A 228,857-nucleotide genomic window follows, 5' to 3' on the forward strand; every position below is an offset into this window, starting at 1 on the left:
GTCCTTCTCTCCTCCAGCTCCGTCCTCGCGCCGGACGCCGCCGAGAACCCGATCGCCGCCTCCCACCTCGCCGCCGAGCGCGCCCTCTCCGCCGCCGCGGACGCCGGAGCCTTCGAGGCCACCCACCTCCAGCCGGGCGCCTTCGCCACCAACACCCTGCAGTGGGCCTGGGCGCTCCGGGACGGACGTGGCCCCGCCCTGCCCCATCCGCACTCGTACGGCGATCCGATCCATGAGCGCGATGTCGCCGAGGCGGCCTTCGCGGTGCTCACCGAGCCCCGACTGCGCGGTTCCTCGTATCTGCTGACGGGCCCCGAGTCGCTGACCTTCGTCGAGCAGCTGGCGATACTCGCCGAGGTGACGGGACGACCCGCGCCCCACACCGTCGTGACCCCCGAGGAGTGGAAGCGGTCGGTCGCCGGCTTCATGCCGGAGGCGTTCGCCGAAGCCCTCCTCTCCTACTGGGCCACGAACGACGGCCGACCGACACCACTGACCCGCACGGTCGAGGAACTGACCGGCCACCCAGCCCGCGCCTTCGCCACCTGGATCGCCGACCACGAGGAGGCCTTCCGCCCCTGAGGGGCCCGACACCCCGGACCGACGGGCGACAGGCGACCCGACTCGCCACCGGGCTCCCGAGCTCCCCGGACTCCACCGGGTCCACCGAGTCCGGGTCCACCGACGGCGAATTCCCTGGCCGCCCCTCCCACCCCGATGCGATCCTGTCCCCGTGAACGGACCGGAGATCCACATCAGCTTCGCCCCCGGCCTGGGGCTCTTCGTCTCGGCGGACCGCCGCTCGGGCCCGACACCCGTGACCACCGACGGGGCCTCCTCGCTAGGCCACGTCGTGGAGTCGCTCGGCGTGCCCCTCACCGAGGCCGGCCGGCTTCTGGTCGACGGGCGGCCCGTCGACACCTCGCACGTCCCCGCGGCTGGAGAGACCGTCGAGGTGGAGGGCGTCGCCCGCCCGCAGTCGGTACCGCCGGGCGCGCCCCTCCGGTTCCTGCTCGACGTGCACCTCGGCACGCTGGCCCGGCGACTTCGGCTGCTCGGGGTGGACGCGGCCTACGAGAGCGAGGACATCGGCGACCCCGCCCTGGCCACCCTCTCCGCGCGCGAACGGCGCGTCATGCTCTCGCGGGACCGCGGACTGCTGCGCCGTCGTGAACTGTGGGCGGGGGCCTACATCTACAGCGACCGCCCGGACGACCAGCTCCGGGACGTCCTTGAGCGCTTCGCGCCGCCACTCGCGCCCTGGACGCGGTGCACGGCGTGCAACGGGGAACTGAGCGACGCCGACAAGGACGCGGTGCGCGAGCGCCTGGAGCAGGGCACGGAGAAGTCGTACGACGTGTTCGCCGAGTGTGTGGAGTGCGGCCGGGTCTACTGGCGCGGCGCCCACCACGCCCGTCTTGAGGCGATCGTCTCCGACGCGGTACGGGAGTTCGGCGGCGCGACGGCCGGCTGACGGTCAGTCCAGGTCGCCGCCACGCAGCCGTTCGATCTGCGCGGCGCTGACCTCGACGGTACGCCGCATATGGGCGATGAGCAGGGCGACCTCGGCGTCGCTGTAGACGTCGAACATCGTGCCCCAGGTGCTGTTGAGCTTGCGCCACAAGGCGCCGAGTTCCGCGATCCGCTCGGGCACTAGGGCCACGAGAACCCGACGCCGGTCCTCGGTGTCCCGTTCGCGCGTCACGTACCCGGACCGCTCAAGACGGTCGACGAGGCGGGTCGCGGAGCCGGTGGTGAGCCCGGTCAGCTCGGCGACCCGTCCGGTGGTCACCGGCGCCTCCTCCAGGCTGAGCAGGTTCAGACACTGCACATCGGTCGGGTGGAGCCCCAGGTGATCGGCGACGGCCTGGTTGAACAGGGCGTACGCCGCCATGTAGCGGCGGGCCTCTCCCTGCAGCTCGGTCATCAGGGCCTCACGCCGGGCGGAACTCTTCTGCGTCATGCAGAGATTGTACGAAGCAGGCACCGCCCCGTCCCGGTCCGCACCCACGGGTGTCCTCAGGGCGCCTCGGCGGTCAGATAGCGCTGCACGGTCGGGCCGAGCCAGGCCACGATCTCCCCGGGGGACATCTCGACGACCGGCGGCAGCCTCAGCACATAGCGGGTGAGCGCCATGCCGAGGATCTGGGACGCGACGAGCCCCGCCCGCCGCGGGGCCTCGGCGGGGTCGGGGCAGACGCCCCGGGTCACGGGCCCGAGCTGCTCGGCGAAGATCGCCTGCATCCGTTCGGCCCCGGCCGCGTTGGTGACCCCCACCCGCAGGAGCCCGGTGAGGACGTCGTCCCGCTCCCAGCGCTCCAGGAAGTGGGTGACCAGGACCGCCCCGATGTGCCGCGCGGGCAGGCCGCCCAGCTCGGGCAGGTCCAGCTCGATCGCCGAGGCGGCGGCGAACAGGCCCTCCTTGTTGCCGTAGTAGCGCATGACCATCGACGGGTCGATCCCGGCGTCCCGGGCGATGGCCCGGATGGTGGCGCGGTCGTATCCGTCGGAGGCGAAGCGCTCGCGGGCGGCCTCCAGGATGGCGGCTCTGGTGGCGTCGGAACGGCGGGCGGTCGTCATACCAACGACTGTAGGCCAACAAGCGTTGACATTCCATCCGAGCCGCCCCTACAGTCGCCAACAAGCGTTGACCAACAGATGTTGGCCAACGGTCGTGGGCACCCTGGAGGCAGCCATGAGCACCACGAAGACCACGGAAACGACAGGGACGACAGGGATGACAGGGACGACGGACACCCAGGTCCTCGTCATCGGCGCGGGCCCCACCGGCCTGCTCCTCGCCGGCGACCTCGCCGCCGCCGGCATCGCCGTCACCCTCGTCGAGCGCCGCCCGCCCGGCCTCGCCAACATGACCCGCGCCTTCGGCGTCCACGCCCGCACCCTGGAGCAGCTCGACGCCCGCGACCTCGCGGACGAGCTCCTCACCACGGGCACGACCCTCGACAGCGCCAAGCTCTTCGGCCGGCTCGACCTCGACCTCACCCGGCTGCCCAGCCGCTTCAACCACCTGCTCGTCACCCCGCAGTACGAAGTGGAGCGCCTCCTGGAGCGCCGGGCGGTCACCGCGGGGGTCACCTTCCGGTACGGGACGGAGCTGCGCGGACTGCGCCAGGACGCCGACACGGTCACGGCGGAGTTCACCGACGCCGACGGAGCACCGCTCACCCTCACCGCCCGCCACCTCGTCGGCGCGGACGGCGTCCGCAGCACGGTCCGCACCACCCTGGGCCTGCCCTTCCCCGGCGGCTCCGTGATCCGCTCCCTCGTCCTCGCTGACGTCCGCCTCACGGAGGAGCCCGCCGACTCGTTCAGCGTCAGCGGCTCCGGCGACACCTTCGCCTTCCTCGCCCCCTTCGGCGACGGCTGGTACCGGGTGATGGGCTGGAGCCGCACCCGCCAGGTCGCCGACACCGAGCCCGTCGACCTCGACGAGGTCCGCGAGATCACCCGCCGCGCCCTCGGCACCGACCTCGGCATGCACGACGCCCGCTGGATCTCCCGCTTCCACAGCGACGAGCGCCAGACACCGGCCTACCGGGTGGGCCGGGTCTTCCTCGCCGGTGACGCCGCCCACGTCCACTCCCCCGCCGGCGGCCAGGGCATGAACACCGGCCTCCAGGACGCCGCCAACCTCTCCTGGAAGCTCACCGCCGTCCTGCGCGGCGACACACCCACCCCCGAAGCCCTCCTCGACAGCTACCAGTCCGAGCGGCACCCCGTCGGCGCCACCGTGCTGCGCACCAGCGGCGCGCTCGTACGCCTCGCGATGGCCCACACCCCGCTCACCCGCACCGCCCGCTCCCTCGCCGCCCGTTTCCTGGGCGCGGTTCGACCCGCCTCCGCCCGCGCGATGAGCATGATCAGCGGAATCGGCATCGCGTACGCGCCCCCGACGGGCTCCAGGCGCCCCGCGGGCCGCCGCGCACCGGACCTGAGACTGCGCGAAGGCCGTCTCTACGAGCTGCTGCGCGCGGGCGAGTTCGTGCTGATCGCCCCGGAGGGCAAGCCCCCGGCCCTCCCCGAGACCGCCCCGGTCTCACCCGAGCGCCTCGTACGAGCCACCTGGACGGACCCGACGCGAAGGACCGCGGTACTGGTCCGCCCCGACGGCTACGTCCACTGGACGAGCCGCTGAGACGCACTCGGAGGACTCAGAAGACGTACGGATCGCCGGTGGCGAGCACGAGCACGCGATGCCGGTCGTTCCGCGGATTCCGGTCGGCCACCCCGTCCCGCCAGGCCGTGGTGATGTCCACGGTCAGCTCGTCCGGAAGGCCCGCGGTCCGCAGATCGAGCGCCAGCTCACCGACGCCCCCCGCGGCCCGCAGCTCGCCCGTGCGGCAGGAGACCACCCGGTCACTGCTCCACAGACAGGCCGGCGGCAGCTCCTGGCCCCCCGACATCGGCACGGAGAAGGCGAGCCGGACCGTCGCCTGGGAGAGATCGGTGGGCCCGAGGTTCTCACTGACCAGCCAGACGCCGACCCGCCCGTCCCAGAGGGAGACATGACCGTGATGGGCCAGATCAGCCTCCGACCTCGCCACCGGCCCCACGGCACCGGCTGCCGCGCCCGCGCCCATCACCGCCGTGGCCGCGAGAGCGACCCCGAGCACAGCCTTTCGCAATCCACACATAGGCCCAAAATAGCCACAGATCATCCGATCTTCTGACAACTCATCAGTCAGCGTGTCCCATGGCAGGCTTCCCCCATGCTCACCGCCCGCTCCATCGCCCTCTTCGTCCTCGCGGCGCTCTTCGAGATCGGCGGCGCCTGGCTCGTCTGGCAAGGCGTCCGGGAGCACCGCGGCTGGATCTGGATCGGCGGCGGCGTCCTGGCCCTCGGCATCTACGGCTTCGTCGCCACCCTCCAGCCCGACGCCGAGTTCGGCCGCGTCCTCGCCGCCTACGGCGGAGTGTTCGTCGCCGGATCCATCGCCTGGGGAATGGCGGCCGACGGCTACCGGCCCGACCGCTGGGACGTCATCGGCGCCCTCGTCTGCCTCGCGGGCATGGCCGTGATCATGTACGCCCCGCGAGGCCGCTGACCGGTGCCGCCTATCCTGGCCGGGCGATCGACGTAATCGACCATCTGCGCGAGGAGCACCACGTCATGACTGCCCCCGGTACCCCCATCGCCGTCATCACCGGAGCGAGCAGCGGAATCGGCGCCGCCACGGCCAGGCAGCTGGCCGCCGCCGGCTACCGCGTGGTCCTCACCGCCCGGCGCAAGGACCGCATCGAGGAACTGGCCGCCGAGATCAACGAGGCCGGCCACCAGGCCACGGCCTACGCCCTCGACGTCACCGACCGCACCGCCGTCGACGAGTTCGCCACCGCCTTCGGCACCCTCGCCGTCCTGGTCAACAACGCGGGCGGCGCCCTCGGCGCCGACCCCGTCGCCACCGGAGACCCCGCCGACTGGCGCCAGATGTACGAGGTCAACGTCATCGGCACGCTGAACATGACCCAGGCCCTGCTCCCGGCCCTCACCGCGAGCGGCGACGGCACGGTCGTCGTCCTCTCCTCGACCGCCGGCCACTCCACCTACGAGGGCGGCGCCGGCTACGTGGCCGCCAAGAACGGCGCCCGCGTCATCGCCGAGACCCTCCGCCTGGAGATCGTCGGCACCCCGGTCCGCGTCATCGAGATCGCCCCCGGCATGGTCAAGACCGACGAGTTCGCCACCACCCGCTTCCGCGGCGACACCGACAAGGCCGCCAAGGTCTACGCCGGCGTGGCCGAACCCCTGACGGCGGACGACGTCGCCGACACCATCACCTGGGCCTGCACCCGCCCCCCGCACGTCAACATCGACCTCCTGGTCGTCCGCCCCCGAGCCCAGGCCTCCAACACCAAGGTCCACCGCGAGCTCTGACAACACGGCGACACGTTCGGGTGAACCACCTCGATCACCCACACGGCGCCCGCACCCCCGACCTGACGTCGAAGACAACTCCATACAGAACGGCCCTCGGCAGGGACTGCAATCCCAGCCGAGGGCCTCACCACTTCCAGCACAGCTGTCGGCGCGTACCTCTGCCACTACGCAAAGAAGGTCACTGGCGCAGAACGCCAGATCGCACGAAACGCGCGTGACGGGATCTACAACGTCCTGTACATCCGGCCTCAGCCCTTGATGCAGATGAACTGCTTCAGCTTGGCGACGACCTCGACCAGGTCCCGCTGCTGGGCCATGACCTGCTCGATCGGCTTGTACGCGCCGGGGATCTCGTCCACGACGCCGGAGTCCTTACGGCACTCCACACCCCGCGTCTGCTCCTCCAGGTCCCGCACCGTGAAGCGACGCTTCGCCTCGCTCCGGCTCATCCGCCGTCCCGCACCGTGCGACGCGGAGTTGAAGGCCTTCTCGTTGCCGAGACCCTTCACGATGTACGAGCTGGTCCCCATCGATCCGGGGATGATCCCGAAGTCTCCCGAGCCGGCTCGGATCGCGCCCTTCCGCGTGACCAGCAGATCCATCCCCTCGTACCGCTCCTCCGCCACATAGTTGTGGTGACAGGAGATCTCGGTCTCGAAGGACACCTTCGCCTTCCGGAACTCCTTGCGGATCACTTCCTTCAGGAGCGCCATCATGATCGCGCGGTTGTACTTCGCGTACTCCTGCGCCCAGTACAGATCGTTGCGGTAGTCCGCCATCTGCGGTGTGTCGGAGACGAACACCGCCAGGTCGCGGTCGACCAGGCCCTGGTTGTGCGGCAGCTTCTGGGCAATGCCGATGTGGTGCTCGGCCAGCTCCTTGCCGATGTTGCGGGAGCCGGAGTGCAGCATCAGCCAGACCGCACCTGACTCATCGAGACAGATCTCGATCATGTGATTTCCTGATCCGAGCGTTCCCATCTGCTGTCGCGCCCGTTCCTGACGGAACTTGACCGCATCGGCCACCCCGTCGAACCGCGACCAGAAGTCGTCCCAGCCCGACGTCGGGAACTGGTAGAGCCGCCCCGGCTCCACCTCCGACCGGTGCAGACCCCGGCCCACCGGGATCGCCTGCTCGATCTTCGACCGGAGCCTCGACAGATCGCCCGGCAGGTCGTTCGCCGTCAGCGAGGACTTGACCGCCGACATGCCGCAGCCGATGTCCACCCCGACCGCCGCCGGACAGACCGCGCCCTGCATCGCGATCACCGAGCCGACCGTCGCGCCCTTGCCGTAGTGCACGTCCGGCATCACGGCGAGGCCCTTGATCCACGGCAGCGTCGCCACGTTCTGCAGCTGCTGCATGGCACCGCCCTCCACCGTGGCGGGGTCGGCCCACATCCGAATGGATACTTTCGCCCCAGGTACCTCTACGTACGACATACTTCCTCGATTCCCCCGAAAAGTCTGATAACGCAAAAACCGGCGCCAAAGCCCGTACAGGTGACAGCGGACCGGCATCAACAGCTGCGTGTGCGATAGACATTGTGTCCATCGGCCGGGTTCGCGCGGCAAACAGTTTTCGGAAAAGACCTCGGGAGAAGGGAGCCTGGGAGCGTGCAGCGAAAGAGGTACACCCCCGGCCGCACCGGGTCCACGGCTCGTACCGCCGTCGTCCTCACACTCGGCCTCGGCCTCGGAATCGGCCTCACCGGCTGCTCGGCAGGCACCCCGGCCGACGACATCACCGTCGACGCCAAGGCCGGCCCCGCCGCGCCCGTCGCGCCCCCGGGGCGCTACCGCACGCTCTTCGAGCCCTGCGGCGCCGTGCCCCAGGCCACGCTCAAGGACCTGCTCCCGGGCGCCGCCGCCCTGGCCGACCCCGAGCGCGACAAGGCGTACCGCGGCGTCGCCGCCGTGACGTACGACACCGACCGGCGCGTCGGCTGCACGTGGAAGGCCGACACCCCGGACCTCTCGCACCGGCTCGTGCTCGACATCGAGCGGGTGGTCTCGTACGACACCGCCGTCAGCGACGACGACCGGGCGCAGGAGGTCTACGTCCGCAAGCAGCTCGCGGCGGGCATCCCGCTGCCCCCGACCGCCCCGCCGACGACCGCCCCGCCCACGGCGACGCCGACCTCCCCGGGCACCGCCCCGGCGACCGGGCAGACCCCGGGCAAGACCCCGGGCACCACCCCGACCGGCAGCGCACCGACGGGCAAGCCCCCGGCGGACGCCACCACCGGCACCACTCCCCCGGCCGGCACCGGGAGCGCCACCGCGCCCGCCACCGGAGCCACCCCCGCCGGCCCCACCTCGACCGGCCTCGAACCCCGCGTCCTCGACAGCCTCGGGGACATCGCGTACGTCGACGACGCCCTGAGCACGGTCGGCGCGAACGGTCACCAGCGCGCCATCAGCGTGGTGTTCCGCACATCCAACGTCATCGTGACCGTCTCCTACCAGGAGCAGACCACCGGTTCCGCCGAGGCCCCCGACAGCGGGGAACTGCAGGAAAAGGCCCGGAACCTGGCCCGGTTGCTCGCCGAGCGCCTGGAGGAGTAGCCGCCCGCATCCGCTCCGTGAGCGGACGGACACCACGTAACGTGTCGGCGTACCCGTGGCCCCACGCCGTGGCCGTACCCGTGGCCGCCGGACCCACCGGCCGGACCGTACGACAAGCGACTGAAGGAACCATGCAGCGAACAGCTCCGCGACTCACCCGCATACTCGCCTGCGCCGCCGTCCCGGTGATGCTCGTCGTCGCCGGCTGCTCCTCGGACTCCGGCGACGGCGGCTCCGGCGCGACGGGATCGAAGGACAAGGCCGGCGCGTCGTCGTCCGCCACACCTTCGCCCTCGCAGACGACGAAGACGGTCGAGCCGGCGAAGTTCGCGAAGCTGCCCGAGGCCTGCAAGGCGATCGTCGCGAAGACGACGTCCTCGCTCGTGCCCAAGGCGAAGACCAAGAAGGGCACGCCGGCCGCCTCCAGCGACCTCACCAGCCGTAGCGGCTGCTCGTGGAACGGTCTCGACGACAAGGGCGTGAAGGGCTCGCAGTACCGCTGGCTCGACGTGTCCTTCTACCGGTACGAGTCGGACGCCTCCCTCGGCAGCGGCCAGGAGCGCGCGCAGGAGAACTTCGCGAAGGAGCTCGCCAAGATCGAGGAGACTCCGGGCGCGAAGAAGCTCCGCACGACGACGGCCGCGGGCGTCGGCGAGGAGGCGAAGTCGGTCGCGTACCAGCTGCGGAAGACGAACGAGGACTTCGTCTACAACTCCGTCGTCGCGCGGACGGGCAATGTGCTGGTGCTGCTCTCGTACAACGGCGCCGGGTACGCGGGCGCGTCCGCCCCGTCGGAGAAGACGGTCATGAGCGGCGCGCTGAAGGCGGCCAAGGAAGCGGTGGCCGCGGTCGCCGCCGCCAACAAGTAGTCCGACCAGCGGTCCCGGCAATCGACCGGGACAATTGACCGGGGCAATTTAGTCCCAACAACTAGTCACAAACCAGCGCATAGTGGCACGTCCGCGCGGAGCCCGTCCCTCCCCCGAGGGCCGGGCTCCGTATGCATGTGCCAGTCTGTGCGCGCGAGATGTCGAATGACGGGGAGGGGATCGCGGGTGGCCGCGATGCAGCTGACACGCACACACCGGATACTCATCGGCCTCGTCATCGCCGGTGCGTTGATCATCGCGGGGATCGGTTTCGCGGGTTCGTACGCCGCCGTGCGCGAGCTCGCGATGAACAAGGGCTTCGGCACCTTCTCCTACTTCTTCCCGATCGGCATCGACGCGGGCATCTGTGTGCTGCTCGCCCTCGACCTGCTGCTGACGTGGCTGCGGATCCCGTTCCCGCTGTTGCGGCAGACCGCCTGGGTGCTGACCGCGGCGACGATCGCGTTCAACGGCGCGGCCGCCTGGCCCGACCCGCTGGGCGTCGGGATGCACGCGGTGATCCCGGTGCTGTTCGTCGTGGCCGTCGAGGCCGCGCGGCACGCCGTGGGCAGGATCGCGGACATCACGGCGGACAAGCACATGGAGGGCGTGCGGCTGACCCGCTGGCTGCTCTCCCCCGTGCCGACGTTCCGGCTGTGGCGCCGCATGAAGCTGTGGGAGCTCCGCTCGTACGAGCAGGTCATCAAGCTGGAGCAGGAGCGGCTGATCTACCAGGCGCGTCTCCAGGCCCGTTACGGCCGGAGCTGGCGCCGCAAGGCGCCCGTGGAGGCGCTGATGCCGCTGCGGCTCGCGCGGTACGGGGTGCCGCTGGCGGAGACGGCGGCGGCGGGCCTCGCGGCGGCCGGCATCGAACCGGCCGTCCTGCCCCCGCAGCCCCAGGGCGCCGCGCAGCAGCTGCCGCAGATGTCGCAGCAGCCCCAGCTGCAGCCGGCAGCGCAGGCACCCCTGCCGCAGCAGCTGCCGCAACCGGGACAGCCGCAGCCCCAGCAGCAGCTGCCCCAGGGCCAGGGCCCGATGCAGAACCAGCAGGTGCAGGGTCAAGGCCAGCTGCAGGCCCCCGGCGAGCCCCCGAACCACGACAGCCCGTGGTTCCAGTCGCCGCAGCTTCCGTCGGAGGCGCACGAGACGGCCTTCGCCCCCCAGTACGTCGAGGGTCTGGAGCCGACCGCGGTCGCCGTCCCGCTCGGCCCGGAGGACCTCCCGCTCCCCGGCCTCGGGCAGGAGCAGGGTGCCGAGAGCTTCGAGGAGTACCCGGAGTACGTCGACCCCGAGCCGGTCGACGACTTCGAGGAGACGGTCTACAAGCTCGCGTGGGGCTACTCCCACGAGAACAAGGCGTTCCCCGCCGAGGGCGAGCTCCAGCGGCTGGTGGCGGACCACTACGGCCTCCAGGAGTTCCCGGACACCGATCTGCTGCGTCGGCTGGCCCCCAGGATCGAGCAGCGCATCCAGCAGGAGATGGCCGACTTCGACACCCCCTGACACACCCGAAGCCATGGGAAAGGGCCGCCACCCGGATGCCGGGTGGCGGCCCTTTCACACACTCGGCTCACCGAGCCATGCTCACGCGCCGAGCAGCTTCCTCACCCGGTCCGCGCCCACGGCGAGCAGCAGCGTGGGCAGTCGCGGCCCGGTCTCCCGGCTGACGAGGAGCTTGTACAGCAGGGCGAAGAACGCGCGCTGCGCGAGCTTCAGCTCGGGCGTCGGCTTGGCCTCGGGGTCGAGACCGGCCATGACCTTCGGGACGCCGTAGACGAGCGTGGTGAGCCCGTCGAGCGACCAGTGGCTGTCGAGGCCCTCCAGGAGCAGGCGGAGCGACTCGCGGCCCTCGTCGTCCAGGGAACCGAGGAGCTCGGCGTCGGGCGCCTCGCGGACGATGGTGCGCTGGTCGGCCGGGACCTGGCTGGTGATCCAGTTCTCGGCGCGGTCGAGTCGCGGCCGGACCTCGTCGAGGGAGGTGACCGGGTTCTCGGGGTCGAGTTCGGTCAGGATCCGCAGGGTCTGCTCGTCGTGGCCGGCGGTGATGTCCATGACCGAGGCGAGCGTGCGGTACGGGAGCGGGCGCGGGGTCCGCGGCAGCTCACCGGCGGCCGTGCGGGCGGCGCGGGTGTGGGCGGCGGCGTCGGCGGGCAGCACGGAGCCGTCGGCGACCTTGGCCTCCAGCTTGTCCCACTCGTCGTAGAGCCGCTGGATCTCCTGGTCGAAGGCGATCTTGAAGGACTGGTTGGGCTTGCGGCGCGCGTACAGCCAGCGCAGCAGCGGTGCTTCCATGATCTTCAGGGCGTCGGCGGCGGTTGGGACGCCACCGCGCGACGAGGACATCTTGGCCATGCCGCTGATGCCGACGAAGGCGTACATCGGGCCGATCGGCTGGACGCCGTCGAAGATCTCGCGGACGATCTGGCCGCCGACGACGAACGACGAGCCGGGCGAGGAGTGGTCGACGCCCGAGGGCTCGAAGATGACGCCCTCGAAGGCCCAGCGCATCGGCCAGTCGACCTTCCAGACCAGCTTGCCGCGGTTGAACTCGCTCAGCTTCACGGTCTCGGCGAAGCCGCAGTTGGTGCAGGTGTAGGCCAGCTCGGTGGTGTCGTCGTCGTACGAGGTGACCGTGGTCAGGTCCTTCTCGCACTGCCCGCAGTACGGCTTGTACGGGAAGTAGCCCGAGGAGCCGCCGGAGCCGTCATCCTCGCTCGCCGCGCCGGAGCCCTCCTCGGCCTCCAGCTCGGCCTCGTCGACCGGCTTCTGCGACTGCTTCTTCGGCGCCTTCTTCGTCCGGTACTGGTCGAGGATGGCGTCGATGTCGCCGCGGTGCTTCATGGCGTGCAGGACCTGCTCGCGGTAGGTGCCCGCGGTGTACTGCTCGGTCTGGCTGATCGGGTCGTACTCGACGCCCAGCTCGGCCAGCGCCTCGACCATGGCGGCCTTGAAGTGCTCGGCCCAGTTCGGGTGGGGCGAGCCGGCGGGGGCCGGAACCGAGGTCAGGGGCTTGCCGATGTGCTCGGCCCAGGACGCGTCGATGCCCTCGATGCCGTTGGGCACCTTGCGGTAGCGGTCGTAGTCGTCCCAGGAGATCAGGTGCCTGACCTCGTGCCCGCGGCGGCGGATCTCGTCGGCGACCAGGTGCGGGGTCATGACCTCGCGGAGGTTACCGAGGTGGATCGGGCCGGACGGGGAGAGGCCGGAGGCGACGACGACCGGTTTGCCAGGCGCACGTCGCTCCGACTCGGCGATGACCTCGTCCGCGAAACGGGAGACCCAGTCGGTCTCTGTGCTGCTCTGAGCCACGGTCGGTACGTCCTTCTTCCTGGTGGGGTTCTGCCTGAGGGCCCTACGTGAGCCATTCTCCCAGACGGAAGAGCACTCTCCGAGGTTGTCCACAGGCGGGGAAATCACGTTGCGCGCCCATGGGACACTTGACAAGCGATTTAGACGCGCAGAACTCCCCGAACTCAACAGGAACGGAAGCTCATGGCCTCGGTCCCTTCCCTCGCTTCGACCGTGCAGCAGCGCCTCGCGGACGGCCTCTCGGCAGCTCTGCCGGACGCCGCGTCCGCCGACCCGCTGCTGCGACGAAGCGACCGGGCCGACTTCCAGGCCAACGGCATCCTGGCGCTGGCCAAGCAGCTCAAGGGCAACCCGCGTGAGCTGGCGACCCAGGTCGTCGCCGCGATCCCGGAGAACGACGTCCTGGCGGAGATCGAGGTGTCGGGCCCCGGCTTCCTGAACATCACGGTCACGGACGCGGCGATCGTGCGGACCCTCGCGGCCCGCGCGGCCGACGCCCGGCTCGGCGTGCCGTTCAACGAGTCGGCGGGCACGACGGTCATCGACTACGCCCAGCCGAACGTGGCCAAGGAGATGCACGTCGGCCACCTGCGCTCCGCCGTGATCGGCGCCGCGATGGTCGAGATCCTGGAGTTCACCGGCGAGAGCGTCGTCCGTCGCCACCACATCGGCGACTGGGGCACCCAGTTCGGCATGCTCATCCAGTACCTGATCGAGCACCCGCACGAGCTGGACCACAAGGCCGAGGACGGCGCCGAGGTCTCCGGTGAGGAGGCCATGTCGAACCTGAACCGGCTCTACAAGGCCTCGCGCGCCCTCTTCGACTCCGACGAGGAGTTCAAGACCCGGGCCCGCGCCCGCGTGGTGGACCTGCAGGCCGGCGACGAGGAGACGCTCGCGCTCTGGCAGCGGTTCGTCGACGAGTCGAAGATCTACTTCTACTCGGTCTTCGACAAGCTCGACATGGACATCCGGGACGGCGACGTCGTCGGCGAGTCCGGCTACAACGACATGCTGGTGGAGACCTGCCGCATCCTTGAGGAGTCGGGCGTCGCCGTCCGCTCCGAGGGCGCGCTGTGCGTGTTCTTCGACGACGTGAAGGGCCCGGACGGCAACCCGACCCCGCTGATCGTCCAGAAGTCCGACGGCGGCTTCGGCTACGCGGCGACGGACCTGTCCGCGATCCGCGACCGGGTGCAGAACCTGAAGGCGACGACCCTGCTGTACGTGGTCGACGCCCGCCAGTCGCTGCACTTCAAGATGGTCTTCGAGACGGCCCGCCGGGCCGGCTGGCTGAACGAGGACGTGAAGGCCGTCCAGCTGGCCTTCGGCACGGTCCTCGGCAAGGACGGCAAGCCGTTCAAGACCCGTGAGGGCGAGACGGTCCGGCTGGTGGACCTGCTGGACGAGGCCGTGGACCGGGCGACGACGGTCGTGCGCGAGAAGGCCGAGAAGGTGGGCCTGGCCGAGTCGGAGATCGTCGAGAACGGACGGTACGTGGGCATCGGCGCGGTCAAGTACGCCGACCTGTCGACGTCCGCCGCACGCGACTACAAGTTCGACCTGGACCAGATGGTCTCGCTGAACGGCGACACCTCGGTGTACCTGCAGTACGCGTACGCGCGTATCAAGTCGATCTTCGGAAAGGCCGGCGACCGCACGCCGCTCGCCCACCCGGAGCTGGAGCTGGCCCCGGCCGAGCGCGCGCTCGGCCTGCACCTGGACCAGTTCGGCGAGGTCATCGCCGAGACGGCCGCGGAGTACGCCCCGCACAAGCTGGCCGCGTACCTCTACCAGCTGGCTTCGCTGTACACGACGTTCTACGACCAGTGCCCCGTCATCAAGCCCGCGCCGGCGCAAGAGGTGGCGGAGAACCGCCTCTTCCTGTGCGAGCTGACCGCCCGCACCCTGCACCAGGGCATGGCGCTCCTGGGCATCAGGACGCCCGAGCGCCTCTGACGCTCCGAGGCGAAGCCCCTGGTACGGATCACCGTGCCGGGGGCTTCGTCGTCAGCGGATGGTGTGCGAGGTCCGGCCCGACACCTCGTCGATCTCCGTGTGGGCCTTCTGGAGCAGCTGGGAGGCGAGGTCCATCAGCGCGCGTGCGCCGGCGATCTCCTCGCCCACCCTCAGCTGGTCCGGGTCGGAAGGGTGACGGTTGGCGGTGCCGTGGGCCCGGAACTCGGTCCCGTCGGTGAGCCGGACCATGGCCGCGGCCCGCGTCCGGTCGCCTTCTTCCTTGAACTCCATCTCCACATGCCATCCGACAAGCGTGTGCATCATGAGGACCACCTCCAGCGAGGTACCTGTCGGCTACCTCTCCAGGGTGCGCCGCCCCGTGCCGCAACACCACTCGCTCCGGTTGTCAGTGGTGCCCCGTACGTTCTCCGCATGGCGATGATCCCGAACCAGCTGCCCAAGCTCGTCTCCGATCCGACCGGCCGTTCCCTCGGCCTCGACCTGCCGCCCGGCGCCCTCACCGGCCCGGCGGACGCCCCGTACCTCTGGTCGGGACGCGGTGCGGCGGGGCCCGCGGCCTGGAGCGCGCTGCGGCCCGCGGCCCGCACGGCGGGGCTGCTGCCGGTGCTGCTCGGCGGGAAGTGGGACCTGGACCGGTGGGAGCTGATGCCGGAGCGGATGAGCGACCCGGCCGACCACGACGCCGCCGAGGTCCTCGCCGAGTTCTGGGAGGCGAACGCGTCCGACGAGATACCCGGGAACTCCGGCTGGCCGGGCCTGGCCCCGGAGCTGCCGTACGACTCGGACCCCGACAGGACGGCGGCCGCCGTCGCCGAGATGCTGACGGAGCCGGGCTTCTGGCTGGAGGACGCCCGCCCGGCCTTGGTCCCGGCGCGGCGCAGCGCGGACATACCGGCGGTGATCGGCTGGACGGGGCCGCTGAACCACGAGAACGACGTGGCGCGGCTGTGTGCGGTGCTGCGGTCCTGGGAGGACCGTTTCGGGGCCCGTGTCGTCGCGCTGACCTTCGACCAGCTGGTGGTCTCGGTGGCGGCCCCGCCCGGGACGGTGGAGGAGGCCGAGGCGGTGGCGGCGGAGCACTTCGCGTTCTGCCCGGACAGCATCACCCAGGGCGACCACGACGGCCTGCGCGGCTACGCCCGGACGGGGCTGCTGGACAGCCCCGTCTGGACCTTCTGGTGGGACTAGCCCGGCCGAGCCCCGGCTAGCCGCGCGCGGCGGACAGCTTCTGGGCGACCTCGGTGGCCCAGTAGGTGAGGATCATCTGCGCGCCGGCCCGCCGGATGCCGGTCAGGGTCTCGAAGATCGCCCTGTCGCGGTCGATCCAGCCCTTCTCGGCGGCGGCCTCGACCATCGAGTACTCACCACTGATCTGGTACGCGGCGACGGGCACGTCCACGGACTCGGCGACCTTGGCGATCACGTCGAGGTACGGCCCCGCAGGCTTGACCATCACCATGTCGGCACCCTCCTCCAGGTCGAGGGCGAGCTCGCGCAGGGACTCCCGCAGGTTGGCGGGGTCCTGCTGGTAGGTCTTGCGGTCGCCCCGGAGGGAGGAGCCGACTGCCTCGCGGAAGGGGCCGTAGAAGGCGGAGGAGTACTTCGCGGTGTACGCGAGGATCGACACGTCCTCCTTGCCGATGGTGTCCAGGGCGTCGCGGACGACGCCGACCTGGCCGTCCATCATTCCGGAGGGGCCGACGACGTGGACGCCGGCGTCGGCCTGGACCTGGGCCATCTCGGCGTAGCGTTCCAGCGTGGCGTCGTTGTCGACGCGGCCGTCGGCGTCGAGGACGCCGCAGTGGCCGTGGTCGGTGTACTCGTCGAGACAGAGATCGGACATGATCACGAGCTCGTCGCCGACCTCGGCGCGGACGTCCCGGATGGCGACCTGAAGGATCCCGTCGGGGTCGGTCCCGGCCGTCCCCGCCGCGTCCTTCTTCTCGTCCTCGGGCACCCCGAAGAGCATGATCCCGGAGACCCCGGCCTCCACCGCCTCGGCCGCGGCCTTCCGCAGGGTGTCGCGGGTGTGCTGGACGACCCCGGGCATGGCCTGGATCGGCACGGGCTCGGTGATCCCCTCGCGCACGAACGCGGGGAGGATCAGGTCGGCGGGATGCAGCCGCGTCTCGGCCACCATCCGCCGCATGGCAGGCGTCGTCCGCAGCCGCCGCGGCCGCGCCCCGGGAAAGGATCCGTACGAGTTCATGACCCCGAGGCTACGCCCGCCCGAAGAGTGCTTTTACCGACCACTTGTGGGCATGCGCTCCCGCCCCCCGCTGCGGGGCATGCACTCCCGCCCCACCCCTCGCGGTGGGTACAACGCCCCCAGTGCCGGCGCCCCACCCGTACCCGCACCACCAGGCCCTGCAAAGCCAAAGGGGCGGGGCCCAAGAAAGGCCCCGCCCCCAGGAAACACCCGACTACGTCGTCCGCCGTCGCCTGGCGCCAGGCCGCCGCTCACTGGGCCGGGTCACAGGATCCCCCGCCTCAAGCGCGGCCTCCCGCCGCCGCAGACCGAAGTCCGCCAGCGCCTCCGCCAGCTTGTGCACGGACGGCTCGGGCGACAGCACGTCCACCCGCAGCCCGTGCTCCTCGGCGGTCTTGGCCGTGGCGGGACCGATGCACGCGATCACGGTCACGTTGTGCGGCTTCCCGGCGATACCGACCAGGTTCCGCACGGTCGAGGACGACGTGAAGAGCACGGCGTCGAACCCGCCCCCCTTGATCGCCTCCCGCGTGTCCGCCGGCGGCGGCGAAGCCCGTACGGTCCGGTAGGCGGTGACGTCGTCGACCTCCCACCCGAGCTCGATGAGCCCCGCGACCAGCGTCTCGGTCGCGATGTCGGCCCGCGGCAGGAAGACGCGGTCGATCGGGTCGAAGACCGGGTCGTACGGGGGCCAGTCCTCAAGCAGACCGGCCGCGGACTGCTCCCCGCTCGGCACCAGGTCCGGCTTCACACCGAAGTCGACGAGCGCGGCGGCCGTCTGCTCGCCCACCGCCGCGACCTTGATGCCGGCGAAGGCACGCGCGTCGAGCCCGTACTCCTCGAACTTCTCCCGCACCGCCTTGACCGCGTTGACCGAGGTGAAGGCGATCCACTCGTAGCGTCCGGTGACCAGGCCCTTGACGGCCCGCTCCATCTGCTGCGGCGTGCGCGGCGGCTCGACGGCGATGGTCGGCACCTCGTGCGGCACGGCGCCGTACGAACGCAGCTGGTCGGAGAGCGACGCGGCCTGCTCCTTGGTGCGCGGCACGAGCACCCGCCACCCGAAGAGCGGCTTCGACTCGAACCACGACAGCTGGTCCCGCTGCGCCGCGGCGCTGCGCTCGCCGACCACGGCTATGACCGGCCGGTGGCCCTCGGGCGAGGGGAGGACCTTGCCCTGCTTGAAGACCTGGGCGATGGTGCCGAGCGTGGCGTTCCAGGTCCGCTGCCGGGTGGTGGTGCCGCCGATGGTGACGGTGAGCGGGGTGTCCGGCTTACGGCCGGCCGCCACCAGTTCACCGGCGGCGGCGGCCACCGAGTCGAGCGAGGTGGACACGACGACGGTGCCGTCGGAGGCACCGACCTCGGTCCAGCACCGCTCGTCGGCGGTGCGGGCGTCGACGAAGCGCACGTCGGTGCCCTGCGCGTCACGCAGCGGCACACCGGCGTACGCGGGTACGCCGACGGCCGTGGCCACGCCGGGCACGACCTCGAAGGGGATGCCCTCGGCGGCGCAGGCGAGCATCTCGGCTCCCGCGTTGCCGTCGAGGCCGGGGTCGCCGGTCACCGCACGGACGACCCGCCTGCCGCCCCTCGCGGCCTCCATGACAAGATTGGCCGCATCCCTCAACACGGGGACACCGGCGGTTGTTGACGCCTCGTCAACAACCGTCAGCTCCGGCGTGCTCACCCCCGCGCGCGCGTGGCACCGAACGACCTCGAGCACCTCCGGCTCGGCGATCAGGACATCCGCTCCGGCGAGGGCCTCGACGGCCCTCAGGGTCAGGAGTCCGGGGTCACCGGGTCCTGCGCCGAGGAATGTGACGTGCCCATGGCCTGCAAAAGCCGGGGACAGCGGGCTGGTGGTCGGGCTGGTGGGGTTCAAAGTGCTCGCTCCCCCATAAGACCGGCCGCACCCTTGGCGAGCATCTCGTCCGCGAGTTCGCGTCCGAGCGCCATGGCCTCGTCGTGCGAGGTGGGTACGGGTCCGGTGGTGGACAGCTGCACCAGCGTCGAGCCGTCGGTGGTGCCGACGACGCCGCGCAGGCGCATTTCGGTGGCAACCTGCCCGTGACCGGGGTCGTCGGCCAGCAGGTCGGCCAGCGCACCCACAGGTGCGGAGCAGCCGGCCTCCAGGGCGGCGAGCAGGGATCGCTCGGCGGTCACGGCGGCCCGGGTGAGCGGGTCGTCGAGCTCGGCGAGCGTGGCGACGAGTTCGGCGTTGGACGCCAGGCACTCGATCGCCAGGGCCCCCTGGCCGGGGGCGGGCAGGACGGAGTCGACCGACAGGTGGTCGAGCGACAGGGAGCCGGTGAGCTCCGCCGTCCCGCCGATGCGGTTGAGGCCTGCCGCGGCGAGAACCACCGCGTCCAGTTCTCCGCTGCGTACGTAGCCGACCCGGGTGTCGATGTTGCCCCGGATCGGGACGCAGGTGATCTCCAGGCCGTGATTGCGCGCGTACGCGTGGAGCTGGGCCATGCGTCGCGGCGAACCGGTACCGATCCGGGCGCCCTTGGGCAGCCGGTTCAGCGTCAGGCCGTCGCGGGCGATCAGCACGTCGCGCGGGTCCTCGCGCTCCGGGATCGCGGCCAGCACCAGGTCGGGGTGCTGCGCGGTCGGCAGGTCCTTCAGGGAATGGACGGCGAAGTCCACCTCGTCGGCGAGCAGCGCGTCGCGCAGCGCGGCGACGAAGACGCCGGTGCCGCCGATCTGCGCGAGGTGCTCCCGGGAGGTGTCCCCGTACGTCGTGATCTCCACGAGCTCGACGGGCCGGCCGGTCAGCTGCCGGACGGCGTCGGCCACGTGCCCGGACTGGGCCATGGCGAGCTTGCTGCGCCTGGTCCCGAGCCTCAGTGCCCTGTCGGTCATACTCGCCCTCGGTTCTTGACGTCGGCGTCATTCAGGTCGGCCCGGCTGACAGAAGCCACCGTCTCCGGGTCGAGGTCGAAGAGTGTCCGCAGCGCGTCCGCGTACCCGGCGCCGCCGGGCTCGCTCGCCAGCTGCTTGACCCGCACGGTCGGCGCGTGCAGGAGCTTGTCGACCACGCGGCGCACGGTCTGGGTGATCTCGGCGCGCTGCTTGTCGTCGAGGCCGGGCAGCCGGCCCTCGAGCCGGGCGACCTCGCCGGCCACCACGTCGGCGGCCATGGTGCGCAGGGCGACGACGGTGGGGGTGATGTGGGCGGCGCGCTGGGCGGCGCCGAAGGCGGCGACCTCGTCGGAGACGATGCCGCGCACCTGGTCGACGTCGACGGCCATGGGCGCGTCGGCGGAGGCCTCGGCGAGCGACTCGATGTCGACGAGCCGGGCACCGGGGATGCGGTGGGCGGCGGCGTCGATGTCGCGGGGCATGGCGAGGTCGAGCAGGGCGAGCGGGGTGCGGCGGCCCTGTACGGCGGTCTCGATGTCGGCCCCGGTGAGGACGAGGCCGGTGGCGCCGGTGCAGGAGACGACGACGTCGGCACGTGTCAGTTCGTCGCCGACGGCAACCATATCGACCGCGTGGGCGGTCACCCCCGTGCCACCGGGCTCGCTCAGGATCTGGGCGAGCCGCTCGGCGCGGGCGAGGGTGCGGTTGGCGATGACGATCTCGGAGACGCCGGAACGCGCGAGCGTGGCGGCGGCGAGCGAGGACATCGAGCCGGCCCCGATGACGAGTGCCTTCTTGCCCTTGGCCCAGGTGTCGACGTCGGTGCCGTCGGCCAGCTGCTCAAGACCGAAGGTGACGAGCGACTGTCCGGCCCGGTCGATCCCGGTCTCGCTGTGGGCGCGCTTGCCGACCCTCAGGGCCTGCTGGAACAGGTCGTTGAGGAGGCGGCCGGCGGTGTGCAGCTCCTGGCCGAGGGCGAGGGCGTCCTTGATCTGGCCGAGGATCTGGCCCTCGCCGACGACCATGGAGTCGAGCCCGCAGGCCACCGAGAAGAGGTGGTGGACGGCCCGGTCCTCGTAGTGCACGTAGAGATAAGGGGTGAGCTCGTCCAGGCCGACGCCGCTGTGCTGCGCGAGCAGCGTGGACAGCTCGGCGACACCGGCGTGGAACTTGTCCACGTCGGCGTAGAGCTCGATGCGGTTGCAGGTGGCCAGGACGGTGCCCTCGGCGGCCGGTTCGGCGGCGAGGGTGTCCTGGAGGAGCTTGGCCTGGGTGTCCGCCGCGAGGGCTGCCCGCTCCAGGATGGAGACGGGGGCGCTGCGGTGGCTGAGGCCGACGACGAGGAGGCTCATGCCGGCATCACGGCGGGGACGTCCCCGTCGGGTCCCTTGCGGTTGCCGCCCGTGGCACCACGGGGGGCCGGCGGCGCGGCGGCCGTGGCGGTCTCCGCCTCGGCGCCCGCGTCGGCCTCGGCGTTCGACTCCTCGCCGGCCTTGCGCTGCTCGTGGAAGGCGAGGATCTGCAGCTCGATGGAGAGGTCGACCTTGCGTACGTCCACGCCGTCGGGCACGGAGAGCACGGTCGGGGCGAAGTTCAGGATGGAGGTGACTCCGGCGGCCACGAGCCGGTCGCAGACCTGCTGGGCGACACCGGCCGGGGTCGCGATGACGCCGATGGAGACGCCGTCCTCCTCGATGATCTTCTCGAGGTCGTCGCTGTGCTGGACGGGGATCCCGGCGACCGGCTTGCCGGTCATCGCGGGGTCGGCGTCGATCAGCGCGGCGACACGGAAGCCGCGGGAGGCGAAGCCGCCGTAGCCGGCGAGCGCGGCACCGAGGTTACCGATACCGACGATGACGACCGGCCAGTCCTGGGTGAGCCCCAGCTCGCGGGAGATCTGGTAGACGAGGTACTCGACGTCGTAGCCGACACCGCGGGTGCCGTAGGAGCCGAGATAGCTGAAGTCCTTGCGCAGCTTCGCGGAGTTGACCCCCGCCGCGGCCGCGAGCTCCTCGGAGGAGACCGTGGGTACGGAGCGCTCCGAGAGCGCGGTGAGTGCGCGGAGATACAGCGGAAGCCGGGCGACGGTGGCCTCGGGAATTCCTCGGCTACGGGTCGCCGGTCGGTGAGTTCGGCCAGTTGCCACGGTGCTCCTGCGGGATGAGCGGGGCTGCAGGCGGCCATATGTCCCAAGACCGCCCCGTCGAATGCAGGCTATGTCTTTGTGAACGCGTGCACAAAGATGGTGTCCGTTTTGTCCGGCCAAAGTGACCGGGGTCACGCGGCTGGTTCGCATCGTCACGGAACCGCGCGGCGTGTCAGCGCGTTGAGAACCCGAAGGGGGCAAAACCGCACACTCTCCTCACGATGCCGCCCCCGAAGCCCAACAAAACGTCCACGATGGTAGCCGTCTTTCGGTCACGCACCCAGTTCGCGCCGGAGCCGCCCGGCATCGACACGCCAGAAGGTGTGCTGCTCTCCATCGACCAGGACGACGGGAATCTGCTCCCAGTACGCCCGGTGGAGCTCCTCGTCCTGGGTGATGTCCTTCTCCTCCCAGCGCGCCCCCGTCTCCGCGCACACGGCCTCGATCACCGCGCGGGCGTCGTCACAGAGGTGACACCCCGGCTTGCCGATCAGCGTCACCGTGCGCGACCCGGCGTCCGTCTTCTTCTTCGTCCGTCCGAACATGACGTCCATTCTGTCCCGCCGGCCGCACTGACCCCCACCACGACCGGGCGCACGGGACACCGCCCGATTAACAGGGGAGCCCCACAGTGTTCACGCCCCGGCATCATCACAAGTCGGGAAGTACCGAACAGACTGGCTATGCTCACGGCATGGCCGCTCTGGGATGGCTCACCCCCCGTAGGCGCTCCGCCACCGCGCGCAGCGTCCTCGCAGGCGAGGCCGCTGCCGAGGCAGCGCGCAAGTCCTCGCTCCAGCTGGAACGGGAGCGGGAGGAGGCGGCGGCCACCGGGACCACGGAGGTCGAGGCGCCGCCCGAGCCCGAGTTCCCGGTCGTCGGCGACGTACGGGCGGCCGCGTTCTTCGATCTCGACAACACCGTGATGCAGGGCGCCGCGATCTTCCACTTCGGCCGTGGCCTGTACAAGCGGAAGTTCTTCCAGCGCCGCGAACTCGCCCGCTTCGCATGGGCGCAGGCCTGGTTCCGGATCGCCGGCGTCGAGGACCCCGAGCACATGCAGGACGCCCGCGACAGCGCCCTGTCCATCGTCAAGGGCCACCGGGTCTCCGAGCTGATGTCGATCGGCGAGGAGATCTACGACGAGTACATGGCCGACCGCATCTGGCCCGGCACCCGCGACCTCGCCCAGGCCCACCTGGACGCGGGCCAGAAGGTCTGGCTGGTCACGGCCGCCCCGGTCGAGACGGCCACGATCATCGCCCGCAGGCTCGGCCTGACCGGCGCCCTCGGCACGGTCGCCGAGTCCGTCGACGGCGTCTACACGGGCAAGCTGGTCGGCGAGCCCCTGCACGGACCCGCGAAGGCGGAGGCCGTACGGGCTCTCGCCGCCGCGGAGGGCCTCGACCTGAGCCGCTGCGCGGCCTACAGCGACTCGCACAACGACATCCCGATGCTCTCGCTGGTCGGGCACCCGTACGCGATCAACCCGGACACCAAGCTCCGTAAGTACGCGAAGGCCCGGGACTGGCGGCTGCGCGACTACCGGACCGGCCGCAAGGCCGCGAAGGTCGGCATCCCCGCCGCCGCGGGCCTGGGCGCCCTGGCCGGCGGTACGGCGGCCGCGGTCGCCCTGCACCGCCGCCGCCACTGAGGCCCGGCGCCACCACCGAAGCCTGCCGCCGCCACTGAGCCCCGGCGTCACCACCGAGGCCCGCCGCCGCCCATGCGACCCGGCACCGCTCCCCTTCCTCCCCGGCGCGCCGCGGACCTGCCGATACGTTTCGGCTGCGATCATCTGCGACAACCCCGGACCAGGCGCCCTCACCCGTCCGTGGTCGAACACCACCGCACAGGTCGACTCCCAGGCATTCGGGGCTCCTTACCCCGCAGCGGCCCCGATCACTCACCGGTCCCGCACTTGAGCACAACGCATCGCCCGCGCGATCACACTCGGAAGCAATCCGATCAACAATCGGTCACTAACCGCACCTTGATCCGACTGCAAGCAGTAACAGAACCGACGGAACCGGTGATTTGAGCAACTGGGTGTAGCGCTGCCTGTACGAAGCGTTATTCTCCTCAGACGCACAAAGGACCCCTCACGTCGCTACGACGGGTGAACGGTCCCGCACTGCACGTGATGGAAGCTCTGCCTCTGGGAGTCCCGTGTACCCACACGTCGGGGTTGACACCTCGGGCCTGGCTACGCTGCGCGCAACGGTCCTCGACCACTTGCGCGGCTTCGTCCCCACCGCGTACGCCGGCCCTGTCCCCGCCTTCGCCTTCGCCGCACCGGCACCCGCCGGCCCTTGCTATGCCCTGGCCGACGGCGGCGCCGCCGTGGGCAGACGCGGTGCCCGCTCCGCGACCTCGACCACCCCGCGCCGCCCCACCGCCGACAGCGACAGCGCCCGCATGATGGACCTGGTCGAGCGCGCCCAGGCGGGCGAGGCCGAAGCCTTCGGCCGCCTGTACGACCAGTACAGCGACACCGTCTACCGCTACATCTACTACCGCGTCGGCGGGAAGGCGACGGCGGAAGACCTCACGAGCGAGACGTTCCTGCGCGCCCTGCGCCGGATCTCCACCTTCACCTGGCAGGGCCGCGACTTCGGTGCCTGGCTCGTCACCATCGCCAGGAACCTGGTCGCCGACCACTTCAAGTCCAGCCGCTTCCGCCTGGAAGTGACCACCGGCGAGATGCTCGACGCCAACGAGGTCGAGCGCAGCCCCGAGGACTCCGTCCTGGAGTCCCTCTCCAACGCCGCCCTCCTCGACGCGGTCCGCCGCCTCAATCCCCAGCAACAGGAGTGCGTGACCCTGCGCTTCCTCCAGGGCCTCTCGGTCGCCGAGACCGCCCGCGTCATGGGGAAGAACGAGGGGGCGATCAAGACCCTCCAGTACCGGGCCGTCCGCACCCTGGCCCGCCTCCTCCCGGACGACGCCCGCTGACCGGTCCGCGCCCCCCACACACGCCCCCGCGGAGCGGCCCGCGCCCCCACCCGCGCCGCTCCCCCCACATCCCCACGACCCCCGCCCAACTCACAGTCGGTGACGCCTCGATGACGCACTGGTCCGATCATCTTTCGCGCGTAACCCAAGTGCCGCGCCGCTCGTTGTGCGGGATGCAGGCTCCCTGTGGACACGCCATGTCCGCAGCCACTCACTCTTTCGTGTGGATGCGCTCAAGGTGTGCAACCTTCCGGACACCCCGGGGAGTCGACCGTCATGACGAGAGGAGGTGCCGCCAGTGATCGCGAACGTATCGGCGCACCGGCGGGCGAACGCCTTCGCCCAGGCCCTGGAGGACCGGGAGTCCGAGGGCGCGGCGGCCGAGCAGCCGGAGACTCCGGCAGAACCGGCCGAGCGGGGGCGGCTGTTGGCCTTGGCGAACGGCCTCGGCGAACTGCCGAAGCCACAGCTGGACCCCGAGGTCAAGGTGGTGCAGCGAGCCCAGCTCGTCGCCGCCATGGAAGCGATGCTCATGGAGGGGAGCGCGGCCGGGAGCCCCACGGTGCCCGAGCAGCGCACCGCCGGCGGCAAGGGAGCCCACCGGGCATCCCCACTTCGGAAACTGCGACCCCGCTCCCGCTGGACGAAGGGCCTCGCCGCAGGCGGCCTCACGGTCGGTGTGGCGGCGGGTGCCTTCGGCGGAGTGGCGGCTGCCAGCTCCGACGCGCTTCCCGGTGACTCGCTCTACGGGCTCAAGCGAGGCATGGAAGACATCAAGCTGGGAATGGCGGACGACGACGCGGACCGCGGCGGCATCTACCTCGACCAGGCATCCACCCGCCTCAGCGAGGCCCGCAGACTCATGGAACGCGGCCGCTCAGGCGACCTCGACCACGAGTCCCTCACCGAGATCCGCCGGGTCCTGGGCGGGATGAAGCACGACGCCACCGAAGGCCACCGCCTGCTCCGCCAGGCGTACGAGCGGGACGGCGGGATCGCCCCGATGGCCCGGCTCAACTCCTTCGCCCAGGCCCACCGGGACACCTGGAACGGCCTCCGCGACCGACTCCCCGTCCAACTGGCGGACGTCGGCAGCGAGGTCACCCACGTGTTCGACGCCATGGACGAAGAGGTCGAGCCACTCCAGTCCGTGCTCCCCCGCACCCCCGAGAAGGGCGCGATCGGCACGGAGAGCCCCAGCGGCAGCCCCAGCGCTCCGCGCGACCCCCAGGGCACGGACACCCAGCGTCCGCCGTCCACCCACGAGGCCCCGCCCTCGGGCAGCCACTCCGCACCGCCCCGCCCGTCCGGCCCGAGCACGGACACCAGCCCGAGCGCGGACGGCGGCACCGACTCGCCGGAGGACGACGGTCTCCTCGGCGGCAGCGCCGGCGGCCTGCTCAAGCCCCCCACCCCGACCGGCACACCGACCGACCCCACGGACGGCCAGACGACACCCGAAATGCCGGACGTGACCATTCCGCCCATCCTGCCGGGCCTGCTTCCAGGCCTCGGCATCGACAGCGAGGACGCTCGCTAACAAGAAGAAGGGGCGCCCCCACGGACGGGGGGCGCCCCTTCTTCCTTGCCTCGAAGCCTCACGGAACCCGGATCAGAAGAAGACCGACCGCCTCTGCACGAGCAGCTTGTAGAGCGTGTGCTGAATCTGCTCCCGCACCTGATCCGTCAGGTTGAACATCAGCATCGGATCCTCCGCCGCCTCCGGCGCGTACGAGTCCGTCGGGATCGGCTCGCCGAACTGGATCGTCCACTTCGTCGGCAGCGGCAGCGCCCCGAGCGGCCCCAGCCAGGGGAAGGTCGGGGTGAGCGGGAAGTACGGGAAGCCGAGCACCCGCGCCAGCGTCTTGGCGTTCCCGATCATCGGGTATATCTCCTCGGCCCCGACGATCGAGCAGGGCACGATCGGCACCCCGGCCCGCAGCGCCGTCGACACGAAGCCGCCCCGCCCGAACCGCTGGAGCTTGTACCGCTCCCCGAACGGCTTCCCGATCCCCTTGAAGCCCTCCGGCATCACACCGACGATCTCACCGGCGCGCAGCAGCCGCTCCGCGTCCTCCGCGCAGGCCAGGGTGTGCCCCGCCTTGCGGGCCAGCTCGTTGACGATCGGCAGCACGAAGACCAGGTCGGCGGCGAGCAGCCGCAGGTGCCGCCCGGCCGGATGGTGGTCGTGGACGGCGACCTGCATCATCAGCCCGTCCAGCGGCACGGTCCCCGAGTGGTTGGCGACGATGAGCGCCCCGCCCTCGGCCGGGATGTTCTCGACGCCCTTCACCTCGACCCGGAAGTACTTCTCGTACAGAGGGCGGATCAGCGACATCAGGACCTGGTCGGTGAGCTCCTCGTCGTAGCCGAACTCGTCGACCTCGTAGTCACCGGTGATCCGACGCCGCAGGAACGCGAGCCCGCCCGCGAGCCGCCGCTCCCAGCCACCGCCCCCGACACCCGCACCGGAAGCGGCGCCGCCCTCGGCCCCCGCGTCCGCACCAGGGGCCTCCCCGGCCTCACCGAGGGACGGACCCTCCTGGTCCCCCTCCGGCCCCTGGGGGCCCTGCTGCGGCCCGGGCAGGGCCCGTACGGCCGCTGCCTCGCCGTCGGCACGCGCGGGCCGACGCCGGGACCGGGACCGGTCGTCGTCGAACGGAATGACCTTGGCGTCCGCCATCGCTGTCCGGTCTCCTCAGGCGCCGTCGTGAACAGGGTGAACAGGGGGTACGGAGGGTACGGGGACGGCCCGCGCCGCAGTCGACGCCCCGAGCCGCCCCGCGATCCGGTCCACCGCCCCCGCGAGCATCTCAGGCGGCAGCAGCCCGGGCCCCCGGCCACGCGCGAAGTCCGCGAAGGCCTCCGCCGTGGTGTGGCGCGGCGAGAACCCCAGGACCTCGCGCGTCTGCACCGTCGACACGACCCGGCCGTGGGTGAGCAGCCGGATCTGCTCGGGCGCGAAGTCGGTGATCCCGATCGTGCGCAGTGCCGTCCCCACCCAGGTGACGGCCGGCAGCAGCACCGGCACGGTCGGCCGCCCGAGGCGCCGCGCGCACTGGGACAGCAGCAGCACCCCGTCGCCGGCCACATTGAAGGTGCCGCTGTTCAGGGTCGCCCTGCGGGGCTCGTGCGCCGCGAGGCGCAGCACGTCGATGACGTCGTCCTCATGGACGAACTGCAGACGCGGGTCGTAGCCGAGAACGGTCGGCAGCACCGGCAGCGCCAGGTACTCGGCGAGCGGGGAGTCGATCCGGGGCCCGAGGATGTTCGCGAACCGCAGCACGCACACGGCCACGTCCGGGCGGCGCCGGGCGAAGCCCCGTACGTACCCCTCGACCTCGACGGCGTCCTTGGCGAAGCCCCCGCTGGGCAGCGACTTCGCGGGCGTCGTCTCGGTGAAGACCGCCGGGTCGCGGGGTGCGGAGCCGTAGACGCTGGTACTGGACTTGATCACCAGCCGGCCGATCCGCGGCGACTTCTGGCAGGCGCCCAGCAGCTGCATGGTGCCGATGACGTTGGTCTCCTTGACCGACGTACGGCCGCCGCCGCCGATCGCGGTACCGGTGACGTCCAGATGGACCACCGTGTCGACGTCGTGCTCGGCGAGGACCTTGGCGATCTCCGGCCGACGGATGTCGGCCCGTACGAACTCGGCGGCGCCGAGCTGGTGCGCCGGGTCGACCGCGTCCACCGCGATCACCCGCTCCACCTCCGGATCCCGCTGGATCCGCCGCACGAAGCGACCCCCGAGATGCCGGGCGGCACCGGTGACGAGCACGACCTTGCCCAAGATCAGCGCCTTCCGTCCGTCTTCCGTTGGTCGACACCGTAGCGCCTCAAGATTTCCGCGCAAATAAAACGTGGCCCTCCACCGCGAACGGTGAAGGGCCACGTCTGGCGCGAAATGCTGCGGTGCAGCGGTCGCCTTACTTCTTGTTGCGACGCTGAACGCGCGTGCGCTTCAGCAGCTTGCGGTGCTTCTTCTTGGCCATCCGCTTACGCCGCTTCTTGATAACAGAGCCCACGACTACCCTCGCTCACTTCTCGGAACATCCCCGCCTCCCGGCGGGGATCGGTGCGGGGCGTCTGGGCCCACACGACCTACGTCGGCCTAGCCTACCGTCCCGAGCACCCCGCTTGTAATCCGAGGGACATACGGAGCTTTACCGGCGTTGTCGCCACGCTTGCGCTACGCGGTCCCCACCCCCACGAAGGACTCCCGCAGGTACTCGTGAACCGCCTGTTCCGGCACCCGGAAGGACCTGCCCACCCGAATCGCCGGCAGATGACCGCTGTGCACCAAGCGGTACACGGTCATCTTGGACACGCGCATCACCGAGGCGACTTCCGCCACGGTCAGAAACTTGACCTCGTTGAGAGGTCGTTCGCCAGCAGCCATGACCCACCTGTACCTTCCGCCGCGACGCCCACCGGCTTCCCCTCCGGTGACTCTTCGTCGCCGAGCGCTCACTCTCCAGACTAGGGGCGGGTGGTACGAGTGGGGAAGAGGAGCTACCACCTGCCGTTTACCGTGACAGACACGCTCGATTGAGTACATAGCGCGTCAGCGGACGGTAGTAGTCGGAGCGCACGCCGTCATCAAGCGGAACGGCCACCGACACCTGCCCCTCCGCCTCACCGACGAACAGCGCCGGATCATCCGTATCGGCGAGACCGATGGCCTCGATACCCAGCTGACCTGCCCCGCAGACCCATCCGTGATCCCCGACCACCAGCTCCGGCAGCGGCCCGCCCCCCTCCGCCGCACTCTCCAGAACCGCCCTAACCGGCAGCGGCGAGTGGGAGTGCGCCCCCGGCTCGCGCCCACCCCCCGACGGCCCCGGCTCTCGCACCAGTGCGACCCCCCGTACGTAGTCGATGAGGTACGTGCGTACGCCGAACCGGGTCGTTATGTCGACACATCGCCCCTGCGCCGGTGTGAGAACAAGACATCCCGCCGCCGACAAGGCGTCTGCGAGAGCGACGTAGAAACCGAGCAGACGGTGCGGATGACCCGTCCCCAGGAGCACCGGAACCCGCCTGGCGGCCGCCGCCCCCAACCGCGCCGCGAACGCGTCGAGCCCCCTCAACGTACGCTCGGGATCGATGACATCGGGCCCCGACCGGTGCGCCGGATCCCCCGACACCCCGCACTTGTCGGCCATCAGCCGCAACAGATCGGCCTCACCCCACCCCCATGTGGGATCCAGCCCCAGTAACACCCGCGGATCGCGCGCGGCGAAGAGCCGATAGCTCCGCAGGCTCTCCTCCCGCGACGTCGCCACCGTTCCCGCCAACCCCGCCGCCAACAGATGCGCCCGCAGCGCCCCGGTACTCAACACCCTCCCGATGCTGCCGGAACACCCCCTCCGCGAAGCCCAAACCCCCCGGACACCCCACAGTCGGCGTAACGCCCACCCGAACGGTCCAGAGGTACGCCCCGGAGTCAGGCGAGCAGCCCCCGCAACGGGAAAGCCGCCTTGCGGGTCGCCAGCACCGCCTGGTCCAGCCGGTCTGCCGGGTCGTACCCCTCCGACCAGTCCCGGAAGCCCACCGGCCACCGCCCGTCCGTCATCCGCCCCGGCCCCAGCTGCCGGGTCCGCGCGTACACCTCGTCCCGCCAGGACGAAGGGATCACCGACTCCGGGTCCACCGGAGCATGCGCCGCGATCCCCACCAGATGCGTCCACGACCGCGGTACGACATCGACCACCGCGTACCCACCGCCGCCCAGGGCCAGCCAGCGCCCCTCCGCGTACTCGTGCGCCAGCTCGTGACAGGCCTCCTGCACCGCCCGCTGAGCGTCGAGCGACACCGCCAGATGGGCCAGCGGATCCTCGAAGTGCGTGTCAGCCCCGTGCTGGGTGACCAGCACCTGCGGCCGGAAGTCCGCGATCAGCTCCGGTACGACCGCGTGGAAGGCCCGCAGCCACCCCGCGTCCCCCGTCCCCGCCGGCAGCGCCACGTTCACGGCCCCGCCCTCACCGGGCCCGGCCGCACCGGTCTCCTCCGGCCACCCCGTCTGCGGGAAAAGCGTCCGCGGATGCTCGTGCAGCGAGACGGTCAGCACTCTGGGGTCCTCCCAGAACGCCGCCTGCACCCCATCCCCGTGATGCACGTCCACATCCACATAGGCGACCCGCTCGGCCCCCAGCTCAAGCAGCCGGGCGATCGCCAAGGACGCGTCGTTGTAGATACAGAACCCCGAGGCGGCCCCCGGCATCGCGTGATGCAACCCGCCCGCGAAGTTCACCGCGTGCGCGGCCTCCCCGCGCCACACCGCCTCCGCCGCGCCCACGGACTGCCCGGCGATCAGCGCCGACACCTCGTGCATCCCCGTGAACGCCGGATCGTCGACCGTGCCGAGCCCGTACGCCTGGTCGGCATGCCGCGGATCGACCGACGCGGCCCGCACCGCCGCCACATAGTCCTCGCGGTGGACGAGCCGCAGCGTCGAATCCCCCGCCGGCTTCGCCGCCACCACGTCCACGGCCCGGTCGAGCCCATACGCCCGCACCAGCGACATGGTCAGCGCGAGCCGTACCGGATCCATCGGATGCTCGGACCCGAAGTCGTACTGCGTGACAGCTTCATCCCACATCAACAGTGCGCGGCCGCTCATGCCCGCCACCGTATCGGGCCGCGCGCGAACCGAACGACGTGGCGTACACCACCGTCACCAGGACAAGCACCATCGGCACCACCATCGCCCCCCGATAGCTCCACGCGTCCCCGAGCGCCCCCACCAACGGGGACCCGATCAGGAATCCGACGTAGTTGAAGACATTGAGCCGCGCCACCGCCGCGTCGCTCGCCCCGGGGAACAACCGCCCGGCCGCGGCAAAGGTCTGCGGCACGATCACGCTCAGCCCGAACCCGAGCACCGTGAACCCGGCGATCCCCACCCAGGCTCCCGGCGACACCGCCACCACCGCGAACCCCAGCGCCGCCAGCACGGCCCCGGCCCGCACGACCGCCACGGCCCCGAGACGCCGCACCCCGAAGTCCCCCACGGCCCGCCCGAGCAACGTCGTCACCATGTACGCGTTGTACGGCACGGTCGCCAGCTCCTCCGAGCCGCCCAGCACGTCCTGGAGGTACTTGGCACTCCAGTTGGAGACGGTGGAGTCCCCGATGTACGCGAAGGTCATCACCAGACAGAGCGGCAGCAGCAGCTTGAAGGCGACACCGCTCCCCTTGCTCTCCCCCGCCTCCTCGACGGGCCCGTCGTCACCGGCCACGTACCACCGGCTGCCCACGAACGTGAGCGGCAGCAGCACCGCCACCACCGGCAGGTAGGACACGAAGAGCGACAGGTGCCAGTGCGCCCCCACCCAGGCCAGCGAGGCCCCCGCGATCCCGCCGAGGCTGTACGAGGCATGGAAGCCGAGCATGATGCTCCGCCCGTACGCCCGCTGGAGGCTGACCCCCAGCATGTTCATGGAGGCGTCCAGCGCACCCACCGCGAGCCCGAAGAGCCCCAGGGCGAGGGCCGCGTGCCACAGCTGGTCCCCCACCCCCACGGCAAGCAGCGCCAGGAGCACGAACGGCTGGGCCCACCGCAGCACCACCGCGGGCCCCACCCGCGCGACGACCTTCTCGGTCACCACACTCGCCACACCGGCCAGGATCGGCACGGCGGCCAGGAAGGCCGGCAACAGCCCGTCCGAGATCCCGTACTGGTCCTGGATCGCCGGTATTCGGGTCACGAGCAGGGCGAAGGTGACCCCCTGCACAAAGAAACTGACCGCCAGGGATCCCCGCCCACGCCGCAACCGCGCATCCGTCATGGCGGCACAGCGTACGGCCGGAACCTACCCGGGGGTAGATGGATCACAGTCCCAATATCGTCGGCAGCTCGTCCATGGTCCGGAAGAACCCGTTGGCCCCGGCGAGCTTCTCCTCGGGCGTCATCGCGGTGAACCCGTACACGTCCATCCCGGCCGCCACCGCCGCCTGGACCCCGAGCCGGCTGTCCTCGACCACCACACACCCCTCGGGCGCCACTCCCATCCGCGAGGCGGCGTGGAGAAACAGATCGGGCGACGGCTTCCCCCGACCGACGTCCTCGGCACTGAAGACGATCTCGTCCCGGAACCAGGCGTCGAGCCCGGTCTTCCGGTGCCCCACCCGGATCCGCTCGTGACTCCCCGAGGAGGCCACGCAATATGGAACCCCTGCATCGGCAAGCCGCTTGAGCACGGCCCCGGCCCCGGGCACGGCCTCCAACTCGGCCTGGAAGGCAGCAAAGACCCGACCGTGAAACGTCTCGTCGAACTCCGCCGGCAACCGCTCGCCGCTCCGCTCCTCGACGAGCTCGTGAATGCGGTGCATGGCGGACCCCATGTAGTCACGCACCGATTCCTCGTACGTGGTGGGATGCCCGAGCTCCGTCAGATAGCCGGCCAGCAGGGTGTTGGAAATCGGCTCGCTGTCCACGAGCACACCGTCGTTGTCGAAGATCACCAGGTCGTAGCGCATGCGCCCAGCCTAGAACGCAAAAATGCCTCAACCCCCGGACAAGGTCCGGGGGTTGAGGCTAAAAATTGTTCGGCGGCGTCCTACTCTCCCACAGGGTCCCCCCTGCAGTACCATCGGCGCTGAAAGGCTTAGCTTCCGGGTTCGGAATGTAACCGGGCGTTTCCCTAACGCTATGACCACCGAAACTCTATGAAGTTAACCAACCGGATATCGGCACGGTTCGTTACTTCAGAACTAACACAGTGGACGCGAGCAACTGAGGACAAGCCCTCGGCCTATTAGTACCGGTCAGCTCCACCCATTACTGGGCTTCCACATCCGGCCTATCAACCCAGTCGTCTACTGGGAGCCTTACCCTCTCAAGGAGGTGGGAATACTCATCTCGAAGCAGGCTTCCCGCTTAGATGCTTTCAGCGGTTATCCCTCCCGAACGTAGCCAACCAGCCATGCCCTTGGCAGGACAACTGGCACACCAGAGGTTCGTCCGTCCCGGTCCTCTCGTACTAGGGACAGCCCTTCTCAATATTCCTACGCGCGCAGCGGATAGGGACCGAACTGTCTCACGACGTTCTAAACCCAGCTCGCGTACCGCTTTAATGGGCGAACAGCCCAACCCTTGGGACCGACTCCAGCCCCAGGATGCGACGAGCCGACATCGAGGTGCCAAACCATCCCGTCGATATGGACTCTTGGGGAAGATCAGCCTGTTATCCCCGGGGTACCTTTTATCCGTTGAGCGACGGCGCTTCCACAAGCCACCGCCGGATCACTAGTCCCGACTTTCGTCCCTGCTCGACCCGTCGGTCTCACAGTCAAGCTCCCTTGTGCACTTACACTCAACACCTGATTGCCAACCAGGCTGAGGGAACCTTTGGGCGCCTCCGTTACCCTTTGGGAGGCAACCGCCCCAGTTAAACTACCCATCAGACACTGTCCCTGATCCGGATCACGGACCGAGGTTAGACATCCAGCACGACCAGAGTGGTATTTCAACGGCGACTCCACCATGACTGGCGTCACGGCTTCAAAGTCTCCCACCTATCCTACACAAGCCGAACCGAACACCAATATCAAACTGTAGTAAAGGTCCCGGGGTCTTTCCGTCCTGCTGCGCGAAACGAGCATCTTTACTCGTAGTGCAATTTCACCGGGCCTATGGTTGAGACAGTCGAGAAGTCGTTACGCCATTCGTGCAGGTCGGAACTTACCCGACAAGGAATTTCGCTACCTTAGGATGGTTATAGTTACCACCGCCGTTTACTGGCGCTTAAGTTCTCAGCTTCGCCCTGTCGAAACAGAGCTAACCGGTCCCCTTAACGTTCCAGCACCGGGCAGGCGTCAGTCCGTATACATCGCCTTACGGCTTCGCACGGACCTGTGTTTTTAGTAAACAGTCGCTTCTCGCTGGTCTCTGCGGCCACCCCCAGCTCACGGAGTAAATCCGATCACCAGACGTGGCCCCCCTTCTCCCGAAGTTACGGGGGCATTTTGCCGAGTTCCTTAACCATAGTTCACCCGAACGCCTCGGTATTCTCTACCTGACCACCTGAGTCGGTTTAGGGTACGGGCCGCCATGAAACTCGCTAGAGGCTTTTCTCGACAGCATAGGATCATCCACTTCACCACAATCGGCTCGGCATCAGGTCTCAGGCTATGTGCTGTCCGGATTTACCTGGACAACGCCCTACACCCTTACCCCGGGACTACCACCGCCCGGGTTGGACTACCTTCCTGCGTCACCCCATCGCTTACCTACTACCACCTTGGGTCAGCGGCTCCACCACTTTCCTTTCCCCGAAGGGTCCGGAACGGCTTCACGGCCTTAGCATTAATGGGCTCGATATTGGGCGTTTCAAAGCGGGTACCGGAATATCAACCGGTTGTCCATCGACTACGCCTGTCGGCCTCGCCTTAGGTCCCGACTTACCCTGGGCAGATCAGCTTGACCCAGGAACCCTTAGTCAATCGGCGCACACGTTTCTCACGTGTGTATCGCTACTCATGCCTGCATTCTCACTCGTGAACCGTCCACAACTCGCTTCCGCGGCTGCTTCACCCGGCACACGACGCTCCCCTACCCATCACAGCGGGCGTTGGCCCTCATGCTGCAATGACACGACTTCGGCGGTACGCTTGAGCCCCGCTACATTGTCGGCGCGGAATCACTTGACCAGTGAGCTATTACGCACTCTTTCAAGGGTGGCTGCTTCTAAGCCAACCTCCTGGTTGTCTCTGCGACTCCACATCCTTTCCCACTTAGCGTACGCTTAGGGGCCTTAGTCGATGCTCTGGGCTGTTTCCCTCTCGACCATGGAGCTTATCCCCCACAGTCTCACTGCCGTGCTCTCACTTACCGGCATTCGGAGTTTGGCTAAGGTCAGTAACCCGGTAGGGCCCATCGCCTATCCAGTGCTCTACCTCCGGCAAGAAACACACGACGCTGCACCTAAATGCATTTCGGGGAGAACCAGCTATCACGGAGTTTGATTGGCCTTTCACCCCTAACCACAGGTCATCCCCCAGGTTTTCAACCCTGGTGGGTTCGGTCCTCCACGAAGTCTTACCTCCGCTTCAACCTGCCCATGGCTAGATCACTCCGCTTCGGGTCTTGAGCGCGCTACTGAATCGCCCTATTCGGACTCGCTTTCGCTACGGCTTCCCCACACGGGTTAACCTCGCAACGCACCGCAAACTCGCAGGCTCATTCTTCAAAAGGCACGCAGTCACGACCCATTGAGTAAACTCAATGAGCGACGCTCCCACGGCTTGTAGGCACACGGTTTCAGGTACTATTTCACTCCGCTCCCGCGGTACTTTTCACCATTCCCTCACGGTACTATCCGCTATCGGTCACCAGGGAATATTTAGGCTTAGCGGGTGGTCCCGCCAGATTCACACGGGATTTCTCGGGCCCCGTGCTACTTGGGTGTCTCTCAAACGAGCCGTTAATGTTTCAGCTACGGGGGTCTTACCCTCTACGCCGGACCTTTCGCATGTCCTTCGCCTACATCAACGGTTTCTGACTCGTCTCACAGCCGGCAGACTGTGAAAGAGAGATCCCACAACCCCGCATGCGCAACCCCTGCCGGGTATCACACGCATACGGTTCGGCCTCATCCGGTTTCGCTCGCCACTACTCCCGGAATCACGGTTGTTTTCTCTTCCTGAGGGTACTGAGATGTTTCACTTCCCCTCGTTCCCTCCACATGCCCTATGTGTTCAGGCATGGGTGACAGCCCATGACGACTGCCGGGTTTCCCCATTCGGAAACCCCCGGATCAAAGCCTGGTTGACGGCTCCCCGGGGACTATCGTGGCCTCCCACGTCCTTCATCGGTTCCTGGTGCCAAGGCATCCACCGTGCGCCCTTAAAAACTTGGCCACAGATGCTCGCGTCCACTGTGTAGTTCTCAAGCAACGACCAGCCACCCATCACCCCGCCACATAAGCAGCGAGTTCACTGGGGCCGGCATCGCGAAGATACAAACCTTACGGCCGTACCCTCAGATACCCAACAACGTGCCAAGCACGACCCGTCGCATCATCATCACGTTCCACGCCGAAGCAGTACTTGTGAAGTGATCCTCAAGATCGTGCCAACTAATCAACGTTCCACCCATGAGCTGACCGTGCAGAACATTTGCCTGCAATCGGTACTGTGCTCCTTAGAAAGGAGGTGATCCAGCCGCACCTTCCGGTACGGCTACCTTGTTACGACTTCGTCCCAATCGCCAGTCCCACCTTCGACAGCTCCCTCCCACAAGGGGTTGGGCCACCGGCTTCGGGTGTTACCGACTTTCGTGACGTGACGGGCGGTGTGTACAAGGCCCGGGAACGTATTCACCGCAGCAATGCTGATCTGCGATTACTAGCAACTCCGACTTCATGGGGTCGAGTTGCAGACCCCAATCCGAACTGAGACCGGCTTTTTGAGATTCGCTCCGCCTCGCGGCATCGCAGCTCTTTGTACCGGCCATTGTAGCACGTGTGCAGCCCAAGACATAAGGGGCATGATGACTTGACGTCGTCCCCACCTTCCTCCGAGTTGACCCCGGCGGTCTCCTGTGAGTCCCCATCACCCCGAAGGGCATGCTGGCAACACAGGACAAGGGTTGCGCTCGTTGCGGGACTTAACCCAACATCTCACGACACGAGCTGACGACAGCCATGCACCACCTGTATACCGACCACAAGGGGGGCACTATCTCTAATGCTTTCCGGTATATGTCAAGCCTTGGTAAGGTTCTTCGCGTTGCGTCGAATTAAGCCACATGCTCCGCTGCTTGTGCGGGCCCCCGTCAATTCCTTTGAGTTTTAGCCTTGCGGCCGTACTCCCCAGGCGGGGAACTTAATGCGTTAGCTGCGGCACCGACGACGTGGAATGTCGCCAACACCTAGTTCCCAACGTTTACGGCGTGGACTACCAGGGTATCTAATCCTGTTCGCTCCCCACGCTTTCGCTCCTCAGCGTCAGTAATGGCCCAGAGATCCGCCTTCGCCACCGGTGTTCCTCCTGATATCTGCGCATTTCACCGCTACACCAGGAATTCCGATCTCCCCTACCACACTCTAGCCTGCCCGTATCGGATGCAGACCCGGGGTTAAGCCCCGGGCTTTCACACCCGACGTGACAAGCCGCCTACGAGCTCTTTACGCCCAATAATTCCGGACAACGCTTGCGCCCTACGTATTACCGCGGCTGCTGGCACGTAGTTAGCCGGCGCTTCTTCTGCAGGTACCGTCACTTTCGCTTCTTCCCTGCTGAAAGAGGTTTACAACCCGAAGGCCGTCATCCCTCACGCGGCGTCGCTGCATCAGGCTTTCGCCCATTGTGCAATATTCCCCACTGCTGCCTCCCGTAGGAGTCTGGGCCGTGTCTCAGTCCCAGTGTGGCCGGTCGCCCTCTCAGGCCGGCTACCCGTCGTCGCCTTGGTAGGCCATTACCCCACCAACAAGCTGATAGGCCGCGGGCTCATCCTTCACCGCCGGAGCTTTCAACCAGCTCCCATGCGGAAGCCGGTGTTATCCGGTATTAGACCCCGTTTCCAGGGCTTGTCCCAGAGTGAAGGGCAGATTGCCCACGTGTTACTCACCCGTTCGCCACTAATCCACCCCGAAGGGCTTCATCGTTCGACTTGCATGTGTTAAGCACGCCGCCAGCGTTCGTCCTGAGCCAGGATCAAACTCTCCGTGAATGTTTACCCGTAATCGGGTGACACTCGCGTTGAGCGGGACAGTCAGGCCGGAATAAGGCCGACTGTCCACAGCGTCCTCGCTGTGTATGTTGCCTACCCGCCACAAGGGCCGGCAGGACTTTCAAAGGAACCTCGCCATCCGAAGATGGACGGGGTATCAACTAATCTGGCGTTGATTTTTGGCACGCTGTTGAGTTCTCAAGGAACGGACGCTTCCTTTGTACTCACCCTCTCGGGCTTTCCTCCGGGCTTCCCTTCGTTCTTGCGTTTCCGACTCTATCAGATCTTTCCGATCCGATTTCCTCGGTGCTTTCCGGTCCCATTCGCTTTCGCTCCGGGCCCTTCCGGCGGTTCCGACTCTATCAGATGTTTTCGTTCTGATTTCCTCGGTGCTTTCGAGTCCCATCGCTTTCGCGCTGGTCCCTTCCTGCGTCTCCGACTCTATCAGATGTCTGAGGGTCGGATTGCCACTTCGGCCGGCGCCCAACGGGGGCTGCCGGCCACGGCCGTCGAGGAGCCGCTCCGCCGGCCAGACAGTGGTCCTGAACGCAGGAAAGCCCCGCACCATAAGGTGCGGGGCTTTCCCACAATGATTGTTCGGCGGCGTCCTACTCTCCCACAGGGTCCCCCCTGCAGTACCATCGGCGCTGAAAGGCTTAGCTTCCGGGTTCGGAATGTAACCGGGCGTTTCCCTAACGCTATGACCACCGAAACTCTATGAAGTTAACCAACCGGATATCGGCACGGTTCGTTACTTCAGAACTAACACAGTGGACGCGAGCAACTGAGGACAAGCCCTCGGCCTATTAGTACCGGTCAGCTCCACCCATTACTGGGCTTCCACATCCGGCCTATCAACCCAGTCGTCTACTGGGAGCCTTACCCTCTCAAGGAGGTGGGAATACTCATCTCGAAGCAGGCTTCCCGCTTAGATGCTTTCAGCGGTTATCCCTCCCGAACGTAGCCAACCAGCCATGCCCTTGGCAGGACAACTGGCACACCAGAGGTTCGTCCGTCCCGGTCCTCTCGTACTAGGGACAGCCCTTCTCAATATTCCTACGCGCGCAGCGGATAGGGACCGAACTGTCTCACGACGTTCTAAACCCAGCTCGCGTACCGCTTTAATGGGCGAACAGCCCAACCCTTGGGACCGACTCCAGCCCCAGGATGCGACGAGCCGACATCGAGGTGCCAAACCATCCCGTCGATATGGACTCTTGGGGAAGATCAGCCTGTTATCCCCGGGGTACCTTTTATCCGTTGAGCGACGGCGCTTCCACAAGCCACCGCCGGATCACTAGTCCCGACTTTCGTCCCTGCTCGACCCGTCGGTCTCACAGTCAAGCTCCCTTGTGCACTTACACTCAACACCTGATTGCCAACCAGGCTGAGGGAACCTTTGGGCGCCTCCGTTACCCTTTGGGAGGCAACCGCCCCAGTTAAACTACCCATCAGACACTGTCCCTGATCCGGATCACGGACCGAGGTTAGACATCCAGCACGACCAGAGTGGTATTTCAACGGCGACTCCACCATGACTGGCGTCACGGCTTCAAAGTCTCCCACCTATCCTACACAAGCCGAACCGAACACCAATATCAAACTGTAGTAAAGGTCCCGGGGTCTTTCCGTCCTGCTGCGCGAAACGAGCATCTTTACTCGTAGTGCAATTTCACCGGGCCTATGGTTGAGACAGTCGAGAAGTCGTTACGCCATTCGTGCAGGTCGGAACTTACCCGACAAGGAATTTCGCTACCTTAGGATGGTTATAGTTACCACCGCCGTTTACTGGCGCTTAAGTTCTCAGCTTCGCCCTGTCGAAACAGAGCTAACCGGTCCCCTTAACGTTCCAGCACCGGGCAGGCGTCAGTCCGTATACATCGCCTTACGGCTTCGCACGGACCTGTGTTTTTAGTAAACAGTCGCTTCTCGCTGGTCTCTGCGGCCACCCCCAGCTCACGGAGTAAATCCGATCACCAGACGTGGCCCCCCTTCTCCCGAAGTTACGGGGGCATTTTGCCGAGTTCCTTAACCATAGTTCACCCGAACGCCTCGGTATTCTCTACCTGACCACCTGAGTCGGTTTAGGGTACGGGCCGCCATGAAACTCGCTAGAGGCTTTTCTCGACAGCATAGGATCATCCACTTCACCACAATCGGCTCGGCATCAGGTCTCAGGCTATGTGCTGTCCGGATTTACCTGGACAACGCCCTACACCCTTACCCCGGGACTACCACCGCCCGGGTTGGACTACCTTCCTGCGTCACCCCATCGCTTACCTACTACCACCTTGGGTCAGCGGCTCCACCACTTTCCTTTCCCCGAAGGGTCCGGAACGGCTTCACGGCCTTAGCATTAATGGGCTCGATATTGGGCGTTTCAAAGCGGGTACCGGAATATCAACCGGTTGTCCATCGACTACGCCTGTCGGCCTCGCCTTAGGTCCCGACTTACCCTGGGCAGATCAGCTTGACCCAGGAACCCTTAGTCAATCGGCGCACACGTTTCTCACGTGTGTATCGCTACTCATGCCTGCATTCTCACTCGTGAACCGTCCACAACTCGCTTCCGCGGCTGCTTCACCCGGCACACGACGCTCCCCTACCCATCACAGCGGGCGTTGGCCCTCATGCTGCAATGACACGACTTCGGCGGTACGCTTGAGCCCCGCTACATTGTCGGCGCGGAATCACTTGACCAGTGAGCTATTACGCACTCTTTCAAGGGTGGCTGCTTCTAAGCCAACCTCCTGGTTGTCTCTGCGACTCCACATCCTTTCCCACTTAGCGTACGCTTAGGGGCCTTAGTCGATGCTCTGGGCTGTTTCCCTCTCGACCATGGAGCTTATCCCCCACAGTCTCACTGCCGTGCTCTCACTTACCGGCATTCGGAGTTTGGCTAAGGTCAGTAACCCGGTAGGGCCCATCGCCTATCCAGTGCTCTACCTCCGGCAAGAAACACACGACGCTGCACCTAAATGCATTTCGGGGAGAACCAGCTATCACGGAGTTTGATTGGCCTTTCACCCCTAACCACAGGTCATCCCCCAGGTTTTCAACCCTGGTGGGTTCGGTCCTCCACGAAGTCTTACCTCCGCTTCAACCTGCCCATGGCTAGATCACTCCGCTTCGGGTCTTGAGCGCGCTACTGAATCGCCCTATTCGGACTCGCTTTCGCTACGGCTTCCCCACACGGGTTAACCTCGCAACGCACCGCAAACTCGCAGGCTCATTCTTCAAAAGGCACGCAGTCACGACCCATTGAGTAAACTCAATGAGCGACGCTCCCACGGCTTGTAGGCACACGGTTTCAGGTACTATTTCACTCCGCTCCCGCGGTACTTTTCACCATTCCCTCACGGTACTATCCGCTATCGGTCACCAGGGAATATTTAGGCTTAGCGGGTGGTCCCGCCAGATTCACACGGGATTTCTCGGGCCCCGTGCTACTTGGGTGTCTCTCAAACGAGCCGTTAATGTTTCAGCTACGGGGGTCTTACCCTCTACGCCGGACCTTTCGCATGTCCTTCGCCTACATCAACGGTTTCTGACTCGTCTCACAGCCGGCAGACTGTGAAAGAGAGATCCCACAACCCCGCATGCGCAACCCCTGCCGGGTATCACACGCATACGGTTTGGCCTCATCCGGTTTCGCTCGCCACTACTCCCGGAATCACGGTTGTTTTCTCTTCCTGAGGGTACTGAGATGTTTCACTTCCCCTCGTTCCCTCCACATGCCCTATGTGTTCAGGCATGGGTGACAGCCCATGACGACTGCCGGGTTTCCCCATTCGGAAACCCCCGGATCAAAGCCTGGTTGACGGCTCCCCGGGGACTATCGTGGCCTCCCACGTCCTTCATCGGTTCCTGGTGCCAAGGCATCCACCGTGCGCCCTTAAAAACTTGGCCACAGATGCTCGCGTCCACTGTGTAGTTCTCAAGCAACGACCAGCCACCCATCACCCCGCCACATAAGCAGCGAGTTCACTGGGGCCGGCATCGCGAAGATACAAACCTTACGGCCGTACCCTCAGATACCCAACAACGTGCCAAGCACAGTCCGTTCCTCGAAGCCCGTTTTCCACGCCGAAGCAGTACTAACGATTTCTCGGAGAGAGACTGTGCCAACTAATCAACGTTCCACCCATGAGCTGACCGTGCAGAACATTTGCCTGCAATCGGTACTGTGCTCCTTAGAAAGGAGGTGATCCAGCCGCACCTTCCGGTACGGCTACCTTGTTACGACTTCGTCCCAATCGCCAGTCCCACCTTCGACAGCTCCCTCCCACAAGGGGTTGGGCCACCGGCTTCGGGTGTTACCGACTTTCGTGACGTGACGGGCGGTGTGTACAAGGCCCGGGAACGTATTCACCGCAGCAATGCTGATCTGCGATTACTAGCAACTCCGACTTCATGGGGTCGAGTTGCAGACCCCAATCCGAACTGAGACCGGCTTTTTGAGATTCGCTCCGCCTCGCGGCATCGCAGCTCTTTGTACCGGCCATTGTAGCACGTGTGCAGCCCAAGACATAAGGGGCATGATGACTTGACGTCGTCCCCACCTTCCTCCGAGTTGACCCCGGCGGTCTCCTGTGAGTCCCCATCGCCCCGAAGGGCATGCTGGCAACACAGGACAAGGGTTGCGCTCGTTGCGGGACTTAACCCAACATCTCACGACACGAGCTGACGACAGCCATGCACCACCTGTATACCGACCACAAGGGGGGCACTATCTCTAATGCTTTCCGGTATATGTCAAGCCTTGGTAAGGTTCTTCGCGTTGCGTCGAATTAAGCCACATGCTCCGCTGCTTGTGCGGGCCCCCGTCAATTCCTTTGAGTTTTAGCCTTGCGGCCGTACTCCCCAGGCGGGGAACTTAATGCGTTAGCTGCGGCACCGACGACGTGGAATGTCGCCAACACCTAGTTCCCAACGTTTACGGCGTGGACTACCAGGGTATCTAATCCTGTTCGCTCCCCACGCTTTCGCTCCTCAGCGTCAGTAATGGCCCAGAGATCCGCCTTCGCCACCGGTGTTCCTCCTGATATCTGCGCATTTCACCGCTACACCAGGAATTCCGATCTCCCCTACCACACTCTAGCCTGCCCGTATCGGATGCAGACCCGGGGTTAAGCCCCGGGCTTTCACACCCGACGTGACAAGCCGCCTACGAGCTCTTTACGCCCAATAATTCCGGACAACGCTTGCGCCCTACGTATTACCGCGGCTGCTGGCACGTAGTTAGCCGGCGCTTCTTCTGCAGGTACCGTCACTTTCGCTTCTTCCCTGCTGAAAGAGGTTTACAACCCGAAGGCCGTCATCCCTCACGCGGCGTCGCTGCATCAGGCTTTCGCCCATTGTGCAATATTCCCCACTGCTGCCTCCCGTAGGAGTCTGGGCCGTGTCTCAGTCCCAGTGTGGCCGGTCGCCCTCTCAGGCCGGCTACCCGTCGTCGCCTTGGTAGGCCATTACCCCACCAACAAGCTGATAGGCCGCGGGCTCATCCTTCACCGCCGGAGCTTTCAACCAGCTCCCATGCGGAAGCCGGTGTTATCCGGTATTAGACCCCGTTTCCAGGGCTTGTCCCAGAGTGAAGGGCAGATTGCCCACGTGTTACTCACCCGTTCGCCACTAATCCACCCCGAAGGGCTTCATCGTTCGACTTGCATGTGTTAAGCACGCCGCCAGCGTTCGTCCTGAGCCAGGATCAAACTCTCCGTGAATGTTTACCCGTAATCGGGTGACACTCGCGTTGAGCGGGACAGTCAGGCCGGAATAAGGCCGACTGTCCACAGCGTCCTCGCTGTGTATGTTGCCTACCCGCCACAAGGGCCGGCAGGACTTTCAAAGGAACCTCGCCATCCGAAGATGGACGGGGTATCAACTAATCTGGCGTTGATTTTTGGCACGCTGTTGAGTTCTCAAGGAACGGACGCTTCCTTTGTACTCACCCTCTCGGGCTTTCCTCCGGGCTTCCCTTCTGTTCTTGCGTTTCCGACTCTATCAGATCTTTCCGATCCGATTTCCTCGGTGCTTTCCGGTCCCATTCGCTTTCGCTCCGGGCCCTTCCGGCGGTTCCGACTCTATCAGATCCTTTCGGCGCCTGATTCCCAGTCAGCGGGGTTTGTCTTTGCGGCTGTTGGGCCGTTCCGACGAGTGAGACTTTAGCGGAATCCCTGCCTCCGACGCTAATCGGGTGGCTGCGTCCAGACTTCGAACGCGGATTCCTCATTTCGCAAAAACACACGGAAAGCAGAATGGCACGGCAAAGCGCCATCAGGTCTGTGGATCTTGCGGGATGGCTGTCCGGGGCCGACCGGGGTCGGTGCTCACGTCGGACAACTCGGAGAACCTTACGGATCCGTCAATCCCGTGTCAACCCGGGTCCTGGGGCGTACTCTCCGCGTATGACTACGCGTGCGCACACCACCCAGTGGTGGGCCGCCTGACGGCGGCCCACCACTCGCGCATGCAGCAAGCGGCCGCCGCCTCGGCGGCCGTTCGCGTATCCCCCTCCGGGAGCCGGCCGTCGGGTCGGCGCCCAGGAGACAAGGGAGAGCGAACGCGATGACGAGGATCTTCAGCGGCGTCAAGCCGACCGGGCACCTGACGCTGGGCAACTACCTCGGGGCCGTACGACGGTGGGTCGAGGTCGATCAGCATCAGGCGGAGGCGCTGTTCAGCGTCGTGGACCTGCATGCGCTGACCGTGGAGCACGATCCGGCGCGGGTACGGCGGCTCAGCCGGCAGGCGGCCACGCTACTGCTGGCCGCGGGGCTGGATCCGAAGCTGTGCACCTTGTTCGTGCAGAGCCATGTCGACGAGCACGCTCGGCTGTCGTACCTGCTGGAGTGCACGGCCACCGACGGCGAGCTGCGGCGGATGATCCAGTACAAGGAGAAGAGCGCCCTGGCGCGGGCGTCGGGGCAGGGCGTGCGGCTGTCGCTGCTGACGTATCCGGTGCTGATGGCGGCGGACATCCTGGCGTACGGGGCCGACGAGGTGCCGGTGGGTGAGGACCAGACCCAGCACGTGGAGCTCACCCGAGATCTGGCGGTTCGGTTCAACCAGCGGTACGGGCACACGTTCACGGTGCCGCGGGCGACGCGGCCAGAGGTGGCGGCTCGGGTAATGGACCTTCAGGACCCCACGTCGAAGATGGGGAAGTCGCACGCGAACGGGGCCGGGATCGTCTATCTGCTCGACGACGCGGAGACCGTGCGGCGGAAGGTCATGCGGGCCGTGACCGACAGCGGGCGGGACGTGGAGTACGACCGGGACGCCAGGCCGGGGGTCGCCAACCTGCTCGATCTGCTGGCGGCCTCGACGGGTGGGAACCCCGAGGCGCTGGCCGGTGTATATGAAACGTACGGATCTTTGAAGAAGGACACGGCGGACGCGGTCGTCGAGCTGCTGAGGCCCCTGCGGGAGCGGCATGCCGAGCTCGCGGCGGATCCCGGCTATGTGGATCAGGTGCTACGGGACGGGGCCCAGCGGGCCCGGGAGACGGCGCGGCCCATGGTGGACCGGGCCTATCGGGCGATCGGGCTGTTGCCCGCCGGGTGACGGAACGCGTTGCGGTAGTCGCGTGGGCTGGTGGCGAGGTGCGAGGCGAAGTGCTGACGCATCGTGACCTCGCTGCCGAAGCCCGCGCGGCGGGCCACCTCGGGGAGGGGGTGGTCGGTGAGTTCGAGGAGTTTCTGGGCGGCGGCGACGCGCTGGGCGATGAGCCAGTGCAGGGGGGTGGTTCCGGTGGTGGCCTGGAAGTGGCGGGCGAAGGAGCGGGGAGACATGCCGGCGCGGGCGGCCAGGGTCGCGACGGTGTGGGGCTCGTCCAGGTGGGCGAGGGCATGGGCACGGACCTCGGCCAGGGCGTCGGCGTCGCGGTCGGCGCGGGGGGTGGGGTGCTCGATGAACTGGGCCTGGGTGCCGGTGCGGAAGGGGGCGGTGACCATCGCTCGGGCGATGGCGGCGGCTGCCTCGGCTCCGTGGGCGGTGCGGACGAGGTGGAGGCAGAGGTCGATACCGGCGGCGGTGCCGGCGGAGGTCCAGACTCCGGTGTCCTCGACGAAGAGGGCGTCGGGTTCGACCTGGATCGCGGGGTGGCGGGCGGCCAGGGTCCGGGCCAGGTGCCAGTGGGTGACGGCGCGGCGGCCGTCGAGGAGGCCTGCGCGGGCGAGCACGAAGGCGCCGGCGCAGAGGGAGGCGACCGGGGTGCCCGCGGTGTGGGCGCGGCGGAGCGCGTCGAGGACGGGGGCCGGGAGGTCGGCGTCGGGGTCTTCGATGCCGGGGACGAGGACCAGGTCGGTGGGGGTGAGGTCGTCGAGCCAGGTGAGTGGGCGGTCGGGGGTGAGGGTGAGACCGCCGCGCACGGGGATGGGGGTGTGCGGGTCGGCGGCTGCCCTGCGGAGTTCGAAGGGTGGGACGCCACGGAGGGTGCGGTCGCTGCCCCAGACCTCGGTGATGACGGAGATGTCGAAGGCGCGGATGCCGGGGAAGGAGAGGAGTGCGATGCGCTGGGGGCGGTGCGCGGGGGGCGTCGGCACGGGTGACATGAGTGGCAGTAAATCATCGATCGCTGTCATTCAACCCTCTGGGAGAGGGTCGTGGCCGGCGGCAGGATCGTGGGCATGGAGATCGCAGAGAACGCAGCGCTGGTTGTCATCGACGTACAGAAGGGCTTCGAGGAGGAGTTCTGGGGGAAGCGGAACAACCCGGCCGCCGAGGAGAACATCGCGGCTCTGATCGACCTGTGGCAGGAGACGGGGCGGCCGGTCGTCTTCGTGCGGCACGACTCGGTGGAGGGCTCGCGGTCGCCGCTGCGGACGGGGTACGAGGGGAACGACTTCAAGGACTTCGTCGAGGAGCGGCGCGGGAAGGGCAGCGGTCCGGAGCTGCTGGTGACGAAGAGCGTGAACTCGGCCTTCTACGGGGAGCCGTCGCTGGACGCGTGGCTGGCCGGGCAGGAGATCGCTCAGTTCGTGATCGTCGGGATCCAGACGAACATGTGCAACGAGACGACGGCCCGGATGGGCGGGAACCTCGGGTACGAGGTGGTGTTCCCGCTGGACGCGATGCACACCTTCGACCTGGAGGGGCCGTTCGGTTGGTCGCGGACCGCGGATGAGCTGGCGGAGGCGACGGCCGTGTCCCTGCACGGGGGACGCTTCGCGAAGGTCGTGACGACGGAGGAGGTCGTGAGGGGGGCGTCCGTCGGGGTCCGGTGACCCCGGTGGGAGGCGGAACGCGGGAGGCGGGCCCTGGGGGGCGCGGGGGCGCCAGGGGTTCCTGGCGCCGGGCGTCCGGGGGTCAGCTGTTGCCGGAGGCGAGCTCGCGGCTGCGGTCGCGGGCGGCTTCGAGGGCGGCGATGAGGGCGGCGCGGACGCCGTGGTTCTCCAGCTCGCGGATGGCGCTGATGGTGGTGCCGGCCGGGGAGGTGACGGCCTCGCGGAGCTTGACCGGGTGTTCGCCGCTGTCGCGGAGCATCACGGCGGCGCCGATGGCGGCCTGGACGATCAGGTCGTGGGCCTGGGCGCGGGGCAGGCCGAGGAGGATGCCTGCGTCCGTCATGGCCTCGACGAGGAAGTAGAAGTACGCCGGGCCGGAGCCGGAGAGGGCGGTGGCGGCGTCCTGCTGGGACTCGGGGACGCGGAGCGTCTTGCCGACGCCGCCGAAGATCTCTTCGGTGTGGGCGAGGTGCGCGGGGGTGGCGTGGCTGCCGGCCGAGATGACGGACATGCCTTCGTCGACCAGGACGGGGGTGTTGGGCATGACGCGGACGACGGGGGTGCCGGTGGTGAGGCGTTCCTCGATGAAGGAGGTGGGGATGCCGGCGGCGGCGCTGATGACCAGGCGGTCGGCGGCGACGTGCGGGGCGAGTTCGTCGAGGAGGCGGCCCATGTCCTGGGGCTTGACGGCCAGGATGAGGGTGTCGGCGCGCTTGGCGGCCTCGGCGTTGGTGACGGTCTCGACGCCGTAGCGGGTGCGGAGCTCCTCGGCGCGTTCGGCGCGGCGGGCGGTGACCAGGAGGTTCGCGGGGCGCCAGCCTGCGCGGATCATGCCGCTGAGGAGCGCTTCACCGATCTTGCCGGTGCCGAGGACTGCGACGGTCTGGGTCATGGCTCTGTTCACCTCGCCGGAGGGGGGTACGTGTCGTCATCCTCGCACCGGCGGGGCGGGTGGTGTGCGGGTGTCCGAGGGGCGGTCACGCGGTGCGGCGGCGGAGGGTGGCCGCGCCGAGGCCGAGGACGAGGAGTGCGCAGCCCGCGACGACGAGGGCGTCGCGGACGAAGTCGCCGGTGACCTCGGGGTGTCGGAGGACCTGGTTCATGCCGTCGACGGCGTACGACATGGGCAGGACGTCGGAGATCGCTTCGAGGGCGGGGGCCATCCGGTCGCGCGGGGTGAAGAGTCCGCAGAGCAGCAGCTGGGGGAAGATCACGGCCGGCATGAACTGGACGGCCTGGAACTCGGAGGCGGCGAAGGCGGAGACGAAGAGGCCGAGGGCGGTGCCGAGGAGGGCGTCGAGGAGGGCGACCAGGAGGAGGAGCCAGGGGGAGCCGATGACGTCGAGGCCGAGGAACCAGACGGCGAGGCCGGTGGCGAGGACGGACTGGACGACGGCCAGGAGTCCGAAGGCGAGGGCGTAGCCGGCGATGAGGTCGGCCTTGCCGAGGGGCATGGCGAGGAGGCGTTCGAGGGTGCCGGAGGTGCGTTCGCGGAGGGTCGCGATGGAGGTCACCAGGAACATCGTGATGAGCGGGAAGATGCCGAGCAGCGAGGCGCCGATGTTGTCGAAGGTGCCCGGGCTTCCGTCGAAGACGTACCGCAGCAGGAAGAGCATCACGCAGGGCACGAGGAGCATCAGGGCGATCGAGCGCGGGTCGTGGCGCAGCTGACGCAGGACGCGGGCGGCGGTGGCGAGGGTGCGGGCGGGGCTCATGACCGGGGCTCCTCGTGGGCGGCTCGGGCGGCGGCAGCGTCGACGAGACGGAGGAAGGCCTCTTCGACGGTGGCGGTGTCGTTGCGGCGGCGGAGGGCCTCGGGGGTGTCGTCGGCGAGGATCTCGCCCTCGCGCATGAGGAGGAGGCGGTGGCAGCGTTCGGCCTCGTCCATCACGTGGGAGGAGACGAGGAGTGCCGTGCCCCGGTCGGCGGCGATCTGGTGGAAGAGGTTCCACAGGTCGCGGCGGAGGACCGGGTCGAGGCCGACGGTGGGTTCGTCGAGGACGAGGAGTTCCGGGGTGCCGAGGAGGGCGACGGCGAGTGAGACCCGGCTGCGCTGGCCGCCGGAGAGCCGGCCTGCGAGGGAGTCGGCGTGCGAGGCGAGGTCGACGTCGTCGATGGCCCGGTCGACGGTGGCGCGGCGTTCCTGGCGGTGGGTGCGGCCGGGGAGCAGGACGGCGGCGAAGTAGTCGAGGTTCTGGCGGACGGTGAGGTCGTCGTAGACCGAGGGGGCCTGGGTGACGTAGCCGATGCGGGAACGGAGGGTGGGGTCGCCGGCGGGGCGGCCGAGGACTTGGAGGGTGCCGTCGACCTTGGCCTGGGTGCCGACGATCGCGCGCATCAGGGTGGTCTTGCCGCAGCCGGAGGGGCCGAGGAGGCCGGTGATGCGGCCGGCCTGGACCGTGAAGTCGAGGTCGCGCAGGACGGTGCGGTCGCCGCGGACGGTCGTGAGGCCGTGCGCGGCGATCGCTGTGTCGGATGCGTTGGCTGTGTCTGATCGGCCGGGTGCGTCGGCCGTGGCCGTCTTGTCGGTGGCGGCCCTGGCCGTGGGCTTGGGCGTGGCCTGGTCGGCGGCCTCACCCGCCGGGTAATTCATCATGCGATGAATAGTCCTCCCGGCAGTATCGGCCGTCAAGCACCCGGCGGCCCCGGGCGTTCAGTGGCGGTGGGCCGATCGGCGGATGAACCAGGTCGCTCCGCGTACGACCAGTTCCTTGAACGCGGCCGCCGGGCGGCCCGTGAGGAGGCGGTCGCGGGGTGAGTCGTCCGGGCGGACGAACTGGATGAGCCCGTCGCGGCGGCCGAGGCTGACGCACTGGAAGTGGTAGCCGAACCCGAGGGGCTCGGGTTCCTCGCCGCGCAGCTCGCGGGCGATCGACCGGGCCGTGTGGATGCCCGTGGGCAGCGCGGTGGCGCAGGCCATCCGCAGCTCGCCGCCCGCCTCCGCGGTGCTGGCGGCGCCCGCGTCGCCGGGGACGTAGATCTCCGGGTGGGAGAGCGAGCGCAGTGAGGAGTCGACGGCGACCCGGCCCGAGGGGGCGAGGGTGAGGCCGGCGGAGGCGGCGAGCTCGGCGTTCGGGAGGAGGGAGGCGGCCCAGACGACCACGTCCGCGTCGACCTCGTCCGGGGTCGCGACCCTGCGGCCCTCCTCGACGCGGACACCCCTGGCCTGGAGGACCCGGTGGACGTGGGCCGCGCCGCGCGGGGAGAGACCGGCGCCCACCGGGCCGCCGGAGAGGAGGCGTACCGAGGTGCCGAGCGGGCGGTAGGTCTCGGCGAGTTCGGTGGCCATCTCGATGCCGGTGAGACCGCCGCCGACGACGGTGACCGTGCCGGGGCGGTCCCTCAGGTGCTTGTGCAGCGCGTCGGCGGACTCCGCCGTGTAGGCGCGGGGGTCGCCCGTCGTGGCGGGCAGGGCGGTGCGGCTGCCGAGGGCGTAGACCAGCCGGTCGTACGGAAGACGGCGCCCGTCGTCCGTGGTGACGAAGCGGGCCTCCGGGTCGAGGGCGGTGGCGCGGGCCGGGACGTGTGCGATGCCGGTGCGGTGGAGGAAGTGGGCGAGGGGGTGGGTCACGTCGGGGCGGCCGGCCGCGCGCTCGTGGAGCCGTACGCGCTCGGTGAAGTGGTCGGCCGGGTCGATCAGGGTGACCTGGGCGTGCGGGCCGAGGCGGAGGGCGGTCATGAGCCCCGCGTATCCCGCGCCGAGGACGAGGACGCGGTTGGTGGGGTGGCCGGGGCGCTGCTGCGGTGTCGTCGTCATGCAAGGGGGACGAGACAGCCCCCGCGAGATGTGACATCGCGGGGGCTTTTCCGCTGCGGGCCGGCTGCGTGCCCTGGCCCGTTGCTCTCTCGGGCCCGTTGCGTTCTCGGGCCGTTGCCCTCTCGGGCCCGTAGCTCGCTGAGGCCCGTTGCTCGCTCGGGTCGGCCGGTTACTTGCGCTTGGGCTTCTTGCGGGCGGCCGGGTTGCCGGTACGGGTTCCGCGTCGCTTCTCGTACTGGGCGAGGGCCGTGTCGTGCTCGGCGCGGCGGAGGTTCTCGCCGGGCGCCTCGACGAAGCAGCGGGCGCAGTAGGCGAGGAGCGAGCCGATGAAGCCGATCGCCTTGAGGCTCCGCAGGGACTCCTCGCGGGCCGGGTCGGCCGGCCTGCGGACGAAGCCCTCCCAGGTCTTGCGGAAGGCGATGGCGCTGCAGACGGCGAACATGAGGACGACCAGCATGTTGACGATGCCGCCGACGTCCGCGATCTCCAGGCCCTCGTACGCGAAGCGCAGCACGAAGCAGGCCGCGACGGCGGCGGCGAGCGAGCCGGCGGCGAGGCCGACGCGGCGCAGCGTGTAGTTGCCGCTGTGGTCGACCCAGGTCGTGCCGAAGAAACGGATCTCCTCGGGCTGCGGCCCGGCAGGAGTGCCGCCGGTCGGGCCGCCGGTGGTACTGGGGGTCTGCTCGTCGTCGCTCACGATGTCGATTATCCCCGGGGCGGCGGAGGAGGTCCTCAGGCGCAGCGCGGTGCGACGAAGCCGTCGCTGCCCGTGCGGACGTACGCGTCGGAGATGTACTCGCCCGGCGCTATGTTGTCCCAGATCCTCGTGGTGCCGTACGGGCCGCTGATCCACTCGCCGTTCTTCTGGCAGGAGATCGCGACGGTGGCGCCGAGCGGCAGTGCCCGGACGATCGGGTACTGGGTGCTCGGGCCCGAGCGCACGTTGACCCGGTAGCCGGGCGCGACCGTGTAGTGCGTGGCAGCGCTCGCCGCCGTCGTCGTCGTCGTCTTGTTCTCGTCCGTACCCATGGTGTTCTCCCCCTTGGCGCAAAAGCGCTCCGCCGAGTTTCACTCTCCGCGACGCGCAGGCTAGCAAGCCCCACCGACATCGTGGGGGCCATGGACTAGGCTCCGTCGGGTCGCGCAGGTGCGCGCGAGGTCGACGGGCAACCACACGGGGGTGGGCGATGCCACCGTTGCGAGGTACCGGTGCCGACCGGGAAGCAGAGGGACCCGAGTACGCGGGCGACTACCGTCTCCAGGCATGCCTGGGCGCCGGCGGCATGGGCGTCGTGCACCTCGCCGCCTCCGCCTCCGGGCTGCGGCTCGCGGTCAAGGTCGTGCACGCACGGTACGCGGAAGACCCCGAGTTCAGGGCACGTTTCCGCCAGGAGGTCGCGGCCGCCCGCCGGGTCAGCGGGGCCTTCACCGCGCCGGTCGTCGACGCCGACCCCGATGCCGTACGCCCCTGGATGGCCACCCTCTACGTCCCCGGCCCCACGCTCGCCGACCAGGTGAGGCGGAACGGCCCGCTGGCCCCGGCCGAGCTGCGCCGGCTCACCGCCGGACTCGCCGAGGCGCTGCGCGACATCCACCGCGCCGGGGTCGTCCACCGCGACCTGAAGCCCAGCAACGTCCTGCTGACGGACACCGGCCCCAAGGTCATCGACTTCGGCATCTCCCGGCCCGTCGACAGCGATCTGCACACCGAGACCGGCAAGCTCATCGGCTCGCCGCCGTTCATGGCACCCGAGCAGTTCCAGCGGCCGCGCGAGGTGGGGCCCGCAGCGGACGTCTTCGCGCTCGGCTCGGTGCTGGTGCACGCGGCGACCGGGCACGGCCCGTTCGACTCCGACAGCCCGTACATCGTGGCGTACCAGGTCGTCCACGACGAGCCCGATCTGACGGGTGTGCCGGCGGAGCTGGCGCCGCTCGTCGCGCGCTGCCTCGCCAAGGAACCCACCGAGCGGCCGACCCCGGCCCAGATCATGTCGGCGCTGCTGCCGCCCTCGTACGCGGCGGAGGCGTTCATACCGGCGCAGCGGCGACGGCCCGCCCTGCCCCACGGCGAGGAACGCGCGTACGGCGTGCCCGGCCCCGCGCCCGCGTGGGACGCCGACACGCCGGTACGGGCCACCCCGCCGGCCCCGCCCCGCCCGGCTCCGCGCCTCGGCCGGCTGCGTCTCAGGCCGCGTCCGACGCTCGCCGTCGCCGCCGCGCTCGCCCTCGCGGGGGCCGGTCTGTACGCGGCCATGAGCCCCCCGGCGCGCGGTGGGGTCGACACCCCGACCCGCCCGGACGAGGTGGCCACCGCCTTCGCCGGCTGGCACACCACACTCCAGAAGCACGGCCCCACCGCGGCGCCCGCGTGCACGCACGGCGCGGGCGCGCTGTACTGCGCGGCCCGGGGCGTCGGGCTCGCCAGGCTCGACCCCGTCACGGGGGCGGTCATCTGGTCGCGTACCGCGCCCGTCAAGGCCGAGTCCCCCGTGACGCCCTTCCTCCTCGCCGACGGCCTGGTCGGGGCCGCCGCTCCGGCGGACCCGGTCCGGTCGTACGCGGCCGGCGACGGCGCTCCCGGCTGGACCGCCGGGGCGAAGCTCCCCGAGCTGTACGTGCCGGCCGGATCCGTCGTCGTCCTGTCCGACGGGCAGGGCGGGCTCCGCGCGGTCGACAGCCGCAGTGGGAAGGAACTCTGGCGGCACGGCCTGCCCGGTTTCGGGGTGCCGCGCCCGGGGCCGTACGGCGCCCCGTCCGGTCTCGTCGCCGTGTCCGAGACCTCGGCCGACGGGACGCACACGCGCGTGGGCGAAATCCGTCCCCGGACCGGCGAGGAGGTCTGGCAGCGGAACCTGAAGGGCGACCTCGACCCGCTGGGCCGCACCGGCGGCGGCGCACTGCTGCTCGCCTCCCGCTACCAGGCCTCGCTGATCGACTCGCTGGTGCTGCTGGACCCCGACGGCGGCTCCGAGCGCCGGCTGTCCCTGCCCCACCGGATCGAGATCCGGGGCGTCGCCGTGCGCGGCGAGGTCGTCCACATCCTCGACGCGAACGGGCACCTCACCGCCTTCGACACCGCGGCGCCCAAGGGGCGGGTGCTGTGGGAGCTGGAGACGGGCGCGGGGAACGTGTCCACGCCGGTCGTCGGCCCCGGCGACCGGCTCTACTTCTCCGTCCAGGACGGACGGCTGCTCGCCGTGGACACCGTCCGCGGGGCCCTGATCGGCCAGACCCGGCCACGGCTGCTCAACGGCCGGCTGGAGTACGCGCCCCTGGTGCCCGCGCCGCTGGTCGCCGGGGACCGGGTCTTCGGGACGGCCCCCGACGGATCGGTCTTCGCGGTGGACGCGCGCGACCCCGCGTCCTGGTGAACCACATCTGACGAGAACGGCTGGGAGCGGGCGTCTCCGCCCGCTCCCAGCCGTCTCAGGTCGTACCGCGCGGGGCTCAGCCCAGCTTCGACACGTCGCGGACCGCGCCCTTGTCCGCGCTCGTCGCCATCGCCGCGTACGCGCGCAGGGCCGCCGACACCTTGCGCTGCCGGTTCTTCGGCTCGTACACGCCGTTCAGCGCCTCGCGGCGGGCGGCGAGGGTCTCCTCGTCGACGAGGAGCTCGATCGAGCGGTTCGGGATGTCGATACGGATCCGGTCGCCGTCCTCGACGAGGGCGATCGTGCCGCCCGAGGCCGCCTCCGGCGACGCGTGGCCGATGGACAGGCCCGACGTGCCGCCGGAGAAGCGTCCGTCCGTGACCAGCGCGCAGGTCTTGCCCAGGCCCCGGCCCTTGAGGAAGGAGGTCGGGTAGAGCATCTCCTGCATGCCGGGGCCGCCGCGCGGGCCCTCGTAGCGGATGACGACCACGTCGCCGTGCGTGACCTGCTTGTTCAGGATCTTCTCGACGGCCTCGTCCTGCGACTCGCAGACCACGGCCGGGCCCTCGAAGGTCCAGATCGACTCGTCGACGCCGGCCGTCTTCACGACGCAGCCGTCGGCGGCGAGGTTGCCGTGCAGCACGGCGAGGCCGCCGTCCTTCGAGTACGCGTGGGCCGCGTCGCGGATGCAGCCGCCGGCCGCGTCCACGTCGAGCGCCTCCCAGCGCTCGGACTGCGAGAAGGCGGTCGCCGAGCGGACGCAGCCGGGGGCTGCGTGCCACATCTCGACGGACTCGTCGGTCGGGGAGCCACCGCGCACGTCCCAGGCGTCCAGCCACTCCTTGATGGAGCGGGAGTGGACGGAGTGGACGTCCTCGTTGAGGAGGCCGGCGCGGTAGAGCTCGCCGAGGATGGCCGGGATGCCGCCCGCCCGGTGCACGTCCTCCATGTAGTACGTACGGTCCTTGGCGACGTTCGGGGCGACCTTGGCCAGGCAGGGCACACGGCGCGAGACCTCGTCCATGTCCGGCAGGCCGTAGTCGAGCTCGGCCTCCTGGGCGGCGGCGAGCAGGTGCAGGATCGTGTTGGTCGAGCCGCCCATGGCGATGTCGAGGGCCATGGCGTTCTCGAAGGCGGCGCGGGTCGCGATGGAGCGCGGCAGGACGGAGGCGTCGTCCTCGTCGTAGTAGCGCCGGGTGATGTCGACGACCGTGCGGGCGGCGTTCTCGTACAGCGCCTTGCGGGCGGTGTGGGTGGCGAGGACCGAGCCGTTGCCGGGGAGGGAGAGGCCGATGGCCTCGGTCAGGCAGTTCATCGAGTTGGCGGTGAACATGCCGGAACAGGACCCGCAGGTCGGACAGGCGTTCTCCTCGATCCGGAGCATGTCCTCGTCGGAGATATTCGGGTTCACCGCGTCGGACATCGCGTCGACCAGGTCGAGCGTGCGGACCGTGCCGTCGACCAGGGTCGCGCGGCCGGACTCCATCGGGCCGCCGGAGACGAAGACCGTCGGGATGTTGAGGCGCAGGGCCGCCATCAGCATGCCGGGGGTGATCTTGTCGCAGTTGGAGATGCAGATCAGGGCGTCGGCGCAGTGCGCCTCGACCATGTACTCCACGCTGTCCGCGATCAGGTCGCGGGAGGGCAGCGAGTACAGCATGCCGCCGTGGCCCATGGCGATGCCGTCGTCGACGGCGATCGTGTTGAACTCGCGCGGGATGGCCCCGGCGGCCGTGATGGCCTCGGAGACGATCCGGCCGACGGGCTGCAGGTGGGTGTGGCCCGGGACGAACTCCGTGAAGGAGTTGGCGACCGCGATGATCGGCTTCCGGCCGATGTCCGCGCCGGGTACACCGGAGGCGCGCATAAGGGCGCGTGCGCCCGCCATGTTGCGGCCGTGGGTGACTGTGCGGGACCTCAGCTCGGGCATCGTCGCTCGCTCCTCGTGATGGGTGTGCTCGCACCCGAGCGTACGCCGGTGCTCCAAGATCTGGACATGGTGTCCGCATGGCGGACCGGCTGTTCAGCTTTCGGGCAGCCCCGCCCGGCGTTCCTCAGGCCTCGGTCAGATAGCGCTGGAGGGTCGGGGCGACCATCTCCACGATCTTCTCCGGGTCCGCGGAGGCCATCGGCTCGACCTGGATCACGTACCGCAGGATCGCGATCCCGATCATGTGGGAGGCCGCCAGCTCCGCCCGGAACCTCGGGTCCGGTACGTCGAGTTCGTCCGCGATCCGCTCCAGGAGCCGCCGCAGCACGAAGGTCCTGAGCACCTTGGCAGCCGCCTCGTGGGTCAGCGCGGAACGGACGATGGCGAGGAGAGGGGCGCGGCTGACCGGGTTCTCCCAGACGCCGATGAAGAAGCGGGCGAGCCGTTCCCCGATGGTCTCGCGCGGGCCGCCGACGATCGCCGGGACGACCGCCGCGGGCTCGAAGGAGACCTCGATCGCCGCCGCGAAGACCTCGTCCTTCGTACCGAAGTAGTGGTGGACCAGGGCCGCGTCGACGCCGGCCGCCTTGGCGATGCCGCGTACCGAGGTCTTGTCGTAGCCCCGCTCCGCGAACTGGGCGCGGGCCGCCTCCAGGATGCGTTCGCGCGCGCCCGGTCCGCTCTCCTCCTCGGTACGGGACGGGCGGCCGCGCCTGCGGGGGGCCGGTTCGGTCACGGTCGCGGCACCCGGGACGGACGGGCGGCCGAGGAGGCGAGGTGGAGCCGGGTGAACGCCAGGGCCTCCGCGAGATCGGCCTCGCGTTCGGCGGCTGACATCGCGCGGCGCGTGTTGACCTCGATGACGACATGGCCGTCGAAGCCGGTGAGCGCGAGGCGCTCCAGGAGCTCGGCGCAGGGCTGCGTGCCGCGCCCCGGGACCAGGTGCTCGTCCTTGGCGGACCCCTTGCCGTCGGCGAGGTGGACATGGCCGAGCCGGTCGCCCATGCGGTCGATCATCGCGAGGGCGTCGGTGCGGGCCGTCGCCGTGTGCGAGAGGTCGACGGTGAAGTGCCGGTAGTCGTCCTTGGTGACGTCCCACTCCGGGGCGTACGCGAGCATCTCGCGGTCCTTGTACCGCCACGGGTACATGTTCTCGACGGCGAACCGCACGTCGGTCTCGTCCGCCATCCGCCAGATGCCGGTGACGAAGTCCTTGGCGTACTGGCGCTGCCAGCGGAACGGCGGGTGTACGACGACCGTCGACGCGCCGAGGCGCTCGGCCGCGGCCCGGGCGCGCTGGAGCTTGACCCACGGGTCGGTGGACCAGACGCGCTGGGTGATGAGGAGGCAGGGGGCGTGCACGGCCAGGATCGGGACCTGGTGGTAGTCGGAGAGCCGGCGCAGTGCCTCGACGTCCTGGCTGACCGGATCGGTCCACACCATGACCTCGACACCGTCGTAGCCGAGGCGCGCGGCGATCTCGAAGGCCGTCGCCGTCGACTCCGGATAGACCGAGGCCGTCGACAGGGCGACCTTCGCATCCGGGATGCGCACCACTGGTTCTGCCACGGGGACAGGGTACGGGGCTGGCCGGGGGGTCGTGGCGTGGTTCCGGTCACGGGTGGTTCGGGTCACGCGGGGGCGGGTACGCGCGCGTGCCGCCCTGCCCGGCACGGTCCGCTTCCCGTGGAACGGGGGCGGGGCGCCCGCGTGCCGCCCCCGCCCGGCATGGTGCGCTCTGCGTGAAGCGGGGACGCGTTCCACGGAGGGCGGGGCGCGGTTCACGGGAGGCGCGTCCTCCGTGGGACGGGGACGCCGTTTACGGGAGGCGGGCGTGGCGGCCCCCTGGGCGGACGGCTCCTATGCCTCCGGCAGGTGGTCCAGGCGCCGCAGGATGACGCCCTCGCGCAGGGCCCAGGGGCAGATCTCCAGCTCCTCCACCCCGAGGAGGTCCATCGCGCCCTCCGCGACCAGCGCGCCCGCGAGGAGCTGTCCGGCGCGGCCCTCCGACACGCCCGGCAGGGCGGCCCGCTCGGACGTGGTCATCCCGCTGAGGCGCGGCAGCCACTCCTCCAGGGACTTGCGGGTCAGGATCCGCTCGACGTAGAGGCCCTCCCCCGAGCCGGGCGCGCCGGCGATCCTCGCCAGCTGCTTGAAGGTCTTGGAGGTGGCCACGACGTGGTCGGGGCGGCCGAAGCGGCTGAACTCGCCGACCGTCCGGGCGATCTGCGCGCGCACATGGCGGCGGAGGGCCTTCACGTCGGCGCCGTCGGCCGGGTCGCCCGGCAACCAGCCGGCGGTCAGCCGGCCCGCGCCGAGCGGCAGGGAGACCGCCGTGTCGGGGTCCTCGTCGATGCCGTACGCGACTTCGAGGGAGCCGCCGCCGATGTCGAGGAGGAGCAGCTTGCCCGCGGACCAGCCGAACCAGCGGCGGGCGGCGAGGAAGGTGAGCCGGGCCTCCTCCTCGCCGGTGAGGACCTGGAGGTCGACCCCGGTCTCGTCCTTCACGCGCGCGAGGACGGCGTCCGCGTTGCTGGCCTCGCGGACCGCGGAGGTCGCGAACGGCAGCACCTCCTCGCAGCCCTTGTCCTCGGCGGCGAGCAGCGCGTCCCGGACGGTCGCGATGAGCCGCTCGACGCCGTGCGGCGCGATGGCGCCCCGCTCGTCGAGGAGTTCGGCGAGCCTGAGCTCCGCCTTGTGGGAATGGGCGGGCAGCGGCCGGGCGCCGGGGTGGGCGTCCACCACCAGGAAGTGCACCGTGTTCGAACCGACGTCGAGGACTCCGAGTCTCATGGACGGAACGCTACTGCGCCCATCCGCATACGCTTGGACTTGTGCCAAAGACGAAGAAGGCGAAGCCGGGCAAAGTCAGCGCCAAGGACAACATCAAAGACAGCGCGGTGAAGAGCGGGAAGAAGCGGGGCAAGAACGTGGAGCCGGACGAGAAGGGCCTCGACTTCGCGCGCGCGTGGGTCGAGTTTCCCGACCCGGCCGACGAGGAGCAGGTCTTCCGCTGCGACCTGACCTGGCTGACCTCGCGCTGGACGTGCGTCTTCGGCAGCGGCTGCCAGGGCATCCAGGCGGGCCGGGCCGACGACGGTTGCTGCACGCTGGGCGCGCACTTCTCCGACGAGGACGACGAGAAGCGGGTCGCGTCGCACGTGGCGCGCCTCACGCCGGAGCTGTGGCAGTTCCACGACGTCGGTACGGACTCGGGCTGGACGCAGCTCGACGAGGACGGCGACCGGCAGACCCGCCGCTGGGAGGGCTCCTGCATCTTCCAGAACCGTCCCGGGTTCGCGGGCGGCGCGGGCTGCTCGCTGCACATCCTGGCCCTGAAGGAGGGCAAGGAGCCGCTGGAGACCAAGCCGGACGTCTGCTGGCAGCTGCCGGTGCGGCGCACGTACGACTGGATCGAGCGGCCCGACGACACCAAGGTCCTCCAGGTGTCGATCGGCGAGTACGACCGCCGGGGCTGGGGTCCGGGCGGCCACGACCTGCACTGGTGGTGCACGTCGGCCACGTCGGCGCACGGGGCCGGGGAGCCGGTCTACGTCACGTACCGGCCCGAGCTCACCGAGATGATGGGCAAGGAGGGGTACGAGGTCCTGGCCGGGCTGTGCGAGGCGCGGCTCTCCTCGCAGCTGCCGCTGGTGGCCCCGCACCCGGCCGACCCGAAGCTCTGACCCCCCTTTTTTCGGCTCGGCTCAGGAAGAGGACGGCGGCGGTTCCTCCGTCGTCGGCGGGGGCGTGGTCGGCTCCGTCGGGCCCGGGTCCGTCGTGGTCGGGGGCGGTTCCTCCGTCGTCGGCGGCGGAGTCGTCGGCTCCGTGGTCGGCGGACTCGTCGGCGGCGTGGTCGGCTCCGTCGTGGTCGGGGGCGGTTCCTCCGTCGTCGGCGGCGGAGTCGTCGGCTCCGTGGTCGGCGGACTCGTCGGCGGCGTCGTGGGCTCGGTCGTCGTCGGGGGCGGCGTGATCGGGTCGACGACGGGCGGCGGGGACGTTTCTCCCCGTCCGTCGATCCTGACCACCGCGCCCGAGGGGTTCACCCCGACCCGGGCGCTCCAGGCCCCCTGCGGCTCGCGGCCGTGGTCGACGCGGACCGTGACGGTGACCGTCTCGCCGGGGCGGAGCGTGCCCGAGGCGCGGGTCACGTACAGCCAGGGCGCGTCCGTCCACAGCGACCAGTCGACCGGGGAACCGCCGGAGGCGGTGAGCGTGAGCAGGGTCAGATCGCCGTGGCCGCGCGCGGCGACCGTGATCCAGCCGGCGGCGGACTCGCCCGGCGCGGTGGGGTCCGTGGGGCCGGTGGGGCCACCGGGGCTCAGTACCTCGACGGAGACGTCGGGGGCGCGGCTGCCCCGGGTGAAGCGGGGCTCGGGGGTGGTGCGCGCGTTGCCCGCGTTCTCGTACCGGTCGTACGGGCGTCCGTCGGGGCCGTCCGGTTCGTCGGCCTCGCGCGCGCTGATCCGGGACGCGTCGCGGGCGCTCGTGTCGGCGACCGGGGTGCCCCGGTAGGAGGTCCACAGGGCGAGGACCGGCGCGGCGACCACGGCCGCGACGACGGTGGTCGTCACCGCGCGGGCCCGCAGCCGGTCGCGGCGGGCCACATGGTCCTTGGGGTCCATGGGGAAACCGGTCGGCGAGAAGCGCGGGGCACCGGCACGCGCGCGGGGGACGTGCAGCATCGCCATGTACGCGGCGGCCCGGGGCGCCTCGACGAGCGGCAGGAAGGCCTGCGGCAGGGATCCGGCGCCGGGCCAGGGGCCGGCGGCGCCGACGCGCTCGGCGGCCTTCCGGCATCGGGGGCAGTCGTCGACGTGCCGGACGAGTTCGGCGCGCAGGGCGGCCGAGAGCAGCACCTGGTGGTCACCGGTGAACCGGGCGACGGTGGGGCAGCTGCCGGTCTCGACGACGGCGAGGGCCGCGCGGGTGCGCTCGACCTCGCAGCCCGCGGTGGCGAGGAGCTCGCGGGCGGCGAGCGGGTCGAGGGAGAGCACGGCGGCGACCTGACGGTGACTGAGGCCGTGCCGTACGGCCAGCTCCAGGGCCTCGCGCTGCTCGGGTGTGGTGCCGGCGGCCTCGGGCCAGGCGAGCCGGGCGAGTTCGGCGCGGCGCCGCTCGGCGGTCTCCTCGGGGACCCGCGGCGGCTCGGGCGCGGTGACGGCGGGCCGCCCCGTGTGGGCGCCCTGCCGCCGTCGGCGCTGCTCGCCGAGGCTGCGCAGACAGGCCCAGCGGGCGAGGGCGTACAGCCAGGCCGTGCGGCCGTCCTCGTCGGAGGGACAGCGGCCGTGGTGGCGCTCGGCGACGGCGAGGACGTCGCCGAGGACGGCGGTGGCCGTGTCGTGGTCGCAGAGCACGGAGAGGCAGTACGTGAAGAGCCCGTCGAGGGCGGCCTCGTAACGGGCGGGGGGTCGCCGGCCGAGCGCGCGCGGTCCCTGGTCCGTCGCGTCCGCGGCGCGATGCGCCCGGTGTGCGCCGGTGGTGCGTGCGGGGGAGTCCAGCCTGCTGCTCGTCACCGGTCGACCGTAGGCAGCGTGGGGGTCACTTTTCGTACCGGTTGCGTACTTCTCATTCTTACGGGTGAAGGTATCGCTCGAAAGGGGACAGGAACTCGGTATTCCGGGGGCCGTGGGCGACCCGGCGTCCGCTGTCAGTGGCGGCCGCTACGGTGGGCGACATGGCTGCCCGTACGAAATCGACCAAGGACCGGCCGTCCTACCGCTGCACCGAGTGCGGCTGGCAGACGGCCAAGTGGCTCGGCCGCTGCCCCGAGTGCCAGGCCTGGGGGACTGTCGAGGAGTACGGCGCGCCCGCCGTCCGCACGACCGCGGCGGGCCGGGTCTCCACCGCCGCCGTCCCCATCGGCCAGGTCGACGGCCGGCAGGCGACCGCCCGCTCCACCGGCGTCGACGAGCTGGACCGCGTCCTCGGCGGGGGGCTGGTGCCCGGTGCCGTCGTGCTGCTCGCGGGCGAACCGGGCGTCGGCAAGTCCACGCTCCTGCTCGACGTGGCGGCCAAGGCGGCCAGCGACGAGCACCGCACGCTCTACGTCACCGGCGAGGAGTCCGCGAGCCAGGTCCGGCTGCGCGCCGACCGGATCAACGCGCTCAGCGACCACCTCTACCTGGCGGCCGAGACCGACCTGTCGGCCGTCCTCGGGCACCTCGACGCCGTGAAGCCCTCGCTGCTGATCATGGACTCGGTGCAGACCGTCGCCTCCCCCGAGATCGACGGCGCGCCCGGCGGCATGGCCCAGGTCCGCGAGGTCGCGGGCGCGCTCATCCGGGCCTCCAAGGAGCGCGGCATGTCCACGCTCCTCGTCGGCCACGTCACCAAGGACGGGGCCATCGCGGGCCCCCGGCTCCTGGAGCACCTGGTCGACGTAGTCCTGAGCTTCGAGGGCGACCGGCACGCGCGCCTGCGTCTGGTCCGGGGCGTCAAGAACCGGTACGGGGCGACGGACGAGGTCGGCTGCTTCGAGCTGCACGACGAGGGCATCACGGGTCTGGCCGACCCCTCCGGGCTCTTCCTGACCCGGCGTGACGTGGCCGTGCCGGGCACCTGTCTGACGGTCACCCTGGAGGGCCGCCGCCCGCTCGTCGCCGAGGTCCAGTCGCTGACGGTGGACTCCCAGATCCCCTCCCCGCGCCGGACCGTCTCCGGTCTGGAGACCTCCCGTGTCTCGATGATGCTGGCGGTCCTGGAGCAGCGGGGCCGGATCAGCGCGCTGGGCAAGCGGGACATCTACAGCGCGACCGTGGGCGGCGTGCGGCTCACCGAGCCCGCCGCCGACCTGGCGATCGCCCTCGCCCTCGCCTCCGCGGCGAGCGACACCCCGCTGCCGAAGAACCTCGTCGCGATCGGCGAGGTCGGCCTCGCGGGCGAGGTCCGGCGGGTGACCGGCGTCCAGCGCCGACTGGCCGAGGCCCACCGACTCGGCTTCACGCACGCGCTGGTCCCCACGGACCCGGGCAAGGTGCCGGCGGGCATGAAGGTGACCGAGGTGGCGGACATGGGCGACGCCCTGCGGGTGCTGCCGCGCAGCCGCCGCGCGAAGGCGCCCGAGGGGGCGGAGAAGTAGCGGAGCCGTAGCGGAGGGGCCGGCCGGGCCGGCGGGGCGCGGGGACGCGCGCGGGTGGCGCTCGGCCCGCCGCGGGAAGGGACCGGCGAGGGCGCTCGGGTCGGTGGGGCCAGGACCGGCGAGGGGGCTCGGACCGCTGCGGGAGTGACCGGGGCGGTGGGTGTCGGGGCGGTCGGTGCGGAATGTTCACACCGTGCGGACGGTTCGCTCCGTACTCTTCGCAAAGACGCGGAGGGTTAGGTCCGTGTCGGGGCGGGGACCCCTTTCGGACCACCGTGATCGATCGGGGGCGGGGGGCGGCGGGGTGGTGTCGCTAGACTTTGCCCTGGTCTCGCCCATCCGTACGAGCCGGAGGAGTGCAGTGGCAGCCAAGGACGGGGCATCAGCTCCTGGAAAGTCCGGCGCGGGCTCCGGCAACGAAGCGCTGATGCGCGCCGCCCTGAGCGCCGTCGCGCCGGGCACCGCGCTGCGTGACGGCCTGGAGCGGATCCTCCGCGGCAACACGGGCGGTCTCATCGTGCTGGGCCTGGACAAGACGGTCGATTCGATGTGCACCGGCGGTTTCGTGCTGGACGTCGAGTTCGCCGCCACGCGCCTGCGTGAGCTGTGCAAGCTCGACGGCGCGCTCGTCCTCGACAAGGACATCACCAAGATCCACCGCGCGGGCGTGCAGCTGGTCCCGGACGCCTCCATCCCCACCGAGGAGACCGGCACCCGGCACCGCACGGCGGACCGGGTCTCCAAGCAGTGCAACTTCCCGGTCGTCTCCGTCTCCCAGTCGATGCGTCTGATCGCGCTGTACGTGGACGGCGAGCGACGGGTCCTGGAGGAGTCGGGCACGATCCTGTCCCGCGCCAACCAGGCGCTCGCGACCCTGGAGCGGTACAAGCTCCGGCTCGACGAGGTGGCCGGCACGCTCTCCGCCCTGGAGATCGAGGACCTGGTCACGGTCCGCGACGTCACCGCCGTCGCCCAGCGTCTGGAGATGGTCCGCCGGATCGCCACCGAGATCGCCGAGTACGTGGTCGAGCTCGGTACGGACGGACGACTCCTCTCGCTCCAGCTCGACGAGCTGATCGCGGGCGTGGAGCCGGAGCGCGAGCTGGTGATCCGGGACTACGTGCCGGAGCCGACGGCCAAGCGCTCGCGGACGGTGGCGGAGGCGCTCACCGAACTGGACGCGCTGACCCACACCGAGCTGCTCGAACTTCCGGTCGTGGCGCGTGCGCTGGGCTACAGCGGTTCGCCCGAGACCCTCGACTCGGCGGTCTCGCCGCGCGGCTACCGGCTCCTCGCCAAGGTGCCGAGGCTGCCGGGCGCGATCATCGAGCGGCTCGTGGAGCACTTCGGCGGGCTGCAGAAGCTGCTCGCGGCCAGCGTGGACGACCTCCAGACCGTGGACGGCGTCGGCGAGGCCCGCGCCCGCAGCGTGCGCGAGGGCCTGTCCCGGCTGGCGGAGTCCTCGATCCTGGAGCGGTACGTCTAGGACGCACTCGGGTCCGAGGACGTACCGCCGAGATCCGTCTCCGGATCCGTCTCCCTCTCCGTCTCCGGCGCCGGTCAGTCCTTGGCGAGCGTGAACGAGGCCGGGAGCACCTTGGTGCCCGGCATCGTCGCCTCCACGAGGTAGGTGCCGGGGCCGGCCGGGCCCTTCGGCGCGGTGGCGCACTGCGGGGCGCTCTGCCCGCGGTCCCACTCCACGGTGTGGGTGACGGTGGCGCCCGCGGGGACGCGCAGCAGGATCGGGTTTCCGGGACGCGGGCAGTCCGCGGAGGACCAGACCTCGTCGTCCTGCTTGTCGCTGATCGTCAGAACCGCGCTGCGGGGCCCGAAGTCGGCCTTGCAGGCGGCGTCCGAGGTGTTCTTGGCGACGAGGTGGAAGCGCGGCTTCTCGCCCGCCTCGTAGCTGACCTTGGCGCTGCGGAGCGTCAACTGCAGCGCTCCGTCAGGGCAGTTCGGGAGCGGGGAATCGGCCGGAACCTGCTGTCCCGCACCGGTGCCCGCTCCTCCGTCGCCGCCCGCGCCGTCCGTGTCGCCGTTCTTGCCGCCGCTGCCGTTTCCGGCGGTCGTGCCGGCGTCGGCGCCCGATCCCGGGTCCGTACCGGAGCCGCCCGAGCCGCTGTCGCCGCCCGTGGTGTCGCCGGAGTCGTCCGACTCGTCGCGGCCGCCGGGCTGTTGACTGATCGCCGGTCCGCTGCCGGAGGGCCCGGGGGTGATCGAGGGAGGGGTGGGAGACGAGCCGTTGGCCCCGTCGTTCGCCTTCTTCCCGCCTCGGTCACCGGAGGTGACGGCCCAGACGGCGAGGAGTGCGAGAAGCGCCACCAGGCACGCCGCCACCGCCCTCCGTCGCCAGTAGATGGTGGAGGGAAGCGGCCCGACCGGATTGCGCAAAGATCCCACGACCCGAACCTTACGAGAGATCCGGCCCAACTCCCGCCCCACCCGCCGCCCGAGGCATCAAGTTTTGCCGATGATCACATCCGTCCGTTCCGGGAACTTTTGCCGGGGTCTCGCCCCGGCACCCCCGCAACCCCGTCCGAAACCGGTGGGAACCGGACCGAATCGCAGAACCCCCACTTTCGTCAGGGGTCGTTGTGGCCGTTGGCCCGGGGCGGCGGACTCCGGATTCCGGTTAGCGTCGTCCACCATGAACACCCTCCTCGACCTCTCCGACCGGCTGTACCTCGATGTCGCCGATTTCGCCCACTCCACCCCCCACTGGTTCCAGTGGCTCGCCGAGGTCTGGACCGAGGCCGGGCTGCTCCTGTTCGGCGCCCTGTTCCTGGCCGGCTGGTGGCGCTCCCGCGAGGGATCGAGCCGGGTGATGGCGCTCGCGCTGCTCGCTCCGCTCGCCACCGCCTTCGGTTACGTGGTGAGCGAGGCGCTGAAGTCGCTGATCGACGAGGACCGTCCGTGCCGCGCGGTCGTCGGGGCACCCGCCTCGCTCATCACCTGCCCGCCGCACGGCGACTGGTCCTTCCCCAGCAACCACTCGGCGATCGCGGGAGCCGCCGCGATCGCGCTCGCCCTGTCGTGGCGCGGGATCGTCTGGCTGACCGTGCCGATGGCTCTGCTCATGGCGTTCTCCCGGGTCTTCGTCGGCGTGCACTACCCGCACGACGTGACCGTCGGCCTGCTCCTCGGCGGCCTGGTCGCCCTCGTCGTGATGAAGGCGGCGGTCCGGCCGGTGGGCGCCCTCGTGGAGACGGCCCGGTCGAGCCGGAGCTCGGCCGTGGTGTGGTGTGCGGGGCGCGGGCCCCGGACACACGCCCCTGCGCACGCCGAGGCTCCCCGGCGCGCACGCCACGGCGCGTACTGACCGCATCCCTGGGCGATCCGCGCTCCGGTACGCGTGCCACGGCGCGTGAGGCCCCTCTTTTGCCCGTGCGGGCCACTCCCTTGTACGAGCGCCACAGCGCGCGCCGAGCAACCCCGGCGCGCGCACCCCGGCGCGTATCGATCCCACCCTGGCGCCGGTGCCACGGCGCGTGCTGATCTCGTCGTGGACGTGCCAGGATCGTGGGTGCCATGACTTCCATCGACGCTCCCCTGACGCCCGAGTCCCCTGAGGCCCCCGAAGCCGCCGCTCGGGCCTTCGAGGCCGCCGCCGCCTTCGAAGACCCCGCCCTCCCGACGCCCCCCGCCGAGCTGCACGGGCCCGTCCTCGCCTGGTTCGACCGGCACGCCCGCGACCTGCCCTGGCGCCGTCCCGAGGCCGGCGCCTGGGGTGTCATGGTCAGTGAGTTCATGCTCCAGCAGACCCCGGTGGTCCGGGTGCTCCCGGTGTACGAGCAGTGGCTCGCGCGCTGGCCCCGCCCGGCCGACCTGGCCGCCGACGCCCCCGGTGAGGCGGTCCGCGCCTGGGGCCGACTCGGTTATCCGCGCCGGGCGCTGCGGCTGCACGCGGCGGCCGTCGCCATAAAGGAACGGCACGGCGGCGACGTACCGAGCGATCACGGGCAGCTGCTCTCGCTGCCCGGCATCGGCGAGTACACGGCGGCCGCGGTGGCCTCCTTCGCGTACGGGCAGCGGCATGCCGTCCTGGACACCAACGTGCGCCGGGTCTTCGCCCGGGCGGCGACCGGCGTCCAGTACCCGCCGAACGCGACGACGGCCGCCGAGCGGCGGCTCGCCCGCGCGCTGCTTCCGGCGGACGAGGCGACGGCCTCCCGCTGGGCCGCCGCCTCGATGGAGCTGGGCGCGCTCGTCTGTACGGCGAAGAACGAGGACTGCGGGCGCTGCCCGATCTCCGGGCAGTGCGCCTGGCGGCTCTCGGGGAAGCCGGCGCACGACGGTCCGCCGCGGCGCGGCCAGACGTACGCCGGGACCGACCGGCAGGTCAGGGGCCGACTCCTCGCGGTGCTGCGGGAGTCGAAGGACCCGGTGGCCCAGGCGGTCCTGGACACGGTCTGGGACGAGCCGGTGCAGCGGGCCAGGGCGCTGGACGGCCTGGTCGCGGACGGTCTGGTCGAGCCGCTGGACGACGGGTACTACCGGCTGCCCGTGGCCTGAGGCCCCTCCCGGCCGCCGGCGAAGCGCCACCGGCCGAGAGGCCTCGACCTGGAGCCCTCGACCAAGCACCATCCACCGGCCGAGAGACCCCGACCGAGAGACCCCGAGCGAGCGCCGCCGACGAAGCGCCGCAGACGCGGCACCCCTGACGAACCGTCTCCACCCCCGCTGTTACACAACCGATGGGTAGCCGTGCGTCCACCGACGGCTGCCCCGCACAGCCCCGTGACAAGCGCTCCGTAGCGTCGTCCACGACACGAGGAACAAAGCTGGTCACGGGGTTCGGAGGCGGTTCGGATGAGGCATGGCGAGGTGCTCGATTTCGAGGAGTACGTACGCACGCGGCAGGACGCGCTGCTGCGCAGCGCACGTCGTCTCGTGGCCGACCCCGTCGACGCCCAGGACCTCCTCCAGACGGCCCTCGCCCGTACGTTCGGCCGCTGGGACGGCATCGCCGACAAGTCCCTGGCCGACGCCTACCTCCGCCGGGTCATGATCAACACCCGGACCGAGTGGTGGCGCTCCCGCAAGCTCGAAGAGGTGCCCACCGAGCAGCTGCCCGACGCCTGTGTCGACGACCCGACCGAGCAGCACGCCGACCGGGCCCTTCTCATGGACATCCTGAAGGTGCTCGCGCCGAAGCAGCGCAGCGTCGTCGTCCTGCGCCACTGGGAACAGATGAGCACCGAAGAGACGGCGGCGGCGCTCGGCATGTCGACCGGTACGGTGAAGTCGACGCTCCACCGCGCGCTCGCCCGGCTCCGCCAGGAGCTGGAGAGCCGTGACCTCGACGCCCGGGCTCTGGGGCGGCCCGGGGAGCGGACGAGCGTACGAGGCGACGAACGGGGGCGGGAGCGGTGCGCGGCCTAGACGGCGAAGCCGACGGCAGAAGACACGACGGCATCGGCGGCATCGACGACGGTGCCGGCCCGGGCGGCGACAGCGGTGGCGGCCCCGGCGGCGACGACCGGTACGGAACCGGCCGGCGCCGCCGGCGCCGTACCGCCAAGGCGGCGAGCATCACGGCGACGGCCGGGCTCGTCGCCATCGGGCTGTCCATGGCCGCCTGTTCCACCGGCGGCACCGGCTCCCGCGACGAGGGCGCGGCCGGGACCCGCGAGGTGGCCAAGGCGGCGCCCACCCCGTCCCCCTCGGCCGGCGACGAGCAGCGGTACGCCGCCGAGCGGGTGGATCCGATCGAGCTGCTCAAGGCCGACCCGAAGATCGACGAGCGGTTCAAGACCGATCTGAAGCCGTGCGTCGCGGACGCGTACCCGGTGGACGCCTCGTACGGGAACCTCACCGACGCGCCCGCGCCGGATGTCGTGGTGAACGTGATGACCTGCGGCGATGCCGTCGGGATCGGCACGTACGTCTACCGGAAGCAGAGCGACCGGTACGAGAACGTGTTCATGGCGGAGGACGCGGCGGTCTACGCCACGATCGACCGGGGCGAACTGGTCGTCACCAAGCAGGTGTACGCGAAGGGCGACCCGGTCGCGTATCCCTCGGGCGAGGACGTGATCACGTACCGCTGGTCGGGGAGCAAGTTCACCCAGCACGACTGGGTGCACAACGACTACAGCCGGGCCGTCGGCGACGGCGACGGCGACGGCGAGGAGCCCGCGCCGAGCGAGCCCCCCGCCAACTGAGCCGCACCGCCGTACGGCGAACCCAGCCGTACCCCGACCCAGCCGCACTCCTCCGAACGCAGAAGAAGCGCCCCCGTACGCGGAAGCGGCGCAGAGATCCGAAGGGCACCGCACGATGGCCGAAACCCATGTCCTGTTCGTCGAGGACGACGACGTCATCCGTGAGGCCACGCAGCTCGCCCTGGAGCGGGACGGCTTCCGGGTCACGGCCATGCCCGACGGGCTCTCCGGCCTGGAAGCCTTCCGGGCGCAGCGGCCGGACATCGCCCTGCTCGACGTGATGCTGCCGGGCATGGACGGGGTCAGCCTCTGCCGCCGGATCCGCGACGAGTCGACGGTGCCGGTGATCATGCTGTCGGCGCGCGCCGACTCGATCGACGTCGTCCTCGGCCTGGAGGCAGGGGCCGACGACTACGTCACCAAGCCCTTCGACGGCTCCGTGCTGATGGCCCGGATCCGCGCCGTGCTGCGCCGCTTCGGGCACGCGGGCGGCGGCGAGCAGGGGGACGACGGTCCGGACGGCGGCGGCCTCCTCGTCTTCGGCGACCTGGAGGTCGACACCGAGGGCATGGAGGTCCGCAAGGGCGGGACCCCGGTCGCGCTGACGCCGACCGAGATGCGGCTGCTCCTGGAGTTCTCGTCCGCGCCGGGCACCGTGCTCTCCCGGGACAAGCTCCTGGAGCGGGTCTGGGACTACGGCTGGGGCGGCGATACCCGGGTCGTGGACGTCCACGTCCAGCGGCTGCGCGCCAAGATCGGCCAGGACAGGATCGAGACGGTCCGCGGCTTCGGCTACAAGCTCAAGAGCTAGGGCGGCATGATCCACACGACACCCTCCGAGACGGGCACGTACCGGTGAAGCTGCTCCCCCTCCGTACCGGCGTCCGCTGGAAGATCGCCGTCGCCATCGCGGCGGTCGGCGCGCTGATCGCGGTCACCCTGAGCGTGGTCGTGCACAACGCCGCCCGCATCTCGATGCTCGACAACGCGCGCGAGGTGCAGATGGAGCGGCTGCTCTTCGCACAGCGGATGTACGAGACGTCGAAGCCGAAGGAGCCGCGCTTCGGCACGAAGATCAACGACCCGTCGTTGCCCGCCCAGCTCGACCAGCTGATGCGGGACAAGCGGCGCGGCACGTACGTGCAGGAGCACCGGCACGGCGGGCCGCCCGACGTGTGGGCGGCGGTGCCGCTCGCCAACGGTGACGTGCTCTCGCTGCACATCCCGTTCGCCGACCGCAGCGCGACGATCATGAACGATCTGGACCGGGCCCTCGTCATCGGCTCGGTCTCGGTGGTCTTCGGCGGTTGCGCGCTGGGCGTGCTCATCGGCGGCCAGCTCTCGCGGCGGCTGCGGAAGGCCGCCGTCGCGGCCGGCCGGGTCGCTCAGGGGAACACGGACGTCCGGGTCAGGGAGGCCGTCGGCGGGGTCGTACGCGACGAGACCGACGACCTGGCGTGGGCGGTCGACGCCCTGACCGACGCCCTCAACGAGCGGATCGAGGCGGAGCGGCGGGTCACCGCGGACATCGCGCACGAGCTGCGCACCCCGGTGACCGGGCTGCTCACGGCGGCCGAGCTGCTGCCGCCGGGCCGTCCGACCGAGCTCGTACGGGACCGGGCGCAGGCCATGCGGACGCTGGTCGAGGACGTCCTGGAGGTGGCCCGGCTCGACAGCGCGTCGGAGCGGGCGGAGCTTCAGGAGATCGCGCTCGGCGAGTTCGTGGAGCGGCGGATGCGGGCCCTCGACCCCGAGGTGGTCGTCCGGGTCGTCCACGACTCCTGGGTGAACACCGACCCGCGGCGCCTGGAGCGCGTCCTGGGCAACCTCCTCGCGAACGCCGCCAAGCACGGCAAGCCGCCGGTGGAGGTCACCGTCGAGGGCCGGGTCGTGCGCGTCCGCGACCACGGTCCCGGTTTCCCGGAGGCGTTGCTCAAGGAGGGCCCGAGCCGGTTCCGTACGGGTACGAGCGACCGCGCGGGCCAGGGCCACGGGCTGGGTCTGACGATCGCGGCGGGCCAGGCGCGGGTCCTCGGCGCCCGGCTGACCTTCCGGAACGTGGCCTCCGAAGCGGCGCCGAACGGGGTGGGCGGCGCGATCGCGGTGCTGTGGCTGCCCGATCACGCGCCGACGAACACGGGAAGCTTCCCGATCCTGCGGCCGGCGGACTGAAGACCGCCGTGGGAGTACGACGGTGGGGCCGGCCCTGATCCAGGACCGGCCCCACCGTCGTACCCACCGCCTCACCAGGCGGTCAGACCGTCTCGGCGACCTTCACCTTGTCGTCGCCCTCGGCGGCCTCCGGGGCCGTCGCGGGACCGGCGCCGCGGAGCGCCACCTCCTTGACGAAGAGGGCGAAGACGAAGGCCAGGACGGAGACCGCACCGGCGAGCAGGAAGGCGCCGTGCGTACCCGAGGCCACGGCCTCCTGGTAGGCCTCGCGGAGCGCGGCCGGCAGCTTGGCCAGGCTCGCCGCGTCGAGCTGGGCGGTCCGCTCGGTGAGCCCGGATCCGCCCTGCGTCGCCATCTCGTCCTGGACGCGGCTCGTGAAGAGCGCGCCCATGATCGCGACGCCGAAGGAGGAGCCGAGCGTCCGGAACAGGGTGGTGGAGGACGAGGCGACGCCCATGTCCTTCATCTCGACGCTGTTCTGGGCGACCAGCATGGTGATCTGCATCATGAAGCCCATGCCGGCACCGAGGACGGCCATGTAGATCCCGGAGGTCAGCCGCGAGCTGCCGGTGTCCATCGTGGAGAGCAGGAAGAGGCCGACCGTCATGAGGACGCCGCCCGCGATCGGGAAGATCTTGTACTTGCCGGTGCTGGTGGTGAAGCGGCCGACGACCAGCGAGACGACCATCATCGCGAGCAGCATCGGCAGGAGCAGCAGACCGGAGTTGGTCGCCGAGGCGCCCTGGACGGACTGCTGGAAGATCGGCAGGTAGAGGACCGCGCCGAACATCACGAAGCCGGTGATGAAGCCGATCAGGGACATCAGGGTGAAGTTGCGGCTGCGGAAGATGTGCAGCGGCATGATCGGGTCCTCGGCCTTGGTCTCCACCCACAGGAAGGCGGCGAGGGCGGCGGCTCCACCGACCGCGAGGCCGATGATGGTCGCCGAACTCCAGGCGTACTCCGTGCCGCCCCAGGTGGTGACGAGGACGATCGCGGTGATGCCGACGGTCAGGAGTGCGGCACCGAGGAAGTCGATCCGGGTGCCGGTGGCGCGCTGCTTCTTCGGCAGGTGCAGGACGGTGCTGACCATGGCGAGGGCGACGGCGCCGAGGGGCAGGTTGATGTAGAAGGACCAGCGCCAGCCCCAGTGGTCGGTGATGGTGCCGCCGACGAGGGGGCCGCCGATCATGGCGAGGGCCATCACGCCGGCCATCATGCCCTGGTACTTGCCGCGCTCGCGGGGCGGGATGAGGTCGCCGATGATCGCCATCACGCCGACCATCAGGCCACCCGCGCCGAGGCCCTGGATGGTCCGGAAGCCGATGAGCTGGCCCATGTCCTGGGCCATGCCGCTGAGCGCCGAGCCGATCAGGAAGATCACGATCGAGGTGAGGAAGACGCCCTTGCGGCCGAACATGTCGCCGACCTTGCCCCAGAGCGGGGTGGAGGCGGCGGTGGCCAGGGTGTAGGCGGTGACGACCCAGGAGAGGTGCTCCAGGCCGCCGAGCTCGCCGACGATCGTCGGCATCGCCGTGCCGATGATCATGTTGTCCAGCATCGCGAGGAGCATCGCGATCATCAGGGCGAGCAGGACGACACGGACGCTGCGTGGCTGCGTCTCCGATTCCCCCTGCGCCGGTTCCGCTGTCGCTTGTTGCGTCGTCATGTCAGTCCCTTACTTGCCGCCCGGCTAGTTACTACACTGGGGAAAGTAGACCCGTAACTTGCCGGTCGTCAAGTAAGTTCTTTGGAAAGTGGAGGGCAGTCATGGCCCGAGGCAACACCCGCCAGCGCATCCAGGACGTGGCCCTGGACCTCTTCGCGGAGCAGGGCTACGAGAAGACCTCCCTGCGCGAGATCGCGGAGCGCCTCGACGTCACCAAGGCGGCCCTCTACTACCACTTCAAGACCAAGGAAGACATCCTCGTCGGGGTCTTCGAGGACCTGACCCGGCCCATGGACGAGCTGATCACCTGGGCTGAGGAGCAGCCCCGCACCCTGGAGACCCGGCAGGAGGTGCTGCGCCGCTACCAGGAGGCGCTGCGCGCGGCGGCCCCGCTCTTCCGCTTCATGCAGGAGAACCAGGCGACGGTCCGCGAGCTCAGCGTCGGCCTCACCTTCAAGGAACGCATGATGGCGCTGACCGGGCTGATCCGGGAGCCGGACTTCGCGATGGTGGACCAGGTGCGCTGCGTCAGCGCGATGTTCGCCCTGCACGCGGGCGCGTTCTTCATGCAGAACATCGAGGGCGACCCCGAGGAGAAGCACAGGGCCACCCTCGAGGTCGCCCTCGATCTGCTCAATCAGGCCCACGGGGCCCAGTGAAGTTCGGTCGTACGGCTCAGACCACGGCTCAGCGTACGGCTCGGATCACGGCTCAGATGGAGACGCCGTGGGACCGCAGGAAGGCGGCCGGGTTCACGGCGGAGCCGTAGTTCGGGGTCGTACGGATCTCGAAGTGCAGGTGGGGGCCGGAGGAGTTGCCGGTGTTGCCCGAGAGGGCGATCTGCTGGCCGACGAGGACCTTCTGGCCGATGTGCACCTTGATCTTCGACAGGTGGGCGTACTGCGAGTACGTGCCGTTGGCGTGCTTGATGACGATCGCGTTGCCGTACGCGGGGCCGTCGCCGCCGCCGTTCGGGCCGGCCTTCACGACGGTGCCGCTGCCCGCGGCCTTGACCGGGGTGCCGGTCGGAACGGCGAAGTCCTGGCCGGAGTGCTTGTGGGCCCACATGGCGCCGCCCTGGTTGTAGCTGGCGCTCAGCGTGTACGCGGAGACCGGCTTGACCCAGGACACGGCCTTCTTGGCGGCGACCGGCTTCACGGCCGCGGCCTTCTTGACCGCGGCGGCCTGCTTGGCGGCCGTGACCTTCGCGGCCGTCGCCTTCGCGGCGGCGGCCTTCACCTGGGCGGCGACGTGCGCCTGGGCGTCGGCCTGGGCGGCGACGGCGGCAGCCGCGGTGACCGCGACCGGGGCGGCGGCGGCCTTGCCCTCGGCGGCGAAGGCGGACCCAGCTCCGGTCACCATCGTCGCTCCCAGGCCGGCGGCGGCGAGAGCGACGACGGTGACACGGGCGGCGGGGTTCATGCGCTTCGACATACGGGGGAAACCTCCGGGGAAGTACGGGACCCGACGCGAACGGTGCTCTGCGTCGGGCTTGCTCATCCTTGGTAACCCGGACCCCCATCCAGCCCAAAACACCCCATCTACGACATCAGGTCGTAGCGATCTCCGGGGATGTCCAGCCCTTGACGGCCCCGGGGGCCACCTTCGAAATCGGACATACCGGCACAAGAGAACCGGTTTATCCGCACGTCGCGGGCGGCCGGAACCGTGCAAAAGGCCGTCCGGCGTCCGGTTCGGGCCCCTCCGGGACCTAGGTCCCGCCGATTCACTCCTGAACGTCCCGAATCGACACCAAAGGTCGCCACTATTCCGGTTAGTACCCCTCGAAACGCCTGTGCGCCTTGTCACCAGGCACCGGCCCCCAATGGGACCTGGGTCACGCAACCAAGCCGCCCGCAGGACCGTCCCGCACTACGCTGACCGCTTCGGGGACCCACGGGGGGACACACATGGAACCGGCACTGATCGGCACGCGCCTCGCATCGGCCGCCATCGGCCCGATCCTGAAGAAACTGCTGGTCAGCGAGGGTCCGGGGGCCGGACTCACGGGCCGGTCGGAGAAGGTCCGGCTCTCCTCCCTGGTCTCCTTCCGCGGCGAGAAGCGCACGCTGACCGAGAAGGACGTCCGGAAGCTGGCGGGGACGCTGGTCGACCGCTCCCGGGACGGGAACGGCGAGCGCCCCTTCCCCGCCGACGAGACCGAGGCCGTCACCGACACCCTCGCCACCACCCTCCTCGCCCTCGGCGACCTGGACATGGACGACGTCCAGGCCGTCGGCCTCGGCCACCACGCCCTCGCCCGCCGCCTGCGAGCGGCGGCCCCCGCCCCGGACGGCCTGTCCACCGACTCGGTCCTCTACCTGGAGTCGATGACGGAGTGGGCCTGCCTCCACATCCTCGACTTCTTCACCCAGCGCTCCACGTTCGTGGCCCGCAGCCTGGTCGAGCAGACCCGCGGGCAGAGCGAGCTCATCGCGAAGACCGACGAGCTGATCCGCCGGACACCGAGGGCCGACACAGAGGACGCCGCTTTCGAGCGGCGCTACCTGACCCACCTGGCGAAGAAACACGGCCGCCTGACCATCTACGGAGTGGACCTCCGCGACACCCCGGAGAAGTGGCCGCTGGACGTGGCGTACCTGTCGCTGGAGGCGACAGGGGCCGCGCCGGCCCCCGAGCTCGCCGAGCAGCGCCACACCACCCACCCGTCGCGCCCCACCCTCCCGGACAGCCTCCGCGCCGACCAGGTCCTCGCCCGCCACGACAAGGTGCTCCTGCGCGGTACGGCCGGCTCCGGCAAGACGACCCTCGTCCAGTGGCTGGCCGTCTCGGCCACCCGCGAGGACCTCGCGGACGACATGGCGTACCTCCGCGGCCGGATCCCCTTCGTCCTCCCCCTCCGCGCCCTCACCCGCCACGGCGAGCGGCTCCCCGCCCCCGAGCGCTTCCTCTCCGCCGTCGACTGCCCGCTCTCCGCGCCCGACGGCTGGGCCGACCGCGTGCTCGCCGCCGGGCGCGGCCTCGTCCTCGTCGACGGCATCGACGAGATCCCCGAGGCCGAGCGCGACCGCGCGCGCCGCTGGCTCCGCGACCTCCTCGACTCCTACGACGGCAACCGCTGGCTCGTGACCTCCCGCCCCACCGCCGTACGCGACGACTGGCTCGCGTCGGACGGCTTCACCGAACTCACCCTCGCCCCGATGTCCGCCTCCGAGGCCGCCACCTTCGTGCACCGCTGGCACCGGGCCGCCGGACCCGAGGCCGCGCCGTACGAACAGCCCCTTCTCGATGCTCTGCGGACGACGCCCGACGTCGCCCAGCTCGCCACCAACCCCCTGATGTGCGGCCTGATCTGCGCCCTGCACCACGGGAGGCGCGGTTTCCTGCCGCGCGGCCGCAAGGCGCTGTACGACGCGGCGCTCGCGATGCTGCTCTCACGCCGGGACCGCGAGCGGGACATGGGGACGCCGTACGGGATCGATCTCGGCGACGCCCCCCAGATCCAGCTGATCCAACGCCTCGCCTACTGGCTGACACTCAACGGCCGTACGTCGATGGACCGTTCGCGCGCCGAGTCGGTCGTACGGGAGGCCGTGCCCGCGATCACCGAGGCGGCGGGGTACGACGCCGGCACGCTCTTCACCCATCTGCTCCACCGCAGCGGTCTGCTGCGAGAACCGACCGCGGACACGGTCGACTTCGTCCACCGCACCTTCCAGGACTACCTCGCGGCGAAGGCCCTCGTGGACCGGTGGGACATCGGCGTCCTCGTCCGGCACGCGGCGGACGACCAGTGGGAGGACGTCATCCGCATGGCCGTCGGGCACGCGCGCCCGCGCGAGTGCGCGGAGATCTTCGACGAGCTCCTGAAGGCGGCGGACGCGGCACCGGACCGACGTACCCGGCTCCGTGTCCTGGTGGTGGCGGCCACGGCACTCGACCATGCGACGGAGGTGGCGCCGGAGGTCAGGGAACGGATCCTGGCGCGGACCGCGGAGGTGATTCCACCGCGCGGGGCGGAGGAGGCGCGCGAGCTGGCGTCAGTGGGCCGAGCGGTCCTGGACCTGCTGCCGGGCCCGGAGGATCTGGACCACCGGTCGGCCCTGAACGTGGTGATCGCGGCGACGCACATCACCCATGACGCCGCACTGCCCTACCTCGCCCGGTTCACCGGGCATCCGGACCTCGCGGTCCGCTCCCAGCTGATGTGGGGATGGTCCCGGTTCCCGACGACCCCCTACGCGGAGGAGATCATCGCCCGGCTCGACACCCACCTCCTCGACTTCACGCTCGTCTCCGACGCACAGGCCGCCGAGGTCGCCCGCCTCGGACTGCGTCCCCAGGCCGCCGAACTGCGTCCGGGCCTCAGCCCCCACGGCATGGAGCTGCTGCGCGAGACGATCGGCCGGACGAGGAGCCTGCAGCTCCAGGGGTCCCTCGCCTGGTGCCTGGACACCCTGCCGGCCGAGAACGAGCTGGAGAGCCTCGCGCTGATCGGACACCCCACACAGGGACTCTCCTTCCTCCGCCGCCTCACCCACCTCAACAGGCTGGAGTTCTTCGGTGTCGTTCCGGACATCGAGGAGGACTGGGGCGTGCTCGCCGAACTGGGCAGGCTCTCGTTCCTCTCCTTGCCCGCCTGGGCCCTGAGGGACTTCCCCGAACCACTGCGGCTGCCCCGGACGGAAGCGCTGTACGTGCACTGCGGCGGCACCACGGCGCCCCTGGACGTCATCGCCCGGGCCTTCCCCGCCCTGAGCCACCTGCGGATCCTGGGCGACGTCGAGGAACGGATCCACGACCTCACGCCCCTCGCGTCCCTGCCGCAGCTCCGCTCCGTCGTGGGCCACGGCGCCCGCTTCACCGGCGTCGAGAGCCTCGCGCCCATGGTCGAGATCGTGACATGAGCCCGCCGGCTTCCCCCTGAAGCCCCGGAACGCCCCGACGAACGGGCCCTGGGTCGTCGGCGACGACGTCGGCGACACATCCGAAAAGGGGCGGCCCCGGAACCGATCAGGTTCCGGGGCCGCCCCTTGTGCTCAGGCGCTACGCCTTACGCGTCCTTCGACAGGTTCGGGCCCGTGCCGCCCGTCGCCTCGATCGGCGGGGCGTCCGGCAGGGCCGTCTTCTCCTCGCCGCGGAAGGTGAAGGTGCGCTCCTCGCCCTCGCCCTCCGTGTCCACGACCACGATGTGACCGGGGCGCAGCTCGCCGAAGAGGATCTTCTCCGAGAGCGAGTCCTCGATCTCGCGCTGGATCGTCCGACGCAGCGGCCGGGCGCCCATCACGGGGTCGTAGCCCTTCTTGGCGAGCAGCTCCTTCGCGGCCTGGGAGAGCTCGATGCCCATGTCCCGGTCCTTGAGGCGCTCGTCGACGCGGCCGATCATCAGGTCGACGATCTGGAGGATGTCGTCCTGGGTCAGCTGCGGGAAGACGATGATGTCGTCCACACGGTTGAGGAACTCCGGGCGGAAGTGCTGCTTCAGCTCGTCGCTGACCTTCGCCTTCATCCGCTCGTAGTTGGACTTCGTGTCGCCCTGGGCGGCGAAGCCCAGGTTGAAGCCCTTCGAGATGTCCCTGGTCCCGAGGTTGGTGGTCATGATGATGACCGTGTTCTTGAAGTCCACGACCCGGCCCTGGGAGTCGGTCAGGCGACCGTCCTCCAGGATCTGGAGAAGGGAATTGAAGATATCGGGGTGGGCCTTCTCGACCTCGTCGAAGAGCACGACGGAGAACGGCTTGCGGCGCACCTTCTCGGTGAGCTGGCCGCCCTCTTCGTAGCCGACGTATCCGGGCGGCGAACCGAAGAGACGGGAAACAGTGTGCTTCTCGCTGAACTCCGACATGTCGAGGGAGATCATCGCGTCCTCGTCGCCGAAGAGGAATTCGGCGAGCGCCTTCGAAAGCTCGGTCTTACCGACACCGGACGGACCGGCGAAGATGAACGAGCCACCGGGGCGCTTCGGGTCCTTCAGACCGGCACGCGTACGGCGGATGGCCCGCGAGAGGCCGATGACGGCGTCCTTCTGCCCGATGACGCGCTTGTGGAGCTCGTCCTCCATGCGGAGCAGGCGGCTGGACTCCTCCTCGGTCAGCTTGAAGACCGGGATGCCGGTGGCCGTCGCGAGGACCTCGGCGATCAGATCGCCGTCGACCTCGGCCACGACGTCCATGTCGCCGGCCTTCCACTCCTTCTCGCGCTTGGCCTTCGCGGCGAGGAGCTGCTTCTCCTTGTCACGGAGCGAGGCGGCCTTCTCGAAGTCCTGCGAGTCGATCGCGGACTCCTTGTCGCGGCGGACGCCGGCGATCTTCTCGTCGAACTCGCGGAGGTCCGGCGGCGCGGTCATCCGGCGGATGCGCATCCGGGAGCCGGCCTCGTCGATCAGGTCGATCGCCTTGTCCGGGAGGAAGCGGTCCGAGATGTACCGGTCGGCCAGGGTCGCGGCCTGGACGAGGGCCTCGTCGGTGATGGAGACCCGGTGGTGGGCCTCGTACCGGTCGCGCAGACCCTTGAGGATCTCGATGGTGTGCGGCAGCGACGGCTCGGCGACCTGGATGGGCTGGAAGCGGCGCTCGAGGGCCGCGTCCTTCTCCAGGTACTTCCGGTACTCGTCCAGCGTGGTCGCACCGATGGTCTGGAGCTCACCGCGGGCCAGCATCGGCTTGAGGATGCTGGCGGCGTCGATCGCGCCCTCGGCGGCACCCGCACCCACGAGGGTGTGGAGCTCGTCGATGAACAGGATGATGTCGCCGCGGGTGCGGATCTCCTTGAGGACCTTCTTCAGGCGCTCCTCGAAGTCACCGCGGTAGCGGGAGCCGGCGACCAGCGCGCCGAGGTCGAGGGTGTAGAGGTGCTTGTCCTTGAGGGTCTCGGGCACCTCGCCCTTGACGATGGCCTGCGCCAGGCCTTCGACGACGGCGGTCTTGCCGACGCCGGGCTCGCCGATGAGGACCGGGTTGTTCTTGGTGCGGCGGGACAGCACCTGCATGACCCGCTCGATCTCCTTCTCGCGCCCGATGACCGGGTCGAGCTTGGATTCGCGGGCCGCCTGGGTGAGGTTGCGGCCGAACTGGTCGAGGACCAGGGACGTCGAGGGGGTGCCCTCGGCAGGACCGCCGGCCGTGGCGGCTTCCTTGCCCTGGTAGCCGGAGAGCAGCTGGATGACCTGCTGCCGCACCCGGTTGAGGTCGGCGCCCAGCTTCACGAGGACCTGGGCGGCGACGCCCTCGCCCTCGCGGATCAGGCCGAGCAGGATGTGCTCGGTGCCGATGTAGTTGTGGCCGAGCTGGAGGGCCTCACGGAGCGAGAGCTCCAGGACCTTCTTGGCGCGAGGGGTGAAGGGGATGTGCCCGGACGGGGCCTGCTGCCCCTGCCCGATGATCTCCTCCACCTGCTGGCGGACCGCCTCGAGCGAAATCCCGAGGCTCTCCAGGGCCTTAGCGGCGACACCCTCACCCTCGTGGATAAGGCCCAGAAGGATGTGCTCGGTGCCGATGTAGTTGTGGTTGAGCATCCGGGCTTCTTCCTGAGCCAGGACGACAACCCGCCGCGCGCGGTCGGTGAACCTCTCGAACATCGTTAATCGCTCCTCAGAGCGGTCAGTCAGTTAGGGGTCGATCCCCTCCCTGTCCTTCCGCAGCTTAGTCCCGCAAGCGGGGACCGCTCATTCCAACTGCCGACATCCGTCCGGATCACCCCCTCTTCCGCGGGGAGACCTGCTGCCGAACAGCCGACAAATGCTCCAACCCGATGGTGCGAGACGATGTTCCCGCAGGCCAAGTAGTTACCCGCGCCATCTGTACGCCGATGGCGAACGTGAGACGCCGAAGCCTGCGAGTCGCCCCTCTCCACTAGGAATGTCTTACCCGTAAGCACTGACACTCCATGCGGCGCACCCCGGTTCCCTCCGCTACCAGCGAACACCCTTGCGCTGCCGAATGCACGCGTACGCCCCATCACGGACACCTTGCGCGTTCGGAGGGGGACTGATTGTCACCAGGCGGTCCACCGCGGGCGTAACCAACGCACCCTCTCGGGAGTTCCCCGGGCATGGCCTTCACCGTCCCGCTCCCCCGTACGCCGATCGACGGCGGTCTGGCGCGGTGGTACGAGCAGGAGCTCGGCTGGGCGGCGGTGGCCGGCCCGCCGGTGCAGCTGGTCACGGGGCTGCGCTTCGACGTCCTGGAGCTGCCCGCGGCGGCCGGCCGCGGTGTGCTGCGCAGGATGGGCCCGGCGACGGGTCCGGTCGCCCTGTTGGGGCGACGGATGCGGTTGCTCGTGGCCGCGGGGAGCGCGGAGGAGCTACCGGGCCTGCTCGACTGGCTCGAGTGGGGCGGGATCTCGCTGGATCTCGCCGTGCTGGGCGCCGACGGCCGGATGACCGCACCCCTTCCCCCGGGGCGGGGCGGATCCGGCGCGCCGGGCGCCGCCGTGTGGCTGCGGGCCCCGGCACCGGGCCGCGAGGTCGAGTCCTCGCTGCCGGCGCTGCGGTCCGCGCCGTGGGGCGGTGCGGCCGCCCCTTGCTTGGTGCGTCTCGTGGCCGCCGCTGCCGCGGAGTGCCACCGGGTGCGGCTGCTGAGTGCCCGGGCCCTGGGGCCGGCGGCTCAGCAGCTGCCGCCTCAGCGGTTCGCGTCCTCGTAAGCGGCCTTGATGTCGGCGGGAACGCGACCACGGTCGTTCACGTTCATGCCGTTCTCCTTGGCCCACGCGCGGATCTTCGCGGTGTCCTGGCTGCCCGTCGCCACCGCGCGGCCCTTGCCGCGTCCACCGGTGGTACGGCCGCCGGTGCGGCGCCCGCTCGTGGTGTACGGCTCGAGCAGGCCACGGAGCTTTTCCGCGTTGGCGGTGGTGAGGTCGATCTCGTAGGTCTTGCCGTCCAGCGCGAACGTCACGGTCTCGTCCGCCTCGACGCCGTCGAGGTCGTCGACAAGAAGGACCTGAACCTTCTGTGCCACCGGATTTCCTTTCATCGAAAATGCAGTACGCGGAAAGGAAACCGCTTTTCCCGGAAAAACACAAACCCCTGGCAGAGGTTCAGAACCCCGGCAACGCGGGAAACGTGCGCGATTCGGACATAGGGTTCCGTGTTGGTTCCCCGCGGGTTCCCCGTACGGTTCCGCCCGGCGTTCCCCGGGGGTTCCGGGTCACAGGTGCAGAAGCATCCGGCTGTTGCCCAAGGTGTTCGGCTTCACTCGTTCGAGACCGAGGAACTCGGCGACTCCCTCGTCATAGGAACGGAGGAGCTCGCTGTAGACATCTCCGTCGACCGGGGTCTCGCCGATCTCGACGAAGCCGTGCTTCGCGAAGAAGTCGACTTCGAAGGTCAGGCAGAATACCCGCCGCACCCCGAGCCATCGGGCGGTGTGCAACAACTTGTCGAGCACGTGATGTCCGACGCCGGCGCCCTTGAACTCGGGATCGACGGCGAGAGTGCGGACTTCCGCGAGGTCTTCCCACATGACGTGGAGAGCGCCGCAGCCGACGACGGTGGCGTCCTCGTCGCGTTCCGCCACCCAGAACTCCTGGATGGACTCGTAAAGGGTGACGGTCGCCTTGTCGAGCAGGATGCCGCGCTGAACGAACGGATCGACGAGACGGCGGACCGCGGCGACATCTCCGGTGCGGGCCCTGCGTACGGTGACGGCTTTGGCGGAGGCCGCGGAAGCGGCCGGGGAGGCAGACGGCGACATGGGGGGACGCTATCGCTCCTGGGGCCCGGTTCCTTCGGCGCCCTCCTCGGGCGGGGCGGGAAGCGGGTTGTCGCGCTGGACGATACGGATGGCGTCGTTCAGGGCCTCGCGCTGATCCTGCGACATCATGCCGAAGAAGGCGACGAGCGCGGCGGCGGGGTTGTCGCTCTGGGCCCATGACTCGTTCATCAGGGCCGCCGCGTATGCGGCGCGGGTGGAGACCGCCGTATATCGATAGGCGCGGCCTTCGACTTCTCGGCGGACCCAGCCCTTCTGGTGGAGATTGTCCATGACGGTCATGACGGTGGTGTAGGCGATGGACCGTTCCTGCTGAAGGTCCTCAAGAACTTCTCGGACGGTCACCGGACGGTTCCATTGCCAGACGCGCGTCATGACGGCGTCTTCGAGCTCTCCCAAAGGACGGGGCACAACGCCACTTTAGTGCGCAAACCGTCAACGACAGGTCATTGACGGAGGGAAACGCAACAAAAAGGACGCGCGACCTCGAAAGGTCGCACGTCCCGGGTGCTGCGGCAGCCCGCGAGGGCTTCAGTTGGCGGAGGTGCCGTCCGCCTGGCGCGCGGACTCGGCGCGGGCGATCGCGGCGTCCACGATCGCGTCCTCCTTGGCCTTGTTCGGGCCGCCCTGGCTCTTGATGATGATGGCGACGACACCGAAGAAGAAGATGGCCATCACGATGGGCGGCACGAGCGCGGATACGTAGTCCATGGCGACCAGACTAGCTATCCGGCGACGCGTTCCTCCGGCGGGGGCGGGGGTACGGGCCTCCGGCGCGGCGGGAAGACCTCGGAGGGCTTGGGCACCGGACGCTCGGCCGGGACGGGCGGTGTCGGCTTGGGCTCGTCGGCCGCCGCACGGCCACCGGGGAGGGCGAGCAGCCGGGCCCTGGGGGCGGTGGTCACGGGGGTGCCGGTGGCCTGGGAGACCCGGGCCAGGCGCGCGCGTACGGAGCGCTCGGCGAGGATCTGGCAGCGGGCGAGCAGTGCGGCGGCCGCGGGGTTGCGGCGCAGCGCGCGCAGGGCGGCGAGGTCGTCGGCCGCGGGGTCGTACCCGGCGGCGAGCGCGTCCCGGAGGAGCTCCAGGTAGCCGCTGAGCGACCCGGGAAGCGCCTCGCGGTAGCGGGCCAGGTCGTCGAGGAGGAAGGCGCGCAGCCGCCCGGCCTCGCGCACTGCCTCGTCGACGGATTCGGCCAGGCGCAGCGCGTCCTGGACGTCCTCGTCCTGGAGGGGGGCGGGGTGGAGGGCGACGGCGAGGGCACGGCGGAGCACACGCAGCTCGTCCGCGCTGAACGCCATGCCGCCGCGGGATCCGTATGGCGTGGGCATGGGCCGACGATACGCGCTAATCGGACAATTTTCTCTTAGCGATCATTCCGGCGCGTCGATCACCGGGCGGCCCGGGCGCGGTCGCCGGGGCCCTCACCTGCGGGCCCGGCCCCGCCCCTCACCTGCGGGCCCGGCCCACCCCTCACATGCGGGAGACGTTCCGCTCGTACACCAGGCGCAGGCCGATCAGGGTCAGCCAGGGCTCGTGCTCGTCGATCTCCTTGGAGTCCGCGAGGACCATCGGCGCCAGGCCGCCCGTCGCGATCACCGTCACGTCCGACGGGTCGCCGTTCGCGCCGACGAGCTCCCGCTTCATGCGGGCGACGACGCCGTCGACCTGGCCCGCGTAGCCGTAGACGATGCCGGACTGCATCGCCTCGACGGTGTTCTTGCCGATGACGCTGCGGGGCCGGGCCAGCTCGATCTTGCGGAGCATGGCCCCCTTGACGCCGAGCGCCTCGACCGAGATCTCGATGCCCGGCGCGATCGCCCCGCCCGCGTACTCCCCGCGCGTGGTGATCGCGTCGTACGTCGTCGCCGTACCGAAGTCGACGACGATCGCCGGGCCGCCGTAGAGCTCGACGGCGGCGACCGCGTTGATCACGCGGTCCGCGCCGACCTCCTTGGGGTTGTCCGTGAGGACCGGGACGCCCGTCTTGACTCCCGGCTCCACCAGGACCGCCGGAACGTCCCCGTAGTACCGCCGCGTGACCTCACGCAGCTCGTGGAGCACCGAGGGGACCGTCGCGCAGATGGCGATCCCCTCGATGCCGTCGCTCAGCTCGACGCCGAGCAGCGGGTGCATGCCCATGAGGCCCTGGAGCAGGACCGCCATCTCGTCGGCGGTGCGGCTCGGATCGGTGGAGATCCGCCAGTGCTCGACGATCTCGTCACCGTCGAAGAGACCGAGGACCGTGTGCGTGTTGCCGACGTCGATGGTGAGCAGCATCAGGCCCGCACCTCGCGCAGGTCGAGGCCGATGTCGAGGATCGGGGAGGAGTGGGTGAGGCCGCCGACCGCCAGGTAGTCCACGCCGGTCGCCGCGTACGCCGCCGCGTTCTCCAGGGTCAGCCGGCCCGAGGACTCCAGGACGGCGCGGCCCGCGACGAGGGCGACGGCCTCCTCGGTCTCCGCCGGGGTGAAGTTGTCGAGCAGGATCAGGTCGGCGCCCGCGTCCAGGACCTCGTGGACCTGGTGCATCGTGTCGACCTCGACCTCGATGGGCAGCTCGGGGAACAGCTCGCGCACGGCCTTGAAGGCCTCGGCCACGCCGCCGGCCGCCACCACGTGGTTGTCCTTCACCAGGGCCGCGTCGGAGAGCGACATGCGGTGGTTGACGCCACCGCCGCAGCGGACGGCGTACTTCTCCAGGGCGCGCAGGCCGGGCGTGGTCTTGCGGGTGTCGCGGACCTTGGCCTTCGTGCCCTCCAGGACGTCCGCCCACGCGCGCGTGGCGGTGGCGATGCCGGAGAGGCGGCACAGGATGTTGAGCGCGCTGCGCTCGCCGGTGAGCAGGTCGCGGGTGCGGGCGGTGACGCTGAGGAGCACCTGCCCGGCCTCGACGCGCTCGCCGTCCTCGACGTGCCGCTCGACCTCGAACTCGTCGTCGCAGACGATCGAGAGCACGGCCTCGGCGACCCGCAGACCGGCCACGACACCGGCCTCGCGGGCGGTGAAGTCGGCAGTGGCGACGGCGTCCTCGGGGACGGTCGCCACGGTCGTCACGTCGACGCCGCCGTCGAGGTCCTCGGCGATCGCGAGGTGGGCGATGTCCTCGACCTGTACGGGGTCGAGACCGGCGTCCGCGAGCAGCTCGGCGAGCGCGGGGTCGAGCCCGCACTCGAACTCCTCGCCGCCACCGCCGCAGCCACAGCCGTCGCCGCAGCCACCGGCCTCCTCGTCGGAGGAAACCGTGTTGATCTGGATGAGAGGGACGTCCACGGGCTGGGGACGGGCTTCCTCGGGCGTGGTCACTTACGGCTCCCTGGGGGCATCGGAGGTGGGGGGAAAGTCATGCGTGCCGGTCGTCCGGACGTCGAGGGTCCGCTCCGGGGTGAGGCGTACGACGAGGTGCCGGCGCCAGTCCGTGTCGTCGCGGTCCGGGTGGTCCTCGCGCCAGTGGCAGCCGCGGGTCTCCTCGCGGCGGCGGGCGGCGGCGACCAGCACCCGGGAGACGCACAGCAGGTTGGTGGTCTCCCAGGAGTCCACGCCCGGCTCGCCGGCCTTGGTGTCGTCGGTGCCGCCCGCGAGGGCGTCACTGTGCAGGGCGTCGAGGGCCTCGGCGGCCTCCCGCAGGCTGGCCTCGGAGCGCAGCACCCCGGCGCCGGCCGTCATGATCCGCTGGATGCGGGTCCGGGCGCCGGCCACGGGCAGCGGCAGGGTCACCGGGGCCGCGTGCTCCACCGGGGCGCCCGGCGAGCGCGGGGCGGCGGCGATGATGTCGTCGGCGATCCGCTCGGCGAAGACCAGGCCCTCCAGGAGCGAGTTCGAGGCGAGCCGGTTGGCGCCGTGGACGCCCGTGCAGGCGACCTCACCGCACGCGTACAGGCCCGGGACGGTCGTCCGGCCCCGCAGGTCGGTCCGGACGCCGCCGGACGCGTAGTGGGCGGCGGGGGCGACCGGGATCGGCTCCGTCACCGGGTCGATGCCGTGGGAGCGGCAGGCCGCGAGGATCGTCGGGAAGCGCTCCTCCCACATCTCGGCGCCGAAGTGGCGGGCGTCGAGGTACATGTTCTCCGTGCCGTGCTCCTGCATCCGGCGCGTGATCCCCTTGGCGACGATGTCCCGGGGCGCCAGCTCGGCCAGCTCGTGCTGCCCGATCATGAACCGCACCCCGTCGGCGTCGACCAGGTGGGCGCCCTCGCCCCGTACCGCCTCGGAGACCAGCGGCTGCTGGCCCTCGGAGCCGGCGCCGAGGAAGAGCACGGTGGGGTGGAACTGGACGAACTCCAGGTCGGAGACCTCGGCCCCGGCGCGGAGCGCGAGCGCGACGCCGTCGCCGGTGGAGACCGCCGGGTTGGTGGTGGCGGAGAAGACCTGGCCCATGCCGCCGGTGGCGAGGACCACCGCGGGCGCGTGGACGGCGCCGACGCCGTCGTGCTGCCCCTCGCCCATGACGTGCAGGGTCACACCCGCCGTACGGCCCTCCGCGTCCGTCAGGAGGTCCAGGACGAGGGCGTGCTCGATGGTGCGCACGCCCCGGTCCCGTATCGCCTCGACCAGCGCGCGGGAGATCTCGGCGCCGGTCGCGTCCCCGCCCGCGTGCGCGATGCGGCGGCGGTGGTGGCCGCCCTCGCGGGTCAGCGCGATCTCGCCGTCGGCGGTCTTGTCGAAGTCGGCGCCGGTCGCGATCAGCCGGCGGACGGCGTCGGGGCCCTCGGTGACGAGGGCGTGGACGGCCCGCTCGTCGCACAGCCCTGCACCGGCGACGAGGGTGTCGTCGAGGTGCTGCTCGGGGGTGTCGCCCTCGCCGAGCGCGGCGGCGATGCCGCCCTGGGCCCAGCGGGTGGAGCCGTCGTCGAGCCGCGCCTTGGTCACCACGACCGCACGGAGTCCGGCGGCGGTGCAGCGCAGGGCGGCGGTGAGACCGGCGACACCGGAGCCGACCACGACGACGTCGGCGTCGATGGCCCAGCCGGGCGCGGGGGCGTGCAGCCGTATTCCGGTCACTGGGTGGCTCCGAACATGGTGGACATGGTGGCTCCGAGGAGGAGGGGGACGTTGTCGATCAGCCGCGTGGCACCCACGCGGGCGGCGACGGCGAGGACCGCCTCCCCGTCATGGTCGTCGGTGACCTCGGTGAAGTCGGCCGGGTCGACGAGGGCCAGGTAGTCGAGGACGAGCGGCGGCTCGGCCTTCGACGCACCGTCGAGGACCGCCCGGGCCGCGGCCCGCACGGCCTCGGCGCCGCAACCCTCGGCGGCGGCCTGCGCGACCGCGTGGGCGTCGGCGGCGGCCCGTGCCTCGCCGAGCCGGGAGAGCGCCTCGGCGCGGTTCTCGCCCCGGTTCTGGGCGCCGGGCAGGGCCTCGGCACGCGCGCGCAGCGCCTCCTGGGCGGCGAGCCGGTCACGGGCGGCGAACAGCGCGCCGGACAGCGCGAGGGCCGTACGGCGCTCGTCGCGCGACAGGTAGCGGTTGCGGCTGGAGAGGGCGAGGCCGTCGGTCTCGCGGACGGTCGGCACGCCGACGATCTCGACCGGGAAGTTCAGGTCGCGGGCCATCCGCCGGATCAGGGCCAGCTGCTGGGCGTCCTTCTGGCCGAAGAAGGCCAGGTCGGGGGCGGTGAGGTGGAGCAGCTTGGCGACGACGGTCAGCATGCCGTCGAAGTGACCGGGCCGGGAGGCGCCTTCGAGGCGCTCGCCCATGGGGCCCGCGGTGATCCGGACCTGCGGCTCCCCGCCCGGGTAGACCTCGTCGACGGAGGGCGCGAAGACGGCGCTCGCGCCGGCGGCGAGGGCCACCTCCAGGTCGGCGTCGAGGGTGCGCGGGTAGCGGTCGAGGTCCTCGCCCGCGCCGAACTGGAGCGGGTTGACGAAGACGGTGACGACGACGGTGCCGTCGGCTCCGACCCGCTCGCGGGCCGTACGGATCAGGGTGGCGTGGCCCTCGTGGAGGGCGCCCATGGTCATGACGACGGCCCGTCGGCCGCTGCTCCCGGCGCCCAGGGCGCGCAGCTCCCGCGCCGTGCGCACGGGCGCGAAGGGGGTGGCGGACGAGGTGTTCATCGGGGCTCCCCTTCGGCGAGTACGCCCAGCAGGTCCTCGGCCAGCTCGGGCTTGAGCAGGCCGTGCGCGAGCGCGCGGTCGGCGGTCGTGCGGGCCATCGCCAGATAGCCGGCGACGGTGCCGGGCGCGTGTTTGCGCAGCTCGGCGACATGGGCGGCGACCGTGCCGGCGTCACCGCGCGCGACGGGACCGGTGAGGGCCGCGTCCCCGGACCGCAGCGCGTTGTCCAGGGCGGCGCCGAGCAACGGGCCCAGCATCCGGTCCGGGGCGGCCACCCCGGCCTTGTGCAGCAGCTCCATCGACTGAGCCACCAGGGTGACCAGGTGGTTCGCGCCGAGGGCCAGGGCCGCGTGGTAGAGCGGGCGGGCGTCCTCGGCGATCCACTCGGGCTCACCGCCCATCTCGATCACCAGGGCCTCGGCGGCGAGCCGCAGCTCCTCGGGCGCGGTCACCCCGAAGGAGCAGCCGGCCAGCCGCTGGACGTCGACCGGGGTGCCGGTGAAGGTCATGGCGGGGTGCAGGGCGAGCGGCAGCGCACCCGCGCGCCGGACGGGGTCGAGGACCCGTGCCCCGTACCGCCCGGAGGTGTGCACGATCAGCTGTCCCGGCCGTACGGATCCGGTGTCGGCGAGGCCCTCGACCAGACCGGGCAGGGCGTCGTCGGGCACGGTCAGCAGGACCAGGTCGGCGAGGGCGAGGACGCGCGCGGGCTCGACGACCGGGACCTCGGGCAGGAGGGCGGCGGCACGGCGCCGGGAGGCGTCGGAGACCGCCGAGACGGCGACGGGACGGTGCCCGGCGAGCCGGAGGGCGGCGGCGAGCGCGGGGCCCACGCGGCCTGCGCCGACGACACCGACGGCGAGCCGGGCGGGTCGGTCCTCGGCTCGGGGCTCTGGCGCTACTGGTGCGTTCACGGTGGGGACGGCCTTCCGTTCCAGTCCTCGGCGGGTACCGGACGATTTCTGGTCATGCTACGCCAGCGTTTCGCGCTGCTCCCGTGGCTGTCCACAGGGTGTGGGCGGTGGTGTGATGATCGGTCCATGAATCCTGTGGACCCTGTGGACGAGGAAGCGGCCCGGCTCTACCGGGCGAAGGTCTGGGGCGGCGCCGACCGCACGCTGTGGCGCACCCAGGTGGAAGGCACGGTCGGCACGCGCCTGCGTGAACTCGCCGACTGGGCCGAGTCCTCCGGGCACGGCGAGGCACCGCTCGACACGTACGGGGACGGGCTCGTCGAGGAGCTCGAACGACGCGTCGCAGAGGAGCTCGGCCTCCCCGCCGCGGTCTTCTTCCCCACCGGCACGATGGCGCAGCAGGTGGCGCTGCGCTGCTGGGCCGGGCGGACCGGCAGCCCCGTCGTCGCCCTCCACCCGCTCGCCCACCCCGAGGTCCACGAGGGCGGCGCGCTCACGGCCGTCGCCGGGCTCCGCACCGTCCACCCGACCGACGCGCCCCGGCTGCCGACGGCCGAGGAGGTACGGGACCACCCGGAGCCCTTCGGGACGCTGATGCTGGAGCTCCCGCTGCGGGACGCCGGCTTCGTGCTGCCGTCCTGGGAGGAGCTGACCGAGGTGGTGGAGGCGGCCAGGGAACGGGACGCCGTGGTCCACTTCGACGGGGCGCGGCTCTGGGAGTGCACGACGCATTTCGGCCGCCCGCTCGCGGAGATCGCCGGGCTCGCCGACAGCGTGTACCTCTCGTTCTACAAGTCCCTCGGCGGCCTGTCCGGCGCCGTGCTGGCCGGCCCCGAGGACGTCATGGCGGAGGCCGGGGTGTGGCGGCACCGGTACGGCGGCCAGCTCTTCCAGCAGTACCCGGCGGCGCTCTCCGCGCTCCGCGGCCTGGACGCCGAGCTGCCCAGGCTGCCCTCGTACGTGGCGCACGCGCGCGTGGTGGCCGACGCGGTCCGGGAGGCGCTCACGGAGGCCGCGACGGAAGCGGGCGGCCCGGGGTGGTTCCGGGTCCACCCGGAGGCCCCGCACACCCACCAGTTCCAGGTCTGGCTGCCGTACGCCCCCGAGGCCCTCACGACGGCGGCCCTCGCCCAGACCGAGGCCACCGGCACGGTCCTCTTCCGCCGCTGGTTCAGCCCGGGCGCGGGCGGCCCGCCGGGGGTCTCCGTGACGGAGCTGACCGTGGCGGGACCGGGTCTGGAGTGGACGGCGGAGGACGTGAAGGCGGCGGTACGGGACTTCCTGGCCCGGCTGGGGCAGCGATCCCGCTCACTCGCGTGAGCCCCCGGGCGGTCGGCGGGCGCGCGGCTGCAGCAGGCGGCGCAGGGCGGTCCTGAGGCCGCCCCGCACCGGGCGGCCCGCCATCACCCGCTCGAAGCGGCGTCGGTCGCGGACCGACCGCAGGACGGCGACGTCATGGGTGCCGGGCGCCGGCGGCATCGGCTCACCGAGCCGGTCGGCGCGGTACGTGTCGAAGAGGTACTGGTGCAGCGCGTTCATGTCCTCACCGTGCGCCCGGCCTCCACCCCCTGGCGCGCCGTTTGACGGCTCCCGTCAAACGGCGGTCCGGGGCCCGCCGACGCGTCGATTGACGGCCCTCGTCAAACGTCGCGACACCGCCCCCACCCCACCCCGCACCATGGAGGGGTGAGCGTGACGATCGACATCACCGGACTGCCGCACGAGCGGATCGCCTTCTGCCCCTCGCCGTTGGCGGAGCTGGGCGCCGCCCTGCACGCCCTCTCCGAGCCCGCGCACCACGCCAGGCTGCACGCCTGGACCACCACGACCGCCGCCGCGCTCAAGCCCGAGCTCGCGGACCGGCTGCACGAGGCCGACTTCATGTGGCGGTCCACCCGCTCCGACATCCTGCTGCCCCCGCGGCCCCGCGCGACCCTCGCCGAGGAGCTGGACGATCTCGACCTCATGGACGACGAGAAGTACGTGGGCTCGGCCCTGGAGATCTCCTGCGCCAGCCGCTACTCGCGCGGCGCCCCCTCGCCGCTCGTCGACGAGCGGATGCGGCGCCGCGCGCTCGAACTGGCCGCCGCGCGCGGACCGCGCCAGGCCGCGTTCGTGGAGCGGATGCTCGCCGACCCGCCCGGTACGCGCGCGTGGATCCGGCGACTCCTGGAGGACTGCGACGAAGCCTTCTTCGCCGACACCTGGCGCCGCGTCCGGGTCCAGCTCGCCGCCGACGCCCGCCACAAGACGGAGCTGATGCGCCGCAAGGGCCTGGCCGAGGCCGTCGCGGACGCGTCCTCCGCGATGGTCCTGGAGGAGGACGAGGCGGGTTCCCGGATCGTCGTCGACAAGCTGGTCCAGGGCCGCACCAGCGCCGAGGGCTCGGGCGTGACGTTCCTGCCGACCGCCTTCGGCTGGCCGCACCTCTTCGCACTGCACGCCGCCGGCTGGCAGCCGGTGATCCAGTACCCCGTGCCCGCCCGCGACCTCGGCGGCGGCGCCCCCGTCGACACCGTGAAGCTGCGTCTGGAGGCGGTCGCCCACCCGATGCGGATGCGGCTGAGCCGCAGCCTCGCCCGGGGCTCGTACTCCACGAGCGAGCTGGCCGACGCGTACGGCATCAGCGCCCCCGAGGTCTCCCGCCACCTCGCGGTCATGAAGAAGGCCGGTCTGATCACCACCCAGCGGCGCGGCCGGTACGTCCTGCACCAGCTGGACGTGGCCGTCGTCGCCCGCCTCGGCAGCGACTTCCTGGAGAGCGTGCTGCGGTGAGTGGAGTCCCTAGGGCCTGAGAGTCCCCGGCCATGATCCGCCGGACAGGCCCTAGTCGAAACGGATGTGGGAGAGGCCGACCCGGAGCCGCCGAAGCCGGTGGCGCAGCGGCCCGTCCGTGTCCGGCAGCGGCCGCAGTCCGGCCAGCTCCGCGACCCGGTCGGCGACCTGCGGGACCGTCAGCCGATCGGTACGGAGGTGGTGGGCGAACTCCGGCGCCGCAAGCCGCTCCAGGCACTCGTCCAGCTTGGCCACGGCGAAGCTCTCCCGCTTCAGGCCGCGTCCGAGGCCCCGCTCCGCCAGCCGCCCCAGGACCGTCTCCCGCTCGGCGAGCAGGGCGACATGGTGCACCCGGTCCGCTCCGTGGTCCGCGCGCAGCCGGCCGACGATCTCGGCGAAGTACCCCGGGTCGGTGAGCGTCATCGGCACGATCACGGGCCCGTCCCCGTACCGCCGCAGCGCCAGGTCCAGCACCTCGTGCACGCCCTGCCGCCAGGCCGCCAGGTCCTGGAAGTCCCCGCGCAGCGACGGCGGCAGCGTCCGGTGCAGCCCGAACCCGATGTGCTCCGGGTCGCACACGGCGCTGCCGGGCAGCCGGCGCCGCAGCTCGTACGCGGTCTGGGTCTTGCCGCCCCCGAAGGGACCGTTGATCCACAGCAGCATCGGAACGCCCCGGCTCAGCCCGCCGCGCCGCCGCCCGCCCGGACCAGGCCCGTCTCGTACGCGAGGACGACCACCTGCACCCGGTCACGCAGGCCCAGCTTGGTCAGGATGCGGCCCACATGGGTCTTCACCGTCGCCTCGGAGAGGACGAGCCGGGCGGCGATCTCGCCGTTCGACAGGCCCTGCGCGACCAGCATCATCACCTCGCGCTCCCGGTCCGTGAGGCGCCCCAGCTCCTTGTGCTCGGGCTCCTTGCCCGAGGACGGCAGCATCGGCGAGAAACGGTCGAGGAGCCGCCGCGTGGTCGAGGGCGCCACCACCGCGTCACCGCTGTGCACCGAGCGGATCGCGCCGAGCAGCTCCGCCGGGGGCACGTCCTTCAGCATGAAGCCGCTCGCGCCCGCCTTCAGCCCCGAGAACGCGTACTCGTCGAGGTCGAAGGTGGTCAGGATCAGCACCTTCGGGGCGCCCTCCCGTCGCCCGCCACCACTCTTGTCCGAGGCGCCCCGCGCCGCCCCTTCCTGTGGCGAACAGATCCGCCGGGTCGTCTCCACCCCGTCCAGCTTGGGCATGCGCACGTCCATCAGCACGACGTCGACCGCCGTCGAGCGCAGCACCTCCAGCGCCTCGACCCCGTCGCCCGCCTCCGCCACGACCTCCATGTCCGGTTGGGCGGCGAGCACCATGCGGAAACCGGTGCGCAGCAGCACCTGGTCGTCGACAAGCATCACGCGGATGGACATCAGATTCCTTCGGGTCGTCAGTGAGCGGGCTGGTCGCCCGGGGGACGTCAGTGAACGGGTTTGAGCGGGAGCAGGGCGCTGATCCGAAAGCCTCCGCCGGGACGCGGGCCCGCGTCCAGCGTGCCGCCGACCATGCCGACCCGCTCGCGCATGCCGATCAGACCGTGGCCCCGGCCGTCGGCGCCCCCGTCCTCGTACATCTCCTGCGGCGCGCCACGGCCGTCGTCCTCGACGAGCAGCCCGAGTCCGTCGTCGAAGTACACCAGCCGGACGCTGGCGCCGACGTCAGGACCGCCGTGCTTGCGCGTGTTGGTGAGGGCCTCCTGCACGATCCGGTACGCGGTGAGCTCGACGCCGCTGGGCAGCGGGCGCGGGCTCCCCTCGATCGCGAAGTCCACGGTGAGACCGGCGCCCCGCACCTGCTCGACCAGATCCTCGATCTGCTTCACGTCGGGCTGCGGCACGTACTCCCCGGCCTCCTGGTGCTCTCCGGTGCGCAGGATGCCGAGCAGCCTGCGCATCTCGGCGAGCGCCTGGCGGCCGGTGGTGGAGATGGTGTCCAGGGCCTGCTTGGCGGTCTCCGGGGAGGAGTCCATGACGTACGCGGCGCCGTCGGCCTGCACGACCATCACCGACACGTTGTGCGCGACGACGTCGTGCAGCTCGCGGGCGATCCGGGCCCGCTCGGCGGCGACCGCGACCTTGGCCTGGGCCTCGCGCTCCTGCTCCAGGCGGGAGGCCCGCTCCTCCAGCTGCGCGAAGTAGGCGCGGCGGGTGCGGAGCGAGTCGCCGAGGACCCAGGCGAGGACGAACGGCACGGTCATGATGATCGTGAAGAAGACCTGGGCCGCGCTCGACTGCGGACCGTCCACCGGCCATCTCAGCTGCGAGAGCGTCGCGGCGGACAGTCCGCCGACCAGTGCGAGCCGGGATGCCCAGCGGGGGCCGTCGTGCGCGGCGACGGTGTAGATGATCACGAGCATGGCGAAGTCGGCCATGAACGGTGTCAGGCCGAAGCCGAGCTGCGCGAGGCCGAGGCCGACCGCGAGGACCAGCATCTTCTCCGGGGCACGTCGCCGCAGGGCCACGACCAGGGAGAACAGCACGGCGACGAGGCCGTACCCGAGGGGATGGCCCTCCACCTGGCCCGTGCTTGCCGACACCACCCACAGCATGGAGAACCCCAGGAGGACGACCGCCCAGAAGGTGTCGACGCCCGTCGGGTGTCTGCGGATGAAGTCGTAAAGGCGCTGCACGTCACCCAGAGTAGGGAAGGGAGATAGGTGCAGGGATCAACCGTGGGGTCGATCCTTGGCGCGGGACCCGTACTCCCCGAGGTGGAGACTGGGGCGCGTGACGGATGAGACGTGTCAGTGGCAGGGGTGGCGACAGGCCACGGAACGGGCGCTGTACGGCCCCGGGGGCTTCTATCTGCGGCCCGAGGGGCCTGCGGGGCACTTCCGCACCTCGGTGCACGCCTCCCCGCTCTTCGCGGGGGCCGTCGCCCGGCTGCTGGCCGAGGTCGCGGAGGAGCTGGGAACGGCCGAGGTCGACCTCGTGGACGTGGGCGCGGGACGGGGCGAGCTGCTCACGGGGGTGCTCGCGGCGACGGCCTCGCGGGGTGGGCCCGGGCTCACGGTCCGGGCGTACGCCGTCGAGCGCGCGGCCCGGCCCGCCGGGCTCGATCCCCGGATCGAGTGGACCGACCGGCTCCCCCAGGGCGTCCGGGGGCTGATCTTCGCGAACGAATGGCTCGACAACGTGCCGGTGGACGTGGCCGAGGCGGACGCGGCGGGCACGGCCCGGTACGTGGAGGTCCGCACGGACGGTACGGAACGGCTCGGCGGCCCCGTCGCCGGCCCGGACGCGGAGTGGCTGGCCCGCTGGTGGCCACTGCGGGAGCCCGGCACGCGTGCGGAGATCGGCCGGCCGCGCGACGAGGCCTGGGCGTCGGCGGTGGCCTCGCTCGCGGCGGGCCGCGCGGTGGCCGTGGACTACGCGCACGTACGGGCCGCCCGACCGCCCTTCGGCTCGCTGACCGGCTTCCGGGCGGGCCGCGAGGTCCCGCCGGTCCCGGACGGCGGCTGCGACCTGACCGCCCATGTGGCAGTCGACGCGTGCGCGGCGGCGGTCGGAGGCACCCACGGGTCGCCCGTGGCCGAGCTGATCACGCAGCGAGAGGCGCTGGGGCGGCTCGGGGTGTCCGGCGGGCGGCCGCCGCTCTCGCTCGCCTCGACCGATCCCGTCGCGTACGTCCGTGCCCTCTCCTCCGCCGGGGAGGCCGCCGAGCTGACCGCCCGCGGCGGTCTCGGCGACTTCCGCTGGCTGACCCAGCGGGTCACGGGCGGGGCTACGAGGCCTCCGGGGCAGGGGGGATACTGACCGCATGACGGAGACGACGGTCGGCATCGGCGGCGCGGCGGAGAGCACCGACATGGTGCTGAACATCGGGCCGCAGCATCCCTCGACCCACGGTGTGCTCCGGCTCCGGCTCGTGCTCGACGGCGAGGTCGTGCGCCAGGCCGAGCCGGTGATCGGCTACATGCACCGCGGTGCCGAGAAGCTCTTCGAGGCGCGGGACTACCGGCAGATCATCATGCTGGCCAACCGTCACGACTGGCTCTCCGCCTTCTCCAACGAGCTCGGCGTGGTCATGGCCGTCGAGCGGATGCTGGGCATGGAGGTCCCCGAGCGCGCGGTGTGGACCCGTACGCTCCTCGCCGAGCTGAACCGGGTCCTCAACCATTTGATGTTCCTCGGCTCGTACCCCCTCGAACTGGGTGGGATCACCCCGGTCTTCCACGCCTTCCGGGAGCGCGAGGAGCTCCAGGCCGTGATGGAGGAGGTCTCCGGCGGCCGGATGCACTACATGTTCAACCGGGTCGGCGGCCTCAAGGAGGACCTGCCCGCCGGCTGGCTGGGCCGGGCCCGCCAGGCCGTCGCGGACGTGCGCTCGCGGATGGACGTGTACGACCGGCTCGTCCTCGGCAACGAGATCTTCCGGGGCCGTACGCGCGGGGTCGGCGTCCTGTCCGCGGCCGCGGTCCACTCGTACGGGGTGTCCGGGCCCATCGCCCGCGCCTCGGGCGTCGACTTCGACCTGCGCCGCGACGAGCCGTACCTGGCCTACGGGGAGCTGCAGGACACCCTGCGGGTCGCCGTGCGCGAGGAGGGCGACTGCCTGGCCCGGTTCGAGTGCCTGCTGGAGCAGACGCACAACTCCCTGGACCTCGCGGACGCGTGCCTGGACCGGATGGCCGAGCTGCCGCCGGGGCCGATCAACCAGCGGCTGCCGAAGGTGCTCAAGGCGCCGGAGGGCCACACGTACGCGTGGACCGAGAATCCGCTCGGCGTCAACGGCTACTACCTGGTGTCCAAGGGCGAGAAGACGCCGTACCGGCTGAAGCTGCGCTCGGCGTCCTTCAACAACATCCAGGCGCTGGTGGAACTGCTGCCGGGGACGCTGGTCGCGGACATGGTGGCGATCCTGGGATCGCTGTTCTTCGTCGTCGGCGACATCGACAAGTAGCGGGACCCGGCCGGGGGCCTGGCCCGGGGGTCAGGCCTGGGGGCGGTGCCCGCAGCTCATCACGACGTACTCCCGCTCCTCCTTGCCGGGGCGACGCCGGTCGACCACGGTCCAGCCCCAGCGCTCGTACCGGTCGGTCAGCTCCGGCACGTCGAGGGTCATGAGGAGAGCCCGGCCCTGCGTCCCGCTCACGAGCAGGGCGTCGTGGAGCGCGCGGCCGAGGCCGCGCCCCTGGTTCCCGGGGGCGACGACGAGTTCGGCGAGTTCGAAGGCGGGCTCCCCGCCGGTCAGGACGGTGTCGGTCCAGCCGGCCGCGAACCCGAGCAGGGCACCGTCGGCATCGAGCGCGACCACCGCGTTGAACTCGTCCTTCCGCGCGGCCGAGTCGAGCAGCCGGTCCACGGTGCGTACGGCGCCGAGCGGCGGCTCGTGCCAGGGGGCGCCGCAGAAGGCCTGGGCGCACAGGGCGAGCAGTTCGTCGCGGTACGGGGCGACCTCGCCTGCCGGGAGGTAGGCGAGGCGGTACGTCACGAGTTCACCGCTCCGCGCAGTTCGGCGACATCCAGCTGTTCGGTCTCGTCGTGCGCGGTCAGGTCGATGACCTGGCCGATCGCCTGGGCGGGCGCCGGGACCCGGGGGGCGAGCGGGTTGCCCGGGGTGCCGGTGGGGCTGATCGGGGTGAGCACCGGGGTGCCGAGCACGGCCTGGGCGGCGAGGGCCTCTTCGAGGACCTCTTCGCCCACGACGTCGGCGAGGTCGGTGTTCTGCACGGCCTCGATGGCGGCCGCCGCCTTCTGCGTACCGAAGAAGTCGAAGCCGCCCTCGGGGCGCGGGACGGGCCTGCGGGCCGCGTACGGGACGATCGCGGTCGCGGTCGGCACCACCGGCACCATCGTGGAGGCGGGCGGGACCGGCGCGGCCGGCGGGAGCGCGAGGGCGGGGGCGGCCGGGCGGCTGTGCTCGTTTCCGGCGGCCGCCGCGTGCTTCCCCTGCGGTTCCTCCGTCTCGCGGGCCCGCTCGGCGAGGTCACGCGCGCGTGCGGCCTCGGTGGTGCGGCGGGCCTGCTGGGCCGCGGCGTTGCGCGGGAGGTCGCGCAGCGCCTGGGCGGCGCGGCGGAAGACCTCGGGGGTGAGCGTGGAGCCTCCTGCGGGCAGTGCCTTGGCGGCGCCGGGCGTACCGGACGCCGACTCCAGGGCCAGGACCCGGGCGCCTTCCAGGGCGCTGGCCCGCTCGGTCTCCGCCGTGGCGTACCGGCGGAGCAGGTCGGCGTGCTCGCCGCGCAGCCCGGCGAGCTCCACGCGCTTGGCGCGGAGCTTGGCGTCGAGCCGGGAGCGCAGCGCGCGCGCCTCCTCCAGGTCGGACTCCAGCTCGGCGACCCGCTCCTCGGCCTTCCACTGGTCGGCGGTGCGGGCCCGGTCGAGCTCGGCGACGCGCAGGCCGGCGCTCCGGTCCCAACTGCGCATGAGGACGGCACCGGTGACGGCGGCGGCCGCCGCGGCGGCCGCGAGCAGCCGTACGACGATCAGGTCACCGGGAAGCCAGGCGGCCGCGGCGCACACGACCGCGGCGCCGGCGACCGCGGAGGGCGGCAGCAGCTTGTGCAGAGGCGGGGAATGGCGGTGGCGTCCACGTGGCATGGCCTGAAATTTACCGTGCGTAGGCGCTGTGTGGGGCGTCGGCCCGGCAATCTCTTGGCCACTTCTCGCCATCAGAAGTGGATATCCACCGTTCCGGTTCCGTTTCGAGCCGACTCCCCTCACCCGGTGCCTACTTCTTGAGCAGCCCCTTCGTCTCCAGATACTCCTTGGCGACGTCCTCCGGCTTCGCCCGCTCGGCGTCCACCTTGCGGTTGAGTTCGGCGAGATCCGCTGTGGTCAGCACCTTGGTGATCTTGTCCAGGGCGGCGACGATCTCGGGGGAACCGGCGTCCTTGGCGTTGACCACGGGCAGCACGTTGTCGGCGTTCTGCAGCTTCTTGTCGTCCTCCAGGAAGACAAGGCCGTAGCTGTCGACGGTGGCGTCCGTGGTGGTCGTCAGGACCAGCTGGTCCACCCCGTCCTTCACCGCCTGCTTGGACTGCGGGGTGCCGACGCCCTTGGGGTCGATCCCGGTCACGTCGATCCCGTACGTCTTCTTCAGGCCGGGCGCGCAGAACGGCCGCACCGCACATTCGTCACCGGCGGCGATCTTCACCTTCAGCTTCGCACCGCCGAGATCGGAAAGCGTCTTCAGCTTGTTCTTCTCGGCGAATTCCTTCGTCACCGCGAACGCGTTCTGATCGACCGCCTCACCGACCGCGAGCACCTTCAGGCCGCGCGGTTCGGCGAGCTTCCGCAGCGCCTCGACCGTGGCCGTCGCGTCACCGGAGGCGACCGGCTTGTCCTCGGGCGCCTTCGGCCCGTTCACCTTCGCGTTGAGGAATTCCGCGATCGTCGCCGCGTATTCGGGGACGACGTCGATCTCGCCCTTCTCAAGGGACGGCTCGTACAGCTCGCGATTCTTCACGGTGGTGATGGACACGGAGTATCCGGCGTCCCGCAGCGTCTGGGCGTACAGCTCGGCGAGCACCTTGGCCTCCGTGAAGGCCGCCGCGCCGACCACCAGCGAACCCTTCTCCGCGCCGCCGGAGTTCCCGGTGTCCCCGGAGCTTCCCGAGTTCTTCTTGCCCTGCTCCAGGCTGTCGCCGCCGCACGCGGCGAGAGCGACGGTCAGCGCCGCCGTACCCAGCAACGCACCCGCGATACGCGAGACCCTGTTCACGAGATCACCCATCCCCAGTCGACGTTCAATGAGAAGTTCACAACCCGCGCGTCCGCGCGAGGAGGCGGTCGGCGGCCACGAGGACGCCCTCCACCAGCAGGGCCAGCAGCGCCACGAGCACCGCGCCCGCGACGACCTGCGCCGTGTCGTACGTGGCGAAGCCGGCCGTGATGATCCGGCCCAGGCCGCCCTGGCCGACCATCGCCGCGACCGTCGCCGTGGCCACCACCTGCACCGCGGCCGAGCGCACCCCGGTCATCACCACCGGCCGGGCCAGCGGGAGTTCGACCTTCCGGAAGAGCTGGCCGCCCGTCATCCCCATGCCCCGTGCCGCCCGCACCGCGGCCCGGTCCACCTCCCGCATCCCCACGTACGCGTTGGTGAGGAGCGGCGGTATCGCGAACAGCACGAGCGCCACGACCGTCGGCACGTATCCGGCGTTCCGCAGGGGCGACACCATGAACAGGGCGAGGACCGCGAAGACGGGGATCGCCCGCCCCACGTTCGACACGTTCACCGCGAGCGTCCCGCCCTTGCCGAGGTGGCCGAGCCACAACCCCAGCGGCAGCGCGAGCGCCCCGGCTATCAGCAGCGCCGCCCCGCTCACGTACACGTGCTCGGCGAGCCGCTGCCCGATGCCCTCCTCGCCCGTCCAGTGCGCGCCGGTGGTGAGCCAGCCCCAGGCGTCCGTCACGATGCCCATCTCACCCACCTCCCGGCGCGGTCCGTATCCGGGTCCACGGCGTCAGCAGCCGCTGGAGTCCCAGGAGCAACAGGTCGGCGGCGACGGCGAGCAGCACGCACAGCACCGAGGCGGCGAGCATCTGCGCCTTGAAGAAGGTGGGCAGCGCGTCCTCGATGAGATTGCCGAGGCCGCCGCGGCCGACGACCGAACCGACCGTGGTCAGCGCGATCGTGGAGACCGTCGCCATCCGTATCCCCGCCATCAGCACCGGGAGCGCCAGCGGCAGTTCGACCTGCCACAGGAGCCGCAGCGAGCCGTACCCCATGCCCCGGGCGGCCTCCCGGGTCTCGGCGGGCACCGCCGCGAGCCCCGCGAGCGTGTTCCGCACGAGGATCGTCAGGGCGTACAGCACGAGGCCGGTCACCACGAGCGCCGACGAGAGCCCGAAGACGGGCAGCAGCAGCGAGAACATGGCGAGCGACGGCACCGTGTACAGCAGGGTGGTCAGTCCGAGGACGGGTCCCGCGAACCGGGGCCGGGCCCGGACGAGCAGCGCGAGCGGCACCGCGACGGCGAGCGCGATCAGCACGGACACGACCGTGATTCCCACATGCTGGAGGGTGGCGTCCGTCAACTCCTGGGAGCGCGTGCGCAGATACTCACCGCAGATCCAGTCGTTCGTGACCAGACAATTCGGTGCGCTCATCCGTCCCTCCCCCCGGGTCGCCGATCTTCCGAACGCATGTCTGACGACCCTAACCCCCGCCACCGACAATCCCCGAGACCCGCCACAATGCGGCAACACGCCCTTCACACACCCCCGGCATCCAGGGGCCAGAATGGGGAACCATGATCCGGTTCGAGCACGTGACCAAGCGGTACGCGGACGGCACCACCGCCGTCGACGACCTCTCCTTCGAGGTGGCGGAGGGCGAACTCGTCACCCTGGTCGGGCCGTCCGGCTGCGGCAAGACGACCACGATGATGATGGTGAACCGGCTCGTCGAACCGACCTCCGGACGCGTCCTCGTCGACGGCGTGGACATCGCCGACGTCGACCCCGTCGCCCTGCGCCGCAAGATCGGCTACGTCATCCAGCAGGTCGGGCTCTTCCCCCACCGCACGGTCCTCGACAACACCGCGACCGTCCCCGCCCTCCTCGGCTGGAAGAAGGCCGCCGCACGCGCGCGTGCCGCCGAACTCCTCGACCTCGTCGGCCTCGACCCGGCCGTCTACGGCTCCCGCTACCCCGCGCAGCTCTCCGGCGGTCAGCGCCAGCGCGTCGGCGTGGCCCGCGCCCTCGCCGCGGACCCGCCGGTCCTCCTCATGGACGAACCGTTCGGCGCCGTCGACCCCGTGGTCCGCGAGCGCCTCCAGAACGAGTTCCTCGCCCTCCAGGCCACCGTCCGCAAGACCGTCCTCCTCGTCACCCACGACATCGAGGAGGCCGTCCGCATGGGCGACCGCATGGCCGTCTACGGACAGGGCCGCATCGAGCAGTTCGACACCCCGGCGACCGTCCTCGGCTCCCCCGCCACCCCGTACGTCGCGGACTTCGTCGGCAGCGACCGGGGCCTGAAGCGGCTGGCGGTCACACCCGTCACCGAGGCCGACCTCGAACCCGTACCGGCGGGACATCCCGCGGCCCTGGAAAAGCCCGCGAGCCGGAACGGCGCCCCCGACCCCGTCCCGCTCGGGACCTCGCTCAAGGACGCCCTCGCCGTGCTCCTCCAGCACGACACGGGCCGGCTCACTGTCACCGGCGACGACGGCCGCCCCCTCGGCGTCCTCACCCCGGAGGGCGTCCACCGCGCCCTGCGCCGGGCGTCGGCCACGGCCCCGGCTTCCTGAGCGAGGCTCAGGTCGCGCTGAGCTTGCCGCTCATCCAGACCAGCCCCGGCGGGATCTCCCGGTTCCACGTGTTGAAGTTGTGGCCGCCGCTCTCCAGCGTGATCGACGAGACCTTCGCCGGGCTCTTCACCCTCTTGATGAAGTCGAGCGTGCCCCGGCGGTTGCCCTCGCCCTGCTTCGACGTCGTCACCAGGAACGACGAGTCGCCCTGCCGGCCGTGGTCCAGGCTCCACAGCAGATCGCCCCGCTTGCGCAGCCGGTCGTCCCCGTGGAAGAGATCGCCCGTCGTCACGTCCTCCGCCGCCCGGTAGTACGCGGAGAACCCCGCCCCCGCGGCGAACCGGTCCGGGTGGTGCAGAGCGATCTTCAGCGCGCAGTACCCGCCCGTGGAGTTCCCCATGAACCCCCAGTTACGGGGCTTCGTGCCCACCCGGTACGTCTCCGAGACGGCCTTCGGCAGGTCCTCGGCGAAGAAGGTCTCCGTCTGCGGGCCACCGGGAATGTCCACGCACTCGGTGTCCCGCGGCGGGGCCACCGTCGGCCGGAGCATCACCAGGATCATCGGCTGCATCCGTCCCTCCTTCGCCTGGAGGTACGCCGTCTTCGGGTACTTCAGCCCCTTGATCAGGTTCTCGGCCGTGCCCGGATAGCCCGTCAGCACCACCGCGGCCGGGAACGTGCGCTTCGCGTACCGCTCCTGGAAGTACTCCGGCGGCAGGTACACATAGGCCGACGAGGCGATCTTGGACCGCTCCCCCGCCACCACGACCTTCTGTATCTGGCCGGCGACCGACGGACGGCCGCCGCCGGGCACGTCGAGTCCCTGCTTCCCCACCACCCGCAGGTCCTTCGAATCGCCCGCGTGGTCGACGACCACACCCATGTCCTGCTCCTGCCCGAACAGGTCCGCCCACGAACCGTAGAAGAGGAAGGACCGGTTCGCCGCCAGGCCCACCGCCGCGAACAGCGCCACCTGCGTCACGAGCAGCAGCCCGACCCGCCCCACCACGGCCCGCCAGCCACGACGCGCGAGCCGCGGCCAGAACCAGACCGTGGCGAGGAACAGCGCCACGGCCAGCACGACCGCCACCACGAGAACTTTGTTACTGGTGAGACCCATGGGACGACCGAGCCTTCTTTCCGAGAATTTCCTGTGAACCGATGAACCCGACCCCGCACGACTCCGTCCTAGAAGGCGCACCAACCGGAACGGCCCGCCGAACGCGCCGCAGGGCCCGACCGGAGTCAAGGACCCTTCGCAGGACCACGGGAAGCACGGGAAGCCATGTCTGTCACAGTAGATGGGGACAAATCAGGATTGGTTCCGGTTCGGGTACGCCGTATTCTCCGCGGCCCCCGCCCCGAGAAGGTCCCCGCCCTCGTCGGCACGGCCTGCACCCTGATCGGCTTCGTCGACATCGCCACCGGAGTCTTCCCCCGCTTCCGCGCCAGCCGTATGCGCGCGCTCGCGGAAGTCCTCCCCGGCACCATCGGCCCCCTCTCCTCCGCCCTCGCCCTGAGCGCCGGCGTCCTCCTGCTCCTCCTCGCCCACGGCCTCAAGCGGCGCAAGCGCCGCGCCTGGCGCGCCGCCGCCGTCCTCCTCCCCGTCGGCGCCGTCGCCCAGTTCGTCTGGCGCCACTCCGTCCTCGGCACCCTCCTCTCCCTCGTACTCCTCGCATTCCTCCTGCGCCACCGCGGCGAGTTCGCCGCCCTGCCCGACCCCCGCAGCCGCTGGCGCGCGCTCGCCAACTTCGTCGTCATGGGCGCCGGATCCATCGCCCTCGGCCTCGTCATCGTCAGCGCCCACCCGCGCCGCGTCATCGGCAGCCCCAGCCTCGCCGACCGCCTCGAACACGTCCTGTACGGACTCTTCGGCGTCGAAGGCCCCGTCAGGTACACCAACGGCGTGGACTGGACCGTCGGCTACTCCCTCGGCGCCCTCGGCATGCTCACCGCCCTCACCACCATCTACCTCGCCTTCCGCCCCGAGCACCCCGCCGCCCGCCTCACCGACGAGGACGAGGTCCGGCTCCGCGCCCTCCTCGACCAGCACGGCGGCCGCGACTCCCTCGGCCACTTCGCGCTCCGCAGCGACAAGGGCGTCGTCTTCTCCCCCAGCGGAAAGGCCGCCGTCTGCTACCGCGTCGTCTCCGGCGTCATGCTCGCCAGCGGCGACCCCATCGGCGACGTCGAGGCCTGGCCCGGCGCCATCGAACGCTTCATGGACGAGGCCAAGGCCCACTCCTGGACCCCCGCCGTCATGGGCTGCTCCGAGACCGGCGGCCAGGTCTGGACCCGCGAGACCGGCCTCGACGCCCTCGAACTCGGCGACGAGGCGGTCGTCGACGTCGCGGATTTCTCCCTCGCCGGACGGGCCATGCGCAACGTCCGCCAGATGGTCAAGCGCATCGAACGCAACGGTTACACCACCCAGGTCCGCCGCGTCCGTGACCTCGACGACGCCGAACTCGAACAGGTCCGCCGCGCCGCCGCCGACTGGCGCGGCACCGACACCGAGCGCGGCTTCTCCATGGCCCTCGGCCGCATCGGCGCCCCCGGCGACGGCGACGCCGTCATAGCGACCGCCCACAAGACCGACGCGGACGACGCCCCGGACTCCGCCTACGGCGACCTCAAGGCGATCATCCACTTGGTCCCCTGGGGCCCCGACGGCATGTCCCTCGAACTCATGCGCCGCGACCGCTCCGCCGACCCCGGCATGAACGAGCTCCTCATCGTCGCCGCCCTCCAGGCCTCCCCCGACCTCGGCATCGCGCGCGTGTCCCTCAACTTCGCCATGTTCCGCTCGGCCCTCGCCCGCGGCGAGAAGATCGGCGCCGGACCCGTCCTGCGCGTCTGGCGAGGACTCCTCGTCTTCCTCTCCCGCTGGTTCCAGATCGAGTCGCTGTACAAGTTCAACGCCAAGTTCCAGCCCCGCTGGGAACCCCGCTTCGTCGTCTACCGCAAGAGCCGCGACCTCCCCCGCATCGGCTTCGCCGCCATGCAGGCCGAAGGCTTCGTGAACTTCTCCCTGCCCCGTCCCTTCACCCGCAGGCGCCCCGCCCCGGCCCGCCGCCCCTGCGCCCACATCGTCCCCGCGGCGACGGAGCGCGGGATCCGCGCCGCCTGATCACCCCCCTGGGCCCTACGCTGGACACATGAGTACGACGATCGACCGGGGTACGGCCCGGGGCCTGCCGGAGTGGGACCGCTGCGCGGTCATGGGCGTGGTCAACGTGACGCCCGATTCCTTCTCCGACGGCGGCCGCTGGTTCGACACCACGGCCGCCGTCAAACACGGCCTCGAACTCGCCGCCGAGGGCGCCGACCTCATCGACGTCGGCGGCGAGTCCACCCGGCCCGGCGCCAGCCGCGTCGACGAGGAGGAAGAACTCCGCCGCGTCGTCCCCGTCGTCCGCGGCCTCGCCGCCGAAGGCGTCACCGTCTCCGTCGACACCATGCGCGCCAGTGTCGCCGCCCGCGCCGTCGAAGCCGGCGCCCTCCTCGTCAACGACGTCAGCGGCGGCCTCGCCGACCCCGGCATGATCCCCGCCGTCGCCGCCGCCGAAGTCCCCTTCGTCGTCATGCACTGGCGCGGATTCAGCCAGGACATGAACAGCCTCGCCGTCTACGACGACGTCGTCACCGAGGTCGTGGGCGAACTCCGCACCCGCCTGGAAGCCGTCGTCGACGGCGGCATCGACCCCGAGCGCATCGTCGTCGACCCGGGCCTCGGCTTCGCCAAGCTCGCCCCCCACGACCTCGCCCTCGTCGCCCACCTCCCCGAGCTCCGCGCCCTCGGCCGCCCCCTCCTGGTCGCCGCCTCCCGCAAACGCTTCCTCGGCCACGTCCTCGCCCACGAGGGCTCCGCCCCGCCCCCCGCCCGCGAACGCGACGCCGCCACCGCCGCCGTCTCCGCCCTCGCCGCCCACGCGGGCGCGTGGGCCGTCCGCGTCCACGAGGTCCGGGCCACCGCCGACGCCGTACGGGTCGCCCGCGCCGTCGAGGGAGCCGCGTGAGCCGCAGCACCGACGCGGCGGCCGTCGAAGCCGCCAACACCGCCTTCTACGAGGCGATGGAGACCGGCGACTTCGAGCGCGTCTCGGACCTCTGGCTCGACGACGGAGCCACCCCCATCACCTGCGTCCACCCCGGCTGGCCCGTCCTCACCGGCCGCGGCGAGGTGCTCCGCTCGTACGCGCTGATCATGGCGAACACCGAGTACATCCAGTTCTTCCTCACCGACCTCAAGGTCTCCCTGGCCGGCCGCACCGCCGTCGTCACCTGCACCGAGAACATCCTCAGCGGCGGCCCCGCCGAGGACGGCGCCGAACTGGGACCCCTCGTCGGCCAGCTCGTCGTCGCCACCAATGTGTTCCGCCACACATCCGACGGCTGGAAGATCTGGTCCCACCACGCCTCTCCCGTCCTTGCGGAGACCGAGGAGAACGAGGACGGCGACCCCGGTACGGACAAGGCCTGAACCCCCTCCCCTGACCCGCCCACGGCCCCCGAGGGCAAGCGCTGTCGGTCCCCGCGGGTAGATTCGATGCTGGACACCCGGCCGTCCGCACCCGGCTGCGTGGCCACCGAACTACGACAGCAGGAGTGATTCGCGTGGATCGTGTCGCGCTGCGCGGCCTCAAGGCCCGGGGCCACCACGGCGTCTTCCCCAAGGAGCGCGAGGAGGGCCAGACCTTCATCGTGGACCTGGTCCTCGGCCTGGACACCCGCCCGGCGGCCGCCGACGACGACCTGGCCAAGACCGTTCACTACGGGATCGTCGCCGAAGAGGTCGTCGACGTCGTCCAGGGCGAGCCCGTCGACCTCATCGAAACCCTCGCCGAGCGCATCGCCCAGCAATGCCTCAGCCACGCCGGGGTACAAGAGGTGGAAGTCGTCGTCCACAAGCCGGACGCACCCATCACCGTGCCCTTCGACGACGTGACCATCACGATCACCCGGAGCCGACGATGAAGCCGACACAGAGCGACCCCACCGTCCAGCCCGTACCGGCCTCCGTCGTCGCGACCGTCGACGCCGCCGACACGACGCTGTCCAACCCCCGCTGGGCCGTCGTGGCCCTCGGCGCCAACCTCGGCAACCGCCTGGAGACCCTCCAGGGGGCCGTCGACGCCCTCGCGGACACCCCGGGCCTCCGGGTCAAGGCCGTCTCCCCCGTGTACGAGACGGAGCCCTGGGGCGTCGAGCCCGGCACCCAGCCCTCGTACCTCAACGCCGTCGCGCTCCTCAAGACGACCCTGCCGCCCTCCTCCCTCCTGGAGCGGGCCCACGCCGTCGAGGAGGCCTTCCACCGCGTCCGCGAGGAGCGCTGGGGCGCCCGCACCATCGACGTCGACATCGTCGCCTACGCGGACGTGGTCTCCGAGGACCCCGTCCTCACCCTCCCGCACCCCCGCGCCCACCAGCGCGCCTTCGTCCTCGCCCCCTGGCACGACGTGGACCCCGAAGCCCGGATCCCCGGCCACGGCCCCGTCGCCGAGCTCCTCGCCACCCTCGGCAGCGAAGGCGTCGCACGCCGCGCCGACCTGGAACTCCGTCTGCCCGAGTAGTCGTTACGCTTCGTGGCAGACCGCCCGACCACGACCGACGACCACGCGAAGGACATCCGGTGAAACAACTGCGGCTCAAGGTGCTCGCCGGACTGTTCCTCGTGGCCGGAATCCTCTCCTGGGGCGCCGCGCGGCTCTGGGACGCGGTCGGCACCCTTCCCAGCGTGCCGATCGCCGCGCCCATCGTCCTCGCCGTGATCGCGGTCGTGCTCACGGCGACCGCCCTCTCGATCCGCGCCCGCCTCAAGGCCCAGCGCGAGCGCCGCCCCGGCGCCAAGGGCGTCGAACCCCTGATGGCGGCCCGCGCGGTGGTCTTCGGCCAGGCGAGCGCCCTGGTGGCCGCCCTCGTCGCCGGCATGTACGGCGGCACGGGCGTCTTCCTCCTCGGCTCCCTCGACGTCCCGGCGCGCCGCGACCAGGCTCTCTACGCCGCCTTCGCGGTCCTGGCCGGCCTGGCCGTCATCGCCGCCGCCCTCTTCCTGGAGCGCGTCTGCAAGCTCCCGGAGGACGACGACAAGAACCAGGCACCGGCGGCCTAGGTCCCTACCAGGGCACCGCGCGAGGTGCCCTTCGCCTGGGCACATCCGTCCACGAGGTTCACCAGCATCTTGCCGGTCAGTCCGTACCCCATACCGATCCCCCTTGATCAGCGATCAACTCCACTGATCGGGGACGGTATGGAGCAAGGCGGACAGCTCGCCGCTAACGGGCCAATATCAGGGACATGGCCTCAGCGCGTGTCGTAGCGTCACGAAGCTGACCGCGCACAGCCGAGGTGGTCGTCTTCGCGCCCGGCTTACGGACGCCACGCAGAGCCATGCACATGTGCTCGGCCTCGATGACGACGATCGCACCACGGGCATCGAGGATGCGCATCAGCGAGTCAGCGATCTGTGTCGTCAGGCGCTCCTGCACCTGCGGGCGGCGGGCGAAGACGTCGACGAGGCGCGCCAGCTTGGAAAGTCCGGTGATCTTGCCCGTTTCGGCCGGAATGTAACCGATGTGGGCTACACCATGAAACGGGAGCAGATGATGCTCGCATTGGGACGTCAGTTCGATATCCTTCACGAGGACCATCTCGTCGTGCCCCAGGTCGAACGTCGTCGTCAGAACGTCCTCGGGCTTCTGCCACAGGCCCGCGAAAAGCTCCTTGTAAGCCCGCGCCACCCGCGCCGGCGTCTCCTTCAGGCCCTCGCGGTCCGGGTCCTCGCCGACCGCGATGAGGAGCTCGCGTACGGCTGCTTCGGCGCGCTTCTCGTCGAACTCGCCGATCTTGCCCTCGCCGTCCAGCGTCACCGGGTCGGTCATCTCTGTGCCTCGTTCCGTCTGAACTGATGTGCGCGGAAAAGCCGCGCCCCCACAGGCTAAAACCTGTGGGGGCGCGGCAGCCATTCCGGGGGTCGGGACGGTCAGTCCTCCGGGGTGTCCACCGGGGCGATGTCGATGCCCTTCGTGGTGTCGACCGTCGGGGCCGCCGAGCCGTTCGCCGTGTTCGTCAGGGCGAGCTCCTTGGGGGAGAGCACCGGCGGACGCGTGGACGGGGTACGGCGGGAGGAGCCGGTCCAGGCCGGGCGGGCCGGGCGCTTGACGATGGGGGTGAAGATCTCGGCGATCTCCTCCTTGCCCAGCGTCTCCTTCTCCAGGAGGGCGAGGACCAGGTTGTCGAGAACGTCTCGGTTCTCGACGAGGATCTCCCAGGCCTCGTTGTGCGCGGTCTCGATGAGCTTCTTGACCTCTTCGTCGACCAGCGCGGCGACCTCTTCCGAGTAGTCCCGCGGGTGCGACATCTCGCGCCCGAGGAACGGCTCGGTGTTGTCGCCGCCGAACTTGATCGCGCCCAGACGCTCGGTCATGCCGTACTGCGTGACCATCGCTCGCGCGGTGGCCGTGGCCTTCTCGATGTCGTTGGCCGCGCCCGTGGTCGGGTCGTGGAAGACGAGCTCCTCGGCCGCGCGCCCGCCCAGCATGTAGCCCAGCTGGTCGAGCATCTCGTTGCGGGTGGTGGAGTACTTGTCCTCGTCCGGCAGGACCATCGTGTAGCCCAGGGCACGGCCGCGGGACAGGATGGTGATCTTGTGGACGGGGTCGGAGTTCGGCAGGGCCGCCGCGACGAGGGCGTGGCCGCCCTCGTGGTACGCGGTGATCTTCTTCTCCTTTTCCGACATGATCCGGGTCCGCTTCTGCGGGCCCGCGACCACACGGTCGATCGCCTCGTCGAGCGCGTTGTTGTCGATCAGCTTCTGATCGCCGCGCGCGGTGAGGAGCGCCGCCTCGTTGAGGACGTTGGAGAGGTCCGCGCCGGTGAAGCCGGGGGTGCGTCGGGCGACGGCGCCGAGGTCGACGTCCGGAGCGACCGGCTTGCCCTTCTGGTGGACCTTGAGGATCTCCAGACGGCCCAGCATGTCCGGTCGGTCGACGGCGATCTGCCGGTCGAACCGTCCGGGGCGCAGGAGGGCGGGGTCGAGGATGTCGGGCCGGTTCGTGGCGGCGATCAGGATGACGCCGCCCTTCACGTCGAAGCCGTCCATCTCGACGAGGAGCTGGTTGAGCGTCTGCTCGCGCTCGTCGTGGCCGCCGCCGAGGCCGGCGCCGCGGTGGCGTCCGACGGCATCGATCTCGTCGACGAAGACGATGGCGGGCGCGTTGGCCTTGGCCTGCTCGAAGAGGTCACGGACCCGGGAGGCACCGACACCGACGAACATCTCGACGAAGTCGGAACCGGAGATCGAGTAGAACGGCACCCCGGCCTCGCCGGCGACGGCGCGCGCGAGGAGCGTCTTGCCGGTTCCGGGCGGGCCGTAGAGCAGGACGCCCTTGGGGATCTTGGCGCCGACGGCCTGGAACTTCGCCGGCTCCTGGAGGAATTCCTTGATCTCGTGGAGTTCCTCGACGGCCTCGTCCGAGCCCGCGACGTCGGCGAAGGTGGTCTTCGGCGTGTCCTTGGTGATGAGCTTGGCCTTGGACTTGCCGAACTGCATGACGCGGGAGCCGCCGCCCTGCATCTGGTTCATCAGGAAGAGGAAGACGACCACGATGAGGACGAAGGGGAGGAGGGAGAGCAGGATCGAGACGAAGGGCGACTGCTTCGTCGGCGAGACGGTGTAGCCCTTCTCGATCTGCCCGGCCTCGAACTTCTCCTGCAGCTTGTCGGCGAGGTCGGCGCCCTGGGTGCCGATGTAGCTGGCCTGGACCTTGCTGCTGTTGTCGATCTTCTGGCCGTCGACGAGCTCGATCTTGACGATCTGCTCGTCACCGGTGGTGATCTTTGCCTGCTTGACCTGGTTCTTGTCGATCGCCTGGACGACCTTGCCGGTGTCCACCGTCTTGTAGCCCTCGGACGAGCCGACGACCTGCATCAGCACGACCACGGCGAGGACGGCCAGCACGATCCACATGACCGGCCCACGGAAGTATCGCTTCACGTCCATCCATACGGAGCGAGAACGCCCCGTCCCTCCTGCCCGTAGGAAAATGCTGCTGTGAGAGCTGCTGTATGAAAAAGCTGTTCTTCGGACGGTACCTCAGCATCGTCGCCCGCGACCGCCTTCCCGTGGTTCAACGGGGGGAAGGCGGTCGTGGTTCCCCGTACGACGGGACTGTCAGCTCGGGCTGTCAGCCGCCGTAGACGTGCGGGGCGAGCGTGCCGACGAACGGAAGGTTCCGGTACTTCTCGGCGTAGTCGAGGCCGTAGCCCACGACGAACTCGTTGGGGATGTCGAAACCGATCCACTTGACGTCGATCGCGACCTTCGCGGCCTCGGGCTTGCGCAGCAGCGTGCACACCTCCAGGGAGGCGGGCTCGCGCGAGCCGAGGTTCGACAGCAGCCAGGACAGGGTCAGGCCGGAGTCGATGATGTCCTCGACGATCAGGACGTGCTTGCCCTTGATGTCGGTGTCGAGGTCCTTGAGGATCCTGACGACGCCCGAGGACTGGGTGCCGGCGCCGTAGGAGGACACGGCCATCCAGTCCATGGTGACGGGGGTGGAAAGGGCGCGAGCCAGATCCGCCATCACCATCACCGCGCCCTTGAGGACGCCGACGATGAGCAGGTCCTTGCCCGCGTATTCCGCGTCGATCTTCGCGGCCAGCTCTGCCAGCTTGGCGTCGATCTCTTCCTTGGTGATGAGCACCGACTGGAGGTCGGTGCCCATGTCCTTCTCGTTCACCCGGGTCACTTTCGTTGCAGCGTGCGTCAGCCTTGCCGGATGACCAGTCTGCCACCCTGGCGGCGGGCTTCGACGCGGCCGGGCAGGTTGATGGCCCCCTGGCCGCGCCAGCCGGTGATGAGCCGGTCGACTTCTTCGATGTGCCGGGCGAAGAGGGAGCCCGCGGGCGCGCCCTCGGCGATGACGGCGCGGCGCAGGACGCGGCGGCGTACGGCGGGGGGCAGCCCGAAGAGCTTGGCGCATTCGAGGGCGCCCGCCTCGTCGCGTACGCGGGTCTCGGCGTCGGCGGCCCAGGTGTCGAGGGCGTCGGCGTCGTCGCGGGACAGCTGGGCCGTTCGGGCGAGGGCTTCGACGACGCCCTTGCCGAGGGCCTTCTCCAGGGCGGGGAGGCCCTCGTGGCGGAGGCGTGAGCGGGTGTAGGCGGGGTCGCTGTTGTGGGGGTCGTCCCAGACGGCGAGTTCCTGTGCGACGCAGGCCTTGCGGACGGTCTGGCGGTCGAGCTGGAGGAAGGGGCGCCGGTAGCGGCCGGAGGCACCGGAGATCGCGGCCATGCCGGAGAGCGAGCGGATGCCGGAGCCGCGGGCGAGCCCGAGCAGGACGGTTTCCGCTTGGTCGTCGCGGGTGTGGCCGAGGAGGATCGCGGCGGCTCCGTGGCGTTCGGCTGCGGCGTCGAGCGCCGCGTACCGCGCGTCGCGGGCGGCGGCTTCGGGTCCTCCTTCGCGGCCGACGGTGACGGCGACGGCCTCGGCGGGGGTGAGTCCGAGGGCGGTCATGCGTCCGGCGACCTCGCCGGCGCGGGTGTCGGAGCCGTCCTGGAGTCCGTGGTCGACGGTGATGCCGCCGGCGCGCACGGGAAGCTTGCGGGCCTCGAAGGCGAGGGCGGAGGCGAGCGCCATCGAGTCGGCGCCTCCGGAGCAGGCGACGAGCACGAGGGGGGTGTGTGCGTCGCGTGCGGGGGCGGGGTCGGTCTGGTGCTCGGTGAGAACGTCGTGGAGTACGCGGCGGACCGCCAGGCGTATCGCCGCGACCGCAGGATGGGGACCCATGTCCGGTGCCCTTCGTGAATGGGGTGGGGTGCCTCGGTCGGAGTCTTAACGGTCGGAAAGGGGGGTTCGGTCACTCAGAGTGCGTCGATGGTGACAGAAACCCGGCCGTTACCCGAGCATTGCACGCCTCACCCCATGCCCAGGGTCCCTCGGATGGGTGATTGGTGGGGTGTTCCGACGTGTTGCTGTGCCGTGTGCCGCACCAGTCTCACGAGTCTGCCTTACGGTGCACCCTCGCGATCCAGTCGGCGGGGGCGGCGATCTCGGTCTTGGTGGGGAGCGTGTTGGGGGAGGTCCACACGCGGTTGAAACCGTCCATGCCGACCTGGTCGACGACGGCGCGGACGAAGCGCTCGCCGTCGCGGTACTGGCGGAGTTTGGCGTCGAGGCCGAGGAGCTTGCGCAGGGCGAGGTCGAGGCGGGAGGCACCGCGTGCGCGGCGCTGCTGGAACTTCTCGCGGATCTCGGCGACGGAGGGCACGACCTGGGGTCCGACGCCGTCCATGACGTAGTCGGCGTGGCCTTCGAGGAGGGACATGACGGCGGTGAGGCGGCCGAGGATCTCGCGCTGCTCGGGGGTCTGGACGAGTTCGACGAGGGAGGGGGCGGGCTCGCCCTCCTCCGCTTCGGGGCGACCGCCGGCGAGGGTCTGGGCGGCTTCGCGGAGGCGTTCGACGACGGTGCCGGGGTCGACGTCGGTGGCGGCGAGGAACGACTGGATTTCGCCCTGGAGGTGGTCACGTAGCCAGGGGACGGCGGTGAACTGGGTGCGGTGGGTCTCCTCGTGGAGGCAGACCCAGAGCCGGAAGTCGTGCGGGTTGACCTCGAGTTCGCGTTCGACGTGGACGATGTTGGGCGCGACGAGGAGGAGGCGTCCGCCGCCGTTGCCTCCGGCGGGGAGGTCGCGGGTGGCGGGGGCGAAGGTCTCGTACTGGCCGAGGATGCGGGAGGCCAGGAACGACAGCAGCATGCCGAGTTCGACGCCGGTGACCTTGCCGCCGACGGCGCCGAGGACGGCGCTGCCCGCGTTGCCCGACCGGCGGTCCTGCATCTTCCCGAGGAGGGGGGTGAGGAGCTCGCGGAAGCCGGCGACGTTGGCCTTGATCCAGCCGGCCCGGTCGACGACGAGGACGGGCGTGTCGTGGGGCTCCATACCCTCGGGAATCATTCGGGTGTAGGCCCGGACGTGTTCCTCCGAGGCCTTGGCGTGCTTGCGGAGTTCGGCGACGACCTCGCGGGCCTCGTCGCGGCTGACTTCGGGTCCGGGCCGCACGAGGCGGGTCGCGGTCGCGACCGCGAGGTTCCAGTCGACCATCCCGGATGTGCCTGCGCCACCGATGCTCGTCATGCGTCAACCGTACGGTCTCGAAGCCTGTTCGGTGCGGGTTCGGGACGGCTTCCGTTCGGGTCGGGACGGGGGTGGCGCGGGGCGGGTGCCTGGTCAGTCCTGGCCGGCGAGGGCGGCGGAGAGGCGGTCGAGGGCGGGCTGCGCCTCGTACGGGGAGAAGGTGGCGCCGGCGAGGAACGCGAAGGCGAGGAGGCGTCCGTCGGCGGTGACGACGGTCCCGGCGAGGGTGTTGACACCCGTCAGGGTGCCGGTCTTGGCGCGGACGAGTCCGGCGCCCGCGGTGGCGGGTGCGGTGTCGAAGCGGCCGGCGAGGGTGCCGGTGAAGCCGCTGACGGGCAGTCCGGTGAGGAGCGGGCGCAGGGCGGGGCGGGCGGGGTCGGCCGCCCGGGTGAGGAGTCCGGTGAGGAGGGCGGCGGAGACGCGGTCGCGGCGGTCGAGTCCGCTGCCGTCGGCGAAGCGGGCGCCGGCGACGGGGAGGCCGAGCCGGGCGAGTTCGTCCCGTACGGCCTTGCTCGCGCCGTCGAAGCTCGCGGGCTGCTTCCTGGCGAGGGCGGTCTGGCGGGCCAGGGCTTCGGCGAGGTCGTTGTCGCTGTGGGTGAGGGTGTGCTCGACGAGGTCGGCGAGGGGGGCGGAGTACGTACGGGCGAGGGGGGCGGCCTTCGGGGTGCGGCCGGGGGCCGGGTCGCCGGTGACCTTGATCCCGGCCGCGGTGAGGTGGCCCGCGAAGGCGGTGGCGGTGTCGCCCGCCGGGTCGCCGGTGCGGGGCGCGGGGCCGCTCTCGCTGTCGTCGAGGCGTCCTTCGTCGGTCATGAGGGCGACGACGGGAGCGATGTTCTCGTTGGGGCCGATGGGGTGGAGCGTGGGGCCCGGGTAGAGGTTCGCGTCGTACGTGAGGCGTACGGAGGTGTGGCCGCGGGCGGTGAGGGCGCGGGCGGTGTCGGCGGCGAGGGCCTTGAGGCGGGCCGGGTCGAGGGTGGGGTCGCCGCCGCCGGTGAGGGTGACGGTCCGGCCGTCGGGGGCCGCGGTGACGGTGGTCGCGATGCGGTGGTCGGGGCCGAGGGCGGAGAGTGCGGCGGCGGCGGTGGCGATCTTGACCGTGGAGGCGGGGGTCATGGGGGTGCCGGCGCCCTCGCCGTACAGCTGCTTGCCGGTGGCGGTGTCGACGACGGAGGCGGTGCGCAGGGGGCCGAGACCAGGGTCGGCGAGGAGCGGTACGAGCCGGGCGGCGAGGTCCGCGGGGCGTCCGCCGGGGGCCGGGGCGTGGAGGGCGGTGAGGACGCCGGGGGCGCTCGGGGCGGGTGCGGGGCGGCGGGGCGGAGCGGGTGCGGGGGGCGGGGCGTGACGCGCGCCACCCGTCGTCGGGGCGGCGGCGCGGGCCCGCTCGGCCGTACGCTGACCCGAGTCCCACGGCCCGGCCGAGGTCACCGCCACGGCGGCCAGGGCCAGTCCGAGGGCGGCGGAGCCCGCCGTGAGCTGCCACATCCTCGGCTCGGGCATTGCTGACCAGCCCCTTTCGCGATCACACACGTGCGTGAGGGACACTTAATCACCGCGCGTCGTCGCGAGCATTCACTTGTGTTGATTCAGGAGGAGCCACCCGTGGAGTTCGACGTTCTCATCGAGATCCCCAAGGGATCGAGGAACAAGTACGAGGTCGACCACGAGACGGGTCGCATCCGCCTGGACCGTCGCCTGTTCACGTCGACGGCCTACCCGACCGACTACGGCTACGTCGAGAACACCCTCGGTGAGGACGGCGACCCGCTGGACGCGCTCGTCATCCTCGACGAGCCCACCTTCCCGGGCTGCCTGATCAAGTGCCGCGCCATCGGCATGTTCCGTATGACGGACGAGGCGGGCGGCGACGACAAGCTGCTGTGCGTCCCGGCCACGGACCCGCGCATGGAGCACCTGCGGGACATCCACCACGTGGCGGAGTTCGACCGCCTGGAGATCCAGCACTTCTTCGAGGTCTACAAGGACCTGGAGCCGGGCAAGTCGGTCGAGGGTGCGGACTGGGTCGGTCGCGCCGAGGCCGAGGAAGAGATCGAGAAGTCGTACGCGCGTGCCAAGGAGCAGGGCGGCCACTGAGTCGGTTCTGTTCTGAGCGTGTGAAGGCGGTGCACCCCTTGGGTGCACCGCCTTTCGCACGTCCATCGCACACTCATACTGGAATTCACGGTTCCCAGGGAGTGAGGCGGACAGAGTGGTGGCGGAGCCGGACGGCTCGAAGGACGGTCCCGAGGGCGTTCCGGAGGACCGGAAGCCGGTGTCGGACGAGGCGCGGAGCGCTTTCGTGCCGCCGGCCGGTGTGGCGCAGCCCGCGCCGCCCGAGGAGGAGCATCCGACCTCGGAGTTCGCCCTTCCCCCGGGACTGACGACGGAGCCGTCGGCCGAGCAGGAAGGTTCGGCGTTCGCGCCGCCGGCCACCTACTCGGCCAAGAACGCGCCGCCCGCCTTCACCCCGGCGTACGGGGTGCCCCTGGTGCGGCTCCCGCAGAACGCGCCGTGGCAGGACCGGATGCGGACCATGCTGCGGCTGCCGGTGGGTGAGCGGCCGGTGCCCGAGGCGTCGCGCAAGGAGGACGAGAGCGGTCCCTCGGTGCCGCGGGTGCTCGACCTGACGCTGCGCATCGGCGAGCTGCTGCTCGCGGGCGGGGAGGGCGCGGAGGACGTCGAGGCGGCGATGTTCGTGATCTGCCGCTCGTACGGTCTGGACCGCGTCGAGCCGACGGTGACCTTCACGCTGCTGTCCGTCACGTATCAGCCGTCGCTCGTCGACGACCCGATCACGGCGAACCGGACGGTACGACGGCGGGGGACGGACTACACGCGGCTCGCGGCGGTGTACACGCTGCTCGCCGACATCAACGCGCGGGCGCACGAGGTGACGCCCGAGGAGGCGTACGGGCGGCTCGCGGAGATACGGCGCAACCGGCACCCGTATCCCGGCTGGGTCCTGACGGCGGCGGCGGGCGTGCTCGCCGGTGCGGCCTCGGTGCTGCTCGGCGGCGGTCCGACGGTGTTCTTCGTGGCGGCGCTGGGCGCGGTGCTCGGCGACCGGCTGGCGTGGCTGTTCGCCGGGCGCGGGATGCCGGAGTTCTACCAGTTCCTGGTGGCGGCGATGCCGCCGGCGGCGATGGGCGTGCTCCTGACGATGCTGCACGCGGATCTGCGGCCGTCGGCGGTGATCACCGGTGGCCTGTTCGCGCTGATCCCGGGGCGGGCGCTCGTGGCGGCCGTGCAGGACGGTCTGACCGGCTTCTACATCACGGCCTCGGCCCGGCTCCTGGAGGTCGCGTACTTCTTCGTCGCGATCGTGGTGGGCGTGCTGTCGGTGCTGTACATCGCGGTGCAGTTCGACGCGCAGCTGAACCCCGAGGGGGCGCTGACGGCGGTCGAACGGCCGGTGACGCAGATCCTTGCGTCGATGGTGCTGTGCGCGACCTTCGCCATCCTGTTGCAGCAGTCGCGGGCGACGGTGCTCTTCGCGACGCTGAACGGCGGGGTCGCCTGGGTGATCTACGCGTCGATCGCGGTGACCGCGGACGGGTCGACGGTCATGGCGACGGCGGTGGCGGCGGGTCTGGTGGGCCTCTTCGGGCAGCTGATCGCCCGCTACGAGCACACCTCGTCGCTGCCGTACGTGACGGCGGCGATCGGCCCGCTGCTGCCCGGTTCGGCGACGTACTTCGGGGTGCTCGCGATCGCCCAGAACAACCTGGACCAGGGCTTCGCCTCCCTTGCGAAGGCGGCGGCCCTGGCCTTGGCGATCGCGATCGGCGTGAACCTGGGAGGCGAGCTGGCCCGCCTCTTCATGCAGGCCCCCGGCGCCGCCGCGGCCCGTCGTGCGGCCAAGCGGACCAGGGGCTTCTAGGGGGTGTTCCGGTGCCGGTGGGGCTCAGCGCTTGGCGTGGCGGCCGCGGGGGCCCTGGGGGTTCGGGGTCCCGGGGGCGTCGTGGTCGCTGCCCTTGGACTGCGCCTTCTTCGACTGGGAGCGGGACCTCAGGACCTCGATCACGATCGGTACGACGGAGATCAGGACGATCCCGACGAGGATCAGCTCGATGTGCTGGTGCACGAAGTCGATCTTGCCGAGGAGGGCGCCGAGGATGGTCACACCCGCGCCCCACAGGACGCCGCCGATGATGTTGAACGTGACGAACAGGCGGTAGTTCATGCGGCTGACGCCGGCGATGATCGGCGTGAACGTCCGCACGATGGGAACGAAGCGGGCCAGGATCAGCGACTTCGGACCGTGCTTCTCGAAGAACTCGTGGGCCTTCTCGACGTTCTCCTGCTTGAAGAGCTTGGAGTCGGGGCGCTTGAAGAGGGACGGGCCGACCTTCCGCCCGAAGAGGTATCCGACCTGGTCACCGAGGACCGCCGCGGCCACGATCAGCGTGCACATCAGCCACAGCGGCATGTCCAGCTTGCCGGTCGTGATCAGCAGGCCGGTGGTGAAGAGCAGCGAGTCGCCGGGCAGGAAGAACCCGATGAGGAGTCCGGACTCGGCGAAGACGATGGCCAGGACACCGATCGGACCAAAGGTCTGAATCAGATAATCCGGGTCCAGCCAGCTCGGTCCGAGGGCAAGCGTGTTCACGGGTTCCGGGCTCCTGCGGTCGGTGGGGGCATGGGGGACGGCTGGCCCCAAGCTATCAACGTGAGCTGAACGCGACCGGTTCCACCCGGGGCCCACAGGATGCGGACAGGGCCTGCTCCCCCGAGGCTGGGGGCTCAGGAGGTGTATGCCGATGGGCATCGAGGAGTTCGGAGGCGGCCAGGGGCCGCACCCCGATGTGCTGGTCGTGACGACGAACGACGTGCCGGGCTTCGAGGTCCGGCAGGTGATCGGTGAGGTCTTCGGGCTCACCGTCCGCTCCCGCCATCTGGGCAGCCAGATCGGCGCGGGGCTCAAGTCGATGATCGGCGGGGAGCTGAAAGGCCTGACGAAGACGCTGGTGCAGACCCGCAACCAGGCGATGGAACGCCTGGTGGAGCAGGCTCAGGCGCGCGGCGCGAACGCCGTGCTCATGTTCCGCTTCGACGTGACGGAAGCGGCGGAACTGGGCACGGAGGTGTGCGCCTACGGCACGGCGGTGGTGATCGCACCGCGCGCGTGAGCCGGCCGGTGGGCCTTCGGGTCAGGGCGCCAGGCGTGCCGCGTTCGCCCGGACGGCGGCATGGAGGTGCTCGGGAAGGCCCTCGTGGATCGAGTCGTAGAAGGCGTGGAAGTTCTCGTCGGCGACGTACATCCCGGCGAGCTCCTCATGGGTCTTCGGGTGGCATTCGAAGAACCAGGTGGTGATGTGGCGGCGGTGGGCCTCGGCGAGGTCCATCGCCTCCTCCGACTCCGGGGCCAGGCCCTCCTCCATGAGGTCGGCGTAGGCGGCGCCCCAGACGTCCACCTCGTCCTTCATCCGCTGCCAGTCGTCCTTCGTGTAGCCGGCGGCCCTGGCCTGGGCCAGTTCGTGGGAGTGCGTGCCGCCCCAGCGGCGGGCGGACTCCTCCGCGTACCGCTCGGGGTCCTTGTCCCCGAAGACCTCGAACTTCTCCTCGGGGGTGAGGTTGATGCCCATCTTCTTCGCCTCCATGGCGTGCTCGACGGCCGCCGCCATCCTCTTCAGCTCGCCGATCCGCTCGGTCAGCAGCGCGTGCTGCCGCCGCAGGTGCGCCCGCGGGTCGGCGTGCGGGTCGTCGAGGAGGACGGCGACCTCTTCGAGGGGGAAGCCGAGCTCCCGGTAGAACAGGATCTGCTGGAGCCGGTCGAGGTCCGCGTCGTCGTAGCGGCGGTGGCCCGCCGTGCTGCGGCCGCTCGGGGAGAGCAGTCCGATCGCGTCGTAGTGGTGCAGGGTCCGCACCGTGACCCCGGCGAAGCCGGAGACCTGTCCCACGGAGTAGCCCATCGGCTGTCCGCCCTTTCTCTCGGTACGCGTGTCAGCCTCGGGCCTGACGTGACGTGAGGTGCAAGTCCATTCGACTCGAATTTCGGGATGTTGTGCGGCATTTGCTCACTTATGGTGGGCCAGTGGCCGCCGATCATGCTCCGCCGGGTCAGCCCGGTCAGCCCGCTCCGTCATCCTCCGCCGACGAGGCCCCACTGCGGGTGCTGCTGCCGCAGGTGCTGCCCTCGCTCCTGGTCGGGGTGGGGGCGAGCTTGCTGTATCTGGGGATCAGCGCCCTCTCGGAAGAGTTCGAGGACGTCCTCTGGGACGACCTGCCCGACGCCCTCGGCATCGGCGGCTACTCCTCCCTCTGGATCATCAGCATGCTCACGGCGGCGGGCATCGCCGTGGGCCTCGTCGTCTGGAAGGTCCCCGGTCACGCCGGCCCCGACCCGGCGTCCATGGGCCTCGGCGGGACGCCGCTCGCCGTGGGAGTCGTACCCGGCCTCCTCCTCGCGAGCGCCCTCGCGCTCGCCGGCGGAGTCAGCCTCGGCCCCGAGAACCCGATCATCGCGTCGAACATCGCTCTCGCCTACTGGCTCGGCCGCAAGGTCGCGCCGGCCGTTCCGGGCGCCGCCTGGGTGGCCCTCGCCTCGTCCGCCACCATCGGCGCCCTCTTCGGTACGCCGGTGGCCGCTGCCCTCGTCATCTCCGAAGCCCTCGCCGGCACGCCGGGGCGCGGCTCCCTCTGGCAGCGGCTCTTCGCCCCGCTCGTCGCCGCCGGCGCCGGCTCGGTGACCACCCAGCTGCTTGCCGAACCCACCTTCGACATGGACATCCCGCCGCTCACCGACCCCGGCTGGGGCGACCTCCTCGCCGCTCTGGTGATCGCCTCCGCGGCGGCCGTCTTCGGCCTCGCCTCCTGCTACCTCTTCCCCTACGTCCACGCCGCCTTCCGGCGGCTGCGCCACCCCATGCTGATGCTGCCCCTCGGCGGTCTCGTCCTCGGCCTCCTGGGCGCCCTCGGCGGGCCCCTGACCCTCTTCAAGGGCCTGGACCAGGTCAAGGAACTCACCTCCTCGATCGGCAGCTGGTCCTCGGGCGAACTGGCCAAGCTGGCCGTCGTCAAACTCTTCGCCCTCCTCGTCGCCGCCTCCTGCGGCTTCCGGGGCGGCCGGATCTTCCCCGCGGTCTTCATCGGCGCCGCCTTCGGGCTGCTCGCCCAGGCCCTCGTCCCCGAGGTCCATCCGGCGATCGCCGTCTCCTCCGCCGTCCTCGGCGTCCTGCTCGCCACCACCCGGCAGGGCTGGATCAGCCTCTTCACCGGCGCCGTCCTCGCTCCCTCCCCCGCGGTACTCGGCCTGCTCTGTCTCGCCTCCCTCCCCGCCTGGCTGATCGTCACCGGCCGCCCCCAGCTCGAACTCGACGAACAGGGCAACCCCCTGCGCTGACCCCGCCCCCTTGGAGACGACCACCCCGCCGGCTCTCCCCACCCGACAGAAGGAGTCCCCCATGCCGCCGCTCCACCAGGGGCCCGCCGCGTCCCCCTCCGAGCCCGAACGCCGACTCGCGCTCAACCCCTTCTTCGGCGCGGCCGACCCGGTCGGCGGCATGACCGAGGCCCCGCCCCGCCACCGGATGCCCGACGGCCCGCTGCCCCCGGCCAACGCCTATCAGCTCGTCCACGACGAGCTGATGCTCGACGGCAACTCCCGGCTCAACCTCGCCACCTTCGTCACCACCTGGATGGAGCCCCAGGCCGGGGTCCTGATGGGCGAGTGCCGCGACAAGAACATGATCGACAAGGACGAGTACCCGCGCACCGCCGAACTGGAACGCCGCTGCGTGGCCATGCTCGCCGACCTGTGGAACGCCCCGGACCCGGCCACGGCCGTCGGCTGTTCCACCACCGGCTCCAGCGAGGCCTGCATGCTCGCCGGCATGGCCCTCAAGCGCCGCTGGACCAAGCGGAACGCCGACCGCTACCCGGGCACCGCCCGCCCCAACCTGGTCATGGGCGCCAACGTCCAGGTCTGCTGGGACAAGTTCTGCAACTTCTGGGAAGTCGAGCCCCGGCTCGTCCCCATGGAGGGCGACCGCTTCCACCTCGACGCCGAGTCCGCCGCCGCGCTCTGCGACGAGAACACCATCGGCGTCGTCGCCGTCCTCGGCTCGACCTTCGACGGCTCCTACGAACCCGTAGCCGAGATCTGCGCCGCTCTGGACGCCCTCCAGGAACGCACCGGTCTCGACATCCCCGTCCACGTCGACGGCGCCTCCGGCGCCATGGTCGCCCCGTTCCTCGACGACGATCTCGTGTGGGACTTCCGGCTGCCCCGCGTCTCCTCCATCAACACCTCCGGTCACAAGTACGGCCTGGTCTACCCGGGCGTCGGCTGGGCCCTGTGGCGCTCGCCCGCCGAACTCCCCGAGGAGCTCGTCTTCCGCGTCAACTACCTGGGCGGCGACATGCCCACCTTCGCCCTCAACTTCTCCCGGCCGGGCGCCCAGGTCGTCGCGCAGTACTACACGTTCCTCAGGCTCGGCCGGGAGGGCTACCGGGCGGTGCAGCAGACCTCCCGGGACATCGCCCGCGGCCTCGCCGAACGGATCGAGGCCACGGGCGACTTCCGGCTCCTCACCCGCGGCGACCAACTGCCCGTCTTCGCCTTCACCACCGCCCCCGACGTCACCTCCTTCGACGTCTTCGACGTCTCCCGCCGCCTCCGCGAACGGGGCTGGCTGGTCCCCGCCTACACCTTCCCCGCCAACCGCGAGGATTTGTCCGTCCTGCGTGTGGTCTGCCGCAACGGCTTCTCCGCCGACCTGGCCGGGCTCCTCATCGAGGACCTGGGCCGACTGCTGCCCGACCTGCGGCGCCAGTCCCATCCGCTCACCCACGACAAGAGCGCGGAGACCTCCTTCCACCACTAGGGGCTGTCTGACCATTCCCGTCGGATCAGGGTCTGACCCGCCCTGGAGCGACTGCCGCGAGCCGCCCGGTCAGTTACCGGCCGGGTCCTCGCAGGCCAGCTGGAACTCCGACCAGCGCACCCCGTCCAGAGTCAGCGCGTACTGGCAGGGCGTTCCCTCGCGCAGCAGGCCCAGCGGGGTGCGGCGGGTGTGCTGCGTCCCGTCGCCGAGACGGACGAACGTACGGCCGCCGTCCACGCTCTCGTACCCCGAAAGCTCCGTGCCGATCTCCACCCGGCCACCGGGCCCCGGGACCGGCAGGCCGAGCAGGCTGCGAGGCTGCTCGCTCGGCCCCGTCGTCCACATCCGCTGCCAGGTCCTGCCCCCGTCCACGGAACGGTGCAGCGCCCGCATCGGGTTCTTGACGGGCTCACCACCGGCCAACTCCCCCATCTCCGCCGCGTACACCGCGTCCCTGCCCACCGCCACCGACGTGTGCCATCCGGGGCTTGTGGCGGGACTCGGCAGCCGGCTGACCGTCCAGCCACGCCCCCCGTCCCGGGAGACGGCGACCGCCGCCCGCCCCGACAGCGGGTCCGTGCCCGAGACCCACCAGGACCCGTCGGGCTCCGGCTGCTCCTGGGGGCGTGGATGCGCCCCCAGCAAGGGCACCCGGGCCAGCGCCCGGCGTCGCCCGTCCTGCGGCGAGACCACCACGAGCCGGTGCCGCTCGCAGTCGTCCGGCAGGGCCCCGGAGGGCACGGCACAGTCGGTGTCGAGCACCGCCCCGGCGGGTATCTCCGGGGTCGTCCCGACCGTACGCCGGTCGCCCGCCCGCCAGTTGCGCCCGCCGTCCTTCGTGAACCAGGTCCGCGCGCCCGGCTCGGCGCCGCCCTCCTCGACGAGCGCCCGGCCGGGGCCGAGGGGCAGCAGGTTCGCCGATATGCCCTCCGTCCCCGACACCTGCGGCAGCGGGGACCTCCGCAGCACCCATTCCCTCGCCCCGGCGTCCCGCACGGCCACGTACTGCCGGCAGAAGCCGTTCGCCGGGACCACCGGGTCACTCACGCACGAGGCGAGCAGCGCGAACCCGCTGCCGTCCCGCGCGAACCCCAGACTGTGCGCCCAGCCGGGCAGCCCCGGCGCGGACGGGACCTCGGGCGGCGCCCCGAACAGTCCCGGATCCGGACGCGCCACCTGACCCTTGCCGGCCGCCCCCGAGGCGCCCGAACTCCCCGAACTCCCCGAACTCCCCGAACTCCCCGAACTCCCCGAACCGCCTTCCACCACACCCGACTTCGACCCCGTACACCCGCTCAGCACCACCAACACCAGCGCCACGACGGCGCCGGCCACTCCTCCCACGGGCCTGCGCATCGCACGTCCCCCTGTCCTCCCTCGGGCGGTCCGCGGTGAACCGCTGCTTTGAATACACCGCTCACCGCCCCCGGGTTCCCACCTCCGCGCCGCTACTTCCCGAGCCGCCCGAACTTCCGTACCGCCAGTGGGAAGAAGACCGCCAGGAGCACCAGCGGCCACACCACCGCCGCCCAGATGTGCCCCGGCTCGCCGCCCGGATTGCCGAAGAGGTCACGGACCGCCGTCGCGGTCGCCGACATCGGGTTCCACTCCACGAACGTGCCGAGCCAGCCCGGCATCGAGTCCGGCGAGGCGAAGGCGTTGGAGAGGAAGCCGATGGGCCAGACCAGGATCTGCACCGCCTGCACCAGCTCGGCCCGCCCCGCGACCAGGGCGAGGAAGATCCCGATCCACAGCATCGCGAAACGCAGCAGGAGCAGCAGCCCCAGGGCCCCCAGGGTGCCGGCGAGGCCCCCGCTCGCCCGCCAGCCGATCGCGTACCCGACGCCGACCATCACGAGCAGCCCCACCGTCGACTGGAGCATGTCGGCGGCCGCCCGCCCCACGAGCACCGCGCCGTCGGTCATCGGCATCGCCCGGAACCGGTCGATCACGCCCTTGTTCAGGTCCTGCGTCACCGCCGTCATGGTGCCTTCGAGCCCGAACACCATGGTCAGCGTGAGCATCCCGGGCACCAGGAAGTCGACGTAGTCGCCGTCGACGCTCCGGCCGCCGCCGACCAGATAGCCGAACATCAGCAGCATCATCACCGGGAACACGAGCCCGACCAGGACCTGTACCGGCTGCCGCGCCCAGTGCGCCAGTTCCCGGCGGGTCATCGTCCAGCAGTCGCTCACCACGTACGCGGCGCTCATGCCGCCACCTCCTTCCGCGGGGACGACTCCCCGTCCGTCAGATGCAGGAAGACCTCGTCCAGCGTCGGCCGCCGCAGGGCGATGTCCTCCGCCTCGATCCCCGCCTCGCCCAGCGCCCGCACGGTCTCGGCGAGCGAGGCCATCCGGTCCGCCACCGGCGCGCTGAGCCGCCGCCGGTCGGCGTCCACGCTCACCTCGGACCGGGCCGCGGGCAGCAGCCGGGCCGCCTCGTCGAGCCGTGCCCCGTCCCGTACGACCACGTCGATCCGGTCCACACCGACCCGCGCCTTGAGCTCGTCGGCCGTGCCGTCCGCGACGATCCGCCCCTGGTCCACGACCGAGATCCGGTCGGCGAGCCGGTCGGCCTCCTCCAGGTACTGCGTGGTCAGCAGCACCGTGGTGCCCCCGCCGACGAGCGAGCGCACCGACTCCCAGACCTCGCCACGCCCGCGTGGGTCGAGTCCCGTCGTCGGCTCGTCGAGGAACAGCACCTCGGGCTCCGTGATCAGCGAGGCCGCCAGGTCGAGCCGCCGCCGCATGCCGCCGCTGAACTGCTTGACCGGCTTGCGGCCGGTGCGTGTGAGGCCGAAGCGCTCCAGGAGCTCGTCGGCCCGCGTGCCCGCGCGCCGCGCGCCCAGGTGGTGGAGCCGGCCGAACATCTCCAGGTTCTGTCGGCCGCCCAGCTCCTCGTCGAGGGCCGCGTGCTGCCCGAGCAGCCCGATCCGCCGCCGCACCTCCCGGGCCTCGGTCCGTACGTCGTGTCCCGCCACCCGCACCAGGCCCTCGTCGTGGCGCAGCAGGGTGGCCAGGATCCGTACCGTCGTGGTCTTGCCCGCGCCGTTGGGCCCGAGCAGGCCGTGGACGGTGCCGCGCCGGACGGTGAGGTCGAGGCCTGCCAGGGCGTCCTTCTCGCCGTACCGCTTGCGCGCGCCCTCCACGAGGATCACGTCGCCAGTCACCGTCATGTCGATTCCTCCCGAAATGCTCGTAGTCAAATTTGACCACTTGCCCGCCGACGGAGGAAGGTATGCCCTCCCGGGCCTCTAGTCAAACTTGATTAGCAACTACTCCCGCGCACCCGATCAGCTCGCAAAGGGGTTCTCCTCCCCCTCGGCGAGGACGCCCACGAAGGGATCGCCCTCCCCCGCGAACACGTACGCCCCACCCTCGATCCGCTCGATCAGACCGAGCGTCCACTCCTTGCCGGCGTCCGCCGAGTGGACCCACATGTGCATGATCTCGCCGATGTGCCCGAGCTGACCGGGGCCGCCCTCGGGCGTGTAGTACTCCGTGACCGCGGCCCGCCACTCGTCGAGCGCCCGCACCCGCTGCCGCAGCAGCTCCGCGGCCTCCGCGCGGGGCAGGTCCACGATGAAGCCGATGCCCGCCGACAGGACGTCCATCTTCTGGTCGTACGTGGTCAGCGCCTCGCGCAGCAGCGCGAAGTACTCCTCGGTGCCGCGCTCCGTCAGCTCGTACTCCACGCGCGGCGGACCGCCCACCGCGCTCGGCGCGACCTCGTGCGCGTGCAGCAGTCCCTGCTTCGCCATCTGCTTCAGCGCGTGATAGATCGAGCCGGGCTTGGCATGGGACCACTCGTGCGCGCCCCAGTACTCCAGGTCGTTGCGGACCTGGTAACCGTGGGCGCGGCCGTGCTGCTTCACCGCGCCCAGGACGAGCAGTCGGATCGCCGACATCGCCGCACCTCCTAGTCAATCTTGACCAGAGTACGCGCGCGGTGGCCACGCGCGCGGGGCCGCTCGGAGAGCGGCCCCGACCCGCTCACGTTCAGCCCCGGCCCTGCTCCGCCGCGATCAGCTCGAAGGAGGTCTTGCCGTCCAGGGACTCGCGGACGACATCCGCGTGCCCCGCGTGCCGACCGGCCTCCTGCACCAGGTGGAGCAGCATCCAGCGGATCGAGACCCGTCCGTCCGCGGGGAACCAGGGCGCCTTGGGCAGCGGGAAGGTGTCGTCCAGGCTCGGCACCGAGCGGACGAACTCCTCGGTCTCCTTCGCCACGCCCGCCCAGAACTCCACGATCTCCGGGATCGTCTCCTCCTTCACGAGCCGGAAGCCCTCGCCCCAGGTCTCCTCGGTGCGCGCCCGCTCGTTCGGCTGCTGCTGCGCCAGCCGGAGCCAGTTCAGCTCGACTTCGGCGACGTGCTTGAGCAGGCCGGAGAGGCTGAGTTCGCTGGCGCTGGGGCGACTCGCCGCCTGCTCCTCGCTGAGGCCGAGGAGCGAGCGGCGGATCGCGGCACGCTGGGCCTCGACGAAGTTGAGGAGCGCGCCGCGCTCGTCGCCGTGAGCCTCCGTGGGAACAAGAGCCACCATGATGTCCGCCTTCCGTACGCCTACGCAGATGGGTGCCGGGGAGGCCTTGGCCTTTCGCCCTCGGCCCTTCCGACACCCATCAAGTTACGGACCCTTGCGGACAAGTGCTGTCCTCAACGAGAAATCAGCCGGCTCGGAAATCAGCCGACTCAGAAGGGGAATCGGCTCCGGCCGTGCTGGATCGAGATCCACTTCTGGGTGGTGAAGCTCTCCACCATCGCCTCGCCGTTGAGCCGCCCGATGCCCGAGTGCTTCTCGCCGCCGAAGGGCACGATCGGCTCGTCGTGCACGGTGCCGTCGTTGATGTGGATCATGCCGGTGTGCACGCGCTTGGCGAGTCGCACACCCCGCTCGATGTCACCCGTGTGGACGGCACCGCTGAGCCCGTACGGGGTGTCGTTGGCGATCCGCACGGCCTCGTCCTCGCCGTCGAACGGGACGATCAGGGCGACCGGGCCGAAGATCTCCTGGCCCAGGATCGGGGCGTCCGGGGCGAAGCCGGTGAGGACGGACGGGGAGACGAGGTTGCCGTCGACCGTGCCGTGCAGGAGCGCCGTCGCGCCGGCCTCGACCGTCTGGTCGACGAGCGAGGAGACGGCCTCCGCCTGCTGGGAGTTGATGAGCGGACCGATGTGGGTGGCGGGGTCGGCCGGGTCGCCGACGCGCAGGGTCTTCACCTTCGCCACGAACTTCTCGGTGAACTCCTCCTCCACCGTCCGGTCCACCAGGATCCGGTTGGCGGCCATGCAGACCTGGCCCTGGTGCACGAAGCGGCTGAAGACGGCCGCGTCCACCGCGTAGTCGACGTCGGCGTCGTCGAGGACGATCAGGGCGCTGTTGCCGCCGAGTTCGAGGACGGCGTGCTTGAAGTTCTGCGCGCAGACCGTGGCGACGTGACGGCCGACCTTGTCGGAGCCGGTGAAGGAGATGACCTTCGGGATCGGGTGGGTCAGGAGCGCGTCGCCGATCTCGGCGATGTCGGTGACGACGACGTTCAGCAGACCGGCCGGCAGGCCGGCTTCCTCCAGGACCTTGGCGACGAGGGTGCCGCCGCAGATCGGGGTGTTCTGGTGCGGCTTGAGGACGACCGCGTTGCCGAGCGCGAGCGCGGGCGCGACCGACTTGATCGAGAGGAGGAAGGGGAAGTTGAACGGCGAGATGACACCGACGACGCCGACCGGGACGCGGTAGACGCGGTTCTCCTTGCCGTCGACCGGGGACGGCAGGATGCGGCCCTCGGGACGCAGCGCCAGCTGCACCGCCTCGCGCAGGAACTCCTTGGCGAGGTGCAGCTCGAAGGCCGCCTTGAGACGGGTGCCGCCGAGCTCGGCGACGATCGTCTCGGCGATCTCCTCCTCGCGGTCCTCGACGATCCGCAGGGCCCGCTCGAAGACGAGCCGGCGCGTGTACGGGTTGGTCTCGGCCCACTCGGCCTGGGCGCGCTCGGCGGCGCGGTAGGCGCGGTCGACCTCACCGGCGGTGGCGACGGTGATCGACGCGAGCTTCTCCCCGGTGTACGGGTTGAAGTCGATGATGTCCCACGAGCCGCTGCCGGGCTTCCACTCGCCGTCGATGTACTGGTGGGCCAGGTCGGTGAAGTGCGACATGGATCGAGACCCCTTCTACCCGCTCTACGTCTGTACGGATGACAGAAGCGACGCTGAGACGCCGCGACACGGAGACGTCGCGACGCCGGAACTGATGTCACGTCATCGTACTGATGTGTCAGGTGAGTTGGAGGAGTCCTCGGAGAAGGTCCCGGCTTTCGGCCGGATCCGGGCCTTCCTTCTGCAGTCGCTCCATCACGCGCTGGTACTGGGCGACCTCCTCGCGCTTGTCGAGGTAGAGGGCGCTGGTGAGCTGCTCCAGGTAGACGATGTCGGAGAGGTCGGACTCGGGGAAGCTCAGCATCGTGAACGCGCCGCTCTCGCCGGCATGGCCGCCGAAGCTGAAGGGCATGACCTGGAGCGTGACGCCCGGGTGTTCGGAGATCTCGATGAGATGCCTCAACTGCCCCTGCATGACGGCCCGGTCGCCGTAGGGGCGGCGCAGCGCCGCCTCGTCGAGGACGGCGTGGAACTGCGGGGCGCGCTCGGAGACGAGGACCTTCTGCCGTTCGAGGCGCAGGGCGACCCGGCGGTCGATCTCGGCGGCGGGGGCGTCGGGCATGCCCCGGGTGACGACGGCCTGGGCGTACGCCTCGGTCTGCAACAGGCCGTGGACGAACTGCACTTCGTAGACGCGGATGAGGGAGGCGGCGCCTTCGAGGCCGATGTACGTCTGGAACCAGCCGGGCAGGACGTCGCCGAAGCTGTGCCACCAGCCGGCGACGTTGGCCTCGCGGGCGAGCCCGAGGAGCGAGCCGCGCTCGGCCTCGTCCCCGACGCCGTACAGCGTGAGCAGATCCTCTACGTCCCTGGCCTTGAAGCTCACCCGTCCCAACTCCATGCGGCTGATCTTGGATTCGGACGCGCGGATCGAGTAGCCGGCCGCCTCGCGGGTGATCCCGCGCGACTCGCGCAACCGCCTCAGCTGGGAGCCCAGCAGGATGCGCCGCACCACACTCCCGCTCGCTCCGCCCGATTCGCCTGCGGTTGCGGTCACGGCTCCAGCCTCCCCTTTACGGTGTCGAGCCCCCGTCGAGCCCCGGATTCTGCCACCAAACGCTTCAGCGCGTACACATTCGATTACGGAAAGACGGCGACTTCCGGGCAGCCGCGGAAAGTTCCCCCCGACCGGGGGACGACTTATGCACAGATTAGGCACGGGGGCGGACAGGTCCGGCGCGTGCACGTGCATCTGCCCTTGCATCCAGTGGTCGCATTCGGAACCATGGACCCCGCGCAGCCGCGTGCTCGTTCGTGTTGTCGTGTTGTCGCACCACAGTCGCGATTCCCGGGAGTGCCTCGCATGGGGACGAATGGATCGACCGTGCTCGAGCCGTTAAGGCAGGGCCTTCCGCCGATCGATCCCGGCGCCGTCTCCACCTCCGCCTCCTGCGCCCTGCCCGCACGGTACGAAGCCGTGCGCGGGGCCCGGAAGTTCACCAGCGCGACGCTCGACCGCTGGGAGCTGAGCGAACGTTTCGACGATGTGGCCCTGGTCGTCTCCGAGCTCGTCACCAACGCGCTGCGCCACGCGGTGCCCGCCGACGCGCCACAGGAGGAAGGCCAGAACCCACCGGTTCGGCTGCACCTGATGCGCTGGTCCTCGCGCCTCGTGTGCGCCGTGCGCGACCCCAGCCGGGAGAGCCCGGAGGCGCGCGGCGGCGAGGAGGACTTCGCCGCCGAGTCGGGACGCGGACTGTTCCTGGTGGACTCGTTCAGCGACAGCTGGGGGTGGCATCCGCTCGCCGGCACGCTGCGGGGCAAGGTGGTGTGGGCGCTGTTCCGGATCGGTCCGGAGTAGCGGCGACCCGTCGTACGCATGCGAGAAGGGCCCTGGCGCACACCCGCCGGGGCCCTTTCTCGTATGTACGCGGTCCTGTCGCAGGGCTCGGTCCTCACACCAGGACGCGGTCCTCACACCAAGTGGTCGAACTCCCCGTCCTTGACGCCGAGGAGGAGCGCCTCTATCTCCGCGGGCGTGTAGACGAGGGCGGGACCCTCGGGGTGTCGCGAGTTGCGTACGGCAACGTTTCCCCCGGGCAGTTTGGCGAACTCCACACAGGATCCCTGGGAGTTGCTGTGCCTGCTCTTCTGCCACACGACGCCTCGCAGCTCCGTGGCCGCCATGCCGTTGTACGCGTGATGCGCATGATGCACTGGTAGCTCCCCGAGTTGCTTGGTGCAGGTGTCAACTTCCTCGGATCATAGCTGTGTTCATATGCCGATGCATGAGCAGATGCACGTGCACGGGGGGTGGCGTAGCGGCTACGCGACTGAGCGTGCTACCTGCGAGTACGGCGGACGGGGGGCACCCACTCCCCCTCTGACGTACGCCTTCTTGGACGTACCGAGGGCAGCCTACGGTTCCTGATCTTCGGGGGTGCCGCCCGCGGCAGCGCCCCCTCCCCTGCCGTACCGCTTCTCGAAGCGTTCGACGCGGCCCGCGGTGTCCAGTACGCGCGCGGTGCCGGTGTAGAAGGGGTGACTCGCCGAGGAGATCTCGACATCGATGACGGGGTAGCTGCGGCCGTCCTCCCACTCCACGGTCTTCCCGGGATCACCGGTGCGCGTGGAGCGGGTGAGGAAGGCGAAGCCGCCGGCCTTGTCGCGGAAGACGACGGGCTCGTACGGGGGATGGATGGCGGGCTTCATGGGGCGGTTCAGCGCTCCTCTCGGAAGTCGACGTGCCGGCGGGCGACCGGGTCGAACTTGCGCAGGGTGAGGCGGTCGGGGTCGTTGCGGCGGTTCTTGCGGGTGACGTAGGTGAATCCGGCGCCGGCGGTGGACCGGAGCTTGACGACGGGGCGGAGCTCATTACGTGCCATGCCATGGAGAGTAAATGAAAATGAATCCCATTGCCAATATTGCCGTCGAGAGGTAGGTCACCCGCTGAAGGAGACGGGAAAGCGGGTGCCGGGGACGAGGGGCTAACGCGCCCGCGTGGAGTCCATCAGGGCCGTCGTGACCTCATCCAGGGCCTCCAGGAGGAGCACCGCGCCCTTGTGCAGCAGGAAGTGGTCCGGCGGCTCCTCGGACCAGGCGTCGACCGTCTCCCGCAGGTCGTCCCAGCTCGGCGCCTTCCGCTCCCGTACCTTCTTGGCGCCCCGTTCCGTCGCCCGGCGAAGGGACTCGGCGAGGGTCGCGGCGGCCGGCACGGGCGTGGCGCCGCGCTCCGGCAGATGCGCCTCCAGGAGCATCGCCACCCGCCCGAACTCGGCGAGCGCGTGGTCGGCCTGTTCCGCCGCCGCGTGCGAGAGCCCCCGGTGCCGTACGGGCTCGTGCGTCGCCCGCTCCACCGCCTCCTGCCAGGCGACGCGGGCCGCGCGGGTGTCCAGGAGCGCCTCCCGTACGTCGGGGCTGCCGTATCCCGCCGGGTCGGCGTACCGCGCGGTGACGGTGGCCGCGTACCGGCCGGCCGACGCCAGCCAGTCCGCGAGCCGGCCGCGGAGCCGCGGCGTCTCCCAGGCCGGGTACACGGCGTACGACAGCATCGCGAGGAGCCCGCCCAGCAGGGTCAGCAGCACCCGGTCCCGGACGGTCTGGGTCAGGCCCGCGCCCTCCATGTCGAGCAGGAACACGACGTACGCGGAGACGAAGACCTGGCCGGCCGCGTACCCCGTGCGCATGAGCAGGTAGTTCGCGAAGGCGCACACCACCGCGAGACCGGCCGCCAGGTACGTGCCCGGATGCGCCGACTGGACGACCGCCGTCGCCAGACCCACGCCGACGAGGGTGCCGCCGAACCGGGCCACCGAGCGCGCGTACGTCTGCGAGAAGTCCGGGCGCATCACCATCACCGAGGCCATCGGCGCCCAGTAGCCGTGCCCGAAGGGGAGCGCCGCGCCCAGCAGGTATCCGGCGGCCGTGACCGCCGAGACACGGATCGCGTGGCGCAGGACCGGAGAGTCCCGGCGCAGCTCGGCGCGTGCCTTCGCGGCGACGATCGGCGCGAGACGGACGAGGGTGGGACGGGTACGGGCGGTGGCGCCGTGCCCGCCCGTACCCGTGGTCTCCGTCCTCGGCTCGGCCGTCTCGACGACGTCGCCGAGCAGCGCGGCGAGCCGGAGGGCGGCGCGGCGGGACGGGCCGCGGAGGATCGCGCCGGTGTCCGGGGTGCGCAGGGCGGCGACGGCCGGGGCGGGGAGGGTGACCGGTTCACCGTGCCGGATCGCGTGCGCGGCGGCGTCCAGGACGGAGGCCGCCGCCCCGAGAAGCTCCCGCACGCGTGCGCGTGCCGGGCCCTCCTCCGGGACGCCGACCGCCGGGTCGGCGAGGGAGGCGAGGACGGGGCGGATGCGTTCCGCGAGGCCCCGTGCCCCGTGGAGTTCCGCCGGACGGCGGCGGGCCTGGCCCGGGGTCACCGCGGCGGCGCTGCGGGCGGTCATGAGCGGCAGCGGATCGAACGGCGCCACCGGGTCGTGGCGCAGGCGACGGGCGTAGTCCGCCTCGGCGGCGAGCGCGTCCGCGAGGGCGTCGCGCTGGGCGCCCCAGCGGCGGACCGGGAGGAGGACGACCAGGGCGGCCTGGACGACACCGCCGGCGAAGATCATGGCGGCGTGGCCGGCGGCTGCGGCGACGGAGGTGGGGAGGGTGACGGTCACCAGCATGATCGCCACGTTGGAGGAGGCGATGATGCCGGCGGTGGGACCGGCGGCCCAGGCCAGCCCCGCGAGGAACGTCCAGAGGAGCAGAAGGGCGAGGAAGAAGATCTCGTGGGCGCCCGTGAGATAGCCGAGGAAGGTCGACACGGCGAGGCTGGCGCCGGAGGCGAGCGCGAGGGTGGGGCGGGGGCGCCAGGAACGCTGGAAGGTGGCCATGGCCGCCTGGAAGGCACCGAAGGCGGAGGAGACGGCGACGGCGGGCCCGAAGACGGCGAGGGAGAAGCCGACGACGAGGGCGAGCCCGAGTGCGGCGCGGGCGGCGAGGACGGGGTCGAGCGGCCGCCGCTCGACGGTGAGCCCGGAGCGGGCGGTCTCCCTCAACGCCCGGAGCCAGCTCATGGCCCGAGCGTATCCGCGATCACCCCATAAGGGGCATATCCCATCACCTCGCCCTTCCCGCAACCCTGCGGGAGGTGGGCGGCGGGGCCGCCCTGCCGCCCCGTTGTGGGCATACGTCCGCCAGGGGCGGAAGGGGTGGGCACGACGCCATCAGGACGGCGCCCGTTCACAGGGCCCGCGATGCGCACCCGTGCCGGCTCCGGAACCGCGGTCGTACGAGCACGGCCCCGGGTTCACGGCCGTACGGGCCCGGCCCGCGGAGACACCCGGCCCGGCGTCCGGCTACCCCCGTAGGCCCCGGCGCTCCGGGCCCAGGCCCGCTCGGTCCGCTGCCGTCGCGCCGTGGTTCCAGCCGTCCTCGTCCCAGGCGGCACGTACGCGCGTGGTGCGGGTTTCCGGGAAGAGTTCGTCCGTGCGGGTGGTGACCGCGAGGTCCCGCGAGGCGAGGGCCGGGAGGAGGGTGGGGGTCTCCGCGGCGACCCGGCGGGACGTCGTCGCGAGGCGGCTTCCCAGGCGGTTCGCGTACGCCAGCAGGAACGACTGCCGGAAGGACTTCGTGCGCTTGCGGCCCCCCGCCCGCTGCTCCGCCTCCGCCCGCGTCATCGCCGCCGTCCCCTGCACGAGCAGCGACGTGTACAGCAGCTCCACCGGGTCGAGGTCCGCCTCGAAGCCGACCACCGTCGAGAAGCCGTACGTCTCGTTCCACACCGCCCGGCAGTGGTTCGCCGTCGCCACCGCGTCGAGCAGGATCGCCTTCGCCTGCTCGTACGGCGGCTCCACCCCGATCCGGATCGCCCCCGGCGTCTCCGGCGACGGCGCCCCCGCCGCCAGCGTCGCCTCGTCCAGGCTGTGGCGCGCCATCAGCTCCTGCGCCTTCGCCGTGAGCGCCTCCGCCTCCTCCGGATACCCCGTCGCCTCCGCCTTCGCGAGCAGCGCCCTGATCCGGGTGAGCATCCGCGGCTCCCCGGCCACGGCCGGGGGCAGCGCCTCCCCCGGCACCGGACCGACCGCGTCCAGGCGCGGCAGCCGGACCAGGTGCCGGTACAGCTCCAGGACGGTCGTCGCGTACGAGAAGCGGTCCGACGGGCGGCCGCGAGACGTGTCGTCGAGTTCGTCGAGCTGCCCCCGCCAGCGGTGCGGCAGCGTCTCGTAGCGGGCCGTCTCGGCCTGGATCAGGCCGGTCAGAACCCGGAGGTGGTCCTCGGAGAGATCACGGCGCACCATCCGCGCCAGGTCCGCCGGCTGCCACCCCCGCCCCCACAGCGTCCGTACGAACTCCTCGCCGCGACGCGCCAGTTCCGCGTCGGCGCCCCGGTCGGCGGCCAGCAGCGACGCCGCCGTGTCGAGCGACCCGTCGTCGCTCGCGTACAGCGCCTCGAAGGCCTTGTCGATCGTGGTGCTCGTACTCACGCCGTCCTCGTGTCCCATTCCTCGCGCGACCGGGCGATCACCGCACGGTGGTCGAGCGACCAGTCGATCAGCTGCTTGATCAGGTGGGTCATGCTGTGCCCGGTCTCGGTCAGCGCGTACTCCACCTGCGGCGGCGTCGTCGGATACACCGTCCGCGAGACGAGGCCGTCCCGTTCGAGGCGGCGCAGCGTCAGGGTCAGCATCCGCTGCGAGATCCCGGTGACGAGCCGCTGGAGTTCCCTGAACCGCCTCGGCCCCGCCGCGAGTTCGACGACCACGTGCACGCTCCACTTGTCGCCGAGCCGGTCCTGGACGTCCCGTACGCCGCACTCCTCCGCGCAGCTCACCAGGGGATCGGTGGTTACCTCCGTGTGCCCCTCGGACATGAATGTGCCTCCTTACGCGATCTCCTCCGCCACTCCACGATGGTCTCAGCCACCTCACCACCACGGCTCCTGGGGGAAACCATGCTGCTCGTCACCGGCGTCTCCGGCGCTCTCGGCTCGCTCGTCGCCGAACGGCTCGCCGGTCGCGAGGACGTCGTCCTCGGTACGCGCGCGGGGCTGCCCGGCACCCGCCGGCTGGACTTCGACGCGCCCGGGACGCTGCCGGAGGCCTTCGCCGGGGTGGACACGCTGCTGCTGATATCCGCCGGGTACGGGGAGGACGACACGGTCGTCGCCCGCCACGAGGCCGCGATCTCGGCCGCCGAGCGGGCAGGCGTACGGCACGTCGTGTACACGAGCCTCTCCGGCGACGGCGACCACCTCACGTACGCGCTCGCGCACCGCTGGACCGAACGGCGGCTGCGGCGCTCCACCACCCTCGACTGGACGATCCTCCGCAACGGCCTCTACGCCGAATTCCTCACCTGGATCGCCGCCCCCGACGCCGACGACCGGATCACCGGCCCCCTCGGCGAGGGCCGTCTCGCCGCGGTCGCCCGCGCGGACCTCGCCGACATCGCCGTCTCCGTCGCCACGGACCCGGGCGCGCACCGGAACCGGGTCTACGAACTCGTCGGCGAGCGCGCCCTCGGCGGCGCCGACCTGGCGGAGGCCCTGGGCGCGACGTACGCCCCCGGCACGCTCGCCGATGCCCGCACCGCGATCGCCGCGTCCGGGGCGGTGCCCTTCCAGGTGCCGATGCTGGCGAGCACGTACTCGGCGATCGCCCACGGATTCCTGGACGGTACGGGGGTCGAGAGCGATCTGCGCGCGCTCCTCGGCGGCCGCGAACCGCTCGACGCGCTGGACGTGTTCGTGAAGGCGGTACGGGAGGGCTAGACCTGGCTCGGGGGTAGGGCCAGGCCTACCTTCCGGACGCCCTTCAGTGGTCGTGATCGGCGGCGGCGGAAACGGTTCGCTTGAGACATGACCTCGACAGCCCCCACCGCCGCCATCACCGCCCCCACCACCGCCGTACGGCTCCGCGGGCTCACCCGTCACCACCGTGACGTCCGCGCCCTCGACGGCGTCGACCTCGACTTCCGCGCCGGGACGTTCACCGCCGTCATGGGCCCCTCGGGCTCCGGCAAGTCCACGCTGCTGCAGTGCGCGGCCGGGCTCGACCGGCCCACCTCCGGGCGGGTGGAGGTCGGCGGGACCGCCCTTGAGGGGCTGAGCGAGCGGCGGCTGACCCTGCTGCGGCGGGACCGGATCGGTTTCGTCTTCCAGGCCTTCAACCTGCTGCCCGCCCTGACGGCCGCGCAGAACGTGGCCCTGCCCCTCCGGCTCGCCGGCCGCCGCCCGTCCCGTACGGAGGTACGGGAGGCGCTGGCCCGCGTCGGGCTCGCGGGGCGGGAACGGCACCGGCCGGGCGAGTTGTCCGGCGGACAACAGCAACGGGTCGCGATCGCCCGCGCGTTGATCACCCGTCCGGCGGTCCTCTTCGGCGACGAGCCGACCGGCGCGCTCGACTCGACGACGAGCCGCGAGGTGCTCGACATGCTGCGGGATCTGGTCGACCGGGACGGTCAGACGATCGTCATGGTCACCCATGACCCGGTGGCGGCGGCCCGCGCGGACCGCGTGGTCTTCCTGGTCGACGGCCGCGTCGCGGGCGAGTTGCCGGACCCGACGGTAGAGGCGGTCGCGGCGCGGATGACGGCCCTGGAGACGATCACCCCGGCCGCGAGGCCGGGGACGGCCCGTACCACCGCTTCCCCCGCCGGGAGGACCTCGTGCTGACCGTCGTCCTCTCCGGCCTGCGTGCCCGCTGGGCCTCCTTCCTCGGTGGTTTCGTCGCCCTCGCGCTCGGCGTGGGGCTGCTCGCCGTCATGGGCCTCGGGCTGTCCGCCACCTTTGACGCGCCCGAGCGTTCTCCTCAGCGGTTCGCGTCCTCGCCCGTCGTCGTGCAGGGTCAGGACCGGCTGACGCTCGATGTGCGGCGCGGGCCCGAGACCGTGTCCGTGGCGCAGCGGCTCGACCGTCCACAGCCTGTGGACAACAATCTGCTCCGCGAACTGAAGGCCCGCTGGACCCTCACCGCCACCGGCGGCCCCGACGCCATCGGATTGGACGCCCCGGCCGCCGAGGTCCGAGCGCTCGTCGGCGACCGCGCCCAGGTCCTCACCGGCGACGAACGGCGGCGCGCCGACCCCGGCTCCGAGCGGGACGCCGACGCGCTCGTCGGCCTCAACGCCCTCCTCGGCACCTCGGGCGGCGTCACCGCCTTCGTCTCCGTCTTCGTCGTCGCCTCCACCTTCGCGTTCGCCGTGGCACTGCGCCGCCGTGAGTTCGGGCTGCTCAGGACCGCCGGAGCCACCCCCGGCCAGATCCGGCGGCTCCTCCTCGCCGAGGCCACGGCGCTCGGCGTGCTCGCCTCCGCCGCCGGGTGCGCGCTCGGCGCCCTCGGCGCGCCCCTGCTCGCCAGGACCCTGGTCGACGGCGGTCTGGCGCCGGAGTGGTTCACGGTCGGCGGGCCGGCCTGGCCCTTCCACGCCGCCTTCTGGACGGGGGTGACCGTCGCCCTCGCGGGGGCCGTGGCCGCCTCCCGGCGGGCCGGGAAGGTCGGCCCGACGGCCGCGCTCCGCGAGGCGGACGTCGACACCGACACCCTGCCCCTCGGCCGGGCCGTCCTCGGTACGGGACTGCTCCTGGCCGGCCTCGGGCTGCTCGCCTGGACCTACGCCACGGACCCGTCCGCGCTGCTCAAGCGGAAGACGTACACGACCCTCCCGATGCTCCTGATCACCGGAATCGCCCTGCTCTCCCCGCTCCTCGTCCGGCCGGTCGCCCGGCTGCTGCGGCTGAGGGGGGCGGTGGGGACGCTGGTACGGGAGAACAGCGCGGCCTCGGTACGCCGTACCGCCGCCGTCGCGGCCCCCGTCCTCGTGACCGTGGCGCTCGCCGGGACGCTCTTCGGCTCGGCGACGAGCGTCACGCGCGCGAAGGGCGTCGAAGCGCGCGAGCAGACGTCCGCGCAGTACGTCGTGCGGGGCACGGAGCTGAAGCCGGTGCCGGCGCCCGCCGGGGCGGTCGTCTCCCCCACCGGGCCGACCTCCGTCTTCGTACGGGACGGGGACGCGGCCGTCGTGAAGTACGGGGCGCGGGCGGTCACCGACCCAGCGGCCTTCGCCGAGCTCGCCCGGCTGCCCGTGGTCGCCGGCGACCTGCGGGACCTCGACGACCGGTCGATCGTCGTGAACGAGGAGTTCGAGCGACGCCGGGTGGGCGAGAGCGTCGAGGTCTGGCGGGCGGACGGGACCGGTCCGGTACGGCTCCGGATCGCGGCCGTCCTCGCCCTCGGGACCGGCGACAACGGTCCGTACGTCACCCGGGCGAACGCCCCCGGCTCCGCCCCCGACCGGATCGACGCACACGGCGGCGGCACGGCCACGGTGCGGGCCCTGGAGGCGAGCGGCGGCACCGTCGCGACCGCCGACGCGTGGGCCGAGGCCGAGCGCCCGTCGAACGGCAGCCCGCAGGCCCGGCTCGGCATGGCCCTGGTCCTCGGCATCGCCCTCGTCTACACGGTGATCGGCCTCGCCAACACCCTGCTCATGGCGACCTCCGTCCGCGGCGGAGAGCTGGCCTCGCTGCGGCTCGCCGGGGCCACCCGGGCCCAGATCCTGCGGGTGGTGACGGGCGAGGCGACCCTGGCCGTCGCGATCGGCACCCTGCTCGGCCTCGCGGTGACCGCCTTGGTCCTGGGCGCCCTGGGAGCAGGTCTCGCGGCCCTCTCGGCCCCGGTGGCCCTGGCCCTCCCGTGGACCACGGTCGGCGCGGCGGCGGGCGCGTGCGCAGCGGCCGCGATCGCCGCATCGGCCCTCCCCGCGTGGCGCCTGACGCGCTGAGCGGCGATGGTGGGACGGACGGGGCGGTGACCGGGGTCGGAGCCGGGTCACCGCCCCGTCCACCCGCGCGCGTGGAACCCTAGCGAGAGGCGGAACGTTTCGGCGCCGTCGGCTCAGGCCCCGGACTGCGCCGCCTTCGCCGCCTTCGCCGCCCGCCACTCCGGGGCCAGGACCGACCAGACCTCTTCGTCGTGGCGCCTGCCCCGGTACGGGTAACTCTCCCGCAGGACGCCGTCCTTGCTCATGCCCAGGCGACGCGCCACCGCGATGCTGGGCTCGTTGTCCGAGGAGACCACCCACTCCACCCGGTGGATGCCGCGCACCTCGATCGCCCAGTCGACGAGCGTCCGCGCCGCCCGGGTCACCAGGCCCTTGCCGGCGCCCGCCGGCTCCAGCCAGCAGCCCGCCTCGGCCGTTCCGCCCCCGGTGTCCAGCTTCCGGAGGATCACCGCGCCCACGAGGGTGCCGTCGGACCAGATGCCGTGGATGCGCCCCGTGTCGGCGGCCGCCTTCTCCGCGTACGCCCGCAGGAAGGCCCGGCTGGACTCCAGGTCGGTGACGACGTCGGGGAGGCCGTTGCGCGCGCCGATGAACTCGCGTCCCCGGTCCATGTGCGCCAGGAACTCGTCGGCCTGCCACGGTTCGAGCGGGCGCAGCTCCGCGCCGTCGTCACCCAGGGATATCGCGTACATCGTCATCGCCTTCCAGGTCGGGGCCCGCACTCGCGGCGGAGGGATCTTCCCACCCCGCCTCCACCGCGCACCGGGACTTACGGAACCAGGACCAACTTCCCCCGCACATGGCCCGACTCGCTCAGTTCCTGGGCCCGCGCCGCCTCCTTCAGGGGGAGCGTGTCGGCCAGTCGGACGGCGAGGGTGCCCTCCACCGCCGCGCGCGCGTGGGCCGTGAGACCGGCCCGTACGGAGTCGGGGTCGCCGGTGACCCCCGAGAACACGATCCCGTGCCGCTCCGCGTCCACGTCCGCGATCGTCACGATCCGCTCCTTCGCCGCGTCCGCCCCGCCCAGGAGCTCGATCGCGACGGGCAGCACACCGTGCCCGGCCGCGTCGAAGACCGCGTCGACGCCGTCGGGAGCGGCGGCCCGCACCCGGTCGGCCAGACCCTCCCCGTACGCCACCGGGATCGCGCCGAGTTCCCGCAGGTACGCGTGGTTGGACTCGGACGCGCTGCCGATCACCGTGACCCCGGCGGCGACCGCGAGCTGGACACCCACCGAGCCGACGACACCCGCCGCACCGTGCAGGAACAGCGTCTCGCCCTCCCGTACGCCGATCAGGTCGAGCACGCGCTGCGCCGTCTCCCCGGCCACCGGGAGGCTCGCGGCGGCCTCCCAGGAGAGCCCGGCCGGCTTGGGCGCGACGGTCCCGGCGATCGCGTACTCGGCGTAGGCGCCGGTCTTCGTCCAGCCGAGCACCTCGTCGCCGACCGTCAGACCGGTGACGCCCTCGCCGAGCTTGTCGACGGTTCCGGCGAACTCCAGGCCGGGGACGGCCGGGAAGGTCGTCGGGTAGAACTCCTCGACCCACCCGTAACGCCGCTTCCAGTCCACCGGGTTGAGCCCGACGGCCGCCACCTTGACGCGGACCTCACCGGGACCCGGCTCCGGTACGGCGACACCGGTCGCGTGGCGCAGCACCTCGGGGCCGCCGAACTCCTCGTACACGATCGCTTCCATCTCAGCCTCCGCAGCTGCCCGTTCACGTTTTCCGCTCTTCGACGTGATCAAGACTGCGCCCACGACCCCCCGCTCCCCGCCCTCCCAACGGCCAGTCCCACCTGGCCGAAATACCGGCCGCTCCCCGCCCCTCCCCGCGTACGCTCGCTCGCATGGACGCGACCACGCTGACCACCGCGTACGAGATCATCCGGCAGCCGCTCGGGGAGATCCTCCCCAAGGTCTCGGCCGCCCTCGCCCCGCTCGTCCCGCACGTGGACGCGGCCGAACTCTCCACCCACTGCGCCCACTCCCCCTTCAAGGCGCTCGGCGGTACGGAGCTGCTCACCGCCTCCGAACTCGCGCCGCTGCTCGCGGCCGGCGTGCCCGGGAGCCCCTGGCAGGGCACCGCGACGCTCGGCGGCCGGGAGCGTGAGGTCGTGGCCGTCACGAGCCACGCGACCCGGCGCGGGGCGGTCCTCGTGCTGGTCCGGGAGGACGGCGCCGCCCCGGCGGGCGAGGCCGAACTCGCCGTGGCGCAGGCCCTGTGGGACCTGGTGACCGGCCACTTCGACCGTTTCGCGTCGGAGGCCCTGCCGGGTGCCCTCGCCCGTTCGCGGTCGGCGGCCGACACCCGGGCCCGGGTGATCGCGGAACTGACCGCCACGCACTCGGCGGCCCTCGCCGGGGTCCTCGGGGTGCTGCGCAGCCGCGCCCTGGACGACACGACGGCCCGGACGACCGCGACCGACCTCGCCGCGTCGGCGCTGATCGAGATGCGGGCGGAACAGCGGCGGGACCGGGCGCTCGCGGAGGAGCCGGTCCAGGACGCCTTCGAACGGCTCGCCGCCGAACTCCGGCCGATGCTGCGGCACAGCCAGGTCAGGCTCGACCTGGGGGCACCGGACTCGGACCGCTCGCTCGCGGCGGACGTGGCGCACAGCGCGCGGGCCATCGTCCGGTCCCTGCTCCTGATCGTGCTCGAACAGGACTCGGTGGACCGGATCCACGTCGGCTGGCAGCTGACCGAGCACGAGCTGCGGGCCTCCGTACGGGACGACGGAGCGGGCGCGCTCGCCCCCTGCGACCTGGGCGCGGGTACGATCAAGGACCGGCTCGACGTGCTCGGCGGGCGGCTCGACATGGACCCGGTCCCGGGCTGGGGCACGACGATCACGGCGGTGATCCCACTGGCGGCGCCGGCCGCACCGGTCGAGGCGGCGCACCCGCTGACCGGCCTCGGCGAGCGGGAGGTGGAGGTCCTGCGGCACCTGGCCCTCGGGCACCGCAACCGGCGGATCGCCGAGGAACTGCACATCAGCGAGTCGACGGTGAAGTTCCACGTCGCCAACATCCTGAACAAGCTGGGCGTCGACTCCCGGGGCGAGGCGGCGGCGCTGTTCCACGCAGCGGCGTAACGCCTGCGGCGCGAAGGCCCACATCGGCGGCGGGGAGGCGTGGGCGGAGCGCACCGCCCCGCTTGACCGGCGCTGTCAGTGCCGGGTGCCAGACTCGCACCCATGACCGAGAGGTGGGCACTGGCGGCCGAGGCGGAGGGGGACGGAGCACTGCTCGTCCCCCTCGGCCCGGACGGGCTGCCCACCGGGGACGTGCGGCGCGAACCCGACCTCGTGGAGGCCGTACGGGCCAGGCCCGAGGTGGCCCGCTGGGTGTGGCGGTCGACGGCCGAGGTGTACCCCCGACTGCTCACCGGCGGAGTGCGGGTCGAGCGGTGCTACGACATCGAGGACGCCGAGCAGCTGCTCCTCGGCCACGAGGGGCGGCTCGGCGAGCCCCGCTCGGCGGCCGCGGCCTGGGCGCGGCTGCGGAACTCCCCCGTACCGCCCGATCCGCCGCAGCGCAACGCCGAGCCCGGCTCACAGGACTCGCTCTTCGAGCCGCGCCCGGTGGTCTCCGTACCCTTCGACGGGATGCTCGCGGTCTACGCGGAGCAGCTGCGCCGCCACGACCGGGCGGAGCATCCGGGCCGCATGCGGCTGCTCACGGCCGCCGAGTCGGCGGGGATGCTGGTGGCCGCCGAGATGCACCGGGCGGGGCTGCCGTGGCGGGCGGACGTGCACCGGGAGCTGCTGAACGAACTGCTCGGCGAGCGGTACGCGGGCGGGGGCGAGCCGCGCCGCCTGGCCGAGCTCGCGGACGAGGTGTCCACGGCCTTCGGCCGCCGGGTCCGGCCGGATCTGCCCGCCGACGTGGTGAAGGCCTTCGCGCAGGCCGGGGTACGGGTGAAGTCGACCCGCCGCTGGGAGCTGGAGGAGCTCGACCATCCGGCGGTGAAGCCGCTGATCGCGTACAAGAAGCTGTACCGGATCTGGACGGCGCACGGCTGGTCGTGGCTGCAGGACTGGGTGCGGGACGGCCGTTTCCGGCCGGAGTACCTGCCCGGGGGCACGGTCAGCGGGCGCTGGACGACCAACGGCGGCGGGGCCCTGCAGATCCCGAAGGTGATCCGGCGGGCGGTGGTCGCGGACCCCGGCTGGCGGCTGGTGGTGGCCGACGCCGACCAGATGGAGCCGCGCGTGCTCGCCGCGATCTCCCGGGACCCGGGACTGATGGAGGTCGCGGGCCACCCCGACGACCTGTACACCCGGCTCTCGGACCGGGCCTTCTCCGGCGACCGCGACCACGCCAAGATCGCGCTCCTGGGCGCGATCTACGGGCAGACCAGCGGCGACGGCCTCAAGAACCTGGCGGCGCTGCGACGCCGCTTCCCGCACGCGGTGGCCTATGTCGACGAGGCGGCGAAGGCCGGCGAGGAGGGCCGGCTCGTACGGACCTGGCTGGGCAGGACCAGCCCGCGCGCGGTGGGTGCGGGCGAGGACGAGGAGGCCGGGCTGCCACAGGAGGGCGGTGAACCGGCGGCGGAGGAGGCGGAGTTCACCCCCGGGTACGCCTCGGGGAACGCACGGGCGCGGGGCCGCTTCACCCGTAACTTCGTGGTGCAGGGCAGCGCTGCCGACTGGGCGTTGCTGATGCTGGCGGCGCTGCGCCGGGCCCTGACGGGGATGCGGGCGGAGCTGGTCTTCTTCCAGCACGACGAGGTGATCGTGCACTGCCCGGCGGAGGAGGCGGAGGCGGTCACGGCGGCGATCCGGGCGGCGGGGGACGAGGCGGGACGGATCGCGTTCGGAGAGACGCCGGTACGGTTCCCGTTCACGGTCGCCACGGTCGAGCGGTACGCGGACGCCAAGTAGCCACAGGGGAAAGGGTGATGGGCCCGCACCCCAATGCGGGCCCATCACCCCGAGAACTTCCTCGGCACTGCTTCGGCGCTTCTTGGGCGCTGCTTCGGCACTGCTTCGCTTCGGTGCTCTTCGGTGCTACTTCATGGGCAGCTTCTGCCACTTCGGGCTCAGCGCGATCGCCTTCAGCTGCTTCATCGTCAGCGCGGGCTCGGCGCGGGTGGCCGCCTCGTGCTGGGTGCCGGCGTTGAAGGCGGACACGACGACCCGGAAGCCCTCCGGCGTGATGGTGTCGGCGGACCACCAGACGACGCCCTCGCCGCCCTTCTCACCCGCCTGCTGGATGAGCTTGACCTTGCGGCCGTCGGGGAGCGTGGTGACGTCCCCGCTGCCGAAGAGGGTGCCGGCCACGTCCGCCATGTTCGGCTGGATGTTGACCTCGACGAGGCTCTTCCCCTTGCCGTCGTCGACGACCACGTAGGCGTACCCGGACTGCCCGCCCTTGTTGACGACCGCGAGGCCCTTGGGCACGAGCGAGCGCAGGGTGTTCATCGAGTCGGTGGCGCTCGGCTCGGCCGGCAGCCGGGGTTCGCCCTGGCCGCCCTCGCCGCCCGACATGTCCACGTTCTGGGGCAGCTTCTTGATCAGCGGACGCCAGTCGTCGGTCGTGACGAGGGCCTTGAGCTGCGCGGGGGTGAAGGGCGGGTTCTCGCGGCTGACGGGGGCGCCCTTCTCGGCGGCGGCGTTGTACTCGCTCACGTCGATCAGGAAGCCGTCCTTGGTGAGCAGGACCGCCCGCCACTGCTTGGTCTCCTCACGCCTGTCGGGGTACTCGTACCCCTGGAGGATCATGAGCCGGGAGCCGTTCGACAGGTTCTGCATGGTGCAGTTGTCGTAGGGGACGGCGACCTTGTCGGGGCAGGCCACCTGGTCCTCACCCGCCTCGCCGGTGCCCGTGCGGAAGAGGCCTACGGTGACGCCGGCCTTGCCGTTCCCGTCGTCGAAGACGCCGCTGACGGCCTGGCCCCTTCCGTCGAGGTTTTCGAACTCCCAGGAGCCCGCGGGGGTGTTGTTCTTGAGGACGGCGGCGATGTCCTTGACCGGGATGCTCGCTTCCCCCGGCCGCTGCTTCCCGGGGACGGGATCGATGGTGGGGCGGGGCTTCGGGGGCGCCGCCACGGAGGTGGTGGTCGTGTCCCCGCTCGGCGACAGCAGCGAGCCGCCGTACACGCCGCCGATGCCGACGGCTGCGAGTGCGAGAACACCGCCGGTCATCGCGAGGCGGCGGCGGACCAGGCGGCGCTTGCCGCGCTGGAGCCCGCCCTCGACCAGCTCGCGCCGGTCGTCGGCGGCGAAGCCGTCGCCGGTGCGACGCAGGACCGCGCCGAGCTCCTCCTCGAATCCCTCGTGCTGGGGACCTTCGTTCTGGGGCATGTCGAATTCACCGTCTCCGGTCGATAAGGGGGCAGAAGTCGCTGGGGGTGCAGAAGTGGACGCGCGGACGCGCGGAAAACGGGAAGGGACGCGGGGGTCAGCGGGTGGCGAACTCTGCGATGCTTCCGCCGAGTCGTTCGCGCAGCTTCGCCAGCGCCCGTACGGAGCGGGTGCGTACCGCCGCGGAGCTGACGTGCAGGGCGTCGGCGGTCTCCTCGATGCTGCGGTCCTCCCAGTACCGCAGCACCACGACCGCCCGGTCCTTGGGCGCGAGCCCGGCCAGCGCGTCGAGCAGCGCGATCCGGAGCGCGGGATCCTCGCCGGTGTCGGGGGCGCGGTCGGGAAGCTCGCCGAGGGGGCGCTCGGTGGCCGAGCGGCGCCTCTGGTGACTGAGGAAGGTGCGGACGAGCACGGTCTGGGCGTACGCGGCGGGGTTCCCGATCCGGGCCATACGGCCCCACAGGGCGTACATCCGGCCGAGTGTCTCCTGGGTGAGGTCCTCGGCGAGATGAGTGTCCCCACTGGTCAGCAAGCATGCCGAGCGGAAAAGATGACCCGAGCGTGCGGCGGCGAACTCCAGGAACTCGTCCGCGCGGGACTTTCTCATGCCCCTCCTCCCCCTCGCAGTGACGTGGTGTGGTCGCCGTACACCTCATTGACGCGACGGGGGCGGGGAAATGTTTCAGGGAATCTTCAGGCGTCTTCGCCGGGCGCGTCCAAAAGGGCGAAAAAGGGGTAATCCTGGAGTATGAACAGTCTCAGCGCAGCCCAGACCATGGCCGCGGGAGTCTGGCAGTCAGGCCTCGGACAGCTCCTCGGCGGACTCGTCATCGTCGCCGTGCTGATCGCGGCGGTCTGGCTGGGCTTCCGGGTCCGCGACCGCGAGTCCAACCCGCCGAAGCCGGACGAGCAGCCCCATCGACCGGAGGACGGCAGCCTGCCGGGCGAGACGTCCGGGTACCGCAGGCCTGCCGAGATGCCGCAGACGGACGGCGAGCACCGGCTCATGCCCTACCAGCTCAAGGACGGCTCGGAGGCGTCGCCCGACCCGCCGACCGAGGAGAAGCGCAAGTGGGGCGGGATCTCCAGCGGCGGCTTCGGCAGCGGAGGCACGGGACACGGCGACTGAACCCTTCCTGCCCGACGGAGGCCACGCCCCGTGGATGAGAACGCTGCTCCCGCAGCCCTCCCAGCGACCCACCCCGCATCCCACCCAGCACCCGTCCCCGCACCCCTCCCCGAATCCCACCCCACGGCCCTCCCCGCAGCGATCTTCGAGGAGCAACGACCGCATCTGCGGGCGGTCGCGTACCGCCTCCTCGGCACCTTCGAGGAGGCCGACGAGGCGGTGGAGGACGTACGGAGGACCGGGCGGGCCCGCGACGTCCCGATCGCCCCGGGCCCGGTCCCGGCCACGGACGACCCCACCGCGGCCGTGGCCCGCGCCTGCCTGGCCCGGCTCCGCTCCCGCGAGACTCTCCGCGAACACCCCTGGGACCCGTGGGACCCCTGGGCCTCGGCTGGACCGCACCACACCGGCCCCGCCACCCCTCTGGGAAAGCCCGAGGAACAGCCCCTGCCGACGACCCTGGACGAACTGACACCTCCGGAACGGCTCGCGTACGTTCTGCACGACGAGTTCTCCGTCCCGTACGAGGAGATCGCGCTGATCGTGGAGCGGACCCCGGCCGCCACCCGCCAGCTCGCCGGCCGGGCCCGCTACCGGCTCCAGGAGGCCGAGGAGATGCCGGAGCCCGACCTGCCGCGCCAGCGGGAGATCGTCGCGGCCTTTCGGACGGCCGCGCGGAACGGCGATGCCGCCGCCCTGCACGAGCTCCTCGACCCGGAAGTGGTGCTGCGGGCCGACGCCACGGCCGTACGGACCGGGGCGATGGCCGTGCACGGCCCGGGGGCGGTCGTCGAGGCGATCGCCGACCGGGTGGGCTCGGCCAGAAAAGCCCTGGTGGACGGTGCGGCGGGCCTGGCCTGGCCGCCGGAGGGCGACCCGAGGCTGGTGTTCGCGTTCACGGTCCTGGAGGACCGGATCACCGCGATCGACGCCCTGTCGGACGCGGACCACCTGAGCAGCCTGAAGCTCCAGCTCTGACGGCACTGACGGCACTGGCGGTTCTGAGAACTCCCAGAGTCGTCAGAGCCGTCAGAGCCGTCAAGCCATCGGAGCTATCGGAGTTCTCACTAGCCGAGGACGCGCCCCGCCCGGGAGGCCACATGCGCGGGCGGTACGACGTCGACGGGAAGAACGGGATCGGTGACCGGCTCGCCGAAGGTCGTCACCACGGGCAGCACGCCGGCCCACAGACCGAGGGCGGCGTCCTCGGAGTCACCGTCGTCCGGCGGACCGCTGCGGGTCTTCACGGAGGCCTCGGTCAGGTCGAGCGCGAGCACGGAGGTCGCGGCCAGCTCCTTGCGGCTGGGCTGCCGTACGTACTCCCACTGCCCCGGGGAGCTCTGCTCGGTGAGCGCCCGAAGGCCGCGCAGCTTCTCGTCCGGGTCGGTCACGAGCCGGGGCACCCCGTAGACCATCGCGCAGCGGTAGTTCACCCCGTGCTCGAAGACGGAACGGGCCAGAACGAGCCCGTCGACATGGGTGACGGTGACGCAGACGGTGGTGTCGGGCGCCTGGACGAGACTGCGGCTGGCGACGGACCCGTGCAGGTACAGCTGGTCGCCCTCGACGCCGTACGCGGTGGGAACGACCATCGTCGTGCCGTCGACGGGAACCCCGAGATGACAGAGGAACCCGGCCCCGAGCACGGCGTCCAGATCGGCCCGCTGATGACTCCCCTTCTCCCGCATCCGCCGCAACCGCGTCCGCTCGGTGACGACCAACGCGTCACCACCCCCGGCCACCCCGCGACCGCTGGTGCTGGTGCTGGTGCTGTTCACACTGCCCCCTGTTTCCCACTCCGGCGCAAAAGATCTTCCGGAGTTGTACGACCAACCGCCCCGCCCCCGCCACCTCCGCCCACCTGTCGGAACGGCGCGGCCTTCACGGCCTGCCGGCCGACCCGGCCTCCCCCGGACGCGGCGGGGGATAGACCACGTCGAGCAGCCCGCCGACGAACTCGTCGAGATCGTCGAGGCCCGCCCCGTTCGGCACCTCCGGCGGGTGCGCCAGCAGGTCGACGACGGCGGAGTGCACGGCCATGGTCACGACACGCGCGCGCTGCGGCGTGACGTCGAGCCCGGCGGATCGCTGGAGCCGCTCCATCGTCGCGAAGTCCATGGCGGAGATCTCCGCGAGCACCTTGCCCAGCCACGGCTTGCGTGACGCCTCGCCGTGGAGTTCGAGGTAGGCGAGCACGCGCCGACGGCCCGGCCCCGTGGCCTCTTCGAGCAGGCCGCGCAGCAGTGCCGCGAAGTCCTCACGGCTGGTGGGGCCGGTGACGCCCGTCGGCAGGGTGCCCGCCTGCCGGAAGAGGTCGAGGCAGCGCTCCGCGACGGCGGCAAGCAGTGCGTCGCGGGTGGGGAAGTAGTTCTTCGCCGTCCCGGTCGGCACTCCCGCCGCGCTGTCGACCGCTCGATGGGTCAGGCCGCGACTGCCCTCGGCGGCCAGCACTTCGAGAGCCGCATCCCGCAGCAGGTTGCGCCGGTTCGCGTTCTCCGCCACGCCACCCATCCCTTCCCTGCCCCGTCGATCGCTCTGGCCCCGACCGGATCGGCCTGACCATCCCCGTTCAAACACCACAGGTGTGGTGAATCTAGCAGCCCTGCTTCACCCTCCCCCCTTAACCACCCTGCCCGTGGTGCCACAGCTGTGGTAGTTGTTGGGAACACGCAGACCGGGCCTCGATACGCGAACGAGTGAAACGAACGGCCGGCTGTCCGACGTACGACACGAGGAGAGGCAAGGCAATGCCCGAGGTCGAACTGTCGTCCGGAACCATCGCCTACGAAGACACCGGCGGCGACGGTCCCGTCCTGGTGTTCCTGCACGGCGTACTGATGGACCACACGGTGTGGCGCAAGGTCGTCCCCGACCTGCGCGGCACCTACCGATGCGTACTGCCCACGCTGCCGCTGGGCAGCCACCGCAAGCCGATGCATCCGGACGCGGACCTGTCGCTGCGCGGACAGGCGCTCCTGGTCGGGGAGTTCCTCGACCGGCTCGGGCTGGACGAGGTGACGCTGGTGCTCAACGACTGGGGCGGAGCGCAGCTGCTGCTGTCCGAAGGCCGCACGGCGCGCATCGCCCGGCTCGCCCTCGTCGCCTGCGAGGCATTCGACAACTACCCGCCGGGCAAGCCCGGCCGGTCCCTGGTCCGGGCCGCATCGGTCCCCGGCGGCCTGGCCCTGCTGATGAACCTCCTGCGGCTGCGCCCGGTACGGCGGGTGCCGAACGGCTGGGGCGCCATGACCGAACACCCGGTCCCCGACACGATCATGGACGCCTGGTTCCGGCCCGCCCGCACGGACCCCGACATCCGCCGCGACCTGGCCAAGTACCTGGTCTCCACCCCACCCAAAGCCCGGTTGCTCGCATGGTCCGAGCAGATGCGCTCCTTCGACAGACCCGTACTCATCGCCTGGGCCGCACAGGACAGGCTGATGCCCCGCGAGCACGGCCCACGCCTGGCCGAGCTGTTGCCACGAGGCCGCCTCGCCGAGATCGAGGGCAGTCGCACCCTGGTCCCCGAGGACCGGCCGGACGAACTCGTACGACTGCTCAGAGACTTCATGCAGACCGCAGCGCACGACGGCGGGCAGGAGAAATGAAAAAACCCCAGGTCACGGCGAGTGAGTCCTGGGGTAATTCCGAGCCGCCTTCGGGATTCGAACCCGAGACCTACGCATTACGAGTGCGTTGCTCTGGCCAACTGAGCTAAGGCGGCGCGCCGTCCGAACCCATGGTGGGTGCAGCAGCGACGCCAAGTCTACACAGTTTCGCGGGGTGCTCCGACCACCCCCGGAGAGGGCCTATGAGCAGCGCTTTCCTTCGGTCGGAGGGGTGCCTTCCAGGAGGTAGGTGTTGATCGCCGAGTCGATGCAGTCGCTGCCCCGGCCGTACGCGGTGTGGCCGTCGCCCTCGTAGGTGAGGAGGGTGCCGGAGGAGAGCTGGCCGGCCAGGGACTGGGCCCACTTGTACGGGGTGGCCGGGTCGCGGGTGGTGCCGACGACCAGGATCGGGGCGGCGCCCTCGGCGGTGATGCGGTGGGGGGTGCCGGTGGGCGGGGTCGGCCAGGAGGTGCAGTTGAGGGCCGCCCAGGCGAGGCCCCTGCCGAAGATCGGAGAGGCCTTCTCGAAGGACGGGACGGCCTTCGGCACGTCGGCGGGGCTCGCGTAGGCGGGCGGCAGGTCCAGGCAGTTCACGGCCGCGTTGGCGAACATGAGGTTGGCGTACGTGCCGTCCGCCTCGCGCTCGTAGTAGCTGTCGGCCAGGACGAGGAGGCCGGAGCCGTCGCCGCCGATCGCCTGGGTGAGGGCCTCGCGCAGCTGGGGCCAGGCGCCCTCGTCGTACATCGCCGCGATCACGCCCGTGGTGGCGAGGGACTCGCCGAGCTCCCGGCTCTCGCCGGTGGGCACGGGCTCGGCGTCCACCTCACGGAAGAACTTCTTCAGCGCCTCACCGGCCGCCGGGACCGACTCGGTGCCGAGGGGGCAGTCCGGTTTCTGGACGCAGTCGGCGGCGAAGGCCCGGAACGCGGTCTCGAAGCCGCCGGTCTGGTCGCGGTTGAGGTCGATCGCCGGCAGCGACGGGTCCATCGCCCCGTCGAGGACGAGGCGGCCGACCCGGTCCGGGAACAGCTCGGCGTACGTGGCGCCGAGGAACGTGCCGTACGACGCCCCCACGTAGCTGAGCTTCTCGTCGCCGAGCACCGCCCGCAGGATGTCCATGTCGCGGGCCGTCTCGACCGTGGAGACGTGCGGCAGGATCGTCCCCGACTTCTTCGCGCAGCCGGTCGAGAACTTCTTGAAGGCGGCGCTCAGCGCGTTGACCTCCGCGGCGTCGTCGGGGGTCTGGTCGACCTGTGTGAACGTGTCCATCTGCGGGCCCGTCAGGCACTCCACCGGCTCGCTGCGCGCGACTCCGCGCGGGTCGACGGCCACCATGTCGTAGCGGGCGCGGACGGGTGCCGGGTAGCCGATGCCCGCGTACCCCTGGAGGTAGCCGACGGCGGAGCCGCCGGGGCCTCCCGGGTTGACCAGGAGCGAACCGAGCCGCTTGCCGGGTCCGGTCGCCCGGACCCTGGAGACGGCCAGCTCGATCTGCTCCCCGTCCGGCTTCGCGTAGTCCAGCGGGGCACGCAGGGTCGCGCACTCGAAGCCCGTGACGCCGCAGTCGCGCCACTTCAGCTTCTGGGAGTAGTACGTCTTCAGGACCTCGGGCGAGAAGGACGCCGCGGCGGAAGGGGCCGAAGGGGCCGGCGCTGCCGCTGTGGTGCGGGACGCCGCCGCGTCGCTGCCGCCCGAGCAGCCGGAGAGGATCAGCCCGGCGGCCGCGAGGGCCGTGGCGGACGTACGGAGCAAGCGCCTGGAGTCCATTCCCGGAGCGTATCCGGACCGGTACGGACCGTGTCCAATCGCCGGCAAGGGCCGTCCCCTCGTCAGTCCCGCAGCGCCATCGTCATCGCCTCCACCGCGAGCAGCGGAGCCACGTTCCGGTCGAGGGCCTCCCGGCATGCCAGGACCGCCTCGATGCGGCGGAGGGTGCGCTCCGGGCTGGTGTCCCGGGCGATCCGCTCCAGCGCGTCCCGTACGTCGGTGTTGGCGAGGGCCGTGCGCGAGCGCAGCTGGAGCGCCAGGACATCGCGGTAGAAGCCGGTGAGGTCGGTGAGGGCGAGGTCCAGGCTGTCGCGCTGCGTACGCGTTCTGCGGCGCTTCTGGCGCTCCTCCAGCTCCTTCATCGCCCCGGCCGTGCCGCGCGGCATCCGCCCGCCCTGCGCCGCGCCGAGGGCCGCCTTCAGGTCCTCGGTCTCCTTGACGTCGACCTCCTCCGCGACCTGCTTGGCGTCCTCGGCCGCCGCGTCCACCAGCTCCTGCGCCGCCTTGAGGCAGCCGCCGATGTCCTCGACCCGCAACGGCAGCTTGAGGACGACGGCCCGGCGCGCGCGGGCCCGCTCGTCGGTGGCGAGCCGCCGGGCCCGGTCGATGTGCCCCTGGGTGGCGCGGGCGGCGACGTACGCCGCCTCCGGGTCGATGCCGTCGCGCCGGACGAGCACGTCGGCGACCGCCTCCACGGGCGGGGTGCGCAGGGTCAGGTGCCGGCAGCGGGAACGGATCGTGGGCAGCACGTCCTCCAGGGAGGGCGCGCAGAGCAGCCAGACCGTGCGCGGGGCGGGCTCCTCGACGGCCTTCAGGAGGACGTTGCCCGCGCCCTCGGTGAGCCGGTCGGCGTCCTCCAGGACGATGACCTGCCACCGGCCGCCCGCCGGCGAGAGCTGGGCGCGCCGGACCAGTGCGCGGGTCTCCTTCACACCGATCGACAAGAGGTCCGTCCGGACGATCTCCACGTCCGCGTGAGTGCCGACGAGAGTCGTGTGGCAGCCGTCGCAGAAGCCGCAGCCCGGCGCCCCGCCCAGGGCCCGGTCGGGGCTCACGCACTGCAGCGCGGCGGCGAACGCCCGCGCCGCGGTCGCCCGCCCGGACCCCGGCGGGCCGGTGAAGAGCCAGGCGTGGGTCATCTTCGAGGCCTCGGGGTCGGGTCCTCCGGCGGCATGGGCGGTCACGAGCGCGTCGGCGTCCCGCGCGGCCGCGGCGAGCTGCTCCTCGACCTTCGTCTGTCCGACCAGGTCGTCCCATACGGCCATGTCTGCCCCTCCTCAGGTACGCCCTCCATTGTGGGGCAGTCCGCTGACATCACCGGCCGGGCACGGGGAGGCACCACGGCGGTCCGCCATGGGACCCGTACGCCGGTTCGGGCCCCGGCGGGGGGGGGAAGGAGGAGCCGTACGCCGTTCAGGCCTCGGCCCGCGGCCCGGGGAGGGGGACCCGTACGCCGGTTCAGGCCTCGGCGGAGGGGCGGGTCAGCCACAGGCCGACCGCCGAGCCGAGCAGCACCGCGCCCGTGCCGACGCTCGCCGTGACGTGGGCGGCGGCGCTCAGGTCGGCGAAGGTGCTGACGAACACGTTGCCGAGGACGCTCGCGGTGAGCAGCAGCCAGAGCAGGAAACGCATGGGGATCTCCGTGGGTCGGGGGGCGAAGGGGGAAGCGAAGGGGATGGGTCGGTACGGATTCGATCTTCGTCGCCCCGGCTTCCCGGCACAGCGGTGCCCGCCCCCGGCCCCATGGTGGTGCCTGCACCACCGCGCCCCCGGGGCCTCCCGCATAACCTGTCGGAATGCGCGACGCGATCAAGGACTCCGGCCGGGCGTCGCTCCACCTCCTGCGCGGAGCGGCGATCGCGATCCTCTGCTGCCTGATGGCGGGCGTCGCCCTCTTCACGGCCTTCCTCACCGCCACGGTCATCGGCGCGGGCGTGCTCCCCGAGAGCGTGCTGCTGCTGCGCCGCCTCGCCGGCTGGGAGCGGAGCCGGACCGCCGCCTGGACCGGGACGCCCGTCCCGGAGGCGTACCTGCCGCTCGAAGGCCCCCTCCCCGCGCGCGTGCGCACCGCCGTCACCGACCCCGCCACCGGACAGGACCTGATCTGGGCGGGCGCACAGTTCCTCTACGGCCTGGCGCTCTGGTACGCCTCGCTGGTGCTGTGGCTGCCCGCGCTGTTGGTCGACGGCGTGGTGACCGGGCTCGCGGGACGGCGGCCGGTGGCCCTGCCGCTGATCGGCCGGCTGGCCGACCTGGGGGCCGAGTGGTCGCGCACCCTGCTCACGCCGACCCCCGCGGCCACCCGGGCCGCCGCGCTCGCCGCCCGTGTCGAGCAGCTGACGGCCACCCGGGCGGGCGCGATCGCCGCGCACGGCGCCGAGCTGCGCCGGATCGAACGCGATCTGCACGACGGTGCGCAGGCCCACCTCGTGGCGCTGTCCATGCGGATCGGACTGGCCAAGCGGGCGTACGACTCCGATCCCGCGACCGCACGGAAGCTCCTCGACGACGCACAGACACAGGCCGAGGAGGCGCTGGCCGAGCTGCGGCACGTGGTGCGGGGCATCCACCCGCCGATCCTCACCGACCGGGGCCTGACCGGGGCGGTGCGGGCCCTCGCCGCGAGCAGCGGCCTGGAGGTGCAGGTGACCGTGACGGGTCTGGCCGACCACACCCCGGGCGACCGGCCGGAGCACCTCGACGCCCCCCGCGCCCCCGCAGCCGTCGAGGCCGCCGCCTACTTCGTGGTCGCCGAGGCCCTCACCAACGCCGCCAAGCACAGCGGCGCCACCCGCGCCTCCGTCGCCCTCACGCGCGAGCCGACCGCTCTCCACGCGCGCGTGGCGGACGAGGGCCGCGGCGGCGCCGAGGCCGGCGAGAGCGGCGGCTCAGGGCTCGTGGGCATGCGCCGCCGGGTCGCCGCACTCGACGGCACCGTACGACTGACCAGCCCCGAAGGGGGCCCGACCGTGATCGAAGTGGAGCTGCCGTGCGTGTGGTGATCGCCGAGGACAACGCCCTCCTGAGGGAGGGCCTCGTACTGCTGCTGACCTCGTCCGGCCATGAGGTGGCCGGCGTCGCGGCCACCGGCCCCGAGGTCCTGCCGCTGCTCCTGGAGCACCGCCCGGACGTGGCCGTCCTGGACGTACGGATGCCGCCGGGCTTCCGCGACGAGGGGCTGCGGGCGGCGCTCGCGGCCCGCGAGGAGCTGCCGGACCTGCCGGTGCTCGTGCTCTCCCAGTACGTGGAGGAGACGTACGCCGCCGAGCTCCTGGGCGGCGGCGCGCGGGGCGTCGGCTACCTCCTGAAGGACCGGGTGGGCCGGGTGGACGAGTTCCTCGACGCCCTGGAGCGGGTCGCCTCCGGTGGTACGGCCCTGGACCCGGAGGTCGTCACCGAGCTGCTCGCCCGCCGCCGCGACGACCCGCTGGACTCCCTCACGCCCCGCGAGCGCGAGGTCCTGGAGCTGATGGCGCAGGGGCACGACAACGGCACGATCGCCCGCTCGATGGTGGTCACCGAGCGGGCCGTGCACAAGCACATCGGCAATGTCTTCCAGAAGCTCGGCCTGCCGCCGGGCGACAGCGGCGGCCACCGCCGGGTCCTCGCCGTTCTCGCCTACCTCGAAGCCTGAGCGGCCCCGGTCTCAGGCACCGATCCGCCTCCTCGAAGCCCGGGTCAGGCCCGCTGCCGCCGTGAGGGCAGGAACACGCCCGCCACCACCGTGACCACCACCGCGCCGGCGATCAGTCCCGCCTGCTCGGGCGGCAGGTACGGCAGTCCGCCCGTGAGCGACCAGGCGAAGGAGGTCAGCGGCAGCGCGGCCACCACGACCCCGATGACCAGGCCCGCGACGGTCAGGAAGCCCGCCTCCAGGCCGAGCATCCGGCGCAGCTGACCGGCCGAGGCGCCCACCTGGCCGAGCAGGAGGAGTTCGCCGCGCCGTCCCGCGCCGATCAGGGTGAGGGTGCTGAGGACGGACAGGAGGGTGAGCCCGCCGATCGCGGAGACGATCGCGGCCGAGACGATCCCGTTCAGCTCGGCCCCGGGAGGCATCACCTGTTCGGGCACGACGGGGGAAGCGGGCTCGCCCTTCGCCGTGGACGCCAGTACGCGCGCGGGGTACGGATCGCTCATGTGCGGGGCCAGTTCGGCCTTCGGCAGGAGGAACTCGCCGAGGGCGAGCGAGCGTTCGTACACCGCCACCACCCGCAGCCGCTTCCGGACTCCGTCGCCCAGACGCAACTCGACCGACGAACCGACCTTCACGTCCAGGGACTTGGCCATGTCCGCGCCGACCGCGACCGTCCCGGTCCCGAGCCCCGTCAGGTCGCCGGCGATGACACCTGGGTCGAGCGTGCCCGCGAGGCCCGCCGCGTCCACGCCGAGCACCGGAAGCCGGTCGAGGCGCGCCGCACCGGCCTCGGTGCGGGCCAGGACGACCGTGGAACGCAGCACGTCCGTGGCCGCGTCGACTCCCGGCCGCTTCCGCACCTGCTCCGCCGTCGTGCCGGAGAGCGCGAGGTCGGCGGTCGTCGCGGCCCGCGCCTGCCGGTCGGCGGCCCGGCCCATCGTCGTGCCGGCCGAGAGCTGCACGAGCGCGAAGGCCGTGACGAGGACGACCGGCACGAGCGCCGCCCCGAGGCGCCGGGAGTGGGCGCTCGCACCGGCGGCCGTGAGCCGTCCGGGCGCGCCGCCGAGCCGGCGGAACGGCCGGTCCAGGACCTTCATCGCGGCCCCCGCGATCCACGGCCCGAGCACCGCGCACCCGGCGACCAGCGTCACCGTGGCCGCCCCGGCGGCGGCGGCCGCCGCGGCACCGCCCTGGACCGTGGCCGTACCGGCCGACGCCACGCCCAGCAGGAGCAGCACGAGCCCGATGACGCGCCGCACGGCGCCCTTCCCCGCGCGCTTGGGGCGCCGGGCGGCGAAGAGGACGACGAGCCGGGTGATCCCCACCACGACCGCGGCGACGACGAGGGTGGCGGCGAACAGCCACGGCGGGGAGGGAAGTTCGAGGCCTTGCGGTACGACTCCGGTACGGGCCCGCAGCGCCGACCACAGTCCTAGGAACACCGGTACGGCCGCGGCCGCGCCGAGCAGCGCCGCGAGACCCGCCACCCGGGTCACCTCTCGGCCGGCGGCCGCCCGCACCTGACGGGGTGTCGCACCGACCGAGAGCAACAGGTCCCGCTCGGCGGCACGCTGTCGGAGCGCCTGCCCGACGAGCGAGGCGAGCACGAGGACGGCGATGAGCACGACGGTCCCGGAGACGGCGGCGAGGAGCTGGAGGAGCTCCATGCGCGCGGGAGGAGCGGCGAGGTACTCGGCCCCGCCCCGGCCGTCACCGGTGAGCGCCCGAAGCGGCTGCCCCGAGGCCGTGTCCTTGAGTTCGGCCCGGTCCAGGGCGGCCCGTACGCGCGCGTGGAGGGTGTCCACGGGCACGCCGGGTTCGGCGAGCACTCCGACGGCGTCGACGGAACCCGGATGCCCGGCGAGCTTCCGCGCCTCGCCCGCCGTGACGTACAGCATTGCGGGCCCCTCGGCGAGGCCGACGACCTTCCGCCCGGCGACGGTGTCCCCGACCCGCGCCCCGGCACCGGAGCCGATGACGGCCTCTCCGGCCCCGCGCGGCTCGCGTCCGTCGGTCAGCCGGTACGGGGCCAGCCGAGCCGCGTCCCAGGACCGCCCGGTGTACACCCGCCGGTCCGGGGAACCGCCCGCCCCGGGCTCCCGTACGACGAAGGTGTGGTCCGGCACCGCGGCCCGGACCCCCGGCACCGACCGGACGACGTCGACGGTCGCACTCGGGATCCGTACCCGTTCGGTCAGACCGGCCGTCTGTGTCTGCGTCTCGCTCCCCCACGGCTTCGTCGTCCAGCGGACCTCCTGGTCACCGGCGACGACGACGGGCGCGGCCGCGTACCGCTCCACGCGCGCGTGGCCGAGCCCGGCCGATCCTGCGGCGAGGGCCAGGGCGCCGAGCAGCGCGGAGGTGACGGCGACGGCGGCGAACACGGCCGCCCACGCCTTCCGGTGCGCCCGCAGGGAGCGGGCGGCGAGCAGCCGGACCGCCGGGTTCGCGAGCGGCTTCATCGGGCCACCGCCATGGGGCGGAACGGGTGGTCGGCGTGCGCGCCCAGCATCTCCCGTACCCCGGGCTCGTCCGGACGGTCGAGGCGTCCGACGAGCCGGCCCCGGTCGAGGAACACGGCCTCGTCCGTCCAGGCGGCCGCCACCGGGTCGTGGGTGACGAGGACGACGGTGGTCCCCCGCTCGTCGACCGCGCGCCGCAGCAGGGCGAGGACCCCGGCCGCCGTGACCGGGTCGAGCGCGGCGGTCGGCTCGTCGGCGAAGACGACCTCGGGTTCGTTGACCAGGGCGCGGGCGATGGCCACCCGCTGGCGCTGGCCGCCGGACAGGCTCTCCGGCCTGTCCCCGGCACGGTCGGCGAGCCCGACGGCCGCGAGACCGGCGAGGGCGCGGGCGTCGAGTTCCCGGCCCTCACGGGCTCCGGCGAGAAGGAGCGGCAGAGTGACGTTCTCCCGCACGTCGAGGGCGGAGACGAGGTTCAGCGACTGGAAGACGAAGCCGATCCGGTCCCGCCGGAGCCGGGTGAGACCGGCCGCCTTCAGCGTGGCGAGGTCGGTGCCCCCGATCCGTACCGTCCCGGTCGTCGGCCGTTCGAGTCCCGCCGCGCACCGCAGCAGGGTGGACTTGCCGGAACCCGACCGGCCCATCACGGCCACGAACCGGCCGCGCGGCACGGCCAGAGTCACCCCGTCGAGCGCGGGGGCCCCGCGCCCGTAGGTCCGGCCCACCCCGTCGAGGGCGAGCGCGGCCTCCGTGGTGCGGGCGCCACGGCTGTCCGTCACTGCAGTCGTCGTCATACCGACAACGTTAGAAAAGTACAGGTCAGAGCGGTATGGGGCTGGCTTCCCGTGAGGGGGTGGAGCTAGCTCCACCCCCTCACGGGAAGGAAGCGGGTCAGCGGCGGCGCCGGGGGCCCTCGTCCTCGTCGTCGTGCGGGCCGAACAGCTCGTCCGCGAGCGTCGGCAGATCGTCCAGCGGGGTCTCCTCGGCCCAGTCGGAGCGGCGGCGGGGCCGGCCGTTCTCGTCGAGCTGGGGCAGCTCGCGGGTCCGGTCGTTCCCGCCGTCCGGCTGCTGCGGGGCGGGCCGGGCGTCACGGAAGATGCCCTGCGGCACCCGGTCGGCCGGGTCGGACGCCGGGGTGTCCCGTACGGGAGGCAGCACGGCGGTCGACTCGGCGGCGTTTTCAGGAGCCTTCCTGGTGCCCTTCACGGCGGGCAGGACGGCGGTCTCGTCGGCGCCCCGCGTCTCGCTGATCCGGGGCAGGACCGACGTCTCGGTCTCGTCCTGCTTCGCGATCTTCACGATCGGCGTGGCGACGGTGATCTCGTCGGGCGAAACGGTCGGCGCGTCCGGCTCCGGGTCCTGCCGCGCGGCAGACGTCCGCGGGTCGGTCCGCGGGTCCGGCGCCACGACCGGGTCCGGCTTCACGATCGGGGTCGGCCGGGTGATCTCGTTCGCCGAGAGTTCGACCGCCGCGGCCTTCTCCCGAGCCGCCTTCGCCTCGGTCGCGGCCTTGGCCTCGGCAGCCTTCCGCTCGGCAGCCGCCCGCTCCCGGGCGGCCTTCGCCGCCTCGGCCCGCTGAGCGGCGGCCAGCTCCGCGGCGGCGCGCTCGGCCGCGGCCCGCTCCGCCGCGGCCTTGGCGGCAGCGGCGGCAGCGATCTGCTCGGCCGCGGCCTTCGCCGCGGTCTCCTCCGCCGCCTTGGCGGCAGCGGCGGCCTCGGCCATCCGGCGGGCCTCCTCGGCGCGGAGCAGCGCCTCCTCCGCCTTGCGCTGCTTCTCCAGGCGGCGCTCCTCCGCCTCGGCCCGCAGCCGGGCCTCTTCCTCGGCCTCCTTGCGGAGCCGTTCCGCCTCTTCCAGACGGGCCTTCTCCTCTGCCGCGAGGCGCCTGCGCTCCTCCTCGGCGGCGGCTTCGGCGGCGATCCGGGCCTCCTCGGCCTTGCGCCGGGCCTCCTCCGCCTGCCGTTCGGCCTCCAGGCGGCGCGCCTCTTCCTCCTCGCGCCGCTTGCGCTCCTCCTCCTCGGCGCGGAGCTTGGCGAGCTGCTCCTGGCGCTCACGCTCCAGGCGCTCCTCCTCGGCCTTGCGGGCGGCTTCCTCCTCCGCCTTCCTGCGCGCCTCTTCCTCGGCCTTGCGGCGGGCCTCCTCGACGGCCTTCACCTCGGCCTCGGAGAGCGGCAGCATCCGGTCGAGCCGGTGGCGTACGACGGTGGTGACGGCCTCGGGCTCCTGCCCGGCGTCGACGACGAGGTAGCGGCTGGGGTCGGCGGCGGCGAGGGCGAGGAATCCGGCCCGTACGCGCGCGTGGAACTCCGGCGGCTCGGACTCCAGGCGGTCGGGCGCCTCGGTGAACCGTTCCCTCGCGGTCTCCGGGGAGACGTCGAGGACGACGGTCAGGTGCGGGACGAGACCGTCGGTCGCCCAGCGCGAGATGCGGGAGATCTCGGTCGGGGACAGGTCACGGCCGGCGCCCTGGTAGGCCACGGACGAGTCGATGTACCGGTCGGAGAGGACGATCGCGCCCCGCTCCAGGGCGGGCCGGACCAGGGAGTCGACGTGCTCGGCGCGGTCGGCCGCGTACAGCAGGGCCTCGGCGCGGTTGGAGAGCCCCGCCGACGACACGTCGAGGAGGATCGAGCGCAGGCGCTTGCCGATGGGGGTGGCGCCGGGTTCGCGGGTGACGACGACCTCGTGGCCCTTGGCCCGGATCCACTCGGCGAGCGCCTGGACCTGGGTGGACTTGCCGGCGCCGTCGCCGCCCTCCAGGGCGATGAAGAAGCCGGTCGGGGAGGGCGACTGCACCGGGTCGGAGCCGCGCAGCGCGTCGCGCAGGTCGCGGCGGAGCGGGACGCCCGCCCGGTCGTCGGTCTTCGCGAGGACGAGCGCGGCGACCGGCAGCAGCAGGGCGCCGATCAGGGCGAGCGTGAAGGCGGCGCCGCCGTGGTCGAAGACGAAGTCGCCGGAGGCGAGGCGGTGCGGTCCGATCGCGGCGGCGAGCAGCGGCGCGGCGAGCGCGCCGACGGCCATGCCGACGCGGGCGGTGGCCTGGAGGTGCTCGGTGGTCCGGGCCCTGCGGGGCTCCTCGGTCTCCTGGTCGACCAGGGTGTGGCCGGTGTTGGCGGCGACTCCGGCCGCGTATCCGGCGAGGACGGAGAGGAACAGCACGGTCGCCGTGTCCGGGACCAGGCCCATCGCGATCAGCGCGACCCCGGTGACGGCGGTCACGAGGGCGAGCAGCCGGCGCCGGGACAGCACGGGCAGCACCTTGCTCGCGGTGCGGATGCCGACGGCGGTGGCACCGCTGAGCGCCAGGATCAGGAGCGCGTACGTGACGGGGCCACCGCCCAGGTCGTACGCGTGGAGCACGGCGACGGACGCGGCCGCGGCGATGGCCCCGGCGACGGTGGCGCAGGTCAGGACGAGGAGCTGGAGGGCTCCCGTACGGCCCTTCTCGGCGGCCGGCCGGCGCAGGCCCTCCAGCGGCGAGCGGGGCCGGGGCGTCTCGCCGCCGGGCAGCGTCATCGCGTAGAGGACGGTGACGGAGGCGGCGAAGAGTCCGGCGGCGACGTACGAGCCGAGGGCGGCCTGGTGCAGCGTGAACCAGTCGATTCCGGCGCCGAGCAGGTTGCCGACCAGGGTGGCGACGAGCAGCACGGCTGCCGCGGCGGGCACGGCGAGGAAGCCGGTGCGCTGGGAGAGCCGCCGCAGTGCGCCGAGGTGGTCGGGCAGCGGCCGTACGGCCCCGCCCTCGATCGGCGGGGCGGGCAGCAGCGCGGGCGCCGCGCCCTCGCGGCTGATCGTCCAGAGCCGCTCGGCCGCGCCGGTGACGAAGACGGTGCCGAGCAGGTACCAGAGGGCGCTGCCGGGGGTCCAGTCGATCCACAGGGGCGCGATGACGAGCAGCACGATCCGGACGCCGTCGGCGCCGATCATGGTCCAGCGCCGGTCGAGTGCGCCGCCCGGGCCGGTGAGCGCGGTCAGCGGTCCGAGGAGGACGGCCCCGAAGAGGACCGAGGCGAACAGCCGGGCGCCGACGACGGCGGCCACGGCGAGCGCGGCACCCCGTTCGCCCCCTCCGAGCGCGCCCTCGGTGACGGCGGCCTGGAGGCCGAGGAGGACGAGGACGAGCAGGGCGAGGGCGTCACCGGTGCTGCCGACGAGCTGGGCGCTCCACAACCTGCGCAGCGGCTGGTGGCGCAAGAGGGCGCGTACGGCACGCTCGCTGGAATCCGCGACGAGTGCGGCGTCGGAATCGCCGAGGCGGTCTGGCTGCTCTGCTCGCGTCATCCGTCCACCCTATCCGGACGGCATTGCTCCCCGCGGCCTCCGCCCGAACATCCGGACGAGCCTGTGACAGGACGAACGGAAGAACGAAAGGTGGGGGCGGAGGCACCTGCCTCCACCCCCACCTTTCTCGCTCTCGGAAGGACTACTCCGGCTTCGCGGCCGCCGTCTTCTTCGCGGCGGTCGTCTTCTTGGCCGTCGTCGTCTTCTTCGTGGCCGTCTTCTTGGCAGCGGTCGTGGTCTTCTTCGCCGCGGCCTTCGTGGCCGTCTTCTTCGCGGTGGTCGCCTTCTTGGCCGGGGCCTTCTTGGCGGCCTTCTTCGCCGGCGCCTTGGCCCGCTTCTCCGCGAGGAGCTCGTAACCGCGCTCCGGCGTGATGTCCTCCACGCTGTCGCCGGTCCGCAGGGTGGCGTTGGTCTCGCCGTCCGTCACGTACGGGCCGAAGCGGCCGTCCTTGACGACCACGGGCTTCTCGCTGACCGGGTCGGTGCCCAGCTCCTTCAGCGGCGGCTTGGCCGCGGCCCGGCCCCGCTGCTTGGGCTGGGCGTAGATCGCGAGCGCCTCTTCGAGGGTGATCGTGAAGAGCTGCTCCTCCTCGGTGAGCGACCGCGAGTCCGTGCCCTTCTTCAGGTACGGGCCGTAGCGGCCGTTCTGCGCGGTGATCTCGACGCCCTCGGCGTCCGCGCCGACGACCCTGGGCAGGGACATCAGCCGGAGCGCGTCCTCCAGGGTGACGGTGTCGAGGGTCATCGACTTGAAGAGGGAGGCCGTGCGCGGCTTCACCGCGTTCTTGCCGGTCTTCGGGGTGCCCTCGGGCAGGATCTCCGTGACGTACGGGCCGTAGCGGCCGTCCTTCGCGACGATCTGGTTGCCGCTGACCGGGTCGGCGCCCAGCTCGAAGTCGCCGCTCGGCTTGGCGAGCAGCTCCTCGGCGAGCTCGACGGTCAGCTCGTCGGGCGCGAGCTCCTCGGGGACGTCGGCGCGCTGGTGGCCCTCGGCCTCCTTCTCGCCGCGCTCGACGTACGGGCCGTAGCGGCCGACGCGGAGCACGATGTCGTTGCCGACGGGGAAGGAGGAGATCTCGCGGGCGTCGATCGCACCGAGGTCGGTGACGAGCTCCTTCAGGCCGCCGAGGTGGTCGCCGTCGCCGTTGCCGGCGTCCGCGGCGCCGCCGGAGGCGGCCGTACCGCCCTCGGTCTCACCGAAGTAGAAACGCTTCAGCCACGGCACGGACTTGGCCTCGCCGCGGGCGATGCGGTCGAGGTCGTCCTCCATGCGGGCGGTGAAGTCGTAGTCGACGAGGCGCCCGAAGTGCGTCTCCAGGAGGTTGACGACGGCGAAGCTCAGGAAGGACGGCACGAGGGCCGTGCCCTTCTTGAAGACGTAGCCGCGGTCGAGGATCGTGCCGATGATCGACGCGTACGTCGACGGGCGGCCGATCTCGCGCTCTTCCAGCTCCTTGACCAGCGAGGCCTCGGTGTAGCGGGCCGGCGGCTTGGTCGCGTGGCCGTCGACGGTGATCTCGTCGGCGGTCAGCGCGTCGCCCTCGGCGACCTGCGGCAGGCGCCGCTCGCGGTCGTCGAGCTCCGCGTTCGGGTCGTCGGCGCCTTCGACGTACGCCTTCATGAAGCCGTGGAAGGTGATCGTCTTGCCGGACGCGCTGAACTCGGCGTCGCGGCCGTCGGCGGCCCGGCCGCCGATCTTCACGGTGACCGAGTTTCCGGTCGCGTCCTTCATCTGGGAGGCGACGGTCCGCTTCCAGATCAGCTCGTACAGCCGGAACTGGTCGCCGGTCAGACCGGTCTCCGCGGGAGTGCGGAAACGATCACCCGAAGGACGGATCGCCTCGTGCGCCTCCTGCGCGTTCTTGACCTTGCCCGCGTAGACGCGCGGCTTCTCCGGCAGGTAGTCGGCGCCGTACAGCTGCGTGACCTGCGCCCGCGCCGCCGAGACGGCGGTGTCGGAGAGGATCGTGGAGTCCGTACGCATGTAGGTGATGAAGCCGTTCTCGTACAGCTTCTGGGCCACCTGCATGGTCGCCTTCGCACCGAAGCCCAGCTTGCGGCTCGCCTCCTGCTGGAGGGTGGTGGTGCGGAAGGGGGCGTACGGGGAGCGGCGGTACGGCTTCGACTCGACCGAGCGCACCGCGAACGCGGTGTCGGCGAGCGCGGCGGCCAGAGCCCGCGCGTTCGTCTCGTCCAGGTGGAGGACGCTGTCGCTCTTCAGCCGGCCGTCGGCGCCGAAGTCGCGACCCTGTGCGACCCGCTTTCCGTCGACCGCGGCAAGGCGGGCGACCAGCTGCGACGGGTCGGAGGCGTCACCGGAACGGCCGGTGGCGAAGGTGCCGGTGAGGTCCCAGTACTCGGCGGAACGGAAGGCGATGCGCTCGCGCTCCCGCTCGACGACGAGGCGGGTGGCCACCGACTGGACGCGGCCCGCCGACAGCTTCGGCATGACCTTCTTCCACAGGACCGGCGAGACCTCGTAGCCGTACAGCCGGTCGAGGATGCGGCGGGTCTCCTGGGCGTCGACCATGCGCTGGTTCAGCTCGCGCGGGTTGGCGACGGCCTCGCGGATCGCGTCCTTGGTGATCTCGTGGAAGACCATCCGGTGGACCGGGACCTTGGGCTTCAGGACTTCCTGGAGGTGCCACGCGATGGCCTCGCCCTCGCGGTCCTCATCGGTGGCGAGGAAGAGCTCGTCGGATTCGGCGAGGAGCTCCTTGAGCTTCCTGACCTGCGCCTTCTTGTCGGCGTTGACGACATAGATGGGCTGGAAGTCATGCTCGACGTCGACTCCGAGGCGACGCACCTCACCGGTGTACTTCTCGGGCACCTCGGCGGCGCCGCTGGGGAGGTCTCGGATGTGCCCGACGCTCGCCTCGACGACGTAGCCGGGGCCGAGGTAGCCCTTGATCGTCTTCGCCTTGGCAGGCGACTCGACGATGACGAGTCGGCGGCCGCCGTGTGCGGCTTCGCTGGTCGGGGACAACTTCGCTCTTCTCTCCGGATCGACACTCTCTGGGCACGTACGGCGCTGGCACGCACGGCAGCGGCACGGACGGTGACGCTCCCGTCGCTGCGGAGTGTGACGGTACAACCCGCCCCCGTGTCAAACGGCGAAAGCCCGCAACGGCCACTCGAACGGTAACCCGAGTCCTGGCATTCCTGCCGCCCGGACTCCCGGTCGGGCGGGGCGGGCCGTCTGCGCGAGGGGTGCCGGAGAGAGTGCGCAGGGGGTGCCGGAGAGGTCTCAGAGCCTGCCGAAGCACCAGACGCCGAGGAGGAGGAAGCCGGCGCCGAAGAGGCTCGTCAGCGCGACCGCGGCGCGCGGGGCGACCCCGTACGCGACGGGCTCACGGTGCAGTGTCCGCACGGTGGTCCACAGCAGCAGCGCGCCTCCGAACAGCGTGAACGCCGCCCCCGCGAAGATCGCCGGCCCGCTCTCCATGCCCGTACCCCGTTCCGTCCACATGCGGTGTTGGTCTCCCGCAGGCGAGGCTGGCACCTCCGGGCGTCATGGGTGCGAATTCCGGGTGAACGACGCGGAGCGTCTCGTACGGTTTCACGAAGATGGCCGGTAGTGACCCACTCCTCACCTCGCTTTTTCTTCCGTCACATCGTGTCGAGGGTGGCCCGGCGCCGGCTGCCCCGCTCGAAGAGACCGAGCAGGACTACGGCGAGCAGCCCCCATCCGGCGCCGACGGCCAGCTCGGCCCCGAGCAGCGCTCCGTCGAGACCGCCCCCGGCGGTCAGCCCGCGCGCCGCGGCCGCCGCGTGCGTGAGCGGCAGCAGGTCACCGGCGACCCGCATCCACTCCGGCAGCGTCTCCCGGGGGACGGCCGCGCCGGTCAGCAGGAGCAGTACGGAACTGGCCACGTTCGACACCAGGAACACGTCACGGAAGCGGAGCCCCAGCGCGCCGAGCGCGAGCCCGAACGCCGAGCAGGCGCCGGCCGCGACGAGCAGCACCAGGCCGAGACCGGGCAGCGCCCCGGCGGGCACGGACAGCCCCAGGACGAGCGAGGCGACGGTGAGCACGAAGGCGCTGACGAACAACCCGTTGAGCACGTACGGGAGGGCTCGCCCGATCCACAGCGGGACCCGGTGCCGGGGCGAGAGCAGGACGGCGCCGAGCGTGCCGTACCGGCGCTCGTTGGCGACCGCCATCGTGCCGCCGTACACGCAGGAGGCGGAAGCTGCGAGGACGGCGTTTCCGACGAGGTGGAAACGGTCGTCGGCGACCCCCAGTTCCCTGCCCAGATAGACGAAGAAGAACACCTGGAGAAGCGGCCCGACCAGCAGCGTTCCGATGAACATCGGCGGGGTCGTCCAGTTGAACAGCGCCCGGTAGGAAATCGCCCCGCCGACGACGACGAGCCGCGCGGTACCGAGAAAACGGAACATCACTGATGGCCTTTCAGGTCGGATCAGGTCAGGGCGAGGGTGGCGGCGGCGCGCGCCCGGCGCTCCACCCGCCCGAGGACGAGGACGGCGGCCAGGGCGTACCCGGCCCCGAGCGCGGCGGCGACGAGCAGCGGCGTGAGCACGTCCCCGCCGGAGGTCGCCGCGTGCACGGCCCGCGCGCCCCAGGTCGTGGGCAGCGCCCAGGAGACCGGGTGGGTCCAGGCGGGCAGCACGGTGACGGGCACGAGCAGCCCGGACAGCAACCAGACGGGGGTGTCGAGCGGGTTGGCGAGCGCGTTGGCGTTGCGCAGCAGGACGAAGGTGGCGGCGAGCAGGAGCCCGGTCATGCCGAGCGCGAGGACGCACACCGGGACGGCGACCAGGAAGAGCAGCGGGTGCGCGAAGTCGAGCGGCACGTCGAAGAGCAGGACGCCCCACAGGACGGTCGCGCCCATCGCGTACGTGCCGATGACGGCGGTCGCGAGGGTGATCGGGAGCAGAACCAGCGCGAGCGGCGTCGGCGCGACGACCAGGGTCTCCAGGGTGCCGAGCCAGCGCTGGTTCTGCACCGCGCCGCCGGAGCCGAAGAGCACCGAGCCCCAGATGCCCATGAGTCCGGCCCCGACGGAGGCGGTGAGCAGCCTGTCGGGGTCCCCGGCGGCGCGGAACAGGTAGACGGCGAGGGTCGCGTAGACGAGGGGGACCAGGACGGCGAAGGTGATCTCGATCGGGGAGCGCGACATGTACGAGACGTGGGTCCGCACCCCGACGCCGACCAGTCGCGGGACGCGCCTCAGGAGGGCGCTGTCGGCGCTCATACCGGCATCGTCTCCGAGGGAGCGCCGCCCTCGGCCTGGAGCACGTCGTCCGGCGCGGCGCTTCCCGCCGTCTCCTCCACGATCGCGATGTAGGCGTCCTCCAGGGACGGTTCGCGGCTCGTGACCCGCCCGATCCGTATGCCGTCGAGCGCGGCCAGGACCGGTCCGTGCAGCTCGGCGGCCCCCCGTCCGGTCTGCACGGTCACGGTCTGCAGCGCGCCCCGGTCCTCGGCGGACACGCCCCGCACGCCCGGCACCCGCCGCAGCCGGTCCAGCCGCTCCTCGTCGACTCCGTACGCCTCGATCTCCAGCACGTCCCGTTCCTTGACGAGGGACTTGAGGCTGTCGGGGGTGCCGAGGGCCCGGATCCGGCCGCCCGCGATGACGGCGATCCGGTCGCAGAGCTCGTCCGCCTCGGCCATGTAGTGGGTGGTGAGCAGGACGGTCGTCCCGGCGGCGGCCAGGTCGGCGACCGTGCGGCGCAGGTCGCGGGCGGCGACGGGGTCGACGCCGATGGACGGCTCGTCGAGGAAGAGGACGTCGGGGCGGTGGAGCAGACCGCGGGCGATGTGGAGGCGCTGCCGCATGCCGCGCGAGTAGCCCTCGACGCGCTCCTTCTCCCGGCCCAGGAGGCCGACCAGATCGAGGAGTTCGGCGATGCGCCGCTTCTGCTCGCGGGCGGGGACGCCGTACAGCTCGGCGAAGTAGCGGAGGTTGTCGAGCGCGGAGAGCCGGTCGTACAGGCCCCGGTCGCCGCCGAAGACGTACCCGATCCGGCGGCGTACGGCGACGGGGTCGCGGGCCACGTCGTGGCCGAACACCCGGGCCGTGCCGGAGGTCGGCAGGAGCAGGGTGTTGAGCATCTTGATGGTGGTGGTCTTCCCGGCGCCGTTCGGCCCGAGGAGGCCGAACAGTTCACCCGGCGCCACCTCGAAGGTGACCCCCCGCACGGCCTCGGTCTCGGTCCGCCGGGACTTCGGCCACCCGGTCCTGCTGGTGTAGGTGCGGCGCAGCGCGTCCGCCTCGATTGCGAGCATGCGCCGGACGGTAGGAGCCGACGCGGGGGCCGGGCCATCGATTCGGGACCACCCGAATCGTCAGGCCACGGCCTTGAGGACGCCCTCCCCGGCGAGCAGCGCGAGCAGGGACCGGCCCGTGTCCGTCAGCTGGTAGTACACCGCGCGTCCGACGCGGTGGCGGGTCACGACACCGGCCTCCGCGAGCACCGACAGGTGCTCGGAGACCGTGCTGGGCGCCAGGCCGAGGCGGTCGGCGAGGCCTGCCGTGGTCAGCGGCCCGCCCAGCTCGCGCAGGACCGCCGCCCGGCCGCGGCCGAGCATCAGCCCGAGCCGGTCGTCGGCGACGGGCTCGGGCGGTTCGCGCAGGGCGCCGGCGCCCCGGGCCTGGAAGCTGAGCGCGAACACCTCGGGGTCGTCCGTCGAGTACAGCCGGCAGCCCTCGGCGAAGACCAGCGGCACGAGGACGAGACGCCGCTCGCCGGGCGCGTACTCCGCGTCGATGTGCTTGGTCAGTTCGAGTACGGGCGGCTGCCACCGTCCCCGGGTCTCCAGGCCGGCGAACAGCGCGTCGACGCCCTCGGTCGCGAACGTCCTGGCCCGGACGAGCACTTCGTCCTCGACGAGCCGGCGCATCGTCGGCCAGTACGGCTCGATCGCGCCCTCCCAGTAGGCCGCGTACGCGTCGGCGAGCGCCGCGCAGGCCGCCTCCGGGTCCTTCAGATAGGGCTGTACGAAGGGCTCGTCGGCCATGCCGGGATAGCAGACGGCCACCTGGGCGCGGACGAACTCCGGGTCGGTGGCCCGCAGTGCGGCCAGCTCCTCGTGGACGTTGACCGTGCCGAACGGCCGGGGCAGCAGGAAGTCGGACACCTCGCCCCGCCCCTCGACGAACAGGTCCCACAGCGGGCGGAGCCGGTCGTCCTCGCGCCACACCTCGCGCGCCTGCCCGACCCACTCCTGGTACGGCCAGGAGGGGTGGCGGTGCGGCAGGGCGAGGTGCATCGAACAGAACGCGTCCCGCAGCGGGCTGATCGCGATCCGGGTCGCCCCCAGCGAGGCCTCGTCCAGCTCGATCCGTATCAAGCGCCGCCGACCTCCCCGGCGGAGTCGGCGTCCTCGTCCCGGACGGGCAGCAGGAAGCCCTCCTCCACGAGCAGCCGGATCGCCTGCGGGGTGCGGTCCCGCAGTATCACCGGGTCCTCGCCCATCAGCTGCCCGATCGCGTCGAGGATGCGCCCCGCGCTGAGGGTGCCGTCGCAGACCCCGGCGAACCCGGCGCCGACGTGGTCGACCTTGGTCGCGCGGCGCATGCCCCGGTTCTGCCGGAGCACGACGTGCTCCGGGTCCTCGGCGCCGGGGAGCCCGACCTGCTCCTGCACGACCTCGGGCGCGAGCGCGAACCGGTCGGCGAGCAGGGCGGCGTCGTCGTGGCCGCGCAGATAGTCCTGGCGCTCGAAGTGGGCGCGGACGGTGGGGCCGAGGGGCTGCTCGACCGGGTGCGGCCATTCCTCGACGAGGATCGACGGCTCGACGGTCCCGGCGGCCACCGCCTCGTTCCGACGGATCGTGATCCAGCCGAAGCCCACCGCGCGCGTCTTGCGGGCCTCGAACTCGTCGAGCCAGCGCCCGTACGCCTCCCGGTACGCGTCCGGGTCGCCGCGGTGGTCGCCGCTGTCGCGCAGCCACAGCTCCGCGTACTGGGTGATGTCCTGGACCTCGCGCTGCACGATCCAGGCGTCGCAGCCCGCGGGCACCCAGGACCGCAGCCGGTCCTGCCACTCCTCGCCCTCGACGTGCTGCCAGTTGGCGAGGAACTGGGCGTATCCGCCGTCGTTGAGCCGCTCGCCCGCCTGCTGCACGAGCGTGCGGCACAGGTCGTCGCCGCCCATCCCGCCGTCCCGGTAGGTGAGCCGGGCGCCGGGGGAGATCACGAACGGCGGGTTGGAGACGATCAGGTCGTACGTGTCGCCGTCGACCGGCTCGAAGAGCGAGCCGGTGAGCAGCTCGGCCTCCCGGGCGCCGGAGAGCGCGAGCGTGAGCCGCGTGAAGTCCAGGGCGCGCGGGTTGAGGTCGGTGGCGGTGACCAGGGTGGTGTGCTGGGCGGCGTGCAGGGCCTGGATGCCGGAGCCGGTGCCGAGGTCGAGCGCGGAGGACACCGGCGTACGGACCGTGATGCCGGCGAGGGTGGTGGAGGCACCGCCGACGCCGAGGACGACGGCTGTCTCTGCCTGGCGGCCTTCCTTCCCGCTCCCGCCGGCTCCGCCGACGGCGCAGCCGAGGTCGGAGACGATGAACCAGTCCTCGCCGTCCGTCCCGCCGTACGGCCGGACGTCGACGGTCGCGGACACGGTGTCGTCCTCGCGGACCACCCAGCCGTCGGCGAGGGCTTCGTCGAGCGGGAGCGCGGCGGCGGCCCGCTCGCTCCCGACGGTCTGCTGGAGCAGGAAGAGCCGGACGAGGGTCTCCAGCGGGGAGTCACCGCGGGTGGCGCGCAGCGCGGGCACGGTCTCGCTGCGCGCGAGCGCCGCGTAGGCCGGGGCACCGAGCCGGTCGAGGAGTCCGTCGGCGGTGAAGTCCGCGGCGAGCAGTGCCTCGCGCAGACGGGTGGCGTGCGCGGGCACCGGGAGGCGGGGAGGCAGGCTGGTCGTACTCACCGTTCCATTGTGACCGCCGCCACCGACAACCGGGCGGCCGACCCGGCGACGGGCACCGGCGGACCCGGCCGAGGACAGCCGTCGACCCGGCGGCCCGCGGCTGATCGCCGCTGCCACCGGGTCCGGGCGGGATGCCCCGGCCGTGATGCCGGGCGTGATCGCGCCCGTCCGGGCGGGATGCCCCGGCGGGGATCCCCGGCAAGGCGCCCGGGCGGGGCGCCCGGCGGGACTACTCCTCGGTCTTGGCCGACGCGGTCGCGTCGGCCGGCTTCGCCGAGGCCTTGTCGGATGAGCCGGAGGCGGTGGAACCCGGCGCCGGGGACGCCGAGCCGGAGGCCTTCGGCGGGGTCGGGGCCGTCGGCTTCTGGCAGCCGGGCTGCTTGGCCATCGCCTGGCCCAGCTCGCCCTCCTCCAGCTTGGACAGGGCGTTCTGGTCCATCTTCTCGATCTTGGTGAGGCCGTCGGCGACGCCCTGGAGGCCGTCCGCGAACTTCTGCTGGTTCGTCGGGTCCAGCGCGTCGACCTGCTTCTTCAGCCCCTCGTACGCGACCGCGGTCGCGTTGAGTTCCTTGATCGCGTCCTGCTGGACCTTCTCGCCGTTCTCGACGGGCGGGGCGCCCGCGCCCTCGACGGCCTTGGCCAGCGCCCGGTCGGCGTCGGCGATGTCCTGGAACGCCTTCGAGTCGGCGGCCTGGATCTCGGCAGGCTTGCTGTCGGCGGCCGTCGAGATGATGATCTGGTGGGCGTCGGCCCGCTTCTGGATCTGGGGCTTGGCCTGGTCGCAGAACGTCTTCGCCCAGTCACCCACCTTGTCGCCCTCGTCGTCGCTGCAACCCGACAGCGCGAGCACGAGTACCGCGCCGCCGGACAGTGCGGCCGCAAGCTTCTTGTTCACCGGATCGGTCCCTTCCAAGGCTCTCGGCCCCGGAACATACACGCCGAACGGGCTACTTCCACCTTTCGTACGACGGATTCAGACCGTATTGCAGTCTTTTGACCCAAGGGAGAGACCTCTCACGCGCCCCCGACGCGCCCGGAAATGAGACGGACACCACGTACGGACCCACGTGCGGGCTCCACGTACGGAAGCGCGAACGGCGGCGCGTACGGAAGCGCGTACGGACACCGGCATGCGGGACCGGTACGGACGGCACGTCAGGACACCGTCACCGAACGCCTCTTGGAGACCCACACGGCGCCGATGACGACGACGAGCGCGAACACCGCGACCCCCGTCCGCAGACCGGCGCTGGCATCATCCCCGTAACTGAACCGCACCACGGCCGGGGCGATGAGCAGCGCGACCAGGTTCATCACTTTCAGGAGCGGGTTGATCGCCGGTCCCGCCGTGTCCTTGAACGGGTCGCCGACGGTGTCCCCGATGACGGTCGCCTCGTGCGCCTCGCTGCCCTTGCCGCCGTGGTTCCCGTCCTCGACCAGCTTCTTCGCGTTGTCCCAGGCACCACCGGAGTTGGCGAGGAAGACCGCCATCAGCGCGCCCGTACCGATCGCGCCCGCGAGGTACGAGCCGAGCGGTCCGACGCCCAGCGCGAAGCCGACGGCGATCGGGGCCATCACGGCGAGCAGCCCGGGCGTGGCGAGTTCACGCAGCGCGTCCTTGGTACAGATGTCGACGACCCGTCCGTACTCGGGCTTCTCGGTGTAGTTCATGATCCCGGGGTGCTCGCGGAACTGCCGCCGCACCTCGTACACCACCGATCCCGCCGACCGCGACACGGCGTTGATCGCGAGCCCCGAGAACAGGAAGACGACCGCCGAGCCGAGGATCAGCCCGAAGAGGTTGTTGGGCTGTGAGATGTCCATCGAGAGCGTCAGCTCGTTCGCCCTCGCGCCGACCTCGACGACGGAGGTCGCGATGGCGTCCCGGTACGAGCCGAACAGCGCCGAGGCCGCGAGTACGGCGGTGGCGATGGCGATGCCCTTGGTGATGGCCTTCGTCGTGTTGCCGACGGCATCGAGGTCGGTGAGGACCTGCGCGCCCGCGCCCTGGACGTCCCCGGACATCTCCGCGATGCCCTGGGCGTTGTCGGCGACCGGGCCGAAGGTGTCCATGGCGACGATCACGCCGACGGTGGTGAGCAGGCCCGTACCGGCGAGGGCGACCGCGAACAGCGCGAGCATGATCGAGGCCCCGCCGAGCAGGAACGCCCCGTACACGGCGAGGCCGATCAGAAGCGCCGTGTAGACGGCGGACTCCATGCCGAGGGCCACGCCCGCCAGGACGACGGTCGCGGGGCCGGTGAGCGAGGACTTGCCGATGTCCCTGACCGGCCGCCGGCTCGTCTCCGTGAAGTAGCCCGTGAGCTGCTGGATGAGCGCGGCGAGGACGATTCCGAGGGCGACGGCGACCAGGGCGAGGACCCGGGGATCGCCGGCGTGGTCGTGGATGCCCGGCTCGGTGACTCCCCGGAGCTCGGCGTAGGAGGAGGGCAGATACGTGAAGGCGGCGACGGCGACACCGGCGAGCGAGATCACCGCCGAGACGAGGAAGCCGCGGTTGATCGCGGTCATCCCGCCGCGGTCGCCGTGCCGGGGGGAGACCGCGAAGATGCCGATCACCGCGGTGATCACGCCGATCGCGGGCACGATCAGGGGGAACGCCAGGCCGTGATCGCCGAAGGCCGCCTTGCCGAGGATGAGCGCGGCGACCAGGGTGACGGCGTACGACTCGAAGAGGTCGGCCGCCATGCCCGCGCAGTCGCCGACGTTGTCGCCCACGTTGTCGGCGATGGTGGCCGCGTTGCGCGGATCGTCCTCGGGGATGCCCTGCTCGACCTTGCCGACCAGGTCGGCGCCGACGTCGGCGGCCTTGGTGAAGATCCCGCCGCCCACGCGCATGAACATGGCGATGAGCGCGGCGCCGAGCCCGAATCCCTCCAGGACCTTGGGCGCGTCGGCCGCGTAGACGAGGACGACACAGGCGGCCCCGAGCAGGCCGAGGCCGACGGTGCACATGCCGACGACCCCACCCGTGCGGAACGCGATCCGCATGGCCCGGTGCGCCACCTCCGTCAGGTTCTTCTCGGGTTCGCCCCTGGCCGGGGTGGCCTCCCTGGCGGCCGCCGCGACGCGCACGTTGGCGCGTACGGCGAGCCGCATGCCGATGTACCCGGTGACCGCCGAGAACAACGCCCCGACCAGGAAGAACAGGGAACGTCCGGCGCGCTGTGACCAGTTGTCCGCGGGCAGCAGCATCAGCAGGAAGAACACGACGACCGCGAAGACGGCGAGGGTCCGCAGCTGTCGCGCGAGGTAGGCGTTGGCCCCCTCCTGCACGGCTGCGGCGATCTCCCGCATCTTCTCGGTTCCCTCACCGGCCCTGAGTACCTGGCGGACGAGGAGCCGCGCGACGACCAGCGCGGCGAGGGCGACGGCCCCGACGACGTACACGATCGTCCGGTTCCCGCTCGTGAGCACCGCCGCGGCGAGAGAAGTGGGGTACATGGGGACGGATCATAGGGAGACAAACCGGCACGTACGGGGATGCCGGAAACCCCCGCGCGGATGCACCAATCAGGGGTCGGGTCTCGGGGGCGGACGATTGCGGCGGAACGAGAACGCGACTGCAGCGCAACGAGAAGAGGCCCTGCAGGACAGGGCCTCTTCTCGTTGCGCTCGGAACTGTGCGTGTACGGGTCAGGACAGGACGTCCGCCGAACTCACCGGCCAACTCATCCGGATGGTGCCGCCGTCCTCGCCGGCGCTCACCTCGACGTCGTCGACGAGCCCGCGGATCACCGCGAGCCCCATCTCGTCCTCACCGTCGGCGTCGTCGAATTCCTCGGCCGGGGCCGCTGCCCGCGCGCCGGGGACACCGGCAGCATCGGCCGCCGCCACCCCCGCGCCCGGGACCTCGTCGCCGACCTCGATGGAGAACGTCTTCTCCTCCTCGGTCAGCACGACCCTGATGGGCGTCGTGACGTCGTTGCTGCGGTGCAGCCCGACGGCACGGGAACACGCCTCTCCCACGGCGAGACGCACCTCGTCGAGGACAGCCTCGTCCACCCCGGCCCGGCGCGCGACCGCAGCGGCCACGAGACGGGCCGTGCGGACGTGCTCGGGCTGAGCGCTGAAGCGGAGTTCAACGGTGGCCATACGAACCCCCTGGGCTCAGTCGACGGCGTTGACGGCCTCGTCGACCGAGGTGTGGATCGGGAACACCTTGGTGAGACCCGTGATCCGGAAAATCTTGAGAATGCGCTCCTGGTTGCAGACCAGACGCAGCGATCCCTCATGCGCGCGGACGCGCTTCAGGCCGCCGACGAGCACACCGAGGCCCGTGGAGTCGAGGAAGTCCACGCCCTCCATGTCGACAACCAGGTGGTAGCTGCCGTCGTTCACCAACTCGACCAACTGCTCGCGCAGCTTGGGCGCGGTATACACATCAATCTCGCCACCGACCTCGACGACCGTACGGTCACCACCAGCGCCGGACACATTGCGAGTCGACAGGGACAGGTCCACGGATCCTCCAGCACCTTGCTATCGAACGATCGTCCCCACTGGGTCTCCCGGGCGGAGTCAGGGAACTGATCGCCAGCCGCGATGGCATTCAATCACTTACCAGCAGCCATGCACGACGCCTTGGAAGCATTGTCCGTCATGGCAGTGACACACTCGGTGTCGATGGCCAAGAATCAGCGCCCCCGTCACCCCGCCGGGGACACGGGCAGTCGCCCCTCCCCCGGCATGGTCCTCGACCGGCTCTCCTCGGGCGAGAGCCGGGCCGCGCGCATCACTCATACGGAGCACATGCCCGCCCGGGAGGGTCGTCATGCCGTCTGGCCGCACCGCATCCGTCCGGAGGTGATCGCGGCCGTCCAGTCGGCCGGGATCGAGCACCCCTGGGCCCACCAGGCACAGGCCGCCGAGCACGCCCTGGACGGCGAATCCGTGGTGATCGCCACCGGAACCGCCTCGGGCAAGTCGCTCGCCTACCTCGCCCCGGTCCTGAGCACCCTCCTGGACGGCTCGGAGGCCCCGAACGGGCGCGGGACCACCGCCCTGTACCTCTCGCCCACCAAGGCCCTCGCCGCCGACCAGCGGCGCGCCGTGCGGGAACTGGCCGCCCCGCTCGGCAACCGGATCCGCCCCGCCGTCTACGACGGCGACACGCCTGTCGAGGAACGCGAGTGGGTCCGCCAGTACGCGAACTACGTGCTGACCAACCCCGACATGCTGCACCGGGGCATACTCCCCTCCCACCCCAGGTGGGCCTCCTTCCTGCGCTCCCTGCGCTACGTCGTGATCGACGAGTGCCACACCTACCGGGGCGTCTTCGGCTCCCACGTCGCCCAGGTGCTGCGGCGACTGCGCCGGATCTGCGCCCGGTACGGCTCCGAGCCGGTCTTCCTCCTCGCCTCCGCCACCTCCGCGGAACCCGCCCTCGCCGCCGGCCGGCTCACCGGCCTGCCGGTCACCGAGGTCTCCGACGACGCCTCCCCGCGCGGCGAGCTGGTCTTCGCCCTGTGGGAGCCGCCGCTGACCGAGCTGCACGGCGAGCGCGGCGCGCCCGTGCGCCGCACCGCCACCGCCGAGACCGCCGACCTGCTGACCGACCTGACCCGGCAGGGCGTCCGCTCGGTCGCCTTCGTACGCTCCCGGCGCGGCGCCGAACTGATCTCGGTGATCGCCCAGGAACGCCTCGCCGAGACCGACCGCTCACTGGCCCGCCGGGTGGCCGCCTACCGCGGCGGCTACCTCCCCGAGGAGCGCCGGGCCCTGGAGCGGGCCCTGCACTCCGGCGAGCTCCTCGGCCTGGCCGCCACGACCGCCCTGGAGCTGGGCGTGGACGTCTCCGGCCTGGACGCGGTCCTGATCGCCGGCTACCCGGGCACCCGGGCCTCCCTCTGGCAGCAGGCGGGCCGGGCCGGCCGCTCGGGCGAGGGCGCCCTCGCGATCCTGATCGCCCGCGACGACCCGCTGGACACCTTCCTGGTCCACCACCCGGAGGCGATCTTCGACCAGCCGGTCGAGTCGACGGTCCTGGACCCCGACAACCCCTACGTCCTCGCCCCCCATCTGTGCGCCGCCGCCGCGGAGCTCCCGCTGACCGAACCGGACCTGGCGCTCTTCGGCCCGGCCGTCCCCGACCTGCTGCCCCAGCTGGAGGGCGCGGGCCTGCTGCGCCGCCGCTCGACCGGCTGGTACTGGACCCGCCGCGAGCGGGCCGCCGACCTGACCGACATCCGGGGCGGCGGCGGCAGCCCCGTCCGGATCGTGGAATCCGGTACGGGCCGGCTGCTCGGCACCGTCGACGAGGCCGCCTCCCACACCGCCGTCCACGAGGGCGCCGTCCACCTCCACCAGGGCCGCACCTATCTGGTCCGGGAGCTCGACCTCAAGGACTCCGTGGCCCTCGTGGAGGAGGCCGTCCCGCCGTACTCCACCACCGCCCGCGACACCACCTCCATCACCGTCCTGGACACCGAGACCGAGATCCCCTGGGGAGCCGGGCGCCTCTGCTACGGCTCCGTCGAGGTCACCAACCAGGTCGTCTCCTTCCTGCGCCGCCGCCTGATCACGGGCGAGGTGCTCGGCGAGACCAAGCTCGACCTGCCGCCCCGCACCCTGCGCACCCGAGCCGTGTGGTGGACGGTCACCGAGGACCAGCTCGACGCCGCCCGGATCACCCCGGAGATCCTCGGGGGCGCCCTGCACGCCGCCGAGCACGCCTCCATCGGCATGCTGCCGCTCTTCGCCACCTGCGACCGCTGGGACATCGGCGGCGTCTCCGTGCCGCTCCACCCGGACACCCTGCTGCCCACCGTCTTCGTGTACGACGGCCATCCGGGTGGCGCGGGCTTCGCCGAGCGCGCCTTCCATACGGCCCGCGCCTGGCTGACGGCCACCCGGGAGGCCATCGCCTCCTGCGAGTGCGAGGCGGGCTGCCCGTCCTGCATCCAGTCCCCGAAGTGCGGCAACGGCAACGACCCGCTGCACAAGCGCGGCGCGGTCCGCCTCCTCACGGAAATCCTGAGGGAGGCCCCGGAGGCCCCGACGCCCCCGACGGCGGAGCAGGTGCCCCCGGAAGCCCCGCCGGTGGAGCAGGTACCTCCGGAGGACCCGTCGGCGGAGCAGGTACCTCCCCAGGCCCCGCCCGGGACCTGATCTCCGGCCGGTAGGGGCCGCGCACGACCCGGGCCGTCACTTCCGCGAGCTCGCCCCGCACCGCGCAGCCCACCAGCTCGGCGCCCTGTGCGGCGGCCACCCGGGAAGCGGCGGCACAGGCCTCGGCCTCGCCCCACAGCGCCCGGTCGGCGGCGGCGAGCGCCGCCAGGTCGGCGGCTCCACCGGCACGGTGCCGGGCCGCCACCGCCTGTCCCAGCGCGAGCACCGCCCCGAACACCACACTCAGCGCACAGGCCGCGAACGCCACCCACACGGTCGCCGCGCCCCGGTCGTTCCGGAGGGCCGCCCGACGACCGCCCCGGGACCGTGCGCAGGCCGTCACAGCGCGCCCCCGTTCTCCGGGGCACCCGGTGCCGGGCCGCCGGACGCCGCCGTGTCCTCCGCGAGGGCCGCCGCAGCCGCCCGCAGGGTCAGCCCCATGCCCCGGGGGCCCGGGGCGGCGGCCTCCACCGTCACCCGCCACAGCTCCCCCGACCGCGTCACCGAGACCCGGGCGCCCTCGGGCGCGGCGGCCCGCGCGGCCGACTCGGCGGAGGCCACGGGCTCGGAACGGGCCGCGATCCGTGCCCCGGCCCGCGCCGCGTCCACGCAGCGGATCTGCGCCGCGGCCGCCGCCAGGGCCCAGAACAGGGTCACCGTGAACAGGGCGAGGACCGGCAGCACCATCGCCGCCTCCACGGTCACGAAACCCCGGTCACCCCGTTCAGAACGGCGCATCGAGAGCCTTCCCGATCACCGATTCCAGCGCTCCCGAGACCGCCCCGCTGGTCACGATCTTGTACAGCACCGCGGCGAACCCCGCCGCCGCGATCGTCCCCACCGCGTACTCGGACGTGGTCATCCCCGCGTCGCGGCGCGCGGCCTCCCGTCGCGCCCGCCACCAACCGTCCATCGCCGCCTTGACCGCCATGCCGACCTCCTCGATTCGTCGTTCTCGTCCTGCGTGTGTTTCTCGTCGTGTCACGCCGTTCATCCGTCCAGGAGTCCCGTCGCCAGGCCGATGACCACCGGGGCCACCCCCACCGCCAGGAAGGCCGGCAGGAAGCAGAGCCCCACGGGGGCGCTGATCAGCACCTGTGCCCTGCGTGCCCTGGCCGCGGCCGCACGGGCGCGGGCCGACCGCAGCGCGGCCGCGTGTCGGGCGACGGCCTCCGCCGCCGGTGCCCCCGAGGAACCGGCCCGTTCCATGCAGCGCGCGAGGCCCGAGGCGCCCGGTATCGCACCGAACCTCCGCCACACCTCGGCCGGTTCGCCACCGAGCCGCAGCTCGGCGGCCGTACGGGTAAGCCGCTCGCCCAGCGGACCGCCCAGGGACCGTCCGACGGCCTCCGCCGCCTCCCCCGGCCCGGCTCCGGCCGAGGCGCAGGCCGCCAACAGATCCGCGGCGAGCGGAAGATGACGTGCCGCGTCGTCCGCGTCCACCGGCGCGGCGGACCGGCGGGCCGCTCCCCGCCGCACCCCCGCGGCCACAAGGGCGCCGGCCAACAGGCCGCCGAACACCCCGAACAGCACCCAGCCGAGCCCGGCCGCCCCGAACGGCGCGACCCAGTGCGCCATCCACCGCGGCGGCCCGGACCGGAACCTTCGCGGTCGCGGGGCCGGGGCCAGGGCCGGAAGCAGACCTCTCAAGCGACGCCGCGTCCCGCGCGCCCTCCGCCCGCGCACCAGCTCCCGTACTCCCTGCTCGCACCAGACGATCGCGGCGGCACCCACTGCGGCCACCTGCACGTCCCCCATCACGCCCGCTCCCCTCCTCGTACGATCCGTGCGGCCCACCACAGCCCGGCCGCCTCCAGCGCCCCGCCCACGACGAGGCAGCCCAGGCCGGCCGGTGTGTGCAGCAGCACGCGCAACGGATCCGCCCCGAGGGCCGCGCCGAGCGCGACACCGGCCAGCGGCAGCACCGCGAGGACCGCCACCGTCGCCCAGGCCCCGGCCAGTTCGGCGCGCAACCGCTCCCGCTGCTCGCGGTGGTCCCGCAGGGCCGCTTCGAGCCGGTCGAGTCCGGCGGCCAGGCCCGCGCCACCGTCCACGGCCACCTGCCAGCAGGCCGCCATGCCCGCGAGCCCCTCGGCTCCGTCCTGTGCGGCCGCTCTCCGCAGGGCCTCCGGCACGTCCCCGCCGAACCGGGCCGCCGCGAGCACCGCCGCCTCCTCCCCGCCCAGCGCGCCCGTCCCGCAGGCCGCGTAGGACAGGGCCTGCGCGGGCTGCCACCCGGCTCTCAGCTCCCCGACGACGGCCCCGCACAGGGCCACCACCCGCTCGGCCCGCGCCTCGCGGTCCTTCCGGCGCTCGGCCTCCCGCAGCCGCCGTCCGACCACAGGCACCGCGACCGCCCCGGCCACCAGGGGCAGCGGCGACCCCCCGAGCACCGCGAGAACCCCCGCCACCGGCAGACACAGCCACGCCCGCCGCCCCCGCGCGACGGCCCACCACCGCGCGGCCACCTCCCGCCACACCACACGGCCGCCGGGGGGCCCGGGCAGACCGGAAGCCCCACCCCCGAGCACCGTCCGGGCCCTGCCCGCGACGCGTCGCCGCTCGACCACCTCCCACACCGCCAGAACCGTGCAGACCGCCAACGCCCCGTGGGCCACGTCCCGTGCGGACAGCACCGTCGTGATCACGGTCCCCCTCCGATCAGCGAGCTCAGCCGCTCCCAGCCCCGCTCCCGCACGAACCCGGACGCGCCCCACCGGAGCGCGGGAACCGTCCGCACCAGGCCGTCCCGGTCCCGCTCAAGGACGTGCACCTCGGCGATCCGCCGCCGCCCCTCCCGGTCCCGCGCCAGGTGCAGTACGACCGACAGGCCGGCCCCCAACTGGCTGTGCAGGGCCGCCCGGTCGAGCCCCGCGGCCGTCCCCAGGGCTTCGAGCCGCGCCGGTACGTCCGCCGCGGTGTTGGCGTGGACCGTGCCCGAGCCGCCTTCATGGCCGGTGTTGAGAGCGGCGAGCAGATCGACCGCCTCACCGCCCCGGACCTCGCCGACCACCAGTCGGTCCGGCCGCATCCGCAGCGCCTGCCGGACCAGGTCCCGCAGGGTCACCAGCCCGGCGCCCTCCTGGTTCGCAGGCCTCGCCTCCAGGCGCACCACGTGCGGGTGGTCGGGTCGCAGCTCCGCCGAGTCCTCGGCGAGGACGATCCGCTCCCGCTCCCCCACCAGACCTAGCAGCGAGGCGAGCAGCGTGGTCTTTCCCGTCCCCGTCCCGCCACTGACCAGGTACGACACCCGGGCGTCGATCAGCGCGCGCAGGATCGGGGTGCCGCCCGGCGGCACCGTGCCCGCCGCCGCCAGCTCCTCCAGGGTGAAGGCACGCGGTCGCACCACCCGGAGCGACAGACAGGTCGAGCCGACCGCCACCGGTGGCAGCACCGCGTGCATCCGGGTGCCGTCGGGCAGTCGCGCGTCCACCCAGGGCCGGGCGTCGTCGAGCCTGCGTCCGGCCACCGCCGCGAGCCGCTGGGCGAGCCTGCGGACGGCGGCGGCGTCGGCGAAGGCCACCGGGGCCCGTTCGAGACCGGCGCCCCGGTCCACCCACACCCGGTCCGGTGCCGAGACCAGGACGTCGGTGACGTCGGGGTCGGCGAGCAGCGGTTCGAGCGGTCCGGTGCCGATCAGCTCGCATCTCAACTCCTCCGCCGCACCCAGCACTTCCGCGTCGCCGAGCAGCCGCCCCTGGGCCCGCAGCGCCGCCGCGACCCGCGCCGGGGTCGGTTCGGACCCGCTCGCCGCGAGCCGCTGCCGCACGGCGTCGAGCAGCCCCGCACCGCCGCCACCCGCGCCCCCGGTCATGCCTCACCACCAGGGGCGAGTGCCTGCATCCAGAAGGCGTCGCAGAACCGGCCGAGCGGACCACGGGGCTCGGCGCCGGGCGGCATCCCGGCGTCCTGGTCCGCCACGATCCCCGGGTCGTAAGGGAGTTCACCTGTCAGCGGCAGCCGCAGCGCGTCGGCGACCCATCGCTCGTCGAGCCCAGCCGCGTACGGCCCGCGGACCACGGCCCGCAGATCACGCACGCCCATGGCCAGGGTGGAGGCCACCCGGTGGGCCGCCACGACGGCCCTCAACTCCCCGGGCACGACGAGCAGTCCGAGGTCCAGCTGCGCCAGCGCTTCGGCCGCCGCCGGGTCGGCCGCGCGCGGCAGGTCGACCACGACGACTCCGCCACGGCGGCGGGCGGCACCGAGCACGGACCGGACGGCCTCGGGCGGCACCGGCGCCGCCGGCTCCCTGCCCCAGCTGAGCACCCGGACTCCCCGCACGGACGGCAGGGACTCCTCCAGGGCGCCGCCGGCCAGACGGCCCTTCGAGGCGGCGAAGTCGGGCCAGCGTCTGCCCTCCTCGCGCTCTCCGCCGAGCAACACGTCGAGTCCCCCGCCCAGCGGGTCGCCGTCGACGAGCAGGGTGCGCCGCCCGGCCCGCGCGGCGGCCAGCGCGAGACCACAGGCCAGGGTGGAGGCGCCCGCGCCCCCTCGGCCGCCGACGACCCCGACGGTCAGCGCCTGCCGGCCCACGCCCTCGGCCGCGTCGGCGATGCGGTCGACGAGGAGACCTTCGGCGTCCGGCAGCCGCAGCACGCACTCGGCGCCGATCTCGACGGCCAGCCGCCACACCCCCGGATCGTCGTGGTCACGGCCTACGAGGACGGTCCCCGGGCGGCGGGCCGCACCCCGGCAGCGGGCGGCGACGTCGTCGCCGACCAGGACGAGCGGTGGGTCGGTCCAGCTCGCCCGCCGCTCCGGCACCCGGTGGTGCACCTCGGGCTCGACGCCGGCCGCGGCGCAGAGCCGCAGGAGGTCGTCGAGCAGCCCGAGGTCCTCGGTGACGATCAACGGCCCCGTTCGGCGTGGCTCTTCGGCGCCGTGCGGCTCGGGACCGCCGGGCACCGAAACCCGCGCCGGCCCACTCGGCACCGCAAGGTCCGCACCCCTCGGCACCTCGGCCCATGCGGTACCCCTGGCCCCGGAAGTCCTGAACGCCTCCATGGCGCTCACCCCTCTCGTGATTCCTGCCGTTCGCGAACTTCGCGACAGGAATCACCGTGGGGCCGAACCGAAAATCCTGGGGATGTCGCCGAAAAACTGTGGATATCCGAAGCCCTGTGAATATCTTCGTCACCCCTCGGGGGACTGCCCGGAACGCAGCCTGCCGGTTACTGTGAGTGATGAATCGAGGGCCCGGCAGAGCATCGGCCGATGTGCGGCCGATGCCGGAAGAAAGGGAGCGGACGATGTCTCGCAGCGCCAGAAACGGCTCCGGACATGCGACGACCCCCGCCGGGGGGGAGAGCGGGGGTCGTCTTTCCGGCCGACTCGGGGGGGGAGGAGCCGGACCGGGTTAGCACGGTCGCGAACGATCCGTGACTTCCATGGTGTACCCGAGAGCCTTCTCAGGCAAACCCACGCGCCCCAGCGTACGCCGAATGGCGGGCACCTATGCTCAGGCTTGTGGAAAACCACTCCTTGCCGCGCACAGCCGCCTTCTTTGACCTGGACAAGACGGTCATTGCGAAGTCCTCGACGCTCACCTTCAGCAAGTCCTTCTACCGGGGCGGACTGATCAGCCGCCGCGCCGCCCTGCGGACGGCGTACATCCAGTTCGTCTTCCTGGCAGGTGGGGCCGATCACGACCAGATGGAGCGGATGCGCGAATATCTTTCCGCGCTCTGCAAAGGCTGGAACGTGGCCCAGGTGAAGGAGCTCGTCGCCGAGACCCTTCACGACCTGATCGACCCGATCATCTACGACGAGGCCGCCTCCCTGATCGAGGATCACCACGCCGCCGGCCGCGACGTCGTGATCGTCTCGACCTCCGGCGCCGAGGTCGTCGAGCCGATCGGCGAGATGCTCGGAGCCGACCGGGTCGTCGCCACCCGGATGGTGGTCGGCGAGGACGGCTGCTTCACCGGTGAGGTGGAGTACTACGCCTACGGGCCGACGAAGGCCGAGGCCGTCCGGGAGCTCGCGAAGTCGGAGGGCTACGACCTCGCCCGCTGCTACGCGTACAGCGATTCGGCAACCGACATCCCCATGCTGGAGGCCGTCGGCCACCCGTACGCGGTCAACCCGGACCGGGCGCTGCGCCGGGAGGCGGCGGCGCGGGAATGGCCAGTTCTCGCCTTCGAGAAGCCCGTTCGGCTCAAGCAGCGGCTGCCCGAATTCCGGATGCCACCCCGCCCCACGCTCGTCGCCGCGGCGGCTGTGGGTGCGGCGGCCGTCGGGGCAGGACTCGTCTGGTACGCCGCCCGGCGGCGGCAGGCCGCACTCGCCCATCGGCTCGCGGATGACTTTGCCCGAATTTGAGCAATGAGCAGAGAAGTGGAGCCAGCACTTTCGCTTCTACCCCGACAGGAGTAGAAAGGAATCAGGCCCGCGAGACCGAGGACATCCGAGAGGATCACCTGTTGAGCATGAAGGCCCCACGGACCTAGCACAGAAACCGAGCACCCACGCGACGTCGACCCGTCGATTACGGGCCAGCCGCACCAGGCCACGGGCAAAGTTCCCGGCCTGATGGGCACATATTCGAGGACGCATGGTAACTGGGTAGACGTGCCAGCGGCGGTACCAGAACTGGTGCCGCCGCAACCCGTTCCGGGCCCCGCGAGGGGCCCGGATTCGTTTGCCCGAGGCCGCGATTCAGACCGCGCCGCGCTGATTCAGACCCTGCCGCGCCGATTCAGACCGCGCCGCGTATGTCCGTATCGAGTCGTGCCGATTCAGGCCGGTTCGCGCTTGTTCGTACCGAGTCGCGGCGATTCAGGCCGCGCCGCGCTGCAGCGCCTCGCAGACAGCCGTCGACTCCCGGACGCCCAGCTCGACCGAGCGCCCGCAGTGCGCGATCCAGCCGCCCACACCCTCCGGGGTCCCCGACAGGTATCCCTCGAACGCGGCGAGGTACGCGGCCCGTCCCTGCTCCGCGTGCCCCACCTCCGCCGGGCAGATCGCCTTGGGGTCGAGACCGCTGCCAATCAGCGCGATCCGCTCCGCCGCCCGCGCGACCAGGCCGTTGTACGAGGTGAAGGGGCGCAGCGCGAGCAGCTCTCCGTGGACCACGGCGGCCGTCACGAGCGCGGGGGCCTCGCCGCCGGCGACGATCAGTTCCGCCAGGCCGTCGAGGCGGCCCGCGACCTCGGCGGGCGACGGCACCGGAGCCGTGACCAGTGGTTCGTCGACCGTCTCGCCGTCCAGCCGGGGCCGCCCCACCGACTCACCCGGGTCGCCCGCGGCGACCAGGTGGAGCCGGGCGAGCACCCGCAGCGGCGACTGGCGCCAGATGGAGAGCAGCTGTCCTGCCTCGGCGCCGAGCCGCAGGGCGGCACCGACCGTGCGGGCCTCGGGGTCGGCGCTGAAGTCGCTGCGTCGGCGAACCTCTTCGAGGGCCCAGTCGGCCCCGGACAGGGCGGCCGAGCCGCGCGCGCCGCGCAGGGCCGCCTCGGAGGAGATCTCGTTGCTGCGGCGCCGCATCACGCGGTGGCCGTAGACCCGGTCGACGGCCTTGCGTACGGAGTCCACCGCGTCGGCGACGCCCGGCAGGGAGCCGAGTGCGGCCAGGGGGTCAGAGGCGTGCGTACTCATAAGTAGGGAGGCTACGCGCCCCGGGGGCCCGCCCCACGATGGAGTGGTCTTCTTCACGCATCTCGACCACGCAACGCGTTCATACCACTACCCTAGGTGAACATGAAGATCGCTTTCGTGGGGAAGGGCGGCAGCGGCAAGACCACGCTGTCCTCGCTCTTCATCCGCCACCTCGCCGCCAACGAAGCCCCGGTCGTAGCCGTCGACGCCGACATCAACCAGCACCTCGGCTCCGCGCTCGGCCTGCCGGACGCGGAGGCCGCCGCGCTGCCCGCGATGGGCGCGCACCTGCCGCTCATCAAGGAGTACCTGCGGGGCAGCAACCCGCGGATCGCCTCCGCCGACACGATGATCAAGACGACACCGCCCGGGGAGGGGTCGCGGCTCCTGAGGGTCCGCGAGGAGAACCCGGTCTACGAGGCCTGCGCGCGGACGGTCCCGCTCGACGACGGCGACATCCGCCTGATGGCGACCGGCCCCTTCACGGAGTCGGACCTCGGGGTCTCCTGCTACCACTCCAAGGTCGGAGCGGTGGAGATCTGCCTGAACCATCTGGTCGACGGCGCCGACGAGTACGTGGTCGTCGACATGACCGCCGGCTCGGACTCCTTCGCCTCGGGCCTCTTCACCCGCTTCGACATGACCTTCCTGGTCGCCGAGCCGACCCGCAAGGGCATCTCGGTCTACCGCCAGTACAAGGAGTACGCGCGGGACTTCGGTGTCGCGCTCAAGGTCGTCGGCAACAAGGTGCAGGGCCAGGACGACCTCGACTTCCTGCGCGCGGAGGTCGGCGACGACCTGCTCGTGACGGTCGGCCACTCGGACTGGGTCCGCGCGATGGAGAAGGGCCGCCCGCCCCGCTTCGAGCTCCTGGAAGCGGAGAACCGGATGTCGCTCCAGGCCCTCCAGAACGCGGCGGACGACTCGTACGCCGACCGCGACTGGGACCGCTACACCCGCCAGATGGTCCACTTCCACCTGCGCAACGCGGAGAGCTGGGGCAACGCCAAAACGGGGGCCGACCTGGCTGCCCAGGTCGACCCCGATTTCGTTCTCGGCGAGCCGATGGCCGTAAGGCTCGGCTGACGGCCCGGCCGAAGGCTCAGTGCCGTTCGGCCTGCTTGGCGCCTGCCGCCGGGGCTCCGGCGGGGGCGGCCGGGGCCGCCGGCTGGGGGGCGAGGAAGGCCTTCCAGCCGGCCGCCGGGGTCTCGCCGACCTTCAGGGTGCGCATCTTGGCGATGACGTCGGGGTCCTGGGCGTCGAGCCAGTCGGCGAGCTGCCGGAAGGAGACGCACTTGACGTCCTTCTGCACGCAGACCGTGGCGATGGTCTCCTCGACGGCCCGCATGTACGTGCCACCGTTCCAGGACTCGAAGTGGTTGCCGATGATGAGGGGCGCGCGGTTGCCCCGGTAGGAGCGCTCGAAGGCCTGCACCAGGCCGTCCCGCATCTGGTTGCCCCAGTACTCGCGCTGGGACGGCGCGCCCTGGGTGGTGCCCGGCGACTGGTTGACCAGGAAGTTGTAGTCCATGGACAGCGTCTGGAAGGCGCGGCCCGGCATCGGCACGAGCTGGAGCGACAGGTCCCACAGGCCCAGGTCCTTCTTGGGCCAGATCTGGTCGTTGACGCCGCTGGTGTCGTAGCGGAAGCCCAACTCCGCCGCCGCCTGGACGAAGTTCTTCCGGCCTTCGAGGCAGGGGGTGCGGGCGCCGACGAGTTCCTTGTCGTAGTCGAAGGGCAGCGGCTGCTCCGCGCGCAGGCCCGAGTTGGTCTTCCAGTTCTTGACGAAGGACTTCGCCTGCTTGATCTCGCTCTTCCACTCCTCGACGGACCAGGTCCCGACGCCGCCGTCGGCCCCGCAGAAGTGCCCGTTGAAGTGGGTGCCGATCTCGTTGCCCTCCTGCCACGCCCCGCGCAGTTCGCGGACGGTGGCACGGATGCCCTCGGTGTCGTTGAAGCCGATGTCGGAGCGCCCCGCGCTGTGCTGCGGCGGGTCGTAGAGCTCCCGCTTCTCCTCGGGCAGCAGGTACACACCGCTGAGGAAGTACGTCATCGTGGCGTCGTACTTCTTGCCCACCGTGCGGAAGTGGGAGAAGAGCTTCTGGCTGTCCTCGCCGGCGCCGTCCCACGAGAAGACGACGAACTGCGGCGGGGTCTCGCCCGGCTTGAGGCGCTGCCAGACGGGCTGGTGGGGCTGGGCTCCGGTGGAGGCCGTGGAGCCGTCGCCGATCAGGCGGACCGCGTTCGGCGGGGCGGCGGCCGGTCCCTTCTTGGTGCCCGCACCGCCCTGCGCGCCCTTCGTGGCGCCGCCGTCGGAGCCCGAGCAGCCGGCGAGGCCGGTGATCAGGGCGACGACGAGGGCGCCGGCGGCGAGCGTCTTCCTCTGGGCAGTGGTCCTTCTCCCGGCGGCTGTCATCCGCCCACCTCTCCTCGGTTCCGTACGGGCGGCGTCAACGTCGCACCGCGACGACCGTGGTGATGAAACGACAAGCGGCAATCCGTTCACCCTTCACCGGAACCGGTGAATCTTTGCCCCGTTTGCCCCGAAAATAATGCCGGAGACTTTACTCTCCATTACGATCCATTTACCGAGCGTTGATCCTCGCCCCGCGGGATCCCGCCGGGAATCCCGCCGCTGCACGCCGTGACCCACGGCCGCGAGCCCCCCACGTTCGTTCCGCACGAACCGCGACCGCGCTGCCCCGGAGGAGACGGGAATGACCCTCTGCACCCCTGCCCGCACAACCAACCGGCCCCGAGTCCAGCGGCCCCACAGCCCGCCGGAGCCGCCGCGCCGCTTCCGCATCCCCGGCGCCGATCTGTCCGCCTCCGTCGCCGTCTTCCTGATCGCGCTGCCGCTCTCGCTCGGCATCGCGCTCGCCACGGGAGCCCCGCTCCAGTCCGGCCTGGTCGCCGCCGCCGCAGGCGGTCTGGTGGCCGGCCGGTTCGGCGGCTCCCCGCTCCAGGTGAGCGGCCCCGCCGCCGGTCTCACCGTGGTGACCGCCGAGCTCATCCAGCTGTACGGCTGGCGCACCACCTGCGCCATCACCGTGCTCGCCGGGCTCGTCCAGCTCGGCCTGTCCGCCCTCCGGGTGGCCCGCTCGGCACTCGCCGTCTCACCCGCGATCGTGCACGGGATGCTGGCCGGCATCGGCGTCACCATCGCACTCGCCCAGCTCCACATCGTGCTCGGCGGCACCCCGCAGAGCTCCGCCGTCGACAACGTCCTCGGCCTGCCCGCCCAGTTGGCGCACACCCACCCGGCGGCGCTCGGCATCAGCGCCCTCACCGTGGCCGTACTCCTGTGCTGGCCCCGGCTGCCCGGCCGGGCCGGGAAGCTCGTACGGAAGGTCCCGGCCGCGCTGGTCGCGGTGACCGGGGCGACGGCGGTGGCCGCGGTCGCCGGTCTCGCCGTCCCGCATGTCGACCTGCCCTCCTGGAGCAGCCACGCCCTGCCCGGCCTGCCCGAGGGCCCGGTGCTCGGCATCGCAGCCGGGGTGCTGACGATCACCCTGGTCACCAGCGTGCAGTCGCTGCTCTCCGCCGTCGCGGTCGACAAGCTGATCGCCGCCCGCCCGGACGGCGGCCGAGGCGTCCCGCGCTCCGGCCTCGACCGCGAACTCGCAGGTCAGGGCGCTGCCAACGTGGTCTCCGGGGCGCTCGGCGGGCTGCCGGTCGCCGGAGTCGCCGTCCGAAGCGTCGCCAATGTGTCGGCGGGCGCGGTGAGCCGCGCCTCCACGATGCTGCACGGCCTGTGGATCGTGCTCGCGGCCCTGCTGCTGGTGCCCGTACTCGACCTGATCCCGCTGCCCGCGCTCGCCGCCCTGGTCATGGTGGTCGGCATCCAGATGGTCAGCATCACCCACATCCGTACCGTCACCCGGCACCGCGAGGTCGTCGTCTACGCGGTGACGCTGTCCGGCGTCGTCCTCGTCGGCATCCTGGAGGGCGTCGCCCTCGGCATCGCCGTGGCCATCGCGGTCGCCCTGCACCGGCTCACCCGCACCCGGATCACCCGCGAGGAGCGGGACGGGCGCCACCTGCTGCACGTCCGGGGCCAGTTGACCTTCCTCGCCGTCCCCCGGCTGAGCCGCGCCCTGCACCAACTGCCCCACGGCTCCGATGTGGTGGTCGAGCTGGACGGCTCCTTCATGGACCACGCCGCCTACGAGACGCTGAGCGACTGGACAGCCGGGCACCTCGCCCACGGCGGCACGGTCGAGACGACCGGGCCCTCCGGTGCCCGTATCGCCGAGCCCGCCCCCGCGACCGCCTCGGCCGCCGCCGCGCACGCGTGCTGCAGGCCCTGGACCCCGTGGCACAACCACCAGTGCGGCGAGCAGCCGGCCGACCGGCCCGAGGAGGCCGTCGACACCCCTCGTACGACGGGTCTGAAGCTGGCCAGCGGCATCGGCAAGTTCCAGCGGAACACGGCCCCGCTCGTGCGGGACGAACTGGCGCGGCTCGCGAGGGAGGGCCAGACGCCCTCCCAGCTCTTCCTGACCTGCGCCGACTCCCGGCTGGTCACGAGCATGATCACGTCGAGCGGCCCGGGCGACCTCTTCACCGTGCGCAACGTCGGCAACCTCGTCCCCCTCCCCGGCGAGGAGAGCGGCGACGATTCGGTGGCGGCGGCGATCGAGTACGCCGTGGACGTGCTGCGGGTCGAGTCGATCACCGTCTGCGGCCACTCCGGCTGCGGTGCGATGCAGGCCCTTCTGAACGCCGGCCCCGACGACCCGCCGACCCCGCTCCGGCGCTGGCTGCGCCACGGCCGGCCCAGCCTGGAGCGGATGGCCAGCCGGAGACACGCCTGGGCCCGGATCTCCGGGCGGCTTCCGGCCGACGCGGTCGAGCAGCTCTGTCTGACCAACGTGGTCCAGCAGCTGGAACACCTGCGGGCGTACGAGCCGGTGGCGCGGCGGCTCGCCGAGGGCACGCTCACGCTGCACGGCGTGTACTTCCACGTGGGCGAGGCGCAGGCGTATCTGCTCTCCGGGACGGACGAGGTGCACAGCTTCGACGACGTCTTCACCCAGGTCATGCCGACGGAGCCGTTGGAAGCGGCCCACGCGTCCTGAAACGGCGCGCGCGTCCTGAAACCCGGCGTCGTCGAGACAGGGCCGCGCGTCCTGAACCTTCCGTTCCCCCCGTCCGTGAGACTGTGTGGCCCCTTCTCCCACCGCTCGGGAAGAAGGGGCCCCCGCACGTCGGACGGCTCACAGGTCTAAACCAATTGCCTGGAGGCTCTTGTCACCCGGGCCTCCGCCTGATGAGCTATGACGCGGGACACATACGCACAGAGGACGCCCTGGGAAAGGGAGATGTCGTGAGCAACGAAAGCCTGGCCAATCTGCTTCGGGAAGAGCGTCGATTTTCGCCGCCCGCCGAGCTGGCCGCGCACGCCAACGTGACGGCGGAGGCGTACGAGCAGGCCAAGGCGGACAGGCTGGGCTTCTGGGCCGAGCAGGCCAAGCGCCTGACCTGGGCCACCGAGCCGACCGAGACCCTCGACTGGTCGAACCCGCCGTTCGCCAAGTGGTTCGCGGACGGTGAGCTGAACGTCGCGTACAACTGCGTCGACCGGCACGTCGAGGCCGGGAACGGCGACCGGGTCGCCATCCACTTCGAGGGCGAGCCCGGCGACAGCCGCTCGATCACCTACGCCGAGCTCAAGGACGAGGTCTCCAAGGCGGCCAACGCCCTGACCGAGCTGGGCGTCCGGAAGGGCGACCGCGTCGCCGTCTACCTGCCGATGATCCCCGAGGCGGCCATCACGATGCTGGCCTGCGCCCGCGTCGGCGCCGCCCACTCGGTGGTCTTCGGCGGCTTCTCGGCCGACGCCGTCGCCTCCCGCATCCAGGACGCCGACGCCAAGCTGGTCGTCACCGCCGACGGCGGCTACCGCCGTGGCAAGCCGAGCGCCCTCAAGCCGGCCATCGACGAGGCCGTCGCCAAGTGCCCGCAGGTCGAGCACGTGCTCGTGGTCCGCCGTACGGGCCAGGAGACCGCCTTCACCGAGGGCCGCGACGTGTGGTGGGACGACATCGTCGCCCGCCAGTCCGCCGAGCACACCCCGGAGGCCTTCGAGGCGGAGCACCCGCTCTTCATCCTCTACACCTCCGGCACCACCGGGAAGCCGAAGGGCATCCTGCACACCTCCGGCGGCTACCTCACCCAGGCCGCGTACACCCACCACGCCGTCTTCGACCTCAAGCCGGAGAGCGACGTCTACTGGTGCACCGCCGACATCGGCTGGGTCACCGGGCACTCGTACATCGTCTACGGCCCGCTGGCCAACGGCGCGACGCAGGTCATGTACGAGGGCACCCCGGACACCCCGCACCAGGGGCGGTTCTGGGAGATCGTGCAGAAGTACGGCGTCACGATCCTCTACACGGCGCCGACCGCGATCCGCACGTTCATGAAGTGGGGCGACGACATCCCCGCGAAGTTCGACCTGTCCAGCCTCCGCGTCCTCGGCTCGGTCGGCGAGCCGATCAACCCCGAGGCCTGGGTCTGGTACCGCGAGCACATCGGCGCGAACAAGACCCCGATCGTGGACACCTGGTGGCAGACCGAGACCGGCGCGATGATGATCTCGCCGCTGCCGGGCGTCACCGAGACCAAGCCGGGCTCCGCCCAGCGCCCGCTGCCGGGCATCGCCGCGACCGTCGTCGACGACGAGGCCAACGAGGTGCCGAACGGCGGCGGTGGCTACCTGGTCCTCACCGAGCCGTGGCCGTCGATGCTCCGCACCATCTGGGGCGACGACCAGCGCTACATCGACACGTACTGGTCCCGCTTCGAGGGCAAGTACTTCGCCGGTGACGGGGCCAAGAAGGACGAGGACGGCGACATCTGGCTGCTCGGCCGGGTCGACGACGTCATGCTCGTCTCCGGTCACAACATCTCGACCACCGAGGTCGAATCGGCCCTCGTCTCGCACCCGGCCGTCGCCGAGGCGGCCGTCGTCGGCGCCGCCGACGAGACGACCGGTCAGGCCATCGTCGCCTTCGTGATCCTGCGCGGCACGGCGAGCGAGGACGAGAACCTGGTCGCCGAGCTGCGCAACCACGTCGGCGCGACCCTCGGCCCGATCGCCAAGCCGAAGCGGGTCCTGCCGGTGGCCGAGCTGCCGAAGACCCGCTCGGGCAAGATCATGCGCCGTCTGCTGCGCGACGTGGCGGAGAACCGCGAGCTGGGCGACGTCACGACCCTGACCGACTCCTCGGTCATGTCGCTCATCCAGACCCAGCTGCCGGCCGCCTCCAGCGAGGACTGAGCCCGGCCCGTACGACGCGGAACGCCCGCCCCGGTCCACTCGGGGCGGGCGTTCCGCTTGCCCTCTTCCGAAGGGACGAAAGACGCAAACATCCCTAAAGTGAATCTCGCCGGACACGCCCCACGCTCGTTAGGTAAAGTAAGGACCGCGTCAACGACGCGACAAGAAAACCTAGGTGCGCCGGGAAGTCTGGTCGGCATGTGCTCAGTCCTGCCCACCCGACCGGAGGTTTTCCCCACGTGGCCGCGCCCGCACCCACCAACCGCAAGTTCCTCGGCCGTCTCTCGCTGCCCGAGCGGCAGTACATCGCCGACGCGCTGCGCACCGAGACCGTCGGCGGCATCCTGCTCCTCGTCGCCGCCGTCGCCGCCCTCGTGTGGGCCAACACCCCGCTGAGCGACAGCTACGAAACCGTCAGCGACTTCCACATAGGACCCGCCGCCCTCGGCCTCGACCTGTCGATCCAGCACTGGGCCGCCGACGGCCTCCTCGCGGTCTTCTTCTTCGTCGCCGGCATCGAGCTCAAGCGCGAGCTCGTCGCGGGCGAACTGCGCGACCCCAAGGCCGCCGCACTCCCCGTCATCGCCGCCCTCTGCGGCATGGCCGCGCCCGCCCTCGTCTACGTCCTGGTCAATGCCGTCGGCAACGGCTCCATGGACGGCTGGGCCGTCCCCACCGCGACCGACATCGCCTTCGCGCTCGCCGTCCTCGCCGTCATCGGCACCTCGCTGCCCTCCGCCCTGCGCGCCTTCCTGCTCACCCTCGCCGTCGTCGACGACCTCTTCGCGATCCTGATCATCGCGATCTTCTTCACCAGCGACCTGAACTTCGCCGCGCTCGGCGGCGCCGTCGCCGGACTCGTCCTCTTCTGGGTGCTCCTCCGCAAGGAGGTCCGCGGCTGGTACGTGTACGTCCCGCTGGCCCTGGTCGTCTGGGGCCTGATGTACAACAGCGGCGTCCACGCCACCATCGCCGGTGTCGCCATGGGCCTGATGCTGCGCTGCACCACCCGGGAAGGCGAGAAGCACTCCCCCGGCGAGCACATCGAGCACCTCGTCCGCCCGATCTCGGCCGGCCTCGCCGTGCCCCTGTTCGCGCTCTTCTCCGCCGGGGTGAGCATCTCCGGCGGCGCGATCCACGACGTGTTCACCCAGCCCGTCACCCTCGGCGTCGTCCTCGGGCTCGTCGTCGGCAAGGCGATCGGCATCTTCGGCGGCACCTGGCTCGCCGCCCGCTTCACCAAGGCGGAACTCAACCCCGACCTGGCCTGGCCGGACGTCTTCGCCGTCGCCACCCTCGCCGGCATCGGCTTCACCGTCTCGCTGCTCATCGGGGAGCTCGCCTTCGCAGGGGACGAGGTCCTGACCGACGAGGTGAAGGCCGCGGTCCTCATCGGCTCGCTCATCGCGGCCGTCCTCGCCTCCGTCCTGCTGAAGCTGCGGGTACGGAAGTACCAGGCCCTCGTCTCCGACGAGGAGCGCGACGACGACCACGACGGCATCCCCGACATCTACGAGCAGGACAACCCGGCGTACCACCTCCGGATGGCCGAGATCTACGAGAAGAAGGCCGCCGAGCACCGCGAGCGCGCCCAACTGGCGGGGGCACCGCGCGACGGAGCCGACCGTCCGGCATGATCTGAGTCGGACTGTAGAAGAGGAGAGGGAGCAGCGATGAGCGACCCGTACGACGGAGCCGAGCGCAGCCTCGGTCAGCTGGTCGCCTCGGCGACCGCCGAGATGTCCGCGCTGGTGCACGACGAGCTCGCCCTGGCCAAGGCCGAGATCCGACAGGACGTCAAGCGCGGTGTGATCGGAAGCGCGGCCGGCATCGCGGCCGCGGTCGTGCTGCTGTTCTCGCTGCCGATGCTGAGCTTCGCGCTCGCGTACGCCATCAACACCTGGACCGGCGGGCACAACGGAAACGGGGGCTGGAACCTCGTCTGGTGCTTCCTGCTGTCCTTCGCCTTCAACGTGCTGGTCGCGGGGCTGCTCGGGCTCCTCGCGTACGCCAAGTTCAAGAAGGTCAAGCCGCCGGAGAAGTCCATCGCCTCGGCCAAGCAGACGGCCGCCGTGCTCTCCACGGTCAAGCCGCACCCGCGTCCGGAGGCGGCCAAGGCACTGGACAAGGCGCTGGACCAGTCCTCCGCTGTGGCACGCTCGTCCGTATGACCCTCCCCGAGAGCAGCAACGGCGGGCCCGTCCGGCTGGACGGGCCGTGGACCCATCGCGACGTGGCCGCCAACGGCGCCCGTTTCCACATCGCCGAGATGGGCGACGGCCCGCTGGTGCTGCTCCTGCACGGTTTCCCGCAGTTCTGGTGGACCTGGCGCCATCAGCTGCCCGTCCTCGCCGAGGCCGGTTTCCGGGCCGTCGCGATGGACCTGCGCGGGGTCGGCGGCAGCGACCGCACCCCCCGGGGTTACGACCCCGCCAACCTGGCCCTCGACGTCACCGGTGTCATCCGCTCCCTGGGCGAGCCGGACGCGGCGCTCGTCGGGCACGACCTGGGCGGCTATCTCGCCTGGACGGCGGCCGTGATGCGGCCCAAGCTGGTGCGCCGGCTCGTGGTCTCCTCGATGCCGCACCCGCGCCGCTGGCGTTCGGCGATGCTCTCCGACTTCGCCCAGTCGCGGGCCGGTTCGCACATCTGGGGCTTCCAGCGGCCGTGGCTGCCGGAGCGTCAGCTCGTCGCGGACGACGCGGAGCTCGTGGGCGAGCTGATCCGGGACTGGTCGGGGCCGCAGCCCGTCCGCCCCTCGGAGGAGGCGGCGATCGAGGTGTACCGGCGGGCGATGCTGATCCCGTCGACGGCGCACTGCTCGGTCGAGCCGTACCGCTGGATGGTCCGCTCCCTGGCCCGTCCGGACGGCATCCAGTTCAACCGGCGCATGAAGCGGCCGGTGCGGGTGCCGACGCTGCACCTGCACGGCTCCCTCGACCCGGTGATGCGGACCCGGAGCGCGGCGGGCTCGGGCGAGTACGTGGAGGCGCCGTACCGCTGGCGGCTCTTCGACGGCCTCGGTCACTTCCCGCACGAGGAGGACCCGGTGGCCTTCTCGACGGAGCTCGTCAACTGGCTGAAGGACCCCGAGCCCGACCGCTGACGACCCGGGCCCGAGCACTGAGAGCGACGCGGGCCCGAGCGCCGAGCGACCGCGAGTCCGACGGCTGACGGTCCCTCTGCCCCCTCCGGGGCGTACAGACTTCCTTCGAACGGCCATGTGCCCCGCGCATACTCCGATTGGCGGGCCCCCGGGCGGTTACCGACCTTGGGCCACGGGCAGACGTCGAAGTATGGGCTGGACGCACGACTACGGTGACACGACAGCACGCAACCGCCGCTCGGCCGCCGGGCCGGGCTCCCGCGAGGGGTCCGGACCGCCGGACCCGGGCGGAGCGCACGCCGCGCAGGGGGTGGGGATCTCGCGCATCCTCCGCCGCCGGGCCCGCTGGGTCTCGGCCCGGCTCCGACACCCCCGCGACACCCCCTAGGGAGTGTCCGACCCTGATCCGCCGGCCGGGCCCTGGAGGGCCCGGGCCTACAGAGCGCAGGCCTGGGTGTCGACCTGCTGGTCGGCGGTCATGCCGAGCTCGATGTCCTCGCGGATCTCGTCGACCGTGAGGGCGTAGCCGGTGTTCGGGTCATCGAGGGAGCGGGCGAAGATCACGCCGTACACCTTGCCCTCCGCGGTGAGGAGCGGGCCGCCGGAGTTGCCCTGGCGGACCGTCGTGTACAGCGAGTACACGTCCCTGCGCACATCGCCCCGGCGGTAGATGTCGGGCCCGTCCGCGTTGATACGGCCGCGCACGCGCGCCGAGCGGACGTCGTACGAGCCGTTCTCCGGGAATCCGGCGACGATCGCGCCGTCGCCGCTGTGGGCGTCCTCTTCGGTGAAGGTCAGCGGCGTGGCCTTGAGGTCCGGCACGTCCAGGACGGCGATGTCGCGCTGCCAGTCGTAGAGGACGACCTTGGCGTCGTAGAGCTTGCCCTCGCCGCCTATCTGGACGGTCGGCTCGTCGACGCCTCCGACGACGTGGGCGTTGGTCATGATCCGGCGGTCGGCGAAGACGAATCCGGTGCCTTCGAGGACCTTGCCGCAGCTCTGCGCGGTGCCGACGACCTTCACGATCGAGCGCTGGGCGCGGGCCGCGACCGGGCTCTCGGCGAGCGCCGGGTCGGGCGGGGTGACCGGGGTGATCGGCTCGTTGGCGAAGGGGCTGAAGACGGGCGGGAAGCCGCTGCGGGCCAGGGTGGACGTGAAGTCGTCGAACCAGCCCGACGCCTGATCCGGCATCACCTGCTCGACCCCGAGCAGGACCTTGGAGTTCCGCACCTCCTTGCCCAGGGTGGGCATGGTGGTACGGGCGAGTCCGGAGCCGATCAGCCAGGCCACGAGCAGCATCGCGACGACGTTGACCAGGGCGCCGCCGGTGGCGTCGAGGGCGCGGGCGGGTGACCAGGTGATGTGGCGGCGCAGCTTGTTGCCGAGGTGGGTGGTGAGGGCCTGGCCGACGGAGGCACAGACGATCACCACCATCACGAAGACGACCGTCGCCGTGGTCGAGACCTCGCTGTGGTCGGTCAGCTGGTCCCAGAGGATCGGCAGCAGCAGAACGGCGACGAGGCCGCCGCCGAGGAAGCCGATCACCGACAGGATGCCGACCACGAAGCCCTGGCGGTAACCGATGATCGCGAACCACACGGCGGCGAGCAGCAACAAGATGTCCAGCACGTTCACCGTCAATTGCCTCGCAGATTCGTTTCCGGTCGCCGGGGATCAGCCGGTCCGCCGGGGTTCAGCCAGTCCACCGGGTTCAGCCTGTCATGAGCGCCAGTCGAGCGGGACCTGCTTGGACCGGTCCCAGGGGCGCTCCCAGCCGGAGAAGTGCAGGAGCCGGTCGATCACCCCGGCCGTAAAACCCCAGACCACAGCGGAGGCGACCAGGAACGCGGGGCCCAGGTGGCCGCTCGGGTGGACCGTGGTCACCCGGTTCGCGGGGTCCGTGAGATCCGCCACGGGCACGGTGAAGACCCTGGCGGTCTCGCCGGGGTCGACGACTCCGACGGGGCTGGGCCTACGCCACCAGCCCAGGACCGGGGTGACGACGAAGCCGCTGACCGGGATGTAGAGCTGCGGAAGGACGCCGAAGAGCTGGACGCCCGCCGGGTCGAGTCCGGTCTCCTCCCGTGCCTCGCGCAGGGCGGCGCGCAGCAGCCCGCCGTCCGCGGGGTCGCCGTCCTCGGGGTCGAGGGCGCCGCCGGGGAAGGAGGGCTGTCCGGCGTGCGAGCGGAGGCTGCCGGCCCGCTCCATGAGCAGCAGCTCGGGACCGCGCTCTCCCTCGCCGAAGAGGACGAGGACGGCGGACTGGCGCCCGGCGCCGCTCTCGGGCGGCAGGAAGCGGCTCAGCTGCTCGGGCTCGACCGTGCGGGCGGCCCGGTCGACGGGACCGAGCCAGTCGGGCAGCCCGTCCCTGCTGAGCAGCCCGCCGGTGCCGGGCCCGTGGATCTCTTCGTCAGTGCGCGTCATTGGCACCCCCGAGTTTCACAACGCGATCGATGTACGGGTTCGTTCCCTGTGGGTCCACGCTCACGGACCGTACTCAGCCTCCGGCGCCCAGCGGCGGCGCCGGGCGGCCCGGGTAGCCGGGCGGCGGGTCGAGCCGCTGGCCGGGGAAGCCACCCATCTCGTACTTGAGCAGCTTCTTCGCCTTCTCGGGGTCGGTCTCGCCCTCGCCGTACGAGGGGCAGAGGTGGGTGATCGGGCAGGCGCCGCAGGCCGGCTTGCGGGCGTGGCAGATCCGGCGGCCGTGGAAGATCACCCGGTGCGAGAGCATCGTCCACTCGCTCTTCGGGAAGATCTCGGCGATCTCCGCCTCGATCTTCACCGGGTCCTCCTGCTCGGTCCACTTCCAGCGCCGGACGAGCCGCATGAAGTGGGTGTCGACGGTGATTCCGGGGACCCCGAAGGCGTTGCCGAGGACGACGAAGGCGGTCTTGCGGCCGACGCCCGGGAGTTTGACGAGGTCGTCGAGGCGGCCGGGGACCTCGCCGCCGAAGTCGTCCCGGAGGGCGGTGGCGAGCCCCATGATCGACTTGGTCTTGGCGCGGAAGAAGCCGGTGGGGCGGATGAGCTCCTCGACCTCCTCGGGCACGGCGGCGGCGAGGTCCTCGGGCGTGGGGTACTTCGCGAAGAGGGCCGGGGTGGTCTGGTTGACCCGCAGGTCGGTGGTCTGCGCCGAGAGGACCGTGGCGACGAGCAGCTCGAAGGGGTTGCGGAAGTCGAGCTCCGGATGGGCGTACGGAAAGACCTCGGCCAGCTCACGGTTGATCTTGCGGGCCCTGCGGACCATCGCGAGCCGCGACTCGGGCTTGGCGGGCTTCGTGGGCTTGGCAGGCTTCGCCGCCTCGGCGGACTTGGCGGGCCCGACGGGCTTCGCCGGGTCGACCGGCTTCCGATTTGCGGCTTTCGCCCGTTTCGACACGCCGCGTTCGCCCACAGCGGAATTACCTTCGGCCGACACTCTTTCAGCCCCCTTGGCCTGCGCTCTCACCGGCGAGTTGGACACCCGGCCAGCCTAGGGGCCACCACCGACATCCGCCCCGGGCGTGGCCGATCAGAGCCCAATCGGGCCCCTGACGTACGGACCGGCGGCTCGGTACGTCAAACTTGTTGTGATTGATCGCACTGTTTTGTACGTCCGGCATCATGGGACGCAGGTCCCTGAGCAGGTCGACAGTATGGAGAGAACTCGTGGACGACGTTCTGCGGCGCGCCCCGCTCTTCGCGGCGCTCGATGACGAGCAGGCTGCCGAGCTGCGCGCCTCGATGAGTGAGGCGACGCTCGCCCGTGGCGACGCGCTCTTCCACGAGGGCGACCCCGGCGACCGCCTGTACGTGGTCACCGAGGGCAAGGTGAAGCTGCACCGCACCTCCCCCGACGGCCGGGAGAACATGCTGGCCGTGCTCGGCCCCGGTGAGCTCATCGGTGAGCTGTCGCTCTTCGACCCGGGCCCGCGCACCGCGACGGCGACGGCGCTGACCGAGGTCAAGCTGCTCGGCCTGGGCCACGGCGACCTCCAGCCCTGGCTGAACGCCCGCCCCGAGGTGGCCACCGCGCTGCTGCGCGCCGTCGCCCGCCGGCTGCGCAAGACCAACGACCAGATGTCCGACCTGGTCTTCTCCGACGTCCCGGGCCGTGTCGCCCGCGCCCTCCTCGACCTGTCGCGCCGCTTCGGCGTGCAGTCGGAGGAGGGCATCCACGTCGTCCACGACCTCACCCAGGAGGAGCTGGCCCAGCTGGTCGGCGCCTCCCGCGAGACGGTCAACAAGGCGCTCGCCGACTTCGCCCAGCGCGGCTGGCTGCGCCTGGAGGCCCGCGCCGTGATCCTGCTGGACGTGGAGCGCCTCGCGAAGCGCTCGCGGTAGGCACCCGCGCGTACATCCGCGCGTACGTACGTGAAAAGGCCGCCCCGGCCGATACGGACCGGGGCGGCCTTTCGCGTGTCTCGGGAGGATCAGCGCTTGGAGCCGTCCACGATCACCGGGGCGGAGGAACCGTTCGCGCAGGGCACGGTGTAGATCGGGTTCTTCGCCGCGGCCTCCTTGAACGCGTCGATGCACTGGTTCATCAGGACCCGGTCCGTCAGCGAGTCGTTGAGGATCTTGTTGGCGCGGGCGATGCCCTCCGCCTCGATCCGGCGGCGGTCGGCCTCGGCCTTGGCCGTGCGGGCGGCCTCGGTGGCGCGCTCGGTGGCCTGCTGCTGCTGGATCTTCCGGTCGATCTGGGCCTGGAGCGAGTCCGAGGGCTTCACGTTGCGCAGGTTGACCGTGGTCACGTCGATGCCGCGCGGGGCCAGGCGCTCCTTGATCAGGGTGCCGATCTCGGCGTTGATCTTCTCGCGGTCGGAGGCGTAGCCCTGCTCGCTGCTGTAGCGGGCGAAGACGTTACGGACGATCTCGCGGCTGTCGGGGTAGACGAGCCGCTGCTGCACGGTGTCCTCGCTGCCCGCGAGCTTGTAGAGCTCCACGGCCTTGGTCGGGACGACGGCCCACTTCACCGTCACCTCGACGTACATGACGCCGCCCTGCGAGGAGCGGACCTCGACCACGTCCTTGTCGGAGAGGTTGAGGTCGACCGGGCGGGTCGAGAAGGTCGTGACGTCGGTGAAGGGCGACTTCACATGCATGCCCGAGGTCATCGGCGAGCCGACCTTGCCGAAGGCGACCGGGACACCGACCTCGTACGCGCTGATCACGTACGTCATGCTCACGATGAGCGAGAACAGGCCGGCCAGGACCGCGCCGAGGGCGCCGAACTTAAGCCCCTTGGAGTCGTTGGCTCGGCCGACGAAAAAGAGCACCACTGCGGCTATGACCAGCAGGATGGCGATGACGAACACGGGCTTCCCCCCGAGAGCTACGGCCAGATATAAGCGGAGCGTAAGACACGGGGGAAGGCCCGGAGGTTCCCGGGGTACGTCAGCGGGCTTCAGCGGGCTTGCGAGCGGGGCACCCGCCCAAGTCCCCGCCTGGGTCAAGCCCCGCCTAGACCAGGCCCCGCTCCCTCAGGTACTCCAGCTGCGCCCGTACGGACAGCTCGGCCGCCGGCCACAGCGACCGGTCCACGTCCGCGTACACATGGGCGACGACCTCCGCCGCCGTCCGGTGGCCGCTCTCGACCGCCGTCTCGACCTGGGCGAGCCGGTTCGCCCGGTGCGCGAGATAGAACTCCACGGCCCCCTGCGCGTCCTCCAGGACCGGCCCGTGGCCCGGCAGGACCGTGTGCACGCCGTCGTCGACGGTGAGCGAGCGCAGCCGCCGCAGCGAGTCCAGGTAGTCGCCGAGGCGGCCGTCCGGATGGGCCACCATCGTCGTCCCGCGCCCCAGGATCGTGTCGCCCGTCAGCACCGCCCGGTCGGCGGGCAGGTGGAAGGAGAGCGAGTCGGAGGTGTGGCCGGGCGTCGGGACCACCCGCAGCTCCAGGCCGCCGACGGTCACCACGTCCCCCGCGCCGAGCCCCTCGTCGCCGAGCCGCAGCGCCGGGTCGAGGGCCCGTACGGCCGTCCCGGTCAGCTCGGCGAAGAGCCCGGCCCCCTCCGCGTGGTCCGGGTGGCCGTGGGTCAGCAGGGTGAGCGCGACCCGCTTGCCGAGCTTCTCCGCCGTGTCGATCACATGGCGCAGATGGGACTCGTCGAGCGGGCCGGGGTCGACGACGACGGCGAGGTCGGAGCCGGGCTCCGAGAGGAGCCAGGTGTTGGTGCCGTCGAGGGTCATCGCGGACGGGTTCGGCGCGAGGACGTTCACGGCGCGGTCGGTCGCGGGCCCGGAGACCACCAGTCCGCGCGGCTGGCCGGGCAGGGCGGCGGCGTCGCTCATCGCGCGTCTCCCATCGGGATGATCTTGGTGAACTCCTCGTGCCCCGGCCAGCTCAGGACCAGCTCGTCGCCGTCCAGACGCGCCTGCGCGAGCACGGGGGCCATGTTCTGCTCCCGGGCCCCCGCGAGGGCCTCGGCGGCCGTTCCGTACGGCTCCAGGGTGCGCAGGGTCGAGATCGTCGGCGGCATCATCGTCAGCTCGCCCCGGTCGTAGCCGGCGGCGGCCTCCGCCGGGCGGATCCAGACGGTCCGGTCGGCCTCCGTGGAGGCGTTCCGGGTGCGCTGCCCGGCCGGCAGCGCGGCCACGAAGAACCAGGTGTCGTACCGGCGCTGCTCGAACTCCGGCGTGATCCAGCGGGCCCAGGCGCCGAGCAGGTCGGAGCGCACGACGAGGCCGCGCCGGTCCAGGAAGTCGGCGAAGGACAGCTCCCGGGCGACGAGCGCCTCCCGGTCCCGCTCCCACTCCTCGCCGGTCGTGTCGCCCACGACCGCTTCCTCGGTCTCCCCGGCGAGCAGGACGCCCGCCTCCTCGTACGTCTCGCGTACGGCGGCGCAGACCACCGCCTGGGCCTGTGCGGGGTCGTCGAGGCCGAGCCGGGCCGCCCAGGCCTCCAGGGAGGGTCCCGCCCAGCGCACCGGGTGCTCGTCGCGCGGGTCGACGCCACCGCCGGGGTAGGCGTACGCGCCGCCCGCGAAGGCCATCGAGGCGCGGCGGCGGAGCATGTGGACGTCGGGACCGGCGTCCCCGTCCCGCAGGAGCAGGACGGTGGCGGCGCGCCGGGGGGTCACCGGGGTGAGTTCACCGGCGGCGAGGGCGCGGATGCGGTCGGGCCACTCGGGCGGGTACCACTGACCATTCGACATGGCCGGATGCTATGCGCAAGTACTTGAATGCACGAGAGCCGGTTCTTCTGTCCGAGAAGAACCGGCTCTCGTCACGTACGTGCGTACGCGCCCGCGTGCGGTGGTGGAGGCTCAGGCCTCGACCAGCTCCACCTGGACCTCGACCTCGACCGGGGCGTCGAGCGGCAGCACGGTCACGCCGACGGCGCTGCGCGCGTGGACGCCCTTGTCGCCGAGGACCGCGCCGAGCAGCTCGCTGGCGCCGTTGATGACGCCCGGCTGGCCGGTGAAGTCGGGCGCGGAGGCGACGAAGCCGACGACCTTCACGACCCGCTTGATCCGGTCCAGGTCACCGGCGACCGACTTCACGGCCGCGAGGGCGTTCAGCGCGCAGGTGGCCGCGAGCTGCTTGGCCTCGTCGGCGGTGACCTCGCCGCCGACCTTGCCGGTCAGCTGGAGCTTGCCGTCCACGATCGGGAGCTGGCCCGAGGTGTAGACGTACACGCCCGACTGCACGGCCGGCTGGTAGGCGGCCAGCGGCGGCACGACGGCCGGCAGGGTCAGGCCGAGCTCGGCGAGCTTCGCCTCGACGGCCCCGCTCACGACTTGGCCCGCTTCAGGTAGGCCACGAGCTGCTCGGGGTTGTTCGGCCCGGGCACGACCTGGACGAGCTCCCAGCCGTCCTCGCCCCAGGTGTCCAGAATCTGCTTGGTCGCGTGCACCAGAAGCGGCACCGTGACGTACTCCCACTTGGTCATGGGCCCGACTGTATCCGCTGCCGCGGGGCGGTTCCCCGAAGCGGCCCTGAAGCTGCCCCTAGGGAGCTTCTCCGGGGCGGCCTCCTGATTGGGCGCCGCCGCCAGTGGTTAGGCTCGACAGCGTGAGCAGGCTCCAGGTCGTCAGCGGCAAGGGCGGTACCGGTAAGACGACGGTCGCCGCCGCCCTCGCGCTCGCCCTCGCGACGGAGGGCAAGCGCACCCTCCTCGTCGAGGTCGAAGGCAGACAGGGCATCGCACAGCTCTTCGAGACGGAGTCCCTTCCGTACGAGGAGCGCAAGATCGCCGTCGCCCCGGGCGGCGGGGAGGTGTACGCGCTGGCGATCGACGCCGAGCGCGCGCTCCTCGACTACCTCCAGATGTTCTACAAACTGGGCACTGCGGGGCGGGCCCTGAAGAAGCTCGGCGCGATCGACTTCGCGACGACGATAGCGCCGGGTGTACGGGACGTCCTGCTGACCGGCAAGGCGTGCGAGGCGGTCCGCCGGCGCGAGAAGCACGGCGGCCACACCTACGACCACGTGGTGATGGACGCGCCACCCACCGGCCGCATCACCCGCTTCCTCAACGTCAACGACGAGGTGGCCGGCCTGGCGAGGATCGGCCCGATACACAACCAGGCGCAGGCCGTCATGCGAGTCCTCAAGTCCCCCGAGACCGCAGTGCACTTGGTGACCCTCCTGGAGGAGATGCCGGTCCAGGAGACCGCGGACGGCATCGCGGAGCTCCGCGCGGCCGAGCTGCCGGTGGGGCGGGTCGTGGTGAACATGGTCCGGCCGCACGTCCTGGACGAGGCGGCGGTACGGGCCGCCTCCGGCGACCACCGGGAGGCGATCGCCAGGACGCTGGCCTCCGTGGGCGTCGCGGGCGGTACGACGCTGGTCGAGCCGCTCCTCGACCAGGCGTCCGAGCACGCCCGGCGGGTGGAGCTGGAGCGGACGCAGCGCGCGGTCCTGGACGACATCGGCGTCCCCTCGTACGAACTCCCCTTCCTGGGGGACGGGGCGGACATCGCGGGGCTCTACCGGCTGGCGAAGGAACTGAGGAAGCAAGGGGTGGGCGCGTGACGGAGAAGTCCCCCGACGGTCGCGGCACGAACCCGGCCCCGGCCGCCGACGGTCGCGGCACGGCCGCCGAGACGCACGGGCTCGACGCCGTTCCCGTCCTGGATCTCGACCCGCTGATCGACGACCTCGGCACCCGCATCATCGTCTGCTGCGGCGCGGGCGGGGTCGGCAAGACGACCACGGCGGCGGCGCTCGGCGTACGGGCGGCGGAGCGCGGGCGCCGGGTCGTCGTCCTGACCATCGACCCGGCCCGCCGCCTCGCCCAGTCGATGGGCATCGACTCCCTCGACAACACCCCGCGCAAGGTCGACGGAATCAAGGGCTCCGACGGCGGCGAACTCCACGCGATGATGCTGGACATGAAGCGGACCTTCGACGAGATCGTCGAGTCGCACGCGGAGCCCGACCGGGCGCGGGCGATCCTGGAGAACCCCTTCTACCAGTCCCTGTCGGCCGGATTCGCCGGCACGCAGGAGTACATGGCGATGGAGAAGCTGGGCCAGCTCCGGGCGCGCGACGAGTGGGACCTGATCGTCGTGGACACCCCCCCGTCCCGGTCCGCGCTGGACTTCCTGGACGCGCCGAAGCGGCTCGGGTCGTTCCTCGACGGGAAGTTCATCAAGCTGCTGATGGCGCCGGCGAAGGTGGGCGGGCGGGCGGGGATGAAGTTCCTGAACGTCGGCATGTCGATGATGACGGGGACCCTCGGAAAGCTGCTGGGGGGTCAGTTCCTCAAGGACGTCCAGACGTTCGTCGCGGCGATGGACACGATGTTCGGGGGTTTCCGGACCCGCGCCGACGCCACGTACAAGCTGCTCCAGGCCCCGGGCACGGCCTTCCTCGTGGTGGCCACGCCGGAGCGGGACGCGCTGCGCGAGGCCGCGTACTTCGTCGAGCGGCTGGCCGCGGAGGGGATGCCGCTGGCCGGTCTCGTCCTCAATCGCGTCCACGGCAGTGGCGCCGCCCGGCTTTCGGCCGAGCGGGCGCGGGCCGCGGCGGAAAATCTTGACGAGGGGCGGATTGTGGATCAGGGGGGCGGGAAGACTGACCGGAGTGGCTCCCCGGCCACCGCACACGAGCAGTCCGATCTCGCCACCGCCGCCGCAGCACATCCCGTACCCGAGGCTGCCCCCACAGCCGAACCGGCACAGGAAACAGACGTAAGCGACGTAGACGACGTAGAAGCAGACGACGTGGACGACGCTGACGTACGACATCTCACCGCGGGACTTCTGCGCCTGCATGCCGAGCGCATGCGGGTGCTCGCGCGTGAGCAGCGCACGCGTGACCGCTTCACCGCGCTTCACCCCGAGGTGGCGGTGACAGAAGTGGCGGCCCTGCCCGGCGATGTGCACGACCTCGCCGGGCTGCGGGCCATCGGCGACCGGCTCACGGCCGGCCGATAGGGCTCGGCTACCCCAGGTAGCCCTCGGCTACCCGACCGCGGCGTACGCCTCGTACGTCGCGTCGTCCTCGATCGCCACGGGCAGCAGGCCCGCTCCCCGCTCGTACTCCGTGCGCGCGGTCTCAAGGAGCCGACGCCACGAGGTGACGGTCGGCCTGCGGCGCAGCAGGGCGCGGCGCTCGCGCTCCGTCATGCCGCCCCACACGCCGAACTCCACGCGGTTGTCGAGGGCGTCGGCGAGGCACTCGGTCCGCACCGGGCATCCGGTGCACACCGCCTTTGCCCTGTTCTGTGCCGCTCCCTGTACGAAAAGTTCATCCGGATCGGTAGTGCGGCAGGCCGCCTGCGCACTCCAGTCAGCTACCCAGCCCATACCGGCGCCGTCCTCTCCCGAATCGAGGCTCCCCCACGGCGGCAGCGGCATATTCACCGCTGCCAGTTGGGACGTTACGGAAGGTGGGCACAGCGCAACACCCCCTTCGGGCCCAATCTTCGATGGCCCGAACGGACTATGCGTGCGCGTCAGATCACCCAGGGGAGTGATCGAAGGACATGCGTGTGATAGCGGACATATCGCCTGGATACGCCCTTCCTTGACGGTGTCACTTCGGACACCGCGTGACGCATGAGCCGGAATCGGACACGAGCTCCCCATGCTTCGGGGTCAGGGGAATTCATGCCGGAGTCACACCCGGGTCTTGATGCCAGACCACACTGCTGTGACAGTTGGGAGCAGCTTAGGCCAAGGCATATACGCGTGTCCGGCGAATGGGAACGTAGCCAGCTCACGCGGCCGCCCCACGGAGCCGGCTCCCGCGGCCTGCGGCCCGGATGTCACGGTCTGGTACTCGAACGCTCCGAGAGGCCCCCGCTCCTACGGAACGCTCATCACTACGGATTAGGCTGCCCCCCATGGCAAAGAAGCGCTCCGGCGGTGGTCTGACCGGGACCCAGCAGGCCGCCAAGTTCCTCGGTGTCAGTGTGCTCGCGGGAGCCGTGCTGGCGGGCATCGCCCTGCCCGCGGCCGGCGCACTCGGTCTGGCCGCGAAGGGCACTGTCGAGGGGTTCGACGAGATCCCCTCCAACCTGAAGACCCCACCGCTGAGTCAGCGCACCACGATCCTCGACTCCGAGGGTGGCCTCCTCGCCACCGTGTACTCGCGGGACCGGAAGGTCGTCCCGCTGGACAAGATCTCCCCGTACATGCAGAAGGCGATCGTCGCGATCGAGGACGGCCGCTTCTACGAGCACGGGGCGATCGACCTCAAGGGTGTGCTGCGCGCGATCAACCGCAACGCGCAGTCGGGCGGGGTCTCGCAGGGCGCGTCCACCCTCACCCAGCAGTACGTGAAGAACGTCTTCGTCGAGGAGGCCGGTGACGACCCCGAGAAGGTCGCGCAGGCCACCCAGCAGACCATCGGCCGCAAGGTCCGCGAGCTGAAATTCGCGATCCAGGTCGAGGAGGAGCTGGGCAAGAAGAAGATCCTGGAGAACTACCTCAACATCACGTTCTTCGGGCAGCAGGCGTACGGCATCGAGGCCGCCTCCCAGCGGTACTTCTCCAAGCACGCCGCCGACCTGACCCTCGGCGAGGCGGCGATGATGGCCGGCCTCGTCCAGTCGCCGAGCCGCTACGACCCGATCAACGACCTCCAGGAAGCCACCAAGCGCCGCAACGTGGTCCTCCAGCGGATGGCCGACGTCAAGGACATCAGCCAGGCCGAGGCCGACAAGGCGAAGGCCGCCCCGCTCAAGCTGAAGGTCAAGACCCCGAGGAACGGCTGCATCACCGCCGTCGACGGTGCCGGCTTCTTCTGCGACTACGTCCGCAAGACGATCCTCATGGACCCGGTCTTCGGCAAGACGGCGGAGGAACGCCAGAAGCTGTGGAACCTGGGCGGTCTCACCATCAAGACCACCCTGGACCCGCGCGCGCAGGCCGCCGCCAACGAGGCCGCGATCGCGAAGGTCAACAAGGACGACCCGGTCGCCACCTCGGTCGTGCAGGTCCAGCCCGGCACCGGCAAGATCCTCTCGATGGGCCAGTCCCGCCCGTACGGCCTGGACCAGAAGAAGCACGAGACGACGCTCAACCTCGCCGTGAGCAACCGGATGGGCGGCAGCACCTACGGCTTCCAGGTCGGCTCGACCTTCAAGCCCTTCACCGCCGCCGCCGCGCTGGAGAAGGGCATCAGCCCCGCGCAGTCCTACGACACGCCGTGGAAGATGAAGGTGAACGAGAGCGGCTTCCGCGACTGCAAGGGCGCCCCCGGCGCCAACAGGGAGTGGGAGCTGCAGAACGAGCTGGAGTCCGAGGCCGGCTCCTGGGACATGACGGGTGCGCTCGGCAAGTCCATCAACACCTACTTCGTGCTCCTGGAGCAGCAGGCCGGACTCTGCGAGACCGCCCAGATGGCGCAGAAGCTGGGATACGCCCGCGGTGACGGCAAGCCGCTCGAAGTGACGCCGGCGCTCACCCTCGGCAGCCAGGTCAGCACCCCGCTGGCGATGGCCTCGGCCTACGCCGCCTTCGCCAACCGGGGTCTGCACTGCACTCCGGTCGCCATCGAGTCGGTCAAGGCCGCCAACGGCGACAAGCTCAACGTGCCGGACACCACGTGCACACGGGCGATGAGCGAGCGCACCGCCGACCTGATCAACCAGATGCTGAAGGGCGTCGTCGAGGACGGCACCGGTACGAAGGCCGGTCTGAGCGACCGCGACAACGCGGGCAAGACCGGTACGACCAACGACCGCAAGGACGCCTGGTTCGTCGGCTACACCCCGAATCTGTCCACCGCGGTCTGGGTCGGCGACGACGTCGGCGAGCAGAAGCCGATGTACCGGATCACCATCGGCGGGGAGTACTACTCCAAGGTCTGTGGTGGCTGCCTCCCCGGCCCCATCTGGAAGATCGCGATGACGGGCGCCCTCGACGCCTCCGAGACGCCGGGCTTCGCCCCCATCTCCGTACCTCGGGCCGAGAAGCCCAAGGACAAGGAGGACGGGGACGAGGGTCCGAACAAGCCGAACAAGCCCCGTAAGCCGGGCGACAACAAGCCGGGCGACACCAAGCCCCCGACCAACCCGTTCCCCGGCATCACGATCCCGCCGGACATGCTGGGCGGCGGAAACGGCCGCGGCGGAAACCGCTGACGGTCCCCTTACCCCGTACACGCCGAGAGGGCGCCCCGCATCCGCGGGGCGCCCTCTCGGCTGTGGTCCGGTCGAATCAGCCCGCGAGGAGCTTCTTCACGGAGGCGGCGACCCGGCCGCCGTCGGCCTGGCCGGCCACCTTCGGGTTCACGATCTTCATGACGGCGCCCATGGCACGCGGGCCCTCGGCGCCGGCCGCCTTGGCCTCCGCGACGGCCGCCGCGACGATCCCGTCGATCTCCTCGTCGCTGAGCTGCTTCGGCAGGTACGCGTCGAGGAGGACGCCCTCCGCCTTCTCCCGCTCGGCGGACTCGGGGCGACCGCCCTGGGCGAAGGCGTCCGCGGCCTCGCGGCGCTTCTTCGCCTCCTTGGCGATCACCTTCTGCACCTCGTCGTCGGAGAGTTCGCGCTTGGTCTTGCCCGCGACCTCCTCCTTGGTGATCGCGGTGATGGTCAGCCGCAGGGTCGAGGAGCGCAGTTCGTCGCGCTCCCGGATCGCGGCGTTGAGGTCGGCCTGGAGCTTCGCCTTGAGCGTGGTCATGAGGCCAAGTGTGGCAGGTGTGCCGCCCCACCCGCCCGCGCATTTAGGCCTCCGGGGTCTGCGACGATGGGGGAATGCGCGCACGGTACGGGCTCCCCCTGAAGATCACGGCAGGCCTCACGGCGACGGCCGCCGCCGGAATCGTCTACGCGGCCGGCTTCGAGGCCCGCTCTTTCCGGCTCCGCCGTGTGACGGTCCCGGTGCTCCCGCCCGGCATGGACGACCTGCGGGTCCTGCAGGTCTCCGACATCCACATGGTGAGCGGTCAGGGCAAGAAGCGGGCCTGGCTCCAGTCCCTCGCGGGGCTCCGCCCGGACTTCGTCGTCAACACCGGCGACAACCTCTCCGACCCGAACGCGGTACCGGAGGTCCTCGACGCGCTCGGCCCGCTGATGGAGTTCCCGGGCGTGTACGTCTTCGGCTCCAACGACTACTACGGGCCCACGCTCCGCAATCCCGGCCGCTATCTGATGGAGAAGGTCCAGGGCCGGCACGGCCTCAACGGCAACAAGCCGGTCGTCGGCGCCGTCCACAACCCCTGGGAGGGGATGCGGGACGCGTTCGACGCGGCGGGCTGGGTGGACCTCACCAACACCCGCGGCCGGCTCAAGCTGCCGCAGGCGGAGCTCGCGTTCACCGGCCTCGACGACCCGCACATCAAGCGCGACCGGTACGAGCGGGTCGCCGGCGGCCCCGACACCGGGGCCGACTTCACGGTGGGCGTGGTCCACGCCCCGTACCTGCGCTCGCTGGACGCGTTCACGGCCGACGGGTACGAGCTGATCCTCGCCGGGCACACCCACGGCGGGCAGCTGTGCATCCCCTTCTACGGGGCGCTCGTCACCAACTGCGACCTGGACACCGACCGGGTGAAGGGGCTCTCCACGCACACGGTCGCGGACCGGACCTCGTACCTCCACGTCTCGGCGGGCTGCGGCACCAACCGCTTCACCCCCGTCCGCTTCGCCTGCCCGCCCGAGGTCACGCTGCTGACCCTGACGGCGCGCGGGTAGCCGCCGCTGCGCGCCGGATCCGCCCCCCTCCTCCTACGGTGGGGGGCATGCTCACGCCGAACCGCGCGTCCGCCGTCCCGGCCTCCGTCGTGCTCCCCACCGCCCGCAGGCCGTACGCCGCCGCCTTCCGCGGCGTGATCGCCCTGTCCGCCGCGACGGGCCTGGTCATCGAGTGCGTCCACGTGAACGTGCTCGTCGTCCTGAGCTTCTTCACCATCTGGTCCAACATCCTGGTCGCCCTGGCCCTCGGAGCGGGCGCCGTCCGCGCCTGGAACCGGCGCCCGCCGCTGCCCGCGCTGTGGACCGGCGGCGTCCTGCTCTGCATCACGGTGGTCGGCCTCGTCTTCCACCTGGTCCTCGACAACCCGGCGAGCCCGTTCAACCAGGCCGCAGAGATCGCCCGGCTCACCGGCGCCAAGGCCGTCGCCAACCAGCTCCTCCACACGGTGACCCCGATCGGCACGGCCCTGGACTTCCTGCTGCTCACCGCCCCCGGCGCCCTCCGATGGCGCCACGCCGCCCAGTGGCTCGCGATCCCGGGCCTCTACTTCGCCTTCGCCCTGATCCGCGGCGCCCTGCTCTCCCCCGGCACCCCGACCCGCTACACGTACCCCTTCGTCGACGTCACCGCCCACGGCTACCCCGCCGTCCTCACGAACGCGGTCGTCCTCGGCGCGGCCTTCTACGCCCTCGGCCTCGCGATCGTCGGCCTGGACCGCATCCGACCTGCGCCGCGACCCCGCGAAAACCGGATTTCGTCTCAGCGCGCGCGTGGGCTAAAGTAATCGATGTCGCCGCGACGTGAAGAACAGAGCAGCGACATCGGGGTGTAGCGCAGCTTGGCAGCGCGCTTCGTTCGGGACGAAGAGGTCGTGGGTTCAAATCCCGCCACCCCGACAGCCGTAACACCAGGTGAGGCACCTAGCGACATCGCTAGGTGCCTCACCTGTTTTCGTCTGCGTGTCTATCTGCGTGACTACCGCTCCTCGCGTGTCTACGACCGCTGCGGATCGCCGCCGAAGATCCCGTCCATGACCACGGCACCGGTCTGGATCACGGGCCGGATCTGCTTCCGGTAGACCTCCTCCGTCACGGCCGTCCCCGAATGGCCGACCAGGCGGGAGATCACTTCCAGCGGGACACCACGGTCGGACAGCAGGGACACGAAGCTGTGCCGGAGCTCCCGGGGCGTCCACTCGTCGGCATCGATCCCGTCGACACCCTTGAGCGCCTGGCGGAAGGCGCGGCGGACGTTGGCCGCGTCGAGCGGCTTGCCCACGGCCGAGGAGAAGACGAGCCCGTGTTCCTCCCACTTCTCGCCAGCGGCAAGCCGGTCCCATCCTCGATCTTCGAATTGCTGTCAGAGGGCTTCGACGCAACGCGCCGGCAGGGCGAGCGTTCGCCGGGACTTCCTGGTCTTGGTGTCTCCGCCACGCCGGACCGAACGCCACACCGCGATGTGCGGAGGCTGCGGCGGATCGGCTTCCGGGACGCCTTTCAGGAAGACGTGATCCCAGGTGAGCGCCCGCAGCTCCTCGGTACGGGCTCCGGTCAGCAGGGCGACGACGATGTAGGTGTGCATCGAGGTCCCCTCAGCACCCTTGAGCACGGCTTCGGCTTGGGCGAAGGTGAGCGCCTGGAGGGCCGCCCGACTTGCCCTTGGGGCACCGAGCACCACGCGACGACGTTGCGCTCCACCTTGTCCCGAGCCATGGCCCGCTTGACCGAGCGGTTCAGGCAGGAGTGGACAGCCAGCTTGGAGAGTCCGGGTGCTGAGTGTTTTCGCCTTGACGGCAAGCCAGCGGTCGACGTCCTCCGCGCTCAAGTCACGGAGCTTGCGGGCCCCGAGGGACGGGATCACGTGCGTCCGGCTCAGGGTCCCGCAGGTCTCGGCCGTGCTCGGGTCGATACCCACCAGGCCGGGCCCGGGACAGCTGGCCGCACCTCGGTCAGATGGCTGCTACGGCAGCTGACTCGCCGGCGACCACCACCGGCTGTACGTAAGCCAGCAGCAGCCCGAGGAACCGTTCCGGCCGGCGGAACGCAGCGAAGTGGCTGCAGTCCTCGATCAGTGCGAATTCCTTGACCGGCGCCTGGACGTCGTCGAAGAAGCGGCGGGCGAGGTCGGGCGACGTGAGGACGTCTTTCTCACCCTGGAAGAAGAAGAACGGGATCTCGAACTCGGTACCGTCCGCCCAGTCGTCGAACTCGGACGTGCCTGCGGTGACCTGCTCCGAGAAGCTCATGCCCTTGACGAAGTGCCCCAGCTCGCGCAGAGAGTGCAGCGGCGAGAGCCATAGGGACCCCATGACGACCTTCTTCATCGTGTCCAAGGTCAGCGGGTCGCTGGTGGCCAGCAACTTGGCGTGCATCGCGCGCTCGCGGGCGCTCCAGCGGTGCTTGTCGACGTCCAGAGCCTCGACCGCCGCGAGTTCCTTGCGCTTCTTGGCCGCTCGCAGTCGGGCAAGGAGTGCCTGGTGTACGGAGTTGTCGCGGCCGGAGTCGTGGATGTTCTGGTCGGTGCCGACGTACGCGGAGTAGCGCTCGGGGAACTCACGGGCGAGCCGCAGGCCGAAGGCGCTGCCGTAGGAGTGGCCGAGCAGGACGAGCTTGTCGGCGCCGAGGCGGGTGCGGATGTGGTCGGTGACCTCGACCGCGTCCGCGTAGATCCGCTCGAAGGTCATCTCGCCCTGTCCGTCGGCTCCTCCGCGGCCGAGGGTCTTGAGGGTGCCGCGCATGTCCCAGCGGACGATCGTGAAGTGCTTCTCCCAGGATCTGGTGCGCGGCCCGAAGATCGCGCTCGAGGCGCCGGGGCCGCCGTGCAGCTCCAGGACGACGGGGTTGGTCAGGTCCTCGCCGCGGACCGAGATCCACTGGTCGATGCCGCCGATGCGGACGAAGCCCTGCTCGTCGATGCCGTGGGGGCTGTCGATCTTCATGAGGGAGGCGTTACGGGAGCGCTTCAGGGCGCGGTGGCCGAGGATTCCGGCCGTCGGTGCGGCGAGGAGTGCAGCGGCGGAGGTGGCGACGATGGCGGCGAGCATGACGACTCCCAGAGATCCGTATCAAGGAACTGCGTATGACGTAAGCAGTTAGCTATACGCTATAAACAGTTAGTGCAGGTCGTCAACAGGTGACGACGAGGGAGTTCAGGATGAGTGCGAAAGAGCCCCGGAAGTCAGTGGGGAAGCAGGGCGGTGCGAAGGCGAGCTTCGCGCTGCTGTGGGGCGAGCAGGGGCAGCCAAGCCGGGGTCCGAAGCCCTCGCTGACAGCAGGCCGGATCGCCGAGGCGGCGATCACGATCGCCGACAAAGAAGGTCTGGACGCGGTCTCGCTGGCCCGGGTCGCCAAGGAATGCGACGTCACCGCGATGGCGCTCTACCGGTACGTCCCCGGCAAGGCGGAACTGGTCGACCTGATGGTCGACCTCGCGATCGGTCCCCCGGTGTCAGTCGCCGACATCCCCGGCGGCTGGCGCCCGCAGTTGACCGAGTGGGCCCGCCAGTGCTCGGCCGTGTACCGCCGCCACCCGTGGATCCTGACGGCCACCGGCATGCGCCGCCAGATCATGGGCCCCCATCAACTCGGCTGGCTGGACACCGCGTTGGCCGTGCTCGCCGGAACCGGCCTGTCAGCCCCCCAGCGGCATGACACGTTCCTGCTGCTCGTGGGCCACATCCGCAACATCGCCCAGCAGACCGTCGAACACGACGAGGCGGCGAACGAGGAGTGGGCCCACCTCACAGCCGACGTCCTGGAACGCCACGCGGACCGCTTTCCCGCCCTCACGTCAGCGGCCGCAGAGGGCGCCTTCACGCCACAGAGCGCGGACCCGCTGGACTTCGGCCTGGAGCGGATCATGGACGGCGTGGCGGCTCTCCTCCCGTAACGAGCCCGCCGTAGCCGCCAGTCAGGTACCCACCGATCAGGCCCCTTCCACTCCCCGCTCCCGCATTTCCCCAGTTGGTCCACTTCGAGAACCAACTGGGGCGAAGAGCAGCAGTGGGGAAAATTCGAGATCGGCATCACCGTGCCCCTCGCGTGCCCGATCCAGCGGGGACGTCAGACGCCACATGAGTGTCTAACTGCGTGACAACGCCGACGAACAGTGGCGGACGAGCGCGAACGGCTGTGGACCATCAGCGCAGGTGAGGAGCCTGCCAACTCAAGGCAGAGCTCCCACCCGAGTTGCGCCGCGGGGGCTGTGCGGGACTCTCGAAACACCCCCTAGATCACCGGCGGGCGGCCCAGGCGGGTCATGTGGCGGACCGTGGACCAGCTCATGGGGTGGCGGGGGCCGCAGGAGTGGCGGACGCCTTCCGCGAAGCCGGCGAACCAGGACGCGAGGCCCGGGAGGGAACGGGTGCGGGCCAGGGTCAGGAGGGTCCAGACGCCCAGGTAGACGGGGACGAGCAGGGCCGGCAGGTTGCGCTTGGCCAGCCAGACGCGGTTGCGGGCGGTCATCCGGTAGTAGACGGCGTGCCGGGCGGGGCTGGTCTTCGGGTGCTGGAGGAGCAGTTTCGGCTCGTAGACGACCTTCCAGCCCGCGTCGAGGGCCCGCCAGGCCATGTCGGTCTCCTCATGGGTGAAGAAGAAGTCCTCCGGCCAGCCGCCGATCTCGTCGAGCATCACCATCGACAGGCCGTGGCCGCCGCCGAGGAAGGTCGTGACCTCGCCGCCGCGCATCGGGTCCTTCGCCCCGAGGCGCGGGACGTGGCGGCGCTGCGTCTCACCCGTCTCGTCGGCGATGCGGAACGACACCACGCCCAGGAACGGGTCGGCCTCGTACAGGTCGGCGAGGCGGCGGAAGACGTCGGTGTCGACGAGCAGGCCGTCGTCGTCGAGGTCCACCACCACGTCGACGTCGCCGAACGCGCGCAGCGTCTCGATCGCGACGTTCCGGCCCCCGGACACGCCCCGGTTCTCGGGCAGTTCCACGCCGGTCACGCCCTCGGGAAGGTCCGGGAGGGTCCCGGTGCCGTTACCGACGACCACGATCCGGGCAGCGGGTTCGTCCTGCCCGGCCACGGCGTCGAGCAGCGCCCCCAGCTCGGCCGGGCGTGTGCCCATCGTCAGTACCGCCACACCCACACGCGGTCGCGCCACGACCCACTCCGTTCCCTGTTCACCGGAACTCGCTCCGGGCCGCGATGCTAACGCCCCACGACACCTTCCGTTCATCCGCACCACGGGTGTGATGCACCCGGCGGGCCCCGGGAGGGGGGAGCGCGGCGAAGCGCGTGGTCCGGCGGCTCTACGCTGGTTCTCTTCCGTTAAGTTGGTCGATCGTCGAAAGGGTGGTCTCCAGGTGCTGGTCGCGGACCGATATCGGCTTCATGTGTGTATCGGTCGGGGCGGTATGGGCGAGGTGTGGCAGGCCACCGACGAGGTGCTCGGCCGGGACGTCGCCGTGAAGCTGATGCTCGCCCACGGAACCGACCCCTCCGCCGCCGACCGGTTCCGGCTGGAGGCGCAGACCGCTGCCCGGCTGAGCCACCCGCACGTGGTGGGCGTCTTCGACTTCGGCACATGGGACGGAAAGCTGTTCCTCGTCATGGAGTTGGTCGAGGGCGACAGCCTCGCCGGAAGTCCCTCCGATCCGCTGATCCTGCCCGCCGAGCGGGTCGCCGTGGTCGCCGCGCACGCCGCCGCCGGGCTCGCCGCCGCGCACCGGCAGGGTGTCGTGCACCGGGACATCAAGCCGGGGAACCTCCTGGTCGACGCCGACGGCACCGTGAAACTGGCCGACTTCGGCATCGCCCGCTTCGTCGACGACCCCTCGGCGGCGCTCACGACCACCGGCCAGATCGTCGGCACCGGGCTCTACCTCGCCCCCGAGCGGGCCCTCGGGCAGCCCGCCTCGCCCGCCTCCGACGTGTACTCGCTCGGCTGCGTGCTCTACCAACTCCTCACCGGCCGCCCGCCGTTCCGCGCGGACACCGCCACGGCCCTGCTCTACCAGCACATCGACACCGCACCCGTACCGCCCGGCCGGCTCGGGGTCGCGCTGCCGCCCGAGTTCGAGACGTATCTGCTGAGCCTGCTGGCCAAGCAGCCGGAGCAGCGGCCCTCGGCGCAGACCATCGCGGACTGGTTCTCCTCCGGCGCCTGGCGCGCCTACTCCCAGCCCGCCCCGGTGCGGCCCCGGCCCCACGCCCCGCACCACACCGCGGGCCCGCCCACGGGCGCCGCCACCCGCTCCTCGCCGATGCCCGGGGCCGCGCCCATGCCCGTACCGACTCCGCCGCCCGGACAGGGTCACAGACCCGCGCCCCCGCAGGGGCACAGACCCCCGTCCGCCGGGGCGCCCGCTTCCCGGCGGCGTGAGCGGCCCGGCAGCTCCGGCGGCGGGCTCGCGGAACTCTCCCGGCGCCGCCCCCGCAAGACGGCCGCCGTGGCCGGGGCCATCGCCTTCGTGGTCTTCCTGATCATCGGGATGGCCTGGCTCTCCTGAACCGGGGTCCTCAGTACAGCCGCGGCGCCATCACCTGTGGTTCCCCGTCCGCCGTCGCGAGCAGCAGGCAGCGCGGTACGCCGGGGCCCGGGGTGGCCCGTACGGTCACCGCCGTCGGCGGGTCGGTCGGCAGCTCGATCGGGACGGTGACCGGCCGGTCGTCCTTGGTCGTGGCATGGCCCGTCTCCTTCCCGTCGACGAGGATCTCGACGACGGGCGTGTGCCCGGTCTGGACGGTCGCGGAGACCGAGTGCCCGAGGTAGTCGATGTGGAAGTGGTGCCGTCGCTTCATGGGTCACCTCCGTACCTCCAGAGTAGGTACGGAGCGCGGGTCCCGCCGCTCCCACGGATCCCGGCGCGGAGTGCGGCCGGAGTGCGGCGCGGATCCCGGCCGGAGTGCGACCGCACCGGCCCGGTGTTCAGATGGACCGGTACGGCGATCAGCGCCCCCGCGGAACGGAGCACCCGGTCCATGAGCCAGCCCCCTCCCTCCTTCGAGGCCACCACCGGTCGTCACCCCGTGAGGCGGCCCCGATGAGCCGGCGCCGGCCTCAGCGGCTCGCCCAGGCCAGCACCCCGAGCAGGATCAGGGTCAGGCAGATCCCGAGGTTGACCACCTTGTACTGGAGGAAGACCGCGACGAACTCGCGGATGGTCGCCGACGGCCAGAAGTAGGCGGCCGTCGGCGAGCCCACCACCTGGCCGTTCACGCCCGCGCGGCGGGCCGTGATGGCGGCCCGGAAGGCATGGAAGTTGTTGGTGACGATCACGCACGAGGAGCCCGGCCGGTCCCGCTCCATCAGCTCCTTGCTGAAGAGCATGTTCTCCTCTGTGGTGCGCGAACGGTCCTCGCGCACCACCGCGCCCGGCGGGAAGCCGCGCTCGACGAGGTAGTCGGCCATCGCGTGGGACTCGGGAAGCGCCTCGTCGGGGCCCTGGCCACCCGAGACGACGAGGACGGGGGCGTCGCCCTCCCGCCGCTCGTACGCGGCCAGCCGCTCGTACACCGCGCGTCCCCGGTCCAGGCGGCTCGCGAGGAGCGGAGGCACCCGGCGGCCGCCGATCAGGCCGGAGCCGAGTACGACCACGTAGTCGGCGTCACGGCGGATCCGCATCCGGCCGTACAGGAACGCGTAGCCCACGAAGCAGACGAAGAGGAAGGAGACGTAGCCGAGGAGGAGGACGAGGGTGAGGACGAACATGTGCAGCGCCCACGAGTCGGTGGTGGCCGCGACCACCGCCAGGACCATCACCCCGAACATGCCGAGCCCGGCGACCAGCGAGAGCAGATTGGCCGGGCGCCTGCCCTCCTTGCGGACCATCTTCACGCCGTTCGCGGTGAGCAGCCCCGCGAGGACGACCGGGCCCAGGCCGAGGACGAGCAGCCCGCAGATCATCACCGTCTCGGCGACGCCGGGCGGGGCGTCCTCGATCCCGGCGAGCAGCGCGATCCCGACGAAGGTGACGGCGAGGCCGAGGTGCACGGCATTGCCGAAGCGGCGCCTGTCCCGGCGCACACCGACCCCGAAGAACAGCAGGAAGACCGCGGCCACGGCGAAGGCGAAGGACATGACGGCATCGTAGGCAGACGCTAGACCTCGCCCGCCAGTGCGAACAGGCCGCGTCGTGCGCCCTCTTCGTAGGCGTCTCGCAGTTCGGGGTCGTCGAGCAGCGTCCGCAGGGCCGTCTCGCTCCGGGCCCGGGTCACCGCGCAGTACTCCGCCGGCCGGTACGACGTGTCGAAGACCGAGGCCCGCAACAGGTCCACCGCGCCCAGCAGATGGGCCGCCGCGTCGCGCCGTCCCGCCGACATCCGCATCTGGGCCAGGAGTTCCGCCGCGCAGGCCGCGCCCGCCGCCGAACCGGTGCGCAGATGCTCGCGCAGCGCCCACCGGGCGTATTCGGCCGCCCGGTCCTGCTCCCCGTCCCACGCGGCGAGCTCGGCCCGAGCATGGTTCGCCCAGGCGTCGGCGCACAGGTCACGGCCCACCCGCGGCCACCGGCTCTCGTGCTCCAGGTCCCCCTGGTCCAGCGCCTCCTGCGCGGCCTCCGGGTCCGTACGGCACAGGGCGAGCGCGAGGCCCACCCAGCAGGAGTGCCGGGTCGGCCCGAACTCCGGACACTCCGCCATCAGCCCGAGGGCCTCCCGGAACGCGGCCTCCGCCGCGCGCGTACGCCCCTGGTACAGGGCCGTCGCGCCCCGCAGATGGGCGAGCATCCCCAGGGCGCCCTCGTCCCCGTCCCGTACGGCTGCCGCCCAGGCCCGCACGAGGAGCGGATCGGCGTCCTCCGGGCGGCCCGACTCCAGCTCCAGGAAGGCGGCGAGCCACAGGGCGCGGGCCGACGGCTCCCCGTCGAGCAGGGCGAGGGCGTGCCGCAGCCGGGTACGGCCCTCTGCGGCCCGCCCACAGGCCACCCACAGGAACCAGAGCAGGACGGCGATCTCGACGGCCGTGTCGGCCTCGGCGCTCGGCGAGAGCGGCGCGGTCGTCGGATCCATGGCGACGGCCAGGTCCGGGAGTTCGCGCAGGGCGAGGTCGCGGGCGTCGACCTGACGACCGCTCTGCCACCAGTCGGCGGCCCGCCGGGCGAGCTTCACGCACCAACGCCGGTGCCGCAGCACCACGGCCCAGCGCTCACCGCGTTCGGTGAGCCGGCGGGCGCCCACGGCCCGCATCGGGAGCGGCATCCAGTAGCGGGGGAAGTCGTTCTCGCCGTCGAACAGGTCGTCGACGGGGAGGAGCGCGAGGGGCGCGAGCCGGGCGAGGACCAGGCGGATCTCGGCCGGAGGCAGCGTCCCCGACGCGCACACCTCGCGGACGGCGTCCCGGCCGAAGGCCCCCTCGAAGACGGACAGCCGCTCCCACAGGAGGCGTTCGGCGGGCCCGCAGCGGGCGTATCCGCGCTCGGCGGCGGCGAGCTGGTCACGGCCCACCGGCTCGCCCCACAGCACGGTCGGTTCGCTTGATTCATTTGGTTCACTTGGTTCGCAATGCTCGCGCTGCTCACGCTGTTTACCCAGCTCGCTCTGTTCACCCTGCTCGCGCTGTTTGCTCCAGAGAGTCGCCGTCTCGGGCGGCTCCCGGGTCCCCTCCCGATCCGCGCTCATGTCCATATGACTCATCCCCCGTCCTCTCCCCGTCTGTGAGTTATGCCTGACTCAATGGCGCACAAGAGCCATCACGGCTTGAATGCATATGCCTCGGTCCACATCCTGAGGCGCCCTGGAACCCACACCCACGGAATACCGGGGATCGACCAGGGAGGGAAATGACTACCGGGGAATCCGTCCTGGGAGAAGCGGATCTGTCGCTGATCCACGCACTGCAGATGGCCCCGCGCGCCAGCTGGACCCAGCTCTCGGCCGTTCTGGGGACGACCCCGGACACCCTCGCCCGGCGCTGGGAGCACCTCACGGCCGGGGGATACGCCTGGAGTTCGCTGCTCGCCGCCCGCCACGGCACGGACGAGATGCTCTACGCCTGGGTCGAGCTGGAATGCGCCGCGGGCACCTCCGAGGCCACCGCGACCGAGGTCTCGGGCGATCCGTACACCCTCGGCGTCCACCAGGTGACCGGCGACGCCGACCTCGTCCTGCTCGTGGTCTGCCCCGACCTGTACGCCCTCGACGCCTACCTCGCCGGACACGTGCGGCGGCTGCCCGGAGTCCTCCGGTGCCGCGCCCAGGTCGTCACCCGCATGCACAACCGCCCGTACCGGTCCCGGATCGAGCAGCTCACCCCGGGCCAGGTCCAGCTCCTCACGGAACTCACCGGCGGCGACCGGCGGCCAGGCACGCGCGCGCGTACCTTTCCGAACCTCACGGAGCTCGACCACCGTCTCGTCGCGGAACTGGCGGGCGACGCCCGCCGCAGCGCGGCCGAACTGGCCCGGCAGTGCGGTACGAGCGAGTCGACGGTACGGCGGAGGCTGGACGTCCTCTCGGCGGGCGGCGCCCTCCACCACCACTGCCTGCCGGCCCCGAGGTTCTCCGGGCGCCCGATGTGGGCCATGGTCACCACCGACGTACCGCCCCTGGAAGTACCGGCGACGGTGGCGGCGCTCGCCCGGCTGCGCCAGACCCGGCTGGTGACGTCGGTCACCGGCCCGCACAACCTGGCCGTCGCGATGTGGCTCCGCACGGTCGACGAACTGCACGAGGTCACGGCGGCGTTCGTACGGGCCGCCCCGGCGCTCCGGATCGCGGGCACCGCGCTCGCGCTGCGCACCCACAAGATCGGGGCCCAGGTCCTCGGTCCGGACGGGCGAAAGACGCACCACATCCGTCCTGACGCACCGCAGTGAGGCGTGGTCTGATGGAGGGCATGGAATTCGCCGTGTTCGTGACGCTGCCGGGTCTGGTCATCCTGCTGACCGTGGTCGCGTTCGCCGATCAGATCCTGCGCATGAGCGGCCGCGGAAAGCGCAGCGGCCAGATCTCGTCGACCGGCTTCGAGCAGCTGCACGCCACCTTCTCGCAGGGCAAGCAGAACGAGCTGAAGGAACGGCAGAGCGCCCTCGTGCTGCGCGACGACGAGGAGGACGGCGCCCCGCCGCACCGCTCGACGGTGGACCTCAAGGGCGGGCGCGCCGTCATCAGGCTCCCGTAGCTCCCGTAGCTCTCCCTGTCCCCGTGGACCGGACTCAGGCCGGTCGGGACGCCTTGATCGAGTACATCATCGGGATGCGGGGGCGGTCCGCGGGGAAGCGGTAGTAGCCGTCCTCGTGCCGCTGGAGCGCGCCGTAGCGCGGATACAGCGAGGCGTCGTGCTCGTGGAGGAACTCGATCCGCAGGCCGGCCCTGGCGAGCGCGGTGACGACCTCGCCGACCGGGTGCACCCACTCCACACTGCGGTTGTGGACGGTGGCGGCGTCGAGTTCGGCGTACGTGCCCGGGCTGGTGTCCACCCAGGGGTCGCGGACGAAGTAGTCGTGCACGATCCGGCTGCCCGTCTCGTCGTCGAGCGAGTCGGTGATCGGATGGAACTCGGCCACGTACAGGAAGCCGCCGGGGGCGACGAGCGAGGCGGCGGTCTCCGCCCAGCGCTCGATGTCGGGCAGCCAGTTCAGCGCCCCGCAGCCGGTGTAGACGATGTCGTACGCGCTGTCCGGGACGGCCTCCGCGGCGTCGTACACATCGGCCGCGACGAAGGCCGCCCGGTCCTGCGTGAGGCCCAGGTCCGCGGCGAGCGAGCGCGCGGTCTCGACGGCCGGCTCGGAGAAGTCCAGGCCGACGACGCGCGAGGCGCCGTGGCGGGCCCAGGAGAGGGTGTCGAGGCCGATGTGGCACTGGAGGTGCAGCAGAGAGCGTCCGGTGACATCACCGATCTCCGCGAGCTCGAAGTCCCGCAGGGCGTCCTTGCCCGCGCGGAAGGTGTCGAGGTCGTAGAAGGCACTCGCGGCGTGGATCGGGACACGCTCGTCCCAGCGGGCTCGGTTGGCCTCGCGCCAGTCCTCGGGGGTCGGGGAGTACATGTCGGCGAGGTTATCCACAGGTTGAGAGTGACGCGACCCGATTGTCCGCCGCGCGGAGCATCATGGGTGCCATGACTGAGAGCAACAACGCCGGGCTCGACGCCGGGCTCACCGACCCGACCCCCGCCTGGGAGCAGCGCTTCCGCGCACCGCGCGTCTCGCTGCCCGAGTGGGCGGAGGAGGCCCCGGACCGCTCGCTCTTCGTGTCGAACGCGACGGGGACGTACGAGCTGTACGCCTGGGACCGGGCGAGCGGGGACCAGCGGCAGGTCACGGACCGGCCGAACGGCACGACGGACGGCACGCTGTCACCGGACGGCGCCTGGATCTGGTGGTTCGCGGACACCGACGGGGACGAGTTCGGCGTGTGGATGCGCCAGCCGTTCGGCGGCGGCGCGGACGAGCCCGCCGTGCCCGGCCTCGACGCCTCCTACCCGGCGGGTCTCGCCATCGGACGGGACGGCACGCTCCTGGTGGGCCGCTCCACGGACGAGGACGGCTCGACGGTCCATCTCGTACGCCCCGGGGCCGGCGCCCCCGTCGAGATCTACCGGCACCGGGAGTCGGCCGGGGTCGGCGACCTGTCGTACGACGGCGACCTGATCGCCATCGAGCACACCGAGCACGGGGACGCGATGCACTCGGCGCTGCGGGTGCTGCGCGCCTCGGACGCGAGCGTGCTCGCCGAGCTCGACGACACCAAGGGCGGCACCGAGGAGCTGGGGCTCGCCGTCCTGGGCTTCGCACCGGTGACCGGGGACACCCGGCTGCTCGTCGGGCACCAGCGGCGCGGCCGCTGGGAGCCGATGCTCTGGGACGTGGCGACCGGCACGGAGACCGATCTCCGGCTCGACCTGCCGGGCGACGTGTCGGCCGAGTGGTACCCGGACGGCTCCGGACTGCTCGTCGTGCACAGCTTCGAGGCCCGCAGCGAGCTGTGGCGGTACGAGATCGCCACCGGCGCCCTGGTCCGGGTGGAGACCCCGGCCGGTTCGGTGTCGAGCGCGACGGCCCGCCCGGACGGCAGCGTGGAGTACCTGTGGTCCTCGGCGGCCGAGCCGCCGGTGGTGCGCTCCACGGACGGCGGCGTCGTCCTCGACCCGCCCGGCCCGAAGGCACCGCCGTCGGTGCCGGTGGAGGACGTGTGGGTGGAGGGCCCCGGGGGCAGAGTCCACGCGCTCGTGCAGCGCCCGGCGGGCGAGGGCCCGTTCCCGACGGTCTTCGAGGTGCACGGCGGCCCCACCTGGCACGACAGCGACGCCTTCGCGTCGGGCCCGGCGGCCTGGGTGGACCACGGGTACGCGGTGGTGCGGGTCAACTACCGGGGCTCGACCGGGTACGGGCGGGAGTGGACGGACGCTCTCAAGCACCGGGTCGGCCTGATCGAGCTGGAGGACATCGACGCGGTCCGCGCGTGGGCGGTGGCGAGCGGTCTCGCCGACCCGTCCCGGCTGGTGCTGTCCGGCGGCTCCTGGGGCGGCTACCTCACGCTGCTCGGCCTCGGCACCCAGCCGGACGCGTGGGCGGTCGGTCTCGCGGCGGTCCCGGTCGCGGACTACGTCGCGGCGTACGAGGACGAGATGGAGGCCCTCAAGGCGCTGGACCGGACGCTGCTCGGCGGCTCCCCGGAGGAGGTGCCCGAGCGGTACGCGGCCTCGTCGCCGCTGACGTACGTGGACGCGGTCAGGGCGCCGGTCCACATCTCGGCCGGCGTCAACGACCCGCGCTGCCCGATCCGGCAGATCGACAACTACGTCGACCGGCTCAAGGCCCGGGGCGCCGTCCACGACGTCTACCGCTACGACGCGGGACACGGCTCGCTCGTGGTCGAGGAGCGGATCAAGCAGGTCGGCCTGGACCTGGCGTTCGCCGCGAAGCACCTGGGGACCCGGGAGGTGGAGAGCTGAGGCGGCCGGGGACCCGGCCGCCGGAGGACTGAGGCCGCTTGCGTACCGTGGGGGGCGTGTACCGGTTCCTGAGAACGCCCCGCTGGTGGGGGATCAACGTCTTCGTCCTGCTGGCGATCCCGTTCTGCGTGTTCATGGGGACCTGGCAGCTGGGCAAGTTCGAGGATCGCGTCGAATCCCACGAGGCGGCCGAGAAGCGGCCCGCCGTGAGCACGCTGAAGGCCGAACCGCTGGCCTCCCTGCTCCCGGTGGACCAGGAGACCTCGGGCCGGTCGGCCGAGGCGAGCGGCCGGTTCGGGGAGCAGTTCCTCGTCCCGGACCGTGAGCTGGACGGCCGGACCGGCAGCTACGTCCTGACGATGCTGCGGACCGACGGCGGCCGGTCGCTGCCGGTGGTCCGGGGCTGGCTCCCCACCGGCGCCAAGGCCCCCGCACCGCCGTCCGGCGAGGTCACCGTGGTGGGCGCGCTCCAGGCCTCGGAGAACGGCGGCACGAAGGGCGTCCGCGCGGCCGGCGGGCTGCCCGAGGGGCAGCTGGGGATGATCAGCGCGGCATCCCTGGTGAACGTGGTCACGGACGAGGTCTACGACGCCTGGATCACCCTCGCGGACTCCCCCGCCGGTCTCACGCCGGTCCCGGCGGCCGCCGCGGCGGGCACGAGCCTGGACGCGAAGGCCTTCCAGAACCTCGGCTACACCGCGGAGTGGTTCGTCTTCGCGGGCTTCGTCCTCTTCATGTGGTTCCGCCTGGTGCGCCGCGAGGCGGAGGCGTCCCGGGACGAGGCGCTGGGACTGTAGGGGACGGGACGGGGGGGGGAGGGGGCGGGGGGGGAAGCCCCCCTCGTGTCCTCGCGGTCCTCGTGACTCCCGTAGGCCCTCGTGTCCTTCGTGGCCCCGGTCGCTCAGGAGGCGTCCAGGACCCCGGTCCGGTAGATGGTGCCCGCGCAGGCGTTGGGGATGGTCGCCGACGCCGAGGGGCCGCCCGGCTCCGCGACATGGCTGACCAGGACGCTGCCGTCCGCCGGGGCACCGTCCTCGTGGACCAGCTGGGGTGCCACGCCCGAGCCCGCTTCCGCGCCGGTGCCCGGATCGGTACCGCTGCCTCCGGAGCCCGTGCCCTCGCTGGGGTCGGGGTTGTTGGTGCCGTCGGTCGGGGTGTCCGTCGGCGGCGGCGTGGTCGGCGGCTCGGTCGAAGGGGTCACCGTGGGGGTCGGGGTGGTGGCGGTCCTCGGACAGGTCTCGCTCGGCACCCAGACGAACTTCACCTCGTAGGAGTCGCTCGGCTTCAGGACGAGCAGGGACGACTCCTGGGAGGGGTCGGGGAGGCCGCTCCCCCCGTCGCCCGAGGTGTGCCGGATCACCGAGATCCGCGCCGGGTCGGCCGCGCCGCGGGCCTCGAAGCCGACGACTCCGCTGCCGTTCACGACACAGGCCTGGGCGGAGA

General features: G+C 71.3%; 201 protein-coding genes, 2 tRNA genes, 6 rRNA genes and 3 pseudogenes (2 of these 212 running past the window's edge). 78 read left to right on the forward strand and 134 right to left on the reverse strand.

The features are described from left to right. Both OG514_RS10315 and OG514_RS10320 read left to right on the forward strand, forming a co-directional pair. Positions 1-582, forward strand: partial view of an NAD(P)H-binding protein gene (locus OG514_RS10315; RefSeq protein ID WP_266893105.1) — the 3' portion only. 270 nt of this gene lie to the left of the window's left edge; the window shows 582 of its 852 coding nt (coding positions 271-852); the start codon falls outside the window, past its left edge; its stop codon occupies positions 580-582. 151 nt (positions 583-733) lie between these two features. After that, a complete protein-coding gene (locus OG514_RS10320) occupies positions 734-1,474 on the forward strand; it encodes a Mut7-C RNAse domain-containing protein (RefSeq protein ID WP_266893107.1) in 741 nt (246 codons plus the stop codon). Between the two features lie 3 nt (positions 1,475-1,477). Here OG514_RS10320 and OG514_RS10325 read toward each other — a convergent pair whose 3' ends face one another. Together OG514_RS10325 and OG514_RS10330 are read right to left on the reverse strand one after the other, a co-directional pair. Then, the gene (locus OG514_RS10325; RefSeq protein WP_266893109.1) at positions 1,478-1,963 is read right to left on the reverse strand and encodes a MarR family winged helix-turn-helix transcriptional regulator; all 486 of its coding nucleotides are present in this window, start codon (positions 1,961-1,963) and stop codon (positions 1,478-1,480) included. Positions 1,964-2,019: 56 nt separating this feature from the next. After that, complete coding sequence (locus OG514_RS10330) at positions 2,020-2,580, reverse strand: TetR/AcrR family transcriptional regulator (protein ID WP_266893111.1); 561 nt, start codon at positions 2,578-2,580, stop codon at positions 2,020-2,022. Between the two features lie 115 nt (positions 2,581-2,695). On the opposite strand from OG514_RS10330, the gene OG514_RS10335 reads away from it, so the two are divergent. Continuing rightward, positions 2,696-4,156, forward strand: a complete 1,461-nt coding sequence (locus OG514_RS10335) for an FAD-dependent monooxygenase (RefSeq protein WP_266893113.1) — start codon at positions 2,696-2,698, stop codon at positions 4,154-4,156. 16 nt (positions 4,157-4,172) lie between these two features. Here OG514_RS10335 and OG514_RS10340 read toward each other — a convergent pair whose 3' ends face one another. After that, positions 4,173-4,634 carry a hypothetical protein gene (locus OG514_RS10340; protein ID WP_266893115.1) on the reverse strand — a complete coding sequence of 154 codons (462 nt, stop codon included), beginning with the start codon at positions 4,632-4,634 and terminating at the stop codon, positions 4,173-4,175. A 96-nt stretch (positions 4,635-4,730) separates the two neighbouring features. Between OG514_RS10340 and OG514_RS10345 the strand changes: the two genes are divergently transcribed. Both OG514_RS10345 and OG514_RS10350 read left to right on the forward strand, forming a co-directional pair. After that, positions 4,731-5,066 (forward strand): YnfA family protein, encoded by a 336-nt coding sequence (locus OG514_RS10345; RefSeq protein ID WP_266893117.1) that lies wholly within the window; start codon positions 4,731-4,733, stop codon positions 5,064-5,066. A gap of 65 nt (positions 5,067-5,131) precedes the next feature. Beyond that, positions 5,132-5,896: an SDR family NAD(P)-dependent oxidoreductase gene (locus OG514_RS10350; protein WP_266893119.1), complete on the forward strand. Its 765-nt coding sequence runs from the start codon at positions 5,132-5,134 to the stop codon at positions 5,894-5,896. A gap of 251 nt (positions 5,897-6,147) precedes the next feature. Here the strand turns inward: OG514_RS10350 and OG514_RS10355 are convergent, their stop codons facing one another. Continuing rightward, the gene (locus OG514_RS10355; RefSeq protein WP_266893121.1) at positions 6,148-7,341 is read right to left on the reverse strand and encodes an RtcB family protein; all 1,194 of its coding nucleotides are present in this window, start codon (positions 7,339-7,341) and stop codon (positions 6,148-6,150) included. A gap of 174 nt (positions 7,342-7,515) precedes the next feature. Between OG514_RS10355 and OG514_RS10360 the strand changes: the two genes are divergently transcribed. The 3 genes from OG514_RS10360 to OG514_RS10370 all read left to right on the forward strand — a co-directional run bounded on the left by OG514_RS10360 (position 7,516) and on the right by OG514_RS10370 (position 10,838). Continuing rightward, a complete protein-coding gene (locus OG514_RS10360; protein WP_266893123.1) occupies positions 7,516-8,466 on the forward strand; it encodes a DUF3558 domain-containing protein in 951 nt (316 codons plus the stop codon). A 131-nt stretch (positions 8,467-8,597) separates the two neighbouring features. Continuing rightward, positions 8,598-9,335: a DUF3558 domain-containing protein gene (locus OG514_RS10365; protein ID WP_266893125.1), complete on the forward strand. Its 738-nt coding sequence runs from the start codon at positions 8,598-8,600 to the stop codon at positions 9,333-9,335. Positions 9,336-9,521: 186 nt separating this feature from the next. Beyond that, positions 9,522-10,838: a DUF2637 domain-containing protein gene (locus tag OG514_RS10370; RefSeq protein WP_266893127.1), complete on the forward strand. Its 1,317-nt coding sequence runs from the start codon at positions 9,522-9,524 to the stop codon at positions 10,836-10,838. An 81-nt stretch (positions 10,839-10,919) separates the two neighbouring features. On the opposite strand, the gene lysS is transcribed toward OG514_RS10370, so the two are convergent. Beyond that, entirely contained in the window at positions 10,920-12,644 is a 1,725-nt protein-coding gene (gene lysS, locus OG514_RS10375; protein ID WP_266893129.1) for a lysine--tRNA ligase, read from the reverse strand. Positions 12,645-12,827: 183 nt separating this feature from the next. On the opposite strand from lysS, the gene argS reads away from it, so the two are divergent. After that, positions 12,828-14,603 (forward strand): arginine--tRNA ligase, encoded by a 1,776-nt coding sequence (gene argS / locus OG514_RS10380; protein ID WP_266893131.1) that lies wholly within the window; start codon positions 12,828-12,830, stop codon positions 14,601-14,603. Between the two features lie 51 nt (positions 14,604-14,654). Here argS and OG514_RS10385 read toward each other — a convergent pair whose 3' ends face one another. After that, complete coding sequence (locus tag OG514_RS10385; protein ID WP_266900816.1) at positions 14,655-14,924, reverse strand: DUF1876 domain-containing protein; 270 nt, start codon at positions 14,922-14,924, stop codon at positions 14,655-14,657. Positions 14,925-15,035: 111 nt separating this feature from the next. Here OG514_RS10385 and OG514_RS10390 point away from each other — a divergent pair, with 111 nt between their 5' ends. Continuing rightward, positions 15,036-15,812, forward strand: coding sequence for a DUF4253 domain-containing protein (locus OG514_RS10390; protein ID WP_266893133.1), 777 nt, complete (start codon positions 15,036-15,038; stop codon positions 15,810-15,812). A 16-nt stretch (positions 15,813-15,828) separates the two neighbouring features. Here OG514_RS10390 and hemB read toward each other — a convergent pair whose 3' ends face one another. The 6 genes from hemB to OG514_RS10420 form a co-directional block, all read right to left on the reverse strand. Then, positions 15,829-16,833 (reverse strand): porphobilinogen synthase, encoded by a 1,005-nt coding sequence (gene hemB / locus OG514_RS10395; RefSeq protein ID WP_266893135.1) that lies wholly within the window; start codon positions 16,831-16,833, stop codon positions 15,829-15,831. Between the two features lie 214 nt (positions 16,834-17,047). Next, positions 17,048-18,718 carry a uroporphyrinogen-III synthase gene (locus OG514_RS10400; protein WP_266893137.1) on the reverse strand — a complete coding sequence of 557 codons (1,671 nt, stop codon included), beginning with the start codon at positions 18,716-18,718 and terminating at the stop codon, positions 17,048-17,050. Continuing rightward, the gene (gene hemC / locus OG514_RS10405; protein WP_266893139.1) at positions 18,715-19,701 is read right to left on the reverse strand and encodes a hydroxymethylbilane synthase; all 987 of its coding nucleotides are present in this window, start codon (positions 19,699-19,701) and stop codon (positions 18,715-18,717) included. Before hemC ends, OG514_RS10400 begins: the two co-directional genes overlap by 4 nt. After that, on the reverse strand, positions 19,698-21,053 hold the full coding sequence (locus OG514_RS10410; RefSeq protein ID WP_266893141.1) for a glutamyl-tRNA reductase: 1,356 nt from the start codon (positions 21,051-21,053) through the stop codon (positions 19,698-19,700). Before OG514_RS10410 ends, hemC begins: the two co-directional genes overlap by 4 nt. Next, complete coding sequence (locus OG514_RS10415; RefSeq protein WP_266893143.1) at positions 21,050-21,847, reverse strand: redox-sensing transcriptional repressor Rex; 798 nt, start codon at positions 21,845-21,847, stop codon at positions 21,050-21,052. The genes OG514_RS10410 and OG514_RS10415 overlap by 4 nt, the downstream gene beginning before the upstream one ends. Before the next feature lie 272 nt (positions 21,848-22,119). Beyond that, positions 22,120-22,401: a glutaredoxin family protein gene (locus OG514_RS10420; RefSeq protein ID WP_266893145.1), complete on the reverse strand. Its 282-nt coding sequence runs from the start codon at positions 22,399-22,401 to the stop codon at positions 22,120-22,122. 140 nt (positions 22,402-22,541) lie between these two features. On the opposite strand from OG514_RS10420, the gene OG514_RS10425 reads away from it, so the two are divergent. The 3 genes from OG514_RS10425 to OG514_RS10435 all read left to right on the forward strand — a co-directional run bounded on the left by OG514_RS10425 (position 22,542) and on the right by OG514_RS10435 (position 26,342). Continuing rightward, positions 22,542-23,501, forward strand: a complete 960-nt coding sequence (locus OG514_RS10425; RefSeq protein ID WP_266893147.1) for an HAD family phosphatase — start codon at positions 22,542-22,544, stop codon at positions 23,499-23,501. Between the two features lie 515 nt (positions 23,502-24,016). Continuing rightward, positions 24,017-24,802 carry an ECF subfamily RNA polymerase sigma factor, BldN family gene (locus tag OG514_RS10430; protein ID WP_266893149.1) on the forward strand — a complete coding sequence of 262 codons (786 nt, stop codon included), beginning with the start codon at positions 24,017-24,019 and terminating at the stop codon, positions 24,800-24,802. 298 nt (positions 24,803-25,100) lie between these two features. Next, positions 25,101-26,342, forward strand: a complete 1,242-nt coding sequence (locus OG514_RS10435) for a DUF5667 domain-containing protein (protein ID WP_266893151.1) — start codon at positions 25,101-25,103, stop codon at positions 26,340-26,342. 72 nt (positions 26,343-26,414) lie between these two features. Here OG514_RS10435 and OG514_RS10440 read toward each other — a convergent pair whose 3' ends face one another. The 14 genes from OG514_RS10440 to OG514_RS10505 form a co-directional block, all read right to left on the reverse strand. Next, positions 26,415-27,485 (reverse strand): lysophospholipid acyltransferase family protein, encoded by a 1,071-nt coding sequence (locus tag OG514_RS10440; protein WP_266893153.1) that lies wholly within the window; start codon positions 27,483-27,485, stop codon positions 26,415-26,417. Between the two features lie 15 nt (positions 27,486-27,500). After that, positions 27,501-28,595: an NAD-dependent epimerase/dehydratase family protein gene (locus OG514_RS10445; protein WP_266893155.1), complete on the reverse strand. Its 1,095-nt coding sequence runs from the start codon at positions 28,593-28,595 to the stop codon at positions 27,501-27,503. A 136-nt stretch (positions 28,596-28,731) separates the two neighbouring features. Further along, positions 28,732-28,830, reverse strand: coding sequence for an AURKAIP1/COX24 domain-containing protein (locus OG514_RS10450; RefSeq protein WP_003948845.1), 99 nt, complete (start codon positions 28,828-28,830; stop codon positions 28,732-28,734). A 164-nt stretch (positions 28,831-28,994) separates the two neighbouring features. Beyond that, positions 28,995-29,204 carry a helix-turn-helix domain-containing protein gene (locus OG514_RS10455; protein WP_015034391.1) on the reverse strand — a complete coding sequence of 70 codons (210 nt, stop codon included), beginning with the start codon at positions 29,202-29,204 and terminating at the stop codon, positions 28,995-28,997. A 127-nt stretch (positions 29,205-29,331) separates the two neighbouring features. Beyond that, the gene (locus OG514_RS10460; protein WP_266893167.1) at positions 29,332-30,147 is read right to left on the reverse strand and encodes a phosphatase; all 816 of its coding nucleotides are present in this window, start codon (positions 30,145-30,147) and stop codon (positions 29,332-29,334) included. 104 nt (positions 30,148-30,251) lie between these two features. Beyond that, positions 30,252-31,427 carry an acetoin utilization protein AcuC gene (locus OG514_RS10465; RefSeq protein WP_266893169.1) on the reverse strand — a complete coding sequence of 392 codons (1,176 nt, stop codon included), beginning with the start codon at positions 31,425-31,427 and terminating at the stop codon, positions 30,252-30,254. Next, complete coding sequence (locus tag OG514_RS10470; RefSeq protein ID WP_266893171.1) at positions 31,396-32,595, reverse strand: MFS transporter; 1,200 nt, start codon at positions 32,593-32,595, stop codon at positions 31,396-31,398. Before OG514_RS10470 ends, OG514_RS10465 begins: the two co-directional genes overlap by 32 nt. A 43-nt stretch (positions 32,596-32,638) precedes the next feature. Beyond that, positions 32,639-33,286, reverse strand: coding sequence for an HAD family phosphatase (locus tag OG514_RS10475; protein ID WP_266893173.1), 648 nt, complete (start codon positions 33,284-33,286; stop codon positions 32,639-32,641). Positions 33,287-33,353: 67 nt separating this feature from the next. Continuing rightward, a 5S ribosomal RNA gene (gene rrf, locus OG514_RS10480) occupies positions 33,354-33,470 on the reverse strand. 74 nt (positions 33,471-33,544) lie between these two features. Then, positions 33,545-36,667, reverse strand: a 23S ribosomal RNA gene (locus tag OG514_RS10485). A gap of 287 nt (positions 36,668-36,954) precedes the next feature. Continuing rightward, positions 36,955-38,480, reverse strand: a 16S ribosomal RNA gene (locus OG514_RS10490). 595 nt (positions 38,481-39,075) lie between these two features. Next, a 5S ribosomal RNA gene (rrf, locus tag OG514_RS10495) occupies positions 39,076-39,192 on the reverse strand. Between the two features lie 74 nt (positions 39,193-39,266). Further along, positions 39,267-42,389, reverse strand: a 23S ribosomal RNA gene (locus tag OG514_RS10500). Positions 42,390-42,677: 288 nt separating this feature from the next. Beyond that, a 16S ribosomal RNA gene (locus tag OG514_RS10505) occupies positions 42,678-44,203 on the reverse strand. Together the 16S, 23S and 5S rRNA genes form the textbook arrangement of a ribosomal RNA operon. Before the next feature lie 844 nt (positions 44,204-45,047). Here OG514_RS10505 and trpS point away from each other — a divergent pair. Continuing rightward, positions 45,048-46,046 carry a tryptophan--tRNA ligase gene (trpS, locus tag OG514_RS10510; protein WP_266893175.1) on the forward strand — a complete coding sequence of 333 codons (999 nt, stop codon included), beginning with the start codon at positions 45,048-45,050 and terminating at the stop codon, positions 46,044-46,046. On the opposite strand, the gene OG514_RS10515 is transcribed toward trpS, so the two are convergent. Next, the gene (locus OG514_RS10515; protein ID WP_266893177.1) at positions 46,013-47,035 is read right to left on the reverse strand and encodes a GlxA family transcriptional regulator; all 1,023 of its coding nucleotides are present in this window, start codon (positions 47,033-47,035) and stop codon (positions 46,013-46,015) included. The genes trpS and OG514_RS10515 overlap by 34 nt on opposite strands. A gap of 75 nt (positions 47,036-47,110) precedes the next feature. On the opposite strand from OG514_RS10515, the gene OG514_RS10520 reads away from it, so the two are divergent. Further along, entirely contained in the window at positions 47,111-47,707 is a 597-nt protein-coding gene (locus OG514_RS10520) for a cysteine hydrolase family protein (RefSeq protein ID WP_266893179.1), read from the forward strand. Positions 47,708-47,789: 82 nt separating this feature from the next. Here the strand turns inward: OG514_RS10520 and proC are convergent, their stop codons facing one another. The 6 genes from proC to OG514_RS10550 form a co-directional block, all read right to left on the reverse strand. Next, the gene (gene proC, locus OG514_RS10525) at positions 47,790-48,599 is read right to left on the reverse strand and encodes a pyrroline-5-carboxylate reductase (protein ID WP_189836075.1); all 810 of its coding nucleotides are present in this window, start codon (positions 48,597-48,599) and stop codon (positions 47,790-47,792) included. A gap of 85 nt (positions 48,600-48,684) precedes the next feature. After that, complete coding sequence (locus tag OG514_RS10530) at positions 48,685-49,422, reverse strand: ABC transporter permease (protein ID WP_266893182.1); 738 nt, start codon at positions 49,420-49,422, stop codon at positions 48,685-48,687. Then, positions 49,419-50,303 carry an ABC transporter ATP-binding protein gene (locus tag OG514_RS10535; RefSeq protein WP_266893184.1) on the reverse strand — a complete coding sequence of 295 codons (885 nt, stop codon included), beginning with the start codon at positions 50,301-50,303 and terminating at the stop codon, positions 49,419-49,421. Before OG514_RS10535 ends, OG514_RS10530 begins: the two co-directional genes overlap by 4 nt. A 57-nt stretch (positions 50,304-50,360) precedes the next feature. Continuing rightward, the gene (locus tag OG514_RS10540; RefSeq protein ID WP_266893186.1) at positions 50,361-51,464 is read right to left on the reverse strand and encodes an NAD(P)/FAD-dependent oxidoreductase; all 1,104 of its coding nucleotides are present in this window, start codon (positions 51,462-51,464) and stop codon (positions 50,361-50,363) included. Between the two features lie 169 nt (positions 51,465-51,633). Continuing rightward, positions 51,634-52,161: a hypothetical protein gene (locus tag OG514_RS10545; RefSeq protein WP_266893188.1), complete on the reverse strand. Its 528-nt coding sequence runs from the start codon at positions 52,159-52,161 to the stop codon at positions 51,634-51,636. 35 nt (positions 52,162-52,196) lie between these two features. Beyond that, positions 52,197-52,493, reverse strand: a complete 297-nt coding sequence (locus OG514_RS10550) for an SH3 domain-containing protein (RefSeq protein ID WP_266893190.1) — start codon at positions 52,491-52,493, stop codon at positions 52,197-52,199. A 158-nt stretch (positions 52,494-52,651) separates the two neighbouring features. Here OG514_RS10550 and OG514_RS10555 point away from each other — a divergent pair, with 158 nt between their 5' ends. After that, positions 52,652-54,835 carry a PQQ-binding-like beta-propeller repeat protein gene (locus OG514_RS10555; protein WP_266893191.1) on the forward strand — a complete coding sequence of 728 codons (2,184 nt, stop codon included), beginning with the start codon at positions 52,652-52,654 and terminating at the stop codon, positions 54,833-54,835. Between the two features lie 76 nt (positions 54,836-54,911). Here OG514_RS10555 and ilvD read toward each other — a convergent pair whose 3' ends face one another. From ilvD to OG514_RS10575, 4 genes are all read right to left on the reverse strand, one after another. Then, positions 54,912-56,765 (reverse strand): dihydroxy-acid dehydratase, encoded by a 1,854-nt coding sequence (ilvD, locus tag OG514_RS10560; protein ID WP_266893193.1) that lies wholly within the window; start codon positions 56,763-56,765, stop codon positions 54,912-54,914. Between the two features lie 124 nt (positions 56,766-56,889). Further along, positions 56,890-57,501 (reverse strand): TetR family transcriptional regulator, encoded by a 612-nt coding sequence (locus OG514_RS10565; RefSeq protein ID WP_266893195.1) that lies wholly within the window; start codon positions 57,499-57,501, stop codon positions 56,890-56,892. Further along, the gene (locus OG514_RS10570) at positions 57,498-58,334 is read right to left on the reverse strand and encodes a sugar phosphate isomerase/epimerase (protein WP_266893197.1); all 837 of its coding nucleotides are present in this window, start codon (positions 58,332-58,334) and stop codon (positions 57,498-57,500) included. The genes OG514_RS10565 and OG514_RS10570 overlap by 4 nt, the downstream gene beginning before the upstream one ends. Positions 58,335-58,625: 291 nt before the next feature. Next, the gene (locus OG514_RS10575; protein ID WP_266893199.1) at positions 58,626-59,558 is read right to left on the reverse strand and encodes a Ppx/GppA phosphatase family protein; all 933 of its coding nucleotides are present in this window, start codon (positions 59,556-59,558) and stop codon (positions 58,626-58,628) included. A 41-nt stretch (positions 59,559-59,599) separates the two neighbouring features. Between OG514_RS10575 and OG514_RS10580 the strand changes: the two genes are divergently transcribed. Further along, entirely contained in the window at positions 59,600-60,451 is an 852-nt protein-coding gene (locus OG514_RS10580; protein ID WP_266893201.1) for a hypothetical protein, read from the forward strand. 21 nt (positions 60,452-60,472) lie between these two features. Here OG514_RS10580 and OG514_RS10585 read toward each other — a convergent pair whose 3' ends face one another. After that, positions 60,473-62,281, reverse strand: a complete 1,809-nt coding sequence (locus OG514_RS10585) for a hypothetical protein (protein ID WP_266893203.1) — start codon at positions 62,279-62,281, stop codon at positions 60,473-60,475. Between the two features lie 161 nt (positions 62,282-62,442). On the opposite strand from OG514_RS10585, the gene radA reads away from it, so the two are divergent. Both radA and disA read left to right on the forward strand, forming a co-directional pair. Further along, complete coding sequence (radA, locus tag OG514_RS10590; protein WP_266893205.1) at positions 62,443-63,846, forward strand: DNA repair protein RadA; 1,404 nt, start codon at positions 62,443-62,445, stop codon at positions 63,844-63,846. A gap of 361 nt (positions 63,847-64,207) precedes the next feature. After that, on the forward strand, positions 64,208-65,332 hold the full coding sequence (disA, locus tag OG514_RS10595; protein WP_266893207.1) for a DNA integrity scanning diadenylate cyclase DisA: 1,125 nt from the start codon (positions 64,208-64,210) through the stop codon (positions 65,330-65,332). Positions 65,333-65,406: 74 nt separating this feature from the next. On the opposite strand, the gene OG514_RS10600 is transcribed toward disA, so the two are convergent. Continuing rightward, positions 65,407-66,246, reverse strand: coding sequence for a hypothetical protein (locus OG514_RS10600; protein ID WP_266893209.1), 840 nt, complete (start codon positions 66,244-66,246; stop codon positions 65,407-65,409). A 247-nt stretch (positions 66,247-66,493) separates the two neighbouring features. Here OG514_RS10600 and OG514_RS10605 point away from each other — a divergent pair, with 247 nt between their 5' ends. The 6 genes from OG514_RS10605 (at position 66,494) to cseC (ending at position 72,182) form a co-directional block, all read left to right on the forward strand. Further along, positions 66,494-67,165, forward strand: a complete 672-nt coding sequence (locus tag OG514_RS10605) for a phosphatase PAP2 family protein (RefSeq protein ID WP_266893211.1) — start codon at positions 66,494-66,496, stop codon at positions 67,163-67,165. Positions 67,166-67,374: 209 nt separating this feature from the next. Then, complete coding sequence (locus OG514_RS10610) at positions 67,375-68,358, forward strand: A/G-specific adenine glycosylase (RefSeq protein ID WP_266893213.1); 984 nt, start codon at positions 67,375-67,377, stop codon at positions 68,356-68,358. A 297-nt stretch (positions 68,359-68,655) separates the two neighbouring features. After that, the gene (locus OG514_RS10615; RefSeq protein WP_266893215.1) at positions 68,656-69,228 is read left to right on the forward strand and encodes a SigE family RNA polymerase sigma factor; all 573 of its coding nucleotides are present in this window, start codon (positions 68,656-68,658) and stop codon (positions 69,226-69,228) included. After that, positions 69,216-70,010 carry a hypothetical protein gene (locus tag OG514_RS10620; protein ID WP_266893217.1) on the forward strand — a complete coding sequence of 265 codons (795 nt, stop codon included), beginning with the start codon at positions 69,216-69,218 and terminating at the stop codon, positions 70,008-70,010. The genes OG514_RS10615 and OG514_RS10620 overlap by 13 nt, the downstream gene beginning before the upstream one ends. A 115-nt stretch (positions 70,011-70,125) precedes the next feature. Beyond that, positions 70,126-70,821: a two-component system response regulator CseB gene (cseB, locus tag OG514_RS10625; RefSeq protein WP_266893219.1), complete on the forward strand. Its 696-nt coding sequence runs from the start codon at positions 70,126-70,128 to the stop codon at positions 70,819-70,821. Between the two features lie 44 nt (positions 70,822-70,865). Beyond that, positions 70,866-72,182 carry a two-component system sensor histidine kinase CseC gene (gene cseC / locus OG514_RS10630; protein ID WP_266893221.1) on the forward strand — a complete coding sequence of 439 codons (1,317 nt, stop codon included), beginning with the start codon at positions 70,866-70,868 and terminating at the stop codon, positions 72,180-72,182. Positions 72,183-72,264: 82 nt separating this feature from the next. On the opposite strand, the gene OG514_RS10635 is transcribed toward cseC, so the two are convergent. Then, positions 72,265-73,851, reverse strand: coding sequence for an MDR family MFS transporter (locus OG514_RS10635; protein ID WP_266893223.1), 1,587 nt, complete (start codon positions 73,849-73,851; stop codon positions 72,265-72,267). Between the two features lie 101 nt (positions 73,852-73,952). Here OG514_RS10635 and OG514_RS10640 point away from each other — a divergent pair, with 101 nt between their 5' ends. Further along, positions 73,953-74,510: a TetR/AcrR family transcriptional regulator gene (locus OG514_RS10640; RefSeq protein WP_266893225.1), complete on the forward strand. Its 558-nt coding sequence runs from the start codon at positions 73,953-73,955 to the stop codon at positions 74,508-74,510. A gap of 52 nt (positions 74,511-74,562) precedes the next feature. Here OG514_RS10640 and OG514_RS10645 read toward each other — a convergent pair whose 3' ends face one another. Continuing rightward, positions 74,563-75,285 carry a M23 family metallopeptidase gene (locus tag OG514_RS10645; protein WP_266893227.1) on the reverse strand — a complete coding sequence of 241 codons (723 nt, stop codon included), beginning with the start codon at positions 75,283-75,285 and terminating at the stop codon, positions 74,563-74,565. 476 nt (positions 75,286-75,761) lie between these two features. Here OG514_RS10645 and OG514_RS10650 point away from each other — a divergent pair, with 476 nt between their 5' ends. After that, positions 75,762-78,719, forward strand: coding sequence for an NACHT domain-containing NTPase (locus OG514_RS10650; protein ID WP_266893229.1), 2,958 nt, complete (start codon positions 75,762-75,764; stop codon positions 78,717-78,719). A 146-nt stretch (positions 78,720-78,865) separates the two neighbouring features. On the opposite strand, the gene OG514_RS10655 is transcribed toward OG514_RS10650, so the two are convergent. Beyond that, positions 78,866-81,388, reverse strand: coding sequence for an ATP-dependent Clp protease ATP-binding subunit (locus OG514_RS10655; RefSeq protein ID WP_266893231.1), 2,523 nt, complete (start codon positions 81,386-81,388; stop codon positions 78,866-78,868). A gap of 473 nt (positions 81,389-81,861) precedes the next feature. On the opposite strand from OG514_RS10655, the gene OG514_RS10660 reads away from it, so the two are divergent. Beyond that, positions 81,862-82,452, forward strand: coding sequence for an SCO3374 family protein (locus tag OG514_RS10660; protein WP_266893233.1), 591 nt, complete (start codon positions 81,862-81,864; stop codon positions 82,450-82,452). On the opposite strand, the gene OG514_RS10665 is transcribed toward OG514_RS10660, so the two are convergent. The 10 genes from OG514_RS10665 to OG514_RS10710 all read right to left on the reverse strand — a co-directional run bounded on the left by OG514_RS10665 (position 82,431) and on the right by OG514_RS10710 (position 90,485). Then, positions 82,431-82,766 (reverse strand): Lsr2 family protein, encoded by a 336-nt coding sequence (locus tag OG514_RS10665; protein ID WP_030324199.1) that lies wholly within the window; start codon positions 82,764-82,766, stop codon positions 82,431-82,433. The two genes, OG514_RS10660 and OG514_RS10665, sit on opposite strands and share 22 nt — an antisense overlap. Positions 82,767-82,955: 189 nt before the next feature. Beyond that, positions 82,956-83,501 (reverse strand): amino-acid N-acetyltransferase, encoded by a 546-nt coding sequence (locus OG514_RS10670; protein ID WP_266893238.1) that lies wholly within the window; start codon positions 83,499-83,501, stop codon positions 82,956-82,958. Positions 83,502-83,510: 9 nt separating this feature from the next. After that, positions 83,511-83,930, reverse strand: coding sequence for a BlaI/MecI/CopY family transcriptional regulator (locus tag OG514_RS10675; RefSeq protein ID WP_266893240.1), 420 nt, complete (start codon positions 83,928-83,930; stop codon positions 83,511-83,513). 120 nt (positions 83,931-84,050) lie between these two features. Beyond that, positions 84,051-84,230, reverse strand: coding sequence for a hypothetical protein (locus OG514_RS10680; RefSeq protein ID WP_266893242.1), 180 nt, complete (start codon positions 84,228-84,230; stop codon positions 84,051-84,053). Between the two features lie 14 nt (positions 84,231-84,244). Beyond that, complete coding sequence (locus OG514_RS10685) at positions 84,245-84,817, reverse strand: hypothetical protein (RefSeq protein WP_266900817.1); 573 nt, start codon at positions 84,815-84,817, stop codon at positions 84,245-84,247. Between the two features lie 172 nt (positions 84,818-84,989). Continuing rightward, the gene (locus OG514_RS10690; protein ID WP_266893244.1) at positions 84,990-85,796 is read right to left on the reverse strand and encodes a type III pantothenate kinase; all 807 of its coding nucleotides are present in this window, start codon (positions 85,794-85,796) and stop codon (positions 84,990-84,992) included. Continuing rightward, positions 85,796-86,821: a carboxylating nicotinate-nucleotide diphosphorylase gene (gene nadC, locus OG514_RS10695; RefSeq protein WP_266893246.1), complete on the reverse strand. Its 1,026-nt coding sequence runs from the start codon at positions 86,819-86,821 to the stop codon at positions 85,796-85,798. The genes OG514_RS10690 and nadC overlap by 1 nt, the downstream gene beginning before the upstream one ends. Further along, positions 86,822-88,516: an L-aspartate oxidase gene (locus tag OG514_RS10700; RefSeq protein ID WP_266893248.1), complete on the reverse strand. Its 1,695-nt coding sequence runs from the start codon at positions 88,514-88,516 to the stop codon at positions 86,822-86,824. It lies immediately after the preceding gene. Then, a complete protein-coding gene (gene panC, locus OG514_RS10705; protein ID WP_266893250.1) occupies positions 88,513-89,571 on the reverse strand; it encodes a pantoate--beta-alanine ligase in 1,059 nt (352 codons plus the stop codon). Before panC ends, OG514_RS10700 begins: the two co-directional genes overlap by 4 nt. Next, positions 89,568-90,485, reverse strand: coding sequence for a Rossmann-like and DUF2520 domain-containing protein (locus OG514_RS10710; protein ID WP_266893252.1), 918 nt, complete (start codon positions 90,483-90,485; stop codon positions 89,568-89,570). Before OG514_RS10710 ends, panC begins: the two co-directional genes overlap by 4 nt. A gap of 126 nt (positions 90,486-90,611) precedes the next feature. Here OG514_RS10710 and OG514_RS10715 point away from each other — a divergent pair, with 126 nt between their 5' ends. Next, complete coding sequence (locus OG514_RS10715) at positions 90,612-91,805, forward strand: low specificity L-threonine aldolase (protein WP_266893254.1); 1,194 nt, start codon at positions 90,612-90,614, stop codon at positions 91,803-91,805. Here the strand turns inward: OG514_RS10715 and OG514_RS10720 are convergent. After that, on the reverse strand, positions 91,794-92,024 hold the full coding sequence (locus OG514_RS10720; protein ID WP_266893256.1) for a hypothetical protein: 231 nt from the start codon (positions 92,022-92,024) through the stop codon (positions 91,794-91,796). The two genes, OG514_RS10715 and OG514_RS10720, sit on opposite strands and share 12 nt — an antisense overlap. Before the next feature lie 153 nt (positions 92,025-92,177). Between OG514_RS10720 and OG514_RS10725 the strand changes: the two genes are divergently transcribed. After that, positions 92,178-93,260, forward strand: a complete 1,083-nt coding sequence (locus OG514_RS10725) for a DUF5937 family protein (protein WP_266893258.1) — start codon at positions 92,178-92,180, stop codon at positions 93,258-93,260. Between the two features lie 51 nt (positions 93,261-93,311). Here OG514_RS10725 and OG514_RS10730 read toward each other — a convergent pair whose 3' ends face one another. The 3 genes from OG514_RS10730 to OG514_RS10740 are packed head-to-tail and all read right to left on the reverse strand — an operon-like array spanning position 93,312 to position 95,922. Continuing rightward, positions 93,312-93,923: an AAA family ATPase gene (locus OG514_RS10730; RefSeq protein WP_266893260.1), complete on the reverse strand. Its 612-nt coding sequence runs from the start codon at positions 93,921-93,923 to the stop codon at positions 93,312-93,314. A 14-nt stretch (positions 93,924-93,937) separates the two neighbouring features. Further along, complete coding sequence (locus OG514_RS10735; RefSeq protein WP_266893262.1) at positions 93,938-94,666, reverse strand: response regulator transcription factor; 729 nt, start codon at positions 94,664-94,666, stop codon at positions 93,938-93,940. Positions 94,667-94,713: 47 nt separating this feature from the next. After that, entirely contained in the window at positions 94,714-95,922 is a 1,209-nt protein-coding gene (locus tag OG514_RS10740; RefSeq protein WP_266893264.1) for a sensor histidine kinase, read from the reverse strand. Positions 95,923-96,019: 97 nt separating this feature from the next. Between OG514_RS10740 and OG514_RS10745 the strand changes: the two genes are divergently transcribed. Continuing rightward, entirely contained in the window at positions 96,020-97,048 is a 1,029-nt protein-coding gene (locus tag OG514_RS10745) for an SAM-dependent methyltransferase (RefSeq protein ID WP_266893266.1), read from the forward strand. Between the two features lie 4 nt (positions 97,049-97,052). Then, positions 97,053-98,195, forward strand: coding sequence for an NADH-quinone oxidoreductase subunit D (locus OG514_RS10750; RefSeq protein WP_266893268.1), 1,143 nt, complete (start codon positions 97,053-97,055; stop codon positions 98,193-98,195). A 30-nt stretch (positions 98,196-98,225) separates the two neighbouring features. On the opposite strand, the gene OG514_RS10755 is transcribed toward OG514_RS10750, so the two are convergent. The 5 genes from OG514_RS10755 to OG514_RS10775 all read right to left on the reverse strand — a co-directional run bounded on the left by OG514_RS10755 (position 98,226) and on the right by OG514_RS10775 (position 102,346). Next, complete coding sequence (locus tag OG514_RS10755) at positions 98,226-98,726, reverse strand: GNAT family N-acetyltransferase (protein ID WP_266893270.1); 501 nt, start codon at positions 98,724-98,726, stop codon at positions 98,226-98,228. Further along, positions 98,723-99,832, reverse strand: coding sequence for a hypothetical protein (locus tag OG514_RS10760; RefSeq protein WP_266893272.1), 1,110 nt, complete (start codon positions 99,830-99,832; stop codon positions 98,723-98,725). The genes OG514_RS10755 and OG514_RS10760 overlap by 4 nt, the downstream gene beginning before the upstream one ends. Before the next feature lie 130 nt (positions 99,833-99,962). Beyond that, positions 99,963-100,967: an ABC transporter substrate-binding protein gene (locus OG514_RS10765; RefSeq protein WP_266893274.1), complete on the reverse strand. Its 1,005-nt coding sequence runs from the start codon at positions 100,965-100,967 to the stop codon at positions 99,963-99,965. Between the two features lie 25 nt (positions 100,968-100,992). Next, positions 100,993-101,658: an ABC transporter permease gene (locus OG514_RS10770; protein WP_266893276.1), complete on the reverse strand. Its 666-nt coding sequence runs from the start codon at positions 101,656-101,658 to the stop codon at positions 100,993-100,995. 1 nt (position 101,659) lies between these two features. Further along, on the reverse strand, positions 101,660-102,346 hold the full coding sequence (locus tag OG514_RS10775; RefSeq protein ID WP_266893278.1) for an ABC transporter permease: 687 nt from the start codon (positions 102,344-102,346) through the stop codon (positions 101,660-101,662). Positions 102,347-102,489: 143 nt separating this feature from the next. Here OG514_RS10775 and OG514_RS10780 point away from each other — a divergent pair, with 143 nt between their 5' ends. Next, entirely contained in the window at positions 102,490-103,491 is a 1,002-nt protein-coding gene (locus OG514_RS10780) for an ABC transporter ATP-binding protein (RefSeq protein ID WP_266893280.1), read from the forward strand. 7 nt (positions 103,492-103,498) lie between these two features. Here the strand turns inward: OG514_RS10780 and OG514_RS10785 are convergent, their stop codons facing one another. Next, positions 103,499-104,611, reverse strand: a complete 1,113-nt coding sequence (locus OG514_RS10785) for an esterase family protein (RefSeq protein ID WP_266893282.1) — start codon at positions 104,609-104,611, stop codon at positions 103,499-103,501. Between the two features lie 165 nt (positions 104,612-104,776). Here OG514_RS10785 and OG514_RS10790 point away from each other — a divergent pair, with 165 nt between their 5' ends. From OG514_RS10790 to OG514_RS10815, 6 genes are all read left to right on the forward strand, one after another. Next, positions 104,777-106,621 (forward strand): phosphatidylglycerol lysyltransferase domain-containing protein, encoded by a 1,845-nt coding sequence (locus tag OG514_RS10790; RefSeq protein ID WP_266893284.1) that lies wholly within the window; start codon positions 104,777-104,779, stop codon positions 106,619-106,621. 28 nt (positions 106,622-106,649) lie between these two features. Next, on the forward strand, positions 106,650-107,510 hold the full coding sequence (folP, locus tag OG514_RS10795; protein ID WP_266893286.1) for a dihydropteroate synthase: 861 nt from the start codon (positions 106,650-106,652) through the stop codon (positions 107,508-107,510). Next, positions 107,507-107,974 (forward strand): nuclear transport factor 2 family protein, encoded by a 468-nt coding sequence (locus tag OG514_RS10800; RefSeq protein WP_266893288.1) that lies wholly within the window; start codon positions 107,507-107,509, stop codon positions 107,972-107,974. The genes folP and OG514_RS10800 overlap by 4 nt, the downstream gene beginning before the upstream one ends. Positions 107,975-108,108: 134 nt before the next feature. Continuing rightward, positions 108,109-108,468 carry a dihydroneopterin aldolase gene (gene folB, locus OG514_RS10805; protein WP_017240053.1) on the forward strand — a complete coding sequence of 120 codons (360 nt, stop codon included), beginning with the start codon at positions 108,109-108,111 and terminating at the stop codon, positions 108,466-108,468. Continuing rightward, positions 108,465-109,064 carry a 2-amino-4-hydroxy-6-hydroxymethyldihydropteridine diphosphokinase gene (gene folK / locus OG514_RS10810; RefSeq protein ID WP_266893298.1) on the forward strand — a complete coding sequence of 200 codons (600 nt, stop codon included), beginning with the start codon at positions 108,465-108,467 and terminating at the stop codon, positions 109,062-109,064. Before folB ends, folK begins: the two co-directional genes overlap by 4 nt. Positions 109,065-109,123: 59 nt before the next feature. Then, entirely contained in the window at positions 109,124-109,603 is a 480-nt protein-coding gene (locus OG514_RS10815) for a DUF3180 domain-containing protein (protein WP_266893300.1), read from the forward strand. Between the two features lie 163 nt (positions 109,604-109,766). On the opposite strand, the gene folE is transcribed toward OG514_RS10815, so the two are convergent. The 6 genes from folE to dacB form a co-directional block, all read right to left on the reverse strand. Next, entirely contained in the window at positions 109,767-110,372 is a 606-nt protein-coding gene (gene folE, locus OG514_RS10820; protein ID WP_266893302.1) for a GTP cyclohydrolase I FolE, read from the reverse strand. 101 nt (positions 110,373-110,473) lie between these two features. Continuing rightward, on the reverse strand, positions 110,474-112,492 hold the full coding sequence (gene ftsH, locus OG514_RS10825; RefSeq protein WP_266893303.1) for an ATP-dependent zinc metalloprotease FtsH: 2,019 nt from the start codon (positions 112,490-112,492) through the stop codon (positions 110,474-110,476). Between the two features lie 184 nt (positions 112,493-112,676). Next, positions 112,677-113,216: a hypoxanthine phosphoribosyltransferase gene (gene hpt / locus OG514_RS10830; protein WP_030219931.1), complete on the reverse strand. Its 540-nt coding sequence runs from the start codon at positions 113,214-113,216 to the stop codon at positions 112,677-112,679. 41 nt (positions 113,217-113,257) lie between these two features. Beyond that, positions 113,258-114,277: a tRNA lysidine(34) synthetase TilS gene (gene tilS, locus OG514_RS10835; RefSeq protein ID WP_266893305.1), complete on the reverse strand. Its 1,020-nt coding sequence runs from the start codon at positions 114,275-114,277 to the stop codon at positions 113,258-113,260. A gap of 208 nt (positions 114,278-114,485) precedes the next feature. Beyond that, positions 114,486-115,625, reverse strand: a complete 1,140-nt coding sequence (locus tag OG514_RS10840) for a zinc-dependent metalloprotease (protein ID WP_266893307.1) — start codon at positions 115,623-115,625, stop codon at positions 114,486-114,488. Between the two features lie 93 nt (positions 115,626-115,718). Further along, positions 115,719-117,122: a D-alanyl-D-alanine carboxypeptidase/D-alanyl-D-alanine-endopeptidase gene (gene dacB, locus OG514_RS10845; RefSeq protein ID WP_266893309.1), complete on the reverse strand. Its 1,404-nt coding sequence runs from the start codon at positions 117,120-117,122 to the stop codon at positions 115,719-115,721. Between the two features lie 102 nt (positions 117,123-117,224). Here dacB and OG514_RS10850 point away from each other — a divergent pair, with 102 nt between their 5' ends. Continuing rightward, positions 117,225-117,716 (forward strand): inorganic diphosphatase, encoded by a 492-nt coding sequence (locus tag OG514_RS10850; RefSeq protein ID WP_024758444.1) that lies wholly within the window; start codon positions 117,225-117,227, stop codon positions 117,714-117,716. A gap of 115 nt (positions 117,717-117,831) precedes the next feature. Beyond that, a complete protein-coding gene (locus OG514_RS10855; protein ID WP_266893318.1) occupies positions 117,832-119,502 on the forward strand; it encodes a threonine/serine exporter ThrE family protein in 1,671 nt (556 codons plus the stop codon). Positions 119,503-119,526: 24 nt separating this feature from the next. Here the strand turns inward: OG514_RS10855 and OG514_RS10860 are convergent, their stop codons facing one another. Then, positions 119,527-120,231, reverse strand: a complete 705-nt coding sequence (locus OG514_RS10860; RefSeq protein ID WP_266893320.1) for a DedA family protein — start codon at positions 120,229-120,231, stop codon at positions 119,527-119,529. A gap of 151 nt (positions 120,232-120,382) precedes the next feature. Here OG514_RS10860 and OG514_RS10865 point away from each other — a divergent pair, with 151 nt between their 5' ends. Next, on the forward strand, positions 120,383-120,751 hold the full coding sequence (locus tag OG514_RS10865) for a YbjQ family protein (protein ID WP_266893322.1): 369 nt from the start codon (positions 120,383-120,385) through the stop codon (positions 120,749-120,751). Positions 120,752-120,772: 21 nt separating this feature from the next. On the opposite strand, the gene OG514_RS10870 is transcribed toward OG514_RS10865, so the two are convergent. Next, positions 120,773-121,534 (reverse strand): MerR family transcriptional regulator, encoded by a 762-nt coding sequence (locus OG514_RS10870; protein WP_266893324.1) that lies wholly within the window; start codon positions 121,532-121,534, stop codon positions 120,773-120,775. Positions 121,535-121,728: 194 nt separating this feature from the next. On the opposite strand from OG514_RS10870, the gene OG514_RS10875 reads away from it, so the two are divergent. Together OG514_RS10875 and OG514_RS10880 are read left to right on the forward strand one after the other, a co-directional pair. Next, entirely contained in the window at positions 121,729-122,964 is a 1,236-nt protein-coding gene (locus OG514_RS10875) for an ion channel protein (RefSeq protein ID WP_266900818.1), read from the forward strand. A gap of 61 nt (positions 122,965-123,025) precedes the next feature. Beyond that, on the forward strand, positions 123,026-124,447 hold the full coding sequence (locus tag OG514_RS10880; RefSeq protein ID WP_266893326.1) for a glutamate decarboxylase: 1,422 nt from the start codon (positions 123,026-123,028) through the stop codon (positions 124,445-124,447). Positions 124,448-124,516: 69 nt separating this feature from the next. On the opposite strand, the gene OG514_RS10885 is transcribed toward OG514_RS10880, so the two are convergent. After that, entirely contained in the window at positions 124,517-125,623 is a 1,107-nt protein-coding gene (locus OG514_RS10885; protein ID WP_266893328.1) for a sialidase family protein, read from the reverse strand. Positions 125,624-125,630: 7 nt separating this feature from the next. Here OG514_RS10885 and OG514_RS10890 point away from each other — a divergent pair, with 7 nt between their 5' ends. Further along, complete coding sequence (locus OG514_RS10890; protein ID WP_266893330.1) at positions 125,631-125,855, forward strand: hypothetical protein; 225 nt, start codon at positions 125,631-125,633, stop codon at positions 125,853-125,855. 40 nt (positions 125,856-125,895) lie between these two features. Here OG514_RS10890 and OG514_RS10895 read toward each other — a convergent pair whose 3' ends face one another. From OG514_RS10895 to OG514_RS10920, 6 genes are all read right to left on the reverse strand, one after another. Then, the gene (locus OG514_RS10895; protein ID WP_266893331.1) at positions 125,896-126,660 is read right to left on the reverse strand and encodes an ABC transporter permease; all 765 of its coding nucleotides are present in this window, start codon (positions 126,658-126,660) and stop codon (positions 125,896-125,898) included. Then, positions 126,657-127,625 carry an ATP-binding cassette domain-containing protein gene (locus tag OG514_RS10900; protein WP_266893333.1) on the reverse strand — a complete coding sequence of 323 codons (969 nt, stop codon included), beginning with the start codon at positions 127,623-127,625 and terminating at the stop codon, positions 126,657-126,659. Before OG514_RS10900 ends, OG514_RS10895 begins: the two co-directional genes overlap by 4 nt. Before the next feature lie 117 nt (positions 127,626-127,742). Beyond that, on the reverse strand, positions 127,743-128,357 hold the full coding sequence (locus tag OG514_RS10905; protein WP_266893335.1) for a PadR family transcriptional regulator: 615 nt from the start codon (positions 128,355-128,357) through the stop codon (positions 127,743-127,745). 91 nt (positions 128,358-128,448) lie between these two features. Continuing rightward, complete coding sequence (locus OG514_RS10910) at positions 128,449-128,991, reverse strand: DinB family protein (RefSeq protein ID WP_266893337.1); 543 nt, start codon at positions 128,989-128,991, stop codon at positions 128,449-128,451. 149 nt (positions 128,992-129,140) lie between these two features. Next, complete coding sequence (locus OG514_RS10915) at positions 129,141-130,598, reverse strand: aldehyde dehydrogenase family protein (protein ID WP_266893339.1); 1,458 nt, start codon at positions 130,596-130,598, stop codon at positions 129,141-129,143. Positions 130,599-130,716: 118 nt separating this feature from the next. Continuing rightward, positions 130,717-131,595 (reverse strand): helix-turn-helix transcriptional regulator, encoded by an 879-nt coding sequence (locus tag OG514_RS10920; protein ID WP_266893341.1) that lies wholly within the window; start codon positions 131,593-131,595, stop codon positions 130,717-130,719. A gap of 306 nt (positions 131,596-131,901) precedes the next feature. Between OG514_RS10920 and OG514_RS10925 the strand changes: the two genes are divergently transcribed. Next, positions 131,902-132,399 (forward strand): ATP-binding protein, encoded by a 498-nt coding sequence (locus tag OG514_RS10925; RefSeq protein ID WP_266893343.1) that lies wholly within the window; start codon positions 131,902-131,904, stop codon positions 132,397-132,399. Between the two features lie 113 nt (positions 132,400-132,512). Here OG514_RS10925 and OG514_RS10930 read toward each other — a convergent pair whose 3' ends face one another. The 6 genes from OG514_RS10930 to OG514_RS10955 form a co-directional block, all read right to left on the reverse strand. Then, positions 132,513-132,725 carry a DUF397 domain-containing protein gene (locus OG514_RS10930; RefSeq protein ID WP_173861569.1) on the reverse strand — a complete coding sequence of 71 codons (213 nt, stop codon included), beginning with the start codon at positions 132,723-132,725 and terminating at the stop codon, positions 132,513-132,515. A gap of 231 nt (positions 132,726-132,956) precedes the next feature. Then, positions 132,957-133,250, reverse strand: coding sequence for a type B 50S ribosomal protein L31 (locus OG514_RS10935; protein ID WP_266893345.1), 294 nt, complete (start codon positions 133,248-133,250; stop codon positions 132,957-132,959). 8 nt (positions 133,251-133,258) lie between these two features. Continuing rightward, complete coding sequence (rpmG, locus tag OG514_RS10940) at positions 133,259-133,423, reverse strand: 50S ribosomal protein L33 (RefSeq protein ID WP_266893347.1); 165 nt, start codon at positions 133,421-133,423, stop codon at positions 133,259-133,261. A gap of 102 nt (positions 133,424-133,525) precedes the next feature. Beyond that, a complete protein-coding gene (locus OG514_RS10945) occupies positions 133,526-135,598 on the reverse strand; it encodes an FUSC family protein (protein WP_266893349.1) in 2,073 nt (690 codons plus the stop codon). 282 nt (positions 135,599-135,880) lie between these two features. Next, positions 135,881-137,026, reverse strand: coding sequence for a DUF2786 domain-containing protein (locus OG514_RS10950; RefSeq protein WP_266893351.1), 1,146 nt, complete (start codon positions 137,024-137,026; stop codon positions 135,881-135,883). Further along, positions 137,005-137,394 (reverse strand): helix-turn-helix domain-containing protein, encoded by a 390-nt coding sequence (locus tag OG514_RS10955; RefSeq protein WP_266893353.1) that lies wholly within the window; start codon positions 137,392-137,394, stop codon positions 137,005-137,007. The genes OG514_RS10950 and OG514_RS10955 overlap by 22 nt, the downstream gene beginning before the upstream one ends. 81 nt (positions 137,395-137,475) lie before the next feature. On the opposite strand from OG514_RS10955, the gene OG514_RS10960 reads away from it, so the two are divergent. The 3 genes from OG514_RS10960 (at position 137,476) to OG514_RS10970 (ending at position 141,305) form a co-directional block, all read left to right on the forward strand. Beyond that, positions 137,476-138,294 carry an NAD(P)H-binding protein gene (locus OG514_RS10960; protein WP_266893355.1) on the forward strand — a complete coding sequence of 273 codons (819 nt, stop codon included), beginning with the start codon at positions 137,476-137,478 and terminating at the stop codon, positions 138,292-138,294. An 87-nt stretch (positions 138,295-138,381) separates the two neighbouring features. Beyond that, complete coding sequence (locus OG514_RS10965; protein ID WP_266893357.1) at positions 138,382-139,197, forward strand: ABC transporter ATP-binding protein; 816 nt, start codon at positions 138,382-138,384, stop codon at positions 139,195-139,197. Then, entirely contained in the window at positions 139,191-141,305 is a 2,115-nt protein-coding gene (locus OG514_RS10970; RefSeq protein WP_266893359.1) for an ABC transporter permease, read from the forward strand. The genes OG514_RS10965 and OG514_RS10970 overlap by 7 nt, the downstream gene beginning before the upstream one ends. Before the next feature lie 113 nt (positions 141,306-141,418). On the opposite strand, the gene OG514_RS10975 is transcribed toward OG514_RS10970, so the two are convergent. After that, positions 141,419-141,997, reverse strand: a complete 579-nt coding sequence (locus OG514_RS10975) for a GNAT family N-acetyltransferase (RefSeq protein WP_266893361.1) — start codon at positions 141,995-141,997, stop codon at positions 141,419-141,421. Positions 141,998-142,074: 77 nt separating this feature from the next. Then, positions 142,075-143,001, reverse strand: a complete 927-nt coding sequence (locus OG514_RS10980; protein WP_266893363.1) for an NADP-dependent oxidoreductase — start codon at positions 142,999-143,001, stop codon at positions 142,075-142,077. Positions 143,002-143,153: 152 nt separating this feature from the next. Between OG514_RS10980 and OG514_RS10985 the strand changes: the two genes are divergently transcribed. Together OG514_RS10985 and OG514_RS10990 are read left to right on the forward strand one after the other, a co-directional pair. After that, positions 143,154-144,398 carry a LuxR C-terminal-related transcriptional regulator gene (locus OG514_RS10985; protein WP_266893365.1) on the forward strand — a complete coding sequence of 415 codons (1,245 nt, stop codon included), beginning with the start codon at positions 143,154-143,156 and terminating at the stop codon, positions 144,396-144,398. A gap of 102 nt (positions 144,399-144,500) precedes the next feature. Further along, positions 144,501-146,192 (forward strand): bifunctional 3'-5' exonuclease/DNA polymerase, encoded by a 1,692-nt coding sequence (locus tag OG514_RS10990; protein ID WP_266893367.1) that lies wholly within the window; start codon positions 144,501-144,503, stop codon positions 146,190-146,192. A gap of 126 nt (positions 146,193-146,318) precedes the next feature. On the opposite strand, the gene OG514_RS10995 is transcribed toward OG514_RS10990, so the two are convergent. After that, complete coding sequence (locus tag OG514_RS10995; RefSeq protein WP_266893369.1) at positions 146,319-147,614, reverse strand: hypothetical protein; 1,296 nt, start codon at positions 147,612-147,614, stop codon at positions 146,319-146,321. Between the two features lie 97 nt (positions 147,615-147,711). Further along, the gene (locus tag OG514_RS11000) at positions 147,712-148,221 is read right to left on the reverse strand and encodes a SigE family RNA polymerase sigma factor (RefSeq protein ID WP_266893371.1); all 510 of its coding nucleotides are present in this window, start codon (positions 148,219-148,221) and stop codon (positions 147,712-147,714) included. A gap of 141 nt (positions 148,222-148,362) precedes the next feature. On the opposite strand from OG514_RS11000, the gene OG514_RS11005 reads away from it, so the two are divergent. Both OG514_RS11005 and OG514_RS11010 read left to right on the forward strand, forming a co-directional pair. Further along, positions 148,363-148,743, forward strand: coding sequence for a DUF6479 family protein (locus OG514_RS11005; protein ID WP_266893373.1), 381 nt, complete (start codon positions 148,363-148,365; stop codon positions 148,741-148,743). Positions 148,744-148,773: 30 nt separating this feature from the next. Beyond that, positions 148,774-149,721 (forward strand): sigma factor-like helix-turn-helix DNA-binding protein, encoded by a 948-nt coding sequence (locus tag OG514_RS11010; RefSeq protein WP_266893375.1) that lies wholly within the window; start codon positions 148,774-148,776, stop codon positions 149,719-149,721. A gap of 89 nt (positions 149,722-149,810) precedes the next feature. On the opposite strand, the gene OG514_RS11015 is transcribed toward OG514_RS11010, so the two are convergent. Together OG514_RS11015 and OG514_RS11020 are read right to left on the reverse strand one after the other, a co-directional pair. Next, positions 149,811-150,431 (reverse strand): pyridoxamine 5'-phosphate oxidase family protein, encoded by a 621-nt coding sequence (locus tag OG514_RS11015; RefSeq protein WP_266900819.1) that lies wholly within the window; start codon positions 150,429-150,431, stop codon positions 149,811-149,813. Between the two features lie 193 nt (positions 150,432-150,624). Next, the gene (locus tag OG514_RS11020; protein WP_266893377.1) at positions 150,625-151,254 is read right to left on the reverse strand and encodes a TetR/AcrR family transcriptional regulator; all 630 of its coding nucleotides are present in this window, start codon (positions 151,252-151,254) and stop codon (positions 150,625-150,627) included. Between the two features lie 236 nt (positions 151,255-151,490). Between OG514_RS11020 and OG514_RS11025 the strand changes: the two genes are divergently transcribed. Next, positions 151,491-152,351: an alpha/beta fold hydrolase gene (locus OG514_RS11025; protein ID WP_266893379.1), complete on the forward strand. Its 861-nt coding sequence runs from the start codon at positions 151,491-151,493 to the stop codon at positions 152,349-152,351. A gap of 42 nt (positions 152,352-152,393) precedes the next feature. On the opposite strand, the gene OG514_RS11030 is transcribed toward OG514_RS11025, so the two are convergent. The 4 genes from OG514_RS11030 to OG514_RS11045 all read right to left on the reverse strand — a co-directional run bounded on the left by OG514_RS11030 (position 152,394) and on the right by OG514_RS11045 (position 155,750). Continuing rightward, positions 152,394-152,467, reverse strand: a tRNA-Thr gene (locus OG514_RS11030). Between the two features lie 85 nt (positions 152,468-152,552). Continuing rightward, positions 152,553-154,118 carry an alpha/beta hydrolase gene (locus tag OG514_RS11035; RefSeq protein WP_266893381.1) on the reverse strand — a complete coding sequence of 522 codons (1,566 nt, stop codon included), beginning with the start codon at positions 154,116-154,118 and terminating at the stop codon, positions 152,553-152,555. Between the two features lie 62 nt (positions 154,119-154,180). Then, the gene (locus OG514_RS11040; protein ID WP_266893383.1) at positions 154,181-155,383 is read right to left on the reverse strand and encodes a DNA polymerase III subunit delta'; all 1,203 of its coding nucleotides are present in this window, start codon (positions 155,381-155,383) and stop codon (positions 154,181-154,183) included. A 193-nt stretch (positions 155,384-155,576) separates the two neighbouring features. Then, a complete protein-coding gene (locus tag OG514_RS11045) occupies positions 155,577-155,750 on the reverse strand; it encodes a hypothetical protein (RefSeq protein WP_266893385.1) in 174 nt (57 codons plus the stop codon). Between the two features lie 164 nt (positions 155,751-155,914). Between OG514_RS11045 and OG514_RS11050 the strand changes: the two genes are divergently transcribed. Together OG514_RS11050 and OG514_RS11055 are read left to right on the forward strand one after the other, a co-directional pair. Then, a complete protein-coding gene (locus tag OG514_RS11050; protein WP_266893387.1) occupies positions 155,915-157,120 on the forward strand; it encodes a sensor histidine kinase in 1,206 nt (401 codons plus the stop codon). Next, positions 157,108-157,752 (forward strand): response regulator transcription factor, encoded by a 645-nt coding sequence (locus OG514_RS11055; protein WP_266893389.1) that lies wholly within the window; start codon positions 157,108-157,110, stop codon positions 157,750-157,752. Before OG514_RS11050 ends, OG514_RS11055 begins: the two co-directional genes overlap by 13 nt. A 44-nt stretch (positions 157,753-157,796) precedes the next feature. Here OG514_RS11055 and OG514_RS11060 read toward each other — a convergent pair whose 3' ends face one another. The 14 genes from OG514_RS11060 to OG514_RS11125 all read right to left on the reverse strand — a co-directional run bounded on the left by OG514_RS11060 (position 157,797) and on the right by OG514_RS11125 (position 177,869). Beyond that, complete coding sequence (locus OG514_RS11060; RefSeq protein ID WP_266893391.1) at positions 157,797-160,214, reverse strand: FtsX-like permease family protein; 2,418 nt, start codon at positions 160,212-160,214, stop codon at positions 157,797-157,799. Further along, complete coding sequence (locus tag OG514_RS11065) at positions 160,211-161,008, reverse strand: ABC transporter ATP-binding protein (protein WP_266893393.1); 798 nt, start codon at positions 161,006-161,008, stop codon at positions 160,211-160,213. Before OG514_RS11065 ends, OG514_RS11060 begins: the two co-directional genes overlap by 4 nt. 97 nt (positions 161,009-161,105) lie before the next feature. After that, the gene (gene tmk / locus OG514_RS11070; RefSeq protein WP_266893395.1) at positions 161,106-164,492 is read right to left on the reverse strand and encodes a dTMP kinase; all 3,387 of its coding nucleotides are present in this window, start codon (positions 164,490-164,492) and stop codon (positions 161,106-161,108) included. Between the two features lie 142 nt (positions 164,493-164,634). Next, positions 164,635-167,478, reverse strand: a complete 2,844-nt coding sequence (topA, locus tag OG514_RS11075; RefSeq protein ID WP_266893397.1) for a type I DNA topoisomerase — start codon at positions 167,476-167,478, stop codon at positions 164,635-164,637. A 261-nt stretch (positions 167,479-167,739) separates the two neighbouring features. Further along, positions 167,740-167,937 (reverse strand): hypothetical protein, encoded by a 198-nt coding sequence (locus OG514_RS11080; protein ID WP_266900820.1) that lies wholly within the window; start codon positions 167,935-167,937, stop codon positions 167,740-167,742. A 164-nt stretch (positions 167,938-168,101) separates the two neighbouring features. Continuing rightward, positions 168,102-168,893: an ABC transporter permease gene (locus OG514_RS11085; protein ID WP_266893399.1), complete on the reverse strand. Its 792-nt coding sequence runs from the start codon at positions 168,891-168,893 to the stop codon at positions 168,102-168,104. Between the two features lie 23 nt (positions 168,894-168,916). Continuing rightward, entirely contained in the window at positions 168,917-169,711 is a 795-nt protein-coding gene (locus tag OG514_RS11090) for an ABC transporter permease (protein WP_266893401.1), read from the reverse strand. After that, entirely contained in the window at positions 169,708-170,748 is a 1,041-nt protein-coding gene (locus OG514_RS11095; protein WP_266893403.1) for an ABC transporter ATP-binding protein, read from the reverse strand. Before OG514_RS11095 ends, OG514_RS11090 begins: the two co-directional genes overlap by 4 nt. A 60-nt stretch (positions 170,749-170,808) precedes the next feature. After that, the gene (locus tag OG514_RS11100) at positions 170,809-171,813 is read right to left on the reverse strand and encodes a helix-turn-helix transcriptional regulator (protein WP_266893405.1); all 1,005 of its coding nucleotides are present in this window, start codon (positions 171,811-171,813) and stop codon (positions 170,809-170,811) included. Beyond that, positions 171,810-173,384, reverse strand: coding sequence for a methyltransferase (locus tag OG514_RS11105; RefSeq protein WP_266893407.1), 1,575 nt, complete (start codon positions 173,382-173,384; stop codon positions 171,810-171,812). The genes OG514_RS11100 and OG514_RS11105 overlap by 4 nt, the downstream gene beginning before the upstream one ends. A 229-nt stretch (positions 173,385-173,613) precedes the next feature. After that, positions 173,614-174,279 (reverse strand): small secreted protein, encoded by a 666-nt coding sequence (locus OG514_RS11110; RefSeq protein WP_266893409.1) that lies wholly within the window; start codon positions 174,277-174,279, stop codon positions 173,614-173,616. Positions 174,280-174,539: 260 nt separating this feature from the next. Further along, entirely contained in the window at positions 174,540-176,849 is a 2,310-nt protein-coding gene (locus OG514_RS11115) for a sodium-translocating pyrophosphatase (RefSeq protein WP_266893411.1), read from the reverse strand. A 192-nt stretch (positions 176,850-177,041) separates the two neighbouring features. Continuing rightward, entirely contained in the window at positions 177,042-177,500 is a 459-nt protein-coding gene (locus tag OG514_RS11120) for an ATP-binding protein (RefSeq protein WP_187621729.1), read from the reverse strand. Positions 177,501-177,515: 15 nt separating this feature from the next. After that, a complete protein-coding gene (locus tag OG514_RS11125; protein WP_015034520.1) occupies positions 177,516-177,869 on the reverse strand; it encodes an STAS domain-containing protein in 354 nt (117 codons plus the stop codon). 81 nt (positions 177,870-177,950) lie between these two features. Here OG514_RS11125 and OG514_RS11130 point away from each other — a divergent pair, with 81 nt between their 5' ends. Further along, positions 177,951-180,515, forward strand: a complete 2,565-nt coding sequence (locus OG514_RS11130) for a DEAD/DEAH box helicase (protein WP_266893428.1) — start codon at positions 177,951-177,953, stop codon at positions 180,513-180,515. Between the two features lie 40 nt (positions 180,516-180,555). Here OG514_RS11130 and OG514_RS11135 read toward each other — a convergent pair. The 7 genes and pseudogenes from OG514_RS11135 to ssd all read right to left on the reverse strand — a co-directional run. After that, positions 180,556-180,858: pseudogene (locus tag OG514_RS11135) on the reverse strand (Rv3654c family TadE-like protein); the annotation flags it as partial. Then, positions 180,855-181,253 carry a TadE family type IV pilus minor pilin gene (locus OG514_RS11140; RefSeq protein WP_266893430.1) on the reverse strand — a complete coding sequence of 133 codons (399 nt, stop codon included), beginning with the start codon at positions 181,251-181,253 and terminating at the stop codon, positions 180,855-180,857. The gene OG514_RS11140 and the pseudogene OG514_RS11135, both read right to left, overlap by 4 nt. Next, entirely contained in the window at positions 181,240-181,446 is a 207-nt protein-coding gene (locus OG514_RS11145) for a DUF4244 domain-containing protein (RefSeq protein WP_266893432.1), read from the reverse strand. The genes OG514_RS11140 and OG514_RS11145 overlap by 14 nt, the downstream gene beginning before the upstream one ends. Before the next feature lie 59 nt (positions 181,447-181,505). Further along, on the reverse strand, positions 181,506-182,273 hold the full coding sequence (locus OG514_RS11150; RefSeq protein WP_266893434.1) for a type II secretion system F family protein: 768 nt from the start codon (positions 182,271-182,273) through the stop codon (positions 181,506-181,508). Beyond that, a complete protein-coding gene (locus OG514_RS11155) occupies positions 182,273-183,163 on the reverse strand; it encodes a type II secretion system F family protein (protein ID WP_266893436.1) in 891 nt (296 codons plus the stop codon). The genes OG514_RS11150 and OG514_RS11155 overlap by 1 nt, the downstream gene beginning before the upstream one ends. Further along, on the reverse strand, positions 183,160-184,329 hold the full coding sequence (locus tag OG514_RS11160; RefSeq protein ID WP_266893438.1) for a TadA family conjugal transfer-associated ATPase: 1,170 nt from the start codon (positions 184,327-184,329) through the stop codon (positions 183,160-183,162). Before OG514_RS11160 ends, OG514_RS11155 begins: the two co-directional genes overlap by 4 nt. Further along, positions 184,326-185,522, reverse strand: a complete 1,197-nt coding sequence (gene ssd, locus OG514_RS11165) for a septum site-determining protein Ssd (RefSeq protein ID WP_266893440.1) — start codon at positions 185,520-185,522, stop codon at positions 184,326-184,328. The genes OG514_RS11160 and ssd overlap by 4 nt, the downstream gene beginning before the upstream one ends. A gap of 450 nt (positions 185,523-185,972) precedes the next feature. On the opposite strand from ssd, the gene OG514_RS11170 reads away from it, so the two are divergent. Next, positions 185,973-186,839 carry an HAD-IB family hydrolase gene (locus OG514_RS11170; protein ID WP_266893442.1) on the forward strand — a complete coding sequence of 289 codons (867 nt, stop codon included), beginning with the start codon at positions 185,973-185,975 and terminating at the stop codon, positions 186,837-186,839. Between the two features lie 456 nt (positions 186,840-187,295). On the opposite strand, the gene OG514_RS11175 is transcribed toward OG514_RS11170, so the two are convergent. Next, positions 187,296-188,114 carry an oxidoreductase gene (locus tag OG514_RS11175; RefSeq protein WP_266893444.1) on the reverse strand — a complete coding sequence of 273 codons (819 nt, stop codon included), beginning with the start codon at positions 188,112-188,114 and terminating at the stop codon, positions 187,296-187,298. 102 nt (positions 188,115-188,216) lie between these two features. On the opposite strand from OG514_RS11175, the gene OG514_RS11180 reads away from it, so the two are divergent. Beyond that, positions 188,217-189,200: an ATP-binding protein gene (locus OG514_RS11180; protein ID WP_266893446.1), complete on the forward strand. Its 984-nt coding sequence runs from the start codon at positions 188,217-188,219 to the stop codon at positions 189,198-189,200. A 16-nt stretch (positions 189,201-189,216) separates the two neighbouring features. On the opposite strand, the gene OG514_RS11185 is transcribed toward OG514_RS11180, so the two are convergent. Further along, positions 189,217-190,530 (reverse strand): hypothetical protein, encoded by a 1,314-nt coding sequence (locus OG514_RS11185; protein WP_266893448.1) that lies wholly within the window; start codon positions 190,528-190,530, stop codon positions 189,217-189,219. A gap of 301 nt (positions 190,531-190,831) precedes the next feature. Here OG514_RS11185 and OG514_RS11190 point away from each other — a divergent pair, with 301 nt between their 5' ends. The 6 genes and pseudogenes from OG514_RS11190 to OG514_RS11215 all read left to right on the forward strand — a co-directional run bounded on the left by OG514_RS11190 (position 190,832) and on the right by OG514_RS11215 (position 198,893). Next, on the forward strand, positions 190,832-193,195 hold the full coding sequence (locus OG514_RS11190; protein ID WP_266893450.1) for a SulP family inorganic anion transporter: 2,364 nt from the start codon (positions 190,832-190,834) through the stop codon (positions 193,193-193,195). A gap of 248 nt (positions 193,196-193,443) precedes the next feature. Then, positions 193,444-195,399, forward strand: a complete 1,956-nt coding sequence (acs, locus tag OG514_RS11195; RefSeq protein ID WP_266893452.1) for an acetate--CoA ligase — start codon at positions 193,444-193,446, stop codon at positions 195,397-195,399. 198 nt (positions 195,400-195,597) lie between these two features. After that, positions 195,598-197,036 (forward strand): annotated as a pseudogene (gene nhaA / locus OG514_RS11200) (Na+/H+ antiporter NhaA). A gap of 36 nt (positions 197,037-197,072) precedes the next feature. Continuing rightward, positions 197,073-197,570 carry a phage holin family protein gene (locus OG514_RS11205; protein WP_266893454.1) on the forward strand — a complete coding sequence of 166 codons (498 nt, stop codon included), beginning with the start codon at positions 197,073-197,075 and terminating at the stop codon, positions 197,568-197,570. Then, positions 197,567-198,505: an alpha/beta fold hydrolase gene (locus tag OG514_RS11210; protein WP_266893456.1), complete on the forward strand. Its 939-nt coding sequence runs from the start codon at positions 197,567-197,569 to the stop codon at positions 198,503-198,505. Before OG514_RS11205 ends, OG514_RS11210 begins: the two co-directional genes overlap by 4 nt. A gap of 190 nt (positions 198,506-198,695) precedes the next feature. Then, positions 198,696-198,893 carry a hypothetical protein gene (locus OG514_RS11215; RefSeq protein WP_266893458.1) on the forward strand — a complete coding sequence of 66 codons (198 nt, stop codon included), beginning with the start codon at positions 198,696-198,698 and terminating at the stop codon, positions 198,891-198,893. A 47-nt stretch (positions 198,894-198,940) separates the two neighbouring features. Here OG514_RS11215 and OG514_RS11220 read toward each other — a convergent pair whose 3' ends face one another. The 3 genes from OG514_RS11220 to nth form a co-directional block, all read right to left on the reverse strand. After that, a complete protein-coding gene (locus OG514_RS11220) occupies positions 198,941-200,140 on the reverse strand; it encodes a MarP family serine protease (protein ID WP_266893460.1) in 1,200 nt (399 codons plus the stop codon). 84 nt (positions 200,141-200,224) lie between these two features. Next, positions 200,225-200,929, reverse strand: a complete 705-nt coding sequence (locus tag OG514_RS11225) for a CoA pyrophosphatase (RefSeq protein WP_266893462.1) — start codon at positions 200,927-200,929, stop codon at positions 200,225-200,227. A gap of 73 nt (positions 200,930-201,002) precedes the next feature. Continuing rightward, entirely contained in the window at positions 201,003-201,968 is a 966-nt protein-coding gene (gene nth / locus OG514_RS11230) for an endonuclease III (protein ID WP_266893464.1), read from the reverse strand. A 185-nt stretch (positions 201,969-202,153) separates the two neighbouring features. Between nth and OG514_RS11235 the strand changes: the two genes are divergently transcribed. Then, positions 202,154-202,828, forward strand: a complete 675-nt coding sequence (locus OG514_RS11235; RefSeq protein ID WP_015034542.1) for a Crp/Fnr family transcriptional regulator — start codon at positions 202,154-202,156, stop codon at positions 202,826-202,828. A gap of 89 nt (positions 202,829-202,917) precedes the next feature. Here OG514_RS11235 and OG514_RS11240 read toward each other — a convergent pair whose 3' ends face one another. The 5 genes from OG514_RS11240 to OG514_RS11260 form a co-directional block, all read right to left on the reverse strand. Then, positions 202,918-203,802: a prohibitin family protein gene (locus OG514_RS11240; protein ID WP_266893470.1), complete on the reverse strand. Its 885-nt coding sequence runs from the start codon at positions 203,800-203,802 to the stop codon at positions 202,918-202,920. A gap of 145 nt (positions 203,803-203,947) precedes the next feature. After that, positions 203,948-204,778, reverse strand: a complete 831-nt coding sequence (locus tag OG514_RS11245; RefSeq protein ID WP_266893472.1) for an MBL fold metallo-hydrolase — start codon at positions 204,776-204,778, stop codon at positions 203,948-203,950. Next, positions 204,775-205,641 carry an NUDIX hydrolase gene (locus OG514_RS11250; protein ID WP_266893474.1) on the reverse strand — a complete coding sequence of 289 codons (867 nt, stop codon included), beginning with the start codon at positions 205,639-205,641 and terminating at the stop codon, positions 204,775-204,777. Before OG514_RS11250 ends, OG514_RS11245 begins: the two co-directional genes overlap by 4 nt. 111 nt (positions 205,642-205,752) lie before the next feature. After that, positions 205,753-206,223 (reverse strand): RidA family protein, encoded by a 471-nt coding sequence (locus OG514_RS11255; protein ID WP_266893476.1) that lies wholly within the window; start codon positions 206,221-206,223, stop codon positions 205,753-205,755. Further along, the gene (locus OG514_RS11260; RefSeq protein ID WP_015034547.1) at positions 206,220-206,378 is read right to left on the reverse strand and encodes a DUF4177 domain-containing protein; all 159 of its coding nucleotides are present in this window, start codon (positions 206,376-206,378) and stop codon (positions 206,220-206,222) included. Before OG514_RS11260 ends, OG514_RS11255 begins: the two co-directional genes overlap by 4 nt. A gap of 122 nt (positions 206,379-206,500) precedes the next feature. Between OG514_RS11260 and OG514_RS11265 the strand changes: the two genes are divergently transcribed. Together OG514_RS11265 and OG514_RS11270 are read left to right on the forward strand one after the other, a co-directional pair. Then, positions 206,501-207,463 (forward strand): ArsA-related P-loop ATPase, encoded by a 963-nt coding sequence (locus tag OG514_RS11265; RefSeq protein ID WP_266893480.1) that lies wholly within the window; start codon positions 206,501-206,503, stop codon positions 207,461-207,463. A 98-nt stretch (positions 207,464-207,561) separates the two neighbouring features. Further along, positions 207,562-208,869, forward strand: a complete 1,308-nt coding sequence (locus OG514_RS11270; protein WP_266900821.1) for an ArsA family ATPase — start codon at positions 207,562-207,564, stop codon at positions 208,867-208,869. Between the two features lie 27 nt (positions 208,870-208,896). Here the strand turns inward: OG514_RS11270 and OG514_RS11275 are convergent, their stop codons facing one another. Beyond that, the gene (locus tag OG514_RS11275; RefSeq protein WP_015034550.1) at positions 208,897-209,241 is read right to left on the reverse strand and encodes a WhiB family transcriptional regulator; all 345 of its coding nucleotides are present in this window, start codon (positions 209,239-209,241) and stop codon (positions 208,897-208,899) included. A gap of 539 nt (positions 209,242-209,780) precedes the next feature. On the opposite strand from OG514_RS11275, the gene OG514_RS11280 reads away from it, so the two are divergent. Beyond that, on the forward strand, positions 209,781-212,024 hold the full coding sequence (locus OG514_RS11280; RefSeq protein ID WP_266893486.1) for a transglycosylase domain-containing protein: 2,244 nt from the start codon (positions 209,781-209,783) through the stop codon (positions 212,022-212,024). A gap of 76 nt (positions 212,025-212,100) precedes the next feature. On the opposite strand, the gene OG514_RS11285 is transcribed toward OG514_RS11280, so the two are convergent. Further along, positions 212,101-212,565, reverse strand: coding sequence for a GatB/YqeY domain-containing protein (locus OG514_RS11285; protein ID WP_266893488.1), 465 nt, complete (start codon positions 212,563-212,565; stop codon positions 212,101-212,103). Positions 212,566-212,639: 74 nt separating this feature from the next. Between OG514_RS11285 and OG514_RS11290 the strand changes: the two genes are divergently transcribed. The 3 genes from OG514_RS11290 to OG514_RS11300 all read left to right on the forward strand — a co-directional run bounded on the left by OG514_RS11290 (position 212,640) and on the right by OG514_RS11300 (position 214,475). Next, positions 212,640-213,578: a metallophosphoesterase gene (locus OG514_RS11290; RefSeq protein ID WP_266893490.1), complete on the forward strand. Its 939-nt coding sequence runs from the start codon at positions 212,640-212,642 to the stop codon at positions 213,576-213,578. Positions 213,579-213,625: 47 nt separating this feature from the next. Further along, positions 213,626-214,363, forward strand: a complete 738-nt coding sequence (locus OG514_RS11295; protein ID WP_266893492.1) for a Pr6Pr family membrane protein — start codon at positions 213,626-213,628, stop codon at positions 214,361-214,363. A gap of 38 nt (positions 214,364-214,401) precedes the next feature. Beyond that, positions 214,402-214,475 (forward strand) — tRNA-Pro (locus OG514_RS11300). A gap of 97 nt (positions 214,476-214,572) precedes the next feature. Here OG514_RS11300 and OG514_RS11305 read toward each other — a convergent pair. Continuing rightward, positions 214,573-215,496, reverse strand: a pseudogene (locus OG514_RS11305) (tyrosine-type recombinase/integrase). A gap of 31 nt (positions 215,497-215,527) precedes the next feature. Beyond that, a complete protein-coding gene (locus OG514_RS11310) occupies positions 215,528-216,622 on the reverse strand; it encodes an alpha/beta fold hydrolase (RefSeq protein ID WP_266893494.1) in 1,095 nt (364 codons plus the stop codon). Between the two features lie 110 nt (positions 216,623-216,732). On the opposite strand from OG514_RS11310, the gene OG514_RS11315 reads away from it, so the two are divergent. Further along, a complete protein-coding gene (locus OG514_RS11315) occupies positions 216,733-217,467 on the forward strand; it encodes a TetR/AcrR family transcriptional regulator (protein WP_266893495.1) in 735 nt (244 codons plus the stop codon). A 338-nt stretch (positions 217,468-217,805) separates the two neighbouring features. Here the strand turns inward: OG514_RS11315 and OG514_RS11320 are convergent, their stop codons facing one another. After that, the gene (locus OG514_RS11320) at positions 217,806-218,684 is read right to left on the reverse strand and encodes a glycosyltransferase family 2 protein (protein ID WP_266893497.1); all 879 of its coding nucleotides are present in this window, start codon (positions 218,682-218,684) and stop codon (positions 217,806-217,808) included. Between the two features lie 202 nt (positions 218,685-218,886). Between OG514_RS11320 and OG514_RS11325 the strand changes: the two genes are divergently transcribed. Further along, positions 218,887-220,032 carry a serine/threonine-protein kinase gene (locus OG514_RS11325; RefSeq protein ID WP_266893499.1) on the forward strand — a complete coding sequence of 382 codons (1,146 nt, stop codon included), beginning with the start codon at positions 218,887-218,889 and terminating at the stop codon, positions 220,030-220,032. 10 nt (positions 220,033-220,042) lie between these two features. Here OG514_RS11325 and OG514_RS11330 read toward each other — a convergent pair whose 3' ends face one another. The 3 genes from OG514_RS11330 to OG514_RS11340 all read right to left on the reverse strand — a co-directional run bounded on the left by OG514_RS11330 (position 220,043) and on the right by OG514_RS11340 (position 223,141). Further along, complete coding sequence (locus OG514_RS11330) at positions 220,043-220,324, reverse strand: hypothetical protein (RefSeq protein WP_266893501.1); 282 nt, start codon at positions 220,322-220,324, stop codon at positions 220,043-220,045. Positions 220,325-220,583: 259 nt separating this feature from the next. Continuing rightward, entirely contained in the window at positions 220,584-221,603 is a 1,020-nt protein-coding gene (locus OG514_RS11335) for a YdcF family protein (protein WP_266893503.1), read from the reverse strand. A 20-nt stretch (positions 221,604-221,623) separates the two neighbouring features. After that, complete coding sequence (locus OG514_RS11340; RefSeq protein WP_266893505.1) at positions 221,624-223,141, reverse strand: tetratricopeptide repeat protein; 1,518 nt, start codon at positions 223,139-223,141, stop codon at positions 221,624-221,626. Positions 223,142-223,302: 161 nt separating this feature from the next. Here OG514_RS11340 and OG514_RS11345 point away from each other — a divergent pair, with 161 nt between their 5' ends. Further along, entirely contained in the window at positions 223,303-224,337 is a 1,035-nt protein-coding gene (locus tag OG514_RS11345; protein WP_266893507.1) for an Lrp/AsnC family transcriptional regulator, read from the forward strand. A gap of 20 nt (positions 224,338-224,357) precedes the next feature. Then, positions 224,358-224,642, forward strand: a complete 285-nt coding sequence (locus tag OG514_RS11350) for a DUF6191 domain-containing protein (RefSeq protein ID WP_266893508.1) — start codon at positions 224,358-224,360, stop codon at positions 224,640-224,642. Between the two features lie 34 nt (positions 224,643-224,676). On the opposite strand, the gene OG514_RS11355 is transcribed toward OG514_RS11350, so the two are convergent. Further along, positions 224,677-225,507, reverse strand: a complete 831-nt coding sequence (locus OG514_RS11355; RefSeq protein ID WP_266893510.1) for a bifunctional 2-polyprenyl-6-hydroxyphenol methylase/3-demethylubiquinol 3-O-methyltransferase UbiG — start codon at positions 225,505-225,507, stop codon at positions 224,677-224,679. A 71-nt stretch (positions 225,508-225,578) separates the two neighbouring features. Between OG514_RS11355 and OG514_RS11360 the strand changes: the two genes are divergently transcribed. Both OG514_RS11360 and OG514_RS11365 read left to right on the forward strand, forming a co-directional pair. After that, entirely contained in the window at positions 225,579-227,414 is a 1,836-nt protein-coding gene (locus OG514_RS11360; protein WP_266893512.1) for a prolyl oligopeptidase family serine peptidase, read from the forward strand. A 56-nt stretch (positions 227,415-227,470) separates the two neighbouring features. Beyond that, complete coding sequence (locus OG514_RS11365; RefSeq protein ID WP_266893514.1) at positions 227,471-228,211, forward strand: SURF1 family protein; 741 nt, start codon at positions 227,471-227,473, stop codon at positions 228,209-228,211. Positions 228,212-228,315: 104 nt separating this feature from the next. On the opposite strand, the gene OG514_RS11370 is transcribed toward OG514_RS11365, so the two are convergent. Next, positions 228,316-228,857: the final stretch of a hypothetical protein gene (locus OG514_RS11370; RefSeq protein WP_266893516.1), read on the reverse strand. Its footprint extends 748 nt past the window's final position; only the last 542 of its 1,290 coding nucleotides appear in the window; its start codon lies off the right edge, out of view — the gene reads right to left on this strand; the stop codon is at positions 228,316-228,318.

Origin of the sequence: Streptomyces sp. NBC_00572 (assembly GCF_026341815.1) — a bacterium.
Lineage (GTDB): Bacteria > Actinomycetota > Actinomycetes > Streptomycetales > Streptomycetaceae > Streptomyces.

Bases quoted from the DNA above. Each gene is read 5' to 3' on its own strand.
- OG514_RS10955 (WP_266893353.1), bottom strand. From the start codon at position 137,394: ATGTCCGAGGGGCACACGGAGGTAACCACCGATCCCCTGGTGAGCTGC.
- OG514_RS10355 (WP_266893121.1), bottom strand. From the start codon at position 7,341: ATGTCGTACGTAGAGGTACCTGGGGCGAAAGTATCCATTCGGATGTGG.
- OG514_RS11250 (WP_266893474.1), bottom strand. From the start codon at position 205,641: ATGTCGAATGGTCAGTGGTACCCGCCCGAGTGGCCCGACCGCATCCGC.
- dacB (WP_266893309.1), bottom strand. From the start codon at position 117,122: ATGCCCGAGCCGAGGATGTGGCAGCTCACGGCGGGCTCCGCCGCCCTC.
- OG514_RS11040 (WP_266893383.1), bottom strand. From the start codon at position 155,383: ATGGCCGTATGGGACGACCTGGTCGGACAGACGAAGGTCGAGGAGCAG.
- OG514_RS11090 (WP_266893401.1), bottom strand. From the start codon at position 169,711: ATGAGCGCCGACAGCGCCCTCCTGAGGCGCGTCCCGCGACTGGTCGGC.
- OG514_RS11140 (WP_266893430.1), bottom strand. From the start codon at position 181,253: ATGCGCCGTTCTGAACGGGGTGACCGGGGTTTCGTGACCGTGGAGGCG.
- OG514_RS10685 (WP_266900817.1), bottom strand. From the start codon at position 84,817: ATGGCGTTCAGCGCGGACGAGCTGCGTGTGCTCCGCCGTGCCCTCGCC.
- folK (WP_266893298.1), top strand. From the start codon at position 108,465: ATGAAGCCGACACAGAGCGACCCCACCGTCCAGCCCGTACCGGCCTCC.
- OG514_RS10530 (WP_266893182.1), bottom strand. From the start codon at position 49,422: ATGAGCCCCGCCCGCACCCTCGCCACCGCCGCCCGCGTCCTGCGTCAG.
- OG514_RS10990 (WP_266893367.1), top strand. From the start codon at position 144,501: ATGACCGAGAGGTGGGCACTGGCGGCCGAGGCGGAGGGGGACGGAGCA.
- OG514_RS10535 (WP_266893184.1), bottom strand. From the start codon at position 50,303: ATGATGAATTACCCGGCGGGTGAGGCCGCCGACCAGGCCACGCCCAAG.
- OG514_RS10640 (WP_266893225.1), top strand. From the start codon at position 73,953: ATGGCCCGAGGCAACACCCGCCAGCGCATCCAGGACGTGGCCCTGGAC.
- OG514_RS10730 (WP_266893260.1), bottom strand. From the start codon at position 93,923: ATGCTGCTGTGGATCAACGGTCCCTTCGGGGGCGGCAAGACCCAGACC.
- OG514_RS11115 (WP_266893411.1), bottom strand. From the start codon at position 176,849: ATGTACCCCACTTCTCTCGCCGCGGCGGTGCTCACGAGCGGGAACCGG.
- OG514_RS10635 (WP_266893223.1), bottom strand. From the start codon at position 73,851: ATGACGACGCAACAAGCGACAGCGGAACCGGCGCAGGGGGAATCGGAG.
- OG514_RS11330 (WP_266893501.1), bottom strand. From the start codon at position 220,324: ATGAAGCGACGGCACCACTTCCACATCGACTACCTCGGGCACTCGGTC.
- OG514_RS10680 (WP_266893242.1), bottom strand. From the start codon at position 84,230: ATGGACTACGTATCCGCGCTCGTGCCGCCCATCGTGATGGCCATCTTC.
- OG514_RS10735 (WP_266893262.1), bottom strand. From the start codon at position 94,666: ATGTCCATCCGCGTGATGCTTGTCGACGACCAGGTGCTGCTGCGCACC.
- OG514_RS11005 (WP_266893373.1), top strand. From the start codon at position 148,363: ATGAACAGTCTCAGCGCAGCCCAGACCATGGCCGCGGGAGTCTGGCAG.
- OG514_RS10870 (WP_266893324.1), bottom strand. From the start codon at position 121,534: ATGGGCTACTCCGTGGGACAGGTCTCCGGCTTCGCCGGGGTCACGGTG.
- OG514_RS10555 (WP_266893191.1), top strand. From the start codon at position 52,652: ATGCCACCGTTGCGAGGTACCGGTGCCGACCGGGAAGCAGAGGGACCC.
- rpmG (WP_266893347.1), bottom strand. From the start codon at position 133,423: ATGGCACGTAATGAGCTCCGCCCCGTCGTCAAGCTCCGGTCCACCGCC.
- OG514_RS10540 (WP_266893186.1), bottom strand. From the start codon at position 51,464: ATGACGACGACACCGCAGCAGCGCCCCGGCCACCCCACCAACCGCGTC.
- OG514_RS10770 (WP_266893276.1), bottom strand. From the start codon at position 101,658: ATGGGCATCGTGACGGACGCCTGGGGCTGGCTCACCACCGGCGCGCAC.
- ssd (WP_266893440.1), bottom strand. From the start codon at position 185,522: ATGGAGGCGTTCAGGACTTCCGGGGCCAGGGGTACCGCATGGGCCGAG.
- OG514_RS10655 (WP_266893231.1), bottom strand. From the start codon at position 81,388: ATGTTCGAGAGGTTCACCGACCGCGCGCGGCGGGTTGTCGTCCTGGCT.
- OG514_RS10550 (WP_266893190.1), bottom strand. From the start codon at position 52,493: ATGGGTACGGACGAGAACAAGACGACGACGACGACGGCGGCGAGCGCT.
- OG514_RS11335 (WP_266893503.1), bottom strand. From the start codon at position 221,603: ATGTCCTTCGCCTTCGCCGTGGCCGCGGTCTTCCTGCTGTTCTTCGGG.
- OG514_RS10930 (WP_173861569.1), bottom strand. From the start codon at position 132,725: ATGGCGGCCACGGAGCTGCGAGGCGTCGTGTGGCAGAAGAGCAGGCAC.
- OG514_RS10345 (WP_266893117.1), top strand. From the start codon at position 4,731: ATGCTCACCGCCCGCTCCATCGCCCTCTTCGTCCTCGCGGCGCTCTTC.
- OG514_RS11150 (WP_266893434.1), bottom strand. From the start codon at position 182,273: ATGGGGGACGTGCAGGTGGCCGCAGTGGGTGCCGCCGCGATCGTCTGG.
- tilS (WP_266893305.1), bottom strand. From the start codon at position 114,277: ATGGGTCCCCATCCTGCGGTCGCGGCGATACGCCTGGCGGTCCGCCGC.
- OG514_RS11310 (WP_266893494.1), bottom strand. From the start codon at position 216,622: ATGCTCGCCGCCATCGTCGCCACCTCCGCCGCTGCACTCCTCGCCGCA.
- OG514_RS10615 (WP_266893215.1), top strand. From the start codon at position 68,656: ATGAGGCATGGCGAGGTGCTCGATTTCGAGGAGTACGTACGCACGCGG.
- OG514_RS10515 (WP_266893177.1), bottom strand. From the start codon at position 47,035: ATGTCACCCGTGCCGACGCCCCCCGCGCACCGCCCCCAGCGCATCGCA.
- ilvD (WP_266893193.1), bottom strand. From the start codon at position 56,765: ATGCCCGAGCTGAGGTCCCGCACAGTCACCCACGGCCGCAACATGGCG.
- OG514_RS11210 (WP_266893456.1), top strand. From the start codon at position 197,567: ATGACCCTCCCCGAGAGCAGCAACGGCGGGCCCGTCCGGCTGGACGGG.
- OG514_RS11170 (WP_266893442.1), top strand. From the start codon at position 185,973: ATGCTCAGGCTTGTGGAAAACCACTCCTTGCCGCGCACAGCCGCCTTC.
- OG514_RS11065 (WP_266893393.1), bottom strand. From the start codon at position 161,008: ATGACGACGACTGCAGTGACGGACAGCCGTGGCGCCCGCACCACGGAG.
- OG514_RS11315 (WP_266893495.1), top strand. From the start codon at position 216,733: ATGAGTGCGAAAGAGCCCCGGAAGTCAGTGGGGAAGCAGGGCGGTGCG.
- OG514_RS11175 (WP_266893444.1), bottom strand. From the start codon at position 188,114: ATGAGTACGCACGCCTCTGACCCCCTGGCCGCACTCGGCTCCCTGCCG.
- OG514_RS10780 (WP_266893280.1), top strand. From the start codon at position 102,490: ATGATCCGGTTCGAGCACGTGACCAAGCGGTACGCGGACGGCACCACC.
- OG514_RS10965 (WP_266893357.1), top strand. From the start codon at position 138,382: ATGACCTCGACAGCCCCCACCGCCGCCATCACCGCCCCCACCACCGCC.
- OG514_RS10470 (WP_266893171.1), bottom strand. From the start codon at position 32,595: ATGACGGATGCGCGGTTGCGGCGTGGGCGGGGATCCCTGGCGGTCAGT.
- OG514_RS11285 (WP_266893488.1), bottom strand. From the start codon at position 212,565: ATGACCACGCTCAAGGCGAAGCTCCAGGCCGACCTCAACGCCGCGATC.
- OG514_RS11000 (WP_266893371.1), bottom strand. From the start codon at position 148,221: ATGAGAAAGTCCCGCGCGGACGAGTTCCTGGAGTTCGCCGCCGCACGC.
- OG514_RS10390 (WP_266893133.1), top strand. From the start codon at position 15,036: ATGGCGATGATCCCGAACCAGCTGCCCAAGCTCGTCTCCGATCCGACC.
- OG514_RS10335 (WP_266893113.1), top strand. From the start codon at position 2,696: ATGAGCACCACGAAGACCACGGAAACGACAGGGACGACAGGGATGACA.
- OG514_RS10410 (WP_266893141.1), bottom strand. From the start codon at position 21,053: ATGAGCCTCCTCGTCGTCGGCCTCAGCCACCGCAGCGCCCCCGTCTCC.
- OG514_RS10650 (WP_266893229.1), top strand. From the start codon at position 75,762: ATGGAACCGGCACTGATCGGCACGCGCCTCGCATCGGCCGCCATCGGC.
- OG514_RS11020 (WP_266893377.1), bottom strand. From the start codon at position 151,254: ATGGGTGGCGTGGCGGAGAACGCGAACCGGCGCAACCTGCTGCGGGAT.
- OG514_RS11120 (WP_187621729.1), bottom strand. From the start codon at position 177,500: ATGGCCACCGTTGAACTCCGCTTCAGCGCTCAGCCCGAGCACGTCCGC.
- OG514_RS11290 (WP_266893490.1), top strand. From the start codon at position 212,640: ATGCGCGCACGGTACGGGCTCCCCCTGAAGATCACGGCAGGCCTCACG.
- OG514_RS10520 (WP_266893179.1), top strand. From the start codon at position 47,111: ATGGAGATCGCAGAGAACGCAGCGCTGGTTGTCATCGACGTACAGAAG.
- OG514_RS10935 (WP_266893345.1), bottom strand. From the start codon at position 133,250: ATGAAGCCCGCCATCCATCCCCCGTACGAGCCCGTCGTCTTCCGCGAC.
- OG514_RS10385 (WP_266900816.1), bottom strand. From the start codon at position 14,924: ATGCACACGCTTGTCGGATGGCATGTGGAGATGGAGTTCAAGGAAGAA.
- folP (WP_266893286.1), top strand. From the start codon at position 106,650: ATGAGTACGACGATCGACCGGGGTACGGCCCGGGGCCTGCCGGAGTGG.
- OG514_RS11245 (WP_266893472.1), bottom strand. From the start codon at position 204,778: ATGAGCGACGCCGCCGCCCTGCCCGGCCAGCCGCGCGGACTGGTGGTC.
- OG514_RS10440 (WP_266893153.1), bottom strand. From the start codon at position 27,485: ATGGCGGACGCCAAGGTCATTCCGTTCGACGACGACCGGTCCCGGTCC.
- OG514_RS10980 (WP_266893363.1), bottom strand. From the start codon at position 143,001: ATGGAAGCGATCGTGTACGAGGAGTTCGGCGGCCCCGAGGTGCTGCGC.
- radA (WP_266893205.1), top strand. From the start codon at position 62,443: ATGGCTGCCCGTACGAAATCGACCAAGGACCGGCCGTCCTACCGCTGC.
- OG514_RS11130 (WP_266893428.1), top strand. From the start codon at position 177,951: ATGGCATTCAATCACTTACCAGCAGCCATGCACGACGCCTTGGAAGCA.
- OG514_RS11180 (WP_266893446.1), top strand. From the start codon at position 188,217: ATGAAGATCGCTTTCGTGGGGAAGGGCGGCAGCGGCAAGACCACGCTG.
- OG514_RS10895 (WP_266893331.1), bottom strand. From the start codon at position 126,660: ATGAGCGCCGCGTACGTGGTGAGCGACTGCTGGACGATGACCCGCCGG.
- OG514_RS10670 (WP_266893238.1), bottom strand. From the start codon at position 83,501: ATGTCGCCGTCTGCCTCCCCGGCCGCTTCCGCGGCCTCCGCCAAAGCC.
- OG514_RS10900 (WP_266893333.1), bottom strand. From the start codon at position 127,625: ATGACGGTGACTGGCGACGTGATCCTCGTGGAGGGCGCGCGCAAGCGG.
- OG514_RS10945 (WP_266893349.1), bottom strand. From the start codon at position 135,598: ATGAGCTGGCTCCGGGCGTTGAGGGAGACCGCCCGCTCCGGGCTCACC.
- OG514_RS10995 (WP_266893369.1), bottom strand. From the start codon at position 147,614: ATGCCCCAGAACGAAGGTCCCCAGCACGAGGGATTCGAGGAGGAGCTC.
- OG514_RS10365 (WP_266893125.1), top strand. From the start codon at position 8,598: ATGCAGCGAACAGCTCCGCGACTCACCCGCATACTCGCCTGCGCCGCC.
- proC (WP_189836075.1), bottom strand. From the start codon at position 48,599: ATGACCCAGACCGTCGCAGTCCTCGGCACCGGCAAGATCGGTGAAGCG.
- trpS (WP_266893175.1), top strand. From the start codon at position 45,048: ATGACGAGGATCTTCAGCGGCGTCAAGCCGACCGGGCACCTGACGCTG.
- OG514_RS11190 (WP_266893450.1), top strand. From the start codon at position 190,832: ATGACCCTCTGCACCCCTGCCCGCACAACCAACCGGCCCCGAGTCCAG.
- OG514_RS10690 (WP_266893244.1), bottom strand. From the start codon at position 85,796: ATGCTGCTCACCATCGACGTCGGCAACACGCACACGGTCCTCGGTCTC.
- folE (WP_266893302.1), bottom strand. From the start codon at position 110,372: ATGACCGACCCGGTGACGCTGGACGGCGAGGGCAAGATCGGCGAGTTC.
- OG514_RS11035 (WP_266893381.1), bottom strand. From the start codon at position 154,118: ATGGACTCCAGGCGCTTGCTCCGTACGTCCGCCACGGCCCTCGCGGCC.
- hemC (WP_266893139.1), bottom strand. From the start codon at position 19,701: ATGACCGACAGGGCACTGAGGCTCGGGACCAGGCGCAGCAAGCTCGCC.
- OG514_RS10760 (WP_266893272.1), bottom strand. From the start codon at position 99,832: ATGCCACGTGGACGCCACCGCCATTCCCCGCCTCTGCACAAGCTGCTG.
- OG514_RS11355 (WP_266893510.1), bottom strand. From the start codon at position 225,507: ATGTACTCCCCGACCCCCGAGGACTGGCGCGAGGCCAACCGAGCCCGC.
- hpt (WP_030219931.1), bottom strand. From the start codon at position 113,216: ATGGGCACCGACCTCCAGTCGGTGCTCATCACCAAGGAAGAGATCGAC.
- OG514_RS10975 (WP_266893361.1), bottom strand. From the start codon at position 141,997: ATGTACGCGATATCCCTGGGTGACGACGGCGCGGAGCTGCGCCCGCTC.
- OG514_RS10775 (WP_266893278.1), bottom strand. From the start codon at position 102,346: ATGAGCGCACCGAATTGTCTGGTCACGAACGACTGGATCTGCGGTGAG.
- OG514_RS11280 (WP_266893486.1), top strand. From the start codon at position 209,781: ATGGCAAAGAAGCGCTCCGGCGGTGGTCTGACCGGGACCCAGCAGGCC.
- OG514_RS10840 (WP_266893307.1), bottom strand. From the start codon at position 115,625: ATGACGAGCATCGGTGGCGCAGGCACATCCGGGATGGTCGACTGGAAC.
- OG514_RS10960 (WP_266893355.1), top strand. From the start codon at position 137,476: ATGCTGCTCGTCACCGGCGTCTCCGGCGCTCTCGGCTCGCTCGTCGCC.
- OG514_RS11085 (WP_266893399.1), bottom strand. From the start codon at position 168,893: ATGTTCCGTTTTCTCGGTACCGCGCGGCTCGTCGTCGTCGGCGGGGCG.
- OG514_RS10325 (WP_266893109.1), bottom strand. From the start codon at position 1,963: ATGACGCAGAAGAGTTCCGCCCGGCGTGAGGCCCTGATGACCGAGCTG.
- OG514_RS10785 (WP_266893282.1), bottom strand. From the start codon at position 104,611: ATGGGTCTCACCAGTAACAAAGTTCTCGTGGTGGCGGTCGTGCTGGCC.
- OG514_RS11045 (WP_266893385.1), bottom strand. From the start codon at position 155,750: ATGCGTTTCCTGCTCTGGCTGCTGCTCACCGCGAGCGTCCTCGGCAAC.
- OG514_RS10950 (WP_266893351.1), bottom strand. From the start codon at position 137,026: ATGGGACACGAGGACGGCGTGAGTACGAGCACCACGATCGACAAGGCC.
- OG514_RS10765 (WP_266893274.1), bottom strand. From the start codon at position 100,967: ATGGGTGATCTCGTGAACAGGGTCTCGCGTATCGCGGGTGCGTTGCTG.
- OG514_RS11215 (WP_266893458.1), top strand. From the start codon at position 198,696: ATGGGCTGGACGCACGACTACGGTGACACGACAGCACGCAACCGCCGC.
- OG514_RS10720 (WP_266893256.1), bottom strand. From the start codon at position 92,024: ATGAACGCGCTGCACCAGTACCTCTTCGACACGTACCGCGCCGACCGG.
- OG514_RS10985 (WP_266893365.1), top strand. From the start codon at position 143,154: ATGGACGCGACCACGCTGACCACCGCGTACGAGATCATCCGGCAGCCG.
- OG514_RS10455 (WP_015034391.1), bottom strand. From the start codon at position 29,204: ATGGCTGCTGGCGAACGACCTCTCAACGAGGTCAAGTTTCTGACCGTG.
- OG514_RS10350 (WP_266893119.1), top strand. From the start codon at position 5,132: ATGACTGCCCCCGGTACCCCCATCGCCGTCATCACCGGAGCGAGCAGC.
- OG514_RS11360 (WP_266893512.1), top strand. From the start codon at position 225,579: ATGACTGAGAGCAACAACGCCGGGCTCGACGCCGGGCTCACCGACCCG.
- OG514_RS10905 (WP_266893335.1), bottom strand. From the start codon at position 128,357: ATGTCGGCGATCCGACTGCTCGTCCTGGGCGCGGTGAAGCAGCACGGC.
- OG514_RS11080 (WP_266900820.1), bottom strand. From the start codon at position 167,937: ATGGAGAGCGGGCCGGCGATCTTCGCGGGGGCGGCGTTCACGCTGTTC.
- OG514_RS10605 (WP_266893211.1), top strand. From the start codon at position 66,494: ATGAACACCCTCCTCGACCTCTCCGACCGGCTGTACCTCGATGTCGCC.
- OG514_RS11275 (WP_015034550.1), bottom strand. From the start codon at position 209,241: ATGGGCTGGGTAGCTGACTGGAGTGCGCAGGCGGCCTGCCGCACTACC.
- OG514_RS10715 (WP_266893254.1), top strand. From the start codon at position 90,612: ATGAATCCTGTGGACCCTGTGGACGAGGAAGCGGCCCGGCTCTACCGG.
- OG514_RS10865 (WP_266893322.1), top strand. From the start codon at position 120,383: ATGGGCATCGAGGAGTTCGGAGGCGGCCAGGGGCCGCACCCCGATGTG.
- OG514_RS10420 (WP_266893145.1), bottom strand. From the start codon at position 22,401: ATGGACGTCATGTTCGGACGGACGAAGAAGAAGACGGACGCCGGGTCG.
- OG514_RS10645 (WP_266893227.1), bottom strand. From the start codon at position 75,285: ATGTCGAAGCGCATGAACCCCGCCGCCCGTGTCACCGTCGTCGCTCTC.
- OG514_RS11015 (WP_266900819.1), bottom strand. From the start codon at position 150,431: ATGCGGGAGAAGGGGAGTCATCAGCGGGCCGATCTGGACGCCGTGCTC.
- OG514_RS10915 (WP_266893339.1), bottom strand. From the start codon at position 130,598: ATGTCGCACTTCACCGACCTGGCCCACCAGTACATCGACGGCGAGTGG.
- argS (WP_266893131.1), top strand. From the start codon at position 12,828: ATGGCCTCGGTCCCTTCCCTCGCTTCGACCGTGCAGCAGCGCCTCGCG.
- OG514_RS11345 (WP_266893507.1), top strand. From the start codon at position 223,303: ATGACTACCGGGGAATCCGTCCTGGGAGAAGCGGATCTGTCGCTGATC.
- OG514_RS10575 (WP_266893199.1), bottom strand. From the start codon at position 59,558: ATGAGACTCGGAGTCCTCGACGTCGGTTCGAACACGGTGCACTTCCTG.
- OG514_RS11340 (WP_266893505.1), bottom strand. From the start codon at position 223,141: ATGAGCGCGGATCGGGAGGGGACCCGGGAGCCGCCCGAGACGGCGACT.
- OG514_RS11185 (WP_266893448.1), bottom strand. From the start codon at position 190,530: ATGACAGCCGCCGGGAGAAGGACCACTGCCCAGAGGAAGACGCTCGCC.
- OG514_RS10880 (WP_266893326.1), top strand. From the start codon at position 123,026: ATGCCGCCGCTCCACCAGGGGCCCGCCGCGTCCCCCTCCGAGCCCGAA.
- OG514_RS10425 (WP_266893147.1), top strand. From the start codon at position 22,542: ATGGCCGCTCTGGGATGGCTCACCCCCCGTAGGCGCTCCGCCACCGCG.
- OG514_RS10660 (WP_266893233.1), top strand. From the start codon at position 81,862: ATGGCCTTCACCGTCCCGCTCCCCCGTACGCCGATCGACGGCGGTCTG.
- hemB (WP_266893135.1), bottom strand. From the start codon at position 16,833: ATGAACTCGTACGGATCCTTTCCCGGGGCGCGGCCGCGGCGGCTGCGG.
- OG514_RS11145 (WP_266893432.1), bottom strand. From the start codon at position 181,446: ATGGCGGTCAAGGCGGCGATGGACGGTTGGTGGCGGGCGCGACGGGAG.
- OG514_RS11060 (WP_266893391.1), bottom strand. From the start codon at position 160,214: ATGAAGCCGCTCGCGAACCCGGCGGTCCGGCTGCTCGCCGCCCGCTCC.
- OG514_RS10330 (WP_266893111.1), bottom strand. From the start codon at position 2,580: ATGACGACCGCCCGCCGTTCCGACGCCACCAGAGCCGCCATCCTGGAG.
- OG514_RS10925 (WP_266893343.1), top strand. From the start codon at position 131,902: ATGGGGACGAATGGATCGACCGTGCTCGAGCCGTTAAGGCAGGGCCTT.
- OG514_RS10910 (WP_266893337.1), bottom strand. From the start codon at position 128,991: ATGGTGGCTCTTGTTCCCACGGAGGCTCACGGCGACGAGCGCGGCGCG.
- OG514_RS11225 (WP_266893462.1), bottom strand. From the start codon at position 200,929: ATGACGCGCACTGACGAAGAGATCCACGGGCCCGGCACCGGCGGGCTG.
- OG514_RS10610 (WP_266893213.1), top strand. From the start codon at position 67,375: ATGACTTCCATCGACGCTCCCCTGACGCCCGAGTCCCCTGAGGCCCCC.
- OG514_RS11260 (WP_015034547.1), bottom strand. From the start codon at position 206,378: ATGACCAAGTGGGAGTACGTCACGGTGCCGCTTCTGGTGCACGCGACC.
- OG514_RS11095 (WP_266893403.1), bottom strand. From the start codon at position 170,748: ATGCTCGCAATCGAGGCGGACGCGCTGCGCCGCACCTACACCAGCAGG.
- panC (WP_266893250.1), bottom strand. From the start codon at position 89,571: ATGAACACCTCGTCCGCCACCCCCTTCGCGCCCGTGCGCACGGCGCGG.
- OG514_RS11350 (WP_266893508.1), top strand. From the start codon at position 224,358: ATGGAATTCGCCGTGTTCGTGACGCTGCCGGGTCTGGTCATCCTGCTG.
- OG514_RS10790 (WP_266893284.1), top strand. From the start codon at position 104,777: ATGTCTGTCACAGTAGATGGGGACAAATCAGGATTGGTTCCGGTTCGG.
- OG514_RS11050 (WP_266893387.1), top strand. From the start codon at position 155,915: ATGCGCGACGCGATCAAGGACTCCGGCCGGGCGTCGCTCCACCTCCTG.
- OG514_RS10750 (WP_266893268.1), top strand. From the start codon at position 97,053: ATGACGGAGACGACGGTCGGCATCGGCGGCGCGGCGGAGAGCACCGAC.
- cseB (WP_266893219.1), top strand. From the start codon at position 70,126: ATGGCCGAAACCCATGTCCTGTTCGTCGAGGACGACGACGTCATCCGT.
- OG514_RS11160 (WP_266893438.1), bottom strand. From the start codon at position 184,329: ATGACCGGGGGCGCGGGTGGCGGCGGTGCGGGGCTGCTCGACGCCGTG.
- ftsH (WP_266893303.1), bottom strand. From the start codon at position 112,492: ATGGACGTGAAGCGATACTTCCGTGGGCCGGTCATGTGGATCGTGCTG.
- OG514_RS10475 (WP_266893173.1), bottom strand. From the start codon at position 33,286: ATGCGCTACGACCTGGTGATCTTCGACAACGACGGTGTGCTCGTGGAC.
- OG514_RS11295 (WP_266893492.1), top strand. From the start codon at position 213,626: ATGCTCACGCCGAACCGCGCGTCCGCCGTCCCGGCCTCCGTCGTGCTC.
- OG514_RS11025 (WP_266893379.1), top strand. From the start codon at position 151,491: ATGCCCGAGGTCGAACTGTCGTCCGGAACCATCGCCTACGAAGACACC.
- OG514_RS11205 (WP_266893454.1), top strand. From the start codon at position 197,073: ATGAGCGACCCGTACGACGGAGCCGAGCGCAGCCTCGGTCAGCTGGTC.
- tmk (WP_266893395.1), bottom strand. From the start codon at position 164,492: ATGACGCGAGCAGAGCAGCCAGACCGCCTCGGCGATTCCGACGCCGCA.
- OG514_RS10465 (WP_266893169.1), bottom strand. From the start codon at position 31,427: ATGAGCGGCCGCGCACTGTTGATGTGGGATGAAGCTGTCACGCAGTAC.